The organism is Acinetobacter sp. BEC1-S18-ESBL-01 (genome assembly GCF_014169935.1).
GTDB classification, from domain to species: Bacteria; Pseudomonadota; Gammaproteobacteria; order Pseudomonadales; family Moraxellaceae; genus Acinetobacter; species Acinetobacter pittii.
The window spans coordinates 1,841,609-2,072,294 of the sequence record NZ_AP022302.1; the positions used below are offsets into that span (position 1 = coordinate 1,841,609).

Below are 230,686 nucleotides of genomic sequence, written 5' to 3' on the forward strand. Positions count from 1 at the left end.
CTGACTGCGTTACATGTCACCCAGATTAATCAGTCGATGACACCGCAAAACTGGATTTTTACAGAAAGACTCGACCAACTCACGGCGCAATATCAGGAAGTCGGTGCAAATGCTCAGCAAATCGCGCTCAGTGTGATCTATCGCGACATTCATTTTCAGGCACTGACCTCTAGCTTTAACGATTTATTACGCATGCTCGCAATCATCATGTTTGTGACCGCATTTTTAACCATCTTTATGGATCGGGGGAAGAAAATGAATATGTAGATATTTAAAAATAAATGCAGCTTTCAAAGAATGAAAAACAATAGGGCATATCAAAACGTATCCCTTCATAGAAAAAGAACATTGATCTGAGTTTTCTAAAATCGGTTGATGAGATCGGGGAACTCACAAATTAGAGGTGGAAGGTTAAAGGATTATGATTAATACAACGTATAAACTAATTTCAAAATTGAACCTGAAAAACACGACTTATGGTCAATATTTTGAAAAAGAGCAAATCGATACTGAGCGATTAAAAGTGATGTATTCCATTTACGAACAGTATTATGAAAATACGAGATTTTCTATTTTCGTAGATGATTTCCAAAATAAAAGCGGTGCGATCTTAATTTTTGATTCGGAAACAGATGAGATTGTCGGTTTCTCGACTGTGGTGGTGCAGCATTTCTATTTAAACGGTAAAGACTACACCGTGTTATTTAGCGGTGATACGGTCATTTTGAAGAAGTTTTGGGGTACGCGTAGTCTGCAAAGTACCATGCTCAAGCTCATGATTAAGCTCCGAATCAAATATCCATTTAACGAACTCTATTGGCTCCTCATTTCTAAGGGCTATAAAACTTATCTGTTACTTGCCAATAACTACTATGTCTATTACCCAAATATTAAAGATGAAAACCAGCATCTTTCAGAAGTGGTTGAGCACTACTGTGAAAAATTCTTTGGTGAATACTACGACCGTGAAGCGGGCCTTTTAAATTTTGGCGATGACTATCAGCCACTAAAAGGTGAAGTCGCACCAATTACTGCCGAAATGAGAGAAAAGAACCCAAATATTCATTTCTTTGAACAAAAAAATCCGACATGGAAAGCCGGTACAGAACTACCGTGTATTGGTCGTCTTGGTTGGAAAGACATAGCCCGTTTTCCCGTAAAGCTGATGACTAAACCGACCAGTAAAGGAAAGTTTGAAGCATGCGTAACCCATAAAACAAAACGTAGAGAGGCCATCCAATGAAATCTAATGAATGGCTGACGCTTGGCTCGCATCTGATTTTAAAAAAATGGTGTGATGCATCTGACCGTAATTTTCAAAAACAGTTTAATGCTTTAGAGACCACGCAACGTCAAATTTTGCATTCGATATTACAAACCTCAACCTTTGCCCAAGATAAGAAAGTTCAAAACTATGAGCAGTTTGTAAAAGTATTTCCTGCAACACGTTACGGCGCATGGCGAGAAGATATTCAGCGTTACCGTGAACAAAAGCTTTCACTGTCGAGCAGTAAGCTAGTTCGTTTTCAGCCAACCAGTGGTTCGAGTGAGCAAATCAAGTTTATTCCATATACTAAGCTGTTTTTAGATCAACTTGACCATGCAATTGCACCGTGGATGGCGAGTTTATATCGTAAATGCCCACAGCTTAGTTCGGGTACACATTACTGGTCGGTGTCGTGGTTGCCTGAAAGCCAACGTGAAGTTTTAAAGGACAAAAACCTAAATGACGATAGTGCGCTACTTGGTGTAGGTAAGCGAATTTTGTCTAAGTTTACTCAAGCGGTTCCAAGTAATGTTGCCTTTGCCGCCAATGCCGATGACGCACTGTTTGCCACCATTTGCTATTTGGTCGCAAACCGTAACTTAGCCATGATTTCGGTATGGAGCCCAACTTTTGCGCTGCAATTGCTTGAGCGTTTGGAGTCACTACAACAAGACGTGATTGAGGTTTTACAAAGTGGTTCATGGGGTAACCGTCAGGTTTCACTAAAAGAAGTCACTGCACCGCGTAACCCTGAAAGCGCTCAAGCCTTAAGTGATGCTTCTAACGGTGCACAGATCGACTTTAAAAAACTTTGGCCAAAGTTAAGTCTGGTGTCGAGTTGGGACACCGCAGGTTCAAAAGCTTGGGCCGAAAAATTAAAAGAGAAGTTACCCAGTGTTCAGTTTGAAGGCAAAGGACTATGGGCGACGGAAGGTGTAGTAACGATTCCCTATAACGATCAATACCCACTCGCATACCAAAGTCACTTCTATGAATTTGAGTATTTAGAAGGCGATAAACAAGGTCAAATTATTCCTTCATGGCAGCTTAAACAAGGTGATGTAGTAAGTCCGCTCATTACTTCGGGTAATGGCTTGCTGCGTTACTGTTTGGATGATTGCTTAAGAGTGACTGGCTTTATAGAGCAAATTCCGTGTTTTGAATTCCAAGGCCGCCGTTTTGGTGTAGATCTGGTTGGTGAGAAACTTGCACCTGAAACTGCTCAGCAATTACTGTCACAGTTAAATGAAACCGAGTCAAAAGCGATTTCTTTACTCGCGATTGATACTCAGCAACAAGTTAAACCATTTTATTGCGTGCTTTTTGAAGGTGACATTCATCACAGCATTAGCAATGAATATATCGACAGTATTTTGCGTCAAAACTTCCATTATGAACTTGCACGAAACTTAGGGCAGCTCGACCAACCTCAAATCCGCCAAGCCAATAATGGCTGGAATGCCTACAAGAAACTAGTCATGTTTGATGGCATTATCGAAGGCAATATCAAACCTGAGCCACTTAAAAAAGTCACCCTCAATAGTTTGGAACAACTATGAAAGGGATGAAGCCATTTAATACTCGGTTTTTAACACTTCGACACGCCTTGTTTCTAGGCGTGTTGGTTGTGTCGAACGTACAAGCCATGACTTTAGATGAGGCTTTATCTGCCAGTTTAAGGCATGAAAGTCAGCTTGAAGTCAGCCGTTTAAGCGTGAACCAGTCCACCGCAGTGCTTGAACAGGCTAAACAGCGTGATGGACTTAAAGTCAATTTAGTCGGCCAACTGGACTATGAAAGAATAGATACGCCTTCACACGTCCTGTTTCCAACCGAAGGAAACCGTAAAGGCCGAAGTTTGCAATTGCAGGCAGATTATCCGATTTATACCTCTGGTCGACACCGTTTGGGAATAGATGTTGCCGAAAGTCAGCTTTCTGCCCAACACCAAGGCTTGTCAGATCAAAGATCGGAAACCATTTTAAATACCGTGATGGTCTATACCGATGTATTAAAGAAGAAAGCCATTTTAGAGCTTAGACAAAAGACTATGGCAAACCTGCAACGGTCTTTATATGAGTCAAAGCGCCGTTTTGACGTGGGTATGATTACCCGTGCAGACTTAGCTCAGGTTTTGGCGCAAGTTGCTCAAGGCCAAGCCGATATTACACAGGCCCAATCTAACCTGACCGTAAGTGAAGCACAGTTTTACCAAGTGACAGGTGTAACGCCTGAAAATCTTGTTGCCATTAAACAGCTACCCGCTATTCCCGCTAATTTAGATGAAATTTTGGCGCAAACCAAAAACCATCCAGCTTTAATGCGTAGTAAATACGAAAAGCAGGCCGCAGAGAAACAATACGCCTTAACTAAACGTGAACTTTGGCCTACGGTGATGCTCACCAGCCGTGCCGGAAAGCAAGATGAAGCAAGCTATATTGGTTCGGAAAGTAATAACTATATGGTTGGGGTGCAGCTCAATGTACCGCTTTATGACGATGGCTTAAATCGGGCCAACGTTAAAAAAGCACAGGCCGATATCGATTTAGCTAACCAAAAAACGCGAAGTCTTGAACTAGATTTAAATAAGCGCACCCGTACAACCTACGCCCAGCTTCAAACCATTCGACAAAATAAAGAAGCATTAGCAAATGCCATAGAAGCAGCGTCTATCGCCTTTGTCTACACACGTAAAGAGTTTGATGTTGGCACCAAAACCACGTTTGATTTGCTCAATACCGAGCAAAAGTTACTCGATGCAGAAACTCAGAAAACCGTGAATGACCAAGACGAAGTGGTGTTTGTCTATCAGCTACTCGACCAAATGGGACGTTTAAACAGTTTGGTTCCCGTCCAGACCGCACAACAGGTGAATAATGAATAAAACAAATCCACCACTTGCTGACAATACCCTGATTACCCGTGAAGCAACTTTGGCAGATGATCAGGCTTTAAGAGAATTAATCGCCGTACCGATGACCACCAAAGGTATACAAATTAGCTTTCAGCGCGAACCTAGTTATTTTCAAGCGTCAGACATTGTCTATCGACATAAATTACATGTGTTGATTGAAGACACCGAGAGTCAGAAAAATGTCGCTTGTTATAGCAATGGTTACCGCCCGTGTTATGTCGATCGGAGCGTTCAAAACTTACGCTACGCGGGTGATTTACGGGTAGATCACAACTATCGTGGTAAATCACTGGTTAAGGTTTTAGCAAAGCATGTAAAACAAACCATGCATGAACCGAACTACAGCCAAATGATTATTTTTGATGATAACCATGCCGCGCGCGCCGCCATTCAAACAGGCAAAACGGGAATGCCTGATTATTATGATGAAGGGCTTATAGAAACACTTAGTCTGACGAGCACTGGCGCAAAACGAAAAATCACGGCATTTCTAAAGCAGACTTCTAAACAGAGTCATCTTCAAGAGATACGTACATGTGTCGCTGAAGCTAAACATGTACCAGCCATGAATCAGTTTATTGCCGACATGGCAGAGTTTTATAACTTTATTCCCGCCTATAACTTTGAAGAACTGGCTCAAGGTCATCGGTATTTTTCAGGGATAAAACTCTCGGACTTTTCACTTTATTTTAAGGGTGAAAAGCTGGTGGGCATGTTTGGCTTATGGGATCAGCACAGTATTAAGCAAACCAAAATTTTGCATTACAGTTCAGTCATTGGAATTTTTAGACCCGTTTATAACTTGCTGACTCCAATTACTAAGGGCATGCGTTTGCCTAAACTTGGTAACTCTATTCAGTACCATGTGTTACATACGCTTATGTGTCATCCACAAGATTTGGCTTTGCATCATAAAATGCTTGAAGACGCCTATAACAAGTCAAAACAACAGGGCGTTGGTGTGGTGAGCTTTACGCTTTCACATAAAGACCCGCGCTATCAGCTAAACCAGTTTTATAAAGGTGAACGCTTAACGGGTATGCATGGTTTTATTAGTTATGAAGGCGACCCACGACCACATTTTGATAAAAACTTGATTCCATACTTAGAAGTTGGGCGTATTTAATTTAAAACTTGAAGTGATACTTTGAATGAAGCCCACGAACGTGGGTTTTGTCATTTTGAAGGTGAGCGCTGAAGTTGAAGATCAGTTTATAAAAGAAAATATAGCGATAATTTATAATATAATTATTTAATTTTTAATGGAAAAGTATTTTAATTTTTATTGATGCGTAGTCACTAAACGTACATATAGCGCAACTACTATACAAATCGAAATTTAAGAACATGGTAGTTAAGTGATGAAAAAAAGTTTATTGAGCGGCCTTATTCTGTCTTTGTGTACAACTCCAGCTTTTGCGCTAAATATTCTATTGGTTAACGATGACGGTCTAACCAGCAATGTCAAAGCACTCTATGATGAATTAAAAGCAAATGGTCATAATGTGCTGGTGTCTGTACCGTGTTCACCACAAAGTGGTCGCGGTGGCGCAATTGTGATGTATAGCTCAACAACAATTACCGCGGATAATGATAAGCAAATTGCGGCTGAAAATGGTTGTCACAATGGTGCAGCACCAATTGGCGCACCTGCTGCGGGGGCGTTTACCAAAGCGGGTTATACCAATGGCGACTGGAACTACACGCATGGCACACCAGTGATGGCAACAGTTTATGGACTAGATGTAGTTGCGCCAAAGCGTTGGGGTAAAGCGCCAGATTTAGTTTTATCTGGCCCGAATGAAGGACAAAATGTCGGAAAAGTCGTTGTGCACTCTGGCACGATTGGTAATGTCCAGTTTTCGGCAGGACGTGGCATTCCATCAATTGCTTTAAGCGCCGATACCAACACAGTAGATGATAAGACTTTAAACAACCCTAACTCTGCGATTGTGGCAAAACAAACCGTAGTGTTATTAAAAGAATTACAAGCTAAGGCAGGCAAGGGCCAATTGTTGCCAAAAGGCATTACCTTAAATGTGAATTTTCCTAAAAATTTAACAACCAGCACGCCGTTTGCTTTCTCAAAAATTGGGACGTATGACTTATATAAACTGAAATTCCAAGTGACTAAAGACAATAAAGGCAACAATCAATTCGGCCTAGGAATAGATGCGGCACCATCGGCACCAACCGCCGCTCAAATGTCGGATGAAAGTGCTGTAATGCAAAGCAAAATTGCTGTAACTGCAATGCAAGTGGCTTACGACCAACGACCAGCAGCTCAAGAATGGCTTAAAATCCGTTTAAAAAGCCTATTTAATAAGTAAGGAGAAAGACCATGAAACGTTGTTTGTTGGTTTTACTTCTTGGGCTTGGCTTAGCCGCTTGTAATGACAATGATCATGATGACCAAGTCTCGACTGAAAAACCTGCCTTAGCGCCGAGCTTAGATGTCGGTACTTATATTATTAGTACCGAAACTGATCAAGAGTTACCTATGGCGGGCAAATACTATTCTGGTGCAGATGGTTCTAAATTATTGGTTTTAGATGATGACGAAAACCGTGCCAAAATTGTGATGAGCTATGACGCAAAAACCAAAGCTTGGCAGAGTAACCAGTCTAACCAAGCGATGACCGTTGAATTGGCACATTATGAAAAAATTGATGATCAGAAAATTACGCTGAATCAATTGGTCGGCACCTACGATTTATCATTTTCAGATGGAACAACGGTCAATGCCGAGGTGAATGCACAAGGCAAAATTGTCTCGAAAGACCCGAATTGTGTATTTACAGGTGTTATTACTGAAAGTGCATTAGCGAATACCGCAAACTATCAACTGACCGATAACAAGTGTGATGCGCTAAAAAACAACTCAAAAGGTTATGTTGTGGTAGATGAAGACTTAGATCCTATGATTTTTAGACTTGTATCTGACACAGTTGCATCAAAAGATATTTGGGCATTTGCACAATCTTAAAAATAAAAAGGCAACGGATTCATTTCGTTGTCTTTTACCTACCTCAACCTATCTTGAGCCGTTGAAACAGCTAACATGGTTTGAAGATAATAATCTACACGTGATTGATTATTTTCTTTATGTGAGTTATGCGCATTAAATGCGGCATCATGAAGTTTCACGACTCGAGCGATCGGATTCAAACCACAACGAATTAAATATTCTTCGCGTGTTTCAGTTTCTCGTTTAGTTAATGCATCAACGGCATCACGGACTTCTTTTCCAAATAAACTTTCGATTTTGGCTAGGGTAAGAGGTGTGTCCTCAACGCTATCGTGTAGAAGGGCTGTAATAATATAGACTTCTGAAAATTGATGCTCAATTAATGAGTTGACCACACCTTTAATATGGTAATCAAAGTAATCATGAGGACCATACTTTTGACCTTGATGCGATTCTTTTGATAATTTCTCTGCGAGTTCAACTTGATTTTGAGTCATTTTTTGCTCTTATCACTTTAAGTATATGACGCGGCCTAATGTGTGAGATTGGTCGCTTAAGTCATAATTTTATACTGGATAGCGACTCTTAAAAACATCTCTTAATAATACTGTCTCTTTTTATTTATTGATTTTTAGCTGAAATAGGACAATTCAGACTTTAAGTTTTTGAAATTTTAAACTTTAACTTAATGATATAAGGGTAGATTAAAAATATTACTTAAGAATTTCCTTAATTATGTAATTAAATGAAAAACAATAATTATTTAAATAATTTCTAGCCAATTTCACATTGACACTTCAAATATTGAAGATTACCATTTGCGGGCTGGCCTACATTGCCAGGCAGTTTTGACAGACTGCTATACGACCGCATCAGGATTATTTCTTCTGAGGAATAGTCTTATGTGTAAGCTCCTCGTTCCCTCCCGTAGCGGTAGGACGGGAGAGGGACACCCTCGGGTGTGCTGGCGTCGTACCAGTCTGTCAACCCTCTTTCGTTCTGCCACCATAAATCTAATGCCTTGGCAGAACTCCATAAATAAGGAGTTGGCTTTGTACATTCATCATTTCTTGGCACCCATTGCCAAAAGCTATAACAACACAGCTTAAAACATTTAACGCAGCTTGGTCGCCGTAAGGCTTTTTCAGGCTTTAGCTCGTTATTACTTAAAACTTTCATCAACAACTAAAACTTGAGATGTGCTGCGCATAGTCTTTACGGCTTTGCTATGCCTTTTTTCTCCCAAAGGCAGCGGTTTTTTATATCTCATTTATATACAACAATAATTTTATAACGGTAAAAATATGCCAAAAATAGTTCTCCCAACACGTGCAGTACAAGTTGTAAATAAATCAATTGAGTTATTTCACTACAACGGATTTCATCTGGTCGGCATCGACAGACTTGTGAAAGAGTGTGAAGTGACCAAAGCGACTTTTTATAACTACTTTCACTCTAAAGAACGGTTGATTGAAATTTGCCTGATTGTGCAAAAAGAGCGCTTAAAAGAAAAAGTTGTTTCAGTGGTTGAATATGACCGCGGCACAAACGCAGCCGATAAACTCAAAAAGCTCTATTTTTTACATGCAGACCTAGACGGGCTGTACTACTTATTATTTAAAGCCATTTTTGAAACAAAACTGACCCATCCAAAAGCGTACATAACCGCCGTGCGATATAGAACATGGCTCACCAATGAAATATATAGCCTGCTTGGAGCACTTAACACCGATGTTTCTTTTACCGATGCCAAACTATTTTTATATCTAATCGAAGGCACAATTATTCAGCGTTTAAGTTTGGGTGATATTGATGAGAGAGTGGTTGAGGTGTTTTTGAGGGGGAAATAATTTCTCATTAGTTATCACTAGTAATTCATCCTGAAAAACGGATTTCTAATCTCAACTGCGAAACTAGAAGAGGATTACTTAAACTATGTATATATAAAAAGGATGCTTGGTTGACAAAATATAAAAATAGTCTCATTTATTGGTTGACAAACTTAGAATTTAGTCATAATTTGTTTTTAACCCACATCTCAATTTTTTTGGACTAATTATTTTATGAATGACGGTAATAAATTACATCCTCCCTCAGCTTTTGAGCCTCAGTTAACGGAAGAGGTGTTGAGATACTTCGCAACACCAATGCTTGAAATTTATCATGATGTTCACGAAATTTTAAATAGTGACAATGATAATAATTATACTCGGGGCACTGCTATATTTGGTCGTACTTATGAGCAATTCAAGAAGCTGATTATAGCTAGAGATTGCCCTGTAGAGGTGCATCTAAAAGATGGTACTTTCCGATTTGTTTTTCAAATTGGTTATGCGCAAATAGGTTTCTGTAAAGGTGATTTCACTGATCCAAAGTCATTGAAGTTAAGAAAATACACACCTTCAAATTATGACTTATTCCAAACAGATGATAACCAACCAGTGATATGGAAATTTATCCTGAACGAACCTAAAACTGATGAAGACGAAGCATTTGTTGAATTTGTTGGTTTTAATTTAGCCACTGTACCAGTTGCTTATTGGCGATCTAATGACAATTTAGATGGTAATAAGTTACATTTGTTAGACCCAATTACTCCAGAATCTGTTGAGCTTGATGCTCCATTTATTGAAGATCCTGATGAAGATGATCTTTTAGATGAAGATTTAGACACTAAATTCAAATAATCGTAACAAGCAATGTCATTATGAACACGCCATTTAATGGATTAGAACTAAAACTTCTTAGACAGTTTAATCAACTGTCTTTAGAGGAATTAGGTCAGCACCTTGATTGCACACGGCAGTATGTTCACAAAGTTGAAACTGGGCAGACCATACCTAGTACTCAATTTATTCAACAAGCTGCCAATTTTTTCAATGTTCCTGAAGAGCTCTTTACTAATGTAAAGTCAGTATTACAAGAGGAGCAAATCCATTTTAGAAGCCTTAGATCAACGAAAATAGCAACTAAACAAGTTGTTATTGCACGTGGTGAGTATATTAAGCGCTTAACGGAATATTTAGACTCTAAACTTCGTTTGCCTAAATATGATATTCAAGATTCGAATCGTTCGGGTTCTATAGAAGCAATTGCTGAACAGTGTCGCGCTGATTGGGGACTAGGTTTAGGTCCGATTAGTAGCATGATTCGCTTATGTGAATCACATGGTATAGTCGTCACTACTTTTCAATCATTATCGACAGAAGTAGATGCACTTTCGTTAGCAACTGCACGTCCAATCTTTGTTCGTAATGAAGCGAAGGAAAGTGAATGTCGACAACGTTTTGATTTAGCTCATGAGCTTGGCCATTTGGTGCTCCACGATGGCATGATTACTGGTGATCGTATAACTGAATCGGAAGCTAATCAGTTTGCTTCGGCTCTACTGATTCCACAGACAATGATGCGTACTCATTTTCCAACTTGGTTTCGAAGTGGGCGTTATGATTGGGATAAACTCAGTGAGTTTAAACAAATTTGGAAAGTGAGTAAGGCTGCAATTCTTTATAGAGCTAAATCTTTAGGCTTACTTACTCAAGAGCAATACACGAGTGGTGTAGTTACTTTGAGAAAACGAAGTGAGGCTATTACCGAGAAAGAAGACCACTTAATTCCAAAAGAAAGACCTGAACTTCTTCAAGCATGCTTTGCTATGCTTGCTAAGAAGAAAATTTATGCTGAAGATATTTCTGCTGAGTTGAATGTAAACGCAGATTTTCTTGAAAATTTAGTCGGCTTACAAATTCCAAGAAAACCTAAGTTAAGAATTATAGAAGAAAGCGCTTAAGAGCGCTTTTCTAATATTTATTAATTGCATTCATGTAATTATATTTATTATGTTATTATTTTATACAAATAATTTATAAAATTTGGGAGAAATTGTGGGTGGTATTCCAAAACCTAAACCTTGCTTTCTAGATCAATTTACCAAAACTTATATAGATGGAACTACAAAAGTTTTTGTCGATGATGAAAATGACAGATTATATACTTGGGACTCATTACATGGTGAGATTGAAGTTTTCAACAAGAGAGGAAGACATATTGCAGTTTTTGATCCTGATGGCAATTGGATTAAAGATGCCGTCAGAGGAAGAAAGATAAGCAAACCAAATTGAGGAAAAAATGAAAAAATTTATTGATTTATGCCTTTCAGGTGATGCATTTCTTGATGAAATTGATGATTATATAGATCAATGGCATGAAGGTGAGGGAGAAGATTTAGAACTTTATGAATTCTTAGGTATGTCTGAAGAAGAATATAATTTATGGCTCAAATGTCCTAAACAATTGGCTACCATTATCTCTGCAAGAGAAAGATCTATTTCTCTTGAAAAAGCTATGAATGATGAAATTTATGAATTAGTTGCACGTGCAGATAAAGCCGATCAAATTAGTAAAATCAAAGAATGGTTAGCTAAAAAAGGAAAGTAATTGTTATGACTAGAGAAGAAAAGCTTGCTAATAGGTTGTTAGTAAGACACTCTTTAGTGCCACCATTTGATTTAGAATGGTTAGTTAAGCAGTATGCTCAGTTAGAATATGAGAGATTTCCATTTATTGCAGATGGAGTGACAATTGGGGTTAAAACAAATACTCCAAGAGTTTTTATAAATAAAATACTATCTGAAAGAAGAGCTAATTTTACTTTAGCTCATGAATTAGGTCATATTATTTTACCTTGGCATATCGGCACAATAGTATCTGATATAGATAATTATTCACCCCATGATCATTATTTATATAGAGAGAAAGAGACAGAAGCAAATCGTTTTGCAGCAGAATTATTAATGCCTACTAACTGGGTGAGTGAAATATTAATAGAAAATGAGAGTTTTGAGAAAAAAATCTTAAAAATACTTCAAGATTCAAATGCTTCATTAGATGCAATTTTAATTAAAATAATGAATATTTGTGAGGATAATCGTTATTTATTAATAATGAATAATGATTTATGTAGAAAACAATATAGAACAAAATATACTAAATATTTCAATTTTGAAGATAATATTTTTAAATTTGAAGAAGTATATTCAGGTTTTAATTATGAGTGTTTTGATATTGCTGATAAAAACATTGTAACTTTCCAGATTGGTGAAATAGATAAGGAGCAGTTTAAATTAGATGATCATCGAAACTGGCGAGAAATTTTGCAGCAAATGCTTGCAGATACTGAAGAAAATAACCCTAAAGTATTACATAGTACAAATGCAGTTTTAGCTACTCATTTTTCTAATAATAAACATAAGGCATTTGATGAAATATGTGCTGCAATTCGAGTTGCATATGCGGGAAGACCTTTACTCGAGAATTTGGTTGAACATCATCTTTTCCCTATATATATCAGAAAACGTGTTGAAGATTTATTAAGTAGACAATAAAAAAAGCACCTCACGGTGCTTTTTTTATTTTATAAAAAGTTTCATTATTATTTTGACTTTCATCAGATTGAGTATCACTTGAAACAATTTCAATCCAGTCAAGAGCACCAGAATGTATTCTTGAGTTAAGTTGTTGCTCAAAATCCTTGAACATTTCATTTGGAATTTTACCGAGAGGGCTAATTAATTTTTTTAAAGAGTAGTTATAGTTAAAATCAAAGCTTATATGGTCTTTTATTGTATTAATAATAAAATTTTCAAATTTACTATACTCATCTAAATGAACCTTAAATTTGGTTTTTTTTAACTCATTAGGCATTAAATAAATTGCCTGAATTAAATGCTCTATTATGTTAAAAGCTACTTTAATATCATTTCGATCAGGTTTAATTAATTCGTGGACTGCATCATTACCTAAAAATCTTAGACTATGTAATAGATCAACATCTCTTTTTGAAATATCACCAAGATTTTTCAAATTTGAAATTTTCTTTTCAAGATTTCTACCAGTAACCTTCTTATCATTACAAATACATTCGATAATTGATCTAATTCCTATTGCTGTAAAAATATCAAGATTTTGTGTAAATGCAACTTTTGTTTCTGCGTAAATCGTATATAAATTCAAAGGAAGTGATCTTTTGTATTTATAGAGTACTTCAGAAGCATCAGGATAAAAATTAGTATAAGTCCTAACATGATCAAATTCATCCTCATCCCAATCTATAGGATATCTTGTTTCATAATCATGATATATTTTTAAAAAAGAAAATTGGTCGCATCCTAGACACTGTATAATTGAATATTCTTTACCATCATAATATTCATGCGGAGAGAAAGGAGCATGGAGTTTAGTCGCAATTACATGATGATTTGTTTCTCTTTTACAATCTAAACATTCAGCTTTAATCCTTGTTAATTCTGTCATAATTTTGTCCCAAAACTTATTTCATAAATCAATTTAACTTTATCTAATAATTCAGAAAGCACAATATTTATTTCATTATACCTCTGCTAAATTCTAATTTAATATTACAAGCTATAATAGTAAATTTTATTCAAATAACTTCGAGAAAAAATATGAAAAATATTGAAATTTTAGAGATCAATGAAATAGGTGATTATGAAGAAAGCTTATCGCTACTGTTAGAAGATTCTATAAATAGCGGGGCTTCTATAGGTTTCTTAGCTCCCATAGAAAAGAACGAAGTCTTAAATTATTGGCGTGAGGTTAACTATAAATTAGTACAAGGTAATAGTCGTCTATGGATTGCCATTCAAGAAGGGAAAATTGTAGGTAGTATTCAATTGTCTTTGGTGAGTAAAAAGAACGGTGTTCATAGAGCCGAAGTTGAAAAACTCATGGTTCTGACATCTGCAAGAAAACAAGGAATAGCAACATTACTGCTGAATGAACTAGAAAAGTTTTCACGAGAAAGGGATTTGCGCTTACTTGTCTTAGATACGCGTGAAGGCGATGTGTCCGAACTTTTATATAGCAAAATTGGATTTGTTCGAGTGGGTGTAATTCCAAATTTCGCTTTAAGTTCAAATGGGAACTATGACGGTACGGCGATCTATTATAAAAGGCTTGTTTGATATCAATTAAACTATATACATGCCTGCAACTACTTTTACATATAGTGCCTTCTAAAGAACACGGATATCTCAAAAAACATCCGTGTCTTAAAAGACCTAAAATGAATTATGCTTTTTCTCTGCCAATTGCATGGTCTGTTTAAGCTGTTTACGGTTGAAACCTAGAAACTCAATCACATTTCTAAACAGGGCTGGTGCTTTGGCAATTGGGGTATTTATTTTAGGTACAACCGTCATATCTTTACGCTGTTCTATGCTTTCAACTACGCCCGAAACAACTTCTTCAATAGATACATATTTCCAAATACCAGAGTTACCTTTCCACACAGCTTTACCTGCTGGGTCATTTTGAATACTGTCCATTAATGGGGTTTTAAAGAAAGTTGGATGAAGGCTACCAACGCCAATATTTGAATATTTTAATTCCAGACGAAGGCTATCACATAAAGCCCAAACGCCTGCTTTACTCGAAGTGTAGTGCGTGTTTAATGGGGAGTGGACGAAAGCCGCCATTGAAGACACTGCCAGTAAATATCCCTGTGTTTGTTTTACATACGGTATAGCTGCACGAAAAGTACGAAATACTCCAGTTAGGTTAATATCGATGGCTCGCTCAAAGGTTTCAGGAGCCATATGTTCTAGTGCCTCCGTATATTGATGAAATTACAGATCTAGTTCGTAAACAGATTGCTTACTTACTTCATCAAGGCGAGCCAACTATTGAACAGCTTGCAGAGCGATTAAATTATTCACGTAGAACCTTACAGCGCCGTTTAACCGAGGCAGGTACGAATTTTCGGAAAGAATTAAACATTGTCCGTTACGAATTGGCAAAGTCGTATTTAAAAGATCCAAGGCTACAAATTGTAGAAATAGCCTTACTGTTAGGTTATGCCGAGCACAGCCCATTTACACGGGCTTATAAAGAGTGGTCGGGTAAAACACCACAACAAGCCCGAGAGGAAATGAATAACTAAGGTTAGAACCTCTTAAAATAAGATGTGCATATGTTTTGAGTGTTCATTCATCGTTTAACGCACACTCAAAATTACTTGGGTTTTCTTTACATCTTACCTTTTTCAAAAAGTTCATCATTTTAGGGTCATAAATACCAGCCTTGGTTAGCTGTATACGAGCCTCGCGCATCATTTTCATATAATTTAATTGCTCATTTTTAGGAATATCCATCCAATATTTTGAAGGAATATCACTTTCATATTTGGCAATAATGCCAAAGGTTCTATTTAGTTGGCTGGCTACCCAAGTCCGCGACTTTTGCCCAAAACCTGCTGGGAACTGGTCTTTACGAATAATAAAGTTTGCTGAAATTTGAGTTAAAGGAAAACGAACAATTGCTCCTTTCTCACCTAAACCTTTGTGTAGTTCAAAAGGTTTAAATGCCACAATAGGAGCGGGCACAATATCAATTTCATGGTTATTAAACTTCGCACCGGCATTGGTCACGTCTACAGATACAGCCTGACCGCCAACATGTTGCACAAGCTTTGGTTGCGCTTCGTCGTATTTAAATACCCCAATTTTCTTACCGGCAGCTTTAGCGAGTGTATTGATGCTTCTATCATTAACAAACAAATATGCAGGGCCAATTGTCCCTAAACCTGCAATTTCGTAAGGGCCTACCACCATGTTTTTTGCGGCCATTGGTGAAGACAATAGCTTATAGGCATTAATTGCCGTTTTCATATTTGTTAATGCGCCAACCGCATCTAAGGATCCTGTGTATTTATTAAATTGACGGCCACGTAAACCACTAATAATAGCGCCATCACATTTTCCAACTTTTAAATCTTCAGCCGCAATGCGTTCATCAACATATGCTTTTAAAGATAGATCAGCTCCCCAATTTTTAGCTTCAAGTGCATAATCTTTGGCTAAAGCGAAAGCATCTCCCGATTTACCAATAGGGTCAAACACACACACGACTTGTTGTTTGGCATAAAGAGTTGTTGTTAAACATGTGCTTGCAATGAGTAAAATAGTTTTAAAACGATCCATATTTAATTATCCATTATTTAAATTATAAAAATTATTTTATAAATCTAGGTTAGATTAGATATGACATTTCAATAAGAATTTAAAGAGAAAAGGTCAAAGCGTAGCCTTAATTAGCTCCTTATTTTTTTAATTGTATGGCTATGTTGTATATGAATTGAAATCTACTAGTGAACTAAATTTAAAGAACAGCTGCATACAGGCACTATATCGTTTTTTTCAAGCATGTAAAAGAGGTTTTTAAATATTTTATTTAAATTTCAATAGTATATACCATGATCGAAGCTTCAGTTTTTTAACTTAGCAGGCTAATAACTTTGAGGTTTAAAAGGAGATTTAGAAAAAGAAATCTGTATAGAGCAGCCAGTAGTTGCAAATACAGCTTGTGAATTTAGCATGTAGCTCAGCTCACTAGGGTAAATATGAAAATGTAATGATAACTTATAGCAAGCTGTGTAGAGAATTATTCTAACTAAGATTAGAAATAGGGTTTAGCTAGTTTAAGTCGTTAAGAGTACCAAGGCCTAGTAAATTGCTTGAGCAGCAGATGCAGTTGAATAAGCTTTTAATAATTCAGTGTAGTGAAGCATACACGGTGTGGCAGCAACATAGAGTAGCCAGAGCCTTATATATGGTAGGTTTCCAAATCTTCTATTTAACATAATATACATTATACGAACAGTTGTATAATTCAATATTGCCCCATAGCTTGGTAGCTATCTTTCATTTGTTTGTAGCGCTTATTTTCTTTTAGTTATTGCTGTACGTTTTAGCTATGTGGAAGGAATTTTATTCTAATTAAATTCAGCACTAGCATCTTCTGACGTTGCTATTGATAGATAATAAAATAGGATTTATAAAAATCTAATTAAATAGAAATTATGATTAGGTTTGGCTAATAATCACTTGTTTGATTTTTATTGAGCTTTTTCTCTACCTAGCGCTCCTAGAAATTAAAACTATATTTCGCTAGACCATTTTCCTAAAATCTTTAAAGTCTATGCTAAATTCTAATTTATTAACTCTGATATGCTTCAATCCGCAATATAAAGCAAATTTAATTACAGATTGGTTGAATAATGTGTATTTAGTCACATTTTTATTGAAATCTATATTTTATTTCTCAGTAATAATTTGAAATATAAATTATAAATTAAAAATGAATTATATTTTTATTAAATATTTTAATGTATATCATGCTGTTTAATTTGCAGTCTGTTTTTTTATTAATCATATTTTATAAATTTTTATAAATAACAATAACTTAATATTGTTTTGGTGGTTTTATTATTAATAAATTTTTAGAAATTATAACTATTACATTATTTAAAGTATTTAATGTGATTTATATCACGTATAAATTAATGATTTTTTATTATTTAAAGCTTAATGATTGTTTTTAAATTAAAAATAAGGTATCACATATATATAAACTATTTTATAAATAGGTATATAAAATGAAAAATAATATATTTAAACTTCTTGTTTTGATGGTGCTTTCCTCTTCCCCACTATTTTGTTATGCAAGTAACACAATAATGATAAGAGGAAATATTGTTGAAGATACATGTTCAAGAGAACATAGCGAGATAGAATGTGTTGAGGTAAATAATTTAAATATTAAACTTGATAGTGAATATTTAAATAAAGATAGTCTTTTTAAATTAGCTCAACATACTGAGAAAATGGACACAAGCATTGAGAGCATAAGTTCTAACCACAAAGTCGTGCTTATTAATTACCATTAATATCCAAACTTATTTTTGCAGTAAGTTTGATGAAAGAGTGATTTGTCGAATCCATCGCATGTTTTGATGAATTGATTGATGAGTCACTCTTTTTTTATAAAAAATGACTATTTGTATATTTTTTCTGTATACATATGCATAATTTATTCTATATAATTGTATTCTATGAATTTAAGCTTATTTTTCACATAATTTGTTTAATTCTTTTTTATTTACATCGTGTTCTTATGTAATTTTCTTCTCTTCATAGCTTTTCTTTTTCATAAAATAAAAAAACTTTCATAAACAATGATATAGACCATTGATGGTCGGCCTGAACTTTAAGTACAAAACGTGGTTTAATTAAAATTATGAAAAAATAATGTGATCTAGTTTGCATTTTGTTTAAGAAGTGTTAAGATCGCCGCATTACTTTTCAAGATGTCAAACACTGGAAAAGTAAGGAAATAAACTTTTATCCAGACTTTTGAGAAAACACTATGAAAAAACTTGCTTTGATCGCTGCTCTTTCGGTTGTAGGGATTGCTAATGCTCAAGCTGCTGATGGTACAATTACAATTAATGGTTTAGTTACAGACAAAACTTGTGACATCGTTACCCCTGCTGGTAAAGACTTCACAGTTACTCTTCCAACTGTTTCTAAACAAACTTTAGCTGTTGCTGGGGATGTTGCTGGTCGTACTCCTTTCCAAATCAACCTAGCTAACTGTTCACAAGGTAAAGTAGCTACTTACTTCGAACCAGGTGCAACTGTTGACTTTAATACTGGTCGTTTACTTAACCAAGACGCTACTGGTGCTAAAAACGTTAACGTTCAACTTTTAGGTAGCAACAACAACTTCATCCCAGTACTTGCTGCGGGTGCAAACGGTGCTCAAGCTAACTCTCAATGGGTTGACGTAGCTGATGGCGCAGGTGCTGACCTTAACTACTACGCTGAATACTATGCAACTGGCGCTTCTACTGCTGGTAAAGTAACTACTTCTGTTCAATACACAATTATCTATCAATAATTAATTGGTAGCGGGGTTTCTATGTCCGCATGGAAACCCTGTTTTGTGTAACGCTTTCCTGAATCTTTCTTGGTTGAGAACTCGAAAATGAAATTGAACAGTTATAATTTTTTGTTAGGTTTAGCATTTGCTTCAGCAGTTATTGCACCTGCTACTCAAGCAGAAATTGTAATTCATGGCACTCGTGTAATTTACCCGTCAGATGCTAGAGAAGTTACGCTACAAGTTAGCAATAACGGTTCAAAGCCAGCACTTGTCCAAGCTTGGATTGATGAAGGTGACCCAAAAAGTACACCGGACCAATCAAAAGTTCCTTTTATGATTGCTCCTCCTATTTCTCGTGTTGAAGCAACGAAAAGTCAGACTCTTCGTATTACAGCTTTACCAAATGCTTCTCAGTTAAATCAGAAGCAAGAAACAGTTCTGTGGTTGAATATTTTAGATATTCCACCAAGACCTACTTCAAAAAGTGAAGATACGACGCCTGATAATTTCTTACAACTTGCAATTCGTTCACGTATTAAATTCTTCTATCGTCCTTCATCGATTAAAGAAGATGCGAATTTAGCATCAGATAAGCTTCAATGGATTAAATCTGGTCAAAGCTTAACGGTAAAGAATCCTACCCCTTTTCATATCACAATGACTTCTGTTTACCAAAAGGCAGGTGATAAAAAGATTGATTTGTTACCTCAGGGGCTAATGATTAAGCCTTTCTCTGAAGCGTCAGTTCAGCTTAAGAATGGCAACCTTCAAGATATGAGTTTTATTAACGTCAATGACTACGGTGGTCGCGTTGAGCACCCGATAAAACTTCAGTAATCAGATTTATCTTTTTAATAAATTTAAGCACCTATATGTGTAGGCGGACTTAGCTATGCCAAAAAAAAGGCAAGAATCTTATAAATTATTAAAACGCCATATTTGTTACTACTTGGCTTCTGGTGTTGTCACAATGACAATGCCTGTATTCGTGCATGCTGAAGAAACAACTACGAGTGCTCCAGTAGAGGCTGAATTTGATTCTGCTTTTTTAATTGGGGATGCTCAGAAAGTTGATATTTCTCGTTTTAAATATGGAAACCCTGTTTTACCAGGCGAATATAACGTTGACGTATATGTAAACGGTCAATGGTTTGGTAAACGTCGTATGGTCTTTAAAGCCTTAGACCCTAATAAAAATGCAGTAACCTGTTTTACAGGGATGAACCTGCTTGAGTACGGCGTTAAACAAGACGTTTTGTCTAAACACACTACCCTTCAAAAAGAAAATAATAGTTGTTATAAAATTGAAGAGTGGGTTGAAAATGCATTCTATGAATTTGATACCTCACGTTTACGTGTAGATATTTCTATTCCGCAAGTTGCTTTGCAAAAAAATGCGCAAGGCTATGTCGACCCAAGCGTATGGGATCGCGGTATTAATGCTGGTTTTCTGTCTTATAGTGGTAGTGCCTATAAAACATTTAATCAGTCGAATGATCAAAGTGAAACAACAAACGCATTTATGGGCGTTACGGCTGGTTTAAATATTGCTGGCTGGCAATTACGTCATAATGGCCAGTGGCAGTGGCAAGATACACCTGCTGAAAACCAATCTAAATCAGATTATCAAGAAACAAGTACATACTTGCAAAGAGCCTTCCCTAAATACCGTGGTGTTTTAACGCTAGGTGATAGTTTTACAAACGGCGAAGTATTTGACTCTATCGGTTATCGTGGTATCGATTTCTCAAGTGATGACCGAATGCTACCAAATAGTATGTTAGGTTACGCCCCGCGTATTCGTGGTAACGCAAAAACCAATGCAAAAGTTGAAGTTCGTCAACAAGGCCAACTTATCTATCAAACAACTGTTGCACCAGGTAATTTTGAGATTAATGACCTTTACCCTACTGGTTTTGGTGGAGAAATTGAAGTTTCTATTATTGAAGCAAATGGTCAAGTACAAAAATTTTCGGTTCCATATGCTTCAGTTGTACAAATGTTGCGTCCAGGTGTAAACCGTTATTCTTTAACTGTAGGTCAGTTCCGAGATCAAGATATTGACCTTAATCCTTGGGTAATTCAGGGTAAATACCAACAAGGTATTAATAACTACCTAACAGGTTATACAGGCATACAAGCTACAGAAAATTATGCTGCTGTATTGTTAGGTGCTGCTTTTGCTACACCAATTGGTGCTGTTGCGTTAGATGTGACCCACTCTGAAGCCGACTTTGAAAAACAGTCATCACAATCTGGGCAAAGTTTCCGTTTAAGTTATAGTAAGTTAATTTCTCCGACTAACACAAACTTAACCCTTGCTGCCTATCGTTACTCGACAGAAAACTTCTATAAATTACGTGATGCTCTACTTATTCGCGATTTAGAAGAAAAAGGTGTAAACACTTATGCGGCTGCGGGCCACCAGCGTAGTGAATTCCAAATTACTTTAAACCAAGGACTTCCTGAAGGTTGGGGTAACTTCTATGTAGTGGGTTCGTGGGTTGACTATTGGAACCGTAGCGAAAGTACTAAGCAGTACCAAATTGGTTATAGCAATAACTACCATGGTTTAACTTATGGTTTATCTGCCATTAACCGTAAGGTTGAGTACGGTTCAAATGATGCGACGCATGATACTGAATATTTAATGACGCTTTCATTCCCAATTAACTTTAAGAAGAATTCAGTCAACGTCAACGTTACTGCTTCTGAAGACAGCCGTACTGTTGGTGCAAGTGGAATGGTTGGCGATCGCTTTAGTTATGGAGCCTCTGTTTCGCATCAAGACTATGCAAACCCAACGTTTAACGCTAATGGTCGTTACCGCACTAACTATGCAACTGTTGGCGGTTCTTACAGTATTGCTGATTCTTACCAACAAGCAATGGTTAGCTTAAGTGGTAGTGTGGTTGCACATTCAGATGGTATTTTATTTGGACCTGAGCAAGGCCAAACAATGGTACTTGTACATGCACCTGATGCAGCTGGGGCAAAAGTGAATAATACCGTTGGTTTAAGCGTAAATAAGGCTGGTTATGCGGTTATCCCGTATGTAACACCTTACCGCCTAAATGATATTACGCTTGACCCTCAAGAGATGTCGAGCCAAGTAGAATTAGAAGAAACAAGTCAACGTATCGCACCTTTTGCTGGTGCAATTGCGAAAGTAGATTTTACGACCAAGACAGGTTATGCAGTCTACATTAATAGTAAAACTGCTGATGGCAACAGTTTACCATTTGGAGCTCAAGTCTTTAATCAAAAAGATGAAGCTGTAGGTATTGTTGCGCAAGGTAGTATGATTTACTTACGTACCCCACTTGCTCAAGATAGTCTCTATGTAAAATGGGGCGACGAAAGCAATGAGCGTTGTTCAGTTGAGTACAACATTAGTAATCAGTTGCAAAATAAGCAACAAAGCATGGTAATGACTGAGGCTGTCTGCAAATGAAAAGAATATTATTAACAGGTTTTTTATTTACGGCTGGTCTTGGTGTGTATGGTGAAGCTAATGCCGCATGCCGTATATATAATTATCAAGCAAATGATGTTCGTATGGCGGTAGGGCGTGTTGTTGTACGTCCTAGCGATCAAGTTGGTACAATTTTAAGAAAAGCGACCTTCCCTATTAGCCGTACTAATACCGAAGCGCGTTATTGTGACTACACTGATACTGTAATCGCTGCGCTGACTCAAGCTTACCCTTTAAGTTCTTTGGGTAATAGCATCTACACTACCAACATTCCTGGGATTGGTATTCGCCTCTATCGTGAAGCAGAGAATAATGCCAATTTCTCAGGTTATTACCCTTACGAGCGTGGTGGTATTTCTGGTACTCGTTATTTAGCATCTGGTTATTTTGTTGTAGAAATTATTAAAATTGCTCCACAAACTGGTTCTGGCACATTAGTACCGGGCAGATATAGTAGTTATTACGTTCGTGGCTTTCCAAATCAGCCGTTTTTGACAAGTACTGTTGATGCTAATGCAATTACTATTGCTTCTTCTTCATGTGAAATCCAAGGTAACATCAATAAAGTTGTACAGCTCCCGACAGTTACAAAGGCTGGTTTCAAAGGCGTTGGTTCCACTCAAGGCGAACAAACTTTTGATATGAATATTCTCTGTAATGGGGGTATCAACCCAACGGGTTACGAAGAGAAAAATCTCATTAGCTTAACTTACGACTTTACCCAAGACGGAACAAATAATCAGGTTTTAGCGAATACTGCTCCAACATCTGAGAAAGCAAACGGCGTAGGAGTGCAGTTACTCTGGAACTATCAAAATAAGAATCAGGTCATTAAAAAAGGTGACAAATTAGCATTAGGTACATTGTCTTCTAATCAGACACTTCAATATAACGTACCGATGACTGCCCGCTACTATCAAACTGCAACAAATGTGACTGCTGGTAAAGTGCGTGCAATGGCTACTGTAACTATTGAATATGATTAATCATATTCAATAGTTTTTAAACTTAATAATTTCAAATATTTAAATATTAATAATAAATTTTACTTTAACACTACTTTCTAAAAATTTAACACTTAACTCGATAGGAATATTTATGAAAAAAATAGGTATAGTTGCTGTTAGTGCAGTGACATTTTGTTGGGCTATGTATGAGGTATCTTCTGATAATACGACTACCGTATCGCAGAATGAATCTAGCCAAAAAGTAGCATCTAAAAGCATTTCATCCACTACAAAGAATGAAAAGTTAGCGTCTCAAACTCTCTTGGCTCAAACTACCTCCCTTAATTCTTCTGCGCCAGTCTGTAAATATAATTTTGATGCGACTCAAGAAGATTATGATCTTTGGAATAATGAACACCCTGAATATTTTCCTAGGGATGTATTTCCATTCATAAATGAGCAAAAATTTGGTTTTAAAGTGGAGCCTAGGTCAGAAAGTGAATATAGCGATTTGAATTATGTAGCTCTAAGTAAAGTTGGTCTTAATTTGGCTAATGACACTGGAGATTTCACATTACCTCATACAGGTATTATTGCATTTGAAATGGAGCTTAAGCTTCCAACCTCAGCTCTTAAGAGCTCATCACTTGGTAATTCTACTTATTACTCCTCTGGCATTGGATTTAGGGGGGTAACAAATAATGGTTATACCGTTAGATCCAGCTTTTGGTTTGATATGGGGGGGTATGATCCAGATTTTGGTGAAAATCCTGCTAGATTAAGCTATTCTGTAGCTTACCGAATTAGTGATAATAGCGGCCCTGACAATCCATATTATAAAGGTCAAAACATGACAAATAGTTCAAATGGATACCAGAGATTAGGGATGTATATTAATCAGAACACTAAGCGAGTTGGCTTTATTTTAAATGGTGTTGATCAGGGGTATCAATCTACTTTACCTGCTCCACTTGAAAATATACGTTTTTCTGTCTCAAGTGGTATATCAATATATTCTAATCAGTTATTTGGACAAGAATTGTCAAATGAACTGATTACTGACCGTAATGCACTACAGTTTAACTACCCTCAAGGCACAACAGACATGTGTGGTAATGCCATCTAAGATATAAAATTATAAGTGGAAAAAAAGGGCTGAATCACAGCCCTTTTTTCTTTCATTTAGAAATGAATGACAGTACGAATTGATTTACCTTCATGCATTAAATCAAAAGCAGTATTAATATCTTGTAAAGGCATGGTATGTGTTACAAAAGGCTCAAGTTGAATCTCACCTTTCATAGCATCTTCGACCATTTTAGGAAGTTGTGTACGACCTTTTACTCCACCAAACGCAGTACCTAACCATTTACGGCCCGTCACTAGCTGGAATGGGCGTGTCGAAATTTCTTGGCCTGCACCAGCAACACCAATAATAACGGATTGTCCCCAACCACGATGTGCACACTCTAGAGCCGAGCGCATAACATTAACGTTACCAATACATTCAAATGAATGATCTACGCCCCAGCCTGTCATTTCTACAATCACTTGCTGAATAGGTTGGTCATAATCTTTTGGATTTAAGAAATCGGTAGCGCCAAACTGCTTAGCAAGTTCAAATTTATCTGGGTTGGTGTCTACAACAATGATGCGCCCTGCTTTTGCTTGACGTGCGCCTTGTACAACAGCTAAACCAATACCGCCTAGACCAAATACAGCAACAGAATCACCTTCTTGTACTTTTGCTGTGTTATGCACGGCGCCAATACCAGTTGTCACACCACATCCAAGTAAACAAACTTGTTCGTGATTCGCTTCAGGATTGATTTTAGCCAAAGAGACTTCTGCAACTACCGTATATTCACTAAAGGTTGAGCAGCCCATGTAGTGGTAAATTGGTTCGCCGTTATATGAAAAACGTGTGGTGCCATCTGGCATTACACCTTTACCTTGAGTAGCACGTACCGCAACACACAAGTTGGTTTTTCCAGATTTACAGAATAAGCATTCTTTACATTCAGCCGTGTAAAGTGGAATCACGTGATCACCTGGTTGAACGCTTGTTACGCCATCACCTACTTCAACCACAACACCTGCGCCTTCATGACCTAAGATAGCAGGAAAAACACCTTCTGGGTCATCGCCAGATAATGTAAAAGCATCGGTATGACATACCCCTGTATGGGTAATTTTTATTAAAACTTCACCCGCTTGAGGTGGTGCAACATCAACTTCAACAATTTCTAAAGGTTTTCCTGGGGCAAAGGCGACAGCTGCACGAGATTTCATCTTTGGGTTTCCTTTAAATCATTCGGTATTTATAGTCGAGCAAAATAGATTATATATTGATAATACAAGAGCTTAATTTTGCTTAAATTAAAATTGGCTTTCATGACAATCTATCACAGCATAGCCAGTCAAATACATCTAAGCAAGCCTACATTCAAAAAAGAAGAAAACCTCTTACTTGAAGAGGTTTCTTATCAAATCATTATCTTATAAGCAGCTTATTTTTACTTAGAGGTAAATATCTGGTGGATATGGTGTGTTATCACTAATTGGAGAATAAAGCGTATTTTCAACAAAGAAGCCATTTGGAGCTTGAGTGGTATCAATCGTAATTGAATCAAACATAACTTGTGGATATGCCCAGATAAATTGCTTCATTAACCCTAAAGAAACATTGTTTTTCATGTCACCAAAAATTCGTTGCCAAATGGGTGTTCGATATGGCTTGGTTTTATCAAAACCATAGATATAAGCAATAGAGGCATCGGGAACAAAACCAGATAAATAAATGACTTTATTTGCAGGATAGCCTAACCCTTGTATAGGTATTTGGGAAACTGCCTGATGTGCCAAGTCTAAGCGAGCTTCTAATAGCCAGTCATAAGCTTCGGTCATCATGTAATCAAAATTAGGATATGAGTAGTGCTGGCTTGGATAGTTAATATAAGTAGCTAATGTCTGAATTGGGGACTGAATGGAAGGAAAGAAAATAAGAGGACTAACTTTGGCAGTAGAGTATTTTGCTTTGATCACGGTACGAATATTTTGACAGGTTTGACCTAATTTATTTCTAAGCCATGTTTTAAACTCATCATATGGCGTTCCTGTTTTATTCATTGCCTCATAAATTGTACCCAAATCTGGTGCATATAATCCTGTATCTGCATTAAAAGCCAATTTTGTTGGGTAGTCATACACACAAGGTAGATTGGTGTCAGTGTTATACCACCACCAAGGTTCACCAATCTGCATATTTACATCGCATCCACCCACTACCATTGTATCTGCGAACTCAATAAAGGCTTTATGTAGATATGCCAAAGCATTCTGATGACTTAAACTAAAAAAATAGCTCGGTGGTTGGTAGCCTGTTTTACCCAAATTACTGTTCCAGTCACGCTGTGCCCAATATTCATTGGCCCCCAAGGAATACATTTCAAAGCTTACCCCAAAAATGGGTTGCAAACTGGCGTTATGCAAAGCCTGAGCATATTTCTCGTGCCATTTACGGGTACATGAATTAACCACCGCCTCGCCTGTCACCAACGTATCTGGTATTTGCCATTTATTAATATCACTTTTCCATGTCATTTCTGGATAATGCGACATCCCACAATAGTGGTTAACGAAACCTTGGTATCCCAAAGCGACCATATTGTTGACTAGGCGCTGCGGGTTTAAGTCATAGTGGTCATCATAGCTGGTGCAGATGCCATAATTGTGCTGTGGCACAACTACGCGGCTCAAATTTAACTTTGCATTTGTTCCAGTTACAACGGAGTTAGTGAGGCGAATGTAGCCATCTTTTGGTTGACTTAAAGGTATAGCGGTTTGACCATTATAGTCACTGGTAAAGCCAGAAAATGAAATTCGCTGAATATTGGTTACCGGAAAGCTATCTGTAGCAGAGAAGCCTGCTTTTACTGTATCCCAATTAATACGAATATGCGCCGTTCGCGATGAAGGATTATTTGCGTAATTAAATAGGACAATATATGCAATTTTATTTACGCCATTTTCATTATAGTACACCGTTAAAGTGGGCGTTAAACTTGGATTGTTCAGCACTGGCATCGTGGCAGATAACTCAATATCGAAGTCCCAAACCACCCCTGCATAGCTATATTTGGTTTGATACGCTAAAAATTTATGATCTTTAGTGTCATAAGAATCCCAAGTAATTCCTACCAAATCATTTGTCATACGTGATCTAAAAGATGCTTCAAAACCATTTCCATAGTTTGTAATGGCAAAAGACATCGTTTGCGGGCCGTCTATTCTCCAATAAATAGGGCTAAACCGATCAATAAGTGTATTCTGAGTGACTGGGCGAGGTGATGTATTAGTATTATTTTGTACATTTTGTGAGTTAGTTATCATGTCTACATTCTCTTAATGTATTAAGAGGTTTTATATTAAATAATAATTCCTATTTTATTGTTCAGATAAGTAACAATGACGTTTAAATTATTTACAGTTTATATTTTTCATAAAGTTCAAAATAAAATTAAACATGAAATCTTAATATTATCCTAAAATATTTTTACACTGAGGAGTTAATAAATGGCAACTTTTATACAGCCTATAAATTTTAAAGGTTTGTTTTTATTTACTCCTCTTGTATTTGCATTATCAGGTTGTACTGAAACTTTATATTCCAACACAACGTCACCCGCAAAGACCTTTTCGGAAAGTAACGCTTATCCAGAGATCGACACAGCATTAGGAGAAAAGATACAGCCTAACGAAGAGTTGCTCGCTCAAAACATAGCTCAAGTCATTGAAAAGTCAATTCGGGAACAGTATACGGCTGGAAATGCTTTACGTGATGCACATCCTAAGGCGCATGGTTGTGTTCGTGCCGATTTTCATGTCTCAAAAAATATACCTGTCCAGTTTGCTAAAGGAATGTTTATTCCAGATCGAAGTTATCAAGCATGGATTCGTTTTTCTAATGCTTCAAATGACGCCTCTAATGCCGACATTAAAAAAGATGCACGTGGCATCGCAATAAAAATTTTAGGTGTGTCTGGACAGAAAATTTTAGAAAGTGAAAAGCAAGCAACCACTCAAGATTTTATTATGATTAATCATCCAGTCTTTTTTGCGAATGATGCTAAACGATATCTTTCTTTTATGAATGACGTGAATAGCCATAATATGGTCAGAAAACTTCACATTCCATTTGCGTTAGGTTTTAAGGGAACAATGAATGCTCTTGGAGCACGTAATTCACAAATTGCAAATCCATTATACGCACGTTATTGGTCTATGGTTCCCTATCAGTTAGGGCTTGGCAATGATCGACAAGCAGTTAAATATTCAGTACGTGCTTGTTCAATGCAGCCAAACAATCTACCTAAGAATCCTAGTCATGATTTTTTAAGAGAAGCTTTAAAGAAAACTTTGCAAAGTACAGATGCTTGTATGGAATTTCTTATTCAACCACGAACTTCAAATCAAATGTTGGTAGAAGACTCAATGACAGAATGGGATGAAAAAGCAGCTCCTTTTTATCAAGTAGCAACTATTCATATTCCCAAGCAGAACTTTGATACACCAGAACAAAATAAGTTTTGTGAGAATCTGTCTTTTACACCGTGGCATGCCCTACCTGAGCATAAACCATTAGGCGCAGTAAACCGAATGCGTAAAGTCATTTATGAAAACATCAGCAGAGTTCGACATGATATGAATTCAGCTCTTAGACAAGAACCTTAAATACTTTAGCCATTGTAGTTTGGTGTAAAAATTTTTCTAAAGATGAGAGTTTGCAATTGTTTCTTTTAAGGGAGATTTTGGCTTGTATCGATAGTGATTCGATCAATAAAATCTGCCAACCATAAAATGAAGTCATCTTCGCTTTTATGCTTTGGAATCAAACTCATATCTAGCTTAATAGGGAGTTCATTTTTTACACTAATAACAACACCTTCGAAGTTCACAAAGTTATATAAAAACTTTAGTTCAGTGCCTGCAATAGCTTTTTTTATTTCTAAAATAAGATTATTTAAATTTCTAAAATGATTGTTTGAATAAGAACTTTTAATATTTTTATTAATTTTTCTGCTAATAGTAAGTATTTTGGCATTTCTATCTCCTTATTAATTATTTGTAAATATAAGTATAAGTTGAAAGTTATAAAAATAAGTTTTTAATTTTTATTAAATTGTTTCTGTATTTTTAATTTTAATTGATAAGTTATGTGCAATACAACTGTTTTATAGATTTAAAATGTGATTTGTTTGGGATTTTATTCTGATTAAATTGGTAGGTATTCTTTAATCTTATTTAAGGGTAATTAATTAAGTTTTATATTAAATAGGCTCAATATTTAAAATTTTGAGCCTATTTAATTTTTAATATTCACTTAAGACTAAAAGTAAAAAGTTACATCTTAAGTCAATTTGGGAAAACTCTTGATTTTATGAATTTTCCCACATTTTCTGCATTCTTTAATTTCGTCATGAGTAATATCAAAGTCATATTCCCAGACATGAATACAGAAAACCTGTCTAAGGTTGTGGAGCATAGACACCTCCTTATAAAAAACCAACTCAGTAGTAAGTTCTTTATGAATACACTTCGCTTATTTTGATGAGTTCTCCTCTTTAGCTTTATCCTCCTTGTGTTTACAGCAGTATCCGAAAACAGCACCAGCACTAAAGAAAAACATAGCCTTGAACATACTTATCTCCAAACGATAGTTAAGTAAATTTAAAATTAACATTGAAGGTTGTATCTGTTTTTAGGCCAATGAAACTGATTCTGTGCGTTATGCAAACTTTTGTGAAAAGTTATAACAATATATTTTTTATCAATAAGGTGGATAAAATTAAAAAACCGCCCCAGTAGGCGGTTGCTGAATTTACAGCGAGATATAGAAGTGTAGTGGACGATCACTTCTATATTTTTTATGTACTTATTTTTCTTGGCTTATAATTTTATTAAATGCATCTGATTTGAAATAATTAATGATCATCTCTCCACCATCTTGTGTAGAAGATGATACTTTGGGTGGTTCCTCATAATTAAACTTATAGTCTGGAGGAATAAATTTTGAGATTGGTGGAAGCTTTGCCTCACCTCCTGTTGTAATTCTTTCAATAAAACCTGCAAGCCAGAGTATATATTCATCTTTATTTTTATAGTTAGGCATAAGGCTCATGTCTAACTTAATGGCACACTCCTCTAAGGGCTTAGTTAGGCATTCCTCAAAATCTATAAAATTGTATTTAAGTTTAAATTTGGTGCCTTTAATTTCATTACGAATTACACCAACTAATTGATTTAAGTTTTCTGCCGAGCTTTCTGAAAATAAATTTTTGTCCTCAATCTTTTTATATACATTCTCAGCGATGATTAAATATTGTGGCATCTCTATTTTCTCCCTTTTATTATTAAGCTACTCACTCAGCTCTTTAAGGAAGTATGATAGATATCATGTTTTCTAATGTAATTGTTGTACTGCCAATTGTAATTAGTGTGTTTTTGTGAAACCTGCAAGCATAACCATCCGAAAAAATTAAATTTAATGCAGACTAAGTCTCATTTTTAAAAAATTCTTTAATCAAACAATATGTTTAGTTCATTTAAAGTTGGAAGTTCATCGTAAGATTCATCTGCATCTACTGTGTTTACCCAATTTGACTTTGAAACGATACAAAAATTAAGCTTTTTTAGAACAACAATATCTTTGTCTAATAAACCTAATGGAATCCACATAAAATCAGTAGTGCCTACCAAGTTAGGTACTGGTGAGCCACATTGACTGCAAAATGAAGATGTAAAGCCTGTTTCTTTTTTATAGGTACGGACAAGTTCTAAACCTGATAACCATTCAAATTTATCCTTATTTACTAATGTTGCTGCATTTGCCCCCGTTCCAGTTTGTTTACGGCAGAGACTACAGTGGCAATGATAGACCGTGTTTATTTTCTTAGTAACTGAAAATTTGATTTCATTGCATAGACAAGAACCCACGTGACTCATCTCAAGCATCCTTAAAAAATAATATTGAATATAGCATTAGGCATAAAAGGGTTAAATTTAACTTTATATTTTTAAATAGATATATCTCTATAAAAATAAAGAATTGCTAGCGTTGAGGCTTGGCAGAATGTATTTATAACGTTTAATATGAATTTTGACATATAAATTGAATATAAAAATGCTGTGATGTGCTTATCTTGGATGCGACTTTAAAAGCTTACATGATTAATCAAATTTATCAGCAGTATAGTAGTATGGCATTAAATGCTTGGGGCTTTACACATACACCTTCGTATAACGGTACATACGACCCTGATGAGAATGATATAGTGACGAATAGCTTTAATTGGTTGAATGATGAGCAAGCTACAAAAAAAACAGAACAAGGACTGACTGCTTTTGTGGCATTAGATGATGCCTTTATCAGTATCGCTTCTCGTATGTATCTGATTAGAAATGCAAAAGAAAAAATCGATTTACAATATTATATTTGGACAAATGATTTTGTTGGAAACTTAATGCTGCACGAGTTACTAACGGCGGCAGATCGTGGCGTAAAAATCCGCTTACTTATTGATGATCAAAATGGAGTAAAGCTGGATGGAGTTCTTAGAAGCCTTCTCCACCACCCCAATTTTGAAATTCGATTGTTTAATCCATACAAGTTTAGATATTTAAGAATTTTAGACTATATTTTTCGGTTCAAAAAAGTAAACCATCGCATGCATAATAAGTTAATTATTGCAGATGGCGTGATTGCGGTAACAGGCGGTCGAAATATTAGTAGTGAGTATTTTGATGCAAGTAGTAAATTTCAGTTTACAGATCTAGATATTTTATTTTATGGACATACCGTACAACATGCACAGTCTGTCTTTAATGATTTTTGGCAAAGTGATTTAAGTCAAAATGCTACTGAACTGGTGGGAACATGTGCTGTTCACCATTTGCAAACACTAAGGCAGCACTACCATGATTTAATTCATGAAAGTGAAAATCATACTCAAACTGAAGATAAGCTTTATGATGCTCAAAGCTATTTAAAAGAACTTTTAGAGCACTATCCAATCCAGTGGTCAAAAGCATATTTTGTTGCTGATTCACCAAAAAAGATCTTAGGAGTAGCTTCTAAAGAAGAAATGCTTTATGGGCAAGTCATGGCCATTATGGGTGAACCAAAGCAGCATATTGAATTAGCTTCTGCTTATTTTGTTCCTACTCAACAAGGCACTTACTATTTAAAACAACTCAAGGTGCAAGGTGTTAAAGTTAGGGTTTTAACCAACTCTTTTGCTGCAAATGACGTAGCAATTGTGCATGCCTTTTATAGTCAATATCGAGTCGAGATGCTTAAAAGTGGTGTAGAACTATTTGAGTTTAAGCCATTTTTAGAACGCAGACGCAGAACATGGTATGAAGTGGTGACTGGAAGTGTGATCCCTGCAAAAGGTAAAAATAAATCGAGCTTACATGCCAAATTTTTTGATGTAGACGGTAAAGTATTTATTGGTTCTTTTAACTTTGATCCGCGTTCGACTTACTTAAATACTGAGGTCGGTCTGGTTATTGAGTCGAGTCAATTACAAGCGCAAATTTCAGTCATGCTCGATCAGCACTTACCTCAAGTTGCTTACCAGCTTAAGTTAAATAGTGAAGAAAAGATCATTTGGTTAGATCATCAGTCAGATGGAAAGATTGTTGAATATGAAAAAGACCCAGATACGAGCCTTTTCCAACGTACCATGATTAAAGCTGTTTCATATCTACCAGTTGAATGGATGATGTAACAGCATTTCAAGTTTATTTATAAAATGCCGATCTCTTTAAAGAATTTTTGATAAGCCTCTGCTTTCTTCTCTAGCGCTAATGGATATGCTCTAGAAGAAGATGGTAGACGATATAAATTAATATTTCGACCTGCAAAGTAAGTCGAGGTAGATATTCCTATAAGCGGTTTTTCGGTGTGCTCTGGTAAAACTGAAATTAAAGTATCAGTCGCTTTATCGCCTGTGGTCATAATGGTTTGACATAAAGGAATCTGCTGAAGCAAAACCGCAAGATCTGTTGGTGTTACTATTTCAAGAAATTTATCTGCGGCATTCCCCTTTAACCGCTTAATTTGATAAGCAGTATCAAAGATTGCAATACCAGTTTCAATCAAGAAGTTTCGAATACGTTCTTCATTAAAATTTTTTTGGCTTTCACTTAAAAAGTGTGTTTTATCTTGGAAAAAGATCAAACCGAAAATACGCCACATATCATTTTGGAAATTGGGATAGTAAAAATCCATCTTCCATTTATTACGTGGCGGTGGAAAACTGCCTAACATTAATAAACGGGCATTCTCAGGTAAAAATGGCTCAAGTGGATGGGTTTCTATCTCAATTATCATAAAAAATCAGTATTTACTTAAAAATTTTATAAACAAATTAACCTATTTTTTAGTTAATCACGAGTCATGAAATGCAATTTCTCTTGCTTAAAGCGTTAAAGGTTGTACAAAAGCGATCATTATTGAGGAATGCTTATTCTAAAAATACTATGTGAATGTTGATTTAAATAATCGACTTGACCTTTATGGGCAATCACAAGGGCTTGTACAACCGAAAGACCTAACCCAGTGCCGCCTAACTCTTTATTTCTTGATTGTTCTAACCTGAAAAAAGGGTTAAATAAATCTTTCCGATGCTCAGCTGAAATGCCAGGTCCTTCATCTTCTATTTCAAGAATCCAGCTAGTTTGTTCTTGTCTCGTTGAAACAATTAACTTTCCCTGATTTGCATAACGTGTAGCGTTATCCAGTAAAGCAATTAAAATCTGTTCAATTCGCCGTTGATCACACTCAACTTTTGGCGCTTCAATATCGAAAATGACTTTAAGCTGAGCTTTTTCTAATTTTTCTTCAAACATGTGTAAGACTTTATGAGCAGTTTCATTAAAACAAATCGTTTCGAGGTTAAGTCTAAGCTGTTGGTTTTCAAAAAGACTCAATGTACGTAAATCTTCGACTAGGTTTGAAAGACCTTCTACTTGATTCAGTAAGTTTTTAAATAAAATAGGATCAGCTTCAAAAACACCATCAATAATTCCCTGCAACCTACCTTGCAAAATGGTGACTGGCGTTCTTAACTCATGTGCAATTGCGGCATTCCAGACATGAGCATTTTCAACTGAGGTCTCTAGTTTTTGAGCCATATCATTAAAATTATCCATAAGCTCACCAATTTCAGAAGAATGATGCGTCGGTTTTTCAACTCGTGCACTTAAATCCCCATGACTAATTTTCTTGGCTGCATCTGCTAATAGATTAATAGGCACAATAAAGCGTTGAGCAAGCTTGATGCCTAAAATAATTGATAATGCTGTGCCAAACAAAAGCACGGCGAATAACCATATACCATCTAGATAGTGGAAAAACTCATCACTTTCTTTCAGCTTTTCGAGAGATATAAGCCCTACTTCAATTGCAACATAGTAGGTGCCATAACCTAAAATTAGCGAACTCAGCGTAACACTTAGGCTGGTAAAGCTCAGTGCAATAATCAGTTGTTTACTAATGCCCGTTTTATTTTTCATGTGGATGATCCAACCTGTAGCCTACACCGCGAACATTGATGAGCATATTTCGTAAACCAAGATCTTCTATTTTCTTTCGTAGCTTACTGACGTGACTATCGACCGTACGTTCTAATGCATCTCGATCTGGTAGACACTGATTCATGAGTTCTGAACGGGTAAAGACTTTATGAGGATGAGGCAACATCAGTAATAAAATTTTGTACTCAGTTAGAGTTAAATTGAGTGCTTGTTTTTGATCGCCCGAATGGATGTAAGCAGTATGAATTTCGGTATTCACCTCAATATTTTTATAAATCAGATTTCGGTTAGGAGTTTGCTGGTTTTGTTGAGTACGTCTTAGTACTGCTTGTACACGTGCAACCACTTCATTTGGGTTAAAGGGTTTTACGACAAAGTCGTCTGCTCCAATTCTTAAAGCCATGACTTTATCGATTTCTTGATCTAAAGCCGTAAGCATAATGACTGGTGTCGCTGCTTTTTGCCGAATTTTATTCAGTACTTCCCACCCGCTCAGTTCCGGCATTTTTATATCGAGAATCACCAGATCAATAGGTTGCGCTGCGTGTATTTCAATTGCCTGCTTACCATTCATGGCCCGTACAACACGCATACCTTCACGCTTAAGATAATGTTCAATAATATCGCCAATATCATATTCATCTTCTACAACAAGAATAAGCTTATCCTGACAATTAAACGTAAAGGTTGACTCGAACATAGCAATAAAACGCGGGAAAAATTTGATTTATCATACGCGTATTTTTTGATATATCTCCACACTTTTTCCACATATTCGTGATTTTGGTTACACACACATCAAAAATAATGCCAGCATCTAGAAGTCCATTAGGTGTTATAAAAGTGCAAAAGCATTTTTTAGTTCCATTCGTTTTATCTTTCGTTTTTGTGTTAAACGGCTGTGGCAATGAACAAGTAAGTGATCAAACACAAGTATCTACGGCTAAGGTTACCGTTATTTCAATTCAACCGCAGTCTATTAACTTTAGTGAAAATCTACCGGCGCGCGTTCAAGCTTTCAGAACTGCCGAAATTCGTCCTCAAGTTGGCGGTATTATCGAAAAAGTTTTATTCGCTCAAGGTAGTGAAGTTAAAGCTGGACAACCTCTATACAAAATAAACTCAGAAACATTTGAGGCTGATGTAAATAGTAATCGAGCGGGTTTAAATAAAGCTGAAGCAGAAGTAAACCGCTTAAAAATACAACTTGAGCGTTATCAGCAACTTTTACCAAGTAATGCGATTAGCAAGCAAGAAGTAAGTAATGTCGAAGCGCAATATCGACAAGCGATTGCAGATGTTGCTCAAATGAAAGCATTATTAGCTCGACAAAATCTTAATTTACAGTATGCGACAGTGCGAGCACCGATTTCCGGACGTATTGGTAAATCATTCGTAACAGAAGGCGCTTTGGTTAGTCAGGCTGATAGCAATACTATGGCGACCATTCAACAAATTGACCGCGTTTATGTCGATGTAAAGCAGTCTATTGGAGAATATGAGCGCCTACAGGCGGCTCTACAAAGTGGTGAGTTGTCTGCCAACAATCAAAAAGCTGTACAGATTTTGAATAGTTTGGGACAGCCCTATAATGTTACAGCAAAAATGCTGTTTGAAGATATTAATGTGGACCCTGAAACTGGGGATGTCACCATTCGTATTGAAGTGACCAATCCTGAAAGAAAATTACTGCCGGGTATGTATGTCCGCGTTAATATTGAGCGTGCTTCGGTTCCTCAGGCCTTACTCGTGCCAGAACAAGCTATTCAGCGCAATATGAATGGCGATCCTCAAGTTTATGTAGTGAATGCCAAAGGTGGCGCAGATGTTCGCTCAGTAGAGTTAGGGCAACAATATGAGCAGTTTTATCTCATCAATAAAGGGCTGAAAGCAGGCGAAAAAGTTGTCGTTGAAGGTATAGAGCGTATCCAGCCCAACCAAAAACTAGCAATTTCAGCATGGAAAGCGGCCTCAACAGAAAATACGGTGAAGCAAGGAGATGCTAAATGATGTCTCAATTCTTTATTCGCCGTCCTGTTTTTGCATGGGTAATTGCAATTTTTATTATTCTATTTGGTGTGCTGAGTATTCCAAAGTTACCCATTGCACGCTTTCCGAGTGTTGCACCACCCGAAGTAAACATTACAGCAAGTTATCCTGGTGCTACTCCCAAAACGATTAATGATAGTGTGATTACCCTCATTGAACGGGAAATGTCAGGAGTAAAAAACTTACTCTACTATAGTGCTACAACGGATTCATCAGGAACCGCTGAAATTACCGCGACATTTAAACCCGGTACCGATGTGGATATGGCGCAAGTCGACGTACAAAACAAAATTAAAGCGGTTGAAGCACGCTTACCCCAAGTCGTCCGCCAACAAGGCTTAGCTGTAGAGGCGTCTTCCTCAGGCTTTTTAATGCTTGTCGGTTTAAACTCACCTAACCATCGTTATTCAGAAGTCGATTTGAGTGATTATCTGGTTCGTAATGTGGTCGAAGAGCTTAAACGTGTTGAAGGTGTCGGAAAAATTCAGTCTTTTGGTGCCGAAAAAGCGATGCGAATTTGGGTAGACCCCAATAAATTAGTTTCTTATGGTCTATCGATTAGCGATGTAAATAATGCAATTCGTAACAATAATATCGATATTGCACCAGGTAGACTTGGTGACCGTCCTCTAGTTAATGGTCAATTAGTTACTATACCTTTATCCGCTCAAGGACAGCTTGAAAATGTAGAGCAGTTCAAAAATATTAGTCTAAAGAGCAATATTAGTGGTGCCACTATTAAGTTGTCGGATGTAGCTGATGTAGAAATGGGTGCTCAGTCATATAATTTTGCGATTTTAGAAAATGGTAAACCTGCAACAGCCGCGGCCATTCAGTTGAGCCCTGGTGCCAATGCAGTAAAAACAGCAGATGCGGTAAAACAGAAACTCGAAGAACTAAAAGTAAATTTACCTGAAGGCATGCAATTTAGCGTTCCTTACGATACTGCACCTTTTGTTAAAATTTCGATAGAAAAGGTAGTTCATACATTAATTGAAGCCATGGTTTTGGTCTTTATTGTGATGTATCTTTTTCTTCATAATGTTCGCTATACCTTAATTCCTGCCATTGTCGCTCCAATTGCCCTGCTTGGCACATTTACCATCATGCTTTTAACTGGTTACTCAATTAATGTATTAACCATGTTCGGCATGGTGCTTGCGATCGGGATTATCGTCGATGACGCGATTGTAGTCGTTGAGAATGTAGAACGAATTATGGCAACCGAAGGTCTATCTCCTAAAGAAGCGACTTCCAAAGCCATGACAGAGATTACCAGCCCGATTATTGGTATTACCTTGGTGTTGGCAGCCGTATTTTTACCCATGGCTTTAGCAAGTGGTTCGGTCGGTATTATTTACCGCCAATTTACCATTACGATGTCAGTCTCAATTTTATTCTCGGCATTTTTAGCTTTAACGCTTACCCCTGCACTTTGTGCAACCTTATTAAAACCTCTTGATGCAAATCATCAAAAGAAAGGTTTTTATGCATGGTTTGATCGTAGCTTTGATAAAGTCACAAAAAAATATGAAGCGATTTTACTTAAAGTCGTTAAACATACTATTCCGACTTTAATTATTTTTGTGGTGATTACAGGTTTAACTTTTGCAGGTATGAAATATTGGCCAACTGCTTTTATGCCCGAGGAAGATCAAGGCTGGTTTTTAACTTCGTTCCAACTACCTTCAGATGCGACTGCTGAACGTACAACAAAAATTGTGAAAGATTTTGAAAACCATTTAAATGAGCAGTCGGATGTTAAAAGCAATATTTCAATTATGGGTTGGGGTTTTAGTGGCGCGGGTCAAAACGTTGCACTCGCTTTTACAACCTTAAAAGATTTTGGTGAGCGTGATAAATCTACTACTGACTATACCAACTTCATAAATGCAGAAATGGCAAACAGTAAAGAAGGTACAACTATGTCTGTACTTCCCCCTGCCATTGATGAATTGGGTACATCTTCAGGCTTTAGTTTACGTTTACAAGACAAAGCAAATTTAGGAATGCCTGCTTTAATTTTGGCCCAAGAAAAGCTCATGGAAATGGCGGCCCAAAACAAAAAGTTTTACATGGTTTACCCAGAAGGTTTACCTCAAGGTGACAATATTAGCTTGAAGATCGACCGCGAAAAACTAAACACTCTAGGAGTAAGCTTTGCTTCTGTTTCAGATATTATTTCGACCTCAATGGGATCGATGTATATCAATGATTTTCCAAATCAAGGCAGAATGCAGCAAGTTATTGTTCAAGCCAATGCAAAATCACGAATGCATTTGAAAGATATCTTGAGTTTGAAGGTTGCAGGCGCAAACGGACAACTGGTGTCTTTATCCGAAGTCGTGATTCCTCAGTGGAATAAGTTGCCGCAGCAATATAACCGCTACAATGGCCGACCATCATTAAGTATCGCTGGCGTGCCTAACATAGGGGTATCTTCAGGTGATGCGATGCGAGAAATGGAAAAGTTAATTGCTAAACTTCCTCAAGGTATTGGTTATGAGTGGACAGGCATTTCACTACAAGAAAAGCAATCTGAATCTCAAATGGTATTTCTTATTGCTTTATCAATGTTAGTCGTGTTTTTAGTCCTAGCTGCACTTTATGAAAGTTGGTCAATTCCATTATCTGTCATGCTTGTTGTTCCCTTAGGAATCTTTGGTGCAGTATTAGCTATTATGTTAAGAGGAATGCCAAACGATATTTTCTTCAAAATTGGTCTCATCACTATTATTGGTTTATCTGCCAAAAATGCGATCTTAATTGTTGAGTTTGCAAAGATGCTCAAAGAAGAAGGCATGACTTTAATTGAAGCAGCCGTTGCAGCAGCAAAGTTACGCCTACGCCCAATTTTGATGACTTCCCTTGCCTTTACCTGTGGTGTTATTCCATTGGTCATTGCAACTGGAGCAAGTTCGGAAACTCAGCATGCATTAGGTACAGGAGTATTTGGAGGCATGATATCTGCCACCATCTTGGCCATCTTTTTTGTTCCCGTGTTCTTTATTTTTGTGTTGAGAGCCGCAGAGAAACTATTTTCCAAAAAGAAAATTAATTCTTAGTTAAATACATTGAGGCGAAACGTATCTATGTTTCGCCTCAATGACTTAGAAATATGAAAAATGTACTTACAGAAAAACGATTAAGAATTAAGGACCTTAAAGACTTTACCTGTTCTAGGATGAGCAAAGCTATTATCTGGATCTAAATTGATGACTTTATCCGAAATCACAATTTTAGAAAGTGGTAACCAGCTCTGTTCCAGTTCAACGTCTACAAAGTTTTTTTCATTGATATTTTCATAAATTTGTTCGACAACGATTTCCATACCACACATACTTTTAGCATTCACTTCTTTTAAGATATGGCGTTTTGACATACTAGTCTCCATTTTTTTATTATCCGCATCGATAATAATAAAGATTGCACTGATACAATATGTAAATTTTAATAATGAAAGTGTTTTCTTTGTTCTAATCATATTTTTGTAATAATTAAATGAATAGTTGAGTGATTATTTAATTTAAATATTATTTTTAAGTTAATCTATTCAATGTAGATATTACTTATTAAAAAATTTATTTTTAATCAAAATTAAAGGGTTCATTAACTGAACCCTTTTTATTTAATTCTAAACTTGTACTGCGTTATCCAGCGAACCATCATCTTTATTTTTAGCAGTGTCTTTACTAATCAATGAGTCTGTATCACTATCTGTGGTAAAGCTTTTGCTATTTTTTTGCTTTTTCTTGTACATACACATCCCAATCGCGATACCTGTTCCCAATACTATAATTGACTTTAACATTTTGCACCTCTTCGATTAACGGAGTAACTTTTGAGAAATTAGCTTAAATTAATAGCATAAAATTTGTTATTTAACGGCTTTGATTTGCTCCGCTTTTGTAAGGTGTTTATTTTTTATGTTAATTGAAGAGAAAAATAATCCCGAAAAATAAATTTTGATACAAAGCAAAAAGCCTATTCTAAAAAAGAATAGGCTTTTCACTGTATTTCAGGATTAAGCAGTATTATGAATCGCTTTAGGCAATCTTATTATCTTTAAAAATACATTACAAATGTATTTAATGCTGAACTTTTAGTCAAGATGGGATTGAGGGTTTTTACCAATAATTAGCGATTATTGTGATGACTGTCACGTTTATATAATTAGGATAAGAAAAAACCCATTTCTACTTCTCATAAAGAAATGGGTGATGTGAAAACCACAAAAGACCTGAAATACCAAATGTTCTTACATTCAGTAAGGTTGAGTGTAGTGAATATACCGAATGGTTGACAATTAAACTATTTGTATTTTTTTTAGTCATTTCGGCCAATAAAAAAATAGTTATGATTCTGTAGATTAACTCTGTTTAGTCATTCATTATTGACCAACAATTCTATAAAGCACCCTCACCCAATTATTAAGACATATATTTTCAATCAGTGTTTTTGAATAACCACGCTGTTGCATACGTTCAATTAAGCGATGTAGGCCTGTCACATCTTCAAGTTCACTACCTATAAGTGCACCATCGAAGTCTGAGCCAAAGCCCACATGTTCTTCGCCCAAATGATCCATTAAATATTCTAAATGTTCCAAAATTACATCAATCGATGTATCTGCATTACGTTGTCCATCCGACCGTAAAAAAGCGACATCGAAATTTACGCCTACCATCCCTTTACTTTCTCGGATTGCTTTGAGTTGTGGGTCAGTTAAGTTGCGAGCTTGAGGACATAAAGCATATGAATTAGAGTGTGTTGCTACAATTGGCTGCTGCAATATATCTACAGTATTCCAAAAAGCTTTCTCATTCATATGTGAAACATCAATCACCATTTTTTTATTTGCACAGCGTCTTATAAAATGTTTGCCATCACTCGTGAGACCTGCTCCCGTGTCAGGTGAGTGCGGAAACTTAGCATTTAAACCATGTCCAAAACGACTAGGTCTATTCCAGAGGGGGCCAATACTACGCAAGCCTCTTTCATAAAATACATCGAGTAAATCAGGATTTTGTTGTAAAGCTTCTGCACCTTCCATATGCAATACAATTGCTAGCTTTTTCTCAGCTCTGCAATCTTGAATATTTTGAACCGAGGTGCAAATTTTAATAATTTTAGAATACTGAGCAAGTTGGTGAGCTAAATCGAGTTGTTCCAAGCAAATTTGTTCAATTTGCTGTTGCGTAAAATCAGAAGCATTCAGATCAAATAATTTATTGGGATGATGCTGTTGCACATAACTATATGGCGGTAAAAAAATCGCAAACATTCCACCAATAAAACCAGCTTCTTGACAGCGTTTTAAATCAAGATGGCCTACTAAACGTTCATGAATAAAAGCATGTACAGGATCTGGATGGTCACTTAGCCATAAGCGTGTTAATGTGTCATTATGTCCATCAAAAACTGGAATATGGCTAGGCTTCATGAGCATTCCTATTACTTGCTATATGTCTGTAATCGTGTGGACTGGAATATTTTGTGTGGCGCTTAAAGATTTAGAGTTTCTACTATTACGGAATACTAAATTTTGCAAAGGTGCAGCCAATTGACTTTCTGCCCGCGCTTGTTCAATCATTTGATGATACGGCGATTTCCCACATACAGGATCGGCATTAGCTGCATCTCCAGTCAACATATAGGCCTGACAACGACATCCGCCAAAGTCTCGATCTTTATCTGGACAGCTTCGGCACCCTTCTGGCATCCATGCATCACCACGGAAATGATTAAATCCAGTTGACTTGTACCATATATCTGACAATTTATGTTCGCGGACGTTTGGAAATGAAATTGGCAATTGTCGTGCTGCATGGCAAGGCAACGCCATACCATCTGGAGCAACTGTAAAAAAGATTTTACCCCAACCATTCATACAAGCTTTTGGCCGTTCTTCATAATAATCAGGCACTACAAAAATGAGTTTGCAAGGATGATTTTGCGCTTTTAATTTTTCTCGATATTCATTGGTAATCCGTTCGGCTCGTGTCAGTTGCTCTTGTGTTGGTAATAAACCTTGGCGGTTTAAAAAAGCCCAACCGTAAAACTGACAAATTGCCAACTCGACTGTATCGGCATTCAGCTCAAGGCAAAGTTCAATGATTTGTTCAATCTGGTCAATGTTATGTCGATGAATAACAAAGTTAAGCACCATTGGGTAATTGTATTTCTTAACAAGACGGCACATTTCATACTTTTGTTCAAAAGCATGCTTTGAACCTGCCAAGGCGTCATTCACCACAGGGTCACTAGCTTGAAAGCTCACTTGAATGTGGTCTAAACCCGCTTGTTTTAGATCAGCAATACGTTGTTCGGTAAGGCCCATACCCGAGGTAATTAAGTTGGTATAAAACCCTTGTTGATGAGCATGTGCAACGAGTTGTTCTAAATCTTGACGTACCAGTGGTTCACCACCAGAGAAACCGAGTTGAACAGCACCCATCTTTCGTGCCTGATCAAAAACATCAAACCATTCTTGAGTGGTTAGCTCATTTTTATGCTGAGCGTAGTCCAAGGGGTTTGAGCAATATGGGCATTGTAGCGGACAACGATAAGTTAACTCTGCTAATAACCATAAAGGCAGGCCAACACCTTCTGTCATACTAAATCAATCCAGTGTTGCTGCTGTGCGACCAGCATGTAATCCACTACATCTTGATCTATCTCAGTAATATCACCAAATTTTTGCTTTAACTGAGCAATAATTGCAGAAACATTTTGCTGCCCATCAATATATTGCCCGATTGCCCCTGCACTTTCATTTAATTTGATCATGCCTTCAGGATATAAAATCACAAAACCATTTTGAGCTGGCTCGAACTGAAAACGGTAACCTTGTCTCCAAGTTGGCACAAGGTTTAAATCAAACTGCTCTTTATTCATTTAAATAGTCCTTTGTGCCAAACTCGTTTGCTTGTCACGCTGTGATACGGTGCTTCATTGTGAACATATGCCAAAGTTAAAGCATCTAAAATGCTCCATAAAATATCCAGTTTAAACTGCAATATTTCAAGCATTCGTTCTTGTTGCTCAAAAGTTGTAAATGAATCAAGCGTAATCGTTAAACCATGTTCAACATCACGGCGTGCCTGACTCAAACGAGAACGAAAATACTCATAGCCTTTATCATCAATCCATGGGTAGTGTTGTGGCCATGAATCAAGTCGTGACTGATGAATCTGTGGCGCAAAAAGTTCGGTTAAAGAACTGCTTGCTGCTTCACGCCATGAAGCACGACGTGCGAAATTTACATAAGCATCTACCGCGAAGCGAACGCCTGGTAATACTAACTCTTCAGAAATAACTTGTTCACGACTCAAGCCCACAGCTTCAGCTAACCGTAACCATGCTTCCCGACCACCGCCATCTGGATATTCACCATCTTGATCGATCATGCGTTGAATCCATTCTTGACGGACTCGCTGATCAGGGCAATTTGCCATAATCGCCGCATCTTTAAGCGGAATATTAATTTGATAGTAATATCGGTTTGCAACCCAAGCCTGAATTTGTTGCTGGGTGGCTTTACCTTCATACATCATCACGTGAAATGGATGATAGATATGATAGTACTGACCTTTATCGATAATGGCTTGTTTGAATTGTTCAGTCGTTAAAGCTTCAGGTGTTTGAGTCATGTTTCACCTTAGAGTTCAATCTGCATGCCGTCATAGGCAACTTCTACGCCATTTGCTTTAAGCTCAGCAAACTGACTAGAGTTTTCATTTAAAATTGGATTGGTATTGTTAATATGAATCAGTACTTTTTTAGGTGTACGCAGCTGGTTTAAATAAGACAGTGAACCACCTTCACCACTAATATATAAATGCCCCATTTCACGGCCAGTTTTAGTTCCAACCCCTGTTTGTTGCATTTCATCGTCTGTCCAAAGCGTACCATCAATCATGACGCAGTCTGAACTCTGCATAATCTGCATGATTTGATCGTCAATTTTTCCAAGACCCGGTGCATAAAACAACTGCTTTTGTGTCTTATGATCTTTGATAATTAAAGCAATATTATCGCCATCATGTGGGTCATTTCGATGCGGTGAATATGGTGGAGCTGCACTTTTAATAATTAAGGGTAAAAATTCTAAATTTTCGAAACCATCAATTTTAAAGGCTTGTTTAGGATTAATTTCATGGTATTGAAGACCACCATTCCAGTGTTTGAGCATATTAAATACTGGAAAGCCGCTCGTTAAATCTTGGTGGACCATTTCTGTACACCATACATTCATTGGGCAACCTTCACGTAAGGTTAAAAGCCCAGTGGTATGGTCTAACTGACTGTCCATTAAAATAACGTTTGTTATTCCTGTATCACGTAATTTACGCGCTGGTTGAGCTGCTTTAAATTCGAAGAGTTGCTGACGGATGTCAGGTGAAGCGTTTAATAAAACCCAGTCTGTTCCATTTTCAGAAACAGCAATCGATGATTGAGTACGGGCTTTGGCTTGGATTGTACCTGTGCGCACACCATGACAATTCGGGCAATTACAATTCCACTGCGGAAACCCGCCTCCAGCAGCTGAACCTAAAACATAAATATACATAAAATTAATATCTTATTAGAAAGAGATAAGCCCTAGAACAAGACTAGGGCTTATGACATATTTGATGAAACTGATTAACGTGCTTCAAAGTACATTGTAACTTCAAAACCAATGCGTAAATCAGTAAAAGCTGGTTTAGTCCATTGCATAAATTATCTCCGGTTCATATTAATCTTATGAAATGAATCACTTGATTAAGATTTATAAGGCAATTAAAAATTTATTCTAAATAAAAAAATTGGGTTTGTAGACCACTCCTAGCTAAGATATTGTTCGATAATTGTGTTTTTTGTCCAAATTTTAATATTTCGAACATATTTGCTTATTGGGTGTTTCATCAAACATTCATACTAAAAGCGTATTTTTTATCCGTCTTAATTGATCAAATGATAAAAAAATGAAAAATTTAACAATACTTTTTAAAGTAACAGCACTTTCTCTGGCTGTAGCATTATTGGCGGGATGTAATGACGATGATGATAATGACACAGCACCACCTGCTCAAAGAAGCAATCAAACCGTAAATATTTTAGCTTTTAATGACTTTCACGGAAATCTTGAGCCACCTAAGCGTTATGTCGAGGCACCAAATCCAAATGATGCTGCTCAATCTGTTCGTATTCCTGTAGGAGGAGTGAGTTACTTCGCCGATGCGATTAAAAAACTTAAAACAGAAAATCCAAATAATGCTGTGGTTTCGGCAGGCGATTTAATTAGCGCTTCTCCTCTCACCTCTTCTTTATTTTTAGATGAACCAACCATTGAAGTCATGAATGATATTCAAATTGACTTTAATGCTGTGGGCAACCATGAATTTGATCGGGGTACAGACGAATTACGCCGTTTAAAAAATGGTGGATGTCAGCAATATACTAGCACTGCACCTTGTCAAATTAATAAAAATTTTAGTGGTGCAAAATTTGATTTCCTTGCTGCTAACGTAGCAATGAAAAATGACACCAGTAAAACGATCTTCCCAGCCTATAAAGTCAAAACTTATGGCGGAATTCCAGTCGCATTTATTGGTTTAACTCTTAAAGCGACGCCAAGTATTGTTTCTGCGGCAGGCATTAAAGATGTTGAGTTCCGTGATGAAGCAGATACGGTAAATGCCCTGATTCCTGAATTAAAAAAACAAGGAATTGAAGCTATTGTAGTCGTTGTCCATGAAGGTGCAGCGCCAAGTACGAAGCTCAATCAAAAAACATGTGATGGTTTAAGTGGTCCGATTTTAGGAATTTTGGATAAGCTTAATCCAGCAGTTGATATTGTTGTTTCAGGTCATACACATCAATCTTATATTTGTGACTATGCAACAAAAAATCCGGCTAAACCATTCTTACTTACTTCAGCTGGACAATATGGCACGCTTATTACTGACATCAAGATTGAATTAGATGGTAAAACTGGTGATGTCATTAAAAAAGATGCGAAACAGGTTCCTGTACAAAGTGAAGCATATACGTCTGGTACAACCACAGTAAGTCTTACAGATCTCTATCAAAAATTTAGTAAAACCCCAAGCATTGAAGCAATCTTAGATAAATACCGCCAAGCTGTGACCACCATTTCAAGCCGTGTGGTTGGAACTGCAACAGCAGTAGTCAGTCGTGCTCAAGTTGAAAGTGGTGAAAGTCCGCTCGGTATTATGATTGCAGATGCTCAGCAAGCGGCTGCGTTAAAGGCAAGTAACCAAGGCTCTGACTTTACGTTAATGAACCCAGGTGGTGTGCGTGCGGATCTGCTCATTAATAGTAATAACCAGATTACCTTCGGTGATGTTTTTGCGGTGCAACCTTTTGGTAACTCTATTGTGACTCTAAGCTTAACTGGCAAACAAATTAGAGATGTAATTGAACAGCAATGGTCTGGTGCAAATGCAAACTCACCTAGAATTTTACAACCATCTAAAGAATTAACTTATCAATATGCGGCAAATACATCTGTTTCGCCAAGAGCAAGTAACATCATGGTTGCTGGTTCACCATTGGTTGACACTAAAGTATACCGCGTGACAGTAAATAGCTTCTTGGCAGATGGTGGTGACAACTTTACAGTATTAAAAGAAGGCAAAAACCGTGTAGGTGGTGGTCAAGATATTGATGCCCTTGAAAGCTATATTGCGGAAAACTCTAAAGATTCACCTTTAACTATTCCAGCTACGACTCGAATTAAAGTTATCAAGTAACTGATTTAATGACAATAAAGGACAGTATGATGCTGTCCTTTATTTTTATGGCAGTTTAAAAGATTTTTATTCGGTATATAGATTGAGCTCAACACTACTGATATCGACTCCGGTATTTGCAAAAATAATATCAGTAACCTCATGAAGTAATTCTTTAACTTTGTCATGTTCAAAGTTCAAGGCTTCAGAGGTTTTGAGCGAAATGAGGTTACAACTCATCTTGTCTTTTCTAAGCTTATAAATACTCTTGCTTTTTCCTAGAAATACTCTTTTGATGAGTTTACGGTTTTCAAATTCTGACAAGATTCGATAAATCGTTCCTAGCGTTATTTTATGTTCATTTTTAATTTGCGTATAAATACTCACAGCACTTAAGCCTTGTGGATTTTGATTTAAAATTTCAAAAACCTGTATTCTCGATTTTTTTATGGGTAGTCCATTTAATAATGATTTTGAAGTTGCTGTCATGATTAATTAACCTTAATGTTGAAAAAATATAGAAATTTTTTAAAATTATTTTGTCTATACTTACTTTAAAATTATGGAAATGATTTGATGTATAAATCAGAGCTTATTACCCTATAAATAAGCTTTGAGCTGATTATAAGATTCTGAATAATTTAATATTATTCCTACCTCACTATCTACATGTACGCGCTTGGTGAATAAAAGCATTCTTGAGCTGAACCATATTGCGACCCTCTTCATTAAGTCATTTTTCGACCTTATTCTATATAATGATTAACACATGATAAATATTATCATTTGTGTTTAGCGGTGTATCATATACATATAAGTTTTAATATTCAATATTAAGTAATTATCAAATACATAATGATAACCATTATATATTACTAAATAAGTATTCATTTCCACCCATATAAAAAGCAGATCGATGATCTGCTTTTTATATTTTAAATAGAATAAGTTAAATGACTATTATGCTAAGGATAGTGCATCTTGTTCTTGCATCCATGCATGAATCACTTGTTGTGTTGTCATGACTTGAGCGCATCGTGTACTGGCATATTTTAATGCCATATCGTGCTCTTCTCGGCTAAAGTCAGCTAGTGCATCACCACATAAGAATGGTTGGATGTTTAGCATAAAAGCTTCAGCAGCACTCATAAGACAACCAATATGTGCATATACCCCACAGATAATTAGTTGATCGCGACCAGACTCCCGCATGAGTTGTTCGAGAGGTGAAAATTTAAAAACACTATATCTCCACTTGGTAAGAACCGTATCATTTTTTTGAGGTGAAATTTTTGGCAAAATCTGTGTAAAGCTCGGCTCGTTCTTTAAACCAGGTCCCCAAAAATCAGTTAATAATTGTCGATGTTCAGGTGATTGATTGCCCGGTTGTGCTGTATAAACAACAGGAATATTAGATTGTCGAGCAGCATCAATTAATGCTTTGGTGTTTTTAATGAGTTCTGGAATAGGTTCCTGAGTTAAGTCATAGAAATCTAAAAAATATTGCTGCATATCATGAACCAATAAAACAGCTCGATTGGTATTCAATGGCCAATTTGTTTTGTTGGGAGTAAATTCATGGGCTTGGGGCATACTGTAACTTGCAATCTTTGGAATACTCATTAGTATTTTCCTTTTCTATCTTTCAAAATATTTTTAATTTCAGATGGTTGTTGTGCTGAAGTAATCTTTAGACCCCAAGTGTAGCTCCCCCATCTACCACTATTTCTTGCATCGTAATTTGGGCCGCTCGGTCCGAAAGTAAAAAGCTCACGGTATTAGCAATATCATCTGGTTGTGCGAGTTTTCTTAAGGGAATACCTGTTCGGTACTGACTCAAATCACCATCAATTACTGCAGGTGGAGGTGCATTATCAGTCCAGAGTTGTTGCTGCATTTGAGTGAGAGTAGATCCTGGTGAAACAATATTTAGCCTGACTTGATAAGGTGCAATTTCAAGTGCCAGATTGCGACAAAAATGACTCAGTGCAGCCTTAGTGGTGGCGTACATACCAAGTTGCATACGCGGCATACGCGCACTATTTGAACTAATAGTGACAATGCTACCCCGCCTTTTTGCACAAAAATGTTTAGCAACTTGTTGGCTAATCGCAATAGGTGCCATGACATTGACCGCAAAAAGTGTTTCCCAATCTTCCGTTTTGGCTTCAAGCATGGAGCGCATAATTAATACTCCTGCTGCATTTACTAAACCCGTAATTTCGTATCTTTCTAAAAGCTCTGAAATTAAAGTTTGTGTTTCTTGTTGATGGGTAATGTCTTGTGAGATGCCTTGCCATTGTGAAGTTTGATCTGGCGTTATTGTTTTGCTGATATCCCATTGTTTAGGATTTTCTTGTCGGTCAATACCAATAACATGATAGCCCTGATCTAGTAGTTGCTTGGCAATAGCCGCTCCTATCCCTCTTGCAGCACCTGTGACCACGATGGTAGAGCGCATGTGGATACTCCAATTTATATTATAAAGAAATCTATAAACATAATTGCAAATAATTATCATTCTTATCAAGAGTAAATTAAGATAAAAGATTAATTTATGATCTCAGGCAAATGAGCTTTAGCTTAAAATTTTAAATTAAATTGTTGTTTTATATGCATTTTATTAAATTAGAAGGTCAGAAATATTTTATTATTAATAATCATTTTCAATAAGGCAGGTTTTGATTTATTCAGCTAAAATCAGATTTATGGTTTATCAAACCTAGTAACTTTTTAGGGTTCAATCTCCAGCAGGCTCAGAATGAGTTCTCGATAACTCGGACTCTCATAAGTTTGGAAATGCGTATAAAAAATGAAAAATTATAGAATCCACATTGTTTCAGTCAGTTGTTTAATCTCTTGAATATCATGACTCACATAAATCATTGGAATTTTTATTTCCTCTTTTACTTTCTGAAAAAAAGGAATAATTTCAGCTTTATGATTCGCATCTAATGCTGATAAAGGCTCATCTAGTAGTAACAGCTTAGGTGAATATAATAATGCTCGACCTAGTGCCACGCGCTGTTTTTCCCCTCCTGAGAGTTTAATGGGCATACGTTGTAATAAGTGCCCTAACTTTAATAACTCAATAATATAATCTGCTTCAAAGTGACGTTCTTGTTGGGAAAGATGCTTAAGACCAAATAATAAGTTTTGCTTTACCGTTTTATGCGGAAAAAGCTGAGCATCTTGAAAAACCAATCCAACATGTCGCTTTTGGGTGCTCAAATTAATGTTTTGATCTGAATCAAACCATGTTTGATCCTGTATTTTAATGAGTCCATTACGCGGAGTATTCAGGCCAGCAATGGCATGTAAAATCGATGTTTTACCTGAACCCGATGCACCGAATAAGCCAATAACAGCAGCATCTGACTGGAAACTAGGTTCAATATGAAATTGGCCCATTTGTAGCTCAAAACGGCAATCAATCAACATAATTTTACCGCCCTAAGCGCTTCTTTTGATAACGATGAAACCACTGTGCAAACCATAGCGCTAAAAAAGCCACACTTAACGATAAAACAATAAGCCGTTGAATAGCGGCCTCGGTATCGGGTTGTTGCATTAAGCTATACATGGCTAGAGGCAAAGTCCGTGTTTCATTTGAAATATTACCTACAAAGGTAATGGTGGCACCAAACTCACCTAAACTGCGGCAAAAACATAAAATAGCACCAATTAAAATACCACTGCTGGCAAGAGGTAAAGTGACATGAAAAAATGCCCCTAAAGATGAGGCACCTAATGTCTTTGCTGCCACTTCTAAACGCTGATCGACCAGCTCAATTGCTAAACGAATAGACTGCACCAGTAGCGGAAAACCCATCACTGCCGAAGCAAGAACGGCGCCTTTCCAGTTAAATGCAAAATCAAGTCCGAGTGGCGCCAAATATTGTCCAATAATGCCGCGGCCTCCAAAAACTTGTAAAAGCAAATAACCAGGAACAACTGGCGGTAAAACCAAAGGTAAAAACACCAATGTTTCAATGAATGACTTACCCCAAAACTCTTTACGTGCCAGAAACCATCCCACACAAATTGCAGGAATAATACTGACCACAAGACAACTTGCTGCAACCTTACAAGAAAGTTGTAGTACGCTGAGCTCTTCTGCGGTTAAAGAAAACATCATGGTTTTGCTGGAGCCAACACGCTAAAACCATACTTTTTAAAGACAGCTTTGGCTTGGTTGCTTTGTAGAAATTGATAGAACTTTATTGAATTCGGATTTTTTTTAATCAACCCTACAGGATAAATAATTGGCGAATGCGTATTTTCCGGAAATACACCAGCTACTTTTACGTCTTTACTAATCGCTGCATCGGTTGCATAGACAATACCAACCTGACATTCACCACGTGCAACAAAGTTTAATGCAGCTCGAACATCTTCTGTTTCGACTAGTTTTGGCTCAATACGGTTCCACCAACCTAAATTGGTAAAAGCTTGTTTAGCATATTTGCCTACAGGCACACTTTTGGTATCCCCTGTACAAATCTTGCCTTTAAACACTTTGTTTGGATCATTGGTTTTATCTAATTTTATGTTTAATGACTGCCCTTTAGGGGTAATTAGAACCAGACGGTTGCCTAATAGATTTATACGGTCATTTGTTGCAACTAATTTTTTATTTTGCAGATAATCCATCCACTGGGTATCTGCTGAAATAAAAATATCCGCAGGTGCCCCAGCTTCAATTTGTTTAGCTAAGGTTGATGAACCAGCATACGAAGTTTTAACTTCTACTTTATTCTGTTTTTCATAAATTTTTTTTAAATCGTTAATTGCATTCGTTAAACTTGCTGCTGCATAAACAGTAACTGATTCAGCTTTGGCTGAGATATTAAAGACCAATCCTATGCTGAGGACTGAACAGGCTAAAGCCAACTTTTTTATCTTTGTATCACTTACCATTATGTTTTACCTTTTTGTCGTTTTTGCAGCGATATATACCCAAGAATATAGCGCTACATAAAGATTATGAAAAGTATAATTCGTCAAATATAAATGATCGGAATGAAGGTAAATAGCGCAATTTATATTTAGAACTTCATTTTGGTGCACTCGGTAGTGAGTACTAACCATTTAAGAACACTATATAAAACTTATTTTCTTTTAAATTTTAGTGAATAATTTAATTGGTTTTATAGTTATCCCTATGCCAAAAAACACATAGAGATAACCATAAAGATCAGTCGTTTATGCCAGCTACTTTTTTTAGATACGCAATAAAAACGCCTATCCCAAACCATCTTTTACGATAGTGCAGAATAGACGCCATTGTCTGTGTAACTGAAAATTGCAGCAGTGCTTTTTAAGCGTGCAATTTATATTAAGCAAAAGCTATACCACATTAAAAAATTCAGTCGCTATGAAAGTTTTTATTTAGCGTTTTAAATAGCTACTCATAATTTGATAATCATGTTCTAAGGCTTGTCGAGCATTGATTTCCATTTGGCGGTAATGCTGTAAGACTTTCTGCCCCAAAGCTGTAACAGCTGCCCCACCACCATGTGTTCCGCCTGTTTGAGTTTCAACTAAAGCTGTTTCAAAGCACTGATTCATGGTGTCGACCAATTGCCATGCACGTCGGTAGCTCATATTCATAGATTTTGCAGCTTGTGAGATCGAACCAGTTCTTTCAATTGCTTCAAGTAAATCTGCTTTACCCGGACCAAATGCGATGTTTTGCTCTAAAAGAATTCTAATTTGTAATTTTAAGTTTTGTTCTTTCATAGACTTAGTTCACAAAATTTCATTTTATGCTCCTTAACATTATAAGGAACTTTGATAGGTTAAAACACATACAAATTTAAATCTCTACTCTTTCCTAAAAAGAGTTCGATCAAAAAATCAAAACTGCACAAAGTGGATAAAGATCTGGAAAAAACGGATAGAGGCAAAGGCTTAATCGCGGTTCAATCAGTTAAAAGCTGATTGATTGGAGGATTGAGCAATGACCTCATCTAATTTAAAACAATGGAATGATTTTATAGATGGATGTATCGACTTCCGTCCTAATGATGGCGTGTTTCGTATTGCACGTAATATGTTTACCGAGCCTGAACTATTTGACTTGGAAATGGAACTTATTTTTGAAAAGGTTTGGATTTATGCATGTCATGAAAGTGAGATTCCAAACAATCATGATTTCCTAACCGTTCAAATTGGTCGTCAGCCGATTATTGTGAGCCGTGATGGTAAAGGCGAACTACATGCCATGGTTAATGCTTGTGAGCATCGTGGAGCGACCTTAACACGCGTTGCTAAAGGCAACCAGTCAACCTTTACATGTCCGTTCCATGCTTGGTGTTATAAGTCAGATGGCCGCTTGGTGAAAGTCAAAGCACCTGGTGAATATTGTGAAGATTTTGATAAATCAAGCCGAGGCTTAAAACAAGGCCGTATTGCCAGCTATCGTGGATTTGTATTTGTAAGCCTTGATACTCAAGCAACAGATTCTCTAGAAGACTTTTTGGGCGATGCAAAACTGTTTCTTGATTTAATGGTTAATCAGTCGCCTACAGGTGAACTCGAAGTACTTCAAGGCAAGTCATCTTATACCTTTGCAGGTAACTGGAAGCTACAAAATGAAAATGGCCTAGATGGTTACCATGTAAGTACTGTTCACTATAACTATGTCTCTACAGTCCAACACCGTCAGCAAGTCAATGCATCAAAAGGTGAAGAACTCGATACGCTTGACTATAGCAAGTTAGGTGCCGGTGACTCAGAAACTGACGATGGCTGGTTCAGCTTCAAAAATGGTCATAGCGTATTGTTTAGTGACATGCCGAACCCAACTGTTCGTCCGGGTTACAGTACAGTTATGCCATATATGGTCGAAAAATATGGCGACAAATATGCTGAGTGGGCAATGCACCGTTTAAGAAACTTGAACTTGTACCCTAGCCTATTTTTTATGGATCAAATTAGCTCTCAGCTTCGTATTGTTCGCCCTGTCGCTTGGAATAAAACCGAAGTCATCAGTCAATGTATTGGTGTTAAAGGTGAATCTACTGAAGCACGCCGTAATCGTATTCGCCAGTTTGAAGATTTCTTTAACGTATCAGGCCTTGGTACACCAGACGATTTAGTTGAATTCCGTGAACAGCAAAAAGGTTTTCAGGCACGACTTGAACGTTGGAGCGATATTTCACGTGGTTGTCAGTCTTGGGAATATGGCGCGACCAAAAACTCACAAGATTTAGGCATTCAACCCGTTATTACTGGCCGTGAATTTACCCATGAAGGACTCTATGTAAACCAGCATGGACACTGGCAACGTCTCATGCTCGACGGCTTAAATAAAAAAGCGCTGAAAATGCAGGATATTACTTTTGAAAACAATGCCCTAATGGATGAGGTGTAACCATGTCACAAGAACTACATTTTGCTGTATCTCAGTTTTTGTACAAAAAGGCAGAGCTTTGTGATGCTTATGACTGGGATGCCTACCTAGAGCTTTACGATGAAGATAGTGAATATCATATTCCACAGTGGATTGATGACCATAATTATGTTCAAGATCCAAATCAGGGCTTGTCTTATATTTATTATGCGGACCGTACAGGCCTTGAAGACCGTGTATTCCGTATTCGTACCGGAAAAGCAGCCTCTGCAACGCCATTACCACGTACTTTGCACAGCATAAACAACATCCGAGTTAAAACATTGGATGATGGATTAATTGAAGCAAAAGTTGCATGGCAAACGCTTTATAACCGTCAAGGTTTAGAAGGCTGTTTTTACGGACACGCAACCTATCTTTTACGCCAAACAGCAGATGGTTTCCGCATTCGTCGTCAGCACAGCATTTTGCTGAATGACAAAATTGATTCCGTTTTAGACTTCTATCACGTTTAAGGGGAATGAAAATGGGACATTCAGTTGCACTTAACTTTGCCGATGGCAAAACCTTTTTCATTTCGGTAAATAACGACGAATTACTGCTTGATGCAGCAGTTCGTCAAGGAATTAACCTGCCGTTAGACTGCCGTGAAGGTGTCTGTGGTACCTGTCAGGGACAGTGTGAAACCGGCATTTACGAACAAGAATACGTCGATGAAGATGCATTAAGTGAACGTGATTTGGCCGAGCGAAAAATGTTAGCTTGCCAAACCCGTGTAAAATCAGATGCAGCTTTTTATTTCGATCATGATTCTGCTATCTGTAACGCTGGTGATACCTTAAAAATTGAAACCAAAGTGACTGCGGTTGAGCTGGTTTCTGAAACAACAGCAATCTTACATCTTGATGCAAGCAGTCATACTGAACAACTTCAGTTTTTACCGGGTCAATATGCTCGTTTGCAAATTCCAGATACTGAAGATTGGCGTTCTTATTCTTTTGCAAATAGACCAAATACAACCAATCAATTGCAATTTTTAATTCGTCTCTTGCCAGACGGTGTGATGAGTAATTACCTACGTGATCGTTGTCAGGTTGGACAAAGCCTACTTATTGAAGCGCCACTTGGTAGTTTCTACTTACGTGAAGTAGAGCGACCACTGGTTTTTGTGGCAGGTGGAACAGGATTATCAGCTTTCTTGGGAATGCTAGATAACTTGGTGGATCAACCAAACTCACCTGCAGTTCAGTTGTATTACGGCGTAAATAATGAAACCGATTTATGTGAACAACAACGTTTACATGCCTATGCTGAACAGCTACCCAACTTTAGTTATCACCCGATTGTGACTAAGGCAACGGAAGCTTGGCAAGGTAAAGCAGGCTATATTCACGAGCACTTAAATAAAGATCAACTGGCTGAGCAGGCTTTTGATATGTATTTATGTGGCCCACCACCAATGATTGAAGCCGTTAAAAATTGGTTAGATGAACAATCTTTGCAAAACTATCGTATTTATAGCGAGAAGTTTTTACAGAGCAATACATCACGTTGAAGTATAAATAATTTAAAAACCACTAAAACCTGAAATGATTCAATATACTCTGCAAGGGGTATATTGAATTTTTGCATTTAAATTAAAAGCTTTTATATATCAATAATATAAAATAATGAATTCCGACAAAATAAATTGACCAGCTCACTCGGATTTGCTATAAATTTTGGTAGATCTTAAGGAATAAGATCATGATGAGATTAAGTTATAGCACCTTTTATATCCTCCTATTCTATTTCTCGAATGTATTAAATTGATGGACAAAATCCGACTTAAAAATTTGAGAAAATCACATTAATTAACGGATAAATTGGTCTGTATTTTGCTTATATCTCATTGTAATTTGCGAGTAACTTAATTTTTTAAGTGCCGTATTTACTTGCTTGTGCATCGAATTTTTAAAGCTTTTATAACGCAAGTAAATACAGGAGTGAGCCAAAAGGGATAAATATGAACCAAGCCAACTCCCCCGAACTCAGTGGACGTCATTTTCAAAATGAGTCTATCTTTACTGATCATAATTTGGTGTTTGATCACCATGATTTAAGCGAAACCTGCCGAAATGTAGGCCAAATTTTTAAACCGCATGATCTTAAAATCTCTCAGCAGAAGCGAGATTTCAGTGCAACCATGCACCATGTTAAAACAGGCGCACTGTCTATTAGTCGCTTGGAATATGGTGCGGATGTCATTATTGAACCAGATCATCTAGATAACTTTTACTTAATTCAAATTCCAACTCAAGGCTACGCAGAAATCGAGTTTGGTTCGCAAAAGTTTATTTCTTATTCTCAAGTTGCTTCTCTTATTTCTCCTCAGCAATCTTTACGTATGCGCTGGCACGCGAACTCACCGCAGCTCATTTTAAAAGTTTCAAAGGATGATTTTACTTACCATTGCCGTCAACATATTGCCGATTCAGAAAACAACTTACTTGTTTTTGACCCAAAATTAGACTTTGCTACACAAAGTGGAGCCTACTTTTTACAGCTCGTTAGAACATTGATGGATGCTTTGGCCTGTGAACAACATCCACTCCATCATCCTTTGGCCTTTAAACAGTTTGAGTCAAATCTATTTAATGCACTTATTTATGGTCAACCCAATAACGCATTACATAAAATAGATCAGTATAAAGAAAAAATAGTCTCTCCTTATTTTGTGAAGCGTACAGAAGCTTATATAAAAGAACATTTACATGAGCCACTTAATGTCGAAATTTTGGCTGAACATGCAGGCGTGAGTGTGAGAACCCTATTTACCGGTTTTAAAAATTATTTGGGGACAACCCCAATGTCTTATCTAAAGGAATTACGCTTTGAACAAGCTCATTTAGAACTCATGCATAATGAAAATCTATCGGTCACAGACGTTGCATTTAAATGGGGATTTACTCATTTAGGCCGTTTTTCTCAAGAGTATAAACGCCGTTATGGCGAATTACCTTCTTCTACCCGCCGATCTGGTCACAGTGAAGGCTCAGGCTTAATTACTTCAATTTTTTCTTAAAACAAATAGAGAAAAGCCTTTTATATCGATGAATATAAAAGGCTTTTTTATGACTTAGAAATGATGGACATAACGAACTTGCAGTCGTGTTCCCTCTGGGCGGTTTTCAGCATCTTGCTCAAAATAAGCATTTGCAACTAAATGGTCATTTTTAGAAAAACTATACATCGCACCGGGGCCAATAGCCCACACTTGTTCACGTCGGCCTTTGACTTTTTCACCATCCACTTCAGTATCTATCACTTGTTTTAGCCAATAGCCATTTAGTCCTAAGCGGAACTGTTCGGTAATGGCATAGTCTGTTGCAAAGTTTGCATGAATTGCTTGCCCAGCTTGCATATCATTTGCTCCAGCAAAAGCAGAGCTTGGGTCATGATTTTTAAAGTTATAGAGATAATGGATGCGTGTTGAAGCGGTCCATTTGGGATTAAACCAATATGTGGCAGCCCAATAAGGATCAAATGAAACAGCGTTATTACCTGGATTAATATCTTTTTGTTGATCGTATTCGCCAGTAGGTAAATTGACCTGAAACTCAAAACGATGTACAAACCTCGGTCCTTGTGCGCCCATGACTGGATCGAATTGAATAAACGGTCCAATCATAATGTCCCCAAAGCCACTTTGGGCATTAATTGCAACATTATTCAAGCCATCATCCATGTCCATTTTGCTGACAAAAGGAATTAAAAAATTTATACCTAGACTGGCTTTATCTTTTACTCGGACATTCGATAAATAACTAACCTGTTCAACCAGTACTTGATAATTTAAATCTGTTTTAGGTAAACCAAGTTTTTGTCCATTAGCATCGACTAATTTATTACTATCATAATTTTGAAAATAGGTTTGAGCATACCAGCCGGGCCCTGCAGGTAGGCCGCCATCGAGAAAGCTGGTCATGCCTAAATTTACGGTCGGTAAATCATAGGCATGTGTAACCCACGGCAAACCTAATAATGTCCCTGCTAAAAAGCCATGCTTAATTAAAGTACTTTTCATCTTCTTATTTCCTATAAAAAAATCACGACCGGATTGATCGTGATTGTGGTGAATTAATCGGCTAATTCTGGATGCTCAGCGGCAATCCGATACTTTCCTGCGTGGAATACCAATGGTTCACCTTGGCGTTGTTGGTACTGTTCAATTTGACCAATAAAAATCAGGTGATCTCCGCCTTCATACTGATTTACATTGCGACAAACCAAGGTTGCGAGTGCATCAGTCAAAATTGGAACGCCAGCATTGCATTGTTGATGGGCAATGCCTGCAAATTTGTCTTCGGCACCTCGAGCAAAATGCCCCGAAAGCTGATGATGCTCTTGTGCCAACATGTGAATGGCGAAATATTCTGCTTCTACAAAATCAGGTAAACTTGGCGCGGTTTTTGAAAGACTCCACAAAATTAATGGCGGATCTAAAGATAGAGATGAAAACGAATTGGCTGTCATTCCTATTTTCCGACCATCTTTACCACGAGTGGTAATCACGGTAACGCCAGTTGCGAATTGCCCAAGTAAATTACGGATTTCTCTTGGGTTCTCCGCATTAATGGTTTGTAAAGCTAAAGTTTCAATTGTGTCCATTTTTAATTCTCCCTTTGCTGTTTTGCCCTTAAGCCACTTTTGCTGTGGTTTTTGAGGCCAAGAATGCTTGAGCCTGATTTGCATCAAACCACCAAGGGGCAAATGCGCGTGGGTCATCAAAGTTATTAGCCATAATGGAAGCAATGCTTTGGTTTTGGCTTGCGGCTGCTAATAGTTCAACAACATGTGGCTGCGGTGGTACTAACAGACTATTAGTCCAAGCCACGACTTTTTCTGCATAAGCCCAATAACGTTCAAAAGTTTGAGCCATCCATTGTTCGCTAAATCTTTGATTATCATTGGCTAAAATGGCATCGAAATAGATTTTGCTACACTTAGCAGCGTTGTTTGAGCCTTGACCAGTAATTGGATCATTGACCACCAAGGCATCTGCCATACCAAAAATTTGCTTGCCAGACGGTAATGTCAAAATTGGTTTGCGTACTGTCGGCGGGAAACGCCCTGCCAAATATCCGCCTGCATCGGTTAGCTCAACATTTGTGCAACGTTCATATTCCCAAGGCACAAATTTTTTGAGCAAATCCAAACTACATTGCAGATGCTGTTCAGGTGTTTTGACATCTTGCCAGCAGTCCATTGGCCCATTTGGAATTCCTTCAAACACCATAATGTCGCAAGGCCCATTCACGGTAAGTGCTGGAAATGAAAAGTACTCGCCCACTTCTGGAATAATATTAAAAGTCACACGAGAGTATGGGGAAATTGGCTTCATGTTTTTGACATAGGTCAATGCCAAAGCGCGCTGAGGTTTATCAAAAACACTACGTGCATCATCACGCTCAAATTGTTTAACGACTTCACCTTTACCAGCGGCGAGTAATACAAGCTCGTAGTCGTTTGCGAGTTGTTCTAACTCTTCTATTCCCACATCCTGAATCACCAATCGACCGCCACGGCGTTCGAACTCTTCCATCCAATATGGCATTTTGACGCGTTGATCGACCGATTGAGCGTAGCGCTCAAGACGAGCACTCCATTCAAATGCTTTACCACCATTTTCAGGATTGACTAAAGCCAGCCCAATACCTTCTACCGCTGGACATTGTTCTTCCCAAAAATTTAGTCCCAAGTCACGTTCAGTTTGTAAAGCGGTATGAAACATACACTGGCTTGACATGACTTTACCTTGACGGATTTCATCGGCAGTTCGGTTGGTGATCATGGTCACGTCGTAACCTGTATCTAATAAGCCCAAACCAAGCTGTAAACCAGACTGTCCTGCTCCAACAATTGCAATACGGCGCATAATCTTCTCCATAATTTTCTAAATGTGCTTTTAAAACGCTGTGCTATTCGGCTAAACGTGGAATAGCGGGCTGTGATCCTTCAGGGCCCATTACTGAATAGCCACCGTCGACCGCATAATCTGCTCCGGTGACAAAACTCGCAGCGGATGACAATAAAAACAAAACAACATTGGCGACTTCTTCGGGATGACCCAATCGGCCTAGTAAGTGATAATCGGCTGCCACGCTATCGGCTTTTTCACGGTTATTACCGCTGACTTCTGCAATGACACGAGACCATGTCCAACCCGGAGAAACCGAATTGACGCGAATACCATCGGCAGCAAAATCCATTGCCATGCTTTGTGTGAGTTGACGTATCGCGGCCTTAGAAACCGGATATAACCAGCGTCCTGTTTGTGCCACTTTGGCTGAAATGGAAGTAAAATTAACGATTGAACCTTGCTGCTTTTTTAGGTCATTGTATAAAGCACGGCTCAGCTCAACGGTAGAGACCAAATTAAGATCGAGTGCTTGTAACCAGTCCTGACGTGAGGATTTAAAACCATCATCTAAGTAGGTACATGCCAAATTCACCAAGTAACTCACTTCACCTAAATGTTGGTGAATATCCGCCACGGCTTGGTGGATAGCCGCATCGCTGGTTAAATCGGTTTGAATAAACATCACATCATGGTTAAAACTTTCCGCAATTGCCTTGCCTTTGGCATCAATATCTAAGATAGCGACATGAGCACCTGCACTGACTAAAGCTTGCACAACAGCTTTACCAATCAGTGTTGCACCGCCGCTTACCACAGCGACTTTTCCTCTTAAATTTATATTCATTGCAAATACTCCCCTTAACTGACTGGCTTGCCTTCACTACTTGACCAAGATGGCATCAACGTATTGGAAGGAAGATCTTCATCAAGAAGTTTTCGCGCTGTCTCGACACCTGCAACTGGCAAGCCTGTTGGGTCTAATAAACCAATTTGAACGAGTACCGACGCTTGGTCCCAGTAAATATGCTCATGGCACAGCTTTGAACCTCTGAACTGAATTACACCTAACATTGGAATTTCAACGTATTTACCAGTCGGTTTTACACCCGGTAATAACCAGTCAATTTCAGCATCGTGGGTAAAGCTCATAATGAACTCGTCTACCACTTGCGTTGAGCCAACCGTACGAGAGATCGAAGTGATCTTCATATCTTTCGGGTTTTGATGAACAAAGTGATACTGATAAAAACGAGCAAGCTGGCTTTGGCCTACCCCACCAGTTAACGTTGGAATATGGTTGACATAAGGTTCTGCGACCATCGTTGCCATAGTTGCTGGGACGTCACGCGTATCGAACTCATGACGGATATGCTCTTCCCAGAGTGCGACTAGGTCATATTTCGGTCCAATCGTTTCATGTAGAGCTGTTACTGTACGCTCGTGAGCAAAGCGTGCTGAAGGTTTGTGGTAATGGTTGCTTTTTGGTCGTGCAAAGGCATGATCAACGCCTTCGTAAACATAAGCTTGTACATCTGAATATTGATTAGCTGCATCGACAATCGCTTGTCTCGCATCTGGCGGTGTAAATTGGTCCAGTTCTGCAATATGTAAAACCAAACGTCCTTTTACGTTAGCTAACTCATCTAACGCTTTTTCAATGCCTACACCGTAATAACCTACGGCACATGCCACGTCAGAAAGTCGACAGCCTGCCAAATAAGCTAGCTTTCCACCTAAACAATAGCCCACCACGCCGAGACCTGTAGAGGTATCACATTCTGGTCGTGTCTTTAAAAAAGCTAAGCTGTCTTGAATATCTTCAACACCAAGGTTTTCGTCATATTGCTGATAAAGTTCAAAAGCTTTTTGAAAATCATCTGGTGTATCACCGAGTTCAATATTAGGTGCTACACGCCAAAATAAATCAGGAACTAAAACGGTATAGCCTTCTTCTGCAAGAAAATCTGCCTTTTCCCGCATTGCTGCATTCACCCCAAAGATTTCCTGACAAAGCACCACACCAGGTCCTTTTCCTGTTTCTGGTGTCGCTAGATACGCACTGAACTGCTTTCCAGATGCTGTTTTAATTTGAATGGTTTGACCAGCCATAGTGTCAACTCCTGACATTGTTATGGCTTTATCTTCTATCTGAAATTTTTTTTAGACTGTCCAAAAGCTGCAAGCATTATCCAATCTCTGCGCAATTATCAAAATTCATCAAACTGGATAAAAAATTAAAAACAAAGAAACACCTATATTTCAAAAGCTTAAATTAAAAATGAAATAAATGCTTTTTATCTAATTTGGAAAAAATGGATGAAGATTAGGACTTATTGGATAGTGAAGACTGGCTAAAAATAGTTCAATCAAAGATACAGGTTTTGTAACGAATACATTGAATTACTCAGGGAATTAAATAATTTTAAGAAGGAATACATATGAAAACGATAGATGCAAACACGATTATCAATCGCGAAAAACTGTCTCCCTTACAGTGGGTGGTTTTTATCCTAGGCTTTTTTGTCTTTTTCTGTGATGGTCTAGATACGGGAATTATTGGTTTTGTTGCTCCGGCATTACTAGATGACTGGGGAATTACCAAGCCTCAACTTGCTCCAGTTTTAAGTGCCGCTTTAGTCGGCATGTCAATTGGTGCAATTATTTCGGGACCTTTAGCCGATAAGTTTGGCCGTAAAGGCGTTATTGTTTTTACCAGCCTTTTGTTTTCCATATTTACCATTTTGTGTGGCTTTGCCAATTCAACTCAAGACTTAATGATTTATCGCTTTATTACAGGTGTAGGTCTAGGCGCGGCCATGCCAAACATCAGTACCATTGTCTCAGAATATATGCCTGTAAAACGTAAAGCATTTCTTACAGGTCTTGCTGGCTGTGGATTTATGCTGGGTATTTCTTGTGGTGGTGTGTTGTCAGCTTATCTATTAGAAAGCTATGGTTGGGCCAAAGTGATTATTATTGGCGGAAGCATTCCCCTAATTTTAGTGGTTGCTTTATTACTTAAATTACCTGAATCAACGCAATATTTGATTACACGTCATCAACAAGATAAAGCACAGCGTATCTTAGAGAATATTCAAGGCCATTCTTTCCAAGAGCCTATAAAACTTGTTTTAACTCAAGCAGAAAATACCTCAGATAAAAATCCGGTTAAAGTGGTTTTAGGAAAATATCTTTGGGGTTCAAGCATGCTTTGGCTCTGCTGTTTTACTAGTCTTTTGGTGTTCTATCTTTTAACAAGCTGGATGCCAACGATTTTAAAAACAGCAGGTTTCAGTACCCAACAGTTTAGTTTAATTGCTGCGATTTTCCCTTTTGGTGGTGTAATTGGCGCAACCATTATGGGATGGTACATGGATAAACTGAACCCAACTACAGTCATTAAATATTCATATCTGATTGCTTTCGTCCTATTCATTGTTGCAGGTTTGGTGAGCTCAAATATTTTCTTATTGGGTCTTACTATTTTCTTAATTGGTGCTTTACTCGCTGGTGCACAGTCTTCATTACTGCCACTTGCAGCTATGTTCTATCCAGCAGTATGCCGCGCAGTTGGAGTTTCATGGATGCATGGTATCGGTCGTATCGGTGCAATTTTAGGCGCTTTCTTTGGTTCGCTCATTTTCACTTTCAACCTAAGCTTAAGCGGTATTTTCTTTATTCTAGCAATACCAACCTTCATCTCATTTATTGCACTTAGCCTAAAAGTAATTTATGAGAAATCTAAACACAAACAAGTGTTAAAACTCGAAGAAAGTCTATAAATATTAATCGATAAATAAAAAACTGATTTAGTTGCCTAAATCAGTTTTTTTATTTGGAAAATTAAATATCAGAAAATTTTGCCTTTGGTCTCACTTGGGTTTTCTCCAAATTCTTCACGATATTCTTGAGAAAAACGGCTTAAATGGTTAAAGCCCCAGTCATACGCAAGCTTTGAAATAGAAACCTTTTTATCTGCTCCTGTAGTGCTCAAGATTTTATAAATTTGTTGGAGTCGATATTTTTTCAAATACGACATTGGGCTGGTGCCGTAGTATTGTTGAAATTCATCATACAATTTTGATTTTGAAACCCCCGCCAAACGCTGCAAGTCTTCTGCACAGATTTCTTCGTGAGCATGTTCAATAATAAAATTACGAACCTTTCGAATATAAGCTGGCTCATCTTGATGTGAGAGTGACTTTAAAGCTTCAGAGTAGTTGTTTTCTTGAGATAATAGTAAGGCTTTAATTACAAAATTTTCATAGTCTTCAGATAACATCTGTAAACCATAAAAATTGCTATATTGCGATTTTAGCTGTAAAAAATTCTGAATATTCTTCCACCACGCTCCAATCAGTTGCTCAGAGTCTAAGTGCATTTCAGGGTTAAAAATGATAGGCGTTTCTATAGGTTTATTCAGTAAATCTGCAAGGACAATCTGCATACTTCGTTCAGGAATAACCACCTGAAATTTTCTACAGTCTTTATCGATAATCAGATCTTGTTGATCATTATTTGAAACAATTAGGCCTCTGTTTTCATCAGATTGATAATGAGCGCCACGAATATTGAGAGCTTGTCGACCTTGTATCGGCAAACTAATGCTATACGCTTTTAAATTTGAGATGTTGATGGCAACGTTTGCACCATAACTGATTGTACCGATTGCCATTTTTTTATTAGGCAAACGCATTCCGTCATAGTGAAAATCGAGAGTGTCTTTGTAAATTGTGTCTAGACGGTGTTCACCACAAATCGTGGACATCAAATTCTGCGCAAATTCAGCTTTGCGTGAATAATGATTGAGTTCCATCTGTTGGCTGAGTGATATCATATCCTTTTCACCTAGCTAAAACTTATTGCTAAAAAAGCAACTTGTATGCCAATTAATATCCTTTAATTGACGAGTTTTCCTGAAAATATCTAATCAGGAAATAGCGTAAATATTACTTTCTCATACTCTATTAAATTTTAAAAATGGAAATAAGTTAAATACCTTTAAAGTATAAATTTATACCCTAACGAACTTATTTTCTTAGTTTTTTATAACAACTTATAGTAGAGATAAAGCATTATTTTGAACAATAGATAATCATAAATTTTTAACGAATAAAAAAACCGCTTATATAGAATAAGCGGCTTTTATAAAACAATTAAATTATTGGGCCGTATAACCGCCATCCATCACGACAGCTTGGCCTGTTACCCCACCTGCTTTGCTACTCGCAAGGAAAATCGCATAGTCAGCAATTTCTTCAACAGAGAGTAAACGCTTTTGAGGAACCATTGCCAAAATTACATCTTCAAGTGCGCTGTCTAAACTCACATTACGGGTTTTAGCCAAATCTGCAATTTGACCACGGACCAATGGTGTATCTACATACCCCGGACATAAAGCATTTACCGTAATACCATCACGTGCACATTCCAAAGCTGCAACTTTTGTTAGGCCAATTACGCCGTGTTTAGCACTGTTATAACCTGCCTTTCCAGCGAAACCAATCAAGCCATTAATTGAAGCCATATTAATAATACGGCCATATTTTTGAGCTTTCATAATTGGAAAAACATGTTTAATTCCAATAAATGCCCCCGTTAACATGACTTGAACTAACTTTTGAAAAACAGCAATTGGAAACTCTTCAATAGGCGCAACATGCTGGAAACCAGCATTATTAATTAAGATATCAACTGTACCAAAGGTCTTTTGAGTCAGCTCAATGGCTTGTTTATAAGCATCTTCATCAGTCACATCACATGGTGCAGATAATGCATCAAAACCTCGCTCTTTAAGTGAGTTTGCTGTTTCTTGACACTTTTCAGCATTCATATCAGAAATAACAACTTTGGCACCTTCTTGAGCAAATTTCTTAGCAATCTCTAGACCGATACCACTTGCAGAACCTGTAATAAAAGCGACCTTACCGTCTAAAAGTTTTGTCATTTATTTACTCCTTAATACTTATAACGTGCTGATTTAAACAATACCTGTTACGATAAAGACCGTAATGACCACAAATACCGCTAACGTTTTAATTACCGTGACTGCAAAAATATCTTTATAGGATTGTTTATGGGTTAAGCCTGTAACAGCGAGTAAAGTGATAACAGCACCATTATGCGGAAGCGTATCCATACCGCCTGATGCCATTGCAACCACACGGTGCATGACTTCTGGTGGAATACCCGCAGCTAAAATCGCGGCGTTATATTGTTCAGCCATCGCACTTAAAGCGATACTCATACCCCCAGAAGCTGAACCAGTAATACCTGCTAAAACTGTTGTCGTCACAGCTCCATTGACTAGTGGATTTGTAAAAGTGCTGCTCATTGCATGACTAATTATGGCAAAGCCTGGTAATGACGCAATAATTGCACCGAAACCATACTCAGATGCGGTATTCATCACTGCTAAAAGTGAGCCGCCAATACTGGCATTAATGCCCTCTTTGAAGTTCGTCACTACACGTTGATAATCAAATAAAATTGCAGAAATAATTCCAACAATCAGCGCAAGACCCACTGCCCAGATCGCACCAGTTTTTGTAACATCCACGGTGTAATCCGCTAGACCGACAGTGGCAAAATCAAAACCATTTGGATACCACTCTTTGATTGCTTTAGACAAATATTTGTTCATTACAGCAACAAGAATAAGAGGTACAAAAGCTAAAAACTGACGAGCCGTACTTTCATTATTTTGCAAGTTCATATCGGCTTCAATTTCTTGAGACGAGGTATTGTCTACTCCAAAGCCAGAGTATCCTTCACCTGCTTTTGCAGCAGCGCGGCGACGCCATTCTAAGTAAGCCAAACCCATGCATAAAACAAAAATAGCACCAATAATTCCTAGAAATGGTGCGGCATAAATATTGGTGCCAAAGAATGTGGTTGGAATTACGTTTTGGATTTGTGGTGTACCCGGCAATGCATCCATAGTAAATGTAAATGCACCCAGCGCGATGGTTCCCGGAATTAAACGTTTTGGAATATTGGCTTGTCTAAATAGCTGGTTTGCAAAAGGATAAATGGCAAATACAGCAACAAATAAACTAACACCGCTATAGGTTAAAATTGCACCTAACAATACAACGGTTAAAATTGCTTTTTTTGCTCCAATCCATCTCACAATGGTTCGTGCAATAGACTCAGCAATTCCTGACATTTCAACGACTTTACCGAAAATTGCTCCGAGTAAAAATACAAGAAAGTAATCTTTAATAAAGTTCACCATTTTGGGCATAAATACACCCGAATAAAACGGTAAGACATTGGCTGGGTTAATGAGTAGAACAGCAAGTAAGGCACAAATTGGTGCCATTAGAATAACTGAAAAACCCTTGTAAGCTGTATACATTAACAGCCCAAGTGAAAGTAGAATTACAAATAATTCCCACATATATTCCTTCTCCCTAAAGAATAGATATTAGGTTCAATAAAATTACCAAAAGATATTTAGGTTATCCCAAACCTAAAATGATAAAAATCACAGTATCTATGAGTGGTAATAGGTAAATGAGCTTAAAAATAAAATATCACTAAAATATTTAAAAACAATGCAATTTATTTAAATTTTAAAATATCAATAAAATACAATAACTTATTTTCTATAGGTGGTAAAATACCATCATTTAAAAGCCTTTATTTTTTAATAAAACTTATTAATTGTTGAGTAAATTAAATTAATATCTCTATATTATTTAATAAAGACAATTAAATAATATATTTTTTAAATTAATTTGATAATATAATTCATCTTATTCTTTTGAAATATTGCGCAGATAATTTTTTATCTTTATTTGAATAAAGCAATTTGAAGCTTAATCATCAAAAGATTAGAACAGGAATATAGAGTCGTGTTTTTAATATTCTCATCTTTACTCGAAAACGGCGCTTGTTTATTAAAGATAACTTCTACTTCTGTCACTAGAGTTAGACAATGTAATGAATACTATTACATGTCTACTGATAGAATTTATAATTTAGACTTTTCACTAGTATATAAGTTATGAATAAAAGAAATATTTTGTTCACTCTTCAAACTGGATTGATCATCCTACTTAATGGATGTACCGATACTTCTCTGGCTCAAAATAAGGTTATTGTTCCAAAAATTGGTTACTCTGGTAATGCTGATAATGAAAGCTATAGTGAGGCACAAATCAAGATTGAAGGCTCTTGTGTTTATTTAATGAATACAAATGATCGAGTGATTCCTATTTTTGCAACTAAAGATGCTCATTGGAATAGCAATAAGTATCTTTTAATTGTTGACTCAAAAGAATATAAAGATGGTGACACGATTGCTTATGGCAGCGGAGAAGCTTATCCCGTTAATTTGAACAACTACAAATGGATAATTAAACCTGATACTACATGTGATTTAAGTAAAGGCGTTATTATCAATCAATTTATAGAACCTCTTACTAAAAACTAAAGAAAAAAGCCCCTATATGAAAATTCAAATCTTAGCCTCTTTAACTGCTTTTAGCCTAACATCTTGCATGGTAAAGCCTACTATAACTAACCATGAAGAGGTTTCTATTCAACCGATACTTATTACAAGCAATACGAAAAGTAATATTTCAATGATGGCTTCAGCACATGGAAAGCTTATAGCAGATAAAAATGGATGTATCAGACTGGGCGATGAAAAAGGTCCGTTGATTATTTGGCCTTATGGCAGCAAATTTATAAAGTGGTATCTATATTTCTTTAACACATTTTAGTGAAGCTGCCTTTAAGTCGTTATCAGCTTTATAAATCATATTTGAAGTAGAGGCACTTAAAATTGTTCTAGCTTCGAGTATATCTTTGTTAAGAAACTTAACTTCTAAAACCATACCATTTTGAAGATAAATTATATTATTAAAATACTTAACTTTATTGAATACTACATGTCCACTAGTATCGTCGCAAAGTATTCCATTACCATCTGCGTCAAGTTTTATGGTTGATATGCTTGGGCCGATTGAAATCGTCCATACCCCTGACACTAAAGGTATAGAAGGCTGTATTTCGCTAAATTTATTATTAGTCATTTGGGTAGTTGGGCTTACACATCCACTTAATGAAAAAATTAAGCTTAATGAAATTATCTTTTTCATGAAATTACTCCTTTTAATTATGACTAAAACTTAACAGTTCAGAAAATAAAAAACTATCAGTTCATATAGCGCCCTACCCCATACACACTAGACCTGATTGAACCAATATGAGATGTTTGATATGCATCAATACCTACAATAGAGACCACAAAAGATTTCACGACCCCCATAGTGATTTTCTTTACCTTATCTTCTACTTATTTAGCCACACCAAGACTAGAACTAATCGGCTTATCCTTTTCAAGCCCATATACATCTCTGCAAACTTTAATATTTAATTGATATCCATATTCCGGAAACAAAACTAAAAATTAGATAAATAAATGCAGCAATAATTATGGAAAAAAGGACTATGATGACTCCGTTAGTGATATGGTCTCCATTGGTACCATTCTCAGTGTTTTCCTTGGGATTAATTATCATTGGGGTATTTAAAGATTTTTTTGCCTCATAGAATCCCCAGCCTATACCCAGCAAAACAATTAGTACCACAAAACCAACTCCAATATCATAAATAACTTCCTCAGCAGCATATTTATCATTTGAAGCTGAAACACACTTTTCAAAGTATTTTTTTTCAATTTCAGACAGTGTGGAGATTGATTTTTGATCTTTAAACATATCTTTAAAACGGATATTGCATGTCTCAATAAATTCTTCTTTATCGTCAGTTCCATCTCCCTCGTAATTACTTGGACGTGAAATATATATTGAACTATGTGTAGTTGTAGCCATCTAATTACAGTAATTTATATACAAAATGATAGTTTAATTGATAGTAAAAAATATTCAATTTAGGCCTTACTCAAATGAATCAAAAACCAATGACAATGACATGTTCAAACCTTTCATATGATTTTTATAAAGCCTTATCTCAAAATAGTAAAAATTAATATATTCTTTTGGATACTTACTAACTAAATTATAAAAGTGCCGTTCACTCATTAAGGATGCGCATTTAATTTTTTGACGTCTAATTTTTAGCTTTATTCATCTTTTTATCTTTATGGGGGTGGACAAATTTATACTCTTTATTTTTAAAAATAGCATTTATTTAATTTAGATTATTCAATAGAATAACAATATAAAATCTTGATAAGAAAACAAAATATGATATGGATTAAATTTATAATATACCCTTTGGGGATGTTTGTACTGTGGCAAATTATTTTCATAATTACGCAACTCTCTTTAACATACCTAAATACGCCACAAGTCATTGTAGCTATACTTTCATTGATCATAAATTGCGGTATGCAAATTTTGATTGGTTATAAAATCCCTCAATTAGCACCAAAATATAAATTTGTAGCGAGTGCTACATACATTATTCTCTTCACCTTTTTGTTAGCAATCTATTCAACAACTATTTTATTAGAAGGCTTAAAAGTTGCTCCTCAAGCAATTTGGCTAGGTTATTTGTTTTTCCATGTAGTTGGAATGGCTCTATACTTTGCTAATAACACAGATGAGTTTTGTTGGGAAAATTTACTGAAGTAGCTCAGCCTATTGTCCCCTGCTTTATTTTTATTTTTTTGTCAAAAAAACATCATATTAGACAAATTTTCGTATAAATTACCCATCTAGATGAGTTGGGCAATCTAAAGGATAGAAATGACGCTTAAACAATTAAAAGCTTTTTTAGCCCTTGCGCGTACACTCAACTATGCTAATGCATCATTAGAGCTACATCTCAGCCAGTCTGCTTTAAGTCTTACTATCAAAAGCTTAGAAGAAGAATTAGGCGGAAAACTATTTAACCGTAATACTCGCCGTGTTGAGCTTACCCAAGAAGGTAAATCCCTTATTCCCTACGCTAAAAAATTACTCGCCAATTGGGATGAAATGGAAAACGATGTTAAACAACGTTTTAAGCTCAATCGTGGAACTTTAAGTATCGCTTCAATGCCCTTCGTGACTCATGCGATTCTGCCTGAAGTAATTCATCAATTTTTAGAACTTCATCCCAACTTGAACTTTTCAATTCAAGATATTCCAAATGAGACCATTATAGAAAAAGTACAAGACGGTATTTTTGAGCTTGGTATCTGCTTTGAACCTGATCTCACCGAAGGCCTAGAGTTCAAACCACTATTTGAAGAAGATTTCTTAGCTCTATTACCAAAGACTCACCCACTTGCTCAATCATCTTCTATTACATGGCAAGAGCTTTGTTCAAATCCATTCGTGACATTGCAAAAACCTTCAATTGTTCGATATTTGGTTGAGCAGAATTGTTTGCGAAATAATATAACGCTCGATTTGAAAGTTGAATGTCATCAAATTTCATCACTCTCAAGCTTTGTGGCTTATGGAATTGGGGTGAGTGCAATTCCAAGGCATTTTGCTAAACACATTGATAAAGAACATAACGTACTCATTGAGTTAAAGGATGAATCTATTCATAAGACTGTAGGAATTGTTTATAAAAAGAACTTTGAAATTTCAAATATTTCGACTCAATTTATTGAAGCTTTGATTCAATATAAATTTTAAAAAATTAAAGACTGCTTTTTAGGATGAGCTAAGCATACGCTTAAGCTAAAATTATTAATTATTATAATTTTCAATGATATGAGGTGATTTTTTAAAGTATTTTTCTTTATGTTCGTCTGATCTTTTGTAGACGATTTGAAACCATTCATTGACTATACTTATTAATCATTTAAAAAAATTAACTTCTATAACGCAAAATGTGATGCTAAAACTAAGATTACTAAGGGATATAGGATAACAATAGAATGAATAAAGTTTATGCCAATGCAGAGGCAGCACTAAAAGACGTTATTGCAGATAATCAAACACTTGCCGTAGGTGGTTTTGGTTTATGTGGAATTCCGGAAAAACTGATTGTTGCAGTTAAGCAAAGTGGTGTGACTGGTCTCACATGTATTTCAAATAACGCAGGTGTAGATGATTTCGGCTTAGGTATATTGCTTCAAACCAAACAGATCAAAAAAATGATCTCTTCTTATGTTGGTGAAAACAAAGAATTTGAGCGCCAATATTTAAATGGTGAACTTGATGTAGAACTTACTCCACAAGGTACTTTAGCTGAAAAGTTACGTGCTGGCGGTGCTGGAATTCCGGCGTTTTATACACAAACCGGCGTTGGTACACTCGTTGCAGAAGGTAAAGAAGAACGTACCTTTAATGGCAAAAACTACATTTTAGAGGAATCTTTAACAGCAGACGTGGCTCTTGTTAAGGCCTATAAGGCAGACAAGGCTGGTAACTTAGTGTTCCGTAAAACTGCTCAGAATTTTAACCCTGAATGTGCAATGGCTGGAAAAATTACAATCGCCGAAGTTGAACAGGTTGTTGAAATTGGTGAATTAGATCCGGATGAGATCCATTTAGCGGGTATCTATGTAAACCGCATTGTACTTAATGCGTCACCTGAAAAACGTATTGAGCATAAAACTTTAAGCACGGAGGCAGTATAAAATGGCTTGGTCGCGTAATGAAATGGCACAACGTGCTGCAAAAGAACTTGAAGACGGTTTTTATGTCAATTTAGGTATTGGCTTACCTACTCTAGTTGCTAATTATATTCCTGAAAATATTAATGTTTGGCTTCAGTCTGAAAATGGCCTATTAGGTATTGGTGAGTTTCCAACCGAAGAAACTGTCGATGCAGATTTAATTAATGCTGGGAAACAAACGGTTACTGCTCGCCCTGGTGCTGCTTTTTTCTCAAGCTCAGAATCTTTTGCCATGATCCGCGGTGGCCATGTCAACATTGCAATTTTAGGTGCAATGGAAGTTTCTGAAAATGGTGACTTGGCGAACTGGATGATTCCTGGCAAGAAAGTCAAAGGTATGGGTGGTGCAATGGACTTGGTTGTTGGTGTCCAAAAAGTTGTAGTGCTTATGGAACACTGTGCAAAAGATGGTACGCCAAAGATCGTTAAAAACTGTAGCCTACCTTTAACAGGTAAAAGTGTGGTTCATCGCGTCATTACTGACTTAGGTGTAATGGACATTACACAACAAGGCGTAGAGCTGATTGAACTTGCTAAAGATGTCACGCTTGAACAGATTCAAGCTGCTACAGGTGTTGAGTTTTATAAAACCTTAGTCGCTTAAATTTTAATTTTTAGTAAGCCAGATAAGACTTAAGTTAGAAAGTGAGCTTAAGTCTTAGCCCTTTTAAGCACTGGATGTGCTGTCTATAAATAAGAACGAGAAGGATTTTTTCAGCTATGGAAAAACAGCAAGGAATTTTTGAAAGATTTGCTCTTCGGATTAGTGACTGGTCTGAAAAATGGTTTCCTGATTCATATATTTTTGCATTACTTGGCGTCATTATCGTGTCAGTTGCCGCTTTAGGTATTGGTGCACCTATTCACGATGTTGCGACTTCCTTCGGTAACGGTTTCTGGAGTCTTATTCCCTTTACCCTGCAAATGACGATGCTCATTATTGTAGGTTATGTCGTTTCTGTATCTAAGCCCGTAAAGTTCCTAATCCAAAAAATGGCACGTATTCCAAATTCTGGACGTGGTGCTATTGTTCTAGTTGCAACCGTCAGCTTGTTAATTTCACTGGTCAATTGGGCAGTAAGCACGATTCTTACTGCACTTTTAGTGATTGCATTAGCAAAACGTAAAGAGCTGAATATGGATTACCGTGCAGCGGCAGCGGCAGCAATTATTGGTATGGGGGCAACTTGGGCACTTGGAATCAGCTCTTCGGCAGCACAGCTTCAAGCGAATAAAACCAGTTTACCTGAGTCAATTTACAACCTAACTGGTGTTATTCCATTTACTGAAACGATTTTCCTTTGGCAATCAATTGCGATGACCATTATTTTGGTCATTGTTTCAATCGCAATCGCGTATTGGTCAGCTCCAAAAGGTAATAATGTTAAAACGATTGATAGTTTTGATGTGCAGTTTGAAGAAGACAAACCACACGAGGAAAAATCTAATCGTCCAGGTGACTGGTTAGAAAACTCGCCTATCTTAACGATTATTGTGGTTGCATTAGGCTTAATCTGGATGTTTTTTGAGTTTTCAAAAAGTAATCCAATCATTGCTATTTCAAGTTTAAACACCTACAACTTTGTGTTTTTAATGCTTGGTTTAGCGTTACATGGCACACCACGAAACTTCTTAAATGCTGTTTCAAAGGCAGTTCCGGCTGTCTCAGGAATCTTAATTCAGTTTCCACTTTACGGAAGCATCGCCTTTATTATGACGCAAGCTTTAAACAGTCAAGATTTATCACTGTCGCATTATATAGCTGAGTTTTTCGTTTCAATCGCCTCAAAAGAAACCTTCGCAATTGTGATGGGAATTTACTCTGCCATCCTTGGGTTCTTTGTGCCATCTGGCGGTGGAAAATGGATTATTGAAGCTCCATATGTCATGCAAGCAGCAAATGATTTAAAGGTTCATTTGGGTTGGTCTGTACAAATTTATAATGCAGCCGAAGCTTTACCAAACTTAATCAATCCATTCTTTATGCTTCCAATGTTAGGAATTCTAAAACTAAAAGCAAAAGATGTGATTGGTTTTACAGTCACTCAGCTCGTTGTGCATTTTCCATTAGTTTTATTTTTATTATGGTTCTTTGGAAGAACACTTAGCTACACCCCACCTACTTTTTAATTTACTGGCGCCTTTAGTTTCGGCTAAAGGCAAATTTAGCAAATACATCAATAAGAGATATTAAGATGAGTTCAATTGTTATAGTTTCAGGTAGCCGTACTGCAATGGGCGGTTTTCAAGGCAGTCTATCGGCTTTAACTGCACCAGAACTTGGCGCTGCTGTTATCCGTGAATCTATTCAACGTGCAGGTGTTGCACCTGACCAAGTAGATGAAGTTATTTTTGGTTGCGTATTAAGTGCAGGTATTGGCCAAGGCCCTGCTCGTCAGGCGATGCGTAAAGCTAGTGTACCTGATCATGTCGGTGCAGTTACCATTAATAAATTGTGTGGCTCTGCCATGAAAGCGGTGTTAATGGCATCAGATACTCTAAAAGCAGGCAGTGCCAATATTATTGTAGCAGGTGGCATGGAATCTATGACCAATGCGCCTTATATTTTACCCAAAGCTCGCGGTGGTTACCGTATGGGTCACGGTGAAATTAAGGACCATATGTTTTTAGATGGTCTTGAAGATGCAGAAACAGGCCGCTTAATGGGTTCGTTTGCGCAAGACATGGCAAACACTAAAGGCTTTACACGTGAGCAAATGGATAACTTTGCAATTTCTTCACTTAAAAAAGCGCAAACTGCGATTACGGAAGGTTACTTCAAAGAAGAGATTGTTCCTGTTGAAGTAAAAACACGTAAAGGTGTCGAAGTTATCGATCAAGATGAGCAACCATTAAAAGCGAATCTTGAGAAGATCCCAACATTGCGTCCAGCTTTTAGTAAAGATGGGACAATTACAGCAGCTAACTCAAGCTCAATTTCTGATGGTGCTGCTGCATTAGTACTCACCACTGAAGAATATGCTCAAAGCCATGGTTTAAATACTTTAGCAAAAATTGTTGCAACTTCTACTCACTCACAACATCCAAGCGAATTTACCATTGCTCCAATTGGTGCAATTCAAAAAGTACTTGAGCATGCTGGCTGGTCTGTTGATGAGGTAGATGCTTGGGAAATTAATGAAGCTTTTGCAATGGTCGCAATGGCGCCAATTCATGAACTCGGGATTGACGAAGCAAAAGTAAACATCCATGGCGGTGCTTGTGCTTTAGGCCACCCAATTGGCGCAACTGGCTCAAGAATTATTCTTTCTCTTATCTATGCTTTAAAACGCCTTGGTAAGAAGAAAGGTGTTGCTGCGTTATGTATTGGTGGTGGTGAAGCTACAGCTGTTGCAATTGAAGTCTAAAAATCAAACCACGCAGAAGATGTAAGAATTTTTCTTACATCTTCTTTTTTAGACTTTAAAAAGTTCATAACAGGTTTGACGGAACCATTTATGGCTACTTTTATGATGGCAAGACATATGCCAATGTTGTTTAACATCATAAGTTGGGAAGTCTAGAGGTGCTGGTAAAATCTGTAAATTTTCTCTCACCAATAAGACTTGGCTTAAATAATACGGCACTGTTGCGATCGCATCTGTTTCTTGAACGACTAATCCCACTCCAAGATAGCTCGGTAATCGAATTAAAATATTTCGATCCAATCCTTTGTTCTGTAATTCATTTTTAATATGGTAATGCCCAATTCCCGCGTCAATGTCGATATGATACTCGCGCATATAATCATCTAAAGTAAAATTATTTGGGTCTAAACGAGGATGGCTCTTAGAGCTAATCACCACATAATATTGTTTAAAAAACTTTTGTTGATAAAAGCCTTCTTCTAATTGGGGTAAAAAGCCAATTGCAAGATCAATCTCACCATTTGCCATTTGATAGCTGGTTTCTGGTGTAATCGGCCTAATATTCAAGCGAATTAAAGGCGCTTTCTCTTTTAAATAGTTTGTTAATTGCGGTAATAAAACCAGATGAGATACATCTGTCATTGCAATTGTAAAAAGCTGATCTGAAGTTAGCGGATCAAAGTTCACACTAAAGTTATTAATGCTTTCCACTTTATCAATAACTTCACTAATGAGCGGAAAAATCTCCTTTGCTAATTCGGTTGGGATCATCTCATTCCCAACACGAATAAAAAGTGGATCATTAAAATGCTGACGGATTTTGTTCAGTCCATTACTAACGCTCGGTTGTGTAAGGCCAATAGCATCAGCAGCCATTGAAACACTTTTAAACCGATAAATATGATAAAAAATATTTAGTAATCTACTATCTAGATCAAACAAAATTGTCTCCGTCTGGATCAAATAATCCATTCAAAAGGAATGAAATCAGGCACAGCAAATATAAAAATGCTCACTAGATTTCTGAATTATTGATATATGGTCTAAATTAACAAAGAATCTAGACCATGAGCAATGCTTTATAAAGCCTTTCATCACAAAGACAAAGGTGTGAGCTCTTTAATTGATTACTTTGTATGTAAATATCTTGAAGACATCACATATCATTATAAATTTTAATCATGCTGAGTTTGGAAGCCCTTCCAGATTTGCTGAACTGATTTGTTATCGCTCAAGTTATTTTTAAAAATGTAAATATCTTGCGGCAGGCAGTATTCATTATGGTCCAACATGACCAATTTTCCGGTAGCGAGATCTTCCTCTACATTAATTTTTGGAATCCATGCTACACCTAAACCTTGTAATACAAGCTCTTTCAAGTTGGTAGCATTGTCAGTTTCATATAAGGTTTTATAGATCAGTTTACTTTCAATCAATTGATCGACCAATTTGCGCAAATAAGCATGTTTACTATAAGCAAGTAATGAAAAATTACTCTGAATTGTATGCTTAGGCGTATGATCTGCTTCAGTAGCTGACACTGGAACAATCTCTGTTTCAGCGATCTTGATGCCACTTAAAATATCATCCCCAACTCGATTAATATTAGATCGATCTGCATAACAAATCATAAAATCGCAAGCACCTTCTTTTAAAAGAGATAAGCCTTCACCACTATTTGTCGCGACAATTTCGATTTTTAAATCACGCATAAATGTTGGGAATTTTTTTAAAAAAGTGGTTAAAAAACCTGATGCTAATGAGTGGACAACACAGAAACGAATCGTAGATTCGGTTTCATTTTTGATGTTTTTAATCAGCTTTGCTGTTTCTTCTACCTGCTTCTCAATATTTTTAGACATCACCAGCATAATCCGTCCAATGTCTGTAAATTCAATATTATTTTTATTATTTCGAATAATAACTTCAGCTCCGATCATCTCTTCTATTTGCTGAATTCTACGCGTAAACGCAGATTGACTAATAAATCGTTTTTCGGCTGCTTTTGAAATAGAACGCTCACGCTCAAGTGTCAAAAGGTCTTCTACCCAACGTACTTCTAAGTTCATTTTATGCATTCCCTTTTTATAGTTATGTCCTTAATCTGTCTGGTTGGGAAGCTGAATAAATAGCTGAATAGATGAATAAAAACTATAAAACATGGGAGTACCTGCAAAAATGCGATGGAGGGTTGGCAAAGCCAAACAATAAAAGTAAGTATTTAAATAATTCTGACATAGAAAAGAGCGTAAGAGAATAAAAGACTTTGATTTAACTCAACAACTCATACAAATATAAAATTATTATCCTAAAAATTATTTTAAATCAAAAAGTAAAGAGCATATAAAGCAAGTAAATAACAAGTTTTAAGTTAATAAAAAACAGAAATAACCCTATGCTTTACTCATGTTTTTTTATAAAAAAAGTCCGCACCTTGGGGAAGAATACGGACTGTAAAACTGAAATTGACTATCTTGCTTATTTCAGGAATTAAGCTCTCTGACTCAATAAATTCATTTAAATCAGAAGATATGCTTGTAGTATAGCTCAGTCCATAAAACCTGACTATTCTACTAAAGTATTTAACTTAAGATTGAATTAAAACGAATTCTTAATATTCACCAATGAGGTAATATAACTTTCTTGAAATTTCAACCATCATATTAGAAGTATATTGAGTAATTTCAAAAACTTGCTTTTTCTGGGGATTGAACACCATATTGTCATTTTCATCACTAAAAAAGATATAAGTGGTGTATTTATCCATATGGTGGATATGCTCTTTTAAGCTTAATTTTTCCCCAGAATTGGGATCATAGGCGATAAACTTCATTCTCATGAATTTTGTCTCTATACATACAGTTTTTTACCAAAATTTTAAAAAAATCTAGATAAAACAATATTTTGATGGATAATATGAAATAGTTAACCTAAGAACTGAGGCTACTTGTAAGATATGGGCACAATACTATTAGCTTTGTTTACCGAGGTTTCAGCAGAAGCGATTGATTGCTCTGCTTCTTTAAGCAGACGAGAAGTTTTAGACTCACTTTTCTCTTCACCGTGGAAAAGCACATAGTATGTAAAACTTCCCAAAATAATTAATGCGGCTGTGACTTTTAACATAAACTTAAAACTAAGATTTTTTCGTATTATAGTGTTTTTTATGTGAAATGCATCACATTTTTATATGAATTTGTTAGATAAGCTTCACTTTAAAAGCTAATAATAAAGATAATTAAGTTGATATTTCATTTAAATTAATCAGTCTTAATTTTTACAATGGGTTTCTTTCAAAAATTAGATGACCATTCATTGTATCAAGCAAATTTTGAAATTAACTTCATCTAAATCTTAAGTTATTAATTTATATAGTTAAATTAATAGTTTAAAATGAACCCTCCAAGTTAGTTCACTATAAAATTAAAAAAATGATATGCAAAAAATGCATAATCAACTTGATAAATGCATTAGAAGTGAAGCATTTCGAAATCTAATATGAATTATCTTCTTTACTAATTCGAAGTTTAATGATGAACGCTGAAATTACCACCCGTATTGAGAAGGATCTTATTGGTTATAGAGAGATCAATAATAACGACTACTACGGAGTTCAAACATTACGTGCTCTAGAAAACTTTAATTTAACTCAAAGCAAGGTCGGAAATTTCCCTCACCTTATTAAAGCTTTAGCAATGGTAAAGCTTGCTTGTGCTGAAGCGAACTATAATCTTAAAAGCTTAGATCAGACTAAATTTGAAGCGATTGAATACAGCTGTAATCAACTTATTCGTGGTAATTTTCACGACCAGTTCCCAATTGATATGATGCAAGGCGGTGCTGGTACTTCAACCAATATGAATGCAAATGAAGTATTAGCAAACGTCGCTTTAGAATATATGGGACACGCAAAAGGCCAATATCAATATTTGCATCCTAATAATGACATTAACATGTCACAGTCAACAAATGACGTGTACCCTACTGCGATTCGCTTAGGTTTGTTATTAAGCTTAGATGAACTAAATCTTCCTTTTAACAACTTAATCTTAAGTTTCCGCAATAAATCTCAAGAATTTGCTCATATTCTAAAAATGGGCCGTACACAGTTACAAGACGCTGTGCCAATGACATTAGGTCAAGAGTTTGGTGCTTTTGCAGTAACTTTACAAAAAGACCTTGAGCAAATTAATACGCTTATTCCAAATATTTTAGCGTATATGAACCTTGGTGGCACGGCGATTGGTACGGGAATTACTACTGAATATAGTTACCGTGAACTTGCGATTCAAGCGCTTGCAAAAATTTCTGGTAAGAAAATTAAGTCTGCTCCTGATCTAATCGAAGCAACTTCAGATATGGGTGACTTTGTTCTTTTATCTGGTTTATTAAAGCGTACCGCAACTAAACTTTCAAAAATTGCTAATGACTTACGTTTACTTTCAAGTGGTCCACGTACTGGCATTAATGAAATTAATTTAGAAGCTCGCCAACCGGGTAGCTCGATCATGCCGGGTAAAGTAAACCCAGTTATACCTGAAGCAATGAACCTTGCTTGTTTCCAGATCATTGCAAATGACTTGGCTGTAACTTTAGCTGCTGAAGCGGGCCAATTACAGTTAAATGCAATGGAACCACTTATTGCATTCAAACTGTTTGAATCTATGGATTTGCTTGGTAAGGCAATGGCAATGTTCCAAAGTAAGTGTATTGATACAATTACGGCGAACCCTGAGCATTGTAAGGCTTTGGTTGAAAACTCGATTGGTATCGTGACTGCACTTAACCCATATCTAGGTTATGAAACTACAACTCGTATTGCTAAAACTGCAAACGAAACTGGACAAAGCGTATTGGCTTTAGTTCAAAATGAAGGTTTATTATCGGCACAAGTGCTTGATGATATCTTGTCGATTAATAATATGGTTAAACCAAAAATGTCGGCTTAATTCCTGAAAATAAAAAAGGAGCTTTTATAGGCTCCTTTTTTATTTGTTCTATATTTTAAAAACTGAAAGTTGTAGAGAACTGGGCTGTACGTGGATTACCTAAGAATAAATAGTCATCACCCATAAATACACCTACATCACGCCAATATTTCTTATTAAACAAGTTATCAATATTGAATCTAAAAGTTGTGTCATGCCCAGCAAAATTTGTTTTATAGGCCGCACCAATATTAAAAACGCTGTAACCGCCTACTTTTGCAGTTCCCTCTTTGTTTGCATATTTACTGCTACTGTATTGCATGCCACTCAATAATCTTAACCCTTCAACTGAAGGTACTTTATAAGATAACTGTGCAGTTGCGCGTACTTTCGGTACATTTTGAGTTTGATGACCTTTGTAGCTGTCACTATCAATATCAACTAGACGAGATTTGGTATAGGTAATACCTGAACTAACATCGAGTGTATCGGTTAAAGCGCCCGTTAAACCTAATTCAATACCTTGATTGTGTTGTTCACCTTGTGAAACAAAATCGAAAGTTCCATCTGCATTCACTTTGCTATATTGATTATCTTGTTTTAAATCAAAAATAGCTGCTGTTACTAAGAAGTTGCGTATTTGTTGTTTAACACCAACTTCATATTGTTCAGAATTTTTAGGAGATAGAACTTCTAGAGCATTATTAGCGAACCACGGAGCTTCTCCACCATCCGATAATCCTTTGGCATATGAAGCATAAAGGTTAGTCCCAGCAGTTGGACTATACATGAGCGCTAATTGTGGCAAGAACTTGTTTAAGTCGGTATTACGACTTTGTTGCCCATCTGGATTATAAGTTTGCTCATCAAGATGAATAAGTTTTCCACCGAGTAAAGTTGACCATTGATCATTAAATTGAACTCGGTCAGATATAGTAAATGCAGTCTGATCACTTTCTAAGGCTTTATAACGATCACCTAAGCTTTCAGATGACGGGCTATAGTCAATCGTATCTTCATAGATATTGCCTGTTCCTACCGCTACATTCAGTGGTGTATGGTGCTTTAAGGTTTTATATGTACGTTGTAATTCGAAAGCGATTTGATGCTGGATATTAGCAGTGTTGAATTGACCATTTAACCCAGCAGCGAACTGGTTAGTAATACGTGTATCATCTGGGCTACGGAAGTCATAAATGTCATAATTCCCGTGTTTATCAAAAGTATTGCCCAAACCAGTAACTTCACAATTATCGTTATAACATCCCCATGGGAAAGCACTATTATCATCAATCACAACACGGCTTTGCGATGCAGTTAAGCTAGCATTCCATTGATCATTAAATGCATATTTATATTTCAAACTTGCATTTACACTGTTATTTACAACAGGTTTACTCCAAGACTGATAACCCAATAAACGGTCTTGATCTACATTTGTTGGTACTTCTTGCCCATCAAGCAGTTGATAACCTGGTACTGAACGTTGACTTTGCTGCTGAGCTTCAATATCAAACAATAATTTAGAACGATCATTAATTTTCCAGTCTAAAGCAACTGAACCAAACTCTCGTTTACCATTTGCGTGATCAACATTTGGATGGATGCTTTCATGGGCTAAATTGATTCGATAACCAAAACTATCATTAACAAAGCCGCCGACATCTGTTGCCAGTGTATAGCCGCCTTCTGAATTTGCATCTACAGTAATGTTTTTAACATCGGCAGGTCTTTTGGTGACATAGTTAACCACACCACCTGGCGTCGACATTCCAGATTGAATTGCAGAAATACCTTTTAAAATTTCAACTTGTTCTTTATTTTCTAAAGCCACATTTTGTTCGCCACGTATAGTATGGCTATTAATGAGATAACTTGAGCCTAAATCAAGCGCAAAACCACGTGCTACAAAATTTGGATAGTAGCCAATTGCAGCATAGCCATCCCCTAAAGAGGAATCATTTTTAATAACATCAGTTAAAGTTTTTGCGTGTTGGTCTGCTATACGCTCAGAGGTAATGGTTGTAATAGATGCAGGAACTTTCTTTACATCACTAGTTTGAAAACCAGATAAATTAACTTTTTTAGACGTATATAGTGCCTCATTATTTTGTGTAGCGTTCACAGTAATGGTTGGGAGCTGCGAAACCTCCGCTTCATTTGCATAGACGGCAGATGTTATGAGTGCAATAGATGAAGCCAATGCTGTTTTAGAGCATGTCATGAAGTGAAAATTTAACGAACGTCTTTCCATTGAATAACTACCTGCCATACCGTGCATAATTTGAAGCGCTAGAAGTAACTGCTGAGCCTATTTTTAGCCACGCAAGAATACAGCTACATATATTGAGAAACAATACATTCTGTACTTTTTCGATTAAGTGTATTTGATACAAATTTTATGAACTTATCATTATATAAATTTCATTTATTTTATTAGGAATTGACGCTATAACTTTTTAAGTATTACCAAATATTCGAAATAAACTTAAGTTCGAAATGAAACTTAAAAGGAGAAATAAAATAGAAAAGTACCGTTGTAAATTACCTCACTGATTTTAAATAGAATTAATTATTAAGTTAAATGAAAGGAAGTGTTCGATCATTGGTAAAATTATCTTTAAATCGAACAAAAGGACGTAATTTTACTAGAAACAAATTTTAAAATTAGAAAAAATGAATGGTTAGGAATTTAAGGAAGTGCTCAGGATTGAGTGATATTTAAAGTTTCATTCTATTTTCTATCCAGCATATCTAAAAATTCCTCATTTTTGTCTGCAAAATGATGGAAGAAATATGACATACACACAGGAAGAAAAACGTAGCAGAATACGTGGGATTGTAGGCGCAGCCTCTGGTAATTTAGTTGAATGGTTCGACTTTTATATCTATGCAGTATTTGCTGCCTACTTTACTCAAGCATTAACAGCACCTGATATGGATAGTACGACTAAATCTATCTATGTTTGGGGCGTATTCGCTGCAAGCTTTTTTATGCGTCCTATTGGTAGTTGGGTATTTGGACGAATTGCAGACCGGCATGGTCGAAAAAAGTCTATGGTCATCTCAATTTGTCTGATGGCTTTGAGTTCTTTTCTATTTGCAGCCCTACCTACTTATGACCAAGTTGGCTTATTTGCCCCTTTTCTTTTACTGGTAGTGCGCTTACTTCAAGGCTTATCAGTTGGTGGTGAATATGGTGCAGTAGCAACATATATGAGTGAATTGGGTTTAAAAGGCCAACGTGGTTTTTACTCGTCTTTCCAATATGTCACCCTCTCTGGTGGTCAATTACTTGCTAGCTTACTGGGTGTAATTTTATTAACGTTCTTAAGTGAACAACAATTACATGATGGCGGTTGGCGTATTCCATTTGTTATTGGTGGTATCGCAGCAATCTTATCTTTGCTTGCACGTAGTCGTTTAGAAGAAACGCTTTCTCATCAAGATAGTGAACGAAAAGAGTCTGGTAGCTTAAGAGAGCTCTTTAAAAAGCATTGGAAAACCTTTTTATTGGTGGTTGGATACACTTCTGCTGGTTCATTAACGTTTTATGTAGAGACTGTTTATTCAAAAACCTATTTAACCAATTTAGGGATGGATGGAAAAACCGTTGGTTATATCATGACCTTCGCCCTATTTGTCTATATGTGTGCTCAACCTGTATTTGGTGCTATTTCCGACCGTATTGGGCGACGCTCTTCAATGTTGGCCTTTAGCTTATTGTCTGCGATTTTTATCTACCCAGTCATGGTGATCGGGATGCGTGCCTATATTGATTCGCCGATCATTATTGCCTTGCTACTCATTTTTATGATGATGTTACTCAGTTTCTATACATCTATCAGTGGCTTGGTAAAAGCTGAAATGTTCCCACCTCATGTGCGAGCTTTAGGTGTAGGATTTTCTTATGCGGTGGGTAATGCGCTGTTTGGTGGTTCTGCACCTTCAGTTGCCTTACAGTTTAAAGCTGCCGGAATTGAAAATACCTTCTTTATATATGTCATTGTCATGCTGATTATCTGTTTCTTATGTAGCCTTGCGCTTCCTAAAAAACCAGATTATTTAGAACATGATCATTAAAAAGTAAAAGATAGATATTCTTCTAGAGATTTTTTAGAAGAATATCTTTTTAAAATAATAAGAAAGTCATTTTTGTTCTGTATGCTATAGCTGCCTAGCACATCTAACTTATTCAATTAACTAAAAGTTACTAGTTTTTGATGTTGTTGATCCGTATGAATCAATTTTTTGATGGGATAAAAAATGGAAAACGAAAAATCCCCTTTACCTGAAAGTATTATTCAAGTCACCTTCTGGCAAGCCTTTTTATTTTGGCTCAAGCTCGGCTTTATTAGCTTTGGGGGACCAGCTGGACAAATTGCTGTGATGCATCAGGAACTCGTTGAGCAAAAACGCTGGATATCCGAAAAAAGATTTTTGCATGCCCTGAACTACTGCATGTTATTACCTGGTCCTGAAGCACAACAATTAGCAACCTACATTGGTTGGCTTATGCATAGAACTGCTGGAGGATTAGTTGCAGGTATTCTATTTGTATTACCCTCCTTATTTATTTTAATTGGGCTGTCTTGGGTTTACATAAAATTTGGAGATGTTCCCGTTATCGCAGGCATTTTCTACGGGATCAAGCCTGCCGTCACCGCAATTGTCTTTCATGCAACATACCGTATAGGTAGCCGCTCACTTAAGAATAAATTTTTATGGTTCGTCGCAATTGCTGCGTTTCTTGCCATTTTTGTCTTAAAGCTCCCTTTCCCGCTTATTGTTTTATCAGCAGGTATTGCTGGCTATTTAACAAGTAAAAAATACCCGGAACTATTTTCCTCAGCAGCAGGACATAAATCTAGTCAAAAAGATTATGGTCCGGCATTTATTGATGATGATACCCCGACCCCAGAGCATGCTAAATTCCATTGGTCACGGTTAGCTAAACTTATTTTTGTAGCAATCGCTTTATGGCTATTGCCAATTTTAGCTTTAGGCGCATATTTTGGATGGCATCATTCTTATACTCAAATGGCGTGGTTCTTTACCAAAGCTGCTTTACTTACGTTTGGGGGGGCCTATGCAGTTTTACCTTATGTCTATCAAGGAGCTGTAAATCATTTTGGATGGCTTTCACCTACACAAATGATTGATGGTTTAGCTTTAGGTGAAACTACACCGGGTCCACTGATTATGGTAGTGGCTTTTGTTGGCTTTTTAGGAGGCGTCAATCATTCATTACTTGGCTCTGAGCATCTATTTTTTGCTGGAGCACTTGGTGCAGTCATTGTGACTTGGTTTACCTTTCTCTTTTCATTTGTATTTATTTTTGCGGGTGCGCCCATTATTGAATCTACACATAATGAAATTAAATTTACTGCGCCACTCACTGCAATTACCGCGGCTGTGGTCGGTGTAATTTTAAATCTCGCACTATTTTTTAGTTATCACGTGCTATGGCCACAAGGTTTTTCAGGACATTTTGATATAGTTGCAGCCCTCATTACTGTGGCTGCATTTATTGCTTTATTCCGCTTTAACGTGAACGTGTTATATGTGATTTTTGCATCAGCGTTGGTTGGACTAGCTGTCACTTTTTTTAGTTAACTATTGATTTAAATATTTTTTAAATTCAGAAAATCTTATCAATAAGGCCGAACAGTTTCTTTTCTGTTCGGCTGTTTATATTTTAACCCGCTAATTGTGCGATTTGTGCTGCTGCATTATCTAAGGCAGCTTGACGTGCTTCTGGGCCGAAAGCGATCCCTTCCGCGCGCACAAAAGTAATATCAGTCACCCCAATAAAATTGAAAAACGCTTTGATATAAGTTTCTTGATAGTCTAAAGCTTCGGCTGGTGAACCTTCTGAGTACACACCACCACGCGAAGAAGCAATAATGACACGTTTACCTTCTACTAAACCTTGAGGGCCGTTTTCCGTATAACGGAATGTTTTTCCAGCAACAGATAGTCGGTCAAGCCACGCTTTTAACTGTGATGGGAAGCTAAAGTTGTACATTGGTGCGCCAATTACAACGATATCTGACGATAAGAACTCGTCCAAATATTGGGTGTTTCGTGCAACACGTTGCTGCGCTGTTTCATTATTAGGTTCAACACCTTGCCATGCCAAAAACTCAGCATCAGACAAATGAGGAATTGGTTCTAGAGCAAAATCGTGATGAATAATTTCTGCATCAGGATAAGCTGCGCTGAGCTTTCCAGTAACAGATGAGGTGAGTTGGCGGCTAACAGACTGCTCACCTAAAATACTTGTGTCAATTTGAAGTAGTTTCATCGTTTATACCTACAGTATAAAATTGTTACTTGAACTAATTATGTTACTACTATTATTCTGATGCACAAGAAGGCACATTTAGGGAACCAAGTAATATGACTGTAACCATACCTCACGATATCCAGAGTTCAGATTGTCAAAGAGTCAGTCAAGTGTTGGCTAGAGTTGGAGAGAAATGGAGTATACTCATTGTAATGACACTTGCATCACGTTCTCATCGCTTTTCTGAAATTAAAAGAAGTATCAATGGAATATCACAGCGTATGCTTACCTTATGTTTGCGTGGTTTAGAACGAGATGGGTTGGTTAAACGTACGGTTTATCCTGTAGTCCCACCTCATGTTGAATATGAATTAACTCCACTGGGCCATTCACTTACAGAACCTGTAATTGCTTTAGGCCAATGGGCTCAGCAGCATATTGCGGATATTGATGCGGCAAGAGCTGCGTTTGATGCAGCTCAAGATAAACCAATTACATTAGACACTTAACGTAACTGCGAAGGGCTCATACCATAAAACTGTTTAAAGCGATGACTTAAATGGCTTGCTGAACTAAAACCACATACTAAGGCAATATCTTGTAAAGAAAGCTGAGATGACTGAATTAGCCCCTTGGCCTTGGTTAAGCGTCTTTGCATGACATATTGGTGAGGCGCCATATTCATGGACTGTTTAAACATATGAGCAAAATGGTATTCGCTTAAATTCACAACATTTGCCAAATCAGACAAAGTCAGTGCTTGGTCTAGATGCCCTTCAATCCAGTCCTGAATATATTTGAGTTTATGAGGAGCGAGGCCTCCTTTAATGACAGGCTGCTGCCACTTAACATTGCTATATCTTCGAATTAAATGATTCAACAATAAACTGGCAGTGGTACTCATTTGTAAATGGTTTGCTGAATCTTTCCAATCACAATCTAGCAAGAAGAACTGATAAAGCGCTCGAATCTTTTCGTCATCGTTAAAAACAACTTCGTTTAGTTCAATTTGGTTCGGCTCTTTGTCCCATATTTTTTCGGCAACATCACGCAAATGTTGGTCGGTATAGTACAAGTGAACAAATTTAAGCCCACCACGTATATCCCAAGTCGACTCCTGATGTTCAGGCAATAAACAAAAACGCCCCGGCCCACCGCCGTTTTTCCAGCCTGCAGGGGTTTTTTGATAGCTTTCATAGCCATCTTGAATATATAGGCTTAGAGTGTGGTGATCGCTACAGACACTTACACGATCTTGCTGATTAGACCAAAATGCAAGTTGCATATTCTCATCAAGCACCACAGTTTCGTGGAGCTTGGCTTTAGATTGCTGTAGCTGTTCTAAAGTTTGATAGGCCATGCAAAATTAAAACGAATATCATTGAGCTTAAGTTAACCATATTCAGCAAAATTCAGCTAGTTTAGATCTATAAAAAACGCAAGATCTTGCATGTACAACACAAGAATATATACGTGAAAAATGAAGCAATCCTAGATACTTAAGTTTGGTAATCGAGGATGAAGTTATGAATATTTTACTCTATGTTGCGGTGGTGTTGATTTGGGGAACAACATGGATTGGAATTGCCGTTCAAAGCCATTATGCAACACCCGTTGTCGCAATTTTATGGCGTTTTGCTATTTCAGCCTTATTACTTTGGGTTGTTTTACTATTTTCAGGAAAATTACAGCGGATTGCTTTAAAAGATCACTTGTTTTGTATGCTGCAAGGCCTTTGTGTTTTCGGCCTAAACTTTATTTGTTTTTATACCGCAGTTAAATATGTAAACAGCGGTTTAGAGTCCGTTATTTTTTCGATGGCCGTTTTCTTTAATGCTATTAATGCGCTTATCTTTTTTAAGCAGAAACCTTCCCCAAACTTTGCCCCAGCCGCAATTTTAGGGCTTATAGGTATTGTTTTACTGTTCTGGCATGACCTGATTAATAGTCAGTTTAATGCACAATTATTAATGGGTATCGGTCTGTGTGCAGTAGGCACTTACGGTTTTTCGTTAGGGAACATGATTAGTGTTAGACACCAAAAACGTGGTCTAAATATCTTTTCAACAAACTGTTATGCCATGACTTATGGCGCATTGGTGATGTTAAGTCTAGCTTTATTTACTGGCCAAGATTTAATGCCTCCAATGAATTTCCCATTTTTAAGCTCGGTACTTTACCTAGCGGTATTTGGTACGGTTATTGGGTTCTCTGCTTACTTTTCTCTTGTTGGACGAATTGGCGCAGCCAAAGCAGCATATAGCACGTTGCTCTTCCCTTTAGTTGCTTTAACAGTTTCTACATTCTTTGAAGGATATGTATGGACTATAAATGCTGTATTTGGAATTTTATTAATCTTACTCGGTAACTACTTAATGTTTAGTAAGTTAGAAATTGGAAAAAAGTTATTTAACAGTCAAAAAAATTGTGAGAAGCAGGCATAAAAGCCTGCTTTTTTTATAAATCATAATTAATTTTAGCAGCCCATTTTTAGCATCAACTCGAAATCTTTTAAAGCTGCAGCTGCCGTAGCTAAAGGTGCAGAAGCCCCTCCACTGACAACAAATTCCCCCATTTCTTGCGTTAACACCCGAATGCATTTATTGGAACCTTGCAGATGAGCAAACGCATGATTTGCTGGAACTAATCTTAATTCAACACCTGTTTGAATTTGCTGATTCTTAATATGAATAAAACCCACCAATCGAGGAATTAGATTCTCTTTTTTCCAATCACGAATATGTTCAGCCGTAACATGACTGATTCCTTGTCTTGGAATATCTTGAATTTTTATATTAGCTCCAAAAACAGTATTGGCTAATATGGTAATTTTGGCAGCGGTATCCCATCCATCTACATCGAAAGAACTGTCAGGTTCAGCAATACCTTTTGCTTGAGCTTTTTCAAGAGATTCTGTAAATGTGCATTCATGTTGCAACATATCATTCAAAATAAAATTTGTGGTTCCTGTAAACACACCTTCTATTTCTAAAATTTGGCAGCCAGCTAAGTTATATTCAAACAAATCAACAGTCGGTAAGGCAGCAGCTGTCGCACCGCTAAAAAAAAGTTTTTTATTGTGCTGATGCGCCAAGTTAATTAATTTTCTACCTTCTACAACTAAAGCACCTTTAGATACCGCAATCGCATTCATGCTATGTGTTAAAGCATAATCTAAATAAAATAGGCCTTTTCCACCTGTCACATAGTCACTTGGCCCTGTCTCAATAATGACATCTGCTTGAACCTGTTCTAAAAACTTTTGCTCAGTTAGACCTACTTGATATTTTGTTTTATCTAGCCACTTTGAAGCTTGTAAACCTTCTTGATCAATTAAACCTGATGATGAGTTGCAGACACCCACTAAACGGGCATCAATTTGATATTTTTGTTTATAGTAGGTCGTTCGATTTAAAAGGAGCTCTGCAATTTGTTGTCCAATCCGTCCAAAACCGCAAATTGCCAAGTTAACTCGCTTCATATCGCTTTCTCAAAAATTTAAATGGTTTAAAACAATTTTCCCAAGATAATTTTAATATCTCATCTTTGGAAAATTGCTAACTATAGAGATAGTTAAAATACTATATTAATTAGATATTTGTTAGATTAACAATCTTAATGACCATATAAATTGCGACAGCAAAAACCATTAAAGCAAAGACTTTTTGCACAATTGCAGACGGAATAAAACGAATAGCTCTGCGCCCTAATAACATACCAACTGCACATGCGAGCGCAAACGCACTAGTAATGCCTACTGGATAGTGAAAACCCTCTGCAATATGCATCACAATACTCATTCCACTAATGAGAAAAATAATCATAAGTGACGTTGCAACAATGCTATGCATATCCAAATTTGTGACTTTTCTAAGCGCTGGTACAATTACAAAGCCGCCTCCAACCCCTAACATACCAGTTAAAAGCCCAGCAATAATCCCGATGCTCGCAAGCACACCACCAGTTTTAAAATTCCAGATAAAGCGTCCCGTACTTGGGTTGACCTGACACGGCGGGTTATGAAAATCTGAAACTCGGTTACTGATAAGTCGATAGCCCACTGTAAACATGACCAAGCTAAACATTAACATGAGCCAAACAGGTGAAATCGCGTTGGCTATTAAAATGCCGATATGTGCCATAGGAGCACCAATTAAGGCAATCCAGATCGCAGCACGATAACGAACAATCTTTTTAAATAAGCCTTCAATGGTTCCAATGAGAGTAGATAGCGCAACCGCCAATAATCCAATCGGTGCAGCTTGCGCCACGCTCCAGCCTTGACTGGTCATGAGCGCGGGTACGGCAAGAATACCGCCACCTGCACCAGTTAAACCCAGTAAAAAGCCAATCACGATGCCTTCAACGACAAGTAATAACATATCAAAAGCCTAAAATTGCATATACATCATTTGCAGTAGACTGCTGGTTAATGAGTGAGTAGTTCTCGCCTTCTTGCGAAGCTTTAACCGCTTCTCAGGGTAAAGCGTTGCTTTACTTATCCTCGCTCAGGTTTGACCATCCACTCGCGGCCTTTAAGCATGCCTTGCCAATAAATCGGTGGTAAAATCTGTTCTTTAAGTAGCCAAGCCAAACGAGACGGTTTTTGCCCATCAATCACCCATTTTGGAAAGCTTGGGAGTAATTTGCCGCCGTAGCCAAACTCAGCCAGAACGATTTTTCCACGTTCTACAGTAAGTGGACATGAGCCATAGCCGTTGTATTCACAAAAGTTTTGCTCACCTTTCAGTTGGGTTAGAACATTTACAGCAACGATTGGAGCTTGTGCTCGTGCGGCAGCAGCAGTTTTGGCATTAGGTGCATTTATCACATCGCCTAAAGCAAAAATATTGGCATGTTGTGTATGTTGTAAGCTTTGTGGATTTACACTCACCCAGCCTGCTTCATCAGTGAGCGTACTGGCACGAATAAAATCTGGGGCTTGTTGCGGAGGAACAACATGCAACATATCGAAATTAGTTTCGATCAATGCTGCATTTTCATCATTCACGACTTTGAACCATGCTTTTTTTGCAGGACCATCCACTTTGACAAGTTGATGGTTAAAGTGAAGTTCAGAGCCATATTTTTCGACATATTGCATTAGTGCAGGTACATATTCCTTCACACCAAATAAAACAGCACCAGTGTTATAAAAATGAATAGAGATATTTTTAAGTTTGCCTTGCTTTAACCAGTAATCGGCTGAAAGGTACATTGCTTTTTGAGGAGCACCGGCACACTTAATCGGCATAGGTGGCTGGGTAAAGATTGCCTTTCCACCGTTTAGCCGTTGCACCAATTCCCATGTATACGGCGCTAAATCATAACGATAGTTAGACGTCACCCCATTTTTTCCTAAGGTTTCGACTAAACCTTCAATTCCATGCCAATTCAGTTTTAAACCGGGACAGACGACCAACGCTTTATATTGAATCGGTTGGCATCCTTCCAAAATGACCTGATTATGCTCAGGGTCAAATCCGGCAACGGCAGCTTTCATCCATTTTACTTTTGCAGGAATCACACTGGCCATTGAGCGTGCGGTTACTTGAGGTTTAAAAATACCACCACCAACCATGGTCCAACCCGGTTGATAATAATGAGTGTCTGCCGGATCAATAATGACGATATCAAGGTTAGGTTCACGACATAAAAGACTAGACGCAACAGAAATTCCAGCTGCTCCAGCACCCACAATTACAACGCTATAACAAGGAATTGTCGCTGGCTCATGGTCACGTTTTAAAATATGTGGCACTAACCCTTTCAAGTTAAAACCAAGTTTGTTACCCGATTCTACTAAAAGTGCTGCATCTGAAGGGTCAACTTCTGCTAAAGCCCATAAACTGATTGCACGCATACCAGAACGGCAATACGCTAAAATAGGTTTCTGAGCATTCTGATAAAGCTGCTTAAACTCGGTAACTTGTTGGTCGGTAATTTTGCCACTGGTCACAGGCTGATAAATTACATTTAGACCATATTGTTGAGCTGCTTCTTCAATTTCAATCACATTGGGTTGATCTGCACCTTCTCCATCCGGACGGTTACATATCAGAGTTTTTACTCCCTGATCAGCAATTTTCGCAATATCATCGGCAGTAATCTGGTCAGCAACAAAAAAATCTTGATTAACTCGTTTAAGTTCCATATCGCCACCTTATGATTGTGAAGTTGAGCCACAAGCCTGATTGGCAGGTAGCGCTTTATCGATTTGTTTTGGATATGGCAGATTTAAATTATTCATCAATTTAATAAAATCTTCTCGTGAGCGATTCTGACCTAAACGTGAATTTTTTAAACGTTCATAACCAATCGTTGAAGACAAACGACCCTTATAGTCGTGTCCCGGATACACAATAGTGTCGTCAGGTAGGCTGAAAAGTTGCTTATGAATACTGTCATAAAGTGTGCCTGCATTACCTTGTTGGAAGTCAGTTCGACCACATCCATCAATTAATAATGCATCACCAGTGAAAATCATGTTTTCAACTAAATAACTCGTACAAGCATTGGTATGACCTGGTGTATAACGTGCTTCAATACTGAGGTTGCCAACTTTAAGCATGCAACCATCAGTAATTAAAATATCTCCGCAATTTACTTCTGAGTTTCTGTGTAAAACTGATTTGCAATGGAAACGTTCACGAAGTAAATTTGCAGCGGTAATATGGTCTGCATGAACATGAGTATCTAAGGTATAGATGAGCGTAAATTGATGCTGCTCTAATTCTTTTGCATAAATCTCTATATCTGATGCTACTGGGTCAATTAAAACAGCCTCTCGTGTTTCTTCACACCCAAGCATATATGTATAAGTCGAACTTTCTTTTTCAAAAAACTGCTTAAAGAACATGATTTATACCCCAATAATTTATTTCTTTCCTATATTTTGCAAATAAGATGCCAATTATTTAAAATTAAATAATAAATATAAAAATCAAATATTTAAAATAAAAAATGAAATTAAAGTTAGAAAACAAACGCAGCTTGATGTTCCTATGAAACTCAAGTATGTTTCAATGAAACGATTGTGAAACATATGAAATGGCAAAGTTAAATTTTGAGTCAGAACAAGATTTTTATATTTTATTTGAGCAATTAAAAGCTTTATTCCCAAATGCGAGTCTGTTTTTAGCAGAAACAACGACTCAAGCAATTCACTATAAATTTAATACAGATGACATTTCTGTTGAGAGCATGGCAGCGCTTACTCAAGACCATCACAATCAATATCTCGAAATCAATACTTCTAAAATGAGAAAGCGATTTATCTATCAAGAAAATGATATTTACATCGCAGAGCATCGCATTATCGGGAAATTGCATATTCTACAGCCCGTTAGCATAGAGAATGATATTGCTGATCAAGGAGAGCTAACAGAACAATTGCAAGACTTGGCTAAAGTTTTTAATAGTTGTTCACCAGAAATGGCGCGTATGTTTTCAATTATTCAAAGAGTGGCAATTACTGAGTTTCCAGTACTCGTCCGCGGCGAATCTGGTAGCGGCAAAGAACTTGTAGCACAAGCAATTCATGATTATAGCCAACGTAAAAATAAGATTTTTGTAGCGATTAACTGTGCAGCTCTTAATGCCAATATTCTAGAGAGTGAACTTTTTGGACATGTGAAAGGTGCTTTTACGGGAGCAATTCGTGACCATAAAGGCGTTTTTGAACGTGCCGCAGGTGGAACACTGTTTCTAGATGAAATTGCCGAGATTCCTTTAGAGCTTCAAGCTAAATTATTACGGGTGTTAGAAACAGGTGAATTTACTCCTGTAGGTGGTGAAAAACCAATTCAAGCCAATATCCGTATTATCACTGCAACGCATAAGGCGCTACGCGAAGAGGCTAAGGCTGGGCGTTTCCGTCATGATTTACTCTACCGTTTGCGTGTGATTCCAATTTTTATACCACCACTCAGAGAGCGGAAAGTCGATATTCCTCTCATTGTCGATCAGATTTTAAAAGAGAGCTCAACTCAACTCGACACCATGCCTCGTCATGTCAATCAAAAAGCCATGCAAGTTCTTTTAAATTATGACTGGCCAGGAAATGTTCGTGAGCTTAAAAACACCCTTCTTTATGCTTTAACCATGGCAAATGGTAAAGATGAAATTGAAGTCGAAGACTTACCAAATGAACTCTTAAATGCGGAGGATTACGTTAAATTACCCGAGACAAATACAGAGCTTAGTCCAGAAAATGTACAAGCAGCTTTAGAAAAATATAACCATAACTTGAATATGGTCGCGAATATTTTTGGTATTAGCCGTACTACTCTTTGGCGATACAGACAAAAGCATAAGCTTTAGCTAGGTATTTAGCTCATCTAAGGCGTATCATATTGCACTTGGTTAGGTTCGTTAGTTCAAAGGCTTTATATGATTGTCCGTGATAAAAGCAATGTATTTAAATTATTATTTGCTTGGAAAGGAACAATTTTGCCGAAGGTTTTGCCTGCACTGAGTTTTGTTGTACTTATTTCAGCATGTGTGGTCTGGCTCTCTTATTATCATTGGATTCAAATTCCTACCGTACCCGCGATCGGATTTACCATCTTTGGTGTGATTCTTTCGATTTGTACGGGTTTTCGAAATAATGCGTGTTATGACCGATGGTGGGAAGGTCGCAAACTTTGGGGTGCACTAATTGCCAATGCTAGACATATTGTTAGAGATAGCCATGTTCTAACCAATGAACAACGTGAACATTTAATTCATCAGGTCTTAATTTTTAGTAATTTACTGCGTGATCGTTTACGTCAACAAACAGTCGAACCCACAAAATTTCTTGAACATGCCTATTTAAATAATTCTTCACTTAATTATTTAAATGAGCATATTAATGCCCCTCAGTTTGTACTCGAAAATATTCAAAAAGATTTAGTTAAAATACTAAAAGACGGCGAAATTAGTGACATTATCTATAGCACGCTAAATCGACATATTATTGAGCTAGGCAATATTCAAGCGGGTTGTGACCGTATTGCTGGGACACCTTTACCCTACTCATATTCAGTACTTTTACATCGCGCTGTTTATTGTTTCTGTTTCATATTACCGTTTAGCCTTGAAGCAGCTTTAGGTATTTGGACACCGCTTATTGTTGGCTTAATCGCTTATATGTTTTTAGGGCTAGATGCTTTAAGTGCTCAAATTGAAGAACCTTTTGGTTTACAAGAAAACGATTTACCGCTCGATTCAATTGTACGTTTGATTGAAAGAGAGTCTCTAAGCTCTTTAGGACAGCCATTACCCCCTATTATTGAAGCCCAAAACAACAATTTACTTTAATAAAAAAGAGCAAATCATCGCTCTTTTTTTATAGGCTTAAGTGTCTATTTATGTATGTACGATAATCTTAACGGCTGATTCATTGTTATGAATTAAGGTTTCAAAACCTTGTGAAATCAAATCATCCAGTTGAATGCGCTGCGTAATAAAAGGTTCAAGATTTATTTTACCTTCTTCAACCAGTTTAATAGTCTCCTCATGGTCATTTACATAGGCAATAGTGCCTCGTACATCAAGCTCTTTCATTACTACACTATGCACATTAATTGATGCTGGATGGCTCCAAATCGAAACAATAACTATAACTCCTGTTGGTTTCACTGCCGCAACCAAAGTATCTAATACCTTGTTAACGCTACTACATTCAAACGCGACATCGACACCATCACCATTAGTAATTTTCATGACCTCAGAAACAACATCAACTTCTGACGGGTCTAAAATATAATCTGCAACTCCCGACTCTTTGGCTTTTTCTTTACGTTTGGCACTTAGTTCGGTAATGATGACCTTAAGACCTTTGGCTTTTAAAATTGCCGAAAGCAACAAACCAATGGGGCCTGCACCACCAACCAGTGCAATATCACCAGCCTTTGCACCACTGCGCACATAGGCATGATGACCTACCGATAACGGTTCAATTAGTGCCGCCTGATCTAGCGGAATTTTATTGGAAATTGGATGCACCCAACGGCGTTTAACCGCAATTTTCTCCGATAAACCACCGCCACGTCCGCCTAAACCAATAAAGTTCATATTTTTGGAAAGATGATAATTATCGCCCGGTCCAGTCGGCACATCATCGGACACAATATAAGGCTCTACGACGACATGCTGACCAATTTCAATATCATCAACACCTTTACCTACAGCATAGACGACACCTGAAAACTCATGGCCCATAGTAATCGGTGCAGATTCGCCTGAAATAGGATGCGGATGTCCACACGGGGGAATAAAAATTGGCCCTTCCATAAACTCATGTAAATCTGTACCACAGATTCCACACCAAGCCACCTTAATGCCTACAGTGCCGGGAGTGACTTCTGGTTCAGGGATATCTTCAATGCGAATATCGCCTCTGTCATAAAAACGCGCTGCTTTCATTATTATCTCCCTCAAATCAGGATTTTGTTTTAGCGATAGACAATGCCGCCGTCCGTTAAAATGGATTGACCCGTAATATAGTCCGAATCATTACTTGCCAGAAAAGCAACTAATGCGGCTACATCGTCTGGTGTTTGGGCTCTACCTAAAGCAATACCTTCCACATACTTTTTATAAGTTTCACCAATTGCGGCACCGGTAATTTCAGCAAAACGTTTATCGATTTCAACCCACATATCAGTTCCCACAATTCCAGGGCAATATCCATTTACCGTAATACCGTGACTGGCATATTCTTTTGCCGCAGCTTGGGTAAGTGCTCGTACCGCAAATTTGGTTGCCGAGTAAATACCGAGTAAAGCAAACCCATCGTGGCCTGCAATTGAGCAAGCATTAATGATTTTTCCTTTATGTTGACGTTGCTTAAATTTTGCAGCAGCAGCCTGTATTCCCCACAGCACGCCGCCAATATTAATATCAACAATTTTTTGGAATTCATCAGGTGTGATATCCGCAATCGCTTGTACTTGTGCAATTCCAGCGTTATTAATCATGACATCAAACCCACCAAGTGTCTGCTCAGCATGATTTATAGCGGCATACACTTGCTCGCGGTCACTTACATTAGCAATAAATATGCTCGCATTTACACCTAAAGCTTGAATTTCCTGCTGCACATCGTTCAGTTGATCTTGTTTCATATCAATTAATGCAATATGTGCTCCTTCTTGCGCCAAGCGCAGGGCAATCCCACGGCCAATGCCTTGAGCTGCCCCAGTCACTAAAACGACTTTATTTTTTAATCCCTTAACCATGTTCAACTCCTGTAAATTTAGAATTTCTACATATGAATCGCTCGTTGCATTGAAGCCAAAATGGATTCATGCATGGCTTCTGATAATGTTGGATGTGGGAAAATCACTTGAGCTAAACTTTCATCAGTTGCTTCTAGATATTTCGCAATCGCAAAGCCTTGAATATGTTCGGTCACTTCATGACCCACCATATGTGCACCAAGTAATTCACCCGTTTCTGCATGTATCACCGTTTTAACGAAACCTGACGCATCTCCAATTGCCAAAGCTTTACCATTTGCAGTTAAAGAAAACTTACCGATTCGTATAGGTAGATTCTGAGCTTTTGCTGCATTTTCCGTTAAACCAATACTCGCCACTTGTGGATGTGTAAAAATACAACCCGGTATCTGGCTACGATCGAGTGAATGGACGTTTGCTACACCAGCGATTTTCTCGACACATATCATGGCTTCATGGCTTGCTTTATGGGCAAGACACGGTGCACCAGCCACATCACCGATGGCATAAAGCCCTGCTACGTTGGTTTTACAATAGTCATCAATTGCCACAAAACCTTGTCGATTGAGTTCTACACCTAAACGTTCTAGTCCTAGCCCTGTGGTATTCGGCTGTACACCAATTGCCGAAAGCACGCGGTCAAAAACAAGCGTTTGAACATCATTTGCCGTTTCAACTACACAGTGGACTTGCTCATTTTCAATCTGAATACTTTGAACGACAGCATCGGTTAAGACTTTCATACCTTTTTGTTCAAATTGTTTTCTAACAAATTGAGCAACCTCTGCATCTTCGGTCGGTAAAATTTGCTTAGCTAAATCAATAAGCGTGACCTGACATCCCAAGTCTTGATAAAGGCTAGCAAATTCACTACCAATTGCACCCGAGCCCACAACCATTAAACTTTTTGGTAACTGTTCTGGAACAAGTGCTTCTTTATAGCTCCAGACATATGTTCCATCGACAGGAAGCTGAGAAACATGTCGAGCTTTAGCTCCAGTTGCCAAAATAATATGGGGCGCACTCAAAGCCTGACTGTTACCTTGAGCATCGGTCACTTCAATTTTTTCTTTAGCCGTAAGCTGAGCACGACCATTAAAAACCGTCACCTGATTGTTTTTAAGTAAGTAATCGATGCCTTGTACCAGCTGTGCTGAAACTTGTCGGCTATGTTGTACAAGCTTTTGAATATCAAAATCGAGTTGAGATACCTGAAAACCAAACTGTCCAGCATGTTTAAACTGAGTTGCAAGCTCTGCGCCTGCAAGCAAAGCTTTAGTTGGAATACAGCCCCAATTTAGACAAATTCCGCCTAAATGTTGCTCTTCTACAATTGCGGTTTTTAACCCGAGCTGGGCTGCACGAATTGCAGCCACATACCCACCCGGTCCCGCGCCAATCACAATTAAATCAAATTGAGCTTCTGACATGCGGGTTCTCCTACACCAAAATTAAAGCAGGGTTTTCAACAAACTGCTTAAAGCTGGCCAAGAATTTCGCCCCAACTGCGCCATCAATAACTCGGTGATCGCATGACAACGTCGCTGTGACAATCTCACGAACCACTACATTGCCATTTTCGACAACAGCGCGAGATTCCGAAGCACCTAATGCCATAATTGCACCTTGCGGTGGGTTAATAATGGCATCGAACTGTTTAATGCCTAACATTCCTAAATTTGAAATGCTAAAGCTCCCCCCCTGAAACTCGTCAGGTTGTAACTTGCCAGTCTTAGCACGGGTTGCCAAATCACGCATGTCATCGGAAATCTGTGCTAAAGACTTCTGATTTGCAGCTTTCACAATGGGTGTAATTAAACCGTTTGGAATCGCTACAGCCACCGAAATATCCGCTTGAGAGAACTGTAAAATTGATTGAGTCGCCTCATCAAATTGAACATTCACTTCAGGTACTTTAATCAGTGCCGCAGCAGCTGCTTTAATTAGCATGTCATTAATAGAAAGTTTGACTTGAGGAACCGTTTCATTAATCTGCTTACGTAATTTTTGCAAAGCCTCTACGTTGAGATCGACCACTAAGCGGAAATGCGGTGCATTACGTTTTGCAGCTTGTAAGCGTGAAGCAATCGCTTTACGCATCCCATTCATCGCCACAGTCGTAATTGTTGATTGTGGTTGAGTAACAGCACATTGAGCAGATTGTTCATTTACCGACGTTGGATTGTTACGATAGTAAACTGCTTCAACATCTTCTTTGCAGACACGGCCACGAGTACCTGAAACACGGCAGTCATTTAGGTTAATACCCCATTGTTTTGCTAAACGACGTGCTACAGGTGTCGCTAAAACTTGGCTATCATCGGCTGTAGATTTAACCACTTTAGCTTGAGTTTGCTGCTTAACATCAGGCCACTGACCACCAGCAGCTTGCACAGCTTTTTGGATGTCTTGAACACTAATACGTCCTTCACGACCAGAACCCGTGACTTTTGCCAAGTTTACATTGTGCTTTTCTGCAAGCTTTAACGCATGTGGTGTTGCAAACAAATCATCAGATGTTTGATAGCCTTGCAATGACTCCGGTACAGCATAGTCACCTTTAGCTACCTTTGCAGGAGCTGGAGCACTTGCAGCTACAGACTGTGGTTGTTCGGCTTTTTCAGCAACAGGTGCAGATGTTTCCGGTTTACTTTGTTCCGAAGGTGCTTCGGGGGCCTTAGCTGCTGAACCACCTAGTGATGCAATAAACTGCTCAATTTCTGCATCAGAAACTTGGCTTTCAGCACATACAGCAATAAGACCACCAACAGGTAAAGTATCACCATCTTTCGCTAAAATTTTACGGAGAGTTCCCGCAAAAGGCGCTTCTAATACATTGACGATTTTTGTGGTTTCAATTTCACAAATTTCATCGCCCTTATTAAAGCTATCATCCTCTTTAATCAACCATTGGGCGATCGTGCCTTCTTCCATGGATAATCCCCATTTTGGGATCTCCAGCGTTTTAATTTCGCTCATCCTAAGCCTCCAATGTTTTTCGCACAGCTTGCTCAATACGCTCTACACTTGGAATCCATTCTTTTTCTAAAACCGGAGAGAATGGAACAGGCGTATGTGGTGGCGTTACGAGTTCAACAGGTGCTTTTAAATAGTGGAAACCTTTTTGCGCGATCAGTGCAGCCACATCATGACCAAAGCCACAACGTGCAGCTGATTCATCGACAATAACCACACGTCCAGTCGACGCAACAGACTCTAAAATTCCTTCTTCATCCAGAGGTGAAATTGTGCGAGGGTCGACCACTTCAACCGAAATGCCATCTTTTGCTAGTTTGTCTGCTACTTCATTGGCACGGTGTACCATCAGGCCTAAAGCAATAATGGTCACGTCTGTCCCTTCACGGGTGTAATTTGCTACACCAAAAGGAATGGTATAGGCATCATCTGGAACTTCGCCTTTAATGTCATAAAGCATTTTATGTTCACAAAACACTACAGGGTCATCATCACGAATAGCCTGAATTAACAGCCCTTTCACATCATATGGGCTAGATGGCACTACAACTTTTAAGCCTGGAACCGCAGCAAATACGTTATATGGTGACTGAGAATGCTGGGCTGCCGCAGAAAAACCAGCGCCAATCATGCCACGTACAACCATTGGTGCTTTTGCTTTTCCGCCAAACATATAACGGAATTTAGCGGCTTGGTTATAGAGCATGTCATGACACACGCCATAGAAATCCATAAACATTAAATCAGCAACAGGACGTAAACCTGTTGCAGCCGCACCGGCAGCCATACCGATAATTGCAGACTCGGTAATTGGTGTATCAATCACACGTTCTGAACCAAACTCCGTCCATAACCCTTTGGTTACACCAAGTACCCCACCGAAGCCTTCAAGCTCGTTCTCTTCGGTATTTTTACCGCCGTGTCCACCACGAACATCTTCACCAACAACAAATACGGTTGGATCACGACGCATTTCTGATTCAATGGCTTCTTTAATTGCATTACGAAAACTTTTATTTGGCATCTTTACTATTCCTTTAGTAAGAGACATAGACGTCAGTAAGGAGTTGTTCTGGTTTTGGGTATGCCGCAGCACGAGCTTTAGCAACGGCATCATCAACATTTGCCTTAGAATCTGCATCAATCTCGTCTAGTTTGGCTTCATCAATTTTGCCTTTGACTTTTTCGCGGAAAATTTTCAAAGGATCTTTGTTCTCTTTAATAAACTCGACTTCTTCCTTAGAACGAATCAAGCCAGGGTCACCTTCGAAGTGGCCATAAAAGCGGTTCGTAATGGTTTCAATAACACTCGGACCTTCACCACGACGTGCACGTTCAATGGCAGTTTGAGCAGCTTCATAGACGGCAAAGAAATCGGTCCCATCAACTTTAACTGCAGGTAAACCAAAACCTGCTGCACGACCAGCAATGTCCTTGCTTCCTACTGCGTAATCATGCCCTGTTCCTTCACCAAAGCCGTTATTTTCAAAAACGAAAATTACTGGAAGTTTAAGTACAACAGCCATGTTCATCGCTTCAAAAGTAAGGCCTTGGTTTGAGCCACCGTCACCTGTAAAAGACAGTCCGACACCACCAGTCTTTAAGGTTTTCGCTGTCAACGCCGCACCAATAGCTAAAGGAGGTCCACCACCCACAATCCCATTGGCACCGAGCATACCTTTATCTAAATCGGCAATATGCATAGAACCGCCTTTTCCACGGCATAGCCCGTCATCTTTACCGAAAATTTCCAGCATCATGGCGTGAATGTCACAGCCTTTTGCAATACAGTGTCCATGTCCACGGTGTGTTGAAGTGATATAGTCTTTGTCGGTTAAATTTTCGCAAATCCCGACTGCTACAGCTTCTTCACCACTGTATAAGTGAATAAAGCCAGGAATATCACCATTGGTATTTTCTTCGTGAAGTCGATCCTCAAATTCACGAATATCGCGCATGCGTTTATATGCTGCGAGTAATTGCTCTTCCGTTAATTGCATATCCTTTTCCTTTATTATCTTGATTATTAAAAATCAACCAAGTTTCAGCGAGAGTTATATATTTCGCTATAAATAATAAAGCTCAATTTAATTTAATATGCTATTAGACTAAAAAGTTTTAAATGGTTTTTATGGATATTATTTTTTATTTTTCAAAAACTTGTACAGCAAAAATAAAATTAAAAAATTTTAATACATTTCATTGGCTTGTGAAACAAACCTTTAACCAACCTTTATTAATTTATAATATTTGCTGTGCACTATACGCATTAATAAATTCTTTATTTCTTATTTATAGAAATAAGGTTTTTTATTATAACCAGTCTAGTTGCAAATTTATTTAATATAAAATGGAATTTCATATATGGACTTAAAAAGGCAAATAGAGACAGGTATTAAGTTAAGAGGAATAGATAAAGTTTCTCGTATTCCTATTAAAATTTTACCTACCGAAGAATTACCTAAAAAGCCTGAATGGATTCGAGCAAAAATAACTGATTTCGAAGAAATTCAACGTATCAAAAATTTATTACGCCAACAAAAGCTACATAGTGTTTGCGAAGAAGCCGCATGTCCAAATCTACCTGAATGTTTTGGTGGTGGTACGGCAACATTTATGATTATGGGAGATATTTGTACAAGACGTTGCCCTTTCTGCGATGTAGCACATGGTCGTCCAATGCCTTTAGATGAAAATGAACCTAAACATCTAGCTGAGACGGTCGCTAACCTAAACTTAAAATATGTAGTCATTACCTCTGTAGACCGTGATGATCTACACGATGGTGGTGCAGCACATTTTGTGAAGTGTATTGAAGAAATCAGAAACCGTTGTCCAGATACGCTAATTGAAATTTTAGTTCCGGACTTTCGTGGCCGTTTAGAAACAGCACTCTCTACATTAAGCTTATCACCACCCGATGTGTTTAATCATAATATTGAGACAGTACCGCGTTTATATAAAGCGATGCGCCCCGGTTCGGACTATCAGCATTCGTTAAATTTATTAAAACGTTTTAAAAAATACTGTCCTGATATCAAAACTAAATGTGGCCTAATGGTAGGGTTAGGAGAAATTGAAGCTGAGGTTATTGCTCTACTCAATGATTTAAAAGATCATGATGTAGATTTAGTGACTATTGGACAATATTTACAGCCCTCTAAATCACATGCGCCTATTCATCGGTTTGTAAATTTACAAGAATTTGAACGATATACCCGACACGGTAAGCGATTAGGTTTTAAAAATATTTGGAGTGGACCTATGGTTCGTTCTAGCTATTTTGCTGATCGACAATATTTCGGAGAAGAAGTGCCAAAGCCTTTTAGCCGACAAGATGTCTTATCTTAATGATTAGGCAATTAACAAAACTTATCCAATAGGATAATGGTCAAGCCTTATGAAATTATTTAAGGTAAGGAGATAACTAGGAAATAGTCACAATAAGAAAGTTATAACTATTGAGCGGCTACGGATACGCCATTTCAATGATAAAGGAATTTCGATATGGATATGTCAGAACAATTATCATCGCCTTTAATAGATACTACCCCGTCCTTATTTCGGCCGGAATCCTCATCTCATTCTAAACAATTAGGGAAAAAACCATCACTTGACCTTGAGGCAGCGCCTTTGTTTGATCTGGGTGAGGAATGGGAACATTCATTATTTGGTCGTTCGATTCACGAGTGCCATCGCAACTTAATGCATATTGCCGAAGATGCCGATATGGCCATTGGTGTGACTGATCCTCATGGTACTCTACTTTGGACATGGAGTAGTCACCCTATGCGCTCATCGGCAGAGCAAGTACACTTTGTCGAAGGTGGCCAGTGGTCTACTCAGGCAGTAGGTCAAAATGCCATTGGTTTAGCATTAAATACACATTCTGCAAGCTGTGTTTACTCACATGAAAACCAAATGAATAGTGTCAGAGACTGGGTCTGTTATGCAGCACCGATTACCGATGCGAATACAGGTCAGTTTTATGGAATTATGAATTTATCGACCAAATATCAAAAACATAATTCACTTGGAGTTTTAGCAGTAGAGCGTTGTGCTGACATTGTTAAACAAGCAATTCAGCTTCATCAGAAAAATATCTTATATATTAAAGCCTTCGGCACTCCTAAAGTTCAATATAACCAACACAGCCTTACATTGACTCAACGTCAAATTGAGATTCTGTGCATTCTAACCCTTTGTCCCGAAGGGATTAATCTTGAAGAACTTCATTATGCTTTATATGGTGATCGGCCTGTAAGTACTACCACTTTAAAAGCAGAACTTTCTCAACTCAGAAACTTAATACCCGACGTTATCGAGTCCCGACCATATAGACTTAACTGCGAAATTCAATGTGATTTTTTAATGGCCGAACAAGCCTTAAACCTTGGTTTTACATCAACTACGCTTACACTCTATAGAGGGAGTTTCTTAGCTAAATCAGAAAGTCCTTTTTTATGCGCATGGAGAGATTGTTTTGATGCTCGTTTGAGTCATGTGATTTATCAAATTGAAGATATTGATCAATTATTGCGAGTAGTCAGTCGTGTACCAGACCGTGTAGATGCTGTTGAACGTTTACTTGAATTATTACCCGAAGAAACACCTTATCGAACTAAACTCTTAAAGTTGCTCGAATAAAATAAAAGGGAGAATATCCATACAATATTCTCCCTTTTTAAGGCTAGATCAAGCAGAGGCTTGAAGCTGTACCCTATAACAGTCGTCCAAAGCTAATTCATAATATCGCAGCCCTTCTTCAGCAGCATGAAATGCTTTTTGCTGCCAGTCAGGACGGTCATTACATAAGCGCTTAATCAATTCCATAGCTTCATATGGATGAAGATCATCGTAATGTGCATGAGCGCGCAACCAAGCTAAAGAACGTTTATCAATCGTGACTTCAGGATGATTAGTATAGGTATGAATACCTTTATACACCTGAATAGACCAATCTCCAGTTGCCCATTCAATCGCCAAATTTGTTGCAGCCAGACATTCTGCCAAATTGCCTCGATGACTCATATTCCATAGAAAATGGTTTACAGCATTCATAGCAGCGGGTGGTCTTACATGATCAAGTTCTTCAACTGTTAAGCCAAAACCTCCAGCCCAATCGCGATACCATTTTAAGTGTCGCTCTTCCACCTTAATATTTTGAATTAACCAATCTCGCGCTTCAGTAACTCCCGGTTCAGAAAATCCAGTCGCTTTCCCCAATGCTCCAGCCATATATGACGGGAAATGGGCGACTAATGGATAGAAATTAAGTAAAGCATAACGGAAACTATCTAGGCTCAATCCCCCATTGGCCATTTCCGTAAAAAACGGATGTTTACTCACCCGTTCTTTAGCTGGTAACAGGTCGTCCCAGAACCGTTGTGACCATCCATTATGCGGCGTAATTTCTAAATTCATTCCATATTGATTTAGAGCAGTCATTGCTAATTTTCCTATTTATATGACAGCAATCATCTGTATTTCACGCTATAAGTCTATCCGAAAATGATAAAGATACAATCGTTAATCGACCATTTGTAACTTTTTTCGATGGATTGGAGAACTTTAGATAATTATTAGGCTAATCATTGAAATGTCGTGATTTTTATCACATTTAACATAGATAAAAATCATTACTTTTTTAAAAAATCTGTATTATTATTTTGAATAAACCACACATTATATAATCAATATTTTTAGATGGAACTTTACTTAAAATAAGTCTCATTTTATGACAACTTCCAATATAGAGAGCATTAATTATGAAGTTGCAGGGTTCCAATATATTGGGACAGGAACAAATAGATTTATTAACCACACGAGGATTAAACTTTGTATGGTTTCCAAAGCAGCTTGAAACGATTTACCGTTTTCAATACCAAAACGGTGCTGCCTATGAGTTCCGCTATAGAGCGCCTATTATTTTAATATTATATATATTTTTAAGCTTTGGTATATATCAAGTTTTACCAAGTGAACAAGTTTTATCCTGGTTTAGCTATTATTCTTGGGTTGGTGTAATTGTTCTTATCGCTTGGATTTTATCATTTATTAAAAAATTAAATCAGTATTTTGATTATTATGTAGGAGTTGGCTCGGCTTTAGCGGTAGCAATTACTTTTATTTTAATTAACGTTATTGAGAATGGACAAGATAATGTTCTTTTTCATGCTGCGATGATGTATGCAATCGTTATTATTTATGGTGCTGTTGGTATGCGCTTCTATACAGCCATATTTGCTGGATGGATGGGAGGACTAGTTGGAATTTTAGTAAGTAACTACTTAAATGGTGTGATCGACTGGACATTCTTAAACCGAACTTACACTTTTAGTAGTTTTTTGGGAATGACCCTCGCCTATGCAACGGACCGTCAACATCGAGAAAACTATTTACAAAACTGTATGATTGAGCTAAACCGTATTGAGCTCATGCAACAAGCGCAGCAGTTATCCTTACTTTCTCAGCAAGATGCACTTACTGGTTTAGCCAATCGACGTTATCTAGATGAAACCTTGGATAATGAATGGCGCCGTGCATTACGACATGAAACCCCACTCACTATTATGATGGTCGATATCGATTATTTTAAAGCATACAATGACACGTTAGGACATCTCAAAGGTGATGAATGTTTAAAAGAAATCGCAATTGCTATTTCTTCTATTGCTGCTCGTAGTGGTGATTTAGTTGCTCGTTATGGTGGTGAAGAGTTTTTACTACTATTCCCAATGACAAATTCTCAGCAAGCTTTGATACAAGTCGAACGTTTAATGAATGCGATTAATAAAATTGCGATTAAACACCCATGTAGTGATGTTTCACCACAAGTCACTATTAGCGTTGGAGTAGCAACCACAATTCCACGTCTAAACGATTCTATTTCTGCTTTTGTGGCACGAGCTGATCATGCATTATATAAAGCAAAAACCAATGGACGTAATCAATATAAGATTGCTGTAAATGAAGAACAAATTGTAGATTTAACTTAATAATGGCAAATAACAATTGAGGATAACTTTTGGCTAGTGATTACATTATTTTTTTTTGATATTAATCTTTTGAATTAAAATAATGAAAGAATTCTCTATTTAGCTTTTCCATCCGTGGTAAAGCTAAAATGTAATCTAGATTTAATATGTACTAAATATTGTTGTTTAGTTCCTAATATTAAATTAAGAATGATTTAGTTAAGATTAATACATACCTACTCTAAGCTAAAAAATTCAAGTTCATCAGAATTCTCCTTTTAACTTCTTCCAAAGTTTATTTATAAAATAGAGCAATAAGTTTTGCTCCATTCTAGGAGGGGCTGTCTGAACAATTTCATTTGAAAATGGCAATATCGAGACAATATTCTCATGTATCGTTTCATAGTTCGGATAAGCCTCTTTTTTAATAATCTCTATAATTTTTTGTATTTCATCTACAGATAAGTTCAAGAATTTTTTAATTTCTTGGACTGTTTTTGATTCAATAGATAATAAAGCACAAACTCTAGTGACATTAACAATCTGCTCTGCATGAATATTTTTAAAGTTTGGATAACAAACAAGTTTATATAGAATTTTTGTCTCAAACGGATCTGTAGCGGTTATATTTTCTATTCGTTCTCGATAAGATTTTTTAAAATATTCATTATTTTCAATTTCTAATAAAATTTTTAATAGTTCCTGATACCTTAAGGGTCTCTTTAGACCATATTGATAACCTTTTAAAAGCTCAGGATTATTACTTAATACAATTTTAATTTTTTTAGGAATAAGAATATTTGTATAGCCGCTATCTAAATCAATAATATATATATCTGGATTATCATCACTATATATCCAGTTTTCAGATAGCTGAGACGATAAAGATAAGTCATGAATAACTTTTATCATTGCCTCTAAGTTTTTAGGCAATAGTTTATCCTTTGACATACAGCCAATTCTATATGTACATTGATTCATTGATATTTCCCCAATTTCAATGATGACTTTGAAAATTATTTGTTTAAAGTAATAAAATTTAAATATGTAATAAACTTATATAAAACTAATTTTAATAAAATTAGTTTTAAGATATAAATATCTTGTGCAAGTATAAAAATTAATAAGATTTTAATTTTTTACTTAAGCAGATAAATATATTCAGAAATAAATCGCGGGTATTATATTTATATAGAGATTATAAGACAAGGAAATAATTTAAAATTTAATAGAGCCGAATATGATAAAAAATTAAAGCCCCCCAAGTTTAAGTTAAATATGGGGGCTTAATTTACTATAGTCAAAATTATGACTATGGTTCAATTGGTGCAAACGGTGGAACAACATCTGCATTTTGTGCACGATGGCGTAGGAAGTGATCCATTAGGACAATAGCCAACATTGCTTCTGCAATTGGAGTTGCTCGTACACCTACACATGGGTCATGACGACCTTTAGTTAACACATCAGTATCTTCACGGCTTAAATTAATCGTTTTACCTGGCGTTGTAATACTTGCAGTAGGCTTTAATGCAATAGCGACTCGAATGGTTTGACCACTCGAAATACCGCCTAAAATACCGCCTGCATGGTTCGCTAAGAAGCCATTACTCGTCAACTCATCACGTGTTTCATGACCAAACTGCCCAGCAACTGCGAAACCATCCCCGATTTCAACACCTTTAACCGCATTAATGCTCATCATGGCATGAGCAATGTCAGCATCTAGACGGTCAAAAACAGGTTCACCCCAACCTACAGGAACTTTTTCAGCTAAAATTTCTAGCTTAGCCCCGCAGCTTGTGCCTTGTTCACGCAAAGACGTAACCAATGCTTCAAAACGAGGAACAGCATTTACATCGCCACAGAAAAATGGATTATTTGGAACTTCATTCCAATCCAGTTTTTCAGCAACTTCATTACCAATTTGTGTGACATGACCGCGAATCAATACACCAAATTTTTCTGCTAAATATTTTTTAGCAATAGCACCCGCTGCAACACGCATAGCAGTTTCACGTGCACTCGAACGACCGCCACCACGGTAATCACGGAAACCATACTTTTGTGTATAGGTGTAGTCCGCATGACCCGGTCTAAAAGTCTGAGCAATATTGCCGTAATCTTTCGATTTTTGGTCAGTATTACGAATAAGTAAACCAATTGGCGTACCAGTAGTTTTACCCTCAAACACACCAGAAATAATTTCAACCTGATCAGGTTCTTTGCGCTGGGTCGCAAATTTTGATGTACCCGGCTTGCGGCGGTCCAGATCTTTTTGTAGATCTTCTTCGGTTAACTCAAGACCAGGTGGCACACCATCAACAATTGCCATTAAGCCAACGCCATGAGACTCGCCACATGTCGTTACACGAAAGAGTTGTCCAATACTGTTCCCTGCCATATGTACAACTCCTTATGCTTGTTGCTGTTCAAATAATTTTCTATAACGACGACATTGTTCTGCGGTTAAAGCAAAAATGCCAGAACCACCTTTTTGGAAAGTAAGCCAGTTGAAATCAATCGTATTGAAGTTTTGGCACATAGCCCATTCAGAATTACCCACTTCAATGACAATTAAACCATCTTCAGTTAAATAATCTGCCGCTTGAGCAAGCATTTTACGCACTAGATCTAAACCGTCTTGACCTGCTGCCAATGCAAGCTCAGGTTCGTGTAAAAACTCTTCCGGTAAGTCAGCCATATCTTCGGCATCAACGTACGGAGGATTACTTACAATTAAATCGTACTGGTTTTCAGCTGGAATCTTGGCAAATAAATCAGATTCAAGTAACGCAACTTGATATTGCTTATTGTGGTGTTCAACATTAATCGATGCTACTTCTAAGGCTTCTTTAGAGATGTCCGTTGCATCCACTTCCGCATCTGGGTATGCATAAGCCAAAGCAACAGCAATACAACCAGAACCTGTACACATATCTAAAATACGCTGTGGAGTTTTAGGTTTTGCATTTTCTGGCAGGTTGTTAAGTGCTTCACGCATTTGACCATTTTCATCTAAGCAATATGGTGCAAAGCGCTGTTCAATTAATTCAGCAATTGGTGAACGCGGAATAAGTACGCGCTCATCCACATAAAATGGCTTATTAAAGAAGTAAGCTAAATTTAATAAATAAGAAGTCGGAATACGGTCATTAATACGACGTTCTAACAAACTTAAGAATTCTGCTTTTTCACTTGGCAAAAGCTTAGCATCTAAAATCTCTGAGTCTGCTGACCATTCAAGAGATAAGGTTTGTAAAACTAATGCAGAACTTTCTGCAAAATAATCTTCAGTACCTTGTCCTAAATGTGCATCATGTTGACGTAATGCTGATACCCCAAAGCGAATAAAATCTCGAATTGTAGATAAATTTTCAGCAGCTTCCTGTAAATGTTCAGGGCTAATCGTCGGTCGCTCCACTTAGGCGTCTCCAAAGGCAAATTTTGCAAAGTGACTATTCTACTGAGTGAGACAAAGCAACGCAACGCTTTGCCTTGTGAAGCAGTGTTTTACACACCTATCTCTAACAATCACAGCTTAAAATCAGAATACTTTGTTTTAATTAAGAAATAATGAACTTTTAACCAGGTATAGATTTCGCCTATGAAATAAAAAAGCGGTCAATATTTAAAGACCGCTTTTTGTGTTTAGTTGGTTTAAAGCTTAAGTTTTTCTGCCACATAATCCGAATCTTTGTCTCCACGACCAGAAAGATTAACCACAATCATGGTTTCTTTCGACAGCTTTGGTGCTTCTCGTATTGCCCATGCGACAGCGTGTGAGCTTTCAAGCGCAGGAACAATTCCTTCTACACGAGATAAGGTCATAAAAGCATCCAAACATTCTTGATCAGTTGCTGTGCTATATTCAACACGGCCTAAATCTTTTAAGAAACTATGCTGTGGCCCAACACCAGGATAATCCAATCCTGAAGCAATAGAATGCACGGGTAATGGTTCACCAGCTTCATTTTCAAGCACGTAACACGCCATACCATGAATTTGACTTGGTTTACCTAAGGTTAAAGTTGCCGAATGCATGTGAGTTTCTAAACCATGTCCTGCTGGTTCAACCCCAACCAATTTCACATCCGAATCATTTAAAAATGCCGTAAAAGCACCGATTGCATTTGAACCGCCACCAACACATGCAACAACATAATCTGGGTTTTTACCAAAACGATGATGCGTCTGCTCTTTAATTTCATTGCCAATAATCGATTGAAAATCTCGAACCATTTTTGGAAATGGATGTGGTCCAACCACAGAACCAATTGCATAAATAAAGTTTTTAGGGTCTTTTAAATATTCTTCAAACGCGCTATCTACAGCATCTTTTAAGGTTGCTGTACCACGTGTTACTGAAACTAAATGAGCACCCAAAATTTTCATTTTGACCACATTAGGGTGTTCTTTTTCAATATCGACTTGTCCCATGTGAATTTCACATGGAATACCAACTAAAGCACAAGCCGTGGCTAAAGCAACGCCATGCTGTCCCGCACCTGTTTCAGCAATAACTTTCTTTTTGCCCATATATTTGGCAAGAAGAGCCTCACCTAAACAGTGATTAATTTTATGGGCACCCGTGTGATTTAAGTCTTCACGTTTTAAATAAATTTGTGCACCGCCTAACTGCTCAGAAAGACGTTTTGCGTGAAATAAAGGACTTGGACGACCTACATAATTTGTAAAGAGGTCTGATAGTTCATTTTGAAATTCTGGTGTATGGCGAATTTCCTCATAAGCAACATTAATTTCATCCATTGCTTCTTTTAAATGCGGAGGAATAAATTGGCCTCCATATTCACCAAAAAATCCCTGTTCATTTGGCAAAGCAATACCATTAATTTGATGTTGCATATCATCCCTCTTTTTAAATTATTAAAGTTATCAAGTTTATCGAGAAAGGTAACGCGTCAGATCCTCAATGCCTTTTAGGGTCATTGGATACATATGGTTTTCAAAAATATCTTTAATCCAACCAATGGTTTGAGTGTAATGCCAATATCCTTCAGTTTCAGGGTTTAACCATGCTGTTTTATCAAAATGTTGACGTAGGCGACGTAACCAAACCTCACCTGTTTCATCATTCATATATTCAACCGAGCCACCTACCGATTTCAACTCATACGGTGCCATACTGGCATCACCCACCACAATTACACGATAGTCGCGTCCGTAAGTATGGAACAGATCCCACGTATTCATACGCGTTGCTGTTCTTCGGTAGTTATCTTTCCAAACATAGTCATAAAGACAATTATGGAAATAAAAGTATTCGAGTGTCTTAAACTCACTTTTAGCAGCACTAAAGAGTTTTTCGCATTGGGCAATGTGCGCATCCATCGAACCACCCACATCAAACAACATGAGTACTTTTATTCGATTACGACGCTCTGGCACCATTTGAACATCAAGAATACCTTGTTTGGCTGTTTCTCGAATAGTTCCATCAACGTCTAACTCTTCAGCTGCGCCTTGGCGAGCAAATTTGCGTAAACGTCGTAATGCAATTTGCATCTGACGAGTTCCAAGAACTTGGTCATCATCTAGATTTTGGTATTTCCGCTGTTCCCAGACTTTAACCGCCGAACGTTTACGCCCCGGCCCACCAATTCTGACTCCTTCTGGATGGTCACCAAAAGCTCCAAAAGGTGAAGTTCCACCTGTGCCAACCATACGGTTACCACCTTGGTGTTTCTTATGCTGTTCGCGTAAACGCTCTTCTAGCATCTTCATGAGTTCTTCTAAAGAACCCGCTTTTTGAAGTTCAGCTCTTTGCTCTGGTGTTAAATGCTTTTCGAGAAGTTCTAAATCGAACCAGTCTTTTGGTAATTTATGAACCTGCTTAAGCAACTCATCGATATCAAAAGTTTCAATGCCATCAAAGTAATCTTTCATGGCACGATCAAACTTATCAAAAAATCGCTCATCTTTAACTAAAATAGTTTTAGCAAGCTGATAGAACTCTTCTTGGTCAGCAAAAACCAAACCTTCACTCACCGCACGGTTTAGATCAATGAGTTCACGAGTGGTAACTGGAACACCATATTTACGTAAGGTGTAAAATAACCGCACAAACATGGGTTACTTCCTCCCTTAACGTCGAGACATGAAAGCCAAGCGTTCGAGAAGTTGTACATCTTGCTCGTTTTTGATGAGAGCACCATATAAAGGTGGAATAGCTTTAGAGGTATCTCGATTACGTAATACATCTTCAGGCATATCATCTGCCATGAGTAAACTTAACCAATCAATTAACTCAGAGGTTGATGGTGGTTTCTTCAAATTAGGAATTTCACGTAGTTTAAAGAAAACCTGTAAAGCTTCGTTCACCAATGTTGCAGAGATATTTGGGAAATGAACCGCAATGATTTCTCGCATTGTGGCTTCATCTGGAAACTCAATATAGTGGAAGAAGCAACGACGCAAGAAAGCATCTGGTAATTCTTTTTCATTATTTGAAGTAATAATTACAATTGGACGTTGCGTTGCCGTAATTGTTTCATTCGTTTCATAAACATAAAAAGACATTTTATCGAGTTCATGCAGCAAGTCATTTGGAAACTCGATATCGGCCTTATCAATTTCATCAATTAATATTACGCAACGCTCTTCACTGGTGAAAGCTTCCCACAATTTACCGGGTTTAATGTAGTTCTTAATATCGTAAACTCGGTCATCACCTAACTGGCTGTCTCTTAAACGAGAAACTGCATCATATTCATACAACCCTTGCTGCGCTTTAGTTGTAGATTTGATATGCCAAGTAATCAGTTTTAAACCTAAGCTTTCTGCTACTTGTTCAGCAAGTAAAGTTTTACCCGTGCCCGGTTCACCCTTAATTAGTAAAGGCTTTTGCAAAGCACGAGCTGCTTTTACAGCAAGCTTAAGACTATCAGTCGCGATATATTGATCTGTACCGGTAAAATGTTGGGTATCAGCAGACATGTAAAGACCTTATTTTTCTATTTCAATGGTTAGATGGAACGCATGCTTTTGTTTGTTGAATATTTTGACCAACAATATCCAATTACCAAACCTAGACCAACTACAAACAGAATTAAAGATAAATTTGACCAAATCAACGGACTATCTTTAGTTAAAATACCAAAAAGTAGTCCAAAAATAGCAGGTGCTACAGATGCATTCGGTCCTTCAGACACTGTTGGTGTAACTAAAATAGCAAATACAATCAACCAGCTAATTGCACCAAAAGTGGTAGGAAGACGGCGCATTAATCGCCACCAACACCACAAAGCAATAATTGCGCCTATTCCATAAGCTGTTAAAGCAATAACACCTTCAGGAATAACATCCAAAAAAGAGAATAACTGATTCATTATTCCAGTTTGATCTTCACGCACCACGCAAGCCCTCTGGTTCAACTGCATTCGGGTTAATTAACCCTTCTGGCGGCATCTGAATAAAGAAACCTTTTGTTTGTAATGAGTCTAAAACATGTAAAACATTAACACGCGCCAATTTACGTGTTGGAGCCAACTCTAAATGCATGACAAACGTTGCACGACCAAACGCTTGTAAAACAGCTTCAGGAACATTTTCAAACGGATCAGCTTGTTCCGTATTGTCAGGATAGTTTGGACGAGCAATATACATGTACATTTCATCTTTTTTGCTCGATCTATAAATATCACAGTGCATTTCAAATCAACTCTTGAACTAAGGACAGCATACATGAAAAAAAACGACACACACACGCAGGTTTGTTTACGCATCAGTCGTTTTTTTAATTCTTGAGAAATATTAACCTACAACATTGATTAAGGTCGATAATAACTTTGTTCCAAACAGAAGTTAGATTTCATAAAAACAATATAAATTTTTGATTTTAAACATTAAAACACAAAATCTATTTTATTAAAATAAAAGCAGTTCTTGGATTTTAAAAAAGTATTCATCATCAAAGATTTGATAATAGTGTTCTTGCAAGATTTATACTTACGCTATCGAAATAATAAATTTCTTTTTCACCTATTTAAGAATACACACTTGAGTAAAACTTTTAACTACTTCACTACACATCACCAGATGTTACTTAACTCGTTTAATAGCGAGATATGATTCAATAATAAGTATCTGGTTCATAGATATGGAGGACAAAATTATGCCTCGTGGTGATAAAACTGCTTATACAGCAAAGCAAAAGCGTCAGGCCAAACATATTGTTGAGAGTGAGGTAGATAGAGGCCATTCTCAAGAAGAAGCCGAACGAATTGCATGGTCTACCGTCAACAAACAAGATGGTGGCGGTAAGAAAAAGACCCATTAATTTATAAAAATAAATACTTCTTTAGCCCAAACTAAAGAAGTATTTTTTGTTTAAAGACGTGTTAATTTTTTTCTAGAAGACGCGAGTGCTTTTTATATAATCATCGCTTACTTGATTTAAGGCACTCAAAATAGCGCTATCATCTTGACTTAATAAAGCCTCATTAAGACTTTCCATATAAGTGATGAGTTGGGTTTTAGAAGTATGGGCAAATTCGGTCGTTACGGCTTCATCTTCATATAAGATTACGTAACTACGTGCAAAACCGTAGATTAGGTAAACTGCTGCTTTTTCTTTTGTATCTTGAGATTCTTTAAGAGACTGCTCACATGCATTTTTTAAGTCTTTAAATGCATCTGTACCAGTAGATTGATTTTTGAAAGATAAAAGTATTGTTTGGAAGTTCATATCCATATTCCACTTAAAAAGTAAAGCTACAGAACAAGATAAAGCCTGTCAAATAAAATCCTGATTAATATAAATTTAATTGTAAATAAATTTATATTTAACTTCCTTTAGATCACGATAAATCATGCAATAAAAAACCACTCTTTTTTAAGAGTGGTTTAGTTAAAACAATCATTCATTAGAAGCTTATTTCAATTGTAATCGTGGTACCGGAGTGCTCAATATCAGTTGAGACATTAAAACCTCTGCTTCTAAGCTCCTCTTCAACCAGTGTAAGATGATCAGGACTTATAGCATCAACAGGAAACCAGAAAGTTGCTTTTCGTTTCCCCTCCTTAGATTCAGACTCAGTACCAGTTAAAATTTTTTCCAATATGATATCTTGATTTATTTTAAAGTTTTTAGCATTTTGACGAGCTTGTTCAGCATTAAAGTTGTTAAGCATATTTATCTCTCTAATTATTAATTTATCTAATTTTATAGCATAAAAAGGTTATATAAGTTTTAGTGTTGTGTAGTTAAAACCAATCAGAGATATAGGTTTATTGATTGAATAAACTTTCTACCCATTCGATAAATTTTCTGGCATTTCTATTTTTAAGATCCTCCTTATTTGGAATGTAGTAACACAGCTTTGATTGAACAGCTTTAGTTTTAAACTCCCGTAAAAGATTCGCCTTAACAAACCTTTGGGAAAGTGTAGTAGAACAAAATACCAATCCATTGGCAGATAAAGCCTCGTGTATCCCAAAAATTTCCTGATCAAATTTCTTAATCGTCACCCTATCTTGGTTCCATTCATTTTCCTCAAACCAAGCCTCTAGTGGTGGGCTTGGTAACGCCTTATTTTTCCATTCTGTCGTAAATAAAGTTATTGGTTCACTAGAACATTTAAGCAGATCAAGTTTGAATGAACCAAATACATTAAAAGACTCATATTTAACGATATCTTGAGACTGGACCAAAGATACGTCGCCATATCGAATAGGTAATGTATATAAATGATTATCTAAAGTTTCACCTGTAGAAAACTCAACAGAGATATCGGGGTGCAATTGATAAAATTCATTTATTAAAGGAATTAGCAGCATTGCAGCTAGTGAAGACGTACTAGCGACTCTCACTACGTTTCCATTTACTGTTATTTCATCTAGTGCATCTTCAATCTTACGAAACCCCTCAGAAATTGCTGCAGCAAGTCTTTTCCCTGTCGTTGTAAGCGTTATTTTCCTTACCTGTCGATGAAATAAATCAACATTTAATCTGCTTTCTAGATTCGCAACATGATGTGAAATTGCAGTCGATGTAAGCGAAAGTTCTTCAGCAGCCAACTTAAAACTACCCAATCGAGCGGCTGATTCAAATGCTTTAAGTGCTTGCAAAGAAACTTGCATGTCTCCTCCCCATTTACATTTATGAATGAATTAAAATCATCTATAAATGTAATTTTCTCGTTTGTCTACTTATGTTTTAAAACTCAAAATAAATTAAATCCTAACCTTTCTGGAATTAATGATGAGTAAAATATTACATATAGATGCTAGTGTCAGAGCTGCGATTAACCCCAACCCAAATCACAATTCTATTTCAAAAAATATTGCCAGTCGGTTGATCAACTCTTGGAAACAACAATTGCCTATAGATGAGTATATTTATCGTGACGTAGGAATGAATCCACCACCCTCTATTAATCAAGCCTGGATTGATGCTGTATTCACACCTGACAATAAAAGGACCGAAGCTCAACGTGATGTTTTATCTATATCAGATCAATTAATAGCAGAAGTTTCGAGCTCAGATATTCTTGTAATTTCTTCACCTATGTACAATTACGGCATGCCTGCTCAACTGAAAGCATGGTTTGATCAAATTATTCGTATCAATAAAACCTTTGATTTTGACCTAGCTCGTGGAGACTTTCCCTTACAACCTCTTTTAGCTGGAAAAATTTTAATTATTATCACTTCCAGCGGTGAATTTGGGTTTGAGAAAGATGGGATTCGGCATGATATGAGTCATCTTGTACCCCACATTCGTACACTGAGCAAATATTTAGGCGTAGAAAAAATTTATGAAATTACTTGTGAGTATCAAGAGTTTGGAGATCATAGGCATATAGAGTCATTAGAAAATGCTTTTCAAAAAGCTGAAGAAGTTGTTTCTAAACTTGCTGATTCATTTAGATAATATCTGTAGATTTTAATACTCATTTTTAAATTTCATAAAATTAAGTTACTTTAACTAAGCCATATCATTAAAAATAAAAAAGCCTACCCAATTGGGTAGGCTTTTCATTTCTGCACCGAAACAAACTTATAGTTATATTTTATATAAATTGAAGTTGTTTTTCTTAAATCCAAGAATATACAGACCTGTATGTTTAATCAATTGAATTTTTCTCATTATATAAGTTAATTTAATTCATTATTGAAATTTCAAATTATTTACTTTATTACATTATTTTATGAATTTTATCAGGCTAAATAATTATTTAGATAAACTACAGAAAATCTATTTTTTGTATACTTAGATATTATAATTAGCTCATTTAATAATTAATTAAAAATTTAACAGAATGATTATGCTTTAGTTAAAAAGGCTCATCATATGATGAGCCTTTAAATTTCTAATTATTTATTCATTTTAAATAGATAAACTTTGTTTTTCCTCTTGAAACAACTGGATTAATGGTTGCGTTAATAACTCATAACGCCATCCTAACAGATAGTCGGGTAAATCCTGTTCATCCCCTTGACATAGAACATGTTGATGAATGGCGTTTAACCATTTTTTTCTCAACAACACTTCTTTAGGAATAGAAGTCTCATTTATTGCATGAGCAAGCACCATATCCATTTTATTTAAAGTCTCTTTAGACGTAACCTTAAATGGTTTTGCAATCTTTGATGGCCATCTGCTTTCGACTGGCAAATCTTTAAGAAGTTCTAAAATCGTTTTGCCGTACTCGCGAACCACATTTGGACGAATATCTTTCACTTGCGACAGTTGAAAGCTATTGCGTGGGTTCTTTTCAACCATATCAATCATAGTTGAGTTTCTAAGAATAAAACTACGTGGCTGATTCGTTGCTTTCACAATGTATTCACGCCACTCGCTTAAATTTTGTAATTGCATTAACTGACGACGTGAATGACGATAATTTCCCACATCTGTATATAGTAATTCGTTAGGGGTTTCACTAATGATTTCCTTAGTTAGACTACTACAGTCCTCAAGAACATAGTTATAAAGCCCTTTCTGCTTAAGCTGTTCTTGAATATGACTAGCTAACTTCATTAGATATAGAACATCATTAGCAGCATAACAAAGTTGTTGAGGTGATAAAGGTCTAGCTAACCAATCAGATCTGGTTTGATCTTTTTCAATATCAATATCAAGACAAAGTTTTAAAGCACCTTGGTAACTCACCTGCAGGCCATGACCTAAAAAAGAAAGACCCACTTGAGTATCAAACACATTAAGCAAATCTTCTTGATCAGCATAATGATAGATTAAATCAATATCTTCTCCACATGCATGAAAAATGTTTTGCTGTGCGAGGAAGATCTTTTTCCAAAACTGGCTTAGATCTAATGAAACACCATCCAACAGATAGACATCACCATTTACATTGACTTGGCATACTCCAAGTTTAGGCCAGAGTGTGTCAACCTTAATAAATTCTGTATCAAGTCCATATATTGAACATTGATCCATTTTTTGAAGAACATCAACCAATTCGGTTTGCTGTTGGATAAACTGAAACATGCTTTCTCAAGTATTGCAAAGAGTGCTTTAAACTCTGGTATATATAACATAGAAGCAGAAAAATGCCACTTAAACCTTTATGAATACTCTATTTTTGAACAATTTTTCGAAAATAGATAATTTTTTGATCTTTTATTTGTACTTTTTAAATTTATCTCCAAATGTTCTTTATTTAAAATTTATAAGATCTTTTTCATGCTTATATTCATATTTTATTTAAACTATCTTTAATAATAAAAGACAGAATAATATTTATGTTTAATAACTGAATTTAATTAATAAATTTAATCAAATTGATAGTACATTCATTAATGAAATAAGCATCGGAATGCTTATTTCATTCTCATGCGGTTATGCACTGCCTGACTTAAAGTATGGCTATCTACGTATTCGAGTTCACCACCCTGAGGTACACCTTGAGCAATACGCGTCATTTGTATTGGTAAATGTTTAGTCGCCTCTACCAAATAATGGGCTGTCGCTTGTCCTTCTACAGTCGCATTAGTTGCCAAAATGACTTCTTCAATAGTACCTTGGCTTAGACGCTGAATGAGATAAGGAATACCAATTTCTTCTGGACCAATACCATCTAATGGAGAAAGATGGCCACCTAAAACATGGTATTTTCCACGAAAGCTACCGCTTTGCTCAATCGCCATCACATCCGCTGGTGATTCAACCACACACAATAACTGATCATCTCTGTCAGTTGAGGCGCAAATATCACAAATTTCATGTTCAGTCAGAGAATGGCAGACACTACATTCATGTATATAACTTGAAGCCTCATGTAAAGCATGCGCTAATGCAAATGCCCCTTCTCGGTTTTTCATCAAAAGATGTAAAGCCATACGTTGAGCCGACTTCGGACCAACGCTTGGCAATATACGTAAAGCTTGAACGAGTTGTTCAAATCTATCGCTAAACACTGAATTTCCTTAGAACATGCCCGCTAAGCCAGGTGGTAAACCCATACCAGAATTTGCTTTTTGCATTTTTTCTTCAGAAATCACTTCTGCTTGACGCACAGCATCATTTACTGCAGCAGCAATTAAGTCTTCAATCATGTCTGGTTCATCTTGAAGTAATTCTGGATTAATTTCGATACGTTTTACGATATAACGGCCAGTCATTGTGACTTTAACTAAACCACCGCCCGCTTCAGCGTGTACTTCAGTTTGAGCAAGCTCTTCTTTAGCCTTTTTTATATTTGATTCCATATCTTTTTGCATGCGCTGCGCTTGCTGCATAAGCATATTGATATTCATAAACCTAACTCCGTATCTCTATCAAATATTTCAAGTATTATTGATAGTCACATAACACTGCAAAACTTAAACTCTTTCTATTCCCCTATAGATCATCAAGATCATTGAGGTTAGTACGTTTAAATCAAAATTAATCCGTAATTCTGACACAATAAATCAATGTTTTCTATTGGTATCTATGAAACTATTTTCTATGGTCAATCCACTATAAAGCTTTTATATAAAAAACTTTTGATGAGTAGAAAAAAGTAAAATTTAGAAAAGTTACTGTGCAGCCTGTAGACTTTTATTGTTTGTTTTATATTCACTTAAGGGAACTTCCTTGAAAGAGGTATTGGCTTTTTCTATTGAAAGATCAGCATCTTGAACAGATTTGTTTGCATCGTTAATTAATAATACAGTTTCACTGATCTGTGTCGGTTCATCTTTTTGGGCAAATACTTTGTATCCAACCAGACCAATTGCCCCTATCGCAACTAAAATAATTATTGGTTTAAGCATGACTAAAGACTCTCTTTGTTATTTTTATTAAATTTAGAACTTTTATACGTTGAAATTTTAGACTGATTTATAACAAAACGTAGACTTTTTATTGCTATTGTTGCTTATTAGTAACACAAAAAAGCCACATTAAAATAAATGTGACTTTTCCATAACAAACATAATTTAATTAGATTAAATCTAATCCACGCGAGATATCACCAATAATGTCATTAATATCTTCTAGACCAACAGAAACACGAATTAGACCTTCTTGAATACCAGCTGCTTCTTTTGCTTCAACAGAAAGTTTGCCATGAGTTGTGGTTGCTGGATGGGTAATCGTCGATTTCACATCACCTAGATTACCAGTAATCGAGATAAACTTAGTATTATCAATAACCTTCCAAGCACCTTCACGCTCGCCTTTAACAACGAAGGATACAATACCGCCAAAGCCATTTTGCTGTTTAGCAGCAAGTTCATGACCTTCATGAGCAGGTAAACCAGCGTAGTAAACCTTCTCTACCTTTTCATGAGTAGATAACCATTCTGCAAGAATTTGAGCACTCTCACAGTGTGCTTTCATACGTAAACGTAAAGTTTCTAGACCTTTTAAGAAAACCCATGCATTAAATGGGCTCATTGATGGTCCAAGCGTACGAACAACACCAAAAACTTCTTCTAACAACTGATGATTACCAACAACAGCACCACCTAATGCACGGCCTTGGCCATCTAAGTATTTAGTCGCAGAGTAAATCACAAGATCCGCACCAAATTTGAGTGGTTGCTGCAAAACAGGTGTACAGAAACTGTTATCAACCGCAAGTAATGCACCATTCGCATGGGCGATATCTGCTAACGCTTGTATATCTGCAATCTCAGCTAAAGGGTTAGACGGTGACTCAACAAAGAAAAGTTTGGTTTCAGGACGTACAGCATTTTTCCATTCGTCTAAATCACATAAATCAACAAATGTAATGTCTACACCAAACTTGGCAATATATTTTTCAAACAAAGCAACAACTGAACCAAAAACTGCTCTTGAGCAAATAACATGATCACCCGCTTTTAGATATGCCATAGCAACTGACAAAATCGCGCCCATTCCAGAGCTTGTAGCCACGGCACGTTCAGCACCATCTAAAGCTGCTAAACGTTTTTCGAACATCGATACAGTCGGATTAGTAAAACGAGAATAGATATTTCCTTGAACCTGACCAGAAAATTTTGCTGCAGCTTCAGCCGCATTTTCATATACAAATGATGAAGTCAAAAAAATCGGTTCACCATGTTCGCCTTCAAAACTACGAGTATGTCCGGTACGAATGGCTAAAGTATCAAGTTGGTATTCTAAATCATCAGACTGGTTCATTAAATGTTCGCCTTTACTGGTCATGTACTAAAAAACTATCATCATTTTGAGTGTCTAGGGTATTTAAGGTCAAGGTAAACCTTAAAATTATCGCTTAGACTTTATTCAACTTTAGTAAATAGTTGGTAAAAGCAAGATGAAACGCTTAAAGTCCCTTGTCTCTGAACAAAGTCAAATCAAGCACCTCTCTACCCGACTATTTCACCCACAGACATTAGTATTGTCACAAAGCACTCCGTTTGAAGTTATTGGTGAATTCAATCAAACCCGTATTCGTTATTACGCCGCTAACCAAAAACAATTTAAAGAACCTTTGGTATTTGTTGCTCCTTTAGCTATTAATATGGCGATATATGATTTATACCCTTATCGTTCTCTTATTAAATACTTCCAAAATGCTGGTTTTGATGTCTATTTGGTAGATTGGGGCCGTTTAAAGTTTAAGGACAGACATCTTAACTTTTTATCATTTATTGAAGATTTCATTCCTAAAGCCATAAAACTTGTCAGAACACACTCTGGAAGTGAACAAATCTCGCTTCACGGATGGAGTATGGCAGGTATATTCGTGACTTTATATGCTGCTCTAAACCAACCCAACTACATTAAAAACTTAATTGTTCTTGGTAGTCCAATAGACAGTTATGCTTCTGGCTATATTGGGAAACTCTATCGAACCATAAACAACGCGATTGGTCGCAATAAAAAAATTCAAGAACGTATTTATTCTGGATTGCCAAAACGTTTGATTCATAGCCCAGGAATTTTAAATTCTTTAGGTTTCAAAATTCTTGACCCTAAAGGCTGGCTCGATGGTCATATTCAATTACTTAAAAACCTTAATGATCTTCAGTTCGTACAAGAACATGCCACACTAAGTAGCTTTTTAAATAATATGATTGATTACCCAGGTGGAATTAATCAGGACATGTTGTTCAATGTTTGGTTGCAAAATCCATTGAAGCGCGGCTTTATTGAGTTAAAAGATAAAAAAATTGAATTAAAAAATATCAACTGCTCTCTCTTAGTGGGCGCGGGTCGTAGTGATCAACTGGTTACCGCTGATGCAGCTCAACCATTAAGCCAGTTGACCAGTAGCCAAGATGTTACGTTTACTCTCATCCCTGGCGGACATTTGGGCCTCATGTCGAGTCAGGCAAGTGCATTGGAGTTCTGGCCACAACTAGCAAAATGGCTCACCGAACGATCAACGCAAATTTAATAATAAAGTCATGATTAAATCTATTGCTTTTATTCGCTTGGGTGGAATAAACCCTCGTATAACAGTGCATTTACCAATAATATTATTGTTTTAATAGAAAATTATTATTTTCACTATGAAGGCACTTTATTAACTTTTTTATAATCGGATGATTTAAAGTAATTTAAAATCATCTGTGCACTTTTTTCAGAAGAGGCCTTGGCCTGCTCCAGTTTTGTTACATAAGGATTAGTCACTATACAGCTCGGAAGTAAACTATTTGTAAGCGGTGGAAACTTTTCTCTTCCACCTAGAGTAATTTTTTCGATAAAACTCGCTAACCACATAATGTATTCACTTTTATTCTTATAAATTGGCATTAAGCTGATATCGAGTTTAACTGAACATTGCTTTGCAGGTTTATTTAAACATTCTTCAAAATCAATAAAGTTATATTTTAGTTTGTATGAAGTGTCTTTTATCTCTTGCCGTATAATACTAACTAAGCTATTCAAGTGCCCAATTACATCCTCGGAGAAAAGCTTTTCTTCTTCGAACTTTTTATAAACTTTTTCAGCAATTAGTAAAAATTGTGACATCACCTATTCCTTTAATATTTAGTCTTAACGAACGACTGATCCTTTAAGGAAGTATGATGAATATACTATTACTATGTGTAAGGGTATGAGGGTAGAAAGTAACTATCAGGGCAATTATGAAAGCAACATTTATACTATGTCACAAAATCAAAATATAAGGCGAAATTATTCTCAATATAAAATACTAAATTTTAATGATTCGAAATAACTTTAATAAAAAAAGCCCATTTCATTTGGAGAAATGGGCTATAAAAAACAAAAACTATCAAACGCAGCAATTATGGGGCATATAATAAGACTTTAAATATGTAAAATCAATGCATCTTTCAGGTGAATTTTAATCTTAAATAAAAGTCGAAAATAATTTTATCTCTGTTTCAATAAGAGAAGCCCATTTCCGTCTAAAATAAATGGGCCTAGTGAATTCCACCTAATCCTAAAATACAAAATGTGATAATTATCACGCTTTGTTCTTTGATCATGGCATTAATATCTTTCTTTTCCATTGACCAAAATTCAAACTAAAACTGTCTTTTCAGCAAAAGATGAGTCATAAATATGGCTTTTCTACGAACTTTTTGATTTTTTATTTAATAGAAGCAAGTCCCCTATTTCATTCATTATGAGCAATTACAAGGTGTTAGATCGTAGTTAAATTATCGAAAGATATATAAAAATTTAGTTAAGTTTTTGTTTTTATTGTTTATTTTCAAGACATTGATATATAAAGATTTTATTAATTTTTTGCCCAAAATACAAACCTAAATGACACCTGAGTAATTAATAGTCATTGAAATATTGGTAAGAAACCTTATATTGAGTACAGGTTCATACCTTTAACTGAGGAAAAGCTCATGAATAAATTTATGGTTGCAGTCTTTACTGGCATGGTGAGCATTGCTAGTTTAGGCGTACAAGCTGCAACACCTGAGCAAGAATGTCAAAAATTGCAAGATGATTACAATTTGATTTATGCGTCAAAAGGCTTTTGTTTTAAAGATCCTGATGCTAAAGAAAAATATGGTAATGAAAACTGTCATACGACAAAACCAAAGTTTTCTGACAAAGAGCAACAACGTCTTGACGCTATTAAAGAACGTCAAAAAGAATTGAAATGTAAATAATTTTAAAGGAATAATACATGGCATATGATGATCAAAATATCTTCGCAAAAATTTTACGTGGAGAACTTCCAGCGATAAAAGTCTATGAAGATGATCAAGTTCTAGCTTTTATGGATATTATGCCTCAAGCCGATGGTCATACATTAGTTATTCCAAAAACACCTGCTGTAACACTGCTGGACTTACCTGCTGAAGCAGCAGCCTATACTATACAAATTGTTCAAAAGATTGCTAAGGCAATGGAAAAAGCACTCAATTTGGAAGGTATTGTATTGATGCAACTTTCTGGAGCAGCAGCAGGACAAACTGTTCCACATGTTCATTTTCACCTAATTCCAACAAATGTGCATCATCTTGGACGCCATGCTGTTGAGTTAGGGGATCAAGAAAAAATTAAAGAATTAGCTGAAAAAATTAAAGCAGCTCTTTGATTTTTAGATGGTTAAAGTGGAGCTTAGGCTCCGCTTTTTTTCGTCTAAAAACTATAAAAAAATGAAAACAACTAATTTATTTCTAAATTTTAAACGTCATAAAACTGTCATTTATTCTTCACTTCTCTGTCACAAATTTTGCCGATACTGCTTAGCAAGTTGGTGAGCTTTTGTAACTTTTTGTACATAAGTCAACTACAAAATAAATAGTTAGCTAGGCATACGCCATTTTTAAATACCTTTTGGAGAAATCTCAATGAAGAAATTGCTACTCGCTGCCGCAGTTGCAACTTTGAGCGTAAACGCGGTGCAAGCAGCGCCAACTTTGTATGGCAAACTAAATGTTTCTATTAACCAAGTTGATAATAAAAATTTCGATGGTAAAAGTGACGTTACCGAAGTTAACTCAAACTCTTCTCGTATTGGGGTAAAAGGCGAAGAGAAATTAACTGATAAGTTATCTGCTGTTTATTTAGCTGAATGGGCAATTTCTACTGATGGTTCAGGTTCTGATACTGACCTTAGTGCTCGTAACCGTTTTATCGGTTTAAAAACTGAAGGTGTTGGTACATTAAAAGTAGGTAAGTATGATTCTTACTTTAAAACAGCTGCTGGTGGTAACCAAGACATCTTTAATGACGATACACGTTTAGATATTACTAATATCATGTACGGTGAAAACCGTTTAGACAACGTGATCGGTTTTGAATTAGACCCTAAATTATTAGCTGGTTTAACATTCAATATCATGGCTCAAACTGGTGAAAGCACCTCTGATAGCAAACAAGGTGAAACTGGTAAAGACAGCAAAAATGATAGCTTTGACTCTGTATCAACATCGCTTGGTTACGAAAACAAAGATATCGGTTTAGCAATTGCTGCTGCTGGTGACTTTGGTATTAAAGGTAAATATGCAGCTTACGGTCTAAAAGATGTTTATACCGATGCTTACCGTGTAACTGGTTCTTATGATATTGCTAAATCTGGTTTTGTTGTAGGTGCTTTATGGCAACACGCTGAACCTACTGATGACTTGACTGCTTATAAAACGTCAAAAACTACGCGTGTAGATGGTGTTGATAAAACTACAGATACCTATACAAACTACAAAGGTTTAGAAGAAGAAGCATATGCAGTAACAGCTGCTTATAAAATTCCTAACACTAAACTTAAAGTGAAAGCAGAATACGCTTCTGCTGAAACACAAGTAAGCGGTAAACAAGATCGTAAAATTGACTTATACGGTTTAGGTCTTGATTACCAAATCAACAAACAAGCTCGCTTCTACGGTATCGTTGCTCAACAAAAACGCGACTGGATTAAAGAAGACGACAAACAAACTGTTGTAGGTACTGGTATCGAATATAACTTCTAATCAGTTATGTTTGATTCATATCTAAAATAAAAGGGCTTATGCCCTTTTATTTTTTGTCCTGAGTAAAAAAAGCCGATATAAAACTTATCGGCTTTTTTAAGATTTATATCTTATTTTAAAAAACCACTTACAAGATTCATGACATTTTGAATATCTTGGTTTGCTTCTTGATGATCGGTACTGTCACCTTGAGGTGTTAAAGAGTCAATGACCTGAGGTAAGACCGATGCGATTGCACCATAAACTTGTTCTTTTGGCGCTTGAGCTTGCTCGGCAACTTGTTCAATGTCAGCTGGGTTAAATAGACTCTGTAACTGTTGGGTCGGAACTTCGCTATTACTTTGATTTGGATCAACCCAACTTTGAACCTGACTTCCTAAACCCGCACCTTTCAACTTTTCTAATGCAGCTTGTAAACCACCTTGTTGCTGTACCCAACCTAAAATTAAAGGCACAACTGCAATTAATAAACTTTGTACGCCGCCACCTGTTTGAGGTGTACTGTTATTGCCAGTCACTTGCCCTAATACAGAACCTAATACTCCTCCAAGGCCACCTTGAGCGCCCGAAGAAGTATTGCCCCCCATTTGTCCTAGTACTGAACCTAAAATTCCACCTAAACCACCTTGACCTGACGCTTGCTGATTTCCACCTAAAGCCTGCTTAGCCAAAACTTCTACAATATTGCTTAAATTAGTCATGTGTAACTCTTATGTATGGTTTATACATGAGCATACGCGGATTCTTGTTAAGACAGCAAAAACCAAATTGTTAAATTTTGAAAGAGATTTAAGGCCCTTTTACCAGCGGAATTTATTCCAGTTTTCCGGGTTCGCCCAGAACTTTGAATTAAACCAGTCTGGAACATGTTTATAAGTCAATATATTAAATTGCCATAAAGCAAAATCACTATCATGTGAAGTTTTATCAATAAGTTGAGTAAAACCTAAAGAACGTAATAACTGCTCATCACTGCGTTTACTTACCACTACAATTCGTTTCGCTAATAAATCTCTTAGCTTTACTAATAATTGTGATTTTTGTACATCGCTGATGTTCTGCATTTCATCAGTATCAAACAATACAAAACCCAAGTCATAACGCTGAGTAAAAGGCAGACTTAAAAGCTCAGTTACGGTAAAATAGTGCCATTGAATTGCGTTATTCTGGTCAATTTTCTGGCCAATACAAAGTGCAGTATGAATGGGCTGTTCGTTTGATAAATCGTCTAGCATAGAAGTGATGACATTTTGTTCAGCCATAACTGCAACCCTTAATTGAAAGATGTGAGTTTAAACTTTATGGAACTACAAGGCATTTGCCATAAAATGCATGCAGGCCTAAAAGATGCTAGTGTAACTGATCAACAGACAACCAAGGCAAATGTTGAATACAAATTTGTATTAGACCGTTCAGAAATTGATCTTCCTTTTAATTTAGGACAAGAACTAGAAATCGAATGGACAGGTAATATTTATTGCACTTCTTGTGGCACTAAAACACCGAAGTCTTATTCTCAAGGTCACTGCTTTAAATGTTTTAAAACTAAAGCGGAATGTGACTTGTGTATTATGAAACCTGAAACATGTCACTATCATTTAGGTACATGTCGTGAAGATGACTTTGCCCATAGTGTTTGTTTCCAACCACATATTGTATATTTGGCAAATTCAAGTGCTTTAAAAGTGGGTATTACTCGTGTTAGTCATATGCCGGGTCGTTGGTTAGACCAAGGTGCAACTCAAGCCTTACCTATTTTAAAAGTTGGATCACGCCGTTTATCTGGTCAGCTTGAAACCATGTTTGGTTCTTTAATTGCTGATAAAACAGATTGGCGCAAACTCCTCAAGGGTAAAGCTGAACCTTTAAATATGGTTGAACAACGTGATCAATTAATCGAGGAGTTCGCCCCTAAAATTCAAACTATTCGTGAGGAGTTCAGTCAAAACCTTGAATTTAACGAAACGGTTGAACTACTAGAAAATGAATTGCCACGTGAGTTTGTATACCCAGTTGAACAATATCCTGAAAAAATTAAGTCTCTAAACTTGGATAAAACACCAAAAATTCGCGGTGTATTACAAGGGATTAAAGGCCAATATTTAATTTTTGATATTGGTGTCATCAACATTCGTAAATATACTGGTTACGAGCTGATTGTACGTGCTTAAGTAGATTTAAAAAGCCCCTAAAAATGGGGCTTTTTTTACTTTTCAAGTACTTTTAGGATGACTTGAACCGGATCTTCTGTATTTCCAGAAATAAGCTGTTTATGCATAGTTAAATGTTGCATTACTTGAATTTGAGCAGTTTCCACATTCATCAATTTTTCTATTTCAGCTGCTAAATTTTCAGGTGTTGCATCAGCTTGAATCAGCTCCTCAATAACTTTCTTACCCGCAATAATATTAGGCAAAGAGTAATAAGGAATTTTTACCAAGAATTTAGCAATTAAGTAAGTTAACCAATGCAACTTATAGAAAGTGACCATTGGTCGATGCATTAACATTGCTTCTAATGTCGCCGTTCCAGATGCTAAAGCGATAATGTCACTCGCATTCATGACCATACGGCCAACTTTAGATTCACTATCAGTATTTTCTAAAATATGAATTACAGTTTTCAAATTAGGCGCTAATTGTTCAACACCCTGCTCAATCTGTTGTTTACGAGCATCATTAATTGCCGGAATTAAAAATTGAATGTCAGGATGTTTGCCATGCAAAATATTAGCAGCACCCAACAACATAGGAAGGAGTCGCTCTACTTCACCTTTGCGGCTACCCGGCAACAAAGCAATATACTTCTGATTTTCATTAAGACCTAATTGTTGTTTGGCAATTTGAATTGGGTTCTCAAGTGGCAATTGTTTAGCTAATGGATGGCCTACAAATGCTGCTGGAACTTCATATCGTTCATAAAAAACTTTTTCAAACGGAAATAAGCAAAGTACTAAATCTATGCTCTGCTTAATTCCATGAACACGCCCTTGGCGCCACGCCCAAACAGAAGGACTGACATATTGAACAGTTTTTATTGGAACATTCTTTTCTTTAATACTTTTCGAAAGTCTGAGATTAAAGTCTGGTGCATCAATACCAATAAAAATATCAACTGGATTTTGAGTCCATTGGTTAATTAGACCATCACGCACGGCGAATAATTTTTTTAAATCTTTTAAGACCTCAACAATCCCCATCACAGATAGAGTTTCCATTGGGTAATAACTGTTAAAACCTTCAGCAATCATTTGGGGACCACCGATTCCCTCAAATTCAGCATCGATTCCCTGTTCTCGAAAACTACGCATAAGTTTCACACCAAGCGTATCTCCAGAAACTTCCCCAACTACAATACCTATTTTAAGTTTTCGGTTTGCCAAGGTGATTTACCCAAGAATTTGAAATAATGCATTCTAGCATAGAGGTTTATCAATCTTGAACTTGATCTATATGTACTAACCAAGAGCAGCCACAGCACAAACTATCTAAAATTACACTCATTCACCATCTTTTAATCTAAATTAACAATGCAATTTGAATTGTAGCTTACATTTACAAACAATAAAATAAATGAGAATTATTTACATTATCTTTAATCTTATGAATATCCCACCTCGACCATTTAAGCTTACCGTAATCGCCTGCGCGATTTGTTATGCAAACCTCTCTTATGCTCAAGACTCAGAGGTACAAGCTTTACAGACGATTCAAGTTAAAGCATCAAATGCTGAGCAGTCTTCTGAACAAACTAAAGCATATAATATTAAAAACTCGAGTAGCGCAACCAAGCTTAATATTGAGGCTAAAGAAACTCCTCAAACCATTAACGTCGTTACTCGTCAGCAAATTGAAGATTTTGGGCTTACCAGTACCCGAGATATTTTAAGTAATACACCCGGTGTAACTGTAACCGGATTGGAAACAAACCGCACAACTTATACGGCTCGTGGTTTTGATATTTCAAATATTCTGGTTGATGGAATCGGTATCCCTCAAGTTGACAGCTATAACTATAACAATAGTGATGCAGATAGTTATTTCTATGATCGTGTTGAAATTGTCAAAGGTGCTGATGCCCTGACAAATGCTCTAGGGGATCCTGGCGCTACAATTAATTATATTCGTAAACGTCCCACTAAAGAATTTCAAGCAAATGCTGGGGTGAGCTATGGTTCATGGGATACACAACGTTATGAAGCGGATATCTCTGGTTCTCTTACACAAGATGGACGAGTACGAGGACGTCTTGTAGGTTATGAGAAAGTAGGAGATTCTTATCTAGACCGCTATTCAGAAGAAAAGAATGGATTTCAAGGAATTTTAGAAGCTGACGTTACAGACACCACAAATGTTTCAGCAGGATATTCGAAAACTCGTCAATACGCTAATGGTTCTCAATGGGGTGCTCTACCCTTGGTTAACTCCAAAGGTGAACCATTAAGTTATTCTCGTAACTATAATTATGCACCGTCATGGACATACTACGATTGGGAAATAGATAATTACTTTGCCAATATTGAACAAAAATTATGGGGAGACTGGAAGTTAAGATTAGGCTATAACCTTAAGAAATCAGATGTTAAAGATAAAATGCTTTATCTCAGTGGTTTTCCTTCTGCTACTGACAATACGTCTGGTATTTCACTATATCCAGAAATTTATAATCAGAAATTTAAAGAAACTACTGCTAATGCAGACATTCAAGGTACTTTTAATTTATTAGGACAGCAACACGAAGCAAATATTGGTTATAACTGGTCAAAATATAGTGCTCAAAGTGTTTATTCGTATGGCAGTAGTTTAGGTGTTATTACCACAGACTTACCAAGCTGGACTCCTGAAGAACCGACTTGGGGAGACTTTACCTATGCAGACCCAGAAGAAAGAACCATGAAGTCCGTTTACGGTGCGACTCGTCTTCATTTAGGTGAGGATCTTAAATTTATCTTAGGTGCCAACTACACTGAAATCGATACTTTAGAATATAAAAAGAATAAAGTTTCTCCATATGCAGGTATTACATATAACTTTACTCCTGAATATACAGGTTATATGAGTTATACCTCTATTTTTAGACCACAAACTGTTATTGATCTTTCTACTAAACAAACAGCTGTACCAGTAGAGGGTGAAAGCTATGAATTAGGTGTAAAAAGCGCTTGGTTAGATGGGGCTTTAACAGGAAATATCGCAATCTTTAGAACAGATGAAGATAATTTTGCACTAAACCCATTATGGGATCCGCTTTATAACAAATACTCATCTCCAATCGGAACAATTAGATCGCAAGGTGTTGAGGTCGGATTAACTGGAAAATTAACTGATAACTTAGATTTGGTTTTTGGTTTTTCAACATTTAGTCTAAAAAATATGGAAACGGGTGAAAGAGGCAGACCTAATATCCCGACTCAAACACTTAATGTTTTAGCTTCTTATACTGTTCCACAGATTCCGAAATTAAAAGTTGGTGCAAGCATTAAGTGGCAGGACGATATACATGACACCTCTTACTCAACTGTAAAACAAGATGCGTATGCATTACTTAACGTTATGGCTAGTTATGATTTAAACGAACACGTACTGTTCCAAGTAAATGGTAACAACCTGACAAATGAAAAATATTTGACAGGTTTATCTGGTGGCCAAGGTTACTATGGCGCTCCAGCCAACTATACAGTTGCTGTAAAGTTTAAATATTAATACCGTAGCCAATCTCAATTGAGGGATTGGCTTTACTTATTATTCTTTGTTTATGTGTCAGTAAAGATGTCCAAAACTGTAAATCTCCCTGTGTCATATCGTATAAAAGTTTTCTATCGATTCTTGCTAGTTTTCGGTATGGGCTTTGCCTGTATGGCGTATTTAAGTCTTGGACTCACTGGAATTTTCCTTTTGAATCTGGACAAAGCTGAGGCTATCTATCTTTCAGCATTTATATCGATTTTATTTTACCTAGTCTTTGTAATTGTTAGTTTCTGCGTTCAATCATTAGTGCGACTGACCATTTTATCAATCGCACTATTTGCCCTTTTCTTTATTGTGACACGGACGGTGGGTTATGCATAAAGGTATACGTCAATCTATGGCATGGCTACACTCATGGACTGGCTTAATTTTTGGGTGGCTTGTATTTGCCATTTTTTTAATGGGGAGTTTGTCTTATTACCGCCACGAAATTAATTTATGGATGCAGCCTGCACTTGCCCAATATGAAGTAAAGCAAGATATTGCTATTAAAACAGCATATCAATATTTACAAGAAAACGCTCCAGACGCCAAATCTTGGTATTTAACAGTTGCAACACCAGAAAGTCCCCTCAACACTATGTATTGGGAAAAAGCTGACGGCGGTTATGGCAATGCCACACTTGATGCTAACACGGGAAAAGAGCTTCAACTTTCGGCGACCTTAGGCGGCGATTTTTTTTACCGTTTCCATTACCAACTTTTTGGAATTCCAATAATAGTTGGGCGATTAGTCGTATGTCTTGCCGCATTTATTATGCTGATTGCTTTGGTTTCAGGCATTATTACCCATAAAAAAATATTCACTGACTTTTTTACTTTACGTACATTTAAGTCTCAGCGTTCGTGGCTAGACTTTCACAATATTTCTTCAGTCGTTGCACTGCCCTTCTTTTTAACCATTACATTTACAGGCTTAGCTATTTTCTTTTATTTATATCTGCCTTGGGGAATGCAAAAACTTTACCCTGAAAACCCTTATCAATATTTTACCGAAATCCGCACAAAGACTGTGCTTGAGAATCAATCGATTCAACCTGCTCAAAACTTAGCGATTGAGAAACTGCTGAGCCAAGTTCAACAAAGTTGGGGCAACCAACCCTTATCAACAATGAGTGTAAAAAATCCAAATACCAATCAAGCTCAAATTACATTTATTCAAAAAGAAGATCGCACTATTACTCGTAATCAACCTCAAATTACATTAAATGCTTCAACTGGCAAAGTCTTGGCAGATACACGTAATAATAGTCCTATTGCCACGCTAAATGCGGGTGTTTATGGCCTGCACATGGCAACATTTGCTCAGCCTTTACTTCGTTTAGGATTCTTTTTCTCAGGCATTTTAGGCTGTGTAATGATTGCCTCTGGTTTGTTACTTTGGAGTCTTAAACGTCAAATTCAAAATAAGAATAGTAAGTTTCATTTCGGGCGCTACTTAGTTGACCGTTTAAATGTTGCGGCATTTGTTGGATTGCCTTGTGCAACTGTCGCCTACTTAAGCGCTAATCGATTATTTACAGTCACTTCAACCACAATTAATTATGAAATTTATAGCTTTTTCTTGGTTTGGCTAATCAGCTTAATCATTGCATTAATCACTAAAAAACAGCATTTGTGGCGAACTCAACTTAGCGTTTTTATTATGCTGTGTCTTTCACTTCCAATCTTAAATCTAATTTATTTACTTAAACATGAGTATGTTCAAAGCCTCAGTGATTATTGGACCTTTGCACGTGTAGATGTATTTTTGTGGATCTTCGCAGCATTAGCCATTTTTATATTCTGCAAGATTCAGCCTATCCAGCATAAAGCCTTAGAAAAAATTCAAAAAAAGCTGAATAAATTAAATACTGAGGTGAGCTCATGATTCTTATAGCTTTCATCTTAATTTTATTAGGGATGTATTTGTTGTTTATAGCGAGCGAGAAATATCGATCGCCGAAATCAACAGGTCATTTCAAATCATTAGCTCAAAAATATTACCGGCACTCTAAAATAGCTGCATTCATGCTATTTGGTTTATGTGCATTTATTCTTATTCAACAATATAAATTTTCAATTGGTTTTGTCAGTTGGTGGATCTTTGCAACGCCATTAACTTTTATTCTTATACTTTTAATTAACCCACTAAAGTCATCAAAATAATCATTTTCTTTAAAAAATGATGAAAAATAGTACAAGCTAAGCAAAATTTTCGTTGCTTAGCTTTTTTTTGCATAAGTAAATCATTATTCATGACAACTGTTTATCTCTAAAAGGAATAAGATATCTGCGTTTCGTGATAAGTGGCGATAAAGATGTCTGGTGCTTTTGAATTTATCTTAGCGGGTATGTTAGTTGGTTTCTGTGTAGGGATTACAGGAGTTGGTGGTGGATCATTAATGACACCAATTTTAATTAGCCTTTTTAGAATTGAACCTCATATCGCGATTGGTACAGATTTACTTTATGCTGCAATTTCAAAATTTTGTGGATCAATGGTTCACGCTCGAAAGCTCAATATTGTCTGGCCAATTGTTTTATGGCTAGCAGTAGGGAGTATCCCTGCATCTTTCATTACTTCATGGGTACTTGAGCATTATTTAAGCCAGTCAACACACTATAAAGCTGTATTAACCATGGTATTAGGCTTTATGTTGACCTTAACTGGTGTTTCCATCATTTTCCGTACGCGCATTGAGAAATTCTTTAATAAATTCAGATCTAAAGAAGTTACCCAAACTGAAAATGAGCAATTGGCAATCCATAAAAAACGTAGCTTTATCGTGATTATGGGAATCATTTTAGGTGTATTCGTAACTCTTTCATCAGTTGGTGCGGGTGCATTTGGAATCATGGCACTTGTGATTATGTTCCCGAACTTACCTATGATCCGAATTATTGGGTCGGATGTTGTACATGCAGTATTGCTTACCTTAGTGGCTGGCCTTGGACACATGAGTGCTGGTAACGTCGACTTTACACTTCTGATGTGGTTATTGGTGGGTTCAATTCCAGCAATTATTATTGGAACATTAATTAGCTCTCGTATGCCTGAACGTTTAATCCGAAAAATTCTAGGGATTACCCTATTTGCCCTCGGTGTTAACTTTATGGTTCATCCAGTCAAAGCAAAACCGAAAGCACCTGTGGTACAACAACAAGCAGTAGTTGCCGAAAAAAACAGGCAACTCGACTGAAAGATAGTAAAATCAATAGGATTTTTCCAATCTGAAATACCATGAGATGTAGTATTTTCATAATTATTTCATGGTATATTCAGTACACAAAACAACCTTTAGTATGATCGAACCAGTGACAGCAATGACTACACATTCAAATTCCGTTTCAAAGCCAGATATCGACGACGTTAATATTAAAAGCATTCAAACTCTTGTAACACCAAATGAGCTTAAGTCAGAACTTCCGTTATCTGATGTTGCTTCGCAAACTGTTCTAAAAGGCCGCGAAACTATTCGTAATATTTTAGATGGTTCAGATAAACGTTTGTTTGTTGTTATTGGTCCTTGCTCTATTCACGACCCAAAAGCTGCTCACGAATATGCTGATCGCTTAAAAGCGCTAAGCGAAAAGGTTAAAGATACCCTATATCTAGTTATGCGTGTTTATTTTGAAAAACCACGTACAACAATTGGTTGGAAAGGCCTAATCAATGACCCAGATATGAACGACTCATTTAACATCGAAAAAGGTTTACGTATTGGTCGTAAACTCTTGCTTGAGTTAAATGAAAAAGGTTTGCCATGTGCAACTGAAGCACTCGATCCTAACTCTCCACAGTACTACCAAGACTTAATTTCATGGTCTGCGATTGGTGCACGTACAACCGAGAGCCAAACTCACCGTGAAATGTCTTCTGGCTTATCTTCACCAGTTGGTTTTAAAAATGGTACAGATGGTGGTTTAACTGTTGCAACCAATGCGATGCAATCTGTTAAATATGGCCATAGTTTCTTAGGCCTAAATGAAGATGGCCAAGTTTCAATTATTAATACAAATGGTAACCCTTATGCACACGTTGTATTACGTGGCGGTAATGGCAAACCGAACTATGACGCTGGCTCTGTTGCGGAAGCAGAAAATGCTTTAGCAAAAGCAAAAGTGAGCAACAAAATCATGATTGATGCGAGCCATGCTAACTCAAATAAAGACCCGTACTTACAACCGCTTGTTCTTAAAAATATTACTGAACAAATTTTAGATGGTAACAAGTCAATCGTAGGTATTATGGTCGAAAGTCACTTAAAAGGCGGCCGCCAAGATATTCCTGAAAATCTTTGTGATTTAGAATATGGTAAATCAGTAACTGATGGCTGTATTGACTGGGAAACTACTGAAAAGACATTGCTTGAAATGCATGAAGTTTTAAAAGAAGTTTTACCAAACCGCTAATTCATCTTTTTAAGATTGAAAATTAAGCCCTCATTTTTGAGGGCTTTTTTATTTTTGGGTGAAATTCAAATCAAACTAAATAAAAATAACTCACACTAAAAGCAAAGAGTAGCACGGTTTCACTTAGCTCAATCGCTGCACCGACAGTATCCCCCGTAATACCGCCAATTCTTTTAATAAACAGATGTCTTAAATAAACCAGACTGATCAAAAAGCTAATAATGGCGATGAGCCCTTGCAACTCCCAATACAAAGGTAATAGTAGAACGAACCCAGTGATTATCCATGAAGTTGTATTAGGTAAGTGATCTGTCAAAGAACGCCCTAAACCTTTTTCACGTACATATGGTGTAGTTAAGAATAAAATAGATGGCACCACACGCCCAAGGATAGGAACAATGACTAAAAATAACGTTTGATGCTGTTCAATCAATACATAAACCAATGCAAATTTGAGCAAACATATGATAACTAAGCTGAGGACTCCAATTGGGCCACAACTTGGATCCTTCATGATTTGTAAAGTACGGAGTTTGTCTCCAAAACCACCTACCCATGCATCTGCCGTATCTGCTAGCCCGTCTAAATGCAGCCCACCTGTTAGCCAAATCCATAAAGTCATTATGATGGTAGCAAGCAAAAGAATGGGTAATTTGGCAAGAAGACAGGCAATAATAAAAAGTATGCCACCAATAATCAGCCCAACCAGTGGATAAAACAAAATAGCTCGACCATTTTGTTGCGCCGTCGGCATTGTCTTTAGCTCAATAGGCAGAACAGTTAAAAATTGCAATGCAATCCAAAAAGGTGTCATATCCAAGTCTCTAACTGGTCTATATTTAAAAGCAAATTGAATTATGAAGAAATAAAAATGGGAATAGCAATCCCTATTCCCATTAAAGACTTCAAAAACTGAAAATCTATTGCATTTGATAGCACTGTTTCAATTTGATGTAGTCGTAGTAAAAGCTAGTTGGCGTATAACGTGCATAGTTACATGCAGATTTGAACAAAGTTTCTTTTTCGTTATAAAGCATTTTAACCAAAGTAGAGCCTTGGCTATTTTGGTAAATATCCCATTGAACATTTGCCGACATAGGTGAAACTACTTCACCACGCCATGCGCTGGTTGAGTAATTATAAGTCTGACGTAGTGGTAAAGGCTGCATCATATTATGTAAATCTAGACTGGTTGCTAGAGGAATAATAATTTCAGCATGGGCAAAACGTAAAACTGCTTTGTATGGTTGAGCTTTATTTACAACCGCATCAACTTGTTGGAACAAGTCCTGTTTGAGTCCTTGGGCAATTTCACTCGTGACTTGATTTGACTCTGTGAAACTTGGACCTTTTTCATAAAAATCATTCGCATCATTAAATTCAGCATAAAATTTTGCAGCGTCTAACGACATATATTTATTAAAATCAATATCTTTCAACTCATCTTTCATACCACCAGAAATTGAATAGAGCTCATAAATATAAGCTGCTGCATCTACTGCACTAGCAATCGTATTTTTGCCCTTACCTTTTTCTGTAATTTGCTCACCTTTAGGTGAGGTGACTGTAAAAGATCCAGTGTTGCTAAAACTATAACCTGTTGTACCAAGTTTTTTAATAAAGTCTGCTTTAAAAATCGGGCTGAGCACTGTTTGAGCTGTTTTTTCAGCCTCGGTATTTTTCGATAACTCATCTAACTTTTGTGCTAAATCTTTATTATTTTCTTCAAAATCTTGATAGGCCTGGCTAGCATCATAAATTTTTTGTTGGCTAGCACTCAAGGGTTGAACTAAGTCTTCGTCTGCATTCAAACTATGAAAATAGAGTTTGAAACGATCAACGCCACCATCTTCAACACTTGGCACGCTTTCACTCGATAAATTGGTATAAGACAATGGAACAATTTTATCTTTCAGTGGCGGTCGTTGTTTGATGAGTTCAGCAGTGAAGAATTTTGCACTATCTACAGCACGATCCACTCCAGAACTTTGTACCAATATAGATGCTTGCGAGTTTAAAAGAGTTGGTAAGCGCTGTAATAAGCGATCGGCAATGCCGCGGTGTTCTAAAATACCAGTCATGGTTTCATTCCCATAACCGTACTGGCGGATCCCTTCCACACCATAACCTAATAAGATATTTGCCTTCATCATGGCTTCTAAATCAGCACCTAATTGCTCACCTAATGGTGTTAAGGCATTTTCTGCTTTTGCCTGTTTCCATAAATTATAAAGTGCCAAATCATATTTCAGACTTGAGAGACCTCTTGAACCGTGACGTGCCACTAGCTCTGTAAAAACTGGCTGGAATCCATTCGGTGTTTGTTCATAGTTTTTTATTTCTTGTTGCGGTTGGTAAGGCGTTTTTGTTTGATAATATTTTGATTGGTTTGTGGATGGTGCAGTTTGAGCTTCTTGATCATCATTATCGTTACACGCAACGAGTAATAGTGATGCGGCGAGCACAGTCATTTTAAATAAAATATTCATAAGTCAGATGAGTGGTTATAAGAAATGCCAATAGCTTAGTTTTTAGCAATGACAGTTCTATTACACAGGCTAAAATAATATTGTAAAAATAATAACTTACAAGTGTATAAAAATATAAAACTACTATCTTAATATAAAAGTTAATTGACCATCTGTTTCAGAAAATTCAAGAGAATATAATTTCCCAAGTTCTGCCGGCATTTTAAGTAAGTCATCTAGAGGCTGTTGTCTGGCTAAGCAAGCCAATAGCTTAATTACACCGCCATGAGTTATAACCAGTGCATGCTGTAAGTTTTGCTTTTGCATATGCTTCAGCAAATCTTGAAAGCCTTTAAGGACCCTTATTTGAAACTGGTTTAATGTTTCTGCGCGAGGTGGACAATATTGACTAGGTTTTTGCCAAAAATTTGCAAGTAATTCGGGTGAAGTTTCATAAATTTGCTGAGTTGAGACGCCTTCCCAATCACCAAAATACATTTCCTTTAAGTCATGATTTAGAAGTAAAGGCAGCTGAGTTGTCTTCGCAAGTTGCTCAGCAAAACAAGCACAACGCTTTAATGATGAACTTATAATGACATCCCATGCCTGATTAGTCACTTGCTCAATGGTTGACTGCATTTGCTGCCAACCTTTTGCTGTTAACTCATCATCTAAATGGCCACGTAAAGTATGGCTATATTGACTTTCGCCATGTCTGAGCAAATCAATTCTAAATTTACCCAATTTTATCCCCGCTTACAGCAGCTTGAGCAAAGGTAGCCATTTGGTTGTGTAATACACATGCCATTTTAACCAATGCCAAAGCAGCGCCAGCACCACTACCTTCACCTAAACGTAAATTCATTTTTAAAATCGGCTCAGCATTGAGTTCTTGTAAAATACGTTGGTGGCCATATTCTGCCGATTGATGGCCAAAAAGCATCCAGTCACGCACTTTAGAGTTCATCCGCACTGCGCATAAAGCAGCGACCGAACTAATAAAACCATCCACAATGATAGGTAAGCCCACCTGCGCACAGCGGATATAAGCACCTGTAATTGCCGCAATTTCCAATCCACCAACTGCACACAGTGTTTTGAACGCATCGCCAGTAACATGTTTATGGTGAAGTTCAATTGCCTTTTCAATTACTTCAATTTTATGTCTTAACTGATCGGCACCAATTCCTGTACCAACTCCGGTTAATTGCTCGGCAGTATCATTTAATAAAAGACAAGCTAAGGCAGAAGCAGAACAGGTATTTCCAATACCCATTTCACCAGCAATATAAATATCTACACCTTTAGATTTGGCCGTGTCTACACTGTTTTTACCTAACTCTAAAGCAGCACGACATTCATCTGCATTCATTGCAGCTTGTTTGGCAAAATTTGCTGTGCCGGCACGAATACAATGACGTTCAACCCCTGCATATTCATATGCTTCACCAACTGTACCGCAATCAATCACTTGTAAATGAGCTTGATGATATTTGGCAATGACACTAATTGCTGCACCACCAGTCGTGAAGTTTTGTAACATTTGACGGGTAACGGCTTGAGGATATGCAGAGATATTTTCTTCAACCACGCCATGATCGCCAGCAAAAACTGTAATCCATGGATGGTTAATGTATGGATGTGCATTTGACTGTAAACTGGCAAGCTTAACTGCTATCAGTTCTAGATCACCTAAAGCACCTGTAGGTTTGGTCAGTTGAAGCTGGTGTTGCTCAGCTTGTTGTTTTGCGTCCACATCAGGTTGCTGTACAGATTGTAACCACCAGTTCATTTTATTTCTCACCTTTTAAAATCATTGGAAAACCAGCCACACAAAACACAACCTTATCTGCAATTTGCCCTAAACTCTGATGCAGTCTGCCTGCTTCATCGACAAATCGACGACTAATCTCACCGAGTGGCACAACGCCTAAACCCGTTTCATTACTTACTAAAATAATTTCTGACTGAAGCGTGGGTAAAACTTTTAATAGTTGCTCACACTCAAGTTGTTGAACATTTTGATCTTTTAAAAGTAACAAATTGGTTAGCCAAAGTGTTAAACAATCCACAAGAATAATTTGATTAGGTCTATCAATTTTTTGCAGAATCTTTGCTAAATATAAAGGTTCTTCAACCAAGGACCAGTGAGAAGGACGCTGATTTTGATGATGTGTTATTCGACTTTGCATTTCAGAATCTAGCGCTTGCGCCGTTGCAACATAAGTGACAGCTAATTGCCTATCCATTGCCGTTTGTTCAGCCAGTCGGCTTTTGCCGGAACGGGCTCCACCCAAAATCAGTTGCAACATGAATCACCTAAAAACAAATGCTGATACGGATATAACTTACCTTGTAAAGTTTGAGCTTGATAATAACCAAATATTAAATGCTCAACTTTAAGGTCAAATTCAGCCTGTTTATATTGTACAGGTAATTCAGAAATTTTTTGTAAAATCAAATCACTACTATAGTCTGTTTTATACAACCCCAAAGTGATGTGCGGACAATATTCTAAAGCTGCAATTTCATTAGAAACTAAACCTAACTTTTGGCGTATCTGAAATAAGATATTTTCGGTATCTCCTATTTCTACAAATAGAGCACTACTAAAGCTATCGATTGAACCAATTTTTAAATGAAACGGAGCAAAATCTTCTTTTCTTAAGATTTCTTTTTGCTGCTCAAATTCACCAAAAATAAAGTCATCACTATAGACTTTGGTTTCGTGGTCTAAAAATCCACATATAAACAGCGTGATATGATATTGACGACTATTAGGTTCTAATAAGAATTCTGAAAAATGCGCGCGCAAGGCATCTAAATAATCAACTATTTTTTGATCATTAATTTCTAAATACCACAATGCATAATTTTGCCGTCCAAGATGCCATTCGGGATAATCACGTATAGATGTTGGCACCATGAACGTCGAGGGTTTTAGCAACACAGCTTTAATTCAAAATCATTCAATTTTTGTATTAAAGCATGTTTGCCTTTCAGTTGTAGAGCATAATTAAAAGAATTTAGGCATATTGAGTAGGCGCATTTTTTGAATTGGTAATATTCATGTTTAAAGGCTGTTTACCTTGTTCAGAGAATAAATATTGAACTAATTGCGTTAACTCAACTTCAAGTTGTGCTTTTTGAGCAGAACTCATATCCAGTTTTTTAACTTGCTCGTGTAAATGTTTAAATGCCTTAGTCTCTTTAATTTCTAAAAATTGAATCGCATAGGCATAACCTAAAGCAGCACCTTTTAATAGGTTTTTATAAGGCAAATCATAATTAATATTTACCTCAATTGATGCAATTACTCTTTCATTATGAGTTAATTTGCGAAGTGGATCTCTTGCCACTCTTTGACAAGGGTCTTTAAATGCATATTCACATGAGTCTAGAAAACTTTGTGCCATGCGGTCCAGATCTTTTGCATAATTAGGTAATACAATTGCAAGCCCTTGCTTTACTTCTCTAATTAAGTTTTCTGCAAACGCTTTAACTGAATGATCCCCCATTGCGACGCCAATAGAATCATAACCTAGTAAAGATGCGTACCAAGCAAGCATGGCATGCACGCCATTCCATAGTCGGTTTTTGATTAATTGAATATCTGTAATCTGATTCACCAAGACAACTTGACGCAACTTTTCAAGTAAAGGGCTGCCTTTTTCTACATAAATTGGCATATCCGTTTCGCTATGAAACAGAATCAAGTCCATGCTTTGTAATATATGGCCTGGCTGGAAATTACGGCGCATGTTATCGACATATAAAGATGCTTGGTTTTGCTGGTCTTGAGTCAGTTTATTACAGTCTTCAATTTCGATTTGTTCTTCGTATTCAACATCTTCTAAATGCTGTTCAAGGAAATTATGCTTAATACGAAGTTGGCGATATAAATTTTGATTAGATAATTTTGAAACCATGCGATTTACAACGGTGTCGCAAAAGTAATGTTCTTTTAAAATATGCTCAGTCACATCTTCATCGTTGGTCAATTCTAATAGAGCTTCTCTAAGATGTTTCATAACTAAATATTTCGCGCCGACTTTATTTAAAATAATTAGAAAAGTTAACGGCTCAATACATGTTTCAAGTGATGAGTTAAAACGTGCATATAGCCCTTTTGCGATTATTTTTGCCTCAACTTCGATGGCCTGTTCGGGTAAACACAGTGCGATCAAACTTGAATGGGTATACATCTCCAACATTTGTTGTTCATTTTCAGAATCAACAATGGTCATATTCTCAATACGTTCATCATAAGAAAATTGCCCATAGCGAATGCTATATGTTCCAAATGCATTTACGGCTTCTCGAAAAAGACTATTACGTGTTGAAGCAATAATTCTTTTTGGTTTTGTGTACCCATCCCAATGTGACAAGATTTGCGCTACATAACCACCGCCAATAGCACCGAAACCATGTATTCCCACTGTCAGTTGATTCAGACTTTGCGGAAAAGTTTCCTGCATTTCTGGCATGTCCATAACAGGGATAAATTGGTCGAGATCGGTTAAAAAGTCATACATCTGATCATAATAAAAATGTGCTTTTTCCAGCATTTCGTCATTTGGTTCTTTAATATCTTTTAATAAAATCGTTAAACCTTTTGAAGTGTGAGCTGAAGTTAAACCATTTTCAGAATCTTCAAACATAAGACACTGGTTAGCGTCCAAGTGAAGTTGACTAGCAGCTTTTAAAAAGATTTCTGGATGCGGCTTTCCTTGCTCTACTTCATCACCACAGGTAATCACATCAAAAAATTTATAAACATTCGCATTAATTAAATATTCTTCAGCAATTGCCCTACGGCTTGAAGTCGCAACAGCCATTCTTAAACCCGATTTTCGTAAACGCTCTAAAACTTGAACTAAACCCTTTTTGATAGGTACGCCGTGTTTTCGAATATATTCGAGTTCCATCTCATCAGCTTTTTTTCGAATTTCTTTATATGGAACATTTACGCCATATAGACGTTGCGCCAATTGCTCAGCAGTAGTTGCACTTAAACCTAAACATTGCATTAAATATTCGTGTGAAAACTCCTGTCCAATGAGTTCTTGAGATGCCTGTTGCAATGTTTGAAACCGTAATCGCTCAGTGTCAAACATTGTCCCATCCATATCGAAGATAGCTCCGTGAACAGGTTTTCCATGAAAAATAAGCACGTTTTTACCTCTTTTTTTGATCATGTTTTATTCAGGGTATACAAAAAAACGGCTAAAAAGGCAGGATGTTAATAAATGAAACATTAGTGGTTATTTTTTAATCAAAAATATAATCGATCTGTTACTGTGTAGAGTTAAATATCCAAAATAGTTGAAATGTATAAATAACTATGAAATTAACTTTAACTACAAAAGCAGCAGGCCATCCTCGCCTGCTGCTTTTGATTAGTTCTTTTTGTTGCGCTGATAGTATTTATTTTTCTTAGTTCCATTTACCGCTACTTGCACCCGCATATTTTTATAATGTCGCGCAGGTGTCACATACCAGGAATCAACTCACCTTTTTCAACACCATTGTTATTGGAGTCTCTGGTATAACTTTAAATCGCCTAAAACTTAGCATTACAGTAGTAGACGTTAATCTTAATTACTAGAACGTTTCTCAACCTTCAATATAGATAATGATAATCATTTGCATTTAATAATGCAAGTTTATTTTATTATTTTTTTAAATTTATTAAGGAATACCTATGATTTATAGATATTCCCTATCTCACTTCACATTAATAATTAAATGTATAACTGAGGCCGTAAGTACGTCCTTCAGCTGGTATACTTTCTACAAGACCATATACTTTTTCTGCTTGTTGACTATAGACAGTTCGATAGTCTCTATTCCAAACATTATATACACCAAAATCTATACGTCCTTTCCAAGCTGGAAAATGAGCCAAAACATCCATCGTGCTATAGCCTTTAATTTTTACAGCTGAAAGTGAACCATCTTTTACTGCTTCATTTGTACCTTTTATAGCAAGCATTTGCACACGAGCGCCATAACCCTCATCGCTACTCCATTCGGCAAAAACCGTACCTTTTATTGGTGAAACTTGAAAAGCATTCAATTCTTTCCATTTACCATCCGTATCTTTATATTGACCTCGCGTATAACCAAGTGTTCCCCCAACTTTAAACTCTTCCATAAATGGATAGGTCGCCGTTAGTTCAGCACCATATACACGCTGGTCTTTGTCCATAACCTCAGCAACAGTTTCTTTATTACTGTTCTTGTAGAATTGAACAACTTTGTCTGAGGTATTATAGAAACCCGTTATACCTAGATTTAGACTCTGCTCTCCTTGTAAACGCCAGCCTAATTCATAGCTGTTTACACTAATAGGTTGGATATTAGCGGTTGATATATTAAATGCATCACGCATCATCCGTTGTACATCTGGAAAGCTAAAACCTTGAGAGAAATTAGCAAATATTTGCTGCTCATCTGTTAATTTATATATCGTTCCCAAATTGAATAAAACAGCATCGTCATTTACAGATCCGCTTGGTTGTATCCCATTTTTAGTCGAATACTGTTCTGTTTCAGCTTTAATATATTGGTAACGAGTACCAGCCTGGACATTCATACGGTCTGTTAAAGCGTAATCACCTTGTATAAAAACGCCAGCACTTTGAATTGTTGTATTTGGACCGGCATCGGAAGTTTTACCTGTAGGTTTATAGGTCAAACCTGTATTAAATGCTGTGAAATGCTCGTAGTATTGATGATCTTTTTCATGTTCATAATCTAAGCCATAAGTTAGATTAAGCTCACGATTCATAATATTTAAATCACTTTGTACTGTTGAGCGCAGACCAGCCACTTCGATTTCAGATTGAGATTGTTTTGCTTCTGTACCTTCCCCTCCTAAAAAGACTGGAAAGAAACGAGCATCTTCTTTACGGTAATATCCTTCTAAATTTAAGACCTGACCTAAAATATCTTTATTTTGGTATTGAGTGTTGAATGCATAGCGCTCTGTAAAAGGCTGATTAGATATTTCTAAACCCTTTTTCCCAATATATGAGTTAGGCGCTCCTCCATAAATATAATTTTTCCCATAATCAAGACCATAATTCGTATCTTGTTCATCTTTATAATATTGCGAACCCAAACTTAGTGATTGGTTATCAGTTAAATCTATATTTATACGACTATTAATATCAATTGTATCAGTATCAGGACGGCTACCTTGCATAGGTGCTATAGCAATACGATCACCATGGCTATCGAACTGAGATCCGCGACTAGTGAAATTAGCCCCTAAAAAACCATTTACATTATCTTTATTAAATGAAATGGATTGGCCAATTTCATAAGCTAGACTATCACTCCGAAATGTATCGGAAGACGTAATACCAAGTTTAGTTTCAAAACTTACTGGTTTAGTCGAATCAGCACGTTTCGTAATAATATTAATAATCCCGCCGGTAGAACCTGATCCATAAATACTTGTAGCTCCTGAAAGAACTTCAATACGTTCAATCATGCCTGGACTAATACTATTTAGTTGCCGAGCAACATCGCGTGAGCCATTTTGCGATACGCCGTCAATCATAATCATGACCTCACGACCACGCATTGTTTGCCCATAGTTGGTAGTTGTTCCACTACTCACCCCAAGTGATGGAACCAACTGAGCCAATATATCGGCAATTTTTCGTCCAGCAGTTGCCTGTTGTTCAATTTGCTGCTTTTCAATCGTTTGAACTGTGCCTGCAATTTCAGCAATATTTTTGGGCGTCCTTGTCGCCGTCACTATAATTTTTTGCAATTGAGCTACAGGCTTTTGTGTCGGTTGATTATTAAGGGCTGCCTTTTCAATATTTGTATTTGCATAAACCTGCTGCGCAAATATTGCTGCTAGAGCAATACAACAAGGTTTTAATTTAAAATACCGTGATTCAGCACACATCAGATGATTTGAGTTAGCCCCAACCTTTTTGTATTGATGCATTTTCCCTTTCTCCAAACCCAAAAGTTATTAGATAGTTATAAGGCTCGGAATAATACTAAATATAAATAATAATGAGAATTGTTTTTATTAAAAAACTTGATTTAATACTACCTATCTTAAAATTAGTTAATTTAATGAGATAAGAAAAAGATTTATTTTACTCATCAAGTACATCAACAAATTGAGCATTTAAGAGTTGTGCTAGATCTTTCGGGTTTAAGCCAATATCTAGTCCCCGTTTTCCTCCACTCACATAGATTTTGCTGAACTCTTGTGCAGATGCATCAATAACGGTTTTTAAGCGCTTCTTTTGACCTAACGGACTAATCCCTCCGACCAAATATCCTGTTAAACGTTCAGCGTCTTTAGGATTAGCCATTTGCAATTTTTTACAGCCAAACGCCATAGCTACTTTTTTTAAATTTAATTGGTGATTAACTGGCAATACTGCAACAAAAAAATTCTTATCATCGCTAACCATCAATGTTTTGAATACTTCCCTTACATCTAAATTTAGTTTTTCTGCTGCTTCTAATCCAAAACTTTTAGCATTTGAATCATGTTCATATTCATGAATAGAAAATTCGATTTTATTACTTTTTAACAGTCTACATGCAGGAGTCATAATAAGTAGTGTTATAGATGAAATTATTTGGATTATAGTTTTTTTAGAAAATTTTTTAAATTTGCTTAGGCTATTTACAAGAATTACATAAAAAATCAAACAGCAACTGAATAAAAAATAATCTCAACTTGATATTCATGGCTCGACTCCATATATTTTATTTAGATTTAAGTCTGAGCTGACAATTTTATGAGTTATAAACACAACAATCTGATGGCTATGCGTCACCGTTTTTGGGATGAATCTTCAGATTATGTCTTAAATGAAAAGCAGTTTTTACAGCAGACGTTAATTGAACAAGGCATCTTTAATAATGCAACACTCGAGGATGTTAAGTATTTTTTCTATACCTTACCCAGCATTATTATTGTAAAAGCTCATGCACTTGGTTTTATGCATGATTCAGTCAAACAAATGTTATTACTGCATATTCAGTCCAATCGCCTTCACTTAATGCAAAAGTCTGAATTGAAGATCCAATTTAAAATGTAATTTAAGTTTTTGTGAAAGATCCGTTTTTACCCTAGTTTTACTCACCTGAACGCTGTAAGTTTCTTAAATTTTAAAATTGCTTAGGCTATTTTAAAGTTAATGAAATAAAGATAGCCATTTCGACTGATCATTCAGTCTGAGAGAACTATTTTAATACGCTCAAAACATGTAATATTCGTTACAATTTTAGATCACCAGCGTTTGGCTGCATGATGCGCATAGGATTCTATTTTCATGTCAAATCAGAAAGATAAGCTTAAGAGTTTAAAAACTTCTTCCATGGATCGACGCTTATCAATCGCGAAAGCTTCTTTACTTGCAGGAACACGTTGGGCAACTGCAAGTGCCTCTTCTTTATTTTCTAATGAGGAAGAAAAAGAAAAGAAACGCAAAAAAGCGATGAGCGAGCAAGCTAATTATCTGGTTTCTGAAATAGGTAAACTTAAGGGTTCTATTGTTAAGATTGGCCAAATGATGGCCCTTTATGGTGAACATTTTTTACCTGAAGAAATTACACAAGCATTAAACACCTTAAATAACCAGACAGTTGCTTTAGATTGGCCTGCAATTAAGCCACACCTTCAAGAGCAATTGGGCGCTAAATTAAATGATTTAACAATTGATCATGAGCCAATTGGTACGGCCTCTCTCGCACAAGTACACCGTGCAACGCGTAAATCAGATGGTTTAGAGTTAGTTTTAAAGATTCAATATCCGGGCGTTGCAAATGCTATTGACTCCGATATGAGCTTGTTTAAAAACATGCTTAAACTGACGCGTATGGTTCCACAAACCCGTGAATTTGATCAGTGGTTTGATGAAGTACGTGAAATGATGCATCGTGAAGTTGACTATGATGTTGAAGCTGCCACTACTCGTCGCTTTGGTGAACGCTTAAAAGATGATGAGCGCTATATTGTTCCTACAATTGTAGATGAATATTGCACAAATCAAGTGCTCTGCATGACTTTTGAACGTGGTGTGCCAATTAATAGCCCTGTGATGTTGTCATTACCTCAAGAACGTCGTAATCAACTCGGTGAAGCGTCATTAGAGATTGCGGTTCGTGAAATTTTTGAATGGGGTGAAATGCAAACTGACCCTAACTTTGGTAATTACCTTGTTCGTTTAGGTAATGGCCAAGACATTCAAGACAAAATTGTATTATTAGATTTTGGTGCTATTCGCCAGTTTGATGAACACTTGCTATCAGTTGCCCGTCAACTCATTCAGGCAGGTTATCAACATAATAAAGATGCAATGCTCAAAGCCATGACTGGTTACGAGTTCTTTGATGCGATGCCTGAAAGTATTAAACCAGGTATGGCTGATGTCTTTTTACTTGCAACAGAAGCATTCAGTACTCCTGCAAATAACCCAGATATGCCCGCTGGTCTTATGGATGAACACGAACGTTATGACTGGAAGAAAAGCCAGCTTCATAGCCGTGTTATGCAACAAGCTAGTAAATCAATGGCTTCACGTTATTTTTCAGTTCCGCCAAAAGAGTTTATGTTTATTAGCCGTAAATTCATTGGAGCCTACACATTTATGACGGTTATTGATGCAAAAACCAATGTGCGACGTATGATTCGTAACTTTGCTTGATTTAATGAAAGACTAGAATGATTCCATGTCATTCTAGTCAATCCTTCTCGGCTCCTCAACATTACAATTATTTTAAATAAATAAAATCAAAAACTTATAATTTTCTTATTTTCTATTTACCATTTATCTACTCATTTTTCGAATGTCAGTAACGACATAGTTTTTTAATATAAGGCGTGTCAGCATAAAACAATAACAATGTGTTAGGACACCATAATCATGACAAGTATGATCAATAAAGCTCAGGGTTTGGGTTTATCGCTGATCACCAGATTGGCTGGAAGCGATGTACTTGATCAACTCAAGTTGCGTAAATTTGTTGAAAAATCTCTTTATCAAGGTTCAAAAGCTGGCTTTAGAGCATTAACGCAGACTCAAAAAGCGTTTAAGCCCAAACAAATCTCTCAACAACGTTTACCTCGCCAACAAAAAAATTTATTTGATTTAAGTCTAACCGAAGAACAACAAATGACTTCTGAAGCAATGTCTCAATTTGCTCAAGAGGTTTTATTGGGGTTAGCTCATGATGCTGATCAGGAAGCTCGGTTTCCTGAAAGTCTTTGGCAATATGTTGAAGATTTAGGACTTAACTATTATGCACTTCCAGAAGCACTCGGTGGAGTAGCAGCTGAACAAAATATCGTTAGTAACTTATTAATTGCTGAAAAACTAGCTGAAGGTGATTTTAGTCTTACAGCAGGATTACTCAGTACATTTAGCGTTATTAATGCAATCACACGTTGGGGTTCTGCTGAAGTTCAGTCGATGTACCTACCATGTTTTGCAGAAGACTCAGACATTACAGCAACTTTTGCTGTTCAAGAAACAACTCCAGCATTTAACCCTTATGTTTTAAAAACAAAAGCATCACTTGAAAATGATCAGTTTTTTATTGATGGTGAAAAAACATTAGTGATTTTAGGCGATTTAGCTGATGTATTTTTAGTAAGTGCAGACTTTAACGGCAAGCCAGACGTATTCGTCGTGCAGTGTAATGAAACAATTTCAATAAAAAACACTCCGGCCATGGGTCTTAAAGCGACAGAAACAGCAACTCTTCGCTTTAATCACACTCCTGCTCTACGTTTAGGTGCAACAGATTTTGATTACACAGCCTTTGTAGATTTAGGCAACTTAGTGTGGTGTGCAATGGCTGTAGGTACATGTGAAGCTGTAAAAGCTTACTGTATTAAATATGCCAATGAACGAACCGCGTTCGGTGAACCTATTTCACATCGTCAAAGTGTCGCTTTCATGATTGCAGATATGGCAATTGAAATTGATGGAATGCGTATGTTGATTTTAAATGCAGCAAGCCTTGCAGAGTCAGGCAAGCCATTTCACCGCGAAGCTTACTTAGCCCATCTACTTTGTGCTGAAAAATCCATGAAAATTGGCACAGACGGTGTGCAAATTCTTGGTGGACATGGTTTCACAAAAGAACATCCTGTTGAACGTTGGTACCGCGATTTACGGGCTACTGCAATTTTACAATCTGGCTTACATGCTTAAAAGATCAATCAGAGGATACTTTAATGAATTTACAAAATCCTAAAAAATTCAAAATGATGATTGATCAAGCACATGATGTTGCGATCAATGTATTACGCCCTATTTCTCGCAAATATGATAAAGCTGAACATGCATATCCAAAAGAACTTGATATGCTCGCCTCTCTCATCGATGGCATGAATGAAGGTGGTGAAGGAATTAATGCTGGTGCTGCGGGTGCTGGAAAGCGCGGTGATACCGACAATGAAGGTATTCGCAATGGAACCAACATGTCGACCGCTCTTGGAATTATTGAGATGTGTTATGGCGATACAGGCTTATTACTGAGTATGCCTCGTCAGGGCCTTGGAAACTCAGCAATTGCTGCTGTCGCAAATGATGAGCAATTAGAACGGTTCAAAGGAACATGGGCAGCAATGGCCATCACCGAACCGGGTTGTGGCTCCGACTCTGCCGCTATCCGTACCACAGCAACCAAAGATGGCAATGACTACATTCTAAATGGTGAAAAGATTTTTGTGACCTCAGGTGAACGAGCAGACTCTGTCGTTGTTTGGGCCACACTTGATCGCAAACTTGGCCGTGCAGCTATTAAATCATTTGTGGTACCCAAAGATACGCCTGGCATGAAGGTCGAACGTCTCGAACATAAATTAGGAATTAAAGCATCAGACACAGCAGTCATCAGTTTTATTGACTGCCGTGTACCAGCAGAGAACCTTTTGGGTAATGCCGAAGTGGATGTTGCTAAAGGTTTCGCCGGAGTAATGGAAACTTTTGACAATACACGCCCTCTAGTTGCAGCAATGGCAATCGGTTGTGCGAAAGCTTCACTAGAGCGTATTAAAGAGATTTTTAAAGATCAACTTGATCCTGACTACTCGACTCCCTATCTGCATGCTTCTAACCTTGCAGCACAAATCTACCGCATGGAGGCTGAATGGGAAGCTGCTCGTCTGCTCATGTTAAAAGCAACATGGATGGCTGATAACAAAAAGCCAAACTCTAAAGAAGCTTCTATTGCAAAAGCAAAAGCAGGTCGTGTTGGTAACGAGATCACTTTAAAATGTGTCGAGTTAGCAGCAAGTGTTGGCTATAACGAAGACGAACTACTTGAGAAATGGGCACGTGATTCAAAAATTCTTGATATTTTTGAAGGTACTCAGCAAATTCAACAATTAATTATTGCGCGTCGTGAGCTTGGTAAATCTTCAAGTGAATTAAAATAAGAGCATCGCAAGCGAGTTTAAATTCCCTTGCTGCTTAGTACTACCATCTATAGGCAAAATAAAAACCCTCTAATCACATGATTAGAGGGTTTGGTATTTCAGGAATATATATTATTTATTCAACTTTTATGTTTCTAATGATTGATCTACTGCACCAAATTTTTTGAAGATTTTTGCACGTCTTTTTGGTGAAATATTCGCTTTATTCAAATCACCTTTATAGTGATCAAAAACTCGCTTATCCATTATTTTGAACCACAACGAAGGAATTAACGCAGGTAATAACATACTTGCATAACCACTTGGTAATTCTGGTGCCTCATCAAAATGACGTAATGCTTGGAATGGACGAGTCGGATAAGCATGATGATCTGAGTGACGCTGCAACTGGTACAGAAATAAGTTTGTTACTACGTTATTGTTGTTCCAGCTATGCTCTGGCATTGTGCGCTCATATTGACCATTTTCTTTTTTCTGACGTAATAAACCATAATGTTCAATATAGTTAATAATTTCAAAAAGACTAATGCCATAAAATGCTTGTGTCGCTAAATATGGAATTGTACTTTTACCAAAAATTCCAACCATAGAGGCATGAAAAGCAGCACTCATTCCCCAGCCTTGTAATAATTCATTATCTGCTGACCAGAACTCTTTTCCTTTACGTTTTAAACGATTCTTCTCAATTTCAATTGCAGACTTAAAAGAACCTACAACTGTACGTGGCCAGAACTCATAAAATGTTTCGCCCATACGTGAAGAAGCCGGATCTTCAGGAGTTGCTGCACGTTTATGGTGTCCATAAGGATGTTCGATACGGAAATGGTTATAACCTGTAGGAACCAAAGCAAGATGAGATAAAATATGATCAATACGATCATGCTTATGGCTTAATTCATGGGCTGTATTAATTGCAATACCATTAATTGCACCCATTGAAACACCGAGCAAAATTTTATCAATGAATGACGTGGTTTTACGGCTTGTTAAATAACATGCATAAACATTTGCAGCATATTGCAGTGGAATAAAACTCTTCACAAGACGTGAATAATATGGATCTTTTTCTAAAAGCTTAATTTCTTCATCAGTCGGATTACGTGCATCCTTCCCAATAACAGTATCAATTGCAGGGATCACAACATGTAATAAAAGTGGACCACCTAAAGCGAAAACTTTTTTTAATGGGCGTGGGCCAAAATGGTAACCAGCTAAAATACCTAAACCAATTACAGGTAGGGCTGGACTAATCATCCATAAAAAGCGCTTACGATCTATCTCACGCATAGACGCTGGCACTGGCATAAGTTCTTGCTGAACATTTACTGGTGCATTCATAGTCATATTTCCTTTTTCTATATATCTATATAGTTAAAGAAATAGTACTTACTTAACAGTAGTAACCGTCCAAAAAACCTATTTCAAAGTCTTTGGCATTTTCTTCCACTTTTTTGTCCTAAAAACACATGTTGATCTATTCTTATACCTCACTATAATTTTATTAAAATAATGATTGATCATTTAAAGATGGATGCACTAAGTAAATTTTTTGATGATATTCACCTTAATAAGTCTGAATACATCTATTTAAAAGCACAAGGAGAATGGGCTTTTAAAACACAAGATCAATCTGCTTTACTTGCCTATATTGTTTTAACTGGTTCAGTATATATTCAACTTAATACGTCAGAAAAAATAATTGCGACAGCTGGTGATATTATTTTAATTCCTTCTGGAAAGGCACATAATGCCACCGACTCAAAATCAACAGCAACTAAATTAGTAGATTCATTAGATATTACTTCACTTTTTAACGGTCATAGACAAGACGCGATCGAGTTTGGCACCTCCTCTTCAGATAAAACATTATTACTGTGTTTGCGCTGTCAGATCGATACTCATATGGCAGGCCCTTTGATTAATGCATTACCTTCGATCATGCATATTCAGCACGAAAATCAAACCAACCCACCCGAATGGCTACAAATTGGGCTTTATTTTTTAGCAATTGAAACTCAAAAAATCAGGCCGGGACATGACAAAATTATTGATCATTTAGTCAGTATTCTTCTCATTGAATGCATTCGTGATCATGTTCAACAAATGACAGATGAACAAAACTGGCTAAGTGCGTTAACCCATCCTGAATTGAGTAATGCCCTATCTGCTATTCATAGCCAACCAGAAGTCGCTTGGACAGTTGAATCTTTAGCAGAACAATGCTGTATGTCACGGTCCAAATTCGCAAATCTATTTAATAGTATTATTGGCGAACCACCTCTAACTTATTTGCAACATTATCGTTTTCGTTTAGCAAGTCAGTACTTACGCACAAGTAATTTTTCAATTCAGCAAATATCAAACAAAGTCGGCTATTCATCCGAGACTGCTTTTAGTCAGGCCTTTAAAAGAATTTTTGATTTATCACCTAAACAATATCGACAGCAATATATAGAACATCCTCTCGATTAATAGAAAATAAAAAAAGCGCCGAAGCGCTTTTTTTATTTGATCACATTCTTATTTAATTTTTGCATGTGATTTTAAATATTGGCTGTAATCTTCCAATATTTGTTGACCACGTGATTGGCGATAAAGTTGTTTTAGCTGTTGTAATTGATCAGCAGGAATAGCATTAGCGGCTGATGAATTTACATTTGAAACTGCAACGACTACCAGTTCATTTGGCAAGTTTGCTGTTGTAACAGACCACATACCCGGTTTAGGGGTAGCTAAACTAAATGCTGCACGTTCAATTTCACGCTTTAAACCCTGTGAACGACTAAATACGCCAGCTGATTCAAATGCGACTTTATTTTTAGCAACTACTTGTTCTGCTGGTTGAGTTTTAAACTCAGTCAACATGGTAGCAATTTTTGCTTGAGCTGCTTTACGCGCTTTTGCATCGATAACTTTGGCTTTTGCTTCATTCATCGCTTGCGCTAATGGTTTTACACCAGCTGCGTGGTAATCACGCACTTTAACCCATACCGTATCACCATTTGCTAATTGAATATTAGATGATGCATTACGGTCACCATTTTTCACATCATCATTAAATAACTTAATTTTGACACTTGGATCACTTAAATATGGGTTTTGAGTTGCTAAAGTTACACCATTCAATGATTCAACTTTTGCACCTTTTACTTCTTGTACAACAGCTTCTAAAGAATCATTACCAACAATTGTTTCATTCAAACTGTTTACGGCATCTGAATAAACCGTAGCAATTTTATTCTTTTCAACCTCAGCCGTTAAACGCGCTTTCTCAGCTTCAAATGAAGGGATTTGGTTAGCTTGAGTTTCTGCTTCAATAATATGATAACCATATTGTGTTTTTACTGGCTGCGAAACTTGTCCATTTTTCAAACTTAAAACAGTTTTATCAAATGCATCCGAGAAAACACCTGGAGCATATGCTTCAACTAAACCACCTTTTGCTTTTGAACTAGTATCTTCAGAGAACTGCGATGCAGCTTGTGCAAACGAAAGACCACCCTGAATTTTCGCATAAACTTCTTTTGCAAGTTTTTGAGCAGCTGCGTCATCACGAGCATCAGTAGTAATTAAAATATGCTTTACAGTTCGTTTAGCATCTTTTTTCTGAGTTTCAACAAACTTTGCATAAGCTTGCTGAAGTTCAGCTTCAGTTGCAGGAGCTGGTTTAGCCATCATTGATGGAGATAAGACAACATAATCAACATCAACCGAAGCCTGTTGCTTAAATTCATTTTGATGCTTGTTATAGTAATCTGTAGCTTCTTGATTAGATGCCGTTAAACCTGTTTTGTAAGCATCTAATTTAATACTAGCTAAATGTAACGTACGTTGTTCAGTTTGCAAATTCGCAATTTGCATTAGATCAACTTTGCTTACTAAAGAGTAATCAGCAAACGTTGACGTTAACATTTTCAATGCATGATCTTGACGTAGGCTTGCTATTAAACCCTGACTCGTCATGCCAATAGAACGTAAGTAATTTTCATAGAGTTTTTGTGAGAATTGACCATTCTCTTGCAAACTAGGCTGCTGAGCTAACATTTGCTCAATTTGAGCATCACTCAAAGAGATACCTAATTTTTCTGCTTGCTGTATTAATAGATTACGTGACACCAAAATATCGAGTGCCTTAGCCTGAATGACAGGCAAATTAAGTAAACTTTCATCCCCTTTAACAGCAGCTAAATATTGTTCTTTGTAAGACTGAGTTAAAGTTTCAAGGTCTTTTTTAGATATTTCTTGGCCATTTACTGTCTTAGCAACATCAGCCTTGTTTCCCCTATTAAAATATCCTTCAATACCTACAAGTGCTAAAGGGGTCAAAAACAAAATTAGAAGGACTTTGCCGAGCCAACCCTTAATGACTGTACGAAACGATTCCATAAGTATTCCAATATTTTATTTCGAGGAGAATTTTAACTGAAAAACCACAATCAATGAATGAGCAATATTGGTCAATTCAGATATTTAATAAAAAACGCGCCTATATTGGCGCGTTTATTCATCTTAAAAGATTAAGCTACTGAATCTTTAAGACCTTTACCAGCTTTAAAGCTAGGTACTTTTGTTGCTTTAATTTGAAGCTCTTCACCAGTTTTAGGGTTACGACCAGTGCGTGCAGCACGTTCTTTAACACTGAAAGTACCAAAACCAACTAAAGTTACTGTGTCACCTTTTTTAAGTGCTTCAGTAATTGACGCAATTGTCGCATCGAGTGCCTTGCCTGCATCAGTCTTAGATACTCCCCCTTTTTCAGCAATTGCATCGATTAATTCTGATTTATTCATGAATAAAACATCCTCTTAATATCGTTTGTTTAAGGTCCAAGGCTATAGTTTAAAAGGCCATGACGCCTTTATAGCAATGCTTTAGGGGAAAACGCAATACTAGAGCAGGGCTTTTAGCAAAAATAAATGCTAAAAAACTGTTATATATTTGCTAAATCCCAACATTTTTTTACTTTTTATTCAATTTTGCTTTCAACTGTTGATTTTCTTCTATTAAAGCATCCACCTTAATATGCAGTTGTACGAGCAGTTGTTCGATGTGTTGCAAATCCTTCGGCGTCACCAGCCCAATACGGTTTAAAGAGTGATTAACACTCGTATCAAGAATCTTTTCTACTCTATCTTTTGTTTCAGATACAGATTCTTTTGCTTTTTCTGTGACCTTGCCAACAGTATTGTCTGCCAAGTCTCCAGTTTTTGATTCTAGCTCCTCACCCACTTTAACCAAAGAATCAAAAAGCTTATTTCCCTCTTCTTCCGCACGTGAAAAAGCACCAAGTCCTGCTAGCCAAATTTGCTTAGTATACTTCCTAAAATCTAAAGCTGATTTTCTTGAACTTTTTGATTTTAATTTATTTTTTTCCTCGGACTCTTCTATCTGGGTATCTGTATTTGCATTATCCATTAATCTAAACTCCTAATCAGATGAGAGAAATGATGACTGATTTGACCACAAAATATTTCTATAATAACAAAGTAAAGACTTGATCCATTTACAAAACTGTTCTACAAAGCAAATAAGTCATGTAAATATATTTAACACGACATTGTGTTAAGTTTGGGATAGGATGTCCCATTCTTCGGTTAATTGCTATTTCTAAGGATAAACTTTTATGAGTGAAACGCAACAAAGACAAAAACATCCGCGTCTGTTGCTGAATATTGTTCTAATTATTTTAGAAACTTTTTTTTCATTTATTCTCACCCACGATGGTGCCCTTCGCTTGCAAGCGAAAAAGTTTATTTTGAACAAAACAACGATTCGTATTAATAGCTATTTACCTTTCTTTGACTTCTATGTTCAATTTACAGAAAAAGGTTTGTTATTCGATATTCATTCTTTTGATAGACGTATTGATCTTGAGATCAATAGTACGCTTATCGATTTAATTAAAATTTTTGGTTTTTCTAACCAACGCAGTCTTAAAAATATGCGTATTGATGGTGATGAGGAAACGAAAAAGGAACTTCTAGATTTAATTTCTCATTTAACTCTACCAAAATTGCTAGTTGACTGGAAACAGTGGTTTAACACTTCAGATGATGAAGCTGAAACCCTTGCTTCACGTAAACGGATCGCTCCATTACTTGAGAAAATTGATCAACAAAGATCAGAGATCAACTCCCTTCACGTGGAAATTAAACAATATCAAAATCGAATTACTCGCTTACAACGACGTCAACGAAATATTAACTTCTCCTTTGGTATAATTAGCCTAATATTTATTGTTTATTTCATATATAATTTTTGGGTTGCCTAATTTATTTTTCTATTTTGTTCCTACACTTGAATTAAAAATTAAAAAACTTGACTATTTTAGTCGGGATTCATAAAATCCTATTATCTAGTCTTAACATGTGTATCGAATCATGCGCCTTACAACTCGCGGTCGCTACGCAGTGACTGCTCTACTTGATTTAGCTTTGCAGCCAACTGAACAAACGATCACGCTCGCCGAAATTGCCGCACGCCAATCCATTTCAGTTGCTTATTTAGAACAGTTATTCGCAAAACTTAAGCGTCATGGGTTAGTTTCTAGTGTTCGTGGTGCAAATGGTGGTTACCATTTGGCTCGAAATGCTGATGAAATTACTGTGTTAGAAATTATTGAAGCTGTAAATGAAACGGTTGATGCAACACGTTGTGACCATAAAGGTAACTGCCAAAATGGTGCAATGTGTCTCACTCATGATTTATGGCAAGAACTCTCTCATCATATTGCCGACTATTTAGCAAAAATCTCTCTTGCCGACCTCATTAGCCGAGACAACGTTCAAACTGTTGCATTACGCCAAAATGTGACTGGCACAGATTCAGCTCTTTTATCGGGTACAGGTATTTGATATGAAACGTCCAATTTATCTTGATTACGCAGCAACCACTCCAGTAGATCCGCAAGTTGCAGAACGTATGATGGAGTGTTTAACTTTCGACGGTACCTTTGGTAATGCTGCGTCTCGTTCGCACGCTTATGGCTGGCAGGCAGAAGAAAAAGTTGAATATGCACGTGAGCAAGTAGCAAATTTAATTAAAGCTGATCCACGTGAAATCGTTTGGACTTCTGGTGCAACTGAATCAGATAACCTTGCTCTTAAAGGTGTAGCTCAATTCTATGCATCTAAAGGCAAACATATCATTACAAGTAAAATTGAACACAAAGCTGTTCTAGATCCTTGTCGTGAATTAGAAGAACAAGGTTTTGAAATTACTTATTTAGAGCCAGAACCACAAACAGGTTTAATCACTCCTGAAATGGTTAAGGCTGCCCTTCGCCCAGATACTATTCTTGTTTCTCTTATGATGGTAAACAATGAAATCGGTACAGTTACAGATGTAGCGGCGATTGGTGAATTAACACGTGCCAACAAAACATTTTTCCACGTAGATGCAGCGCAAGCAGCTGGTAAAGTTGATATCGACTTATCTACGATGAAAATTGACCTTATGAGTTTCTCTGCTCATAAAATTTATGGTCCAAAAGGTATCGGCGCATTATATGTACGTCGTAGCCCACGTGTTCGTCTAAAAGCACAAATCCATGGTGGTGGTCATGAACGTGGTATGCGTTCTGGTACTTTGGCTACTCACCAAATCGTTGGTATGGGTGAAGCTTTTGAGATTGCAGGTAAAACAATGCATGCAGAACAAGAGCGTCTCCGTAAACTTCGTGACAAACTTTGGAACGGTTTACAAGACCTTGAACAAGTGTTCTTAAATGGTCACCCAACTCAAAACGTTGCAAACTATTTAAATGTTAGCTTCAACTTTGTTGAAGGTGAATCTTTAATGATGTCGCTTAAAGATGCTGCAGTATCAAGTGGTTCTGCTTGTACTTCTGCAACTTTAGAGCCTTCATATGTTCTTCGCGCATTAGGTTTATCTGATGAGCTAGCACACAGCTCAATCCGCTTTAGTTTTGGTAAATACACAACTGAAGAAGACATTGACCACGTGCTTACAATTACCAAAGCCGCTGTTGAGAAATTACGTGAACTTTCTCCGCTTTGGGATATGTACAAAGAAGGTATCGATCTTTCTACAGTTGAATGGGCAGAACACTAATTATTGAAATTAGTGTTTTAACCCTCATATTAATATTAGGCTGACCCCGAGGTTTGGAGAAGCGAAATGGCTTATAGCGAAAAGGTAATTGATCATTACGAAAACCCACGTAATGTTGGTGTTTTAGATAAAAACTCTGAAAATGTTGGTACAGGCATGGTGGGTGCACCTGCATGTGGCGACGTGATGCGTCTGCAAATTCAGGTAAATGATAGTGGTGTGATTGAAGAAGCACGCTTCAAAACTTATGGTTGTGGTTCTGCAATTGCATCAAGCTCTCTTGTAACTGAATGGTTAAAAGGCAAGACTCTTGATGAAGCTCAAGCGATCAAAAATATTGATATCGCAACTGAGCTTGCTCTTCCTCCAGTAAAAGTTCACTGCTCTGTACTAGCTGAAGATGCAATTAAAGCTGCGATTGATGATTACCGCAGTAAAAAATCTAAAGCTTAATTTGTTACCATTGTAAACGTTGGAGTTTTCATGATTCATTTAACTGAAAATGCTGCGACTCATATTAGCAATTACCTTAAAAATCGAGGTAAGGGTGAAGGCATTCGCGTGGGTGTGAAAACTTCTGGTTGTTCTGGGTTGGCTTATGTTCTCGAATTTGTTGATTCTGTCGATGAACATGACCAAGTTTTCGAACAATTTGGCGTTAAGGTTTTTGTAGATCCAAAAAGTCTTGTCTATTTAGAAGGCTTAGAAATGGACTACGTAAAAAATGGCCTTAACGAAGGGTTCGAATTTAACAATCCCAATAAAAAAGGTGAATGTGGTTGCGGTGAGTCTTTCACTGTATAACTCCCTCTTCTCCTTCCATCCTTTTCATTAAAACAGTGACTTTTTATAGCACTGTTTTAATGTATTTAATTAACGTGGACCTCCTTTCTAATGAATCATTTTGAGTTGTTCAATTTACCCGTAGAACTCGATATCGATTTGGCGAGCTTAAAATCTAGTTTCTTAAGTTTGCAACAGCAATATCACCCAGATAAAGCAGAAGATAAAGATCAGGCATTGATCAAATCAAGTGAAATCAATCAAGCTTTTAAAGTACTTTCGCAAGTAGATAGCCGCGCTGCTTATCTATTAGCGTTAAAAAAGCAAGATCATCACCTTGATCAATCCATTAGTGATTTTGAGTTCCTACAATCAGCTCTAGAACTTCGTGAGCAACTTGATGAAGCAACTTCACAAGAGCATTTAAGTACTCTTAAGCAAGAAGTTTTTCAGTGGATTGATGGCTTAGTTCGCGAATTTAAAATTGACTACTCAGATGAAGATTGGGGCGAAGCTCGAGATACTGTACGTAAATTACGTTTCTTTCAGCGCGTTCTTAACGATATTGAAAAAGCAGAAGATCAACTGTTGGATGATGAAGACAACTTTGATTTAGACGATGATTTTTAATTTGCTTTTTCCAATTTATATTCAAAGGATTTAACTCATGGCACTTTTGCAAATTGCTGAACCGGGTCAATCCAGTGCCCCACATGAACACCGCATTGCGATTGGTATCGACCTAGGAACAACACATTCTTTAGTTGCGACAGTGTTATCAGGCAAACCAAAAGTCCTTAACGACGAAAAAGAAAGACGACTTCTTCCTTCTATTGTGCATTATGGAAATGATGTCACTCATTATGGTGAAGAAGCAAAACCTTTCATTATTGCTGATCCAAAAAATACAATTGTTTCTGTAAAGCGTTTTATGGGACGCTCAAAAGCAGATATCAAATTTCAACACCCATATGAATTAGTGGGTTCTGAAAATGAGATGCCAGCTTTCGAGACACGTTCTGGTCGTAAAACGCCTGTTGAAATTTCAGCTGAAATTTTAAAACAACTAAAAGAGCGTGCTGAATCTAGCTTACAAAACCCAGTAAATGGAGCCGTAATTACTGTTCCAGCTTATTTTGATGAAGCACAACGTCAAGCAACACGCGATGCCGCACAGCTGGCTGGGTTGAATGTATTACGCCTATTAAATGAGCCAACTGCTGCTGCTGTGGCTTATGGTTTAGATCAAGAAACGAATTTAGCTACAGATCATAACTATGTGATTTATGACCTAGGTGGTGGTACTTTCGACGTATCAATCCTACGTTTTTCACAAGGTGTCTTTGAAGTATTAGCTACAGGTGGTCATACTGCTTTAGGCGGTGATGATTTAGATCGTCTCATTGTTAAGTGGGCTAAAAAACAATTAAATATTGATACGCTAAGTGATGAAAACTATGCAGTATTTATTGTTGCTGCTCGCCAAGCAAAAGAACAACTCTCTACACAAGAATCCGTTCAGTTAAAACTAATTGAAAATGTACTAACACTTAATCGTTCAACCTTTGAGAGCATTATTCAAGTTGCTTTAGACAAAACAATCAGTGTTTGCAAACGCGTTTTACGTGATGCAAAACTTGAGTTATCAGATATTCAAAATGTTGTTTTAGTAGGTGGCTCTACCCGTTCGTATGCTGTTCAGCAAGCAGTTCGCAATGTGTTTAATCAAGAACCACTTTGCACGATTAATCCTGATGAAGTAGTAGCGATTGGAGCTTCTATCACAGCCAATCAATTAATTGGAAACAGCCAAGACGGCTCACTACTTTTAGATGTTACTCCTCTTTCTCTTGGTTTAGAAACCATGGGTGGATTAGTAGAGCGTCTTATTTCTCGTAATACAGCTATTCCGGTTGCTCGTCGCCAAGAGTTTACTACGTATCAAGATGGCCAAACTGCCATGCTGATTCATGTAGTTCAAGGTGAAAGAGATTTAGTCGAACACTGTCGATCGTTAGGAAGATTCGTTCTTCATGGCATTCCTCCAATGACTGCTGGTCAAGCACGTATTGAAGTTACCTTTCAAGTAGATGCAGATGGCTTGCTTACTGTTTCAGCTCGTGAAACAACTTCAGGTGTACAAGCCCAAATTGATATTAAACCATCTTATGGTTTATCAGAGTCTGACACTGAACGCTTATTAATTGAAGGTTTCCAGCACGCGGAAGAAGATAAAAATCTGCGTCATTTAAAAGAAACCAAAGTTGAGGCCCAACGTGAGCTTGAAGCATTAGAACAAGCTTTGAAAGTAGATGCTGATTTACTCAATAATGAGCAACTCGAAGCACTTAAAGCCGCTGAAAATTCGCTTAAGGTACAACTTGAAAGTAATGGTATTCAAGCAATTGAAAAAGCTGTAGAACAACTTAAAGTACATAGTGATGCTTTTGCTGCACTACGTATGAATCGACATATTGACCACGCCTTAAAAGGTACAAAACTTGAAGATTGGTCAAATTCAAACTAAAGGTATAGGTGATCAATATGCCCCGTATTAAAGTACTTCCTCACGCTCAATTTTGTCCTGAAGGTGCAGAATTTGAAGTTGAACAAAATGCAAATCTTTGCCAAAGTTTGCTTGATCGAGGAATTAAAATCGAACACGCATGTGATATGTCATGTGCTTGCACTACCTGTCACGTAGTAGTTCGTAAAGGTTTTGATAGCCTAGAAGAAATGAATGATGTTGAAGCAGATCTTTTAGATCGTGCTTGGGGCCTTGAACCAGATTCTCGCCTTTCATGCCAAGTAAAAATTGTTGATGAAGATTTAGAAATTGAGATTCCTAAATATACAATCAACCACGCTTCAGAAAATCATTAATCGTGTTAATAAAAAAAGCTGCTTTAAAAGCAGCTTTTTTTATGTTTTATAAACTCTAAACCTGATCTTGCTGGTCTATTTCTAAAGGTTTAACTTCATCTTCAAGTCTTAACTGCGCTATACCTTGAGTATTCACTAAAGTTTGTTGAACTTTAATTCGTTGAATCATTTTCTCAAGCACTTCTACTAGTTCAGGATATTCATAGTTTTGTACTTCCTCTAAATTAAGTACCAAGTGAAAGCCTTTATACTCATAATCAAACCATTGCTGATGATCTGACTTATTCCCTGTATATTTCTCCATCACTTGCCATGTCTTTACGGCACCTTGAATACCTTTTAGATAAATCGGTGTTTTAGGTGCGCACAGGAAATCACTTTTGATTAATTGATAAGTATCATCTGAAATTAAGATTTCATCTATTTCAGCAGCATATTGCAGACGAGCCGCTAAATTCACATCACGACCTACAATCGTATAAGCCATACGATGTGTTGCCCCATAATTTCCTACGTGGCAATAACCAGTACTAATACCCATTCGGATATGCAATGCTGAGTAACCCATTTTTTTCCAGCGCTCGCGCAACAATTTCATTTGCTGACGCATAGCGATTGCCATTTCTACACAGGCTTTGGCATCTTGCTCCACACCTTGTGAATTCGGATCACCAAAAAATATGAGAATGGCATCCCCCATAAATTTATCAACTGTAGCTTCATACTGTTTAGCAATTTCAGTCATATGGCTTAAATAATCATTAAGCAAAAATGCCAAATCATCTGGAATCAAAGTTTCTGATAACTCTGTAAAACCCTGAATATCAGAAAAAAACACCGTCATTTTTTTACGCTTATATTCAATCTTTGCTTCAGCCTCACCACGCATAATAGATTGCCATAACTGTAATGGTGCATAACGGCTTAACTGATTAGCAAAAGCAATATAGCGAGTCATTTGGTCATAGTAATGTTGTCGCTGCTGACTGATTTTTTTAACCCAGCGATGTTGGTAATAATTTCCAATGGTAATAAACATAACCAAACCAAGAAGTGTAATTACAGTCAACTCTTGGCTAGTAGGCTCAAAATATGTATAAAAACCAAATAAAAAGAAAGTACTTAAATAAAAAATAATCGCGCCTAACAAGCTGGTCAAACAAATGACTGCGAAAGAAATACGACTATTAATTGCTGAATAAAATAATGCGAAGAGTGCAATAAATGTAGGCACCAAATTAAGATGCAGACCTGCTAAGGTAACTGCTACAACAATTGCATCGATTGCAAAGAAAACACTTTTTTGAGTTTTTTTATCGAATTGGTACTGAAGCCAATGTTCTAACTTCGAACTAATAAAAAGCAGAAATAGGAAAAAAGGTGGAACATAGATCTGATAATTTGTATTAGGTGAGGTAAAAGCATAGATCACTAAAATTAATGACAGAATTGAATATCCCATCAAACGATGAAAATATGCAAACTGCTTAGGCTCTCTATCGATAAACCTCTCTAATTGCACCCTATCCTCCACACCTCAATGTAGCCACATTCATATAAATGTGGCATTGCATTGATTTAGTCCATGCGCCAATCAAATGGCATATCGCCTTGACCACGTAACGCAAGCATAAGAGTTTGACGCATATGAGCCAGCACATCATTTGTATAAGGAACCGCAGGTGTCCCCCATACTGGTTTAGGCCATGCAACATCATTCTGATAACGTACCACATGATGGAAATGCAATTGAGGCACCATATTCCCTAAAGCTGCAACATTCATTTTATCAGCACGGAATACGCGAGATAGCTGGCTAGATAACCAACTTGATTCACGTAAAAACTGTTCTTGGTCAGCTTGGCTCAACTCATATAATTCTGTGATTCCCGGCACCCGAGGGATTAAAATCAGCCAAGGGAATTGCATATCATTCATTAAACGACATGTTGAAAGCGGAAAATCGCCTACAAAAAAAGTATCTTGAGCAAGTTGTGGATGCAAACTAAACATATCTTTTATAAATGACAATAAACAATAATGGCTAATACTATCACATCAGTTTTAATGTGAGTATTGCTAGTGTCTGGTTTGATTACAAATAACAATGATTTTATGCACTTATTCCCAGAATAGACCAAGAAATCGCGCATAAAATTCTGTTATCAACATACAAAAGATTCTTGTTGAGTTGAAATCACTTTAAAACACTATTTAAGCATGTAATTCATTCAATAATTTCGCTAACAAATCATTAATAAATTGGATTCGTTTTTCCTGTTCCTCAAGCTGAACCATAACCTTTAAACGTTGACCACCTTCCATACGATAATAGGTTGGATGCTTTTGCATGAGTTGAATAATACTGATGGCCTGAACAGGTGTATCAGGCGAGAATTCAATATTGCCGCCTTGAGTATTAATATCGATTTTAGTAATCCCTAACTGTTCAGCTTTCAGGCGAATTTGGTGAACACTAAATAAGTGTTTAACTGATTGCGGTGGAACCCCAAAACGGTCAATCAGCTCCATACGTATATTGTCGAGCTTTTCTTGGGTATCTGTATTACTAATACGCTTATAGAATAATAAACGCTGATGTACGTCACCTAAATACTCATCTGGAATCAGTGCAGGAATGTGTAAATTAATTTCTGCTGTTAATGATAAAGGTGCATCAAAATTCGGTGTTTTCCCTTGTTGAATCGCCTTAGTAGCTTTTTCAAGCATTTCCATATACAAACTATAACCAATTGCTTGCATTGAACCACTTTGCTGCTCACCTAAAAGCTCACCTGCGCCTCGAATTTCTAAATCTTCTGTAGCCAGCATGAAACCAGCACCAAGAGTTGAAGCACGTTGGATTGCATCAAGGCGTTTTTCAGCATCACCTTTTAGATGCTTTATCGAAGGAACTAATAAATAAGCATAAGCTTGGTGATGTGAACGCCCCACACGGCCACGTAATTGGTGTAGTTGAGCTAAACCAAGTTTGTCAGCCCTTTCTATCAAAATAGTGTTGGCATTTGGAACATCAATTCCAGTTTCGATAATTGTTGAACATACCAATACATTGTATTCTTTGTGATAGAACTGTTGCATGACTTGCTCAAGTTCTCTTTCCCTCATTTGCCCATGAGCCACTGCTACACGAGCTTCAGGAACAAGCACGCGAATATTTTCAGCTGCTCTCTCAATCGTATCAACTTCATTGTGCAAGAAATATACTTGGCCACCACGTAGTAACTCACGCAAGATCGCTTCTTTAATAGACGCTTCGGTATGTTCTTGTACAAAGGTTTTAACAGCTAAACGACGGGCTGGCGGTGTAGCAATGATAGATAAATCACGCATTCCCGAAAAAGCCATATTTAAAGTTCGTGGAATTGGTGTAGCTGTAAGTGTTAACATATCAACATCTGCGCGTAATGCTTTAATACGCTCTTTATCACGCACACCAAAACGATGTTCTTCGTCGACTACCATTAACCCTAGATCTTTAAACTGTACATTTTCTTGTAAAAGTTTATGGGTACCCACCACAATATCGACTTTGCCCTCAGCAAGATCTTCAATATTTTTCGTATGCGTTTTATTTGAACCAAAGCGTGATAATACTTCAATACGAACAGGCCAGTCGGCAAAGCGGTCTTTAAAAGATTCATAATGCTGTTGAGCAAGTAATGTCGTCGGTACTAAAACAGCGACCTGCTTACCATTTTGCACCGCAACAAATGCTGCTCGCATTGCAACTTCTGTTTTACCAAAACCAACGTCCCCACAAACAAGTCGATCCATCGGTTTAGCTTGTTGCATATCATAAAGCGTCGCTTCAATAGCATTGGCTTGATCAAGTGTTTCTTCATACGCAAATCCGCTTGCAAATTGCATATAAAGCGACTGATCGACTTCAAAGCCAAAACCAGGTTTTGACTGACGACGTGCCTGTATATGTAGCAACTCTGCTGCAACATCATGAATTTGTTCTAAAGCTTTACGTTTAGCCTTACTCCACGCGTCAGTTCCAATTTTATGTAATGGTGCTAAATCTGGATCTCCGCCACTATAGCGACTAATGAGATGCAAGTTAGTCACAGGCACGTAAACTTTTGCCTCTTCAGCATAGTCTAGTTGCAAGAATTCATAATCTTGCCCTTCAATTGCCAAAGTAATTAATCCAGCATAACGCCCTACACCATGGTCAATATGAACAACAGGAGCACCTATGCTTAATTCGGTCAAACTACGAATTAGGAATTCTTCTGAAACTTCTTGCTGACGTTTACGACGACGTTGAACTACGCGATGCTCATACAACTGATTTTCTGAAATAACAGACAATTGATCGGTTAAAAGCAAACCACGGTCTAATGGTGCATTCGTAATCGCAATCGCAAACTGACTTTTCTGGAATTGCTCAAAACTATCTACGCTAGGAATATCTCCCAGACTGGCACGCAAGCCATCTCTTAAACTTTCACGTCGACCAGCACTTTCTGCAACCAATAAAACAGGATGATTTGCTTCATCAATATATTTTTTAACTACAGCAAATGGTTTGTCTTTTTTCGGATCAACTGGCAACTTAGGTGGTTGCTCAACCTTAAGATTTAGAGCCCCAGCTTTTTCTTCAACTGCTTCAGCGCTCACAAGCATACGCGGGAACTGATTTAAAGCACTTAGTAAGTTATTTGGTGCAATAAATAACTCATCAGGAGGGAGAATTGGCTGGTCTGCGTTATGGCGTCTATCTTCATAGCGACGAAAAACTTCTTTCCAAAAACTGGTTAAATCAATATCTATATCATTATTTGTAATTACAATGCAATTCTTTGGAAAGTACGTTGTAAGTGTACTTTGAGATTGCATGTGAGTTTTATCAAAAAATAACGGTAAATAAAACTCAATTCCCGGAGATGCAATTCCATCAAGAACATCTTGGTAAATTGGGTTTTTCTTAGGATTTGCAGTCGGAAAAAGTTCAGAATAACGATCTCTGAAAATGGAACGAGCTTCTTTTAATGGGAACTCTTTCGCGGGAAGAACTGTAAAACTTTTTAAAGTTGTGGTGGTTCTTTGTGTTTCTGGATCAAAGAATTTTAAAGTATCAATTTCATCATCAAACAGGTCAATACGGATAGGTGCATCCTGACCAGATGCAAAAATATCCATAATGCTGCCACGTACAGCAAACTCACCATGGTCGTAAACTGTATCTACTAAATGATACCCAGCTTGTACTAAACGTAGCTTCTGTTGTTCTAAATCAAATTTTTGCCCCACACGTATATCAAAATGCTCACCTAAAACCCAAGAATATGGTGCAACTCTTTGAGCTAAAGTGCTTGCTGAAATGAGCAATATACCTTTTTGCGGCATATTGGATAAAATCGCGAGTCGTTCTGAAACAATATCTTGATGAGGTGACAAGCGGTCATACGGCAAAATTTCCCAATCAGGGAAAATTGTCGGTTTTATGCCATAAAATTCAAGTTCACTTTCTAACTGAGCAACATGTTGGTTATTTCGAGCTACTACAACGAGCAAAGATGAATGCTGAACGGCAATTTCTTTGAATAATAATGCAGCAGAAGAACCTAATAACGACCCTACCCAACGCTTTTCACCGGCTTTGAGCTGTTGTAAATTCAATTGAGAGATTTCTTGTTGAAACATGTATATGGCTTTTATCAGCTAAGAAGATATGAGCTCAATAGTAGCATGATGTTTTTAGTGAAATGAGTTATTTTTTTGAAAATCAAACTACTAGTTGGCCCTACTTTTTATATTTTTTAATCAATCAACTATGATTATTTATCACGCAAAAACAAAACATAATATTGATTTAAAATTTGTATAATCGCTTTGAGTTGAAGTAGCTTTTCTTGAGTATTTTCCAATCTTGCAACATAGCGCTGTGTTGCGATTTCTAAATCAATCTTTTCATTAATTTGTGGCGTAATTTGAAATAACTTTTGAAGATTATCAAAATTCTGTAATTTACGGTTTGAGAAATATTCAAGACGCTCTGACCACTTCTGATTAATCACTACATCATTAATGATAGGCCCACGTTCAGAATCAAATTTTAATTGATTCTCTTGCAAGTAAAGTTGTTCTGGCGTTTCTTTTGAGCCTTGAAAAAGCTGCGTTATCTTTTTAAACATTTCATCACATCATATTTATTTCAATTTAAATAATGGAAGTCATCTAGTCACTCCCATCATTTGAGTTTTCTAAACTAACGACTATTCATCGCCTAAATCATCAAGAAAATCTACAGTCGGTACAAAAAATAAAGTACCTGTTTGAGCAGTACTAAAGTCAAGTAACCGATCCAGATTACCATGCTCGTTACCTAAAAACATGTTCTCAAGCATTTGTCGGGTTGTACTAAATTTACGCGAGTAGCCAATAAAGAATGTACCATATTCATTTCTAGAAGGATTTGAAAAAGGCATATTAGCTCTCATAATTTTAAGTTCATTACCTTCTGCATCATGAGCTTTACTAACGACATTATGAGCCGTTAAAGGTTTTTCATCATCGCCGAGCTCAACATCATTGAACTTTTTACGGCCAATCACTTTTTCTTGTTCTTCGTCAGTTAATGAACGCCATTTATCCATATCATGTGTATATTTCTGGATAAAAGCATAACTTCCCCCGATAAAGTCAGGGTCTTCATCGCCTACTAATGCCCACTGTGCTGCAATAACAGGTTCAGGATTCTCTGTTCCATCCACAAAGCCAATAATTGCACGACCGTCAAAATAACGAAAACCATGAACTTCATCAATTGGATACGTTACTTTACCAAGCTGTTGATTAATTATATTACCTAGCTCGTAACATAAAGTCTGACGATCAGCACGTATATGAAAAAATAAATCACCCGGAGTTGAGACAGCCGTGTATTTGGGACCTCTAATTTCTTGAAATGGTTGTAACTCTTGAGGCTTGGATTGCTCTGGAAATAATATATCCCATGCATTTGAGCTAAAACCTAAAGTAGCATTAAATTTACTATCTGGATAACGATTAAAGAGACTTCTGGTTAGTGCTGAAAAATTAGCAGCAAAATCTTTTACTTTTTCTATTACAGAATCACCTTGAGCTAGTCCCAATACAATAAATAATGCATTTTCACCAGGAGCACTCGTTACAGGTTGAATTCTCATACATTCCATAAAATATGCCTTTTTAGGTATTTAAGTTTATTAATTTAGCATACTCATATTTTTTTCATACAACCTGTTAAGAAATCTGATGTTGATAAGAGTTTAAGGAAAACGCCTTAAACCCTTACTCAAATTAACCTTAATCAACGCCCATATTGCTTTTTTAAATACTTTACGATTTGAGCAGACTCAAACATCTTCACTCCCGTATTTGGGTCTACTAAGTATGGTACTTGCATTTTATCCTGCATAATCGGCAATAGCTTTTCTCTTTTTCCACCTTCTAAAGGTATGTATTTACCTGGTTTTAAGCGAAGAATAGCAGGTCCCATATCTTGCCATCTCTCTTTTGCCACATTATGCAAAATATATGGAAGCTCAAGTTCAGAGAGTAGACTTCTTACAATTCGTGAATACGGACTTGCTTCAAAACTCCATAACTCAAGTTTTTGTTCAGGTGCAGCTCTATCAACAATTTTTTTATTTATCCATATTCCGCGAGCTCCATTTAATATAGTTCCAGCAACTGCAACATAAGGCATGTTTGGGTAACTCGAAAATTTCTGCGGCGTTTTCCCTGTCTTACCATAATGTTTAAATAAATGATGAATAATATCCTGTGATTCATATAGCTGATCGCCAGTATTTTCATCAATTAAAAATGGAAACTGTAATTTACCGCCTTTTTCTTTTACAACTGAACGATACTTTGTTCCACCTTTAGGGCATGGATAAATTTCAACGTCCAGATTCAAAAGTGTAATCACTTCACGAACACGACGGCAAAATGGTGAACCTTCAAATTCATATAATTTCAAAGCCTTTGCAGGTTGTTGTGGAAATGCTGTTCCTGAAACACCTCTACCACCTTCAGCAATTGCAGATACAACTGCTTGAAGTACTTTAATTTGATGAATCACCATCATGCCTTCCTTTATATTAGAGAATTAGACTAATTTTTCTTTTGCTATCACAATCCCATTATTATCAGCATAGATAAAATCACCAGATTGAATTGTGACTCCACCAAAATACAAATTAATATCTACCTCACCAATGCCCTTACGATTACTTTTTTGTGGAATTGCAGCCAATGCATGTACTCCCAAATCTAAGGTCGCAAGTGCATCAACGTCTCGTACACAACCGTAAATCACTACACCATTCCAGTTGTTTTTAACTGCTGACTCAGCAATCAAATCACCCATGAGTGCACAGCGCATAGATGCACCACCATCCACAACTAATACTTTACCTGTACCATCTGTTGCCAATAACTCTTTTACACGTGAGTTATCTTCAAAGCACTTTACTGTTACAACCTGTCCCCCAAAAGTTTTACGAGCTCCATAACTTTGAAAGAACTTGCCATCCATTGATGGGATTACAACCTGTAAGTCTTTTTCAGGGTTATCATCTAATAAATCACATGTTACAAATGGTACTGTCGACACTTTAATACTCCCTTATCGAGTTTGTTGTATGCTCAGATTATCATATCGTTTAAAGGCTTCAATTTGCGTTAGCGCCGCTACGACCATCGTATGAGCCAATTGCTCCGCAGTTACTGGCTTATATTTGAATGGCTTTTGAAATTTATTCTCAATAAGTTTAAATAGACTCTGCCCTAAGTCTTCAATAAACCGTACATCGCTGCGTTTACCAATCAGTAAAGACGGTCTAAAAATAGATAGTTTTTCGAGTTCTAAGCTCTCAATATAATCCTCTAACTGTCCTTTCACTTTATTATAGAAAATTGGAGAGTTTGCATTTGCTCCAAGGGCACTCACTAGCAATAGATGAATGTGCTTATCTTGCACTAGATCTGCTAAATGAGCATTGATTTCATAATCCACAGCGTAAAAAGCCTGTTTTGAGCCTGCCACTTTTAATGTTGTTCCAAGACAGCTAAAAGCATGGGTATGGCCATTCACATCTTCATCATTGAGTAATAAAAAATCCTCTATAACGAGTTGAGTAACTTTTTTATATGTATTAAGTAGTTGTGATTCTTTTCTGACCACAACAGTAATCGCTTCGAATTCCAGTGTTTGCTCAAGCTGTTCGACAAGCGCTAAACCCACAAGTCCCGTAGCACCTATCACAATTGCTTTTTTAGTACTTATAGTCATTTTTTATCCAACCCTCTTCAAGTTTGTATCAAATTTAACCTTTTCTTACCGTTTTAGCAGCCCCTAAAACCGCTTAAAATGCTCGCAAGGCTTGACTTCACGGTGTTGATTCATCACAATATGGCACTTGTTTACGGGCTGGTGATGGTTACACCAGTTTACTGAATTGACCACAGCCCGCCCAGACCAACTTATTTTCAAGGAGTGCAAGAGTGGCAAACTCTGCTCAAGCTAAAAAACGTGCGCGTCAAAACGTTACAGCGCGTAAACACAACGCAAGCTTGCGTTCTATGGTTCGTACCTACATCAAACGTACTTTAAGTGCAATCGCTGGTGGTGATTATGCTATTGCTACAGAAGCTTACAAAAAAGCTGTTCCTGTAATCGACCGCATGGCTGATAAAGGCATCATCCACAAAAATAAAGCTGCTCGTCATAAGAGCCGTTTAAATGCTCAAGTTAAAGCGTTAGCTAACTAATTTGAACATGTAAAAAAAGCCCAATAGGGCTTTTTTTATTATCTATTGTTTTTGAGCTTATAGCACTTTATGAAATTTAGCTACATTCAGCTCATAGGCCTTTCCTCTCCAAATCCACTTTAATTTACAATTTGGAAACTCTTCACCTTCAAACCATACAAATAATCCTTCCATCATTTCCGGCCAGTCTTCTTTCTTAATTTTATTCTCACCAGAAATTACAGCAACAATTGCTGCAATAATCGTGTCATGACTCACGGCTAAACTAAGACCGCCTTTAGTTTTTGGATGAGTCCGGTAAATAAGCTCTAGTACATCTAAAACACCTGTAATGGGATGTTTCATACCAGGTAATGCATTATTTACAAAACTATTAATAAAACCTAAAGCACCCTGCTTTTTAAAATAAGGAGCAGCTTGTTGTATATCCAACACAAAGCTACCCGGTTCAACAAGTAGCCCTTGCTCAATAATTTCAATCGTATGAGTATTTGATTGGGGACTTACATCGTCAGCCCCTTCAATCATGAGTGCCGCCGTATCGACACAGCGTTGTATTGGACTTGAAATACAATGCTGAATAACACGATCTGTATTTTTGATTAAGTAATTACCCCATGCCTGCGCAAGCTCACGTCCTTGAGGAGTAAGTTGGAGATCATAACCAGCCAAGCCCTGCCCATCTACAAGTTCTCTTAAAGAATGGCGCGTAAATAAGGTTACAGGAGTTGAAGCATCGGGCAATAAATCAATTGCTTCAAACATACTTTTAGGCAATAAATCGAGTGCCATCTTTATCTTGTCATCTTTTTTCAATACTTTGCCACTATAACATGTCTGGCATAACTCTCAATCTATAACACCTGATTGGGCTAATGCTTCAAATGCTATTTTTTTGCTTTCCTGATCACGAAAAGCGATAAAGCCCTTATTTAAAACCGTGCTTCTTTGGTTATATTCAAAAGGTTTTCCATCAAGAGTAAGTAAACCACCGCCTATACTTTCTAAGAGACCTTGACCAGAACTGGTATCCCATTCAGAAGTAGGATGAAAGCGTGGGTAAATATCTATTTCACCTTCTAACATCATGCAAAACTTATAGGCACTCCCAGCTTCTCGTCGAATAATACGATGTTCTTTTTCTATAGGTTGAATAAATTTTTGGTATTTTGGATTTTTACTACCGTGACTAAGTCCTATTTGTATAGGTGCATCTAGCGAAGTTGAACTAACCTGATATTGATACCATTGTTGTTGGCTAAAGCTATATTTAAAAGGTAAATCTTGTAGATATCCTAAGTACACAACTTGTTCACATGGCACAGCAATAACTGAGAAAACAGTTTCTTTGCCGTTGATCAAGCTTAGATTGATCGTAAATTCATCACGTTCATGTATAAATTCTTTGGTTCCATCGAGTGGATCTAACATCCAACAAGTAGACCATTCATGACGGGCACTATAATCACTTTCTTCAGACAATACAGGCAACTCTGGAGTAATCTCTGCAAGATGCTTTAATAAAAATCTATTTACCTTTAGATCCGCTTGGGTTACAGGTGAATCATCTTGCTTTTCATGAATAGTAAACTCATAACCCGCAGAATAATTTTGATATTCTTCTAGTAAAATCTGACTCGCCTGTTCCAAAATAGGCAAAAGTTGATTAATTAAATTATCTTGTGGGCGCGTAGTTGTTATAAACATAAATATGCTCTACATAGTTTCACTTCCATTATAGGTGAATTATGAACAATTCTATATTCGCCAACAGTTTGATTTACTAAAATAGTAATTTATCCTAATCATTAGGATTGTTACTTTCCACCTATGCTATTTAGGTAATATAAATAATTTTAATATTTATAAAAGTCTTTATTCCGTACAAAAAATAATCTATAAGTTATGAAAAATAAACAACTTAAATCAGATTTATCCATTTCCTTTTCATATATTTCTTGGTATGTTCAAGGACACAATAACAAGATGGAAGAAAGTGCACATGATGCTATATGGATATCATTTCTCAACAATAGAACATAACTGGGAAGACCTTAAGCCCTTAAATGAGTTTCTACAAACATTTGCAGATGATGATGGTGATGTCTCAACACGAGATAAAGAATCACTCAAAGAAATCATAGCGAAATCTGATACAGCTTTGGCTCTCGCTAGAGAAATGGGTTGGGATGGTAGTTATACAGGCTGCCCTTATCTATTCTGGTTACCAAGTAAAAATAGCCAATCTTTTGAATATGGCTTTGTATTTAAACAGACCTCAGATAATACAACTTTTGTGATTTCACCCATTGAATTGAGCTATTTAGCTGAAGATTCCGAGGTACAAACATTAAGTAAAAATATTGAATAAGTGATATAGGTTATTGATTCAAATTTGAGATCAATAACCTCATCTTAATTTTAGATAGATTAGTCAAACATACTTAACTGTGGTGTCGGTTTTATAATTTTTTCTTTTGGTACATGAGAGCATTCAAACTCTTCAACTGGAAAACCTTCGATAAAGTTGGAAATATCAGGTGATTCTAAACTTAACCATTCATCTAGTCGGTCGTGTGGAATCACAATAACTGATCGTTTAACATCGCCCGGCTCGTGAAAGTCTTTCATCATTGGATGGTCTATAGCGTCCATGGTCAACATACTTGCAGAACGAATAATCGTTTCATTCATTTTGCAAATTTCGTAGATCGCTGCAATAAAAAAAGCCTGCCCATCTTTACGGCGTACACCCCACCGCTCAGGTTTATCATTTATATACTTACTTTCATAAAATTCGGTCACTGGAATCACACCAAATTTACATTTAAGTGCAGCTTCTTGAAAACTCGGTTTTTGGAAAATAGTCTCATGGCGGGCATTGTAGGTATGTTTTGCTATATTTGTATCTTCAGCCCATTTTGGAACCAATCCGAACATCACTTCACGCCACTCAAGCCCTTGTGGTGATTTAAATAATAGTGGCATTGTTCCTGCAGGATAAACCTCTTCGGCATAGCTAAAGCCGACCACAGGCAACTGAAGTTGCTGTAGTTGTGTAAGAGTTAAAGGTTTAAAATTGGCGCACATAGCAAGAATAAAATACTCTAAATTTACTTCTCTTATTTTATAAGCATTTACCACATAAACCAAATAAAAAGGCACTCGAAAGTGCCCTTAACGACATAACTGTACGCTCATGAAACGTGTTGAATCCCTTGAGGAATGGCCTGCAATAATCGTTTAGTATAATCATGTTGAGGATGTGCATAGAGTTCATCTGAATTGGCTATTTCTACAACCTCGCCATGATTCATGACCATGACCTGATCAGAGATATATTTCACAACCGATAAGTCATGCGAAATAAAGATATAACTAAGCCCAAACTCATCTTGCAAGTCTTGTAATAAGTTAAGTACCTGTGCCTGAACTGAAACATCTAGTGCAGAAACAGATTCATCACAAATTAAAATTTCAGGCTTTAGCGTTAAACACCGTGCAATGGCAATACGTTGACGTTGTCCACCTGAAAACTCATGTGGATATCGGTAGTAAGCTTGTTCAGGTAAATTGACTCGCTCAAGCAGTCCAAGGGCAATTTGTTTACGCTCTGCATCATCTTTACCAATGTTATGAATTTGCATAGGCTCTAATAAAATCTGCCCGATGGTAAAGCGTGGATTAAGAGACGCATAGGGATTTTGAAAGATGATCTGGATTTTCCGTTGATATTTAGCAAACTCTTTTTCAGTTAATGAAAGAATATCTTTACCTTCGATGAAAGCCTGCCCACCAGATGCCTGATGTAAGCGCATGAGTAATAGCCCAACAGTCGTTTTACCTGAACCTGACTCACCAACTAATCCTAAGGTTTTTCCTTTAGCCAGCTTAAAAGAAACACCTTTTACGGCTTGAAACTCTTCTTTACCAAATAGACCTTTACGGCTATAAAAGCTTTTTTTCAGGTCTTTTACTTCCAAAATGATTTGTTCATCGCCATTTAAACCACGTTTGCGCTCGGGAATTGCTGAAACATCAAAACTTTGTTCGACCAATACATCGTCTTCTTGACGCATAAAATCATTCGTTACAGGCAAACGATAAGGCCGTTGAGATATTTGCGGGCGGCAATATAACAAAGCTCTCGTATATACATCTTTAGGCTGTTCAAGGACCTGCTCAGCAGCACCTTGTTCTCTTATCTCGCCATGACGCATTACAATGACTTTATCTGCAATTTCACCGACCAATGCTAAATCGTGGGTAATAAAAAGCATCGACATTTGACGACGTTTACGCAATGACTCGAGTAAATCAATAATTTGCTTTTGGATCGTTACATCAAGTGCCGTAGTCGGCTCATCGGCAATGAGCAGTTTAGGCTCACACGCAATCGCCATAGCAATCATGACACGTTGCTGTTGACCACCCGAAAGTTGATTTGGGTAAGCGTCAATTTTAGTTTCAGGTGAAGGAATACCTACTTCTTTAAGCAACTCTAAAACGCGTTGTCGGGCCTGTTTACGGCTCAATCCCATATGCAAACACAACACTTCTGCAATTTGATTGCCAACCGTAAAAACTGGATTTAATGATGACATCGGCTCCTGAAAAATCATCGCAATATCTTTGCCACAAATTTTACGCATCTCTGTACGAGATAAGCTCAGTAAATCTTTGCCTTCAAATATAATTTTACTTTGCTCATCAATTTTACTCTGACCTACAGGCAGCAATCCCATAGTTGCCAAAGAAGTAACCGATTTACCACTACCCGACTCACCTACTAAAGCAACCGTAGTATTTGCAGGAATATCAAAAGTAATTCCTTTTACGGTTTCAATATATTGCTTATCTTCACCTTTAAAACTTACTCGTAAATTTTTAACATGCAGTAACGGCGCATTCTTATTTTCTTGTTCTAACATTTGACCTTCCTCTTATTTTAGCTTTGGATCTAACGCATCACGAAGTGCATCAGTAAACATTGAAAATGCCGTAACCAAAACAGCCATTGCGACAGAGGCTGCGACAAGTTGCCACCATTTACCTAAAAGAAGTTCACTTTGTGCTTCATTTAACATGCTTCCCCAAGACACTACGCCTACTGGTACACCAAAACCCAAGAAACTCAAGATGACCTCAGATTTAATGAAAGACACCACCAAAATTGACATCTGGACTAAAGCAATATGGCTGACATTTGGAAAAATATGAATGAATATACGGCGGAAGTGACCAACACCAATTGCTTTGGCAGCAAGAACGTACTCACGTGCAGTGTGTTTCATATATTCGGCACGAATTAATCGATAAACACCTGTCCAGCCCGTTAAACCCAAAATCAGAACAATAGATAGAATGCCTTTTTGTTGAAGTACTGCAGCAATCGCGAGAACTAATAACAAATATGGAATTGAGGTAAAAATGTTATAAAACCAGTTGAGAATATCATCAACCCAACCACCGAAATATCCAGAAATTGCGCCTAAAAGTGTACCAATTCCTACTGCAAGTAAAGCCGATATCACCCCAACAATAATTGAAGTTTCAGCACCTTTAATAGTTTTCTTTAAAACGTCCTGTCCCCATTTATCAGCTCCAAACACAAGGGTACTTTTCAGTTCTGCTTGTTGATCAAGTAAATGTCCTCCAAGTTGCTGATCGATCGCTTTCATATCATCGGCTAATGGGTCAACTACACCATAATAATCAATTGCACTTCCAGAGCTCTTTTCTTGTTTAATTTCAGCCTTAAGCTTATCAATTACATCTTTTAAAGGATCGACTGGATTTTCTGGTAACTCTTCTTCAATCGCTGCCGCCTTTTGCCCTGCATCTGTTGTCTTATCTGCCCCTATAAATGTAGGCGGTGCATAACTTACGGCTACCTCTTTATTCCAGTCAGATGCAATCACGCCCGTCATTGATAGAACCAAGATAATAAAATAAAGCAATACAATCACTAGCGATGACATTACGATCTTGTCGGCCCGAAGACGACGCATGGCAAGTTTCCACAGGCCAGATGAATGAGCTTCGGCTTTTGTTTGTTGTTTTCTTTTTGATAAAACGCTCAGCATAGCCCACCTACTTCAACTGTACACGTGGATCAACCACTTTGTAGACCAAATCGGCAATCAGGTTAAAAATCATGGTTGCAGCTGCGATGTAAACTGTAATTGCTTTAATAACAGGAAAATCACTCCGCTCAACTGCAATAATCACCTCTCGACCAATCCCGGGAATACCAAAAAAACGTTCAATTAAAAATGCGCCTATGAGCAATGCAGGTAAAGTTGACATCACATCGGTAATAATAGGAATTGAAGCATTACGTAGTACATGTACACCTAAGATTCGGGTTTCACCCACACCTTTAGCCCGTGCTGTTCGAACATAGTCCTGATTAATTTCATCAAGCACAAAGCTACGATATAAACGTAAAGTCGGTGCAATACTTACCACCAGCATGATTAGAATTGGTAGTAAGGCAAACTTAAATAAGTTATCAGTAAAGGTGTCGCTCCAGCCTTGCACAGGAAACCAACTTAGTTGATAAGCTAAAACATATTGAAAAACAATAATGTAAACTAAGATGCTGATTGACATGCCGATAGTACATAGCATCATCACCATACGGTCGGTTAAAGAACCACGTACCGAGGCAACAGCCAATGCCAAAATAATTGAAATAACCGTCTGTAAAATAGTCAGTGGAATTAGAAGCGTGAGTGAGGGTCCTAATCGGGTTAAAATAATTTGAGAAACAGGTTCGCCAGTACTCCAACTTGCACCGTAGTCAAAAGTGAGAATCTGCTTAATGAAAATCCAGAGCTGAACGTAATAAGGTTGATCGACACCTAACTGCTTACGAATGTTTTCGATCTGCTCAGGATTAGACATCTTGCCCGCTAAAATATAAGCAGGATCTCCACCTACCCAGTTAAAAAGAATAAAAATAAGTAAGACTACCCCCAACATAGTTGGAATCATCTGCCATAAACGCCGAATAACATATGCCAGCATAGTGATAATTCCTTATTTAACCCGTTGTCCGGTAATTTCGTTAAAGAATGCTTTATTGTCAGGATCACGACCGAGAAAATCTTTAACTAATTCAGCTGCTGGTTTTTGGCTACCTTGCGATAAGATCGTTTGACGGTAACGTTGCCCTACTTGTGGGTTATTAAGGTTATCCCCATAAGCAGAAAGCATGTCTAAAGCTAGAACCTCAGACCACATATAGCCGTAATAACCTGCTTGATAACCGCCCATCAAATGCCCAAACTGTCCAGGAAATTCTGTTGTTGGTACATATCCCAAGGCTGTAGCTGCTTCCATTTTTTGCCAATTTTCTAAAGGTTTTACTTTTAATGCATCGGCAGTATGCAACGACATATCGTACTGTGCATAAAGAGTCTGACGTGCATAACGTAAGCCACGACCATAGTTATGTACTGCTTTTAATCGGGCAATTAACTCATCGTCAACACGTGGGCAGGCTGGATCGCAATAATCGGCCACTTTAGATAAAGTTTCTTTACGGCGTGCCCACTCTTCATACATTTGAGACGGCGCTTCTACAAAATCACGTTCTACGGATGTTCCTGACTGACTGGTATAGCGGGTATTTGACAAAATGCCGTGTAAAGCGTGGCCAAACTCATGAACAAAAGTTTCAAGCTCATCGCTATTTAGCCCTTTACGATTAAAGTTCGTGACTAGTGCTGAAACTGGTAAGCGGTTTGTTAATGTACTACCACCATATACTCCCCAAACAGCGGCATGGCCATACTTCCCTTCACGAGGGAATTTATCCATATATAAGCCACCAAGGAGTTTTCCTGTCTTCTTATCAACTACATCGTAATATTCAACTTCGTCCTGCCATGCTTTAACTTTGACAGGTTTAAAATCAATACCATAAAGGTCAGATGAAATAGCAAACAACCATTTTTGAGCAGCTAAAGTTGGGAAATAATCACGAAGTTTTTCCTGATCGATCTGATATTTACTCTTACGAAGCTTTTCACTCCAGTAAGCTTCACTCCAACGTGTGATCTCGGTTTTTTCTAATGGTGTTTTTAATGTTTGTGCTTTAAATTCACGGAGTTCTTCTACTTCTTTACGTTCAAGTGGCGCTACCGTTTTTTGGACTTCTGCTAAAAATTGATTTACAGCCTCAGGCGTTTTAGCCATACGGTCTTTTAAAACCCAATCTGCATAACTTGCTTTTCCAAATAACTGAGCAAGCTCATAACGCAAATCAATTACCTGTTTAAGTAGTTTTAAATTTTGTTCAGTACCCCGTCGCGTAAAGGCAATTTGATATCTTTTTCGGGCATCATCATTATCTGCCAACTCCATAAAAGGACGATATTCCGGATATTCAAAACCTAATAAATAGTTGCCTTTAGCATTTTTCTTTAATGCTGAAATATAACTTTGAGGTAAGCCTTTCATCTCTTCAGGAGTAAACTCAAGTTTCTCTGGATTATCACGGACGTTACGGGCATATTCTTGTTCTAGTTTAGTCAGCTCATCCAGAATAGCTTTCATTCGTGCACGCTTTACTGGCTCAAGTTGAACACCTGTGTCTTCAAACTGATCTAGAATATCTTGACGATATTTTTGGTCTATCGGATCAGTAGCTTTGGTATTCTTAATGACGTTATATAATTTTGAATTTTGAAATATATCAGTATGAAACTGATTAATTTTGATTTCACAGTCTTCTGCTGCCTTACGTAACTTTGCATCTGGGTCTACGTTACTATATAGACTTATAGGACCTGAGAAATCTTCAAAATGCGCAAAAACTTTATCCCATTTTGCCAATATAGGTGCCGCTGCTGCATTATCTTTAACAGGTGTTTTTTCAAAATTTGAAATCTCTTTCTGAATCTTTTTTAAATTCGCATTACACCATGCTGGAAGTTGTTGTGCTTTAAGTAATGGCAAAATAGGACGTGTTGTCTCTGCCGTTGCAAACTGACTTACACCTATGGTCAACATACATAAGGTTGTCATTTTCAGTGCATTATTTTTCATCATATCTCCAATTTTTTTCATTTAATGATTAGATTTAGTATTTGTATCAATATCGAAATACATCCACTCTGCATGTAAAATTGGATGCTTCTTATATCCAATGATTTTTGGTTGAGCCAGCATATTCCGGTAGCGTGCATATGAGATTTGAACAGACATATACACTTCTAATAACCGTGTCATTTTTCGATAAAGTGCATCTCTCTCAGGACCTGCTTGCATTTGTTGCGTTTGGCGATACAACTGATCAAACTCTGGAATAGAACCACAAGACCAGTTCGTCATATGTGTATTAGGTCCATAAAAATTCTGCATAAAATTATCCCCATCTGGATAATCGGCTATCCATGCAGAAGACCCGAACATCCCGTCGCATTGTTTTTGCGCACGAATAAGATCTGCAAAGAGCATGGGTTTAAAGACCATACGGATATTCAAACTATCAAAATTTTTTTTCCACAGCTCAGCGCTTTGCTGACCAATACTGTCACTACGCGCCATATATTCAATGACAAGTGGTTTTCCGTCTGGTTGCGTACGCCAACCTGAGGCATCTTTTTTATAGTGATATCGATCTAATAGTAAATTTGCTGCTTTCACCGAATATGGGGTACTGGTTCTGTATTGAGGATCATTACCCACTACACCTGGTGGAATTGGAAAATGTAGACGCTGTGCATCATCATTTCTTACTAGTTTAATTTCTTGATCTATCGAACGAGACATCGCAATCGCACGGCGTAAAGCAATTTTCTCTTTACTCATTCCCCCAACAACTGGATTTTTAAGATTCCAATAAATATAGCTAATTTCGGGGTCAACAATGCGAGATAACTGCACACCTTCTTTAGCAAGTTCAGGTCTTAGTTTGCCGTCTTTAACCGCTTTTGCGACCAGTTGGCCTTCAAGCTGAAATATATCAACCTCACCACGCTGAAATGCTAGCCACCGCGATTGGTTTTCTTCCATTACCTGAATATCAATTGTGCCGATTTGAGGCATTTTTTTACCTTTAAGTCGCTTCACAATTGCCTGATCTTCAGGGCTGCTGGCATTAAAGTTCCAAGTAAAGCCGCGATAATCAGGATTCGCTTTTAAAACAATGCGCGATGCTGGTACCCACTTGCTCAACACATAAGGACCTGTACCTACAGGGTGGCCCATTACATAACCGGCTTTGTCTTTATACTTTTCGATGACTTCACGTGCCACTGCACCTGTCGGGTCATGGGCGAGTAATAAAGGAAAGTTATAGTCTGGCTTAACTAAACGAATCACCAAAGTGTATTTATCAGGTGTTTGTAAACCACTTACCTTTTGATCATAGTTAAATTTTCCGGACTTATTGGCTGCTTTGACTAACGCATCCATACCTTCAATTTTGTTTTCTAATAGCCAGCTATTTGGAGAGCGCAGATTCGGGTCCAATAAACGCTTAAAAGAATACGCATAATCATTGGCTGTTAATTCTCTAGGTTTGCCTTTAAAAACAGGGTCTGGCGTAAAATAAATTCCCTTTTTAATGCGAATGGTATAGGTCAAACCATCAGCACTGACTTCTGGCATAGCAGTTGCTATTTGCGGAATAAGCTTTGCCGGCCTTGCTAAATAATCATAGGTATATAGAGTTTCAAATATCGATGTGGTTACATGCGCAGAATATAAATCATGGATATAAGCCGGATCGAAACCTGTCTCAGCTGTTGGAAATACATAACGTAAAACTTTATTCGGATCGGCTGGGCTTTTCGCAAAAATACTTGTAGATCCCGTTAAGGCCATACTAGCGAATAGCAAGCTGATACTACAGTGCTTGAGCTTTTGTTTTAAATTTTCAGTCATCATGATCTTTATCTAAAATTATTTTTTAATAGGAGTAATATCAAGATATTGCCAGTTTGTATTCATCATAGGATGGGGTTTAAAACCTTGAACTTGTGGCCGTACTAACCAGTTACGAATTCGAGTTACATGAACAATCCATGGGTTATCAGCTTCAATCTGGCGATTGAGCTTTTCATAATATGGTAGACGTTGTTGCGGTGGTAAATGAATGGCCTGAGTATAAAGAGCGTCATATGTTTTAGACTGATAACAAGCATGGTTTCCCTGTCCAGCATTTGGTCCATAAAGCAACTGTGCAAAATTATCTCCTTCAGGATAGTCAGCAATCCATGCCCCACTCCAAATCATATATTTACATTGAGTTGCGGCTTTTAAGTTATCTGCAAAATTACTTACCTTAAAGTCAGCTCGAATGCCAATTGCATCCAGATTCTTTTTCCAGAGTTCTGAGTGGATAACTGAGGCCGAGCTATTTTCTGTATTGATTTTTAAAATCAAAGGTTTCCCGTTTGGCTGGGTTCTATAACCATCAGCACCTTTTTTATAACCATAATAATCAAGTAATTTATTTGCTAGCAGCGGGTTATATCCTAAGCTACTTTTATATTTCGGATTATAGCCATTCACACCTTCAGGTATAAACATTTCAGCCCGAACAGCTTGCCCTTTATAAGCCTGTTTTATACTTTCTTTTTGGTTGTACGACAAAGTAATTGCTCTACGAAGAGCGATCTTTTCTGGGCTAAAACCACCAATCACCGGATCACGCATGTTCATCATCGTATAGGTAATTTCAGGTTCCTTATATGGGAAGTGTTTAATTCCTCTCTTCTTAAAAGAAGCTTTAAGCTGATTTCCATCTAAAGCTTGAGGAACTGCACTCGCTGTAAGTTTGTCAAAGTCGAGTTGACCCGACTGGAAAGCTAACCATCTTGACTGCTCTTCTTCAATAATACTGACTACCACCTTTCCAATTTGTGGCATTTTCTTTCCAGACATTTCCTTAACAAGCTGGTTATCCCAAGGTGTTCCTGTCGACTTAAAGTTCCAGACAAAACCACGATAATCAGGATTAGCAATCAACTCGACCTTACTTCTTGGTACATACTTACTTAACATGTAAGGGCCTGTACCTACGGGATGCATACCAATACGGTCACCGTAATAATCGACAACCTCTTTAGCAACTCCGCCAAATGCAATATAGGCAAGAATATAAGGGAAATTATAGTCTTGGCGAGTTAAGGTAAATTGTAAAGTATATCGATCAAGTGCTTTGACTCCTGCAATTGGAGCAGCATAATCAAATTTTCCAGTTTTCTTTGCTTGGGCTACAACCGCATCGGCACCTAGTAACTTACCATCAATGAATGAAACAGACGGTGCTCTATTTTTAGGATCTAGAATACGTTTAATTGTATAGACGTAGTCTTCGGCTACTAGCTCACGGCGTTTACCTTTAAAAGCGGGATCATTAGTAAAATAGATACCTGGCTTAATTTTAAAAGTATACACTTTACCGTCTTGTTCCACTTTGGGCAGGCTCTCTACTGTATAGGGAGCTAACTGTAATGGGCGTGCCAGATAGTCATATTTAAGTAAAGGCTCAAAAATTGCCTCAGCAATATTAGCACTATAGAAATTGGTAGTTTTAACCATATCGAAGCCATCATCCGGGGCTTCATAGGCAACATGCAAAATTTTGTTTGGTTGCGCTGGCGTAATTGCGTAAGCACAAGGAACAGATGTAATAGCCAGACTTAAAATGGCGAGCTTAAAAAATTTTAATTTCAAGTTCATACCCACGTAATTAGTTTTTTAAAAGATATTATCCTTTTGAGTAACATCTAAATCTGCATAAGAAAAGTTCTTTTTCAACAGATAAGCCTATTTAGGTTTAATTCTTTACTTTTCTATGAGCATTTTTATTTGAACAAATGGAAAAACAAAGTCAAAAACCCAATCTTTTGTAACTACTGAAAATAAAGCGAATTTCATGCCATTTATTAATATTCATCACAAAATAATTAATAATATTAGAAATTCATATTTTTATTAGGTACTTAAAATGGTTTGAACTATATAAATAAAAGTAACTTTTTGCCAAATATTATATTTGCATATGTTAATCATCTAATACCTTAAATGCACAAATAAAATACATTAATGACACATTATGATTCATATTAAGACAAGCCAAATTAACAAATAATTATAAAATAATGAATTGATTTTAAATAAAAAATATAACAAAAACCGGCATTATAAATAGTATAACATTACATATAAAAAGGTTCTAAAACGATACATTTTTATCTATTAAGCATGTGAAGAGTCCAGTAATGTATATTTTTTATACAAAAAAAATTTGAAACTTTTGGCCAGCGTTCAAAAATTTTCCAAACGGAAAATTTATTTTTATTTAATAAAAGATGAACCTTTGTTCTGAACCATAATAAAATCAATATATATCAATATTTTGCATAAACTAAAAAAAGAAAAATATATAGTTGGCACTTGCTTTGCTTAAAAACTTTCCAGCAATATCGCTAACGACAACAAAAAGGGATCAAATCCACGATGAAAAAAAAATACAATGTTCGATCTCAGGCAACCCCCAAGATCAGCAAAACAATTCTTAAATTAAGCACCCTTAGTTTAAGTATGATGTGTCTTACCCTGGCACAGGCAGCAGAAACTGAACAATCAAGTAGTGATGAAAAACCAACAAAAGTCGTAAAAGTTGCCGTTACAGGTTCTTCAATCAAAGGAGTTGCAGCACAAAGTGCTTCACCTATTACCATTATTAAAGGCGAAGATCTCGCAAATGCTGGCGTTACTACAGTTGAAGAGGCATTAACCCGTGTAAGTTCAAATCAGGCAGGTTTTTCAACTGACCAGAATGTGGGTGCCAGTAATACCGATGGTTCTACCGCTAACCTTCGGGGTTTAGGTAGCGATAAAACACTCGTTTTACTTAATGGACGACGCCTCGCAGCGAACCCTTTTGGTACTTCCACCGTAAACCTAAATATTATTCCTTTAGCAATGATTGATCGTATTGAAGTTTTACGTGATGGTGCCTCAGCAGTTTATGGTGCCGATGCTGTTGCAGGGGTTATTAATTTCATTACAAAAAAAACATATCAAGGTGTGGGTATTAGCGCAGGCTTGTTACAACCAGAACACAAAGGTGGTGACAAACAAGATATTTCTATCTTTGGTGGCTATGGCGACTTAGATGAAGATGGTTTTAATATTTTCGGTGTTGTAGATTATCGTCGTACTAACGGCATTATGGCAAAAGACCGAAAAATTTCTGAACGTGGCGGAGTATTACCAGAACTCGGTCTTGATGGACGCTCTGCTAATGCGTTTACCTCAAATTTTTATGATCCTATATCTGGAGTTTCTGGAAATCCCTATGCTCAAAATGGTCAATGTTTGGGCCCCACAGAGTCAGCAGAAGAGGGATTCTGTTATGCAAATACTCAAGCTTTGATAGGTATCAAACCTGACGTAGAAAACGTTTCTGTTTTAGGACGTGGTACATTCAAAGTTAATGATAATTTAAATGCTATTGGTGAATATATTTATTCACGTAGTGAAGTTATCACTTCTGTTGCTCCAGATCCTTTTAGCCGTAGCAATCTTTCAACTCGCGTCACCCTTCCAAGTGATAGTCCATATTATCCAGGTAATGGTATTGTTCCTAGCGTTAATGGGTTAAGTGGTGCCCCCCTAGAACTCTATTTACGCTCACATGCTGGGAACCGTATAGCTAAATCAATTAATGAATCACATCGGCTTTTTGCTGGTCTGGAAGGTGACGTATGGGGATGGGATTTAAACACAGGTATTACCTATGCAAAAAGTGAAGCCTCAGATAATTTCGTTACTGGTCAATTAAATAAGACTAAATTACAAGATGCCTTAAATAACGGAACATTAAACCCATTTGGTGAAAGTAGTGATCCTAATATCTGGAACAGTTTATCAGTTAAAGGAAAATATAATGAAGCAACTTTAGAATCCACTACTGCTGACTTCAGTATTAGCCGTCCTATTTTTACTTTACCTGCTGGTGAGGTTGGTTTTGCTTTAGGAGGCAGCTTTACTAATCAAGATTGGAAACAACATATTAATGCAGATTTAGTCCGTCAAGCTCCTAGTAGTGGTACAGACCCTAGTAAACCTGATAATTCTGGCGACCGAGACATTACCTCTGCATTTGCAGAATTACAATTACCTATAACCAAAACGATCGAAGCACAACTTGCAGCTCGTTACGATGACTATAGTGACTTTGGCGATACTTTTAACCCTAAATTCGCGATCCGTTGGGAGCCATTAAAACAACTCATGTTCCGTACCTCATATAGCACAGGTTTCCGTGCACCAAGCCTATATGAGATTAATGCGGCTCAAAGCAAAACTTATACTGGTGCAAAATATAATGACCCACTTTACTGCCCAGGCGGTGAGGTCGTAGAAGGGAAAAATAAAAATGACTTTTGTAATACTCAATTTATGAAATTACAGGGAGGCTCAAAAGATTTACAACCAGAAGAATCAAAATCATTTACTGCTGGCTTTGTTTTCGAGCCAATTAAAAACCTTGTACTAACGGTTGACTATTTCAATATTAAAATTGACGACCTGATTGCTCAGGTGGGAGAAGCCACAATCTTTGGAGAACCTGAAAAATACTCTGCTCTTTTTGTAAGAAATGCTGATGGTACTATCGACTATATAAAAACCAACTTATTCAACTCTGGTGGTATGAAAACAGAAGGTTTTGATATTAGTCTGAATTATTTAACTCCAATGACATCCACTGGCCGTTTTGGCTTTGGAATTGATGGGACTTATGTATCCAAACTAGATTATCGCGACTCAAAAAGTGAGCCATGGACAGGACAGGTTGGCCTATATGAAGACCCTGCTGTTGTCCGATGGAAACACACAGCTAATATTAACTGGGCATATGAAAATTGGAGACTAGTTTTTGAACAACAGTTTGTACGTGGTTACGATGATCAAAATCAGATAGGTGAAGAACAATATGATCATCACAAAGTTAGTGATTATACCCTCTACAATATTTCTGGTACCTATAAAGGCTTTAAAAATCTTGAGCTAACAGCGGGTATTAAAAATATTTTCGATGAAGACCCATCTGCTTCAAACGTTTTAGATAATTTCCAATACGGATATGACCCTCGGTATGGTGACCCAACAGGACGTACATACTATTTACGTGGTACATACAAGTTCTAATTGGTTATTTTGCAAACACGACTTTAGACATCGTGTTTGCAGACCGAATACTCACCCTTAGTCAAACATTAATTTAAGAATTGTTTGTCTCAAGTTTCAGGAGTAACTATGGGCATGACTTTTACAGACATAGAAAATAAATCTGCCAAACGCCTAATTGGTATTGCTGCAGTTATTTTTCTGCATCTTCTTGTTGCCTATATTCTGATGTCAGGTTTAGCAAACAATATTCAAAAACCAGCAGAAAAACCTGTGGAATTACAAATTATTCAGGATATTAAGCCGCCTCCTCCACCAAAGCCGGAAGAGCCGAAACCAAAGGAAAAACCGCCTGAGTCACCAAAAATGGTAGAAAAAGTTGCCAAGGTTCCTGAGCCGCCTAAACAAGTAGAGAAAGTAGCAACACCGGTACAAAAAACGACACCAGTGGCTCAACCGACTAAAGCGGCTACCCCAGCTCCTGCGGCACCTAGTACCCCATCTCCAAGCCCTGTTGCCGCACCTGCTCCAGTGGCTGCTGCGCCGGCACCAAAACCAGCTGGTGTAAGTCGTGGTGTTTCAGAGGGTTCTGCTGGCTGTGAAAAACCAGAATATCCACGAGAAGCACTTATGAATGAAGAACAAGGGACAGTGCGAATACGTGTTTTGGTTGATACATCCGGCAAAGTTATTGATGCCAAAGTAAAAAAATCGAGTGGCAGCAAAATTTTAGATAAAGCGGCAACTAAAGCTTACAGCTTATGTACCTTCAAACCAGCAATGAAAGATGGTGTACCTCAGCAAGATTGGTATGAAATTGAATATCCATTTGTAATTGAATAAACAATTGAATTAGCAAGAAATTAAAAAATATTGGAGATATACGATGAAAAAATCAACTCAACCGTTAGTTCGTTTCGCTTCTGCAAGTCTAATCGCAGCTTGCTCGTTACTTCCATTAAGCTCAGTTTTCGCAGAAGAAACAAGCAATACTCCTGTGGCCACAGCAACTACTGAAACTACATCAAGTACAAATACTCCAACTCCACCACCGAAACCCGCAACGAGTGAAACTGTTAAAAACCCTTATGGCCTAGAAGCCCTTTGGCGCGAAGGAGATTTAGTTGCTAAGTCTACCTTATTTATATTAGTACTCATGTCGATTGGAACTTGGTACATCATCATCTCTAAACTATTGCAGCAAGGTAAAGTCAAACGCCAAGGCAAAGAAGCTGAAAAACACTTTTGGGAAGCGACTTCCCTTGATAATGCTGCAGAAGGTTTAGAACAAAGTAGCGCTTATCGCTTTATTGCAGAAAAAGGCATTAATTCAACTAAATCACATGGCGGTTCTTTACTTGAACGAATCGATTTTAATACATGGGTGAGTATTTCAATTCAACGCGCAATTGAGAAAATACAAAATCATTTAGGTGGTGGTTTAGCCTTTTTAGCAACGGTAGGTTCTACTGCACCATTTGTTGGACTTTTTGGTACTGTATGGGGAATTTATCACGCATTAACAGCCATTGGTATCTCAGGTCAAGCATCTATTGATAAAGTTGCAGGCCCCGTTGGTGAAGCTCTCATTATGACAGCGATTGGTCTTGCAGTCGCAGTACCTGCTGTACTTGGTTATAACTGGCTTACACGCCGTAATAAAGCCGTTATGGAAAATGTTCGCTCATTTGGTTCAGATTTACACGCGGTTTTATTAAGTGGAGAAATTAATACCAATAATTCAGTTAATCGCAGTATTAAATAATCAGGAGCAAACATTATGGGTATGAGTGTTGGTTCTGAAGATGATGACGAAATGATTGGCACAATTAACACGACACCTTTGGTTGATGTCATGTTGGTTTTACTTATTATTTTTCTTATTACTATTCCGGTAGTCACACATACGGTTCCAGTGAAACTACCAGAAGAAAAAAATACGCCGTACGCAACCACGCCTGAAAATATTCAACTCTCAGTAAATAAGAAAGGCGATATTTTCTGGAACGAAAGTTATGTGCCTAGTAAAGAGATATTGCTGGCAAAACTTCAAGCAGTTGCACAAAAAAGGCCTCAGCCAGAAGTTCATATTCGGGGTGATCAGCTTACCCATTTTGAAGCAATAGATCAGGTCATTAGTACGACCAAAGAAGCTGGTATTGGCAAAATTGCTTTTGTTACTACCCCTCCAGCCTCCCCGTAATTAACTTAAGGAGAATTTTATGGGTATGAATGTCGGTTCAAATAATGATGACGATGTGATGTTAGAAGTCAACATGACACCTCTTATTGATGTCATGTTGGTACTTATTATTATGTTTATTATTACCATACCTGCACCAAACAACGCGATTAATATTAATTTGCCAAATGGTACACCGCCACCAACAAATGAAAAGCCACCTGAAGTGATTGATGTAAGAATTGATGCGGTAGGTAAAGTATTTTGGAATAACCAAGAGGTTTCTGACCGAAAGGCGCTAGAGACTTTATTTCAAGGTGTTGTTGCTAAAAAAGATCAAGACCAGATCAAACTCAAACCAGACCAGATGGCTGAATATAAGAATGTAGCGATGGTCATGGCTACTGCACAACGTTTAGGTGTCACTAAAATTGGAATTGTGAGCAGTAACTAATATTGCTTTTCAATATATTTAATTCTATTAACTCCTGCGCTAACTTGAATCTCCAGTTAGCGTTTTTTTTAATTAGAAATATTCAACTCTAAAATAATATCTCCACACTCATCATGTTCTCCAGTTTCTCGGAAACCCATTTTTTTATAAAGTTTTCCAGCAATGTTATTAGAAGATTTATACATCGTTCTAATTCGTTTAGCTCCTTTTGCGGCCATTTCATCAATTGCCATTTGCAATGCCGTGGTACCACAACCTTTAGCCTGATTATTTGCATCAATCATAAAACGAAACAACCAAAATAATGTCTCATCAGGTGGATCAACTTCGACACAATACATTAAAAATCCAATGACTTTATCATCCGAAAAAAATCACTCTTGGACAGTAATGTTCTTCCACTTTAGACTCAGCAATAGAATATACATTTGGTGCAACATAATCTTTTTGAGATTCATCCAATGATAATCTTGCACATAGAATCCAATTCTCACGATCAAGATCTTTTAGACTAATCAAATTCAAAACCTTTTAGCTATAAATCTATATCCTATAAGCACAAAATATACCGAAAATAAAAAAGCCTCCGAAGAGGCTTTTTTTCAAAACAGGATCAAATTAATCACCTGTATAACCTTTTAACTTCAAACGAGCAGCATGAAGTAAAGGCTCAGTATAACCTGAAGGCTGTTCACAACCTTTAAAGATAAGGTCAGAAGCTGCTTGGAAAGCAATATTTGTTTCAAAGTTAGCTGCCATTGGTTTATACAATGAGTCATTCGCGTTTTGCTCATCAACAATTTTTGCCATGCGTTTAAGCACTTCTTCAACTTGTTCACGAGTCACAATACCGTGACGTAACCAGTTCGCAACGTGTTGAGAAGAAATACGTAATGTTGCACGGTCTTCCATTAAGCCCACGTTGTTAATATCAGGAACTTTCGAACAACCTACACCTAAGTCAACCCAACGAACAACATAACCTAAGATACCTTGGCAGTTATTTTCAAGTTCATTGTTAATCTCTTCCGCTGACCAATTTGTATCAGGTGCAAATGGTGGTGTTAACAGATCATCTAATGACAACATTTCTTCAGCTTTTAACTGATCTTGACGTGCTTTTACATTTACTTGATGGTAATGCATCGCGTGAAGAACAGCACCAGTTGGAGATGGAACCCAAGCACATGAAGCACCCGCATTTGGATGTGCAGCTTTAGTTGCTAACATATCTTTCATGCTATCTGGTTTTGGCCACATGCCTTTACCAATCTGTGCTTTACCTTGTAAACCACATTTCAAGCCAATCGCAACGTTACGGTTTTCGTAAGCAGCAATCCATTTTTGTGTTTTAACCGCTTCTTTACGAACAACAGGTGCAGCTTCCATAGAAGTATGGATTTCATCACCCGTACGGTCCATAAAGCCAGTATTAATAAAGATCGTACGGTCTTTAGCAGCAGCAATACAGTTTTTCAAGTTTACAGATGTACGGCGCTCTTCATCCATAATACCGATTTTTAACGATTTAGGTGGTAATCCAATCGCCTGTTCAGCACGTTCAAATAACTCTACAGCAAACGCAACTTCTTCAGGACCATGCATTTTTGGCTTAACAATATACATAGAACCTTTACGAGAGTTTTTATTTTCGTTTGTACTACGGATATCAGCAATTGATAACAATGGAGTTACCAATGCATCCATAATACCTTCGAAAATTTCTTCACCATCTACCAAAATAGCTGGGTTAGTCATTAAGTGACCTACGTTACGAAGTAACATAAGTGAACGACCATGAAGTTTTGTTGTGCCACCAATTAAGTTTTTAATCTCGCGATCTTTATTTAGATCACGAACAATCGTTTTACCATTCTTTTCAATAGATTCTTGAAGTGTACCCTTCATTAAACCTAACCAATTACGGTAACCTTCAACTTTTTCTTCTGCATCGACAGCCGCAACAGAGTCTTCCAAATCTTGAATTGTGGTTACTGCCGCTTCAAATGTTAAATCTTTAACACCCGCTGGATCAGTTTGTCCAATTGGGCTATTTGCATCAATTTCGATAATGACATGAAGACCATTACTTAAAAGTACAACTTCTGAAGGATTTGCTTCTTCACCATTGAAACCAACAAACTGAGCTTCATGAGCTAAACCTGTTTTTGAACCATCTTTCAAAGTTACAACAAGTTTATTTTGCTCAATTGCATAGTTTTTTGCATCTGCATGTGAACCTTGAGCAAGCGGGAAAACTTCATTTAAGAAATTCTTAGCGAACTCAATAACTTTTGCACCACGAACAGGATTATATCCTTTACCTTTTTCAGCTCCACCTTCTTCAGAAATTACATCGAAGCCGTAAAGTGCATCATATAAAGAACCCCAACGGGCATTTGCTGCATTTAAGCAATAACGTGCATTACGTACAGGTACAACTAACTGTGGTCCTGCCAACAAAGCAATTTCTTCGTCTACGTTTTCAGTAGTAATTTGAAAATCTTCAACTTCTGGCAATAAATAACCAATTTCAGTTAAGAACGCTTTATAAGCACCTAATTCAAATTTGTTGTTACGGTGCCATTCATCAATTTTTGCTTGTAATTCATCACGCTTAGCCAATAATGCTTTATTTTTTGGGCTAAGATCGACAACAACTTGCTCAAAGTTCTTCCAGTAAGTTTCACTATCTAAACCAGAACCTGGTAAAGCTTCATTTTCGATAAAATCGTAAAGTTCTTTAGCAATCGCTAACTTGCCTTTTTGAATACGTGCAGTCATTGTCTTTCCTGAAGTTGCTACTTTTTATACCAAGAGAATCCTAGTATACCGATTTAAATTAAGCTGAATACTAATATCACATTCCTAAATAGTAAGCATTTTCCCTTGCAAAACTATTGACAAAGATAAATTTTTCTATAAAGGAAATATTAAAATTCTAACTAAGATTCCCATCAATTTATTCAATATTTAAAGATACTGAAACTAGACTTTTTGTTAACAGACAAAAAGTTTCACTATCTTGTTTTTCTAAAGCGTATTTAGTTATATCAAACTTTGCTGCGTGAAAAAGCACTATTTAATTAAATTTATCTATTTTTTGTTATAAAAAAGCGCTCAATCTAGAGCGCTTTCATATCTACTTTACTTAAGAGGTTTTTGTAGCATCAATATGTCGGTGTTCAGAATGTAAATATTCATCAGACTGCATTTCTAGCAAACGTGAACGCGTACGTTCAATTTCAAATGCTAACTTTTCACCTTGATATATATCAATAATACTATCTTGAGACGTTAAAAGTAATTTCACACCTCGATCGTAAAACTCATCTACTAGATAAATAAAGCGACGAGTACCTTCTGACAAGAAATCTGTCAAATGAGGAACATTACTCACTAGAACCGTATTATAAATATTCGCAATTTCAATAAAATCTGCTGGGCTACGTGGTTTAAAGCAGAGTTCAGAAAACTCACACCACAACACATCTTCTGTATGTCCCAAAGTCTCGACAACACGATTATTAATCACAATCGGCTCTTGAGAATGAGCTTGTGTATGAGTTAAAGCACTAAAACGTTCAGCCATCCAGCTTTGAGCTTCATTCGTTAATGGCGATTTAAATAATTGAGCTTGTTTTAGTACACGCAAACGATAGTCCACACCTGCATCTACATTTAAAACAGCACAGTTCTTTTTAACCATTTCAATGGTTGGCAAGAAACGATCACGGTGAATACCGTTTTTATATAAGCCATCTGGTGCAATGTTTGATGTTGCGATTAATGTCACACCACGAACAAACAATTTTTGGAATAAATCGCTTAAGATCATTGCATCTGTTACGTTTGATACAAAGAACTCATCGAAACAGATAACGACAGCATCTTTATAGATTTGGTCAGCTACGATTTCAAGTGGATTACGTTGGCCTGAAAGCTTATTTAGCTCTTTATGAACATGTTGCATGAAATGATGAAAATGCATACGCGTTTTACGGCGAAATGGCACAGATTCATAAAATTGATCCATAAGCCAAGTTTTTCCACGGCCTACTCCGCCCCACATATATACACCTTTAGGTGAAGTTTGACGACGGAAACGACGGAAAGCTTTTTTTGAGGCTTTATAACGGTTTAAAAGTTCTTTCCATACGCGATCTAATTCTTGCACTGCCTGTGCTTGCGCTTCATCTGCCATAAATTGACCTGAAGCTAAAGCCTCAGCATAGCGTTCTGCTGGGGAAGAAGGTGTGAATGCAGTACTATGAGAAGATTTTAAATTTAACATATCGTTTTATTTCAATTTTAACTGATGAGAGTATAGCGAACATTTTGTTCAACCACATTAGCTTTTAGCATCAAGAGTTACGACGATGACTCTTTTGCATATTGCCGAGGACTCTGTCCAAACCATCGTTTAAATGCATGATTAAATGCCGCCGGTTCAGAATAGCCGAGTAATTCAGCAACAACTTCTATTGAGTATTCCCTATATTCCATAAGCTTCAATGCCTTATTCTTGATAATTTGTTCACGAATTTGCTTATAACTCGTATTTAGCTGTTGCAGTTGATGCCTTAATGTCCTTTCAGGCATTTTCAATGCAAAAGCTGTTTCCGCCATGCTCGGGATAATTCCTTGTTGCAGTTCAAGATAATCTTGCACACATTGTATGATATGTGGAGTTTGATGATCTTGTTGATTTAATCTTGTTATTTCTGCAATACATTTTGATTCATAAATACGATGTGCAATGATATCAGCAGAAGGAATCTTGATTTCAAGTACATCCTTACTTAGGCTAAATGCCGCATATTTACCATTAAAATGCACATCTTCGCCATAATATGCAAAATAACATGACAAAGTATCCATATCAGTAGGCTTTTCAAATGGAAGTTCTATACGCATCGTAGGCATTTGTAATCCCATCATCGTATAAATATCTTGAATAAACTTATAAGTTCCAGAGACTTCACATTGTGCCCGTAACTGACCAATTTCCGTTTTTAAATCAACCGGCAAATAATTTAAAATCGTCCGCTCATCAGTTTCGTATAAAGCTAAGCTACCAAATAAATGCGTAAGCTTTTGATATTTTATACCCTTATTTAAAGCAGTTTGAATATCATTACTTGTGACAAGTAGCATAAGCAATGGGCCGTAACCGGCTAAAGCATAATGCTGTCCAATAAATAAACCCTTTTCAGGCTCTACATTTTTACTAATTATTTGTTGAATGTCCCATTCAAGACGATCATGAATTGTGGAACTCGGGTCTAAAGCATCGACTTTAATACCTATATCGGCCAAACGTGAGTCGACATCAATGCCAGCATTGCGCATTCCTTGAATTAAATAGATTAAACCAAGTATCGACCGTTTCATTCTTCTATCAATTTCCCTAGACTGAAATGTTTTACTATAAAGAAGCAAGAAAATTAATTGCCGAATCTATCAATTTTCACGTCGATACAATCATGTTTAAACTGATTAAAAAACGTTAGTCTTGCGTGCAATCCTCTTTTCAGCTTATGCAGGGTTTCCAATGCTAAACGCAAAGCAAGATGCTATTCAAAAAACTAAAATTGCTATTATTGGTGCTGGCTTTGGTGGCCTAGCAATGGCAATCCGTTTACTACAAAATCAACAGCAAGACTTTGTTATTTTAGAAAAATCAAATGATGTCGGTGGAACTTGGCGAGAAAATCGTTATCCAGGTGCAGCATGTGATGTTCAATCTCATATGTATTCATTGTCTTTTGCACCAAAAACAGATTGGACAAAACGCTATGCAGAGGGACCAGAGATCTTTAATTATATTCAAGACATTACACAGAAATATAAAATTAAAGATTACTGTAAGTTTAACCATGACGTAACTCATGTCCAATATGATGAAACACGTCATGTCTGGACTCTAGATTTTAATGACCAACCTTCTATAGAAGCTCAATTTGTAGTTTTTGCATCTGGTCCCTTACACATCCCACAAATTCCTCCTATCAAAGGGATTGAAAAATTTAAAGGAAAAGTATTTCATTCCTCAAAATGGGAACATGACTATGATTTAAACGGAAAGTCAGTTGCATCTATTGGTACAGGTGGTAGCGCAATTCAATATATTCCTGAAATAGCCAAAGATGTTAAACAGCTCTATGTATTTCAAAGAACAGCTGCATGGGTAATACCACGAGATGAGCGCAAATATTCAATCTTAAGTAAAGCATTATTCAAATCTTCTAATATTTATCGCCAGATTCATCGTAGTCGTCTTTACTGGAGTAATGAATCTCGCGTTGTACCCATTGTTCAACCTCAAATCATGAAGTATGGCCAAAAATTGGCAGAAGCATTCATCCGTTTTCAAGTTAAGGATAAAGAGTTAGCAAAAAAACTCACACCTGACTTCGTTATGGGATGTAAACGTATTCTTATCTCAAATAAATACTTTCCTACCTTTAACCGAAAAAATGTTGAGCTAGTAACTGATAGTATTCAAGAGATCAAAGAAAACAGTATTGTTACTAAAGATGGTCGAGAACGACCTATTGATTGTTTAATTTACGGTACAGGTTTTATTACTGACCCACGTATTTATTTAAAACATTTCACATGTATCGGACGCAATCAAATCGAGTTAAAACAAGCATGGAAAGATGGTGCTGAAAGCTATTACGGCATTATGACTAAAAACTTTCCCAACCTATTCCAACTGGTAGGCCCTAATACAGTTCTAGGTCATAATTCGATTATTTTTATGATTGAATCTCAAGTAAATTACATTTTACAGCTTATTCAGTTAGTAGAAGAGTCTGGTCAAAAAGCAATTGAGATCAAGCCTGAAATTCAAGACGCTTTTAACGAACGTGTTCAAAAGCAGCTGCAAGGAACCGTATGGCAAGCTGGCGGCTGTAGTAGTTGGTATCAATCTGCCGATGGTAGAAACTTTTCACTATGGCCAACTTACACATGGAAGTATTGGTTAGAAACACGTAAAGTTAAGCCCAAAGACTACTTACTTTTAAATAAAAGCTCACAAAGCTATGCAGCTTAAAATGTTCAAGACATAATAGGTAGGTTGATAACAATCTACCTATTATATGCAATCTCTTTATCTCATCATTCAAATTTTTTTAGCACTGGCTTTCGGTTATTTCCTAGCACCCAAACTATCTCTAAATATCCGACACTTTATATTTAAAATACTGCCCTATTTTTCTTATATTCTTTTAGCTAGTGTAGCTTTTGAATTAACCTTGGCCCTTGATCAAATCGAGAATCCTTCTGCCATACTTCCACCCGCTATTATCATTGCTCTTACCACCTCTTTTGGTTCTTTCTTTACGTGTTTATTTGCTTATACAATTTTTGATAAACAAAGTGTTAAAGGCAAAATTTCCCTACAACTTTTTGTAAATGCTTTAAAGAATATTGCGAAGGCTTTTCTTGCACTAGGTGTCGGTGTTTTATTCGGCGCTATCATTACTCAATTCACCTCATATATCGCATTTAATAGCTGGTATTTGTTATTACTTTTTATTTTTTTAATTGGTATCGAACTTGCCTTCACCCACTTTAACCGCACATGGTTAAGCTGGAAAATTTTAATTGTACCCTTAGCCGCTTTTATAGGGTCATGTATAGCAGGCCTTTTGAATTACTATTTGCTCAACAAGCATTTTACACTTAATGAAACTTTAGCTTTAGCACAAGGCTATGGCTGGTATTCAATGTCGGGGATTTTATTTACGCAATTACATTCGGCAGAGTTGGGTGGAATCGCCTTATTAACCGACTTATTTAGAGAAATTGTTGCTATTTTTCTAATGTATACCATGGGTTGGCGTTTTCCACGCCCTGCTATCTCAAGTGCTGGTGCAACCTCAATGGATGTTACCTTAGCAATGGTAAAACAGTCATGTGGCACACATTATGTACCACATGCCATGATGAGCGGCTTATTATTAAGCCTACTCGCCCCGTTATTAATTAGCTTATTCCTAAATTTTTAGGCAATCGAAGCAAGAATAGACTTCAACATTTCTGTTGGCTTTTCTGCTTTAGTAATCGGTCGACCAATTACCAGATGCGTAGAGCCATCAAGCATAGCTTGCTTTGGAGTTACAATACGTTTTTGGTCGTCTGCATTAGAACCTTCTGGACGAATACCAGGTGTTACTAAAGAGAAGTCTTGCCCAATTAATTCACGAAGAATCTTAGCTTCTTGAGCTGAACAAACTACCCCATCCAAGCCACTTTCTTTCGTTAAATTAGCCAAGCGCTTTACATGCTCTACAGGTTCAATATCTAAACCAATATCTTTTAAATCTTCACGACCCATTGATGTGAGTACTGTTACAGCAATAAGTTGGGTTTGATAGTTACCCGCTTTTAAACGCTCCACACAAGTTTCCATCATTTTACGGCCACCTGAAGCGTGAACATTTACCATCCAGACACCTAAATCAGCCGCTGCACATACTGCTTGAGCTGTAGTGTTTGGAATATCATGAAATTTGAGATCAAGAAAAACTTCAAAATTTTGTTCTTGCAGTTTTTTTACAACAGATGGGCCTTCATGAGTAAAAAGCTCTTTACCTACTTTTACGCGGCATAAAGCAGGATCAAGCTGTTCAACAATTTTTAAAGCGTCATATTGGCTTTTTGCATCTAACGCAACAATGATACTCAAGAGACTTTCTTCCATCCTATAAAATCAGCGTTATTATAATAGACAAATCATGAATGAATAAAGGAATGTAGAGAGCTGCTTTCCAAAATTAAAACGATAAGAACAAAAGCGTTTATATTTAGAAGAATAAAAGAAGAGATAAAATTTAGAGAGATACTACTCTTTACTCATTAATAAAGAGTAGTACGGGGATTATAGCGGAGTAGAATTTTTATCTTGAGGATAAATATCTACAACGGTTTTTTCATGTCTTACATTTGCAGCTGCTTCAGCCGCTGCTAATTGAGCACTTTGGATTTGTTCTTTTCTTAAATGGTCAATATCTTTACGCAGGCGTTTAATTTCCCAACCTTTTTGGAATACTCTGAAAACTTGCACACCTAATAAAAGACCAACCACAGTTCCTAGTACTAATGTGAGTAGCAATAATAAGCCTAAACGCATAGCTGGAACTTGGGTAAATAACAAATCAACAGAAAGCTCTGTTGGATTTTGCAAAACAAGTGCTAAAGAATAGCCAAATACAACAATAAGCAATGCAATTAAAATATAACGCATAGGCACCCCGACTTATAAATTTTATTTATTTCCCAGATTCGTTTACAGCATCACGAAGGGCTTTTCCGGGTTTGAAATGTGGAACAGCTTTAGCTGCAACTTCAACTGATTTTCCTGTTTTAGGATTGCGACCAACTCTTGGATCGCGGTGGTGTAAAGCAAAGCTACCAAAACCACGGATTTCAATTCGATTATCAGTTGATAGTGCTTCTATCATTTGATCAATCATAATTTTAACCGCCTCTTCCACCAAAGGTTCAGCTAAGTGTGGGTTTTTTAGCGCAATGCGTTCAATCAAATCAGACTTATTAAGAGCTTCAGTAGTCATCTACGACCTCGTTATTTATTGCTACTCTATGTCGTTTGATAATAACCTGTTTAAATACAAAACGGTAGCGCAGTATGTTGAATACTAGGCTACCGTTTACAGTAATTTGTATAAAAAGTACAATTCCGTTACATGAAACTGTACTTTGTTAACTTATTACTTCATTTGTGCTTTGATCAAGTCACCAATAGTCTTAGGACCATTGTCTTGACTTGTAGTTGCTGTACGTAAGCTAGCAACTGCTTCTTTCTCTTCAGCTTCGTCTTTCGCTTTGATAGACAAGTTGATAGAGCGAGACTTACGATCAACGTTAATGATCTTCGCTTCAACTTCTTGACCAACTTCTAAGAATTTAGTCGCATCTTCTACACGGTCGCGATTGATTTCAGAAGCTTTAAGAGTTGCTTCAACTTCGTCAGCTAACTTAACAGTTGCGCCACGAGCATCAACTGCAGTTACAGTACCTTTAACTAAAGCACCACGTTCATTAGCAGCTAAGAAGTCATTGAACGGATCGCTGTTCAATTGTTTGATACCAAGGCTGATACGGTTACCTTCAGCGTCTACAGACAAGATAACTGCTTCAACAGTGTCACCTTTCTTGTAACGACGAATAGCTTCTTCACCTTGCTCGTTCCAAGAAATATCAGACAAGTGTACTAAACCGTCGATACCACCGTTCAAGCCAATGAAGATACCAAAGTCAGTGATAGACTTGATAGTACCAGATACTTTTTCGCCTTTCTCATGAGCTTTAGCAAACTCTTCCCATGGGTTAGCACGAGTTTGTTTGATACCAAGGCTAATACGACGACGTTCTTCATCAACTTCAAGAACCATAACGTCAACTTCATCACCAATCTGAACAACTTTAGATGGGTGGATGTTTTTGTTAGTGTGGTCCATTTCAGAAACGTGAACTAAACCTTCGACGCCTTCAGCGATTTCAGCGAAACAACCGTAGTCAGTTAAGTTAGTTACGCGAGCTTTAACGATAGAACCTTTAGGGTAACGGCTCATGATCGCTAACCATGGATCTTCGCCTAATTGTTTAAGGCCTAAAGATACGCGGTTACGTTCACGGTCAAATTTAAGTACTTTAACAGTAACTTCTTGACCAACTTCAACAACTTCTGAAGGGTGCTTGATACGCTTCCAAGCCATATCTGTGATATGTAGAAGACCATCAATACCGCCAAGATCAACGAATGCACCGTAATCAGTAAGGTTTTTGATTGTACCTGTAACTGTTTGACCTTCTTCAAGTTGAGCAAGTAATGCTTCACGGTCAGCAGAAGATTCAGCTTCCATAACAGCACGACGAGATACAACAACGTTATTACGTTTAGCATCAAGTTTAATTACTTTGAACTCTAACTCTTTACCTTCAAGGTGAGTAGTGTCACGGATAGGACGAGTGTCAACTAATGAACCTGGTAAGAATGCACGAACAGGACCGATGTCAACAGTGAAACCGCCTTTAACTTTACCAGAGATAACACCAGTAACGATTTCGCCATCTTCAAAGATTTTTTCAAGTTTAGTCCAAGTTTCAGCACGCTTAGCTTTTTCACGTGATAAAACTGTTTGACCCATACCGTTGTCAAGAGCTTCAACAACTACGTCAACAGTATCACCAACCTGAACTTCAAGTTCACGTTGTTCATTTAAAAATTCAGCACGGTCAACAATGCCTTCAGACTTTAGGCCAGTGTCAACAGTTACCCAGTCGCTATCGATGTTTACAACAACACCTTGGATGACTGCACCCTTTTCAACGTTGAGGTTTAATTCACTTTCTTCAAAGAGGGCTGCAAAAGATTCGGTCATGATATACCTGATAAATTCAGCGGTCTTGGATCAGACAAGGCCGGTTTAGTTAAGTATCAACATAGTCTTTATAGACTGATCAAGCTATGCGTCAACTGATAATTCTATTTGCTAAATGGTACGGCTATCGACATAATCAACCATCAACTTAAATACCTGATCGATCGTTAATTCCGAACTATCAATGATATAAGCATCTTTGGCTGGCTTGAGCGGAGCAACTTCTCGCTCCATATCTCTTTTGTCTCGTGCCTGTATATTAGCTAAAATGTCGTTTATTTTAGCATCTAGCCCCATACCCTGCAACTGTTTTACTCTTCGCTCAGCGCGTGACTCAGCCGAAGCTGTCAGATAAATTTTGGCATTGGCTTCTGGAAAGATAGATGTTGCCATATCGCGGCCATCTGCAACTAAACCAGGACTTTGCGCAAAAGCTCTTTGTCTTTCAAATAGTGCTTGTCTAAGCTCTGGAACCACTGCAACTTTTGAAGCGTACTCACCAACTCGCTCTGTACGGATTGTTTGAGATACATCTTCGCCATCCAAGAAGACCAAAATCCCTGAGGTAGACGTTTCAAATTTAATGTCCAGTTGACGTGCATATTGAATACATTCATCAAGCTGACTGTCTAATTTCTCTAATAAATCGTGTTTATGTAATGACAACCCTAACAAACGATATAAGGCACCCGAATCAAGTAAATGATATTGATAATGTGCTGCAAGTTTTGCAGCCAATGTTCCTTTACCCGAACCACTCGGACCATCAATAGTAATAATTTGAACTGTCATTGAACTCTCACTAAGAAGCAAATGCTTTAGCTAATCTCGAAAAGCCTAGTGTAATGGCTAGTTTTAGCTGTGCAAGGATTAATTTACTGACCACTGGCGCTTTTGCCGTTAACTCGATGCGGTATGTAACTAAAGTAATGTATGGGGTAATCTCAGAAAACTCGATTCTACCTAAATGGTGTTTAATCAAAGGATTGTCTATTAATTTATACTCAATACTTTTATTTTCTTCCAACAATCTAATTTCTTCTTTAAGTGGCTTAATTGGACCAAATCCCATACGTCGAATTGAGCCTAGTCCATCAGGTCTTTTAGAATCTACGGAGTCTTTAACACGAACAACTTGTAAAGGCGCAAAAGCAGTATTGTAAGTTGAATGCTTAGAGAGCAAATTAAATACATCAGTAAGAGGAGCATTAAATTCTTTTTCTACGGTAATTACATTACGCATTGGATCGTCCTTATTAAATAGAATCATGACATTAAAACCGCGTTAGTTTGCCATAAGAGTATGTTAATTTTTAATCATTTAAGGACGTTTTTTGTTGTTTCTCTTGTTTCTTTTGCTCACGTCTTTGTTTAAAAAAATGGCTAAGCTGTTGTGCACATTTTTCTTGTAGACAGCCATTCTGAAATGTAAATCTATGATTATAATAGCCTTGCTGTAATAACTGACGCGCACTCACCAAAGAGCCTGCTTTAGGTTCTGGCGTACCAAAAACCACATGTTTAATTCTTGCATGTACGAGCGCCCCTACACACATAGTACATGGCTCAAGAGTGACATATAAAGTCGTATCTTCAGGTAATCGATAATTTTCTAAAGAGGAACACGCTGCACGGATAGCTTGAATTTCTGCATGTGCAGTTGGATCTAATAAAGTAATTGGAGCATTATAACCAGATCCAATTACTCGATTTTGGCTCACCAGAACCGCTCCAACAGGTATCTCACCCTGCTGGGCGGCTAATTCAGCTTGCTCGTAAGCAAGCTGCATCCAGTATTCATCACTATATTCAGTCATTTACTTTAGGTGATCACACCGTGTTGTCTAAGTAAGGCATTCCAGCTATCAATTGAAGTTACTGGTGGACAATCAGCCAATATACCTCTCAAGCTTAGATCGTCACATGGTTTCCATTCAGGTGATAAATCTTTATCAACTAAGCGTGCGCGAACACCTTCCACAAAGTCAGGATGACGGATTTTCCACTCAGAAATCTGAGCCTCTAGATCAAAGACCTCATCCCATGAGTGGATTTGTTTGCCCCATTGCCACAGTAACCAAGTAATTGCCGCGGTACTAGGAGATCCTTTTTGCAAATTCTCACTCGCTTGACGTAACCAATCACTGCTCGCATCACGTAAGCTAACAATAGCTTGATAGTCTTGTTCAAAATTAAAACCACGGCAAACACTATGAATTACATCAAGTGAGTTTTGCAATGGACCTGCCGCAACAGGACGGTGTAAACTATTTAAAGTATCATCAATTGCTCGGAAATCCCCTGCAGGATAATGAGCCCAATTAATATTTAAAACTTTTTGCAAAACATTATCACGCTGAGCTTCACAAATATGTGTTGCCCAACCGATGCTATACGCCCCAGCAGCAGTCATGATTGAACCGGTTAAGCCCGTAAACAAACCTATTGGACCACGATCTGCCAAGAAACGGCTCGCACCAACGTCAGGATATAAACCAATATTAATTTCAGGCATTGCTAAACGTGAATATGGTGTCACTAGACGGAATGGTGCAGCCATAAACAAGCCTAAACCACCGCCCATTACGTAACCTTCTCCCCAAACCACAACCGGTTTAGCATAATTATGTAAAAGTAGATCTAAAGCATATTCCTGCTGGAAGAACTTATTCGCGGTATCGACTTCTTGATTTATAACAAGTTGGCGTAATTTTCTAACATCACCACCTGCACAAAAAGCTTTTGGTGTAGTTGAGTCTAACCAAATTGCTTTAACCTGTTCATCGTCACGGAAATCTTCAAATACACGCAATAATGCCGTTACGATTGATTCGTCTAAAGCATGTAACGATTTAGGACGATTCAAACGTACTATACGCCAGCCGTTTTTTGCTTCTTCAACCACCAAATCCGGGTGATAGTTATTTACATTGGGAGAGTTCATCATGCGTCCAATTGCCAGTCTATGGGCTCAATGCCATGTTGTTTCAAATATTGATTTGTTTTTGAAAACACTTTGCATCCAAAAAATCCCCCTCTATTTGCAGCAAGAGGTGATGGATGTGCGGCTGTTAAAACCAAGTGTTTATCTCTATTTATACGTTGTCCTTTGCGCTGTGCATAAGCACCCCACAAAATAAATACTATATGTTGTCTCTGTTCATTTAGAACATCAATAACTTCATCAGTAAATGCTTCCCAACCTTGCTTTTGATGTGAGGTTGGCTGTCCAGCTTCAACAGTAAGCACGCTGTTCAGTAAAAGTACGCCTTGCGTAGCCCATTTTGTTAAGTCACCATGGCGAGGAGCTGGAATACCCAAATCTGTATGTAATTCATGAAAAATATTGCGCAAAGATGGTGGTAATGCAATACATTTTTGAACAGAGAAACTTAATCCATTCGCTTGGTTTGGCCCGTGATATGGGTCTTGCCCTAAAATCACAACTTTCACATCAGCCAGTGGTGTGGTATTTAAAGCATTAAAGATCTGTTTACTAGGCGGATATATTATTTTCTGAGCTTGTTTCTGTTGAAATAAGAAATCGCGCAAACTATCCATCTGAGGACTTAATAGAAAAGGTGCTAAAGATCTTTTCCAACTTTCTTCTAATTGAACTTTACTGAGTTTATCTTGCTGTTGCTCAGTTAATTGCATTAATGTCATCCTAGATCAATTTTCAATTCTACAAATAAAATAAGTAATTCGATTTATACTTCGACTTGCAAATCAACTTGAGGATTATTAAATTTAATCCCTTTTTTCAAGTCTTCATACATTTGTGGATTTGCCCACTCTATCTGAATTTGTTCTGAAAAAACAATTCCATCAAGACTTAAAATACCCATTTGTTCGTTTTGAATATCTTCAATAAAGCTCTGAGCATATCCAGTATCAGTCTCATGAACAATAACAGAATATACTTCAACATCACCTTCCCCATTTTGAGTGACTGTTGATTGTAAAACTTGCTGAGCTAGATAAAAGAAAATACGTGAAAACTGTTCAGCCGACGGTGAAACAGGTAAAGAAATCCAACGAGCACTAAAAGTCTGACATGCATCAATATATTGAGAATCATCTTTTTCCCAAAAACAGATTGCGTGATCAAAGCTGTCGAATAGGTCTTTTATTACTCCTTTTAGGAGTCCAAAATCATAAACCATTTGCCCATGATCTAATTTCGAAGCTTTAAGCAATAACTCAACTTTATAGCTATGTCCATGAATTGATCGCTTACAACGATCCGATGTACAGTTACGTACAACATGTGCATTTTCAAACTTAAATAACTTACGAATTAACATGTGCCAAATCGATCATTCCTTCTAAGAACATTATTATAAAGCAAAAGACGAAAATTTCGCACCACTTTTCAATTAGAAACAATTAGCAAAAAGTATGATAAGACTGATGAAGAAATATTGGAGATACACATATAGAAAGTTTATATTCACTTTAAAGCTTAACCTGAGAAAAATTTATAATTACAAACTTCAAAAAATATCCAAAGCAAATAAATCATAAATTTTCAATTAGTTAAAAGGTGCCATATTTCTAGAATATACATAGACCTGTTTATCACTGCGCATTAAGGCACTTGTAAATTGTCTTTTTCTATTATTCAACACAACCTCAATTTGTGCTTGAAAAAAGTTCGACTTCACATCTAAAAGGCTATTAACTTCAGTTTTCTTTTGCGCATCAACTGCTGAAAAAGCATTCAATTGCCAGAATTCATCAATATTTTGAAAGAACTTTAAATTCTGTTGACGTAATTGAAGTTCTTTTTCTATAGTCCCTAAATCTAATTTTTGATCAATACTCGCTAATACTAATGGAGATGCGGTATTAACATTCACTTTTGTATTTTCAGGTAATGCAGAAATATATGGTGCTATTAAATCATATTTCTTGCCTTCAAAACCTCTTACCAATTTCAACTCTTCTATACGATGAAATTTAGCATTTGAAGCCAAATAGCCAGGGTCAAGTCCTTCATAATAGTTACTTTCTGCCCCCATAGGGCCGCTTGGTTCGTCATCTGGATCTTGCCAATCAATAACTGCTTGACTTAACTCTGCTGGCAATCCTACACGCACAAGCAATCGCTCAAACCAATTTTTAGCAGCTTCGTTTACCTTGCCTTCATTGGTCGTTAAATTGTTTAGATTAAATTTTCCTGACTCATCTAGTAAGCGCCCCGATACGGCTCCATCTTCTATTGGGAAAGGTGGCATTGGCTGAGCCCAGCTTTCCTTTAAATGATCGATGCCACCCGCATTATTTGCATCTTGAATTAATAATTCAGAAAAAAAAGCTTCTGCACTTTTTGCATAGAGTAATGACTGATTTTGACGCATCAAATAACCCGTATTTTCCATCGTATTAGTTTGATGCTTTGCGATAGAGGCAGCTAAAATTGTAGCCAAAGCAACCATTATCAAAATTGTGAGTAACGCTACACCTTGCTGATTTTTTTTATAAAGTAACATTTATTGACCTCCCTGTTTGGAGAGCGATAAATCACCTTGGTTTAAGCTATAAATCCACTCATAACTTACACCTGCAACCGTGAGTTGCATTTTTATTCCTTTTGGCAACTTCCTAAATTCATCAGGTTTTGTAGGGTCAATATTAACTTCAGGCCACTTTGTTACTTCTTGAGGTGTCAAAACCATAATTTGAAATTGTTCAACTTGGCTCAACAGCGTACTTGATAAGGGTTGCTCTCTATTTGAAGTATTTAAGTTACTATATTTAAGGCGATAAAGCTTTTTTTGATCAGGATCATATCGATACTCGATACGCTCAAAAGGTGATAATCCTTGCTTTAATGGATCAGTAACACCCGCCTTACTAAAGCGGAGAACTTGATTATCAATCTCTAAAGCTGGACGTAATTGCCCGCCTTGATTGGCTGATAAAGGTATAATTTGCAATGTATCACGCAAAACTTGTTGATAAGCATCTTGTAATTCAAATAGCTGCACTTCATGTTGAGTATTACGATCACGGACTTTTAGTAAATAATCAAAAACCTTCCAACCCAACAAAGATAAAATAGCAAAAATTGCAATCGCAACTAAAAGCTCAACTAAAGTAAATCCTGAGCGAGGATTAACAAAGCGAAGCTTTGTCTGAGTGCAAGACGAAGAGCCTTGCTCGGAGTAACCCCTCATCATCTGCTCTGATCGTGCCGCAAGACGTGAAGCTGGGCCTGGAGAGCAAAAATATTTATTCTTTATCATTATTTTGCTTTCATTGGGTAATTAAAAAATACCAAGTGAGTAATACCATTTTGAACTTTCCCCTTATCAGAATCATATAAACTAACTTGTACATCTACTTTTTGAACATTTGGACTAATTGTAGATTGCGCAGATTTATCAATCTGCCAAGTCTCACCTTGAGAAGTCACTTGCTTGCTTTGTGTACCTTCGAGCCATTCCTGATTTATTTCCATTAAAGCAACTTCATTCATTGCGACAAACTGTGCTTTTGTTCTAAGAATTGCATTTGAGGTAGATTGAGTATATTGCATGGCTACTTTAGTTAACGCGACAGCCGCCACTGCAAAAATTGCTAAAGCAACCATTACTTCTAATAGAGTAAAGCCTTTAGATTTCATTTATTTTACCCAAATGATCAATTTGTATTTCTGAACCAATTGGTTTTTGTTCAAAGTAAAACTGTATTTTCACAGTTTTAGCTTCACCGTTACCGAACCAGATTAACTGAGGAGCCTGCCCTCCAATTAAATCGGTATTCGTAGCTTTTGAATAGTTTTGCTTATCTAAAGGTTGTATTGTAAACGATACATGTTTAGGCAGTTGCCGCGTAGTAAATTCTGAATATTTTTGCCAGCGATTTTTTAAATCTTGGACCTGTAATTTACTCTGGTCATGATACTCATACAATTCATAAGAAAATGGTGAAACATCTGTTTCACTGAGAGTAGATAAAGCTAAAACACGAGACTGATCAAGCGACTCTTTACCAATCTTATGCATATCAAGCAAAAATAACTCTCTTGCTTGCATCGCTTTCTTTTGGTCAACCCCACCTATGTTGAGTACAACTAGAGAGGTCATAATGGTCATAATAACAATCACCACCATCACTTCTATGAGAGTAAAACCTTTTTGAGATTTAAGTGGTGATTGAGATTTCATATCGACCTAAGCATATTGCTCAACAGCTTGTTTAGGCAAGGCTAAAGCCTGATCAATATAAGCCACTCTTAAAGTGTCTCTTGAACCTAAATATCGTTGATAAAAACTTGAATTGAGAATAGCTGCCGCACCATGAGTTAATGACCAAATAGAAGCAAGATAATCTCGTGTAGGCATACTGCTTTGAATAGATTCTAGGTAGTGGTCTGTCATACGAATGATAATTCGCAATCTCTGTTTACGCACTTGATAAAGTTCGTGAAAAAGATGATGTACGCCTTGAGCAGTGATTGAGAGTTTTTCCTCAATTTGATGGAATAAAACTGTTCGCTCAGGATGATGTAAATGATGCAACATGAAAAAAGCCAAATGCTCTGGAAAGGCTTTTTCAGTATCTTGAACCATTTCAAGTAACATACGCTCATTACGAATAATCAACAGCATGTACAACTCATCTTTACTTTGAAAGTGTTTGTACAAAGTTCCTTTTGCTAAATCAAGCTCAGCAGCCAAGACATCGAGTGTCATTCCGGCTTCGCCATTTTCTAGCAATAATTGTTCCGCAACCTGAAATATTAATACTTCTCTTGCTCGGAACTGAGCCTGACGATCCATCTTCACGCAATTACTCTCTTATATAGTTTCTATAACCTAAATCGCTTTTAGCAAGTTCTCAAAATTTTGTGAGGTGATCATTGCAATTTCCTCAACCGATTTATCATATACGTCACTTAGCGCTTTGGCTACATAAGGCACATATTTTGGTTCATTTGTTTTACCACGATATGGGACAGGTGCTAAATACGGGCTATCTGTTTCAATTAAAAGGCGATCTAGTGGAACCTGTTTAGCTACATCGCGCAAATCCTGTGCATTCTTAAATGACACAATACCGGAAAAAGAAATGTAATAACCACAATCAAGCACAGCTTTAGCAGTTTCCCAATCTTCAGTAAAACAATGCAGAATCCCATGTGTTGAGTGTTCAGCACGGATAATATCTACCGTATCATGCTTTGCTGATCGGGTATGAACGACAACTGGTTTTTTTACAATTTTTGAAGCTTGGATATGTCTTGCAAAACATGCTTTTTGCTCTTCAATAAAATCAGTACTGTGATAATAGTCCAGTCCAGTTTCACCTAAAGCCCATACTTTTTCTGATTGAGCCAATTCAACCAAATACTCAGTTGTTGCACGTGCCATTGTGCCCACATCCTCACAAGGGTGTACACCTACCGTATAACCAACATCTGCATGTTTATTTGCAATTTCAGCCAATGCAATATGGTCATCGAGATCAACGGAAATTGCCATAAACTTAGACACTCCTTCTGCTCGCGCCGCTGCAAGCGCAAGGTCCAGATCACCGTTATAAGGCGTTAAATCTAACATCGTTAAATGGCAATGCGTATCAACAAACACTTTTCTTTCCTATTTAATTACATCGTATAACTTGGACGGTCTAGAGACATACTACCAGCCAAAACTCGTTCTGCCTCAGTTTTATAGTAAATTCCCTTATCTCCGCTTAACTGAATAGCAAAACCTTGGGGTTTAAATCCACTTTGTTTATGGGAGATCCAGATTACTTTGCCTGTTAGAGGAATTTTTTGAGACTGCTCAGGCAAAGTCGCTAAAATGAAAATTTCTTGTCCCATCTTTACCTTTTGTTTTGATGGTACGAATAGGCCTCCACCTTGCACATATCCCATATAGCTTGCTTGCAAAGTAGCTTTATCAGGAATATTTACCTGAATAATCCCCCCCATTTGCGGCTGCATAGTTTTCCCCTTAAATATTCATTAACGTTATAAATAATTGATCAATAATAAGTTGGCTTTGTACATTTTGTTCAACAAGCTTTTTTGCTTGCTGTAATTCACTATAAATATTAAATAAGTTTTCTAAATCATAATATGGGCTTAACTGATCAAAATCTAAATCAGTATTTTTCTGTGGTTGGGTTAGCTTGACACAAATTAAATCACCCAACAAGTATTCAAAAAGCATTATAAAATCATTAAAACTTAATTCTTTTTGCCATTTGCCTGAGAAAAATAAAGGCATATTTTTTTGAGCAACAATTTTAAGCCAATCATTTAAGAAAACTTGCCTTTTCGCAAACCAGTCACTTTGAGCAATTTCTATTGCTTGTAAAGGCATATCATTAGATAAGCCAAGCAGTAAATCGGGCTGCACTTCCGCAAGTTCAGATAAATGCTCATTCAAATAAGAAGTAGCTTGCTCATATGAAATACGATCTAAAGCGAAATGTTGCAATCGGCTACGAATAGTGGCCGGTAGTTTAAGATAGTGATCAGCTAATAAAATTAAAACAACACGCTCGCCTGGTTCTTCTAAAGTCTTTAGCAAAGCATTTGAAGATGCCAAATTAAGTGCTTCTGCAGGCTCAATCACAATAACGCGCCAACCTTCTCCCGTTTGTTGTACGAAAGGTAGTAAGTCACGGATCTTTTCTATTTTAATTTTTGCATTCTGTTTTTTATTTTCTTCATCCGTTGTGATATGAACATAATTGGGATGAGTGTCTGATTTTAACCATTGGCAACTACTACATTCACCACAAGGGCCCTGCGGCTGCTTATTTAAACAAAGTACCCATGCCAAAAACTGCTTAGCAAAAGCATGTTTTCCACAACCTTGCTTGCCGTAAAATAAGAGACCATGTCCAATATTGGGAAACCTTGTTGTCAAGGTGTCCCATGTTGTTTGCTGCCAAGGATAAACCTTTGAAGTTACATTCGGATTCATTAAAAATTAACGCTTATTCAAAAGATTCAACAGGCATACTATTTAAGCGATCAAGATCAGCTTGAGTGTCCACACCTGGTGGTAAATTGGCTTCGGCTACAGCAATTGCAATTCGATGACCATTTTCCAAAACACGTAATTGTTCAAGGCTCTCCAACTTTTCAAGCTTCCCCATATCCCATGTTACGTATTCTTGTAATAAGTTCACTCGATAAGCATATAAACCTAAATGACGAAATGCTTGTGAATGTAAAGTCGGTTCATCATGCTTAGCCCCATCTCGATCATAAGGAATGGTAGCCCGGCTAAAATATAAAGCTTCATTTTGTTTAGACATGACTACTTTTACAATACTGTCACGCTGGAACTCATCTAAGGTATGAATCGGCTCACACAACGTAGACATTGAACAATTTGGTTTATCAACCAAAAGTTCTGCAACTTGCCGAACAAGTTGAGCTGGCAATAAAGGTTCATCACCTTGAACATTTACAATAATATCGTCTGCATCCCAACCCTTAATGCGAGCTACCTCACTTAAACGGTCTGTACCCGAAGGATGATCTGCACTGGTAAGAACTACATCAATTCCATCTGCACGGCAGATCTCAGCAATACGTTCGTCATCTGTTGCCACGCACAAATCATCAAAACCTTCGACTTTTTTTGCCTGATCCACTACACGTAAAATCATAGGACGGTTATGAATAAGCAACAATGGTTTACCTGGCAAACGCGAACTTGAGAAGCGTGCTGGAATGACGATGTGTTTCATTTTTTCTTCCTAAGATAATTGAATATCAAGTTCTTGCAATTGCATTTTTAAAACCTGATAACACTGTGTAGACAGCACAGCTGTAACAGGAACTACCCAAATAGATTGTTTAAATTCAGGATGTTTTTCAAGTAACGGTAATAGTTTAACTGCATCTTTTTCAGTTGTAATAAGTGGCAGCTCATCATTAAAAATTAAATCATTGATTGTGTAATCATGATGATCTTGAAAGGCATGCTCTTCGAATTGCTTCAACCCTAGATCTTTAAGGGTTTGATAAAACCGTTGAGGAAAGCCAATACCCACTACAGCATGATAATTATTCTCAAGATTAAAGCTTGGTTTAGAATTAGATAAAGGGTTAAGTAAATATGGCTGTCCTGTCTCGAGATACATGTTTAATTCTGTAGCAGGTTTATGAGTATGCTCAATCACTGTTCCAGTTTCTAAACGTTCAACAGGCTCTCGCAGATAACCTTCAGGTAATAGTTTTTTATTCCCTAAACCACGATTTTGATCCAGTACAATCCACTCGATCTGTCGATCTAATGCCCAATGCTGCAACCCATCATCACTAATAATCAAATCTATTTCTGATGACTCAAGCAATAACTCTATTGCGGCCTGCCTATTAGGACCTACTGCCATTGGTACACTTGTAGCCTGAACAATTAATGCTGGCTCATCCCCAGCTTGAGCTACTTGGCCGCCCGAGGTAACCAGCAGTGGAAAAGGACCATTACCCCCATATCCCCGACTAATTACCCCTACTTTTACATTATGCTGCTGTAGATAATTCACCAGTTGTATTAGCAAGGGAGTTTTTCCGCTTCCACCTACTGTGATATTACCTATAACCATCACAGGTACGGGCGCTTTATAAATTTGCTTAAAACCTGAATTATAAAGATTACGATTTAGTAAAAACCCAGCCCGATACAAGCAAGACAATGGACGTAAAGCAATCAACCAACTCGATTGTTTATTCCATGCATTCTGGATCAGCTGGACTAATGACATGCTTAGTTATCCTCGAAATTACGCTGATGTAATTGATAATAAGCACCATGTTTTGCGAGGAGTTCTTGATGAGTACCTTGTTCAACAATTTGTCCTTGATCCATCACTACAATACGGTCAGCATTTTCAATTGTTGATAAACGGTGAGCAATGACAATCGTAGTGCGGTCTTGCATCGCTTCATCAAATGCTTGCTGAATAAAATGTTCAGATTCATTATCAAGAGCACTTGTAGCTTCATCTAAAATTAATATTGGAGCATTCTTTAAAATTGCTCGAGCAATAGCAATTCGCTGACGCTGACCACCAGATAAGTTTAGGCCCTGTGCCCCTAAAACAGTATCATAACCATTTGGTAAATTCATAATGAAGTCATGTGCATATGCAGCTTTTGCAGCGGCATGAATTTCCTCATCTGACGCACCTTGCAACTGACCATACGCAATGTTTTCACGAACAGTACGATTAAATAATACAACTTGCTGATTTACCATTGCGATTTGGGTACGCAAACAAGAAAGATCAATATCATTAATTGGCAAACCATCTAAATAAATTTGCCCACTTGATACCTCTTGGAAACGTACCAACATATTAACTAATGAGCTTTTACCAGCACCTGAACGTCCAACTAATGCTACAGTTTGCCCAGGAAGAATATCTAAAGAGAAATCTTTAATAGCCTGTACGCCATCAGCATAATTTAATGCCACATGATCAAAACGAATTGCACCATTTAGTTTAGGTTTCAACTGACCGTTATTTTGCTCTTCAGGCAAATCTAATAGTTCAAAAACAGAATGAGCTGCTGCTAAACCGCGTTGTAACTTTTCATTAACATCAGTCAAGTTTTTAACTGGTTTTGCTAATAGACCAGCAGCTGTAAGGTAAGCCACGAACTCACCAGCACTAGTATTACCTAAAATCTGTGGTCGTAAAGCTAACCATACAATAAGGGCCATCGCACAAGCCATTACTACCTGAACCACAGGGCTATTCAGGTTTTGTACAATTACCATTTTTAAACCACGTTTTAAGTTTTCTTCTGATGACTTATAGAACCGTTCTTGTTCAGACTCTTCACCAGCAAAAGTTTTTACTACAGCATTACCATTGATACTCTCTTGAACAACGTGGTTCACATCACCCATTGTATCTTGAACCTGTAATGAGAGTTTTCGCATACGTTTTGAAGCTTTACGTACCAATACACCAATTACAGGTAAAAATACAAAAACACATAAAGTAAGACGCCAATTGGTATAAAACAGATAGCCTAATAATCCCAGTGTAATCATCCCATCCCTAACGATGACTCTTAATGACTCCGAAGAAGCTGCTGTTAGCTGCTCAACGTTATACATAATCTTGGCAGTAATATGGCCAGATGAATTATCTAGGTAATATTGTGCCGGTAGTCTTAAAAGTTTGGCATAAACTTCTTGGCGAATACTAAAAACCAAACTACGTGAAATCACCGCAGTATAGTAACCCCCCATAAAAAGGCCTAAACCACGGAAAAAAACCAATAAAATGATTAATAATGGGAACCAATCCAGATCACTTCTACTGCCACTTTGGATTGCATCAATAATAAATTTAATCAATTTAGCAACGGAGACTTCTGTTGCTGAGTTAATACCGAACCCGATAAGAACTAATAAGGCCACGCCCCAATAAGGTTTTAAATAGGCTATGAGACGCAAATAAACCTTAAAATCTTGATTCACTCAGAAAAACCTCTAGAAGGAACTTTGGTACTAATATTGATGTTAACAAAACCGAGTTGTCCTGCTACATCCATAACGCGAATTACATCCTGATGAGACGCTTTGGCATCCGCAGCAATGATGAACATAAAATCACGGCGCTCTTGAGCAACTTGCTTAATCGCAGTACTCAGATCAGCAACCTCTTTAGACGAAAGTGCCTGACCATTTACAGCATAATGACCAGAAGAGTCTACCACGACTTCAATTTTGTGATCGTACTGTTTTGGTGGAACACCTTGTGCATCTGGTAACGTTAAATTGAGGCGACTTGGCTGATTAAAAGTAGTCGATAGTAATAAAAAAACCAAAATGAACAACAAACAGTCAATCATAGGCGTTAAATTGATATGGATGTCTTCAACCTGAGAACGTTTAAATTTCATCTGGCTATTCACCCATCACCCAACACGACGATGTTCTGCTATAGACGAGGAACGTTTATAGAACAATGAGGCATGAAATAAAGTCGATTGCTGCTCTAGTTCAGCAATATAATCTTGTACTAATCTTTGAAAATAGCGATAAGCAACTAAAGCAGGAATCGCAATTAACATTCCCACAGCTGTAGTAATAAGCGCTTTAGAAATACCCGGAATCATTAAACTTGGACTACCTGCTGATCCAAAATCAATCACAAGGAATGACTCAATAATCCCGACTACTGTACCAAGCAGCCCTAATAAAGGCGCCACAGCACTCAAAGTCCCCAAGAAATTAATATTTTTCTCTAAATAAGAAATTTCTTGAGAAGCGGCTACTTCCATTTGTGCTCGTGCAAATTGCTCACCATGCTCACGATGATCAAAACCTGCTTTTAAAATGTGAGCCAATGCGCTGTTTTGCACTTCTACATTTTGTTCCAAATTTTCCACAATATCTTCAGTTCTTAACGAACTATCATCAATTAATGCTTTGGGTAGAACTTGTGAACGTCTTAACCGAACAAAACGTTCAATGCTGATCGCAACAGTTAAAATTGAGCATAGAATTAAAGGCAACATCAACCAGCCACCCGCTCTCACAAGTTCCCACATATCTTCTTCCCCAAGAATATAAAATTAGAAATATATGACCCAAATGCAAATTAATCAGGCAAACAAATATTTAAAATGCCATCTAACTCATCTAAGGTATGGTAATGAATAACAAGCTTACCCTTACCTTTTTGATTATGATCAATTTTCACATTAGCGCCAAAACGCTCTGATAATTTTTGTGTCAATTGTTCAATATCAGGTGCTACAGGTGCTTTTTCCTTCTCCTGCTTAGGCTCACTTCTATCACGCACCAATTGCTCTGTTTGACGAACAGATAGTCCTTTTTCAATTACGATTTTAGCAACGTCTAATTGATCTTTACCCTTTAACGTCAAGATAGCTCGAGCATGCCCCATATCAAGCTGGCCTTGCTGCATGAAATCTTTAATTTCATCCGCCAAACTCAACAAACGAAGTAAATTACTTACCGTAGTACGTGCTTTCCCTACTGTGTCAGCAATTTCTTGATGGCTCAAACAGAATTCATCATGAAAACGCTGCAAGGCTATAGCCTGATCAATCGGATTTAAATCTTGACGCTGAATATTCTCAATAAGTGCCAGTGCAATAGCAACCTGATCATTTAAATCACGAACAATTGCAGGAATTTCAGTTAAACCCGCAAGTTGCGCTGCACGCCAGCGTCGTTCGCCAGCAATGATTTCGTATGGATGTGATTCATCATCAACTGGACGAATTACAATAGGTTGCATCACTCCATGTTTTTCAATAGAAGATGCTAACTCTTGCAAATCATGCTCATGAATAAAGCGACGTGGTTGATATTCACCACGTTTCAATAAATTTACATCAATTTGTTTCAACTGTCCGTGGTCAAGTGCCTGTGCTTCCAGCTGTAATTTTTCTTTTTGAATTGAACCAAGTAATGCATCTAAACCACGTCCTTTAGCCAATCCGCGTTTTTTGATGCTCATACTTTACTTCCTTTCTTCACTTTACTTTTCTTCAACATCTCAGCTGCAAGATTTAAGTATGCAACTGCACCTTTAGAACTTTTCTCAAAATAGATAACAGGCAAACCATGCGCCGGCGCTTCTGCTAAGCGAACATTACGTGGAACGACAGTATCATAAAGTTTTTTTCCGAAATACTGTTCTAACTCAGCAGATACATCACGTGTTAAAGCATTTCGTGCATCGTACATTGTACGTAATACACCAATAATTTCTAAATCAGGATTTAATGCCTTTTGAATACGATCTATAGTCTGGGTTAAATCAGCTAAACCTTCTAGCGCATAATATTCGCATTGCATTGGAATGATTACACTATCTACAGCTGCCAAAGCATTGACAGTAATCAAACTCAAGCTTGGCGCACAATCCACAATGATAAAATCAAATGAGTTTCGAATTTCATTCAAAGCATTTTTTAGAATGAATTCACGGCCCTCTTGTTCTGCAATAGCAAGTTCAACACCGGAAAGTTCACGATTAGACCCTAAAACTTTATATCCGACTTCTGCTTTTTGAATGGCCGTTTCAATTGGTACTTCACCAAGTAGAACATCCGTAATGGAATACAAAAGATCGTTCTTTTGAATACCAGACCCCATCGTAGCATTACCTTGTGAATCCATATCTACAAGTAATACACGTTTCTTTAATACAGCTAGAGACGCTGCAAGATTTACTGCAGTCGTTGTTTTACCAACACCACCCTTTTGGTTTGCAATCGCAATAATTTGAGCCATGATAACCCTAATACTTTTTATTTAAATACGTTGAAGTAAAAGTAAATGACGTTGTTCATCAAGTCTTGGTACGCGCAGCTCAATCACTTTACATGAAAAGTCCTGCTTAAGTTGCTCAATTTCCTCAACTGGCACAACTCCTTTCATTGCTGCAATTATACTGCTTTGATGCAAGTATGGCTGAGCTGCATCCACAAAATCCGTTAAAGAAGCAAAAGCGCGACTTGTAATCACATCAAATTGACCAAGCTCATCAATTGTATCTTGATTTTCAACACGTGTTTGCACGGCTACTACGTTTTTTAACTTAAGGTCAGCAATAAACTGTTTCAAAAAACGAATTTTCTTACCATTTGAATCAAGTAATACACATGAGCGTTCCGGCTGACATAAAGCAATGATCATGCCCGGCATACCACCACCTGTACCTACATCAAGCAAACGGCCTGTTGGCAAATCTTTCAAAATACTTAGGCTATCTAACAAATGCTTCACTAACATTTCTTTCGGATCACGAATCGCTGTTAGATTATAAGCTTTGTTCCAAAGTACCAAAGCATCTTGATACTTCAACAATAATGTCAAAGCTTCATCGCTAAGCGATAAACCTAATTTTTGACTACCCTGTTGTAACTCTTGAAAAAACGGATGCATAAACAGATAACATCTAAGTAAAATTTAAAACAAAGTATACCCATTTATGCATCGTGGAACACTAGTTAACGATTAGGGATTACACACTTAATCGTAGAAGCCTTCACGAATTTGCAAATCTAGCTCCATTAAACGCTCAGGCGTTCCCACATCTACCCATGCACCTTTAAGCTTTTCACCAGATATTTTCTGATTATGCATCGCTTGCTTCAATAGTGGAGCTAAAGGACGCTTACCCGCTTCCAATCCGTCAAAAAGTTTAGGATGAATAACTGATAGACCGCTAAAAGTGAGGTTTTCGCCCGTCACATCTTGATCGAATGTAAAAGCGCGCCCATCCAATAATGTAAAGTCGCCTTCAGGATGCTGTTTAGGATTATCAACTAACACAAGATGTGCCAAATCATCATTTAGTTTAATATGGCGCAGACCTTCAAAATCCATGGTGGTCCATACATCCCCATTCACAAGAATAAAAGGATCTGTTCCAAGCAGTGGTAAAGCATTAATAATTCCACCAGCTGTTTCTAGCCCTTCATCCTCTCGTGTCCAACGGATATCCACACCAAATTGAGAGCCATCACCTAAACTACTGATAAGTTTGTCGGCCAACCATGCAGAATTGATGACTATTTCAGTCACACCAATTTTCTTAAGTTTTTCAATATGCCACACAATAAGGGGCTTACCGCCTACCTCGAGCAAAGGCTTTGGTTTATATAGCGTAAGTGGACGCATACGATTGCCCAAGCCAGCAGCAAGAATCATTGCTTTCATTATGCTGCTACCTCATAGCTACCATATTTCTCGATAAATTTAGGCATCACGATATTATTTATAAATGCCATAAACTCTTCAAGCTCAGCGTAACCACGACTTTCTTCGAGCAAATACCACATGACACGTGGTAAATCCTTCAAATAACCAGACTTACCATCACGTTCAAATAAGCGAACAAAAATGCCTAAAATTTTAATATGGCGTTGGATCGCCATTAAATCTGCATCACGTTTAAATTGATCAAAGCTACGGTTTTGTTTAGTCGACGCTGGCAACAGGTCATAAAACACTTTAAACCATTGATAAACACGATCAGCGTTCCATTGAACATATGCATCACGAGTAATCGAAATTAGATCATATGTATCAGCGCCAATAACAGCATCTTGGAAGTCGATTACCCCTAATTCTTGCTCATCGGTAATTTTCATCAAATTTCGACTATGAAAATCTCGATGTACAATAACTTGTGGTTGGGCTAATGCAGCATGAGCCAAGAAGTCAAATGCATTATCAATCGTTTTTTTCTGTTCAGCAGTCGGCTGAATAGAAAGCGACGGTAACATCCAGTCTGTGAGTAGATGCATTTCCGACATTAATTTTTCGTAAGAATAAGCTGGGAACTGATTAGTCCCGTCAATAGACTGCAATTGAATAAGTTGTTTAAAACTTTGTTCGTAGTATTTATCAACAGTTTCGTTAGTTAATAATGTCGACAAAAGCACATCGCCAAAGTCTTCTAACAATAGAAAACCTTGAGCCAGATCTTTCGCGACGATCTGAGGCACACGTACGCCATGGCTCGCAAAAAACTCGTCAATGGTCACAAACGGAACACAGTCTTCTTTTTCTGGAGGGGCATCCATGAGCATATACGTTTTATTTTGTAACTCGATACGCGCATAACGGCGGAAGCTTGCATCACCTGCTAAAAAAGCGATCTTAAATTGATCATTTTCAAGAACAGATGTAAGCCATATATATATCAATTGTTCACGTTGTGTATTCATTTGCAATAAAATCTAAAACAAGCTGAGATTTTTGAAGGGTTAAGTGTAGCCACTTATAAACTTTTTCTCTATGATGCGACAATAATTAATTGTGAATTAGCATACTTGGTTAATGAGACAATGAAGCATCAGTTTAAATTTAATCCTTTAGCGACAGCTATTTTTACGCTCTTATGTGGCTCCATACAATCAAGTTATGCTGAGTCAACTGATGTTGTCTCCAATATAGACAATAATCAACTTAAAGCGAGCATCAAGGAAGCTTACCCAGGTCAAGAATTCTTTCAGCAATATTATGTTGATAAATCTGCACCTGAAGCACAGCTTCGTGACAATAAATATTTAAGCTCGGCATTTTGCCAAGGCACATGGGTTACACCGATTAACCCTGAGACCAAAGCTTTAGACGCCGACAAAGCGACTTCTGTCGTTACGGCTAACTACGGACATTACAATCCAGCGGGTGATTCTGTTTTAGAAGGTGATGTCGTTATTGATCAGGAAGGACGTACAGTTCGTGCTGACAAAGTAACGATTGATAAGACCCAAACCTTTGCGCATGCACAAGGTCGAGTACAGTTAGCTCAAGGCGGGTTACTTTCACAGAGTGATGAAATTAATTATAACCTAAAAACCCAAACCGGGAATTTAGACAATAGTTTTTATATTTCTGAACAGCAACATGCCCATGGTCATGCAGGAAAAATCGAAAGAACCTCACCAAACGTTATGGTTCTTAATGATGCAACCTATACGACTTGCCCACCAGGCCAAAAACCCGGTTGGAAAATCCAAGCCAATAAAATTGAGTTAAATCAGGAAACTGGACGCGGCGTAACTCGTGGAACAAAATTATATGTTAAGGACGTTCCTGTTCTAGCTGTTCCCTATTTTAACTTCCCGATTGATGACCGCCGTACTACAGGTATCCTCAACCCACAATTTGGTTTCTCAAATGATGGTGGTGTTGAGCTTTCTGTTCCGGTTTATTTAAACCTTGCACCTAACTATGATTTGACACTTACTCCGCGATATTTAGCAGACCGCGGTGCAATGCTAAAAGGTGAATTTAGATATTTAACCGATGGCTTTGGTGCTGGGGAAATGTGGGGTGGCATCTTGCCATCTGACAAAGGTTATGATGACAAAGATCGTAAAGATTTCCATTTTTTACATAATTGGGATATCAATGATCAATGGTCTACTAACCTCGAATATAACTATGCATCAGATAAAGATTATTTCTCCGACCTAGATAGTAACCCTAACTCCAAAACAGATCTTAACTTACGTAGAGCTTGGGAACTGAACTATCAACATGGTATTCCTGGTTTAAAAGCACAGCTTAAGGTCGAAGATTTCCAGACACTTGACCCTGAAGTTAAAGATGTCAATAAACCCTACGCGCGCTTACCACAATTCTTATTAAATTACGTCACTGGTAATCCACTAGGACTACAATACGAATTTAATAACGATACTGCTTACTTTAAGAAATCAATTAATGATGATTCTGCTCAAGAAAGTAGTGGTACACGTATTTATAACCAGTTCGCAACGCGTTATAACTACCGTACACCAGCAGCTTTTGTGATTCCTGAAGTCTCTGTACGTTCTATTCAAACGTTTTATGATAAAGATACTCAGTTAAATAACCCTGGCGGTTCTGAAAATAAATCAGTCGTTGTACCTCAATTTACTTTAGACACTGGGCTAAACTTTGAACGTGATGGTAAGTATCTACAAACACTTACACCACGTGCTTTCTATGCATATGCGCCATACAAAAATCAAGATGGTTATCCTAACTTTGACTCAACCACTGCATCAGTAAGTTATGATCAATTATTTAACCCTTACCGTTTTTATGGTCATGACCGTCTAGAAGACAATAACTTTTTATCATTGGGTATAAGTTATAGCCTCTTTGACACAGTAGGCTTAGAACGTTTACGGGCAAGTGTAGGCCAAAGTTACTATTTCGAAGATCGTCGTGTCACTTTAAAACAAGGTCAAGATGAATTTGACACCGAGCGTAACACTGGCCCTGTTATAAGCCTATCAAGCCAACTTAATCAAAACTTTACTATTGCTGCCAACTCTGCCTGGATGTCGAATGGTGACAATGCTCAACGTGACTTCCAAGTTTACTATACAGGTGATAAAGGAAATCTATATAACTTAGGCTATTTCTATCGTAAAGATATTCCTGGTCGTCAAGACACTTATGACCAAGTTGTTGCATCGTTTATACAGCCAATTAAAGATAATTGGCGTATTATGGGCCACGTACAATATGACATGGACAATGATGTTGCCCGTGAACTCTTGCTAGGAGTTAACTATGAATCATGTTGCTGGGGTATTTCCGTCTATGGCCGTTCATACTATAACGATCTAGATGATCCGAAAACTTCAGATGTTAGTGAAAAGCGCGCGATCATGGCCGAAATTACATTAAAAGGTTTAGGTGGTTTAAACAATAAACTCGCGTCTTTACTTGAAAATCGCGTTTTAGGTTTTAACAAAATTAATCAATCTTGGACACAACGTTAATGAAGACAAAGCATCTTAAACAGTTTTTTAAAGCAACTACACTTGCTGCCCTAATCTCTTCATCAATGCATAGTTTTGCCCAACCCGCTGATGAAGTTGTGGCAATTGTGGACAATAGTGTAATTTTAAAAAGCGATCTTCAACAAGGTATGGCTGAAGCAGCTCATGAACTGCAAGCTCAAAAAAAAGAAGTGCCACCTCAGCAATACTTACAGTTTCAAGTATTAGATCAACTCATCTTGCGTGAGGCACAACTTGAACAAGTTAAAAAATATGGCATCAAACCTGATGAAAAAAGCTTAAATGAAGCAGTATTAAAAGTAGCAAGTCAATCTGGAAGTAAAAGTTTAGAAGCTTTCCAGCAAAAATTGGATGCTATGGCACCAGGAACTTATGAAAGTTTACGTGGCCGAATCGCTGAGGATTTAGCGATTAGCCGTTTGCGCCAACAACAAGTCATGTCTCGCATTAAAATTAGTGACCAAGACGTAGAAAACTTCTTGAAATCACCTCAGGGACAAGCTGCGTTAGGTAATCAAGCACATGTAATTCATATGCGCATTTCTGGTGACAATGCACAAGAAGTTCAATCTGTAGCTCAAGAAGTGCGTTCAAAGCTTGCTCAAAGTAATGATATAAATGCTTTGAAAAAACTTTCAACTGCAAATGTAAAAGTTGAAGGTGCTGATATGGGTTTCCGCCCACTGTCTGATATTCCTGCTGAACTTGCGGCTCGTATTACACCATTACAAGATGGGCAAACGACTGACTTAGTTTCAGTACGTGATGGTGTACATGTTTTAAAGCTTCTTGAACGCAAACAAAATGAGCAAAAAGCTTTAGTACCTCAATTTCAAACCCGCCACATTCTCATTCAGCCATCTGAAGTAGTGACTCTTGAGAATGCTAAGCAAATTATTGATAACATCTATAAACGCTTAAAAGCTGGTCAAGATTTTGCAACACTTGCAGCAACCTATTCAAATGACACAGGTTCAGCACGTGATGGGGGAAGTTTGGGTTGGGTAACACCTGGAATGATGGTTCCTGAATTTGATAAAAAAATGCAGGAAATTCCTGTAGGTGAAATTAGCGAACCGTTCCAAACTCAATTCGGCTGGCATATCTTACAAGTAACAGATAAACGTGAAAAAGATATGACGCACGAATATCAAGAGCGTATGGCACGTCAAATTTTAGGTGAACGCCAATTTAACACTGAGATTGATAGCTGGTTACGTGAAGTACGTGCAAACGCATATGTAGAAATCAAAGATCCAAGTCTAGATAAAAAGAACTTACAAAAGTAAGTCTTTTTCTCTTCATCAAAACCTGTGACAAACACAGGTTTTTTTATGCATGAAATTTTCCTAATAAAAAACCGGTTATATAAATAACCGGTTTCTATAAATTAAACCCTAACGGGAATTATTTGTAACGATCAACCATTTTCTCTAGAGAAATCGGGCGAATCTTGTCAGCATTTCCAGCTGTACCAAACGCTTCATAACGATCAATACAAATTTGCTTCATTGAATCTACAGTTTTAGCAAAGTATTTACGTGGATCGAACTCAGCTGGGTTTTCAGCCATAAACTGACGAATTGCACCAGTAGATGCTAAACGTAAGTCTGTATCGATATTGATCTTACGCACACCATGTTTAATTGCTTCTACAAGCTGTTCAACAGGTACACCATAAGTCTCTTTAATATCACCGCCAAACTCATTGATTACTTTCAACCACTCTTGCGGCACAGAACTTGAACCATGCATAACAAGATGAGTATTTGGTAATGCCGCATGAATTTCTTTAATCCGGTCAATTGCCAAGATATCACCTGTAGGTGGACGAGTGAACTTGTAAGCACCATGTGAAGTACCTACAGCAATCGCTAATGCATCTACATTTGTATCGGCAACAAACTGAGTCGCTTCTTCAACAGAAGTAAGAAGTTGTGAGTGATCAAGTACACCT

The 230,686-nt window shown here is 37.2% G+C and carries 221 protein-coding genes and 6 pseudogenes (2 of these 227 cut by a window edge); 86 read left to right on the forward strand and 141 right to left on the reverse strand.

Annotated features, from left to right (window positions below; genetic code table 11):
- From H7R46_RS08590 to H7R46_RS08620, 7 genes are all read left to right on the forward strand, one after another.
- Positions 1 to 267, forward strand: partial view of a DHA2 family efflux MFS transporter permease subunit gene (locus tag H7R46_RS08590; protein WP_032013130.1) — the final stretch only. The gene continues 1,281 nt to the left of window position 1, outside the view; only the last 267 of its 1,548 coding nucleotides appear in the window; the start codon falls outside the window, past its left edge; the stop codon is at positions 265 to 267.
- A gap of 187 nt (positions 268 to 454) precedes the next feature.
- Positions 455 to 1,243: a hypothetical protein gene (locus H7R46_RS08595; protein WP_170248859.1), complete on the forward strand. Its 789-nt coding sequence runs from the start codon at positions 455 to 457 to the stop codon at positions 1,241 to 1,243.
- Positions 1,240 to 2,826, forward strand: coding sequence for a GH3 auxin-responsive promoter family protein (locus tag H7R46_RS08600; protein WP_032013129.1), 1,587 nt, complete (start codon positions 1,240 to 1,242; stop codon positions 2,824 to 2,826). Before H7R46_RS08595 ends, H7R46_RS08600 begins: the two co-directional genes overlap by 4 nt.
- Positions 2,823 to 4,151, forward strand: a complete 1,329-nt coding sequence (locus tag H7R46_RS08605; RefSeq protein ID WP_198768964.1) for a TolC family protein — start codon at positions 2,823 to 2,825, stop codon at positions 4,149 to 4,151. Before H7R46_RS08600 ends, H7R46_RS08605 begins: the two co-directional genes overlap by 4 nt.
- On the forward strand, positions 4,144 to 5,307 hold the full coding sequence (locus H7R46_RS08610) for a hypothetical protein (RefSeq protein WP_032013126.1): 1,164 nt from the start codon (positions 4,144 to 4,146) through the stop codon (positions 5,305 to 5,307). The genes H7R46_RS08605 and H7R46_RS08610 overlap by 8 nt, the downstream gene beginning before the upstream one ends.
- A 232-nt stretch (positions 5,308 to 5,539) precedes the next feature.
- The gene (gene surE / locus H7R46_RS08615; RefSeq protein ID WP_082247747.1) at positions 5,540 to 6,511 is read left to right on the forward strand and encodes a 5'/3'-nucleotidase SurE; all 972 of its coding nucleotides are present in this window, start codon (positions 5,540 to 5,542) and stop codon (positions 6,509 to 6,511) included.
- Between the two features lie 11 nt (positions 6,512 to 6,522).
- Positions 6,523 to 7,167 (forward strand): hypothetical protein, encoded by a 645-nt coding sequence (locus H7R46_RS08620; RefSeq protein ID WP_032013124.1) that lies wholly within the window; start codon positions 6,523 to 6,525, stop codon positions 7,165 to 7,167.
- Positions 7,168 to 7,205: 38 nt separating this feature from the next.
- Here the strand turns inward: H7R46_RS08620 and H7R46_RS08625 are convergent, their stop codons facing one another.
- A complete protein-coding gene (locus tag H7R46_RS08625; RefSeq protein WP_032013123.1) occupies positions 7,206 to 7,646 on the reverse strand; it encodes an HD domain-containing protein in 441 nt (146 codons plus the stop codon).
- 807 nt (positions 7,647 to 8,453) lie between these two features.
- On the opposite strand from H7R46_RS08625, the gene H7R46_RS08630 reads away from it, so the two are divergent.
- From H7R46_RS08630 to H7R46_RS08655, 6 genes are all read left to right on the forward strand, one after another.
- On the forward strand, positions 8,454 to 8,999 hold the full coding sequence (locus tag H7R46_RS08630; RefSeq protein ID WP_005069178.1) for a TetR/AcrR family transcriptional regulator: 546 nt from the start codon (positions 8,454 to 8,456) through the stop codon (positions 8,997 to 8,999).
- Positions 9,000 to 9,212: 213 nt separating this feature from the next.
- A complete protein-coding gene (locus H7R46_RS08635) occupies positions 9,213 to 9,836 on the forward strand; it encodes a hypothetical protein (RefSeq protein ID WP_005069179.1) in 624 nt (207 codons plus the stop codon).
- 20 nt (positions 9,837 to 9,856) lie between these two features.
- Positions 9,857 to 10,939, forward strand: a complete 1,083-nt coding sequence (locus H7R46_RS08640) for a helix-turn-helix domain-containing protein (RefSeq protein ID WP_005069182.1) — start codon at positions 9,857 to 9,859, stop codon at positions 10,937 to 10,939.
- A gap of 94 nt (positions 10,940 to 11,033) precedes the next feature.
- Positions 11,034 to 11,270: a colicin E3/pyocin S6 family cytotoxin gene (locus H7R46_RS08645; RefSeq protein WP_005069184.1), complete on the forward strand. Its 237-nt coding sequence runs from the start codon at positions 11,034 to 11,036 to the stop codon at positions 11,268 to 11,270.
- 7 nt (positions 11,271 to 11,277) lie between these two features.
- Positions 11,278 to 11,586, forward strand: coding sequence for a hypothetical protein (locus H7R46_RS08650; RefSeq protein WP_005069185.1), 309 nt, complete (start codon positions 11,278 to 11,280; stop codon positions 11,584 to 11,586).
- A gap of 5 nt (positions 11,587 to 11,591) precedes the next feature.
- Positions 11,592 to 12,533, forward strand: coding sequence for an ImmA/IrrE family metallo-endopeptidase (locus tag H7R46_RS08655; protein WP_005069187.1), 942 nt, complete (start codon positions 11,592 to 11,594; stop codon positions 12,531 to 12,533).
- A gap of 10 nt (positions 12,534 to 12,543) precedes the next feature.
- Here the strand turns inward: H7R46_RS08655 and H7R46_RS08660 are convergent, their stop codons facing one another.
- On the reverse strand, positions 12,544 to 13,461 hold the full coding sequence (locus H7R46_RS08660) for a DUF4145 domain-containing protein (RefSeq protein ID WP_005069189.1): 918 nt from the start codon (positions 13,459 to 13,461) through the stop codon (positions 12,544 to 12,546).
- A gap of 152 nt (positions 13,462 to 13,613) precedes the next feature.
- Between H7R46_RS08660 and H7R46_RS08665 the strand changes: the two genes are divergently transcribed.
- Positions 13,614 to 14,132 (forward strand): GNAT family N-acetyltransferase, encoded by a 519-nt coding sequence (locus H7R46_RS08665; protein ID WP_005069191.1) that lies wholly within the window; start codon positions 13,614 to 13,616, stop codon positions 14,130 to 14,132.
- A gap of 96 nt (positions 14,133 to 14,228) precedes the next feature.
- Here the strand turns inward: H7R46_RS08665 and H7R46_RS08670 are convergent.
- Positions 14,229 to 14,783 (reverse strand): annotated as a pseudogene (locus H7R46_RS08670) (SDR family NAD(P)-dependent oxidoreductase); the annotation flags it as partial.
- Between H7R46_RS08670 and H7R46_RS08675 the strand changes: the two are divergent.
- Positions 14,780 to 15,109, forward strand: a pseudogene (locus tag H7R46_RS08675) (helix-turn-helix transcriptional regulator); the annotation flags it as partial. The pseudogenes H7R46_RS08670 and H7R46_RS08675 sit on opposite strands and share 4 nt — an antisense overlap.
- 43 nt (positions 15,110 to 15,152) lie before the next feature.
- Here H7R46_RS08675 and adeT1 read toward each other — a convergent pair.
- Positions 15,153 to 16,148, reverse strand: a complete 996-nt coding sequence (adeT1, locus tag H7R46_RS08680) for a putative multidrug efflux protein AdeT1 (RefSeq protein WP_005069197.1) — start codon at positions 16,146 to 16,148, stop codon at positions 15,153 to 15,155.
- Positions 16,149 to 17,602: 1,454 nt separating this feature from the next.
- Between adeT1 and H7R46_RS08685 the strand changes: the two genes are divergently transcribed.
- From H7R46_RS08685 to H7R46_RS08710, 6 genes are all read left to right on the forward strand, one after another.
- The gene (locus H7R46_RS08685) at positions 17,603 to 17,893 is read left to right on the forward strand and encodes a hypothetical protein (protein ID WP_005069200.1); all 291 of its coding nucleotides are present in this window, start codon (positions 17,603 to 17,605) and stop codon (positions 17,891 to 17,893) included.
- 479 nt (positions 17,894 to 18,372) lie between these two features.
- Complete coding sequence (locus tag H7R46_RS08690; protein WP_002113678.1) at positions 18,373 to 18,906, forward strand: fimbrial protein; 534 nt, start codon at positions 18,373 to 18,375, stop codon at positions 18,904 to 18,906.
- 87 nt (positions 18,907 to 18,993) lie between these two features.
- Positions 18,994 to 19,728: a molecular chaperone gene (locus H7R46_RS08695; protein WP_005069202.1), complete on the forward strand. Its 735-nt coding sequence runs from the start codon at positions 18,994 to 18,996 to the stop codon at positions 19,726 to 19,728.
- A 55-nt stretch (positions 19,729 to 19,783) separates the two neighbouring features.
- Entirely contained in the window at positions 19,784 to 22,345 is a 2,562-nt protein-coding gene (locus H7R46_RS08700; RefSeq protein ID WP_005069204.1) for a fimbria/pilus outer membrane usher protein, read from the forward strand.
- Entirely contained in the window at positions 22,342 to 23,352 is a 1,011-nt protein-coding gene (locus tag H7R46_RS08705; protein ID WP_005069206.1) for a fimbrial protein, read from the forward strand. The genes H7R46_RS08700 and H7R46_RS08705 overlap by 4 nt, the downstream gene beginning before the upstream one ends.
- A gap of 112 nt (positions 23,353 to 23,464) precedes the next feature.
- Positions 23,465 to 24,439 carry a DUF4882 family protein gene (locus H7R46_RS08710; protein ID WP_005069208.1) on the forward strand — a complete coding sequence of 325 codons (975 nt, stop codon included), beginning with the start codon at positions 23,465 to 23,467 and terminating at the stop codon, positions 24,437 to 24,439.
- A gap of 56 nt (positions 24,440 to 24,495) precedes the next feature.
- Here H7R46_RS08710 and H7R46_RS08715 read toward each other — a convergent pair whose 3' ends face one another.
- Positions 24,496 to 25,605, reverse strand: coding sequence for an S-(hydroxymethyl)glutathione dehydrogenase/class III alcohol dehydrogenase (locus H7R46_RS08715; RefSeq protein ID WP_005069210.1), 1,110 nt, complete (start codon positions 25,603 to 25,605; stop codon positions 24,496 to 24,498).
- 228 nt (positions 25,606 to 25,833) lie between these two features.
- Entirely contained in the window at positions 25,834 to 27,705 is a 1,872-nt protein-coding gene (locus H7R46_RS08720) for a hypothetical protein (protein WP_005069212.1), read from the reverse strand.
- 183 nt (positions 27,706 to 27,888) lie between these two features.
- Here H7R46_RS08720 and H7R46_RS08725 point away from each other — a divergent pair, with 183 nt between their 5' ends.
- Complete coding sequence (locus H7R46_RS08725) at positions 27,889 to 29,046, forward strand: catalase family protein (RefSeq protein WP_032013167.1); 1,158 nt, start codon at positions 27,889 to 27,891, stop codon at positions 29,044 to 29,046.
- A 65-nt stretch (positions 29,047 to 29,111) separates the two neighbouring features.
- Here the strand turns inward: H7R46_RS08725 and H7R46_RS08730 are convergent.
- From H7R46_RS08730 to H7R46_RS08740, 3 genes and pseudogenes are all read right to left on the reverse strand, one after another.
- Positions 29,112 to 29,416 (reverse strand): annotated as a pseudogene (locus H7R46_RS08730) (hypothetical protein).
- Positions 29,417 to 30,247: 831 nt separating this feature from the next.
- On the reverse strand, positions 30,248 to 30,703 hold the full coding sequence (locus H7R46_RS08735; RefSeq protein ID WP_005069217.1) for a hypothetical protein: 456 nt from the start codon (positions 30,701 to 30,703) through the stop codon (positions 30,248 to 30,250).
- A 188-nt stretch (positions 30,704 to 30,891) separates the two neighbouring features.
- Positions 30,892 to 31,326, reverse strand: a complete 435-nt coding sequence (locus H7R46_RS08740) for a GFA family protein (RefSeq protein WP_080631095.1) — start codon at positions 31,324 to 31,326, stop codon at positions 30,892 to 30,894.
- A 188-nt stretch (positions 31,327 to 31,514) separates the two neighbouring features.
- Between H7R46_RS08740 and H7R46_RS08745 the strand changes: the two genes are divergently transcribed.
- Positions 31,515 to 33,104, forward strand: a complete 1,590-nt coding sequence (locus tag H7R46_RS08745; RefSeq protein WP_080631096.1) for a phospholipase D family protein — start codon at positions 31,515 to 31,517, stop codon at positions 33,102 to 33,104.
- A 17-nt stretch (positions 33,105 to 33,121) separates the two neighbouring features.
- Here the strand turns inward: H7R46_RS08745 and H7R46_RS08750 are convergent, their stop codons facing one another.
- The 3 genes from H7R46_RS08750 to adeR form a co-directional block, all read right to left on the reverse strand.
- The gene (locus tag H7R46_RS08750) at positions 33,122 to 33,709 is read right to left on the reverse strand and encodes a hypothetical protein (protein WP_005069224.1); all 588 of its coding nucleotides are present in this window, start codon (positions 33,707 to 33,709) and stop codon (positions 33,122 to 33,124) included.
- Positions 33,710 to 33,828: 119 nt separating this feature from the next.
- Entirely contained in the window at positions 33,829 to 34,893 is a 1,065-nt protein-coding gene (gene adeS, locus H7R46_RS08755) for a two-component sensor histidine kinase AdeS (RefSeq protein ID WP_005069225.1), read from the reverse strand.
- Entirely contained in the window at positions 34,883 to 35,614 is a 732-nt protein-coding gene (gene adeR / locus H7R46_RS08760; protein ID WP_005069228.1) for an efflux system response regulator transcription factor AdeR, read from the reverse strand. The genes adeS and adeR overlap by 11 nt, the downstream gene beginning before the upstream one ends.
- A 143-nt stretch (positions 35,615 to 35,757) precedes the next feature.
- Between adeR and H7R46_RS08765 the strand changes: the two genes are divergently transcribed.
- Together H7R46_RS08765 and H7R46_RS08770 are read left to right on the forward strand one after the other, a co-directional pair.
- Positions 35,758 to 36,924, forward strand: a complete 1,167-nt coding sequence (locus H7R46_RS08765) for an efflux RND transporter periplasmic adaptor subunit (RefSeq protein ID WP_025469814.1) — start codon at positions 35,758 to 35,760, stop codon at positions 36,922 to 36,924.
- The gene (locus tag H7R46_RS08770) at positions 36,921 to 40,028 is read left to right on the forward strand and encodes an efflux RND transporter permease subunit (protein ID WP_005069235.1); all 3,108 of its coding nucleotides are present in this window, start codon (positions 36,921 to 36,923) and stop codon (positions 40,026 to 40,028) included. Before H7R46_RS08765 ends, H7R46_RS08770 begins: the two co-directional genes overlap by 4 nt.
- 80 nt (positions 40,029 to 40,108) lie before the next feature.
- On the opposite strand, the gene H7R46_RS08775 is transcribed toward H7R46_RS08770, so the two are convergent.
- From H7R46_RS08775 to pqqA, 8 genes are all read right to left on the reverse strand, one after another.
- Positions 40,109 to 40,345 (reverse strand): hypothetical protein, encoded by a 237-nt coding sequence (locus tag H7R46_RS08775; RefSeq protein WP_017481147.1) that lies wholly within the window; start codon positions 40,343 to 40,345, stop codon positions 40,109 to 40,111.
- A gap of 252 nt (positions 40,346 to 40,597) precedes the next feature.
- The gene (locus tag H7R46_RS08780; protein ID WP_002113575.1) at positions 40,598 to 40,774 is read right to left on the reverse strand and encodes a hypothetical protein; all 177 of its coding nucleotides are present in this window, start codon (positions 40,772 to 40,774) and stop codon (positions 40,598 to 40,600) included.
- Positions 40,775 to 41,353: 579 nt separating this feature from the next.
- Entirely contained in the window at positions 41,354 to 42,406 is a 1,053-nt protein-coding gene (locus H7R46_RS08785; protein ID WP_005069240.1) for a dipeptidase, read from the reverse strand.
- Positions 42,407 to 42,424: 18 nt separating this feature from the next.
- Entirely contained in the window at positions 42,425 to 43,579 is a 1,155-nt protein-coding gene (pqqE, locus tag H7R46_RS08790) for a pyrroloquinoline quinone biosynthesis protein PqqE (protein WP_005069242.1), read from the reverse strand.
- Positions 43,576 to 43,860 carry a pyrroloquinoline quinone biosynthesis peptide chaperone PqqD gene (pqqD, locus tag H7R46_RS08795; protein WP_086260942.1) on the reverse strand — a complete coding sequence of 95 codons (285 nt, stop codon included), beginning with the start codon at positions 43,858 to 43,860 and terminating at the stop codon, positions 43,576 to 43,578. Before pqqD ends, pqqE begins: the two co-directional genes overlap by 4 nt.
- Positions 43,857 to 44,615: a pyrroloquinoline-quinone synthase PqqC gene (gene pqqC / locus H7R46_RS08800; RefSeq protein ID WP_002113690.1), complete on the reverse strand. Its 759-nt coding sequence runs from the start codon at positions 44,613 to 44,615 to the stop codon at positions 43,857 to 43,859. The genes pqqD and pqqC overlap by 4 nt, the downstream gene beginning before the upstream one ends.
- 8 nt (positions 44,616 to 44,623) lie before the next feature.
- Positions 44,624 to 45,535 carry a pyrroloquinoline quinone biosynthesis protein PqqB gene (pqqB, locus tag H7R46_RS08805; RefSeq protein ID WP_005069247.1) on the reverse strand — a complete coding sequence of 304 codons (912 nt, stop codon included), beginning with the start codon at positions 45,533 to 45,535 and terminating at the stop codon, positions 44,624 to 44,626.
- Positions 45,536 to 45,609: 74 nt separating this feature from the next.
- On the reverse strand, positions 45,610 to 45,684 hold the full coding sequence (gene pqqA, locus H7R46_RS08810; RefSeq protein ID WP_001982218.1) for a pyrroloquinoline quinone precursor peptide PqqA: 75 nt from the start codon (positions 45,682 to 45,684) through the stop codon (positions 45,610 to 45,612).
- Between the two features lie 248 nt (positions 45,685 to 45,932).
- On the opposite strand from pqqA, the gene H7R46_RS08815 reads away from it, so the two are divergent.
- The gene (locus tag H7R46_RS08815; RefSeq protein WP_005069249.1) at positions 45,933 to 47,723 is read left to right on the forward strand and encodes a bifunctional metallophosphatase/5'-nucleotidase; all 1,791 of its coding nucleotides are present in this window, start codon (positions 45,933 to 45,935) and stop codon (positions 47,721 to 47,723) included.
- A gap of 66 nt (positions 47,724 to 47,789) precedes the next feature.
- Here the strand turns inward: H7R46_RS08815 and H7R46_RS08820 are convergent, their stop codons facing one another.
- The 7 genes from H7R46_RS08820 to H7R46_RS08850 form a co-directional block, all read right to left on the reverse strand.
- Positions 47,790 to 48,191, reverse strand: coding sequence for a transcriptional repressor (locus H7R46_RS08820; protein WP_005069251.1), 402 nt, complete (start codon positions 48,189 to 48,191; stop codon positions 47,790 to 47,792).
- A gap of 471 nt (positions 48,192 to 48,662) precedes the next feature.
- Positions 48,663 to 49,325: an isochorismatase family protein gene (locus H7R46_RS08825; RefSeq protein ID WP_005069253.1), complete on the reverse strand. Its 663-nt coding sequence runs from the start codon at positions 49,323 to 49,325 to the stop codon at positions 48,663 to 48,665.
- 67 nt (positions 49,326 to 49,392) lie between these two features.
- Positions 49,393 to 50,163, reverse strand: coding sequence for an SDR family oxidoreductase (locus H7R46_RS08830; RefSeq protein WP_001257961.1), 771 nt, complete (start codon positions 50,161 to 50,163; stop codon positions 49,393 to 49,395).
- Positions 50,164 to 50,522: 359 nt separating this feature from the next.
- Positions 50,523 to 51,143: an ATP-binding cassette domain-containing protein gene (locus H7R46_RS08835; protein WP_002113565.1), complete on the reverse strand. Its 621-nt coding sequence runs from the start codon at positions 51,141 to 51,143 to the stop codon at positions 50,523 to 50,525.
- A gap of 4 nt (positions 51,144 to 51,147) precedes the next feature.
- Entirely contained in the window at positions 51,148 to 51,840 is a 693-nt protein-coding gene (gene modB / locus H7R46_RS08840; RefSeq protein ID WP_005069256.1) for a molybdate ABC transporter permease subunit, read from the reverse strand.
- Complete coding sequence (gene modA, locus H7R46_RS08845) at positions 51,837 to 52,622, reverse strand: molybdate ABC transporter substrate-binding protein (RefSeq protein ID WP_005069258.1); 786 nt, start codon at positions 52,620 to 52,622, stop codon at positions 51,837 to 51,839. Before modA ends, modB begins: the two co-directional genes overlap by 4 nt.
- A 471-nt stretch (positions 52,623 to 53,093) precedes the next feature.
- Complete coding sequence (locus tag H7R46_RS08850; protein WP_005069260.1) at positions 53,094 to 53,444, reverse strand: winged helix-turn-helix domain-containing protein; 351 nt, start codon at positions 53,442 to 53,444, stop codon at positions 53,094 to 53,096.
- Between the two features lie 220 nt (positions 53,445 to 53,664).
- On the opposite strand from H7R46_RS08850, the gene antA reads away from it, so the two are divergent.
- The 4 genes from antA (at position 53,665) to H7R46_RS08870 (ending at position 58,123) form a co-directional block, all read left to right on the forward strand.
- Positions 53,665 to 55,080, forward strand: a complete 1,416-nt coding sequence (gene antA / locus H7R46_RS08855) for an anthranilate 1,2-dioxygenase large subunit (protein ID WP_005069263.1) — start codon at positions 53,665 to 53,667, stop codon at positions 55,078 to 55,080.
- A gap of 2 nt (positions 55,081 to 55,082) precedes the next feature.
- Positions 55,083 to 55,574, forward strand: a complete 492-nt coding sequence (antB, locus tag H7R46_RS08860) for an anthranilate 1,2-dioxygenase small subunit (RefSeq protein WP_000076809.1) — start codon at positions 55,083 to 55,085, stop codon at positions 55,572 to 55,574.
- A gap of 5 nt (positions 55,575 to 55,579) precedes the next feature.
- Positions 55,580 to 56,614 (forward strand): anthranilate 1,2-dioxygenase electron transfer component AntC, encoded by a 1,035-nt coding sequence (antC, locus tag H7R46_RS08865; RefSeq protein ID WP_080631098.1) that lies wholly within the window; start codon positions 55,580 to 55,582, stop codon positions 56,612 to 56,614.
- Positions 56,615 to 57,064: 450 nt separating this feature from the next.
- Entirely contained in the window at positions 57,065 to 58,123 is a 1,059-nt protein-coding gene (locus H7R46_RS08870; RefSeq protein ID WP_005069268.1) for an AraC family transcriptional regulator, read from the forward strand.
- A 54-nt stretch (positions 58,124 to 58,177) separates the two neighbouring features.
- Here the strand turns inward: H7R46_RS08870 and H7R46_RS08875 are convergent, their stop codons facing one another.
- From H7R46_RS08875 to H7R46_RS08895, 5 genes are read right to left on the reverse strand one after another with little or no spacing between them, the layout of a single operon-like run.
- Complete coding sequence (locus H7R46_RS08875) at positions 58,178 to 59,125, reverse strand: transporter (protein ID WP_005069269.1); 948 nt, start codon at positions 59,123 to 59,125, stop codon at positions 58,178 to 58,180.
- A 53-nt stretch (positions 59,126 to 59,178) separates the two neighbouring features.
- Positions 59,179 to 59,709: a flavin reductase family protein gene (locus H7R46_RS08880; protein WP_005069271.1), complete on the reverse strand. Its 531-nt coding sequence runs from the start codon at positions 59,707 to 59,709 to the stop codon at positions 59,179 to 59,181.
- Between the two features lie 28 nt (positions 59,710 to 59,737).
- A complete protein-coding gene (locus H7R46_RS08885) occupies positions 59,738 to 60,976 on the reverse strand; it encodes a styrene monooxygenase/indole monooxygenase family protein (protein ID WP_005069273.1) in 1,239 nt (412 codons plus the stop codon).
- A 43-nt stretch (positions 60,977 to 61,019) separates the two neighbouring features.
- Positions 61,020 to 61,805, reverse strand: coding sequence for an SDR family oxidoreductase (locus H7R46_RS08890; RefSeq protein ID WP_005069275.1), 786 nt, complete (start codon positions 61,803 to 61,805; stop codon positions 61,020 to 61,022).
- Between the two features lie 14 nt (positions 61,806 to 61,819).
- Positions 61,820 to 63,070 (reverse strand): dienelactone hydrolase family protein, encoded by a 1,251-nt coding sequence (locus H7R46_RS08895; RefSeq protein ID WP_000918631.1) that lies wholly within the window; start codon positions 63,068 to 63,070, stop codon positions 61,820 to 61,822.
- Positions 63,071 to 63,399: 329 nt separating this feature from the next.
- On the opposite strand from H7R46_RS08895, the gene H7R46_RS08900 reads away from it, so the two are divergent.
- Positions 63,400 to 64,743, forward strand: a complete 1,344-nt coding sequence (locus H7R46_RS08900; RefSeq protein WP_005069278.1) for an MFS transporter — start codon at positions 63,400 to 63,402, stop codon at positions 64,741 to 64,743.
- Positions 64,744 to 64,811: 68 nt separating this feature from the next.
- On the opposite strand, the gene H7R46_RS08905 is transcribed toward H7R46_RS08900, so the two are convergent.
- The 4 genes from H7R46_RS08905 to H7R46_RS08920 all read right to left on the reverse strand — a co-directional run bounded on the left by H7R46_RS08905 (position 64,812) and on the right by H7R46_RS08920 (position 68,891).
- A complete protein-coding gene (locus H7R46_RS08905) occupies positions 64,812 to 65,798 on the reverse strand; it encodes an AraC family transcriptional regulator (protein ID WP_005069281.1) in 987 nt (328 codons plus the stop codon).
- A 324-nt stretch (positions 65,799 to 66,122) separates the two neighbouring features.
- Positions 66,123 to 66,908, reverse strand: a complete 786-nt coding sequence (locus H7R46_RS08910) for a 3-hydroxybutyrate dehydrogenase (protein WP_005069284.1) — start codon at positions 66,906 to 66,908, stop codon at positions 66,123 to 66,125.
- 33 nt (positions 66,909 to 66,941) lie between these two features.
- A complete protein-coding gene (locus H7R46_RS08915) occupies positions 66,942 to 68,363 on the reverse strand; it encodes a GntP family permease (RefSeq protein WP_005069288.1) in 1,422 nt (473 codons plus the stop codon).
- Between the two features lie 396 nt (positions 68,364 to 68,759).
- Positions 68,760 to 68,891 (reverse strand): hypothetical protein, encoded by a 132-nt coding sequence (locus tag H7R46_RS08920; protein ID WP_002113882.1) that lies wholly within the window; start codon positions 68,889 to 68,891, stop codon positions 68,760 to 68,762.
- A gap of 81 nt (positions 68,892 to 68,972) precedes the next feature.
- Here H7R46_RS08920 and H7R46_RS08925 point away from each other — a divergent pair, with 81 nt between their 5' ends.
- On the forward strand, positions 68,973 to 69,401 hold the full coding sequence (locus H7R46_RS08925; protein ID WP_002113545.1) for a hypothetical protein: 429 nt from the start codon (positions 68,973 to 68,975) through the stop codon (positions 69,399 to 69,401).
- Between the two features lie 268 nt (positions 69,402 to 69,669).
- Here H7R46_RS08925 and H7R46_RS19500 read toward each other — a convergent pair whose 3' ends face one another.
- From H7R46_RS19500 to H7R46_RS08945, 3 genes are all read right to left on the reverse strand, one after another.
- On the reverse strand, positions 69,670 to 70,071 hold the full coding sequence (locus H7R46_RS19500) for a J517_1871 family lipoprotein (protein WP_005069291.1): 402 nt from the start codon (positions 70,069 to 70,071) through the stop codon (positions 69,670 to 69,672).
- Positions 70,072 to 70,127: 56 nt separating this feature from the next.
- On the reverse strand, positions 70,128 to 70,241 hold the full coding sequence (locus tag H7R46_RS08940; RefSeq protein ID WP_128839948.1) for a hypothetical protein: 114 nt from the start codon (positions 70,239 to 70,241) through the stop codon (positions 70,128 to 70,130).
- 97 nt (positions 70,242 to 70,338) lie between these two features.
- On the reverse strand, positions 70,339 to 70,692 hold the full coding sequence (locus H7R46_RS08945) for a hypothetical protein (protein ID WP_078210417.1): 354 nt from the start codon (positions 70,690 to 70,692) through the stop codon (positions 70,339 to 70,341).
- Between the two features lie 489 nt (positions 70,693 to 71,181).
- On the opposite strand from H7R46_RS08945, the gene H7R46_RS19215 reads away from it, so the two are divergent.
- The 6 genes from H7R46_RS19215 (at position 71,182) to H7R46_RS08975 (ending at position 76,924) form a co-directional block, all read left to right on the forward strand.
- Complete coding sequence (locus H7R46_RS19215; protein WP_025465552.1) at positions 71,182 to 71,571, forward strand: hypothetical protein; 390 nt, start codon at positions 71,182 to 71,184, stop codon at positions 71,569 to 71,571.
- A 114-nt stretch (positions 71,572 to 71,685) separates the two neighbouring features.
- The gene (locus H7R46_RS08955; protein WP_002113536.1) at positions 71,686 to 72,567 is read left to right on the forward strand and encodes a LysR family transcriptional regulator; all 882 of its coding nucleotides are present in this window, start codon (positions 71,686 to 71,688) and stop codon (positions 72,565 to 72,567) included.
- Positions 72,568 to 72,812: 245 nt separating this feature from the next.
- Positions 72,813 to 73,517, forward strand: coding sequence for a CoA transferase subunit A (locus H7R46_RS08960; protein WP_005069295.1), 705 nt, complete (start codon positions 72,813 to 72,815; stop codon positions 73,515 to 73,517).
- Between the two features lies 1 nt (position 73,518).
- Positions 73,519 to 74,160, forward strand: coding sequence for a 3-oxoacid CoA-transferase subunit B (locus H7R46_RS08965; protein WP_002113731.1), 642 nt, complete (start codon positions 73,519 to 73,521; stop codon positions 74,158 to 74,160).
- A 116-nt stretch (positions 74,161 to 74,276) separates the two neighbouring features.
- A complete protein-coding gene (locus H7R46_RS08970) occupies positions 74,277 to 75,686 on the forward strand; it encodes a short-chain fatty acid transporter (RefSeq protein WP_002113591.1) in 1,410 nt (469 codons plus the stop codon).
- Between the two features lie 65 nt (positions 75,687 to 75,751).
- Entirely contained in the window at positions 75,752 to 76,924 is a 1,173-nt protein-coding gene (locus tag H7R46_RS08975; RefSeq protein WP_002113802.1) for a thiolase family protein, read from the forward strand.
- 48 nt (positions 76,925 to 76,972) lie between these two features.
- On the opposite strand, the gene H7R46_RS08980 is transcribed toward H7R46_RS08975, so the two are convergent.
- The 4 genes from H7R46_RS08980 to H7R46_RS08995 all read right to left on the reverse strand — a co-directional run bounded on the left by H7R46_RS08980 (position 76,973) and on the right by H7R46_RS08995 (position 80,050).
- Positions 76,973 to 77,866 carry a LysR family transcriptional regulator gene (locus H7R46_RS08980; RefSeq protein WP_031945298.1) on the reverse strand — a complete coding sequence of 298 codons (894 nt, stop codon included), beginning with the start codon at positions 77,864 to 77,866 and terminating at the stop codon, positions 76,973 to 76,975.
- Between the two features lie 233 nt (positions 77,867 to 78,099).
- The gene (locus H7R46_RS08985; RefSeq protein ID WP_005069303.1) at positions 78,100 to 78,993 is read right to left on the reverse strand and encodes a LysR substrate-binding domain-containing protein; all 894 of its coding nucleotides are present in this window, start codon (positions 78,991 to 78,993) and stop codon (positions 78,100 to 78,102) included.
- A gap of 542 nt (positions 78,994 to 79,535) precedes the next feature.
- Positions 79,536 to 79,757, reverse strand: a complete 222-nt coding sequence (locus tag H7R46_RS08990) for a hypothetical protein (protein ID WP_014206692.1) — start codon at positions 79,755 to 79,757, stop codon at positions 79,536 to 79,538.
- Positions 79,758 to 79,867: 110 nt separating this feature from the next.
- Positions 79,868 to 80,050 carry a hypothetical protein gene (locus H7R46_RS08995; protein ID WP_002113649.1) on the reverse strand — a complete coding sequence of 61 codons (183 nt, stop codon included), beginning with the start codon at positions 80,048 to 80,050 and terminating at the stop codon, positions 79,868 to 79,870.
- Between the two features lie 404 nt (positions 80,051 to 80,454).
- Here H7R46_RS08995 and H7R46_RS09000 point away from each other — a divergent pair, with 404 nt between their 5' ends.
- Complete coding sequence (locus H7R46_RS09000) at positions 80,455 to 81,873, forward strand: aspartate ammonia-lyase (RefSeq protein WP_032013041.1); 1,419 nt, start codon at positions 80,455 to 80,457, stop codon at positions 81,871 to 81,873.
- 55 nt (positions 81,874 to 81,928) lie between these two features.
- Here the strand turns inward: H7R46_RS09000 and H7R46_RS09005 are convergent, their stop codons facing one another.
- A complete protein-coding gene (locus H7R46_RS09005; protein ID WP_025469818.1) occupies positions 81,929 to 84,133 on the reverse strand; it encodes a TonB-dependent siderophore receptor in 2,205 nt (734 codons plus the stop codon).
- A gap of 515 nt (positions 84,134 to 84,648) precedes the next feature.
- Here H7R46_RS09005 and H7R46_RS09010 point away from each other — a divergent pair.
- On the forward strand, positions 84,649 to 85,935 hold the full coding sequence (locus H7R46_RS09010) for an MFS transporter (protein WP_002113740.1): 1,287 nt from the start codon (positions 84,649 to 84,651) through the stop codon (positions 85,933 to 85,935).
- A 183-nt stretch (positions 85,936 to 86,118) separates the two neighbouring features.
- Positions 86,119 to 87,468 (forward strand): chromate efflux transporter, encoded by a 1,350-nt coding sequence (chrA, locus tag H7R46_RS09015; protein ID WP_005069318.1) that lies wholly within the window; start codon positions 86,119 to 86,121, stop codon positions 87,466 to 87,468.
- An 82-nt stretch (positions 87,469 to 87,550) separates the two neighbouring features.
- Here the strand turns inward: chrA and H7R46_RS09020 are convergent, their stop codons facing one another.
- Positions 87,551 to 88,159 (reverse strand): FMN-dependent NADH-azoreductase, encoded by a 609-nt coding sequence (locus H7R46_RS09020; RefSeq protein ID WP_005069320.1) that lies wholly within the window; start codon positions 88,157 to 88,159, stop codon positions 87,551 to 87,553.
- Between the two features lie 95 nt (positions 88,160 to 88,254).
- Between H7R46_RS09020 and H7R46_RS09025 the strand changes: the two genes are divergently transcribed.
- Positions 88,255 to 88,650: a winged helix-turn-helix transcriptional regulator gene (locus H7R46_RS09025; protein WP_005069321.1), complete on the forward strand. Its 396-nt coding sequence runs from the start codon at positions 88,255 to 88,257 to the stop codon at positions 88,648 to 88,650.
- On the opposite strand, the gene H7R46_RS09030 is transcribed toward H7R46_RS09025, so the two are convergent.
- Complete coding sequence (locus tag H7R46_RS09030; RefSeq protein WP_005069323.1) at positions 88,647 to 89,501, reverse strand: helix-turn-helix domain-containing protein; 855 nt, start codon at positions 89,499 to 89,501, stop codon at positions 88,647 to 88,649. The two genes, H7R46_RS09025 and H7R46_RS09030, sit on opposite strands and share 4 nt — an antisense overlap.
- A 166-nt stretch (positions 89,502 to 89,667) precedes the next feature.
- Here H7R46_RS09030 and H7R46_RS09035 point away from each other — a divergent pair, with 166 nt between their 5' ends.
- On the forward strand, positions 89,668 to 90,585 hold the full coding sequence (locus tag H7R46_RS09035) for a DMT family transporter (protein ID WP_005069324.1): 918 nt from the start codon (positions 89,668 to 89,670) through the stop codon (positions 90,583 to 90,585).
- Positions 90,586 to 90,617: 32 nt separating this feature from the next.
- Here the strand turns inward: H7R46_RS09035 and H7R46_RS09040 are convergent, their stop codons facing one another.
- The 4 genes from H7R46_RS09040 to H7R46_RS09055 form a co-directional block, all read right to left on the reverse strand.
- Positions 90,618 to 91,622, reverse strand: coding sequence for a homoserine dehydrogenase (locus H7R46_RS09040; protein WP_005069326.1), 1,005 nt, complete (start codon positions 91,620 to 91,622; stop codon positions 90,618 to 90,620).
- 109 nt (positions 91,623 to 91,731) lie between these two features.
- Positions 91,732 to 92,523, reverse strand: coding sequence for a sulfite exporter TauE/SafE family protein (locus H7R46_RS09045; RefSeq protein WP_005069328.1), 792 nt, complete (start codon positions 92,521 to 92,523; stop codon positions 91,732 to 91,734).
- Between the two features lie 116 nt (positions 92,524 to 92,639).
- Positions 92,640 to 94,295, reverse strand: coding sequence for a bifunctional protein tyrosine phosphatase family protein/NAD(P)/FAD-dependent oxidoreductase (locus H7R46_RS09050; protein ID WP_005069329.1), 1,656 nt, complete (start codon positions 94,293 to 94,295; stop codon positions 92,640 to 92,642).
- 9 nt (positions 94,296 to 94,304) lie between these two features.
- Positions 94,305 to 95,000, reverse strand: a complete 696-nt coding sequence (locus H7R46_RS09055) for an MBL fold metallo-hydrolase (RefSeq protein ID WP_005069330.1) — start codon at positions 94,998 to 95,000, stop codon at positions 94,305 to 94,307.
- Positions 95,001 to 95,191: 191 nt separating this feature from the next.
- Here H7R46_RS09055 and H7R46_RS09060 point away from each other — a divergent pair, with 191 nt between their 5' ends.
- Positions 95,192 to 96,463 (forward strand): sigma-54 interaction domain-containing protein, encoded by a 1,272-nt coding sequence (locus tag H7R46_RS09060; protein WP_005069332.1) that lies wholly within the window; start codon positions 95,192 to 95,194, stop codon positions 96,461 to 96,463.
- 69 nt (positions 96,464 to 96,532) lie between these two features.
- Positions 96,533 to 97,444, forward strand: coding sequence for a bestrophin family protein (locus H7R46_RS09065; protein WP_002113810.1), 912 nt, complete (start codon positions 96,533 to 96,535; stop codon positions 97,442 to 97,444).
- Between the two features lie 48 nt (positions 97,445 to 97,492).
- Here the strand turns inward: H7R46_RS09065 and H7R46_RS09070 are convergent, their stop codons facing one another.
- From H7R46_RS09070 to H7R46_RS09095, 6 genes are read right to left on the reverse strand one after another with little or no spacing between them, the layout of a single operon-like run.
- Positions 97,493 to 98,551 carry a 2,3-butanediol dehydrogenase gene (locus H7R46_RS09070; protein WP_005069334.1) on the reverse strand — a complete coding sequence of 353 codons (1,059 nt, stop codon included), beginning with the start codon at positions 98,549 to 98,551 and terminating at the stop codon, positions 97,493 to 97,495.
- 29 nt (positions 98,552 to 98,580) lie between these two features.
- Entirely contained in the window at positions 98,581 to 99,366 is a 786-nt protein-coding gene (locus tag H7R46_RS09075; protein WP_032013046.1) for an acetoin reductase, read from the reverse strand.
- A gap of 26 nt (positions 99,367 to 99,392) precedes the next feature.
- On the reverse strand, positions 99,393 to 100,796 hold the full coding sequence (lpdA, locus tag H7R46_RS09080; protein ID WP_005069338.1) for a dihydrolipoyl dehydrogenase: 1,404 nt from the start codon (positions 100,794 to 100,796) through the stop codon (positions 99,393 to 99,395).
- Positions 100,797 to 100,806: 10 nt separating this feature from the next.
- Positions 100,807 to 102,345 (reverse strand): 2-oxo acid dehydrogenase subunit E2, encoded by a 1,539-nt coding sequence (locus H7R46_RS09085; protein ID WP_086260945.1) that lies wholly within the window; start codon positions 102,343 to 102,345, stop codon positions 100,807 to 100,809.
- 1 nt (position 102,346) lies between these two features.
- A complete protein-coding gene (locus tag H7R46_RS09090; protein ID WP_001133051.1) occupies positions 102,347 to 103,366 on the reverse strand; it encodes an alpha-ketoacid dehydrogenase subunit beta in 1,020 nt (339 codons plus the stop codon).
- Positions 103,367 to 103,379: 13 nt separating this feature from the next.
- Positions 103,380 to 104,342, reverse strand: a complete 963-nt coding sequence (locus tag H7R46_RS09095) for a thiamine pyrophosphate-dependent dehydrogenase E1 component subunit alpha (protein ID WP_005069341.1) — start codon at positions 104,340 to 104,342, stop codon at positions 103,380 to 103,382.
- A 364-nt stretch (positions 104,343 to 104,706) separates the two neighbouring features.
- Here H7R46_RS09095 and lipA point away from each other — a divergent pair, with 364 nt between their 5' ends.
- Together lipA and H7R46_RS09105 are read left to right on the forward strand one after the other, a co-directional pair.
- Entirely contained in the window at positions 104,707 to 105,693 is a 987-nt protein-coding gene (gene lipA, locus H7R46_RS09100; protein ID WP_005069344.1) for a lipoyl synthase, read from the forward strand.
- Positions 105,694 to 105,849: 156 nt separating this feature from the next.
- Positions 105,850 to 106,989: a hypothetical protein gene (locus H7R46_RS09105; protein WP_005069347.1), complete on the forward strand. Its 1,140-nt coding sequence runs from the start codon at positions 105,850 to 105,852 to the stop codon at positions 106,987 to 106,989.
- A 48-nt stretch (positions 106,990 to 107,037) separates the two neighbouring features.
- On the opposite strand, the gene H7R46_RS09110 is transcribed toward H7R46_RS09105, so the two are convergent.
- Entirely contained in the window at positions 107,038 to 107,790 is a 753-nt protein-coding gene (locus H7R46_RS09110; RefSeq protein WP_002113940.1) for a TenA family transcriptional regulator, read from the reverse strand.
- A gap of 320 nt (positions 107,791 to 108,110) precedes the next feature.
- Here H7R46_RS09110 and H7R46_RS09115 point away from each other — a divergent pair, with 320 nt between their 5' ends.
- Positions 108,111 to 109,340 (forward strand): GGDEF domain-containing protein, encoded by a 1,230-nt coding sequence (locus tag H7R46_RS09115; RefSeq protein ID WP_005069350.1) that lies wholly within the window; start codon positions 108,111 to 108,113, stop codon positions 109,338 to 109,340.
- Positions 109,341 to 109,583: 243 nt separating this feature from the next.
- On the opposite strand, the gene H7R46_RS09120 is transcribed toward H7R46_RS09115, so the two are convergent.
- The 8 genes from H7R46_RS09120 to H7R46_RS09155 all read right to left on the reverse strand — a co-directional run bounded on the left by H7R46_RS09120 (position 109,584) and on the right by H7R46_RS09155 (position 116,990).
- Positions 109,584 to 110,300 carry a hypothetical protein gene (locus H7R46_RS09120; RefSeq protein WP_005069352.1) on the reverse strand — a complete coding sequence of 239 codons (717 nt, stop codon included), beginning with the start codon at positions 110,298 to 110,300 and terminating at the stop codon, positions 109,584 to 109,586.
- 331 nt (positions 110,301 to 110,631) lie between these two features.
- A complete protein-coding gene (gene aroC, locus H7R46_RS09125; RefSeq protein WP_005069354.1) occupies positions 110,632 to 111,723 on the reverse strand; it encodes a chorismate synthase in 1,092 nt (363 codons plus the stop codon).
- Positions 111,724 to 111,735: 12 nt separating this feature from the next.
- Positions 111,736 to 112,743: a 50S ribosomal protein L3 N(5)-glutamine methyltransferase gene (gene prmB / locus H7R46_RS09130; protein WP_032013215.1), complete on the reverse strand. Its 1,008-nt coding sequence runs from the start codon at positions 112,741 to 112,743 to the stop codon at positions 111,736 to 111,738.
- 236 nt (positions 112,744 to 112,979) lie between these two features.
- Positions 112,980 to 114,185: a tryptophan synthase subunit beta gene (gene trpB, locus H7R46_RS09135; RefSeq protein ID WP_005069358.1), complete on the reverse strand. Its 1,206-nt coding sequence runs from the start codon at positions 114,183 to 114,185 to the stop codon at positions 112,980 to 112,982.
- 36 nt (positions 114,186 to 114,221) lie between these two features.
- On the reverse strand, positions 114,222 to 115,409 hold the full coding sequence (locus H7R46_RS09140; protein ID WP_005069361.1) for a vWA domain-containing protein: 1,188 nt from the start codon (positions 115,407 to 115,409) through the stop codon (positions 114,222 to 114,224).
- Between the two features lie 15 nt (positions 115,410 to 115,424).
- Positions 115,425 to 116,276 carry an AAA family ATPase gene (locus H7R46_RS09145; RefSeq protein ID WP_086260947.1) on the reverse strand — a complete coding sequence of 284 codons (852 nt, stop codon included), beginning with the start codon at positions 116,274 to 116,276 and terminating at the stop codon, positions 115,425 to 115,427.
- A gap of 29 nt (positions 116,277 to 116,305) precedes the next feature.
- Complete coding sequence (locus tag H7R46_RS09150; RefSeq protein WP_025469819.1) at positions 116,306 to 116,692, reverse strand: hypothetical protein; 387 nt, start codon at positions 116,690 to 116,692, stop codon at positions 116,306 to 116,308.
- The gene (locus tag H7R46_RS09155) at positions 116,685 to 116,990 is read right to left on the reverse strand and encodes a YcgL domain-containing protein (RefSeq protein WP_005069366.1); all 306 of its coding nucleotides are present in this window, start codon (positions 116,988 to 116,990) and stop codon (positions 116,685 to 116,687) included. Before H7R46_RS09155 ends, H7R46_RS09150 begins: the two co-directional genes overlap by 8 nt.
- 463 nt (positions 116,991 to 117,453) lie before the next feature.
- Here H7R46_RS09155 and H7R46_RS09160 point away from each other — a divergent pair, with 463 nt between their 5' ends.
- On the forward strand, positions 117,454 to 117,618 hold the full coding sequence (locus H7R46_RS09160; RefSeq protein WP_005069368.1) for a hypothetical protein: 165 nt from the start codon (positions 117,454 to 117,456) through the stop codon (positions 117,616 to 117,618).
- A 72-nt stretch (positions 117,619 to 117,690) separates the two neighbouring features.
- Here H7R46_RS09160 and H7R46_RS09165 read toward each other — a convergent pair whose 3' ends face one another.
- From H7R46_RS09165 to H7R46_RS09175, 3 genes are all read right to left on the reverse strand, one after another.
- A complete protein-coding gene (locus H7R46_RS09165) occupies positions 117,691 to 118,026 on the reverse strand; it encodes a hypothetical protein (protein ID WP_005069370.1) in 336 nt (111 codons plus the stop codon).
- A 178-nt stretch (positions 118,027 to 118,204) separates the two neighbouring features.
- On the reverse strand, positions 118,205 to 118,471 hold the full coding sequence (locus H7R46_RS09170) for a hypothetical protein (protein WP_005069372.1): 267 nt from the start codon (positions 118,469 to 118,471) through the stop codon (positions 118,205 to 118,207).
- A 97-nt stretch (positions 118,472 to 118,568) separates the two neighbouring features.
- Entirely contained in the window at positions 118,569 to 119,420 is an 852-nt protein-coding gene (locus H7R46_RS09175) for a LysR family transcriptional regulator (protein ID WP_005069374.1), read from the reverse strand.
- A gap of 118 nt (positions 119,421 to 119,538) precedes the next feature.
- Here H7R46_RS09175 and H7R46_RS09180 point away from each other — a divergent pair, with 118 nt between their 5' ends.
- Positions 119,539 to 120,213, forward strand: coding sequence for an FMN-dependent NADH-azoreductase (locus H7R46_RS09180; RefSeq protein WP_080631101.1), 675 nt, complete (start codon positions 119,539 to 119,541; stop codon positions 120,211 to 120,213).
- 456 nt (positions 120,214 to 120,669) lie between these two features.
- Here the strand turns inward: H7R46_RS09180 and H7R46_RS09185 are convergent, their stop codons facing one another.
- The 5 genes from H7R46_RS09185 to H7R46_RS09205 form a co-directional block, all read right to left on the reverse strand.
- Positions 120,670 to 121,794 (reverse strand): ribonuclease D, encoded by a 1,125-nt coding sequence (locus H7R46_RS09185; RefSeq protein WP_005069379.1) that lies wholly within the window; start codon positions 121,792 to 121,794, stop codon positions 120,670 to 120,672.
- Positions 121,795 to 122,126: 332 nt separating this feature from the next.
- Positions 122,127 to 122,723: a recombination mediator RecR gene (recR, locus tag H7R46_RS09190; protein ID WP_002113756.1), complete on the reverse strand. Its 597-nt coding sequence runs from the start codon at positions 122,721 to 122,723 to the stop codon at positions 122,127 to 122,129.
- Positions 122,724 to 122,732: 9 nt separating this feature from the next.
- Positions 122,733 to 123,062: a YbaB/EbfC family nucleoid-associated protein gene (locus tag H7R46_RS09195; protein ID WP_002113538.1), complete on the reverse strand. Its 330-nt coding sequence runs from the start codon at positions 123,060 to 123,062 to the stop codon at positions 122,733 to 122,735.
- A gap of 264 nt (positions 123,063 to 123,326) precedes the next feature.
- The gene (locus H7R46_RS09200) at positions 123,327 to 123,563 is read right to left on the reverse strand and encodes a hypothetical protein (protein ID WP_005069381.1); all 237 of its coding nucleotides are present in this window, start codon (positions 123,561 to 123,563) and stop codon (positions 123,327 to 123,329) included.
- A 169-nt stretch (positions 123,564 to 123,732) separates the two neighbouring features.
- On the reverse strand, positions 123,733 to 124,920 hold the full coding sequence (locus H7R46_RS09205) for an O-succinylhomoserine sulfhydrylase (protein WP_005069382.1): 1,188 nt from the start codon (positions 124,918 to 124,920) through the stop codon (positions 123,733 to 123,735).
- A 136-nt stretch (positions 124,921 to 125,056) separates the two neighbouring features.
- On the opposite strand from H7R46_RS09205, the gene H7R46_RS09210 reads away from it, so the two are divergent.
- On the forward strand, positions 125,057 to 126,142 hold the full coding sequence (locus tag H7R46_RS09210; RefSeq protein WP_032012726.1) for an alpha/beta fold hydrolase: 1,086 nt from the start codon (positions 125,057 to 125,059) through the stop codon (positions 126,140 to 126,142).
- 113 nt (positions 126,143 to 126,255) lie between these two features.
- On the opposite strand, the gene H7R46_RS09215 is transcribed toward H7R46_RS09210, so the two are convergent.
- The gene (locus H7R46_RS09215; RefSeq protein ID WP_005069386.1) at positions 126,256 to 126,720 is read right to left on the reverse strand and encodes a hypothetical protein; all 465 of its coding nucleotides are present in this window, start codon (positions 126,718 to 126,720) and stop codon (positions 126,256 to 126,258) included.
- Positions 126,721 to 127,574: 854 nt separating this feature from the next.
- Between H7R46_RS09215 and H7R46_RS09220 the strand changes: the two genes are divergently transcribed.
- From H7R46_RS09220 to H7R46_RS09230, 3 genes are all read left to right on the forward strand, one after another.
- Positions 127,575 to 127,844, forward strand: coding sequence for a YARHG domain-containing protein (locus H7R46_RS09220; protein ID WP_002122146.1), 270 nt, complete (start codon positions 127,575 to 127,577; stop codon positions 127,842 to 127,844).
- 17 nt (positions 127,845 to 127,861) lie between these two features.
- On the forward strand, positions 127,862 to 128,275 hold the full coding sequence (locus H7R46_RS09225; protein WP_005069390.1) for an HIT family protein: 414 nt from the start codon (positions 127,862 to 127,864) through the stop codon (positions 128,273 to 128,275).
- Positions 128,276 to 128,531: 256 nt separating this feature from the next.
- Complete coding sequence (locus tag H7R46_RS09230; protein WP_002122289.1) at positions 128,532 to 129,650, forward strand: porin; 1,119 nt, start codon at positions 128,532 to 128,534, stop codon at positions 129,648 to 129,650.
- Positions 129,651 to 129,760: 110 nt separating this feature from the next.
- On the opposite strand, the gene H7R46_RS09235 is transcribed toward H7R46_RS09230, so the two are convergent.
- Both H7R46_RS09235 and H7R46_RS09240 read right to left on the reverse strand, forming a co-directional pair.
- Positions 129,761 to 130,351 (reverse strand): YidB family protein, encoded by a 591-nt coding sequence (locus H7R46_RS09235; protein ID WP_005069392.1) that lies wholly within the window; start codon positions 130,349 to 130,351, stop codon positions 129,761 to 129,763.
- Positions 130,352 to 130,450: 99 nt separating this feature from the next.
- The gene (locus H7R46_RS09240; protein ID WP_005069394.1) at positions 130,451 to 130,912 is read right to left on the reverse strand and encodes a DUF6231 family protein; all 462 of its coding nucleotides are present in this window, start codon (positions 130,910 to 130,912) and stop codon (positions 130,451 to 130,453) included.
- A gap of 39 nt (positions 130,913 to 130,951) precedes the next feature.
- On the opposite strand from H7R46_RS09240, the gene H7R46_RS09245 reads away from it, so the two are divergent.
- Positions 130,952 to 131,821 (forward strand): DUF2797 domain-containing protein, encoded by an 870-nt coding sequence (locus H7R46_RS09245; RefSeq protein WP_005069396.1) that lies wholly within the window; start codon positions 130,952 to 130,954, stop codon positions 131,819 to 131,821.
- Between the two features lie 35 nt (positions 131,822 to 131,856).
- On the opposite strand, the gene lpxB is transcribed toward H7R46_RS09245, so the two are convergent.
- The gene (gene lpxB / locus H7R46_RS09250) at positions 131,857 to 133,032 is read right to left on the reverse strand and encodes a lipid-A-disaccharide synthase (RefSeq protein ID WP_005069400.1); all 1,176 of its coding nucleotides are present in this window, start codon (positions 133,030 to 133,032) and stop codon (positions 131,857 to 131,859) included.
- 220 nt (positions 133,033 to 133,252) lie between these two features.
- Here lpxB and H7R46_RS09255 point away from each other — a divergent pair, with 220 nt between their 5' ends.
- The 4 genes from H7R46_RS09255 (at position 133,253) to H7R46_RS09265 (ending at position 137,545) form a co-directional block, all read left to right on the forward strand.
- Complete coding sequence (locus H7R46_RS09255; RefSeq protein WP_005069401.1) at positions 133,253 to 135,352, forward strand: TonB-dependent siderophore receptor; 2,100 nt, start codon at positions 133,253 to 133,255, stop codon at positions 135,350 to 135,352.
- A gap of 66 nt (positions 135,353 to 135,418) precedes the next feature.
- Positions 135,419 to 135,718, forward strand: coding sequence for a hypothetical protein (locus tag H7R46_RS19310; RefSeq protein WP_025469821.1), 300 nt, complete (start codon positions 135,419 to 135,421; stop codon positions 135,716 to 135,718).
- Positions 135,711 to 137,267, forward strand: a complete 1,557-nt coding sequence (locus H7R46_RS09260) for a PepSY-associated TM helix domain-containing protein (protein WP_005069403.1) — start codon at positions 135,711 to 135,713, stop codon at positions 137,265 to 137,267. Before H7R46_RS19310 ends, H7R46_RS09260 begins: the two co-directional genes overlap by 8 nt.
- Positions 137,264 to 137,545, forward strand: a complete 282-nt coding sequence (locus tag H7R46_RS09265; protein WP_005069405.1) for a hypothetical protein — start codon at positions 137,264 to 137,266, stop codon at positions 137,543 to 137,545. The genes H7R46_RS09260 and H7R46_RS09265 overlap by 4 nt, the downstream gene beginning before the upstream one ends.
- Here the strand turns inward: H7R46_RS09265 and H7R46_RS09270 are convergent.
- Positions 137,520 to 137,636, reverse strand: a complete 117-nt coding sequence (locus H7R46_RS09270; RefSeq protein WP_002122212.1) for a hypothetical protein — start codon at positions 137,634 to 137,636, stop codon at positions 137,520 to 137,522. The genes H7R46_RS09265 and H7R46_RS09270 overlap by 26 nt on opposite strands.
- 61 nt (positions 137,637 to 137,697) lie before the next feature.
- Between H7R46_RS09270 and H7R46_RS09275 the strand changes: the two are divergent.
- Both H7R46_RS09275 and H7R46_RS09280 read left to right on the forward strand, forming a co-directional pair.
- Positions 137,698 to 138,586, forward strand: a pseudogene (locus H7R46_RS09275) (sulfite exporter TauE/SafE family protein).
- 96 nt (positions 138,587 to 138,682) lie between these two features.
- The gene (locus H7R46_RS09280; protein ID WP_002122179.1) at positions 138,683 to 139,792 is read left to right on the forward strand and encodes a 3-deoxy-7-phosphoheptulonate synthase; all 1,110 of its coding nucleotides are present in this window, start codon (positions 138,683 to 138,685) and stop codon (positions 139,790 to 139,792) included.
- 70 nt (positions 139,793 to 139,862) lie between these two features.
- Here H7R46_RS09280 and H7R46_RS09285 read toward each other — a convergent pair whose 3' ends face one another.
- From H7R46_RS09285 to ybaK, 9 genes are all read right to left on the reverse strand, one after another.
- The gene (locus H7R46_RS09285) at positions 139,863 to 140,606 is read right to left on the reverse strand and encodes an adenosylcobinamide-GDP ribazoletransferase (protein WP_005069410.1); all 744 of its coding nucleotides are present in this window, start codon (positions 140,604 to 140,606) and stop codon (positions 139,863 to 139,865) included.
- A 106-nt stretch (positions 140,607 to 140,712) separates the two neighbouring features.
- Entirely contained in the window at positions 140,713 to 142,281 is a 1,569-nt protein-coding gene (locus H7R46_RS09290) for a histidine-type phosphatase (RefSeq protein WP_005069411.1), read from the reverse strand.
- A gap of 123 nt (positions 142,282 to 142,404) precedes the next feature.
- On the reverse strand, positions 142,405 to 143,004 hold the full coding sequence (locus H7R46_RS09295; RefSeq protein ID WP_002122157.1) for a histidine phosphatase family protein: 600 nt from the start codon (positions 143,002 to 143,004) through the stop codon (positions 142,405 to 142,407).
- Positions 142,997 to 144,052, reverse strand: coding sequence for a nicotinate-nucleotide--dimethylbenzimidazole phosphoribosyltransferase (cobT, locus tag H7R46_RS09300; protein ID WP_005069414.1), 1,056 nt, complete (start codon positions 144,050 to 144,052; stop codon positions 142,997 to 142,999). The genes H7R46_RS09295 and cobT overlap by 8 nt, the downstream gene beginning before the upstream one ends.
- Before the next feature lies 1 nt (position 144,053).
- On the reverse strand, positions 144,054 to 144,572 hold the full coding sequence (gene cobU, locus H7R46_RS09305) for a bifunctional adenosylcobinamide kinase/adenosylcobinamide-phosphate guanylyltransferase (RefSeq protein ID WP_005069416.1): 519 nt from the start codon (positions 144,570 to 144,572) through the stop codon (positions 144,054 to 144,056).
- Entirely contained in the window at positions 144,560 to 145,186 is a 627-nt protein-coding gene (locus tag H7R46_RS09310; RefSeq protein WP_005069417.1) for a 2'-5' RNA ligase family protein, read from the reverse strand. The genes cobU and H7R46_RS09310 overlap by 13 nt, the downstream gene beginning before the upstream one ends.
- A 100-nt stretch (positions 145,187 to 145,286) precedes the next feature.
- Positions 145,287 to 147,434 carry a bifunctional mannitol-1-phosphate dehydrogenase/phosphatase gene (gene mtlD, locus H7R46_RS09315; RefSeq protein WP_005069420.1) on the reverse strand — a complete coding sequence of 716 codons (2,148 nt, stop codon included), beginning with the start codon at positions 147,432 to 147,434 and terminating at the stop codon, positions 145,287 to 145,289.
- A gap of 563 nt (positions 147,435 to 147,997) precedes the next feature.
- Entirely contained in the window at positions 147,998 to 150,229 is a 2,232-nt protein-coding gene (locus H7R46_RS09320; protein WP_005069424.1) for a TonB-dependent receptor, read from the reverse strand.
- 157 nt (positions 150,230 to 150,386) lie between these two features.
- Entirely contained in the window at positions 150,387 to 150,854 is a 468-nt protein-coding gene (ybaK, locus tag H7R46_RS09325) for a Cys-tRNA(Pro) deacylase (RefSeq protein WP_005069426.1), read from the reverse strand.
- Between the two features lie 189 nt (positions 150,855 to 151,043).
- On the opposite strand from ybaK, the gene H7R46_RS09330 reads away from it, so the two are divergent.
- The 4 genes from H7R46_RS09330 (at position 151,044) to H7R46_RS09345 (ending at position 155,695) form a co-directional block, all read left to right on the forward strand.
- A complete protein-coding gene (locus H7R46_RS09330; protein ID WP_005069428.1) occupies positions 151,044 to 151,346 on the forward strand; it encodes a hypothetical protein in 303 nt (100 codons plus the stop codon).
- Positions 151,347 to 151,580: 234 nt separating this feature from the next.
- Complete coding sequence (locus H7R46_RS09335) at positions 151,581 to 152,954, forward strand: ABC1 kinase family protein (RefSeq protein ID WP_005069430.1); 1,374 nt, start codon at positions 151,581 to 151,583, stop codon at positions 152,952 to 152,954.
- Positions 152,955 to 153,182: 228 nt separating this feature from the next.
- Entirely contained in the window at positions 153,183 to 154,466 is a 1,284-nt protein-coding gene (locus H7R46_RS09340) for an acyl-CoA dehydrogenase family protein (protein WP_086260950.1), read from the forward strand.
- 23 nt (positions 154,467 to 154,489) lie between these two features.
- Positions 154,490 to 155,695 carry an acyl-CoA dehydrogenase family protein gene (locus tag H7R46_RS09345; RefSeq protein WP_005069433.1) on the forward strand — a complete coding sequence of 402 codons (1,206 nt, stop codon included), beginning with the start codon at positions 154,490 to 154,492 and terminating at the stop codon, positions 155,693 to 155,695.
- A 126-nt stretch (positions 155,696 to 155,821) separates the two neighbouring features.
- On the opposite strand, the gene H7R46_RS09350 is transcribed toward H7R46_RS09345, so the two are convergent.
- A complete protein-coding gene (locus H7R46_RS09350) occupies positions 155,822 to 157,033 on the reverse strand; it encodes an alkane 1-monooxygenase (RefSeq protein ID WP_005069435.1) in 1,212 nt (403 codons plus the stop codon).
- Positions 157,034 to 157,222: 189 nt separating this feature from the next.
- Here H7R46_RS09350 and H7R46_RS09355 point away from each other — a divergent pair, with 189 nt between their 5' ends.
- A complete protein-coding gene (locus H7R46_RS09355) occupies positions 157,223 to 158,167 on the forward strand; it encodes an AraC family transcriptional regulator (RefSeq protein WP_025469824.1) in 945 nt (314 codons plus the stop codon).
- Positions 158,168 to 158,215: 48 nt separating this feature from the next.
- Here the strand turns inward: H7R46_RS09355 and H7R46_RS09360 are convergent, their stop codons facing one another.
- The 3 genes from H7R46_RS09360 to H7R46_RS09370 all read right to left on the reverse strand — a co-directional run bounded on the left by H7R46_RS09360 (position 158,216) and on the right by H7R46_RS09370 (position 161,110).
- A complete protein-coding gene (locus H7R46_RS09360) occupies positions 158,216 to 160,081 on the reverse strand; it encodes a SurA N-terminal domain-containing protein (RefSeq protein ID WP_182924192.1) in 1,866 nt (621 codons plus the stop codon).
- Positions 160,082 to 160,212: 131 nt separating this feature from the next.
- Positions 160,213 to 160,485: an HU family DNA-binding protein gene (locus tag H7R46_RS09365; RefSeq protein WP_001043034.1), complete on the reverse strand. Its 273-nt coding sequence runs from the start codon at positions 160,483 to 160,485 to the stop codon at positions 160,213 to 160,215.
- Between the two features lie 169 nt (positions 160,486 to 160,654).
- Positions 160,655 to 161,110: a phasin family protein gene (locus tag H7R46_RS09370; protein WP_005069443.1), complete on the reverse strand. Its 456-nt coding sequence runs from the start codon at positions 161,108 to 161,110 to the stop codon at positions 160,655 to 160,657.
- A gap of 208 nt (positions 161,111 to 161,318) precedes the next feature.
- Between H7R46_RS09370 and H7R46_RS09375 the strand changes: the two genes are divergently transcribed.
- From H7R46_RS09375 to fdx, 8 genes are all read left to right on the forward strand, one after another.
- Entirely contained in the window at positions 161,319 to 161,966 is a 648-nt protein-coding gene (locus tag H7R46_RS09375) for a hypothetical protein (RefSeq protein WP_005069445.1), read from the forward strand.
- Positions 161,967 to 162,075: 109 nt separating this feature from the next.
- Positions 162,076 to 162,549 carry an Rrf2 family transcriptional regulator gene (locus tag H7R46_RS09380; RefSeq protein ID WP_002117915.1) on the forward strand — a complete coding sequence of 158 codons (474 nt, stop codon included), beginning with the start codon at positions 162,076 to 162,078 and terminating at the stop codon, positions 162,547 to 162,549.
- A gap of 1 nt (position 162,550) precedes the next feature.
- The gene (locus tag H7R46_RS09385) at positions 162,551 to 163,768 is read left to right on the forward strand and encodes an IscS subfamily cysteine desulfurase (RefSeq protein ID WP_002117998.1); all 1,218 of its coding nucleotides are present in this window, start codon (positions 162,551 to 162,553) and stop codon (positions 163,766 to 163,768) included.
- 66 nt (positions 163,769 to 163,834) lie between these two features.
- The gene (iscU, locus tag H7R46_RS09390; RefSeq protein WP_002117907.1) at positions 163,835 to 164,221 is read left to right on the forward strand and encodes a Fe-S cluster assembly scaffold IscU; all 387 of its coding nucleotides are present in this window, start codon (positions 163,835 to 163,837) and stop codon (positions 164,219 to 164,221) included.
- Between the two features lie 30 nt (positions 164,222 to 164,251).
- Complete coding sequence (gene iscA / locus H7R46_RS09395) at positions 164,252 to 164,572, forward strand: iron-sulfur cluster assembly protein IscA (protein ID WP_002117986.1); 321 nt, start codon at positions 164,252 to 164,254, stop codon at positions 164,570 to 164,572.
- Positions 164,573 to 164,662: 90 nt separating this feature from the next.
- A complete protein-coding gene (gene hscB, locus H7R46_RS09400; protein ID WP_002117921.1) occupies positions 164,663 to 165,181 on the forward strand; it encodes a Fe-S protein assembly co-chaperone HscB in 519 nt (172 codons plus the stop codon).
- A gap of 37 nt (positions 165,182 to 165,218) precedes the next feature.
- On the forward strand, positions 165,219 to 167,078 hold the full coding sequence (hscA, locus tag H7R46_RS09405) for a Fe-S protein assembly chaperone HscA (protein WP_005069453.1): 1,860 nt from the start codon (positions 165,219 to 165,221) through the stop codon (positions 167,076 to 167,078).
- Between the two features lie 17 nt (positions 167,079 to 167,095).
- Positions 167,096 to 167,434: an ISC system 2Fe-2S type ferredoxin gene (gene fdx, locus H7R46_RS09410; RefSeq protein ID WP_005069455.1), complete on the forward strand. Its 339-nt coding sequence runs from the start codon at positions 167,096 to 167,098 to the stop codon at positions 167,432 to 167,434.
- 55 nt (positions 167,435 to 167,489) lie between these two features.
- Here the strand turns inward: fdx and H7R46_RS09415 are convergent, their stop codons facing one another.
- From H7R46_RS09415 to H7R46_RS09450, 8 genes are all read right to left on the reverse strand, one after another.
- Complete coding sequence (locus H7R46_RS09415; protein WP_005069459.1) at positions 167,490 to 168,956, reverse strand: adenylate/guanylate cyclase domain-containing protein; 1,467 nt, start codon at positions 168,954 to 168,956, stop codon at positions 167,490 to 167,492.
- A gap of 56 nt (positions 168,957 to 169,012) precedes the next feature.
- Positions 169,013 to 169,447: an HIT domain-containing protein gene (locus H7R46_RS09420; protein ID WP_002117900.1), complete on the reverse strand. Its 435-nt coding sequence runs from the start codon at positions 169,445 to 169,447 to the stop codon at positions 169,013 to 169,015.
- Between the two features lie 201 nt (positions 169,448 to 169,648).
- On the reverse strand, positions 169,649 to 173,110 hold the full coding sequence (mfd, locus tag H7R46_RS09425; protein WP_005069462.1) for a transcription-repair coupling factor: 3,462 nt from the start codon (positions 173,108 to 173,110) through the stop codon (positions 169,649 to 169,651).
- 134 nt (positions 173,111 to 173,244) lie between these two features.
- Complete coding sequence (locus H7R46_RS09430) at positions 173,245 to 173,601, reverse strand: hypothetical protein (protein WP_005069467.1); 357 nt, start codon at positions 173,599 to 173,601, stop codon at positions 173,245 to 173,247.
- Positions 173,602 to 173,682: 81 nt separating this feature from the next.
- Positions 173,683 to 174,615, reverse strand: a complete 933-nt coding sequence (locus H7R46_RS09435) for a Dyp-type peroxidase (protein WP_025466564.1) — start codon at positions 174,613 to 174,615, stop codon at positions 173,683 to 173,685.
- Positions 174,616 to 174,758: 143 nt separating this feature from the next.
- Positions 174,759 to 175,541: a glutathione S-transferase N-terminal domain-containing protein gene (locus tag H7R46_RS09440; protein ID WP_080631103.1), complete on the reverse strand. Its 783-nt coding sequence runs from the start codon at positions 175,539 to 175,541 to the stop codon at positions 174,759 to 174,761.
- 21 nt (positions 175,542 to 175,562) lie between these two features.
- Positions 175,563 to 176,069, reverse strand: coding sequence for a ribonuclease E activity regulator RraA (gene rraA / locus H7R46_RS09445; RefSeq protein WP_002117938.1), 507 nt, complete (start codon positions 176,067 to 176,069; stop codon positions 175,563 to 175,565).
- A 12-nt stretch (positions 176,070 to 176,081) separates the two neighbouring features.
- Positions 176,082 to 176,747: an NAD(P)H-binding protein gene (locus H7R46_RS09450; RefSeq protein ID WP_005069473.1), complete on the reverse strand. Its 666-nt coding sequence runs from the start codon at positions 176,745 to 176,747 to the stop codon at positions 176,082 to 176,084.
- A 212-nt stretch (positions 176,748 to 176,959) separates the two neighbouring features.
- Here H7R46_RS09450 and rpsT point away from each other — a divergent pair, with 212 nt between their 5' ends.
- Complete coding sequence (gene rpsT / locus H7R46_RS09455) at positions 176,960 to 177,226, forward strand: 30S ribosomal protein S20 (protein WP_005069476.1); 267 nt, start codon at positions 176,960 to 176,962, stop codon at positions 177,224 to 177,226.
- A 57-nt stretch (positions 177,227 to 177,283) separates the two neighbouring features.
- On the opposite strand, the gene H7R46_RS09460 is transcribed toward rpsT, so the two are convergent.
- Both H7R46_RS09460 and H7R46_RS09465 read right to left on the reverse strand, forming a co-directional pair.
- On the reverse strand, positions 177,284 to 178,018 hold the full coding sequence (locus tag H7R46_RS09460; protein WP_002117975.1) for a histidine phosphatase family protein: 735 nt from the start codon (positions 178,016 to 178,018) through the stop codon (positions 177,284 to 177,286).
- 57 nt (positions 178,019 to 178,075) lie between these two features.
- On the reverse strand, positions 178,076 to 178,933 hold the full coding sequence (locus H7R46_RS09465) for a 3'(2'),5'-bisphosphate nucleotidase CysQ (RefSeq protein ID WP_005069479.1): 858 nt from the start codon (positions 178,931 to 178,933) through the stop codon (positions 178,076 to 178,078).
- Positions 178,934 to 179,228: 295 nt separating this feature from the next.
- Between H7R46_RS09465 and H7R46_RS09470 the strand changes: the two genes are divergently transcribed.
- Positions 179,229 to 179,597: a hypothetical protein gene (locus tag H7R46_RS09470; protein WP_005069482.1), complete on the forward strand. Its 369-nt coding sequence runs from the start codon at positions 179,229 to 179,231 to the stop codon at positions 179,595 to 179,597.
- A 59-nt stretch (positions 179,598 to 179,656) separates the two neighbouring features.
- Here the strand turns inward: H7R46_RS09470 and H7R46_RS09475 are convergent, their stop codons facing one another.
- From H7R46_RS09475 to H7R46_RS09505, 7 genes are all read right to left on the reverse strand, one after another.
- Positions 179,657 to 180,316 (reverse strand): SOS response-associated peptidase family protein, encoded by a 660-nt coding sequence (locus tag H7R46_RS09475; RefSeq protein WP_031945299.1) that lies wholly within the window; start codon positions 180,314 to 180,316, stop codon positions 179,657 to 179,659.
- Between the two features lie 107 nt (positions 180,317 to 180,423).
- Positions 180,424 to 182,157 (reverse strand): ABC transporter ATP-binding protein, encoded by a 1,734-nt coding sequence (locus H7R46_RS09480; protein ID WP_005069486.1) that lies wholly within the window; start codon positions 182,155 to 182,157, stop codon positions 180,424 to 180,426.
- A 12-nt stretch (positions 182,158 to 182,169) separates the two neighbouring features.
- A complete protein-coding gene (locus tag H7R46_RS09485) occupies positions 182,170 to 183,312 on the reverse strand; it encodes an ABC transporter permease (RefSeq protein ID WP_005069489.1) in 1,143 nt (380 codons plus the stop codon).
- Positions 183,313 to 183,319: 7 nt separating this feature from the next.
- Positions 183,320 to 184,258, reverse strand: coding sequence for an ABC transporter permease (locus H7R46_RS09490; RefSeq protein ID WP_182924193.1), 939 nt, complete (start codon positions 184,256 to 184,258; stop codon positions 183,320 to 183,322).
- Positions 184,259 to 184,270: 12 nt separating this feature from the next.
- Entirely contained in the window at positions 184,271 to 186,304 is a 2,034-nt protein-coding gene (locus H7R46_RS09495) for a M3 family metallopeptidase (RefSeq protein ID WP_080631104.1), read from the reverse strand.
- On the reverse strand, positions 186,305 to 188,128 hold the full coding sequence (locus H7R46_RS09500; protein ID WP_005069494.1) for an ABC transporter substrate-binding protein: 1,824 nt from the start codon (positions 188,126 to 188,128) through the stop codon (positions 186,305 to 186,307). It lies immediately after the preceding gene.
- A 15-nt stretch (positions 188,129 to 188,143) separates the two neighbouring features.
- Entirely contained in the window at positions 188,144 to 189,934 is a 1,791-nt protein-coding gene (locus tag H7R46_RS09505; protein WP_080631106.1) for an ABC transporter substrate-binding protein, read from the reverse strand.
- 131 nt (positions 189,935 to 190,065) lie between these two features.
- Here H7R46_RS09505 and H7R46_RS09510 point away from each other — a divergent pair.
- The 6 genes and pseudogenes from H7R46_RS09510 to H7R46_RS09535 all read left to right on the forward strand — a co-directional run bounded on the left by H7R46_RS09510 (position 190,066) and on the right by H7R46_RS09535 (position 196,023).
- Positions 190,066 to 190,187: pseudogene (locus tag H7R46_RS09510) on the forward strand (hypothetical protein).
- A 521-nt stretch (positions 190,188 to 190,708) separates the two neighbouring features.
- A complete protein-coding gene (locus H7R46_RS09515; protein ID WP_086260897.1) occupies positions 190,709 to 193,408 on the forward strand; it encodes a TonB-dependent receptor in 2,700 nt (899 codons plus the stop codon).
- A 108-nt stretch (positions 193,409 to 193,516) separates the two neighbouring features.
- Positions 193,517 to 194,230 (forward strand): energy transducer TonB, encoded by a 714-nt coding sequence (locus tag H7R46_RS09520; RefSeq protein ID WP_182924194.1) that lies wholly within the window; start codon positions 193,517 to 193,519, stop codon positions 194,228 to 194,230.
- A gap of 43 nt (positions 194,231 to 194,273) precedes the next feature.
- The gene (locus tag H7R46_RS09525; RefSeq protein WP_005069505.1) at positions 194,274 to 195,152 is read left to right on the forward strand and encodes a MotA/TolQ/ExbB proton channel family protein; all 879 of its coding nucleotides are present in this window, start codon (positions 194,274 to 194,276) and stop codon (positions 195,150 to 195,152) included.
- Between the two features lie 15 nt (positions 195,153 to 195,167).
- A complete protein-coding gene (locus tag H7R46_RS09530; RefSeq protein ID WP_002118000.1) occupies positions 195,168 to 195,590 on the forward strand; it encodes an ExbD/TolR family protein in 423 nt (140 codons plus the stop codon).
- A gap of 19 nt (positions 195,591 to 195,609) precedes the next feature.
- Complete coding sequence (locus tag H7R46_RS09535; protein WP_002117898.1) at positions 195,610 to 196,023, forward strand: ExbD/TolR family protein; 414 nt, start codon at positions 195,610 to 195,612, stop codon at positions 196,021 to 196,023.
- Positions 196,024 to 196,091: 68 nt separating this feature from the next.
- Here the strand turns inward: H7R46_RS09535 and H7R46_RS19505 are convergent.
- From H7R46_RS19505 to H7R46_RS09555, 4 genes and pseudogenes are all read right to left on the reverse strand, one after another.
- Positions 196,092 to 196,542, reverse strand: a pseudogene (locus H7R46_RS19505) (GNAT family N-acetyltransferase).
- Between the two features lie 99 nt (positions 196,543 to 196,641).
- Positions 196,642 to 198,807, reverse strand: coding sequence for a malate synthase G (locus H7R46_RS09545; protein ID WP_005069509.1), 2,166 nt, complete (start codon positions 198,805 to 198,807; stop codon positions 196,642 to 196,644).
- 367 nt (positions 198,808 to 199,174) lie between these two features.
- Entirely contained in the window at positions 199,175 to 200,317 is a 1,143-nt protein-coding gene (gene zapE / locus H7R46_RS09550; RefSeq protein ID WP_002117902.1) for a cell division protein ZapE, read from the reverse strand.
- A 77-nt stretch (positions 200,318 to 200,394) separates the two neighbouring features.
- Positions 200,395 to 201,417 carry an AraC family transcriptional regulator gene (locus tag H7R46_RS09555; protein ID WP_005069511.1) on the reverse strand — a complete coding sequence of 341 codons (1,023 nt, stop codon included), beginning with the start codon at positions 201,415 to 201,417 and terminating at the stop codon, positions 200,395 to 200,397.
- Between the two features lie 121 nt (positions 201,418 to 201,538).
- Here H7R46_RS09555 and H7R46_RS09560 point away from each other — a divergent pair, with 121 nt between their 5' ends.
- Positions 201,539 to 203,086: a flavin-containing monooxygenase gene (locus tag H7R46_RS09560; RefSeq protein WP_080631107.1), complete on the forward strand. Its 1,548-nt coding sequence runs from the start codon at positions 201,539 to 201,541 to the stop codon at positions 203,084 to 203,086.
- 46 nt (positions 203,087 to 203,132) lie between these two features.
- Complete coding sequence (locus H7R46_RS09565) at positions 203,133 to 204,044, forward strand: lysine exporter LysO family protein (RefSeq protein ID WP_005069516.1); 912 nt, start codon at positions 203,133 to 203,135, stop codon at positions 204,042 to 204,044.
- Here H7R46_RS09565 and pyrF read toward each other — a convergent pair.
- From pyrF to H7R46_RS09705, 28 genes are all read right to left on the reverse strand, one after another.
- Positions 204,041 to 204,739 carry an orotidine-5'-phosphate decarboxylase gene (gene pyrF, locus H7R46_RS09570; protein WP_005069518.1) on the reverse strand — a complete coding sequence of 233 codons (699 nt, stop codon included), beginning with the start codon at positions 204,737 to 204,739 and terminating at the stop codon, positions 204,041 to 204,043. The genes H7R46_RS09565 and pyrF overlap by 4 nt on opposite strands.
- A gap of 177 nt (positions 204,740 to 204,916) precedes the next feature.
- Positions 204,917 to 205,282 carry a lipopolysaccharide assembly protein LapA domain-containing protein gene (locus tag H7R46_RS09575; RefSeq protein WP_002121360.1) on the reverse strand — a complete coding sequence of 122 codons (366 nt, stop codon included), beginning with the start codon at positions 205,280 to 205,282 and terminating at the stop codon, positions 204,917 to 204,919.
- A 25-nt stretch (positions 205,283 to 205,307) separates the two neighbouring features.
- Positions 205,308 to 205,610 (reverse strand): integration host factor subunit beta, encoded by a 303-nt coding sequence (locus H7R46_RS09580; RefSeq protein ID WP_002121337.1) that lies wholly within the window; start codon positions 205,608 to 205,610, stop codon positions 205,308 to 205,310.
- Positions 205,611 to 205,766: 156 nt separating this feature from the next.
- Positions 205,767 to 207,440, reverse strand: coding sequence for a 30S ribosomal protein S1 (rpsA, locus tag H7R46_RS09585; RefSeq protein WP_002121348.1), 1,674 nt, complete (start codon positions 207,438 to 207,440; stop codon positions 205,767 to 205,769).
- Positions 207,441 to 207,551: 111 nt separating this feature from the next.
- Entirely contained in the window at positions 207,552 to 208,232 is a 681-nt protein-coding gene (gene cmk, locus H7R46_RS09590) for a (d)CMP kinase (protein WP_005069521.1), read from the reverse strand.
- A 10-nt stretch (positions 208,233 to 208,242) separates the two neighbouring features.
- Positions 208,243 to 208,683 carry an SRPBCC family protein gene (locus H7R46_RS09595; RefSeq protein WP_005069523.1) on the reverse strand — a complete coding sequence of 147 codons (441 nt, stop codon included), beginning with the start codon at positions 208,681 to 208,683 and terminating at the stop codon, positions 208,243 to 208,245.
- Positions 208,684 to 208,753: 70 nt separating this feature from the next.
- Positions 208,754 to 209,257, reverse strand: coding sequence for a tRNA adenosine(34) deaminase TadA (gene tadA, locus H7R46_RS09600; RefSeq protein ID WP_002121378.1), 504 nt, complete (start codon positions 209,255 to 209,257; stop codon positions 208,754 to 208,756).
- 5 nt (positions 209,258 to 209,262) lie between these two features.
- A complete protein-coding gene (locus tag H7R46_RS09605) occupies positions 209,263 to 210,387 on the reverse strand; it encodes an enoyl-CoA hydratase/isomerase family protein (RefSeq protein WP_014206599.1) in 1,125 nt (374 codons plus the stop codon).
- Positions 210,384 to 211,097, reverse strand: coding sequence for a uracil-DNA glycosylase (ung, locus tag H7R46_RS09610; RefSeq protein WP_182924195.1), 714 nt, complete (start codon positions 211,095 to 211,097; stop codon positions 210,384 to 210,386). Before ung ends, H7R46_RS09605 begins: the two co-directional genes overlap by 4 nt.
- A gap of 53 nt (positions 211,098 to 211,150) precedes the next feature.
- Complete coding sequence (locus tag H7R46_RS09615) at positions 211,151 to 211,747, reverse strand: 6-pyruvoyl trahydropterin synthase family protein (RefSeq protein ID WP_002121363.1); 597 nt, start codon at positions 211,745 to 211,747, stop codon at positions 211,151 to 211,153.
- A 228-nt stretch (positions 211,748 to 211,975) separates the two neighbouring features.
- Complete coding sequence (gspK, locus tag H7R46_RS09620; protein WP_005069529.1) at positions 211,976 to 212,935, reverse strand: type II secretion system minor pseudopilin GspK; 960 nt, start codon at positions 212,933 to 212,935, stop codon at positions 211,976 to 211,978.
- The gene (gene gspJ, locus H7R46_RS09625; RefSeq protein WP_005069530.1) at positions 212,936 to 213,691 is read right to left on the reverse strand and encodes a type II secretion system minor pseudopilin GspJ; all 756 of its coding nucleotides are present in this window, start codon (positions 213,689 to 213,691) and stop codon (positions 212,936 to 212,938) included.
- A complete protein-coding gene (gene gspI, locus H7R46_RS09630; RefSeq protein WP_005069533.1) occupies positions 213,691 to 214,071 on the reverse strand; it encodes a type II secretion system minor pseudopilin GspI in 381 nt (126 codons plus the stop codon). The genes gspJ and gspI overlap by 1 nt, the downstream gene beginning before the upstream one ends.
- Positions 214,061 to 214,615 (reverse strand): type II secretion system protein, encoded by a 555-nt coding sequence (locus H7R46_RS09635; RefSeq protein WP_005069534.1) that lies wholly within the window; start codon positions 214,613 to 214,615, stop codon positions 214,061 to 214,063. Before H7R46_RS09635 ends, gspI begins: the two co-directional genes overlap by 11 nt.
- A 6-nt stretch (positions 214,616 to 214,621) precedes the next feature.
- Positions 214,622 to 215,230 carry a TetR/AcrR family transcriptional regulator gene (locus tag H7R46_RS09640; protein WP_005069536.1) on the reverse strand — a complete coding sequence of 203 codons (609 nt, stop codon included), beginning with the start codon at positions 215,228 to 215,230 and terminating at the stop codon, positions 214,622 to 214,624.
- A gap of 36 nt (positions 215,231 to 215,266) precedes the next feature.
- On the reverse strand, positions 215,267 to 216,040 hold the full coding sequence (locus tag H7R46_RS09645) for a TatD family hydrolase (RefSeq protein WP_005069538.1): 774 nt from the start codon (positions 216,038 to 216,040) through the stop codon (positions 215,267 to 215,269).
- Positions 216,041 to 216,057: 17 nt separating this feature from the next.
- The gene (locus tag H7R46_RS09650; protein ID WP_002121335.1) at positions 216,058 to 216,399 is read right to left on the reverse strand and encodes a PilZ domain-containing protein; all 342 of its coding nucleotides are present in this window, start codon (positions 216,397 to 216,399) and stop codon (positions 216,058 to 216,060) included.
- Positions 216,400 to 216,409: 10 nt separating this feature from the next.
- Complete coding sequence (locus H7R46_RS09655) at positions 216,410 to 217,390, reverse strand: DNA polymerase III, delta' subunit (protein WP_005069541.1); 981 nt, start codon at positions 217,388 to 217,390, stop codon at positions 216,410 to 216,412.
- Between the two features lie 13 nt (positions 217,391 to 217,403).
- The gene (gene kdsB, locus H7R46_RS09660; RefSeq protein WP_002121419.1) at positions 217,404 to 218,165 is read right to left on the reverse strand and encodes a 3-deoxy-manno-octulosonate cytidylyltransferase; all 762 of its coding nucleotides are present in this window, start codon (positions 218,163 to 218,165) and stop codon (positions 217,404 to 217,406) included.
- Between the two features lie 9 nt (positions 218,166 to 218,174).
- A complete protein-coding gene (gene lpxK, locus H7R46_RS09665; RefSeq protein WP_002121338.1) occupies positions 218,175 to 219,185 on the reverse strand; it encodes a tetraacyldisaccharide 4'-kinase in 1,011 nt (336 codons plus the stop codon).
- A gap of 2 nt (positions 219,186 to 219,187) precedes the next feature.
- On the reverse strand, positions 219,188 to 220,915 hold the full coding sequence (gene msbA, locus H7R46_RS09670; protein ID WP_002121388.1) for a lipid A export permease/ATP-binding protein MsbA: 1,728 nt from the start codon (positions 220,913 to 220,915) through the stop codon (positions 219,188 to 219,190).
- Positions 220,912 to 221,340, reverse strand: a complete 429-nt coding sequence (locus H7R46_RS09675; protein ID WP_005069548.1) for an ExbD/TolR family protein — start codon at positions 221,338 to 221,340, stop codon at positions 220,912 to 220,914. Before H7R46_RS09675 ends, msbA begins: the two co-directional genes overlap by 4 nt.
- Before the next feature lie 15 nt (positions 221,341 to 221,355).
- Positions 221,356 to 221,991, reverse strand: coding sequence for a MotA/TolQ/ExbB proton channel family protein (locus H7R46_RS09680; RefSeq protein ID WP_005069550.1), 636 nt, complete (start codon positions 221,989 to 221,991; stop codon positions 221,356 to 221,358).
- Positions 221,992 to 222,041: 50 nt separating this feature from the next.
- Positions 222,042 to 222,929, reverse strand: a complete 888-nt coding sequence (locus H7R46_RS09685; protein ID WP_005069552.1) for a ParB/RepB/Spo0J family partition protein — start codon at positions 222,927 to 222,929, stop codon at positions 222,042 to 222,044.
- Complete coding sequence (locus tag H7R46_RS09690) at positions 222,926 to 223,708, reverse strand: ParA family protein (RefSeq protein ID WP_002121458.1); 783 nt, start codon at positions 223,706 to 223,708, stop codon at positions 222,926 to 222,928. The genes H7R46_RS09685 and H7R46_RS09690 overlap by 4 nt, the downstream gene beginning before the upstream one ends.
- Positions 223,709 to 223,729: 21 nt before the next feature.
- Positions 223,730 to 224,362: a 16S rRNA (guanine(527)-N(7))-methyltransferase RsmG gene (rsmG, locus tag H7R46_RS09695; protein WP_002121443.1), complete on the reverse strand. Its 633-nt coding sequence runs from the start codon at positions 224,360 to 224,362 to the stop codon at positions 223,730 to 223,732.
- A gap of 87 nt (positions 224,363 to 224,449) precedes the next feature.
- Positions 224,450 to 225,139 (reverse strand): N-acetylmuramate alpha-1-phosphate uridylyltransferase MurU, encoded by a 690-nt coding sequence (gene murU, locus H7R46_RS09700; protein ID WP_005069554.1) that lies wholly within the window; start codon positions 225,137 to 225,139, stop codon positions 224,450 to 224,452.
- On the reverse strand, positions 225,139 to 226,152 hold the full coding sequence (locus tag H7R46_RS09705; RefSeq protein ID WP_005069556.1) for an aminoglycoside phosphotransferase family protein: 1,014 nt from the start codon (positions 226,150 to 226,152) through the stop codon (positions 225,139 to 225,141). Before H7R46_RS09705 ends, murU begins: the two co-directional genes overlap by 1 nt.
- Positions 226,153 to 226,272: 120 nt before the next feature.
- Here H7R46_RS09705 and H7R46_RS09710 point away from each other — a divergent pair, with 120 nt between their 5' ends.
- Together H7R46_RS09710 and H7R46_RS09715 are read left to right on the forward strand one after the other, a co-directional pair.
- A complete protein-coding gene (locus H7R46_RS09710; RefSeq protein ID WP_005069557.1) occupies positions 226,273 to 228,708 on the forward strand; it encodes an LPS-assembly protein LptD in 2,436 nt (811 codons plus the stop codon).
- Positions 228,708 to 230,018, forward strand: a complete 1,311-nt coding sequence (locus tag H7R46_RS09715) for a peptidylprolyl isomerase (RefSeq protein ID WP_005069560.1) — start codon at positions 228,708 to 228,710, stop codon at positions 230,016 to 230,018. Before H7R46_RS09710 ends, H7R46_RS09715 begins: the two co-directional genes overlap by 1 nt.
- A 118-nt stretch (positions 230,019 to 230,136) precedes the next feature.
- On the opposite strand, the gene fba is transcribed toward H7R46_RS09715, so the two are convergent.
- Positions 230,137 to 230,686, reverse strand: partial view of a class II fructose-bisphosphate aldolase gene (gene fba, locus H7R46_RS09720; protein ID WP_002121428.1) — the 3' portion only. The gene runs 488 nt beyond the window's last position; only the last 550 of its 1,038 coding nucleotides appear in the window; the start codon falls outside the window, past its right edge — the gene reads right to left on this strand; the stop codon is at positions 230,137 to 230,139.

Coding starts and splice junctions, on each gene's coding strand:
- H7R46_RS09065 (WP_002113810.1), top strand. CDS start 96,533: ATGATTGTCCGTGATAAAAGCAATGTATTTAAATTATTATTTGCTTGG.
- H7R46_RS09170 (WP_005069372.1), bottom strand. CDS start 118,471: ATGCTTAACAACTTTAATGCTGAACAAGCTCGTCAAAATGCTAAAAAC.
- H7R46_RS08825 (WP_005069253.1), bottom strand. CDS start 49,325: ATGAGTATTCCAAAGATTGCAAGTTACAGTATGCCCCAAGCCCATGAA.
- H7R46_RS08700 (WP_005069204.1), top strand. CDS start 19,784: ATGCCAAAAAAAAGGCAAGAATCTTATAAATTATTAAAACGCCATATT.
- H7R46_RS09005 (WP_025469818.1), bottom strand. CDS start 84,133: ATGCACGGTATGGCAGGTAGTTATTCAATGGAAAGACGTTCGTTAAAT.
- H7R46_RS09165 (WP_005069370.1), bottom strand. CDS start 118,026: ATGAACTTCCAAACAATACTTTTATCTTTCAAAAATCAATCTACTGGT.
- H7R46_RS08710 (WP_005069208.1), top strand. CDS start 23,465: ATGAAAAAAATAGGTATAGTTGCTGTTAGTGCAGTGACATTTTGTTGG.
- kdsB (WP_002121419.1), bottom strand. CDS start 218,165: ATGAAACACATCGTCATTCCAGCACGCTTCTCAAGTTCGCGTTTGCCA.
- cobU (WP_005069416.1), bottom strand. CDS start 144,572: ATGTTGCAACTGATTTTGGGTGGAGCCCGTTCCGGCAAAAGCCGACTG.
- H7R46_RS08975 (WP_002113802.1), top strand. CDS start 75,752: ATGAGTTCAATTGTTATAGTTTCAGGTAGCCGTACTGCAATGGGCGGT.
- H7R46_RS09240 (WP_005069394.1), bottom strand. CDS start 130,912: ATGGCTGAACAAAATGTCATCACTTCTATGCTAGACGATTTATCAAAC.
- H7R46_RS09675 (WP_005069548.1), bottom strand. CDS start 221,340: ATGAAATTTAAACGTTCTCAGGTTGAAGACATCCATATCAATTTAACG.
- H7R46_RS09515 (WP_086260897.1), top strand. CDS start 190,709: ATGAAAAAAAAATACAATGTTCGATCTCAGGCAACCCCCAAGATCAGC.
- H7R46_RS09155 (WP_005069366.1), bottom strand. CDS start 116,990: ATGCACTGTGATATTTATAGATCGAGCAAAAAAGATGAAATGTACATG.
- H7R46_RS09045 (WP_005069328.1), bottom strand. CDS start 92,523: ATGTTATTACTTGTCGTTGAAGGCATCGTGATTGGCTTTTTACTGGGT.
- H7R46_RS08625 (WP_032013123.1), bottom strand. CDS start 7,646: ATGACTCAAAATCAAGTTGAACTCGCAGAGAAATTATCAAAAGAATCG.
- H7R46_RS09615 (WP_002121363.1), bottom strand. CDS start 211,747: ATGTTAATTCGTAAGTTATTTAAGTTTGAAAATGCACATGTTGTACGT.
- H7R46_RS09310 (WP_005069417.1), bottom strand. CDS start 145,186: ATGGTGCCAACATCTATACGTGATTATCCCGAATGGCATCTTGGACGG.
- gspJ (WP_005069530.1), bottom strand. CDS start 213,691: ATGATAAAGAATAAATATTTTTGCTCTCCAGGCCCAGCTTCACGTCTT.
- iscA (WP_002117986.1), top strand. CDS start 164,252: ATGATTCATTTAACTGAAAATGCTGCGACTCATATTAGCAATTACCTT.
- H7R46_RS09385 (WP_002117998.1), top strand. CDS start 162,551: ATGAAACGTCCAATTTATCTTGATTACGCAGCAACCACTCCAGTAGAT.
- H7R46_RS09205 (WP_005069382.1), bottom strand. CDS start 124,920: ATGAACCAGTCTGATGATTTAGAATACCAACTTGATACTTTAGCCATT.
- H7R46_RS09595 (WP_005069523.1), bottom strand. CDS start 208,683: ATGCGTAATGTAATTACCGTAGAAAAAGAATTTAATGCTCCTCTTACT.
- H7R46_RS09355 (WP_025469824.1), top strand. CDS start 157,223: ATGGATGCACTAAGTAAATTTTTTGATGATATTCACCTTAATAAGTCT.
- H7R46_RS09290 (WP_005069411.1), bottom strand. CDS start 142,281: ATGAATATTTTATTTAAAATGACTGTGCTCGCCGCATCACTATTACTC.
- H7R46_RS09460 (WP_002117975.1), bottom strand. CDS start 178,018: ATGGCACTCGATTTATTGCCTAAAAGTATGTTTGAAGCAATTGATTTA.
- tadA (WP_002121378.1), bottom strand. CDS start 209,257: ATGACTGAATATAGTGATGAATACTGGATGCAGCTTGCTTACGAGCAA.
- hscB (WP_002117921.1), top strand. CDS start 164,663: ATGAATCATTTTGAGTTGTTCAATTTACCCGTAGAACTCGATATCGAT.
- H7R46_RS08820 (WP_005069251.1), bottom strand. CDS start 48,191: ATGACAGCAACTTCAAAATCATTATTAAATGGACTACCCATAAAAAAA.
- H7R46_RS09545 (WP_005069509.1), bottom strand. CDS start 198,807: ATGACTGCACGTATTCAAAAAGGCAAGTTAGCGATTGCTAAAGAACTT.
- pqqE (WP_005069242.1), bottom strand. CDS start 43,579: ATGACAGAAGGTGTTGGCCTGCCTTTATGGTTATTAGCAGAGTTAACT.
- H7R46_RS08850 (WP_005069260.1), bottom strand. CDS start 53,444: ATGAAAGAACAAAACTTAAAATTACAAATTAGAATTCTTTTAGAGCAA.
- H7R46_RS09185 (WP_005069379.1), bottom strand. CDS start 121,794: ATGTTTCAGTTTATCCAACAGCAAACCGAATTGGTTGATGTTCTTCAA.
- modA (WP_005069258.1), bottom strand. CDS start 52,622: ATGGTAAGTGATACAAAGATAAAAAAGTTGGCTTTAGCCTGTTCAGTC.
- H7R46_RS09320 (WP_005069424.1), bottom strand. CDS start 150,229: ATGCATCAATACAAAAAGGTTGGGGCTAACTCAAATCATCTGATGTGT.
- H7R46_RS09225 (WP_005069390.1), top strand. CDS start 127,862: ATGGCATATGATGATCAAAATATCTTCGCAAAAATTTTACGTGGAGAA.
- H7R46_RS09345 (WP_005069433.1), top strand. CDS start 154,490: ATGAATTTACAAAATCCTAAAAAATTCAAAATGATGATTGATCAAGCA.
- H7R46_RS09105 (WP_005069347.1), top strand. CDS start 105,850: ATGGATATGTCAGAACAATTATCATCGCCTTTAATAGATACTACCCCG.
- H7R46_RS09120 (WP_005069352.1), bottom strand. CDS start 110,300: ATGAATCAATGTACATATAGAATTGGCTGTATGTCAAAGGATAAACTA.
- mfd (WP_005069462.1), bottom strand. CDS start 173,110: ATGTTTCAACAAGAAATCTCTCAATTGAATTTACAACAGCTCAAAGCC.
- H7R46_RS09050 (WP_005069329.1), bottom strand. CDS start 94,295: ATGGAACTTAAACGAGTTAATCAAGATTTTTTTGTTGCTGACCAGATT.
- lpxK (WP_002121338.1), bottom strand. CDS start 219,185: ATGTCATTAGTCCAGCTGATCCAGAATGCATGGAATAAACAATCGAGT.
- H7R46_RS08775 (WP_017481147.1), bottom strand. CDS start 40,345: ATGTCAAAACGCCATATCTTAAAAGAAGTGAATGCTAAAAGTATGTGT.
- H7R46_RS08945 (WP_078210417.1), bottom strand. CDS start 70,692: ATGTTTAAAGATCAAAAATCAATCTCCACACTGTCTGAAATTGAAAAA.
- H7R46_RS08630 (WP_005069178.1), top strand. CDS start 8,454: ATGCCAAAAATAGTTCTCCCAACACGTGCAGTACAAGTTGTAAATAAA.
- H7R46_RS09375 (WP_005069445.1), top strand. CDS start 161,319: ATGAGTGAAACGCAACAAAGACAAAAACATCCGCGTCTGTTGCTGAAT.
- pqqD (WP_086260942.1), bottom strand. CDS start 43,860: ATGAATAAAGAGCAGTTTGATTTAAACCTTGTGCCAACTTGGAGACAA.
- H7R46_RS09265 (WP_005069405.1), top strand. CDS start 137,264: ATGATTCTTATAGCTTTCATCTTAATTTTATTAGGGATGTATTTGTTG.
- fdx (WP_005069455.1), top strand. CDS start 167,096: ATGCCCCGTATTAAAGTACTTCCTCACGCTCAATTTTGTCCTGAAGGT.
- H7R46_RS09195 (WP_002113538.1), bottom strand. CDS start 123,062: ATGAATATCAATATGCTTATGCAGCAAGCGCAGCGCATGCAAAAAGAT.
- antC (WP_080631098.1), top strand. CDS start 55,580: ATGAAAATGGGACATTCAGTTGCACTTAACTTTGCCGATGGCAAAACC.
- H7R46_RS09140 (WP_005069361.1), bottom strand. CDS start 115,409: ATGTTTGTGCGGTTATTTTACACCTTACGTAAATATGGTGTTCCAGTT.
- H7R46_RS09475 (WP_031945299.1), bottom strand. CDS start 180,316: ATGTGCGCCAATTTTAAACCTTTAACTCTTACACAACTACAGCAACTT.
- H7R46_RS09440 (WP_080631103.1), bottom strand. CDS start 175,541: ATGATGGTGATTCATCAAATTAAAGTACTTCAAGCAGTTGTATCTGCA.
- pyrF (WP_005069518.1), bottom strand. CDS start 204,739: ATGGAAGAAAGTCTCTTGAGTATCATTGTTGCGTTAGATGCAAAAAGC.
- H7R46_RS09420 (WP_002117900.1), bottom strand. CDS start 169,447: ATGTTTAGTTTGCATCCACAACTTGCTCAAGATACTTTTTTTGTAGGC.
- H7R46_RS09350 (WP_005069435.1), bottom strand. CDS start 157,033: ATGAATGCACCAGTAAATGTTCAGCAAGAACTTATGCCAGTGCCAGCG.
- H7R46_RS08780 (WP_002113575.1), bottom strand. CDS start 40,774: ATGTTAAAGTCAATTATAGTATTGGGAACAGGTATCGCGATTGGGATG.
- H7R46_RS08985 (WP_005069303.1), bottom strand. CDS start 78,993: ATGAACTTAGAAGTACGTTGGGTAGAAGACCTTTTGACACTTGAGCGT.
- modB (WP_005069256.1), bottom strand. CDS start 51,840: ATGATGTTTTCTTTAACCGCAGAAGAGCTCAGCGTACTACAACTTTCT.
- rsmG (WP_002121443.1), bottom strand. CDS start 224,362: ATGCATCCGTTTTTTCAAGAGTTACAACAGGGTAGTCAAAAATTAGGT.
- H7R46_RS09525 (WP_005069505.1), top strand. CDS start 194,274: ATGAAAAAATCAACTCAACCGTTAGTTCGTTTCGCTTCTGCAAGTCTA.
- H7R46_RS08715 (WP_005069210.1), bottom strand. CDS start 25,605: ATGAAATCTCGTGCAGCTGTCGCCTTTGCCCCAGGAAAACCTTTAGAA.
- H7R46_RS08875 (WP_005069269.1), bottom strand. CDS start 59,125: ATGAAAAGTACTTTAATTAAGCATGGCTTTTTAGCAGGGACATTATTA.
- H7R46_RS09220 (WP_002122146.1), top strand. CDS start 127,575: ATGAATAAATTTATGGTTGCAGTCTTTACTGGCATGGTGAGCATTGCT.
- murU (WP_005069554.1), bottom strand. CDS start 225,139: ATGAAAGCAATGATTCTTGCTGCTGGCTTGGGCAATCGTATGCGTCCA.
- H7R46_RS09280 (WP_002122179.1), top strand. CDS start 138,683: ATGATCGAACCAGTGACAGCAATGACTACACATTCAAATTCCGTTTCA.
- antB (WP_000076809.1), top strand. CDS start 55,083: ATGTCACAAGAACTACATTTTGCTGTATCTCAGTTTTTGTACAAAAAG.
- H7R46_RS09690 (WP_002121458.1), bottom strand. CDS start 223,708: ATGGCTCAAATTATTGCGATTGCAAACCAAAAGGGTGGTGTTGGTAAA.
- H7R46_RS09530 (WP_002118000.1), top strand. CDS start 195,168: ATGGGTATGAGTGTTGGTTCTGAAGATGATGACGAAATGATTGGCACA.
- H7R46_RS09215 (WP_005069386.1), bottom strand. CDS start 126,720: ATGTCACAATTTTTACTAATTGCTGAAAAAGTTTATAAAAAGTTCGAA.
- H7R46_RS08925 (WP_002113545.1), top strand. CDS start 68,973: ATGAATAAAAGAAATATTTTGTTCACTCTTCAAACTGGATTGATCATC.
- H7R46_RS19215 (WP_025465552.1), top strand. CDS start 71,182: ATGATATGGATTAAATTTATAATATACCCTTTGGGGATGTTTGTACTG.
- H7R46_RS09360 (WP_182924192.1), bottom strand. CDS start 160,081: ATGGAATCGTTTCGTACAGTCATTAAGGGTTGGCTCGGCAAAGTCCTT.
- H7R46_RS09340 (WP_086260950.1), top strand. CDS start 153,183: ATGATCAATAAAGCTCAGGGTTTGGGTTTATCGCTGATCACCAGATTG.
- H7R46_RS08870 (WP_005069268.1), top strand. CDS start 57,065: ATGAACCAAGCCAACTCCCCCGAACTCAGTGGACGTCATTTTCAAAAT.
- trpB (WP_005069358.1), bottom strand. CDS start 114,185: ATGCAACATCAAATTAATGGTATTGCTTTGCCAAATGAACAGGGATTT.
- H7R46_RS08895 (WP_000918631.1), bottom strand. CDS start 63,070: ATGGCTGGTCAAACCATTCAAATTAAAACAGCATCTGGAAAGCAGTTC.
- H7R46_RS09580 (WP_002121337.1), bottom strand. CDS start 205,610: ATGACTACTGAAGCTCTTAATAAGTCTGATTTGATTGAACGCATTGCG.
- H7R46_RS08770 (WP_005069235.1), top strand. CDS start 36,921: ATGATGTCTCAATTCTTTATTCGCCGTCCTGTTTTTGCATGGGTAATT.
- H7R46_RS09650 (WP_002121335.1), bottom strand. CDS start 216,399: ATGCAGCCGCAAATGGGGGGGATTATTCAGGTAAATATTCCTGATAAA.
- H7R46_RS09705 (WP_005069556.1), bottom strand. CDS start 226,152: ATGAATACACAACGTGAACAATTGATATATATATGGCTTACATCTGTT.
- H7R46_RS09255 (WP_005069401.1), top strand. CDS start 133,253: ATGAATATCCCACCTCGACCATTTAAGCTTACCGTAATCGCCTGCGCG.
- H7R46_RS09495 (WP_080631104.1), bottom strand. CDS start 186,304: ATGAAAAAAATTGGAGATATGATGAAAAATAATGCACTGAAAATGACA.
- H7R46_RS09335 (WP_005069430.1), top strand. CDS start 151,581: ATGTCAAATCAGAAAGATAAGCTTAAGAGTTTAAAAACTTCTTCCATG.
- adeT1 (WP_005069197.1), bottom strand. CDS start 16,148: ATGGATCGTTTTAAAACTATTTTACTCATTGCAAGCACATGTTTAACA.
- pqqB (WP_005069247.1), bottom strand. CDS start 45,535: ATGTATATTTATGTTTTAGGTTCAGCTGCTGGAGGCGGGTTTCCGCAG.
- H7R46_RS09715 (WP_005069560.1), top strand. CDS start 228,708: ATGAAGACAAAGCATCTTAAACAGTTTTTTAAAGCAACTACACTTGCT.
- H7R46_RS09085 (WP_086260945.1), bottom strand. CDS start 102,345: ATGAGCGAAATTAAAACGCTGGAGATCCCAAAATGGGGATTATCCATG.
- H7R46_RS08815 (WP_005069249.1), top strand. CDS start 45,933: ATGAAAAATTTAACAATACTTTTTAAAGTAACAGCACTTTCTCTGGCT.
- H7R46_RS08885 (WP_005069273.1), bottom strand. CDS start 60,976: ATGCGCCGTATTGCAATTGTTGGAGCAGGACAGTCTGGTTTACAGCTT.
- aroC (WP_005069354.1), bottom strand. CDS start 111,723: ATGGCAGGGAACAGTATTGGACAACTCTTTCGTGTAACGACATGTGGC.
- H7R46_RS09000 (WP_032013041.1), top strand. CDS start 80,455: ATGATGAACGCTGAAATTACCACCCGTATTGAGAAGGATCTTATTGGT.
- H7R46_RS09380 (WP_002117915.1), top strand. CDS start 162,076: ATGCGCCTTACAACTCGCGGTCGCTACGCAGTGACTGCTCTACTTGAT.
- H7R46_RS09605 (WP_014206599.1), bottom strand. CDS start 210,387: ATGATGAACTCTCCCAATGTAAATAACTATCACCCGGATTTGGTGGTT.
- H7R46_RS09485 (WP_005069489.1), bottom strand. CDS start 183,312: ATGCTGAGCGTTTTATCAAAAAGAAAACAACAAACAAAAGCCGAAGCT.
- H7R46_RS08735 (WP_005069217.1), bottom strand. CDS start 30,703: ATGCCACAATATTTAATCATCGCTGAGAATGTATATAAAAAGATTGAG.
- H7R46_RS08835 (WP_002113565.1), bottom strand. CDS start 51,143: ATGTTGATTGATTGCCGTTTTGAGCTACAAATGGGCCAATTTCATATT.
- hscA (WP_005069453.1), top strand. CDS start 165,219: ATGGCACTTTTGCAAATTGCTGAACCGGGTCAATCCAGTGCCCCACAT.
- H7R46_RS08750 (WP_005069224.1), bottom strand. CDS start 33,709: ATGATAATTGAGATAGAAACCCATCCACTTGAGCCATTTTTACCTGAG.
- H7R46_RS09450 (WP_005069473.1), bottom strand. CDS start 176,747: ATGACTATAAGTACTAAAAAAGCAATTGTGATAGGTGCTACGGGACTT.
- adeR (WP_005069228.1), bottom strand. CDS start 35,614: ATGTTCGAGTCAACCTTTACGTTTAATTGTCAGGATAAGCTTATTCTT.
- H7R46_RS08635 (WP_005069179.1), top strand. CDS start 9,213: ATGAATGACGGTAATAAATTACATCCTCCCTCAGCTTTTGAGCCTCAG.
- H7R46_RS09160 (WP_005069368.1), top strand. CDS start 117,454: ATGCCTCGTGGTGATAAAACTGCTTATACAGCAAAGCAAAAGCGTCAG.
- H7R46_RS09520 (WP_182924194.1), top strand. CDS start 193,517: ATGGGCATGACTTTTACAGACATAGAAAATAAATCTGCCAAACGCCTA.
- H7R46_RS08600 (WP_032013129.1), top strand. CDS start 1,240: ATGAAATCTAATGAATGGCTGACGCTTGGCTCGCATCTGATTTTAAAA.
- H7R46_RS09500 (WP_005069494.1), bottom strand. CDS start 188,128: ATGATGACTGAAAATTTAAAACAAAAGCTCAAGCACTGTAGTATCAGC.
- H7R46_RS08910 (WP_005069284.1), bottom strand. CDS start 66,908: ATGACAAAACTTTTAGACGGTAAGGTCGCTTTTATTACAGGTTCTGCA.
- H7R46_RS08650 (WP_005069185.1), top strand. CDS start 11,278: ATGAAAAAATTTATTGATTTATGCCTTTCAGGTGATGCATTTCTTGAT.
- chrA (WP_005069318.1), top strand. CDS start 86,119: ATGGAAAACGAAAAATCCCCTTTACCTGAAAGTATTATTCAAGTCACC.
- H7R46_RS08890 (WP_005069275.1), bottom strand. CDS start 61,805: ATGAATATAAATTTAAGAGGAAAAGTCGCTGTGGTAAGCGGCGGTGCA.
- iscU (WP_002117907.1), top strand. CDS start 163,835: ATGGCTTATAGCGAAAAGGTAATTGATCATTACGAAAACCCACGTAAT.
- H7R46_RS08880 (WP_005069271.1), bottom strand. CDS start 59,709: ATGGACACAATTGAAACTTTAGCTTTACAAACCATTAATGCGGAGAAC.
- H7R46_RS09685 (WP_005069552.1), bottom strand. CDS start 222,929: ATGAGCATCAAAAAACGCGGATTGGCTAAAGGACGTGGTTTAGATGCA.
- H7R46_RS09010 (WP_002113740.1), top strand. CDS start 84,649: ATGACATACACACAGGAAGAAAAACGTAGCAGAATACGTGGGATTGTA.
- H7R46_RS19500 (WP_005069291.1), bottom strand. CDS start 70,071: ATGAAAAAGATAATTTCATTAAGCTTAATTTTTTCATTAAGTGGATGT.
- H7R46_RS08640 (WP_005069182.1), top strand. CDS start 9,857: ATGAACACGCCATTTAATGGATTAGAACTAAAACTTCTTAGACAGTTT.
- H7R46_RS09365 (WP_001043034.1), bottom strand. CDS start 160,485: ATGAATAAATCAGAATTAATCGATGCAATTGCTGAAAAAGGGGGAGTA.
- H7R46_RS09245 (WP_005069396.1), top strand. CDS start 130,952: ATGGAACTACAAGGCATTTGCCATAAAATGCATGCAGGCCTAAAAGAT.
- H7R46_RS08965 (WP_002113731.1), top strand. CDS start 73,519: ATGGCTTGGTCGCGTAATGAAATGGCACAACGTGCTGCAAAAGAACTT.
- H7R46_RS09230 (WP_002122289.1), top strand. CDS start 128,532: ATGAAGAAATTGCTACTCGCTGCCGCAGTTGCAACTTTGAGCGTAAAC.
- H7R46_RS08955 (WP_002113536.1), top strand. CDS start 71,686: ATGACGCTTAAACAATTAAAAGCTTTTTTAGCCCTTGCGCGTACACTC.
- H7R46_RS08620 (WP_032013124.1), top strand. CDS start 6,523: ATGAAACGTTGTTTGTTGGTTTTACTTCTTGGGCTTGGCTTAGCCGCT.
- H7R46_RS08740 (WP_080631095.1), bottom strand. CDS start 31,326: ATGCTTGAGATGAGTCACGTGGGTTCTTGTCTATGCAATGAAATCAAA.
- H7R46_RS08830 (WP_001257961.1), bottom strand. CDS start 50,163: ATGCGCTCTACCATCGTGGTCACAGGTGCTGCAAGAGGGATAGGAGCG.
- H7R46_RS09055 (WP_005069330.1), bottom strand. CDS start 95,000: ATGTTCTTTAAGCAGTTTTTTGAAAAAGAAAGTTCGACTTATACATAT.
- H7R46_RS09635 (WP_005069534.1), bottom strand. CDS start 214,615: ATGAAATCTCAATCACCACTTAAATCTCAAAAAGGTTTTACTCTCATA.
- H7R46_RS08900 (WP_005069278.1), top strand. CDS start 63,400: ATGAAAACGATAGATGCAAACACGATTATCAATCGCGAAAAACTGTCT.
- cobT (WP_005069414.1), bottom strand. CDS start 144,052: ATGAACTGGTGGTTACAATCTGTACAGCAACCTGATGTGGACGCAAAA.
- H7R46_RS09200 (WP_005069381.1), bottom strand. CDS start 123,563: ATGCTTAAACCAATAATTATTTTAGTTGCGATAGGGGCAATTGGTCTG.
- H7R46_RS08695 (WP_005069202.1), top strand. CDS start 18,994: ATGAAATTGAACAGTTATAATTTTTTGTTAGGTTTAGCATTTGCTTCA.
- H7R46_RS09430 (WP_005069467.1), bottom strand. CDS start 173,601: ATGTTTAAAAAGATAACGCAGCTTTTTCAAGGCTCAAAAGAAACGCCA.
- cmk (WP_005069521.1), bottom strand. CDS start 208,232: ATGACAGTTCAAATTATTACTATTGATGGTCCGAGTGGTTCGGGTAAA.
- H7R46_RS09180 (WP_080631101.1), top strand. CDS start 119,539: ATGATGAGTAAAATATTACATATAGATGCTAGTGTCAGAGCTGCGATT.
- H7R46_RS09235 (WP_005069392.1), bottom strand. CDS start 130,351: ATGACTAATTTAAGCAATATTGTAGAAGTTTTGGCTAAGCAGGCTTTA.
- H7R46_RS09090 (WP_001133051.1), bottom strand. CDS start 103,366: ATGCCAAATAAAAGTTTTCGTAATGCAATTAAAGAAGCCATTGAATCA.
- H7R46_RS09575 (WP_002121360.1), bottom strand. CDS start 205,282: ATGCGTTATATTTTAATTGCATTGCTTATTGTTGTATTTGGCTATTCT.
- H7R46_RS09655 (WP_005069541.1), bottom strand. CDS start 217,390: ATGAATCCGAATGTAACTTCAAAGGTTTATCCTTGGCAGCAAACAACA.
- H7R46_RS08685 (WP_005069200.1), top strand. CDS start 17,603: ATGAAAAATAATATATTTAAACTTCTTGTTTTGATGGTGCTTTCCTCT.
- H7R46_RS09025 (WP_005069321.1), top strand. CDS start 88,255: ATGACTGTAACCATACCTCACGATATCCAGAGTTCAGATTGTCAAAGA.
- H7R46_RS09465 (WP_005069479.1), bottom strand. CDS start 178,933: ATGTTTATAACAACTACGCGCCCACAAGATAATTTAATTAATCAACTT.
- H7R46_RS09175 (WP_005069374.1), bottom strand. CDS start 119,420: ATGCAAGTTTCTTTGCAAGCACTTAAAGCATTTGAATCAGCCGCTCGA.
- lipA (WP_005069344.1), top strand. CDS start 104,707: ATGGACTTAAAAAGGCAAATAGAGACAGGTATTAAGTTAAGAGGAATA.
- H7R46_RS09565 (WP_005069516.1), top strand. CDS start 203,133: ATGCAATCTCTTTATCTCATCATTCAAATTTTTTTAGCACTGGCTTTC.
- H7R46_RS08665 (WP_005069191.1), top strand. CDS start 13,614: ATGAAAAATATTGAAATTTTAGAGATCAATGAAATAGGTGATTATGAA.
- H7R46_RS09285 (WP_005069410.1), bottom strand. CDS start 140,606: ATGACACCTTTTTGGATTGCATTGCAATTTTTAACTGTTCTGCCTATT.
- H7R46_RS09095 (WP_005069341.1), bottom strand. CDS start 104,342: ATGCAATTAACGGAAGAGCAATTACTCGCAGCATATAAACGCATGCGC.
- H7R46_RS08785 (WP_005069240.1), bottom strand. CDS start 42,406: ATGAAGCCTAGCCATATTCCAGTTTTTGATGGACATAATGACACATTA.
- ybaK (WP_005069426.1), bottom strand. CDS start 150,854: ATGACTCCTGCATGTAGACTGTTAAAAAGTAATAAAATCGAATTTTCT.
- pqqC (WP_002113690.1), bottom strand. CDS start 44,615: ATGACTCAAACACCTGAAGCTTTAACGACTGAACAATTCAAACAAGCC.
- H7R46_RS09110 (WP_002113940.1), bottom strand. CDS start 107,790: ATGACTGCTCTAAATCAATATGGAATGAATTTAGAAATTACGCCGCAT.
- gspI (WP_005069533.1), bottom strand. CDS start 214,071: ATGAAATCTAAAGGCTTTACTCTATTAGAAGTAATGGTTGCTTTAGCA.
- H7R46_RS09555 (WP_005069511.1), bottom strand. CDS start 201,417: ATGAAACGGTCGATACTTGGTTTAATCTATTTAATTCAAGGAATGCGC.
- H7R46_RS09535 (WP_002117898.1), top strand. CDS start 195,610: ATGGGTATGAATGTCGGTTCAAATAATGATGACGATGTGATGTTAGAA.
- H7R46_RS09490 (WP_182924193.1), bottom strand. CDS start 184,258: ATGCTGGCATATGTTATTCGGCGTTTATGGCAGATGATTCCAACTATG.
- H7R46_RS09270 (WP_002122212.1), bottom strand. CDS start 137,636: ATGAATAATGATTTACTTATGCAAAAAAAAGCTAAGCAACGAAAATTT.
- H7R46_RS09020 (WP_005069320.1), bottom strand. CDS start 88,159: ATGAAACTACTTCAAATTGACACAAGTATTTTAGGTGAGCAGTCTGTT.
- H7R46_RS08690 (WP_002113678.1), top strand. CDS start 18,373: ATGAAAAAACTTGCTTTGATCGCTGCTCTTTCGGTTGTAGGGATTGCT.
- gspK (WP_005069529.1), bottom strand. CDS start 212,935: ATGTTACTTTATAAAAAAAATCAGCAAGGTGTAGCGTTACTCACAATT.
- H7R46_RS08660 (WP_005069189.1), bottom strand. CDS start 13,461: ATGACAGAATTAACAAGGATTAAAGCTGAATGTTTAGATTGTAAAAGA.
- H7R46_RS09035 (WP_005069324.1), top strand. CDS start 89,668: ATGAATATTTTACTCTATGTTGCGGTGGTGTTGATTTGGGGAACAACA.
- zapE (WP_002117902.1), bottom strand. CDS start 200,317: ATGTTAAATTTAAAATCTTCTCATAGTACTGCATTCACACCTTCTTCC.
- H7R46_RS09210 (WP_032012726.1), top strand. CDS start 125,057: ATGAAACGCTTAAAGTCCCTTGTCTCTGAACAAAGTCAAATCAAGCAC.
- antA (WP_005069263.1), top strand. CDS start 53,665: ATGACCTCATCTAATTTAAAACAATGGAATGATTTTATAGATGGATGT.
- H7R46_RS08995 (WP_002113649.1), bottom strand. CDS start 80,050: ATGTTAAAAGTCACAGCCGCATTAATTATTTTGGGAAGTTTTACATAC.
- lpdA (WP_005069338.1), bottom strand. CDS start 100,796: ATGTCAGAAGCTCAATTTGATTTAATTGTGATTGGCGCGGGACCGGGT.
- H7R46_RS09480 (WP_005069486.1), bottom strand. CDS start 182,157: ATGTTAGAACAAGAAAATAAGAATGCGCCGTTACTGCATGTTAAAAAT.
- adeS (WP_005069225.1), bottom strand. CDS start 34,893: ATGAAAAATAAAACGGGCATTAGTAAACAACTGATTATTGCACTGAGC.
- ung (WP_182924195.1), bottom strand. CDS start 211,097: ATGCAATTAACTGAGCAACAGCAAGATAAACTCAGTAAAGTTCAATTA.
- H7R46_RS08940 (WP_128839948.1), bottom strand. CDS start 70,241: ATGGGGGTCGTGAAATCTTTTGTGGTCTCTATTGTAGGTATTGATGCA.
- H7R46_RS08720 (WP_005069212.1), bottom strand. CDS start 27,705: ATGATAACTAACTCACAAAATGTACAAAATAATACTAATACATCACCT.
- H7R46_RS09640 (WP_005069536.1), bottom strand. CDS start 215,230: ATGGATCGTCAGGCTCAGTTCCGAGCAAGAGAAGTATTAATATTTCAG.
- rpsA (WP_002121348.1), bottom strand. CDS start 207,440: ATGACCGAATCTTTTGCAGCCCTCTTTGAAGAAAGTGAATTAAACCTC.
- H7R46_RS08915 (WP_005069288.1), bottom strand. CDS start 68,363: ATGTGGGAATTATTTGTAATTCTACTTTCACTTGGGCTGTTAATGTAT.
- H7R46_RS09030 (WP_005069323.1), bottom strand. CDS start 89,501: ATGGCCTATCAAACTTTAGAACAGCTACAGCAATCTAAAGCCAAGCTC.
- H7R46_RS09710 (WP_005069557.1), top strand. CDS start 226,273: ATGAAGCATCAGTTTAAATTTAATCCTTTAGCGACAGCTATTTTTACG.
- H7R46_RS08705 (WP_005069206.1), top strand. CDS start 22,342: ATGAAAAGAATATTATTAACAGGTTTTTTATTTACGGCTGGTCTTGGT.
- H7R46_RS09435 (WP_025466564.1), bottom strand. CDS start 174,615: ATGAGAATTCAACCTGTAACGAGTGCTCCTGGTGAAAATGCATTATTT.
- H7R46_RS09470 (WP_005069482.1), top strand. CDS start 179,229: ATGATGCTATATGGATATCATTTCTCAACAATAGAACATAACTGGGAA.
- H7R46_RS09075 (WP_032013046.1), bottom strand. CDS start 99,366: ATGGTTAAGGGATTAAAAAATAAAGTCGTTTTAGTGACTGGGGCAGCT.
- H7R46_RS08960 (WP_005069295.1), top strand. CDS start 72,813: ATGAATAAAGTTTATGCCAATGCAGAGGCAGCACTAAAAGACGTTATT.
- H7R46_RS08990 (WP_014206692.1), bottom strand. CDS start 79,757: ATGAAGTTTATCGCCTATGATCCCAATTCTGGGGAAAAATTAAGCTTA.
- H7R46_RS08905 (WP_005069281.1), bottom strand. CDS start 65,798: ATGATATCACTCAGCCAACAGATGGAACTCAATCATTATTCACGCAAA.
- H7R46_RS08610 (WP_032013126.1), top strand. CDS start 4,144: ATGAATAAAACAAATCCACCACTTGCTGACAATACCCTGATTACCCGT.
- H7R46_RS19310 (WP_025469821.1), top strand. CDS start 135,419: ATGTCCAAAACTGTAAATCTCCCTGTGTCATATCGTATAAAAGTTTTC.
- H7R46_RS08655 (WP_005069187.1), top strand. CDS start 11,592: ATGACTAGAGAAGAAAAGCTTGCTAATAGGTTGTTAGTAAGACACTCT.
- H7R46_RS09060 (WP_005069332.1), top strand. CDS start 95,192: ATGGCAAAGTTAAATTTTGAGTCAGAACAAGATTTTTATATTTTATTT.
- H7R46_RS09040 (WP_005069326.1), bottom strand. CDS start 91,622: ATGAAGCGAGTTAACTTGGCAATTTGCGGTTTTGGACGGATTGGACAA.
- H7R46_RS09260 (WP_005069403.1), top strand. CDS start 135,711: ATGCATAAAGGTATACGTCAATCTATGGCATGGCTACACTCATGGACT.
- H7R46_RS09145 (WP_086260947.1), bottom strand. CDS start 116,276: ATGTCTGCTGATACCCAACATTTTACCGGTACAGATCAATATATCGCG.
- H7R46_RS08725 (WP_032013167.1), top strand. CDS start 27,889: ATGGCAACTTTTATACAGCCTATAAATTTTAAAGGTTTGTTTTTATTT.
- H7R46_RS09115 (WP_005069350.1), top strand. CDS start 108,111: ATGAAGTTGCAGGGTTCCAATATATTGGGACAGGAACAAATAGATTTA.
- H7R46_RS08970 (WP_002113591.1), top strand. CDS start 74,277: ATGGAAAAACAGCAAGGAATTTTTGAAAGATTTGCTCTTCGGATTAGT.
- H7R46_RS09370 (WP_005069443.1), bottom strand. CDS start 161,110: ATGGATAATGCAAATACAGATACCCAGATAGAAGAGTCCGAGGAAAAA.
- H7R46_RS08605 (WP_198768964.1), top strand. CDS start 2,823: ATGAAAGGGATGAAGCCATTTAATACTCGGTTTTTAACACTTCGACAC.
- H7R46_RS09070 (WP_005069334.1), bottom strand. CDS start 98,551: ATGAAAGCAGCGCGTTTTTATGACAGAGGCGATATTCGCATTGAAGAT.
- H7R46_RS09680 (WP_005069550.1), bottom strand. CDS start 221,991: ATGTGGGAACTTGTGAGAGCGGGTGGCTGGTTGATGTTGCCTTTAATT.
- H7R46_RS09330 (WP_005069428.1), top strand. CDS start 151,044: ATGAGTTATAAACACAACAATCTGATGGCTATGCGTCACCGTTTTTGG.